This window comes from Gemella haemolysans (assembly GCF_012273215.1).
GTDB lineage: Bacteria > Bacillota > Bacilli > Staphylococcales > Gemellaceae > Gemella > Gemella haemolysans_A.
On sequence record NZ_CP050965.1, the window covers coordinates 688,166 to 918,851 of the forward strand.

At 29.7% G+C, this 230,686-nt stretch carries 212 protein-coding genes, 1 tRNA gene, 1 pseudogene and 1 CRISPR repeat array (2 of these 215 cut by a window edge); of the genes and pseudogenes, 106 read left to right on the top strand and 108 right to left on the bottom strand.

Annotated features, from left to right (window positions below; all coding sequences use genetic code 11):
• The 22 genes from FOC48_RS03265 to FOC48_RS03370 all read left to right on the top strand — a co-directional run.
• Positions 1 to 64, top strand: a tRNA-Cys gene (locus tag FOC48_RS03265); it begins 10 nt to the left of the window's first position.
• 240 nt (positions 65 to 304) lie between these two features.
• On the top strand, positions 305 to 1,192 hold the full coding sequence (locus FOC48_RS03270) for a phosphate/phosphite/phosphonate ABC transporter substrate-binding protein (RefSeq protein ID WP_003146191.1): 888 nt from the start codon (positions 305 to 307) through the stop codon (positions 1,190 to 1,192).
• Between the two features lie 135 nt (positions 1,193 to 1,327).
• Positions 1,328 to 1,909, top strand: a complete 582-nt coding sequence (ruvA, locus tag FOC48_RS03275; RefSeq protein WP_003146190.1) for a Holliday junction branch migration protein RuvA — start codon at positions 1,328 to 1,330, stop codon at positions 1,907 to 1,909.
• Between the two features lie 19 nt (positions 1,910 to 1,928).
• Positions 1,929 to 2,930 (top strand): Holliday junction branch migration DNA helicase RuvB, encoded by a 1,002-nt coding sequence (ruvB, locus tag FOC48_RS03280; RefSeq protein ID WP_003146189.1) that lies wholly within the window; start codon positions 1,929 to 1,931, stop codon positions 2,928 to 2,930.
• Positions 2,931 to 3,118: 188 nt separating this feature from the next.
• Positions 3,119 to 3,883 (top strand): epoxyqueuosine reductase QueH, encoded by a 765-nt coding sequence (locus FOC48_RS03285; protein ID WP_003146188.1) that lies wholly within the window; start codon positions 3,119 to 3,121, stop codon positions 3,881 to 3,883.
• 338 nt (positions 3,884 to 4,221) lie between these two features.
• Complete coding sequence (locus tag FOC48_RS03290) at positions 4,222 to 4,485, top strand: phosphocarrier protein HPr (RefSeq protein WP_003145399.1); 264 nt, start codon at positions 4,222 to 4,224, stop codon at positions 4,483 to 4,485.
• A 1-nt stretch (position 4,486) separates the two neighbouring features.
• Positions 4,487 to 6,199 (top strand): phosphoenolpyruvate--protein phosphotransferase, encoded by a 1,713-nt coding sequence (gene ptsP / locus FOC48_RS03295; protein ID WP_003146186.1) that lies wholly within the window; start codon positions 4,487 to 4,489, stop codon positions 6,197 to 6,199.
• A gap of 495 nt (positions 6,200 to 6,694) precedes the next feature.
• Positions 6,695 to 7,717 (top strand): phenylalanine--tRNA ligase subunit alpha, encoded by a 1,023-nt coding sequence (gene pheS, locus FOC48_RS03300; RefSeq protein WP_003146184.1) that lies wholly within the window; start codon positions 6,695 to 6,697, stop codon positions 7,715 to 7,717.
• 12 nt (positions 7,718 to 7,729) lie between these two features.
• The gene (pheT, locus tag FOC48_RS03305; protein WP_003146182.1) at positions 7,730 to 10,123 is read left to right on the top strand and encodes a phenylalanine--tRNA ligase subunit beta; all 2,394 of its coding nucleotides are present in this window, start codon (positions 7,730 to 7,732) and stop codon (positions 10,121 to 10,123) included.
• Between the two features lie 7 nt (positions 10,124 to 10,130).
• Positions 10,131 to 10,754, top strand: coding sequence for a glycerol-3-phosphate 1-O-acyltransferase PlsY (gene plsY, locus FOC48_RS03310; RefSeq protein WP_003146180.1), 624 nt, complete (start codon positions 10,131 to 10,133; stop codon positions 10,752 to 10,754).
• Entirely contained in the window at positions 10,738 to 11,589 is an 852-nt protein-coding gene (locus tag FOC48_RS03315; RefSeq protein ID WP_003146178.1) for a bifunctional methylenetetrahydrofolate dehydrogenase/methenyltetrahydrofolate cyclohydrolase, read from the top strand. Before plsY ends, FOC48_RS03315 begins: the two co-directional genes overlap by 17 nt.
• A gap of 185 nt (positions 11,590 to 11,774) precedes the next feature.
• Positions 11,775 to 11,948 carry a preprotein translocase subunit SecE gene (gene secE / locus FOC48_RS03320; protein WP_003146176.1) on the top strand — a complete coding sequence of 58 codons (174 nt, stop codon included), beginning with the start codon at positions 11,775 to 11,777 and terminating at the stop codon, positions 11,946 to 11,948.
• An 11-nt stretch (positions 11,949 to 11,959) separates the two neighbouring features.
• Complete coding sequence (nusG, locus tag FOC48_RS03325) at positions 11,960 to 12,505, top strand: transcription termination/antitermination protein NusG (protein WP_003146174.1); 546 nt, start codon at positions 11,960 to 11,962, stop codon at positions 12,503 to 12,505.
• 37 nt (positions 12,506 to 12,542) lie between these two features.
• A complete protein-coding gene (locus FOC48_RS03330; RefSeq protein WP_003146172.1) occupies positions 12,543 to 13,400 on the top strand; it encodes a DegV family protein in 858 nt (285 codons plus the stop codon).
• A gap of 25 nt (positions 13,401 to 13,425) precedes the next feature.
• Positions 13,426 to 13,809, top strand: a complete 384-nt coding sequence (gene gloA / locus FOC48_RS03335; RefSeq protein ID WP_003146170.1) for a lactoylglutathione lyase — start codon at positions 13,426 to 13,428, stop codon at positions 13,807 to 13,809.
• 133 nt (positions 13,810 to 13,942) lie between these two features.
• Positions 13,943 to 14,407, top strand: coding sequence for a ribosome maturation factor RimP (gene rimP / locus FOC48_RS03340; RefSeq protein ID WP_003146167.1), 465 nt, complete (start codon positions 13,943 to 13,945; stop codon positions 14,405 to 14,407).
• Between the two features lie 20 nt (positions 14,408 to 14,427).
• Complete coding sequence (nusA, locus tag FOC48_RS03345; protein WP_003146165.1) at positions 14,428 to 15,459, top strand: transcription termination factor NusA; 1,032 nt, start codon at positions 14,428 to 14,430, stop codon at positions 15,457 to 15,459.
• A 13-nt stretch (positions 15,460 to 15,472) separates the two neighbouring features.
• Entirely contained in the window at positions 15,473 to 15,760 is a 288-nt protein-coding gene (rnpM, locus tag FOC48_RS03350) for an RNase P modulator RnpM (RefSeq protein WP_003146163.1), read from the top strand.
• Positions 15,760 to 16,071 (top strand): L7Ae/L30e/S12e/Gadd45 family ribosomal protein, encoded by a 312-nt coding sequence (locus FOC48_RS03355; protein WP_003146162.1) that lies wholly within the window; start codon positions 15,760 to 15,762, stop codon positions 16,069 to 16,071. The genes rnpM and FOC48_RS03355 overlap by 1 nt, the downstream gene beginning before the upstream one ends.
• Positions 16,071 to 18,125, top strand: a complete 2,055-nt coding sequence (infB, locus tag FOC48_RS03360) for a translation initiation factor IF-2 (protein ID WP_003146161.1) — start codon at positions 16,071 to 16,073, stop codon at positions 18,123 to 18,125. Before FOC48_RS03355 ends, infB begins: the two co-directional genes overlap by 1 nt.
• A gap of 12 nt (positions 18,126 to 18,137) precedes the next feature.
• The gene (rbfA, locus tag FOC48_RS03365) at positions 18,138 to 18,506 is read left to right on the top strand and encodes a 30S ribosome-binding factor RbfA (RefSeq protein WP_003146160.1); all 369 of its coding nucleotides are present in this window, start codon (positions 18,138 to 18,140) and stop codon (positions 18,504 to 18,506) included.
• A 180-nt stretch (positions 18,507 to 18,686) separates the two neighbouring features.
• Positions 18,687 to 20,285 (top strand): ABC-F family ATP-binding cassette domain-containing protein, encoded by a 1,599-nt coding sequence (locus tag FOC48_RS03370; protein ID WP_003146158.1) that lies wholly within the window; start codon positions 18,687 to 18,689, stop codon positions 20,283 to 20,285.
• Between the two features lie 50 nt (positions 20,286 to 20,335).
• Here FOC48_RS03370 and FOC48_RS03375 read toward each other — a convergent pair whose 3' ends face one another.
• Complete coding sequence (locus FOC48_RS03375; protein WP_003146157.1) at positions 20,336 to 20,803, bottom strand: GAF domain-containing protein; 468 nt, start codon at positions 20,801 to 20,803, stop codon at positions 20,336 to 20,338.
• Positions 20,804 to 21,108: 305 nt separating this feature from the next.
• Between FOC48_RS03375 and FOC48_RS03380 the strand changes: the two genes are divergently transcribed.
• A complete protein-coding gene (locus tag FOC48_RS03380) occupies positions 21,109 to 22,803 on the top strand; it encodes a septation ring formation regulator EzrA (RefSeq protein WP_003146156.1) in 1,695 nt (564 codons plus the stop codon).
• A gap of 159 nt (positions 22,804 to 22,962) precedes the next feature.
• Here FOC48_RS03380 and FOC48_RS03385 read toward each other — a convergent pair whose 3' ends face one another.
• The 3 genes from FOC48_RS03385 to FOC48_RS03395 all read right to left on the bottom strand — a co-directional run bounded on the left by FOC48_RS03385 (position 22,963) and on the right by FOC48_RS03395 (position 25,637).
• Positions 22,963 to 23,757: a metal ABC transporter permease gene (locus tag FOC48_RS03385; RefSeq protein WP_003146154.1), complete on the bottom strand. Its 795-nt coding sequence runs from the start codon at positions 23,755 to 23,757 to the stop codon at positions 22,963 to 22,965.
• Positions 23,750 to 24,460 carry a metal ABC transporter ATP-binding protein gene (locus FOC48_RS03390; protein ID WP_003146152.1) on the bottom strand — a complete coding sequence of 237 codons (711 nt, stop codon included), beginning with the start codon at positions 24,458 to 24,460 and terminating at the stop codon, positions 23,750 to 23,752. Before FOC48_RS03390 ends, FOC48_RS03385 begins: the two co-directional genes overlap by 8 nt.
• A gap of 133 nt (positions 24,461 to 24,593) precedes the next feature.
• Positions 24,594 to 25,637, bottom strand: a complete 1,044-nt coding sequence (locus FOC48_RS03395) for a metal ABC transporter solute-binding protein, Zn/Mn family (RefSeq protein WP_003146150.1) — start codon at positions 25,635 to 25,637, stop codon at positions 24,594 to 24,596.
• Positions 25,638 to 26,001: 364 nt separating this feature from the next.
• Between FOC48_RS03395 and rpsB the strand changes: the two genes are divergently transcribed.
• The 6 genes from rpsB to FOC48_RS03425 all read left to right on the top strand — a co-directional run bounded on the left by rpsB (position 26,002) and on the right by FOC48_RS03425 (position 29,560).
• A complete protein-coding gene (gene rpsB / locus FOC48_RS03400) occupies positions 26,002 to 26,739 on the top strand; it encodes a 30S ribosomal protein S2 (protein WP_003146149.1) in 738 nt (245 codons plus the stop codon).
• Positions 26,740 to 26,795: 56 nt separating this feature from the next.
• Positions 26,796 to 27,683, top strand: a complete 888-nt coding sequence (tsf, locus tag FOC48_RS03405; RefSeq protein ID WP_003146148.1) for a translation elongation factor Ts — start codon at positions 26,796 to 26,798, stop codon at positions 27,681 to 27,683.
• A 119-nt stretch (positions 27,684 to 27,802) separates the two neighbouring features.
• Entirely contained in the window at positions 27,803 to 28,516 is a 714-nt protein-coding gene (pyrH, locus tag FOC48_RS03410; RefSeq protein ID WP_003146147.1) for a UMP kinase, read from the top strand.
• A gap of 24 nt (positions 28,517 to 28,540) precedes the next feature.
• Complete coding sequence (gene frr / locus FOC48_RS03415; RefSeq protein ID WP_003146146.1) at positions 28,541 to 29,098, top strand: ribosome recycling factor; 558 nt, start codon at positions 28,541 to 28,543, stop codon at positions 29,096 to 29,098.
• A 10-nt stretch (positions 29,099 to 29,108) separates the two neighbouring features.
• The gene (locus tag FOC48_RS03420) at positions 29,109 to 29,312 is read left to right on the top strand and encodes a DUF896 domain-containing protein (RefSeq protein ID WP_254263195.1); all 204 of its coding nucleotides are present in this window, start codon (positions 29,109 to 29,111) and stop codon (positions 29,310 to 29,312) included.
• Between the two features lie 2 nt (positions 29,313 to 29,314).
• Complete coding sequence (locus tag FOC48_RS03425; RefSeq protein ID WP_003146143.1) at positions 29,315 to 29,560, top strand: YneF family protein; 246 nt, start codon at positions 29,315 to 29,317, stop codon at positions 29,558 to 29,560.
• Positions 29,561 to 29,621: 61 nt separating this feature from the next.
• On the opposite strand, the gene FOC48_RS03430 is transcribed toward FOC48_RS03425, so the two are convergent.
• Positions 29,622 to 30,473: an RluA family pseudouridine synthase gene (locus FOC48_RS03430; RefSeq protein WP_003146142.1), complete on the bottom strand. Its 852-nt coding sequence runs from the start codon at positions 30,471 to 30,473 to the stop codon at positions 29,622 to 29,624.
• 338 nt (positions 30,474 to 30,811) lie between these two features.
• Here FOC48_RS03430 and FOC48_RS03435 point away from each other — a divergent pair, with 338 nt between their 5' ends.
• The 50 genes from FOC48_RS03435 to FOC48_RS03680 all read left to right on the top strand — a co-directional run bounded on the left by FOC48_RS03435 (position 30,812) and on the right by FOC48_RS03680 (position 89,549).
• The gene (locus tag FOC48_RS03435; protein ID WP_003146140.1) at positions 30,812 to 31,357 is read left to right on the top strand and encodes a helix-turn-helix domain-containing protein; all 546 of its coding nucleotides are present in this window, start codon (positions 30,812 to 30,814) and stop codon (positions 31,355 to 31,357) included.
• A gap of 10 nt (positions 31,358 to 31,367) precedes the next feature.
• Complete coding sequence (locus FOC48_RS03440; protein ID WP_003146138.1) at positions 31,368 to 32,456, top strand: ABC transporter ATP-binding protein; 1,089 nt, start codon at positions 31,368 to 31,370, stop codon at positions 32,454 to 32,456.
• Positions 32,457 to 32,458: 2 nt separating this feature from the next.
• The gene (locus tag FOC48_RS03445) at positions 32,459 to 33,277 is read left to right on the top strand and encodes an ABC transporter permease (protein ID WP_003146137.1); all 819 of its coding nucleotides are present in this window, start codon (positions 32,459 to 32,461) and stop codon (positions 33,275 to 33,277) included.
• Entirely contained in the window at positions 33,277 to 34,077 is an 801-nt protein-coding gene (locus FOC48_RS03450) for an ABC transporter permease (protein WP_003146135.1), read from the top strand. The genes FOC48_RS03445 and FOC48_RS03450 overlap by 1 nt, the downstream gene beginning before the upstream one ends.
• Position 34,078: 1 nt before the next feature.
• A complete protein-coding gene (locus FOC48_RS03455; protein WP_003146132.1) occupies positions 34,079 to 35,158 on the top strand; it encodes an ABC transporter substrate-binding protein in 1,080 nt (359 codons plus the stop codon).
• A gap of 159 nt (positions 35,159 to 35,317) precedes the next feature.
• Positions 35,318 to 35,638: a hypothetical protein gene (locus FOC48_RS03460; RefSeq protein WP_003146130.1), complete on the top strand. Its 321-nt coding sequence runs from the start codon at positions 35,318 to 35,320 to the stop codon at positions 35,636 to 35,638.
• Between the two features lie 68 nt (positions 35,639 to 35,706).
• Positions 35,707 to 36,150: a hypothetical protein gene (locus FOC48_RS03465; RefSeq protein WP_003146129.1), complete on the top strand. Its 444-nt coding sequence runs from the start codon at positions 35,707 to 35,709 to the stop codon at positions 36,148 to 36,150.
• Positions 36,151 to 36,446: 296 nt separating this feature from the next.
• Entirely contained in the window at positions 36,447 to 37,424 is a 978-nt protein-coding gene (locus FOC48_RS03470; protein WP_003146127.1) for a nuclear transport factor 2 family protein, read from the top strand.
• 98 nt (positions 37,425 to 37,522) lie between these two features.
• Positions 37,523 to 39,238, top strand: coding sequence for a DNA polymerase III subunit gamma/tau (gene dnaX, locus FOC48_RS03475; RefSeq protein WP_003146126.1), 1,716 nt, complete (start codon positions 37,523 to 37,525; stop codon positions 39,236 to 39,238).
• Positions 39,239 to 39,354: 116 nt separating this feature from the next.
• Entirely contained in the window at positions 39,355 to 39,672 is a 318-nt protein-coding gene (locus tag FOC48_RS03480; protein WP_003146124.1) for a YbaB/EbfC family nucleoid-associated protein, read from the top strand.
• 1 nt (position 39,673) lies between these two features.
• Complete coding sequence (gene recR / locus FOC48_RS03485; protein ID WP_003146123.1) at positions 39,674 to 40,270, top strand: recombination mediator RecR; 597 nt, start codon at positions 39,674 to 39,676, stop codon at positions 40,268 to 40,270.
• Positions 40,271 to 40,286: 16 nt separating this feature from the next.
• On the top strand, positions 40,287 to 42,263 hold the full coding sequence (gene tkt / locus FOC48_RS03490; protein WP_003146121.1) for a transketolase: 1,977 nt from the start codon (positions 40,287 to 40,289) through the stop codon (positions 42,261 to 42,263).
• Positions 42,253 to 42,621, top strand: coding sequence for a S1 RNA-binding domain-containing protein (locus tag FOC48_RS03495; RefSeq protein WP_003146120.1), 369 nt, complete (start codon positions 42,253 to 42,255; stop codon positions 42,619 to 42,621). The genes tkt and FOC48_RS03495 overlap by 11 nt, the downstream gene beginning before the upstream one ends.
• 298 nt (positions 42,622 to 42,919) lie before the next feature.
• A complete protein-coding gene (gene alaS, locus FOC48_RS03500) occupies positions 42,920 to 45,541 on the top strand; it encodes an alanine--tRNA ligase (RefSeq protein ID WP_003146117.1) in 2,622 nt (873 codons plus the stop codon).
• A 183-nt stretch (positions 45,542 to 45,724) separates the two neighbouring features.
• The gene (locus tag FOC48_RS03505) at positions 45,725 to 46,030 is read left to right on the top strand and encodes an Asp23/Gls24 family envelope stress response protein (protein ID WP_003146116.1); all 306 of its coding nucleotides are present in this window, start codon (positions 45,725 to 45,727) and stop codon (positions 46,028 to 46,030) included.
• A gap of 14 nt (positions 46,031 to 46,044) precedes the next feature.
• Entirely contained in the window at positions 46,045 to 46,440 is a 396-nt protein-coding gene (nusB, locus tag FOC48_RS03510) for a transcription antitermination factor NusB (RefSeq protein WP_003146114.1), read from the top strand.
• A 13-nt stretch (positions 46,441 to 46,453) separates the two neighbouring features.
• Positions 46,454 to 47,713 carry an exodeoxyribonuclease VII large subunit gene (xseA, locus tag FOC48_RS03515; RefSeq protein ID WP_003146113.1) on the top strand — a complete coding sequence of 420 codons (1,260 nt, stop codon included), beginning with the start codon at positions 46,454 to 46,456 and terminating at the stop codon, positions 47,711 to 47,713.
• Entirely contained in the window at positions 47,713 to 47,913 is a 201-nt protein-coding gene (xseB, locus tag FOC48_RS03520) for an exodeoxyribonuclease VII small subunit (RefSeq protein ID WP_003146112.1), read from the top strand. The genes xseA and xseB overlap by 1 nt, the downstream gene beginning before the upstream one ends.
• Complete coding sequence (locus FOC48_RS03525; protein WP_172497850.1) at positions 47,906 to 48,766, top strand: polyprenyl synthetase family protein; 861 nt, start codon at positions 47,906 to 47,908, stop codon at positions 48,764 to 48,766. Before xseB ends, FOC48_RS03525 begins: the two co-directional genes overlap by 8 nt.
• A 514-nt stretch (positions 48,767 to 49,280) precedes the next feature.
• Positions 49,281 to 50,426, top strand: coding sequence for a glycerate kinase (locus FOC48_RS03530; RefSeq protein WP_172497852.1), 1,146 nt, complete (start codon positions 49,281 to 49,283; stop codon positions 50,424 to 50,426).
• The gene (locus FOC48_RS03535) at positions 50,419 to 51,282 is read left to right on the top strand and encodes a DMT family transporter (RefSeq protein ID WP_172497854.1); all 864 of its coding nucleotides are present in this window, start codon (positions 50,419 to 50,421) and stop codon (positions 51,280 to 51,282) included. Before FOC48_RS03530 ends, FOC48_RS03535 begins: the two co-directional genes overlap by 8 nt.
• A gap of 11 nt (positions 51,283 to 51,293) precedes the next feature.
• Positions 51,294 to 52,193 (top strand): C39 family peptidase, encoded by a 900-nt coding sequence (locus tag FOC48_RS03540; RefSeq protein ID WP_003146102.1) that lies wholly within the window; start codon positions 51,294 to 51,296, stop codon positions 52,191 to 52,193.
• 298 nt (positions 52,194 to 52,491) lie between these two features.
• The gene (sufC, locus tag FOC48_RS03545; RefSeq protein ID WP_003146101.1) at positions 52,492 to 53,232 is read left to right on the top strand and encodes a Fe-S cluster assembly ATPase SufC; all 741 of its coding nucleotides are present in this window, start codon (positions 52,492 to 52,494) and stop codon (positions 53,230 to 53,232) included.
• A 1-nt stretch (position 53,233) separates the two neighbouring features.
• The gene (sufD, locus tag FOC48_RS03550; protein ID WP_003146100.1) at positions 53,234 to 54,520 is read left to right on the top strand and encodes a Fe-S cluster assembly protein SufD; all 1,287 of its coding nucleotides are present in this window, start codon (positions 53,234 to 53,236) and stop codon (positions 54,518 to 54,520) included.
• Between the two features lie 5 nt (positions 54,521 to 54,525).
• Positions 54,526 to 55,752, top strand: coding sequence for an aminotransferase class V-fold PLP-dependent enzyme (locus tag FOC48_RS03555; protein WP_035466869.1), 1,227 nt, complete (start codon positions 54,526 to 54,528; stop codon positions 55,750 to 55,752).
• Complete coding sequence (gene sufU / locus FOC48_RS03560; protein WP_003146098.1) at positions 55,742 to 56,170, top strand: Fe-S cluster assembly sulfur transfer protein SufU; 429 nt, start codon at positions 55,742 to 55,744, stop codon at positions 56,168 to 56,170. The genes FOC48_RS03555 and sufU overlap by 11 nt, the downstream gene beginning before the upstream one ends.
• 35 nt (positions 56,171 to 56,205) lie before the next feature.
• Complete coding sequence (gene sufB / locus FOC48_RS03565; protein ID WP_035466867.1) at positions 56,206 to 57,585, top strand: Fe-S cluster assembly protein SufB; 1,380 nt, start codon at positions 56,206 to 56,208, stop codon at positions 57,583 to 57,585.
• A gap of 341 nt (positions 57,586 to 57,926) precedes the next feature.
• A complete protein-coding gene (locus FOC48_RS03570; protein ID WP_003146096.1) occupies positions 57,927 to 59,042 on the top strand; it encodes a hypothetical protein in 1,116 nt (371 codons plus the stop codon).
• 204 nt (positions 59,043 to 59,246) lie between these two features.
• Positions 59,247 to 60,431 carry an acetate/propionate family kinase gene (locus FOC48_RS03575; RefSeq protein ID WP_003146095.1) on the top strand — a complete coding sequence of 395 codons (1,185 nt, stop codon included), beginning with the start codon at positions 59,247 to 59,249 and terminating at the stop codon, positions 60,429 to 60,431.
• Positions 60,432 to 60,489: 58 nt separating this feature from the next.
• Positions 60,490 to 61,650: a CCA tRNA nucleotidyltransferase gene (locus tag FOC48_RS03580; RefSeq protein ID WP_003146094.1), complete on the top strand. Its 1,161-nt coding sequence runs from the start codon at positions 60,490 to 60,492 to the stop codon at positions 61,648 to 61,650.
• Between the two features lie 28 nt (positions 61,651 to 61,678).
• Positions 61,679 to 63,529, top strand: coding sequence for a 3'-5' exonuclease (locus FOC48_RS03585; protein ID WP_003146093.1), 1,851 nt, complete (start codon positions 61,679 to 61,681; stop codon positions 63,527 to 63,529).
• A 130-nt stretch (positions 63,530 to 63,659) separates the two neighbouring features.
• Positions 63,660 to 64,946: an asparagine--tRNA ligase gene (asnS, locus tag FOC48_RS03590; protein WP_003146092.1), complete on the top strand. Its 1,287-nt coding sequence runs from the start codon at positions 63,660 to 63,662 to the stop codon at positions 64,944 to 64,946.
• Between the two features lie 9 nt (positions 64,947 to 64,955).
• Positions 64,956 to 65,477 carry a DnaD domain protein gene (locus tag FOC48_RS03595; RefSeq protein ID WP_003146091.1) on the top strand — a complete coding sequence of 174 codons (522 nt, stop codon included), beginning with the start codon at positions 64,956 to 64,958 and terminating at the stop codon, positions 65,475 to 65,477.
• Positions 65,458 to 66,102, top strand: coding sequence for an endonuclease III (gene nth, locus FOC48_RS03600; RefSeq protein ID WP_003146090.1), 645 nt, complete (start codon positions 65,458 to 65,460; stop codon positions 66,100 to 66,102). The genes FOC48_RS03595 and nth overlap by 20 nt, the downstream gene beginning before the upstream one ends.
• A 13-nt stretch (positions 66,103 to 66,115) precedes the next feature.
• Positions 66,116 to 66,571: a signal peptidase II gene (lspA, locus tag FOC48_RS03605; RefSeq protein WP_003146089.1), complete on the top strand. Its 456-nt coding sequence runs from the start codon at positions 66,116 to 66,118 to the stop codon at positions 66,569 to 66,571.
• An 82-nt stretch (positions 66,572 to 66,653) separates the two neighbouring features.
• The gene (locus FOC48_RS03610; RefSeq protein WP_003146087.1) at positions 66,654 to 67,160 is read left to right on the top strand and encodes a methylated-DNA--[protein]-cysteine S-methyltransferase; all 507 of its coding nucleotides are present in this window, start codon (positions 66,654 to 66,656) and stop codon (positions 67,158 to 67,160) included.
• Positions 67,161 to 67,248: 88 nt separating this feature from the next.
• On the top strand, positions 67,249 to 68,211 hold the full coding sequence (gene fmt / locus FOC48_RS03615) for a methionyl-tRNA formyltransferase (RefSeq protein WP_003146086.1): 963 nt from the start codon (positions 67,249 to 67,251) through the stop codon (positions 68,209 to 68,211).
• Positions 68,204 to 69,529: a 16S rRNA (cytosine(967)-C(5))-methyltransferase RsmB gene (rsmB, locus tag FOC48_RS03620; RefSeq protein ID WP_003146084.1), complete on the top strand. Its 1,326-nt coding sequence runs from the start codon at positions 68,204 to 68,206 to the stop codon at positions 69,527 to 69,529. Before fmt ends, rsmB begins: the two co-directional genes overlap by 8 nt.
• Positions 69,523 to 70,656 (top strand): dual-specificity RNA methyltransferase RlmN, encoded by a 1,134-nt coding sequence (gene rlmN / locus FOC48_RS03625; RefSeq protein ID WP_003146083.1) that lies wholly within the window; start codon positions 69,523 to 69,525, stop codon positions 70,654 to 70,656. The genes rsmB and rlmN overlap by 7 nt, the downstream gene beginning before the upstream one ends.
• Positions 70,634 to 71,380, top strand: coding sequence for a protein phosphatase 2C domain-containing protein (locus FOC48_RS03630; RefSeq protein WP_003146081.1), 747 nt, complete (start codon positions 70,634 to 70,636; stop codon positions 71,378 to 71,380). The genes rlmN and FOC48_RS03630 overlap by 23 nt, the downstream gene beginning before the upstream one ends.
• Positions 71,370 to 73,292, top strand: a complete 1,923-nt coding sequence (gene pknB, locus FOC48_RS03635) for a Stk1 family PASTA domain-containing Ser/Thr kinase (protein ID WP_003146079.1) — start codon at positions 71,370 to 71,372, stop codon at positions 73,290 to 73,292. Before FOC48_RS03630 ends, pknB begins: the two co-directional genes overlap by 11 nt.
• 229 nt (positions 73,293 to 73,521) lie before the next feature.
• Positions 73,522 to 75,270 carry an excinuclease ABC subunit UvrC gene (uvrC, locus tag FOC48_RS03640; protein ID WP_003146076.1) on the top strand — a complete coding sequence of 583 codons (1,749 nt, stop codon included), beginning with the start codon at positions 73,522 to 73,524 and terminating at the stop codon, positions 75,268 to 75,270.
• 131 nt (positions 75,271 to 75,401) lie between these two features.
• Entirely contained in the window at positions 75,402 to 76,316 is a 915-nt protein-coding gene (locus tag FOC48_RS03645; protein WP_003146075.1) for a fumarylacetoacetate hydrolase family protein, read from the top strand.
• Between the two features lie 16 nt (positions 76,317 to 76,332).
• Positions 76,333 to 77,472, top strand: coding sequence for a recombinase RecA (recA, locus tag FOC48_RS03650; RefSeq protein ID WP_003146073.1), 1,140 nt, complete (start codon positions 76,333 to 76,335; stop codon positions 77,470 to 77,472).
• 235 nt (positions 77,473 to 77,707) lie between these two features.
• Positions 77,708 to 79,894 carry an ATP-dependent helicase gene (locus FOC48_RS03655; protein WP_003146070.1) on the top strand — a complete coding sequence of 729 codons (2,187 nt, stop codon included), beginning with the start codon at positions 77,708 to 77,710 and terminating at the stop codon, positions 79,892 to 79,894.
• Positions 79,895 to 79,900: 6 nt separating this feature from the next.
• Positions 79,901 to 81,892 carry an NAD-dependent DNA ligase LigA gene (gene ligA / locus FOC48_RS03660; RefSeq protein WP_003146069.1) on the top strand — a complete coding sequence of 664 codons (1,992 nt, stop codon included), beginning with the start codon at positions 79,901 to 79,903 and terminating at the stop codon, positions 81,890 to 81,892.
• The gene (locus FOC48_RS03665) at positions 81,892 to 82,170 is read left to right on the top strand and encodes a LapA family protein (protein WP_003146067.1); all 279 of its coding nucleotides are present in this window, start codon (positions 81,892 to 81,894) and stop codon (positions 82,168 to 82,170) included. Before ligA ends, FOC48_RS03665 begins: the two co-directional genes overlap by 1 nt.
• A gap of 33 nt (positions 82,171 to 82,203) precedes the next feature.
• Positions 82,204 to 84,465, top strand: a complete 2,262-nt coding sequence (recJ, locus tag FOC48_RS03670; RefSeq protein WP_003146065.1) for a single-stranded-DNA-specific exonuclease RecJ — start codon at positions 82,204 to 82,206, stop codon at positions 84,463 to 84,465.
• A gap of 20 nt (positions 84,466 to 84,485) precedes the next feature.
• On the top strand, positions 84,486 to 85,112 hold the full coding sequence (locus FOC48_RS03675; RefSeq protein ID WP_003146063.1) for a DsbA family protein: 627 nt from the start codon (positions 84,486 to 84,488) through the stop codon (positions 85,110 to 85,112).
• A 216-nt stretch (positions 85,113 to 85,328) separates the two neighbouring features.
• Complete coding sequence (locus tag FOC48_RS03680) at positions 85,329 to 89,549, top strand: leucine-rich repeat protein (RefSeq protein WP_003146061.1); 4,221 nt, start codon at positions 85,329 to 85,331, stop codon at positions 89,547 to 89,549.
• An 84-nt stretch (positions 89,550 to 89,633) separates the two neighbouring features.
• Here FOC48_RS03680 and FOC48_RS03690 read toward each other — a convergent pair whose 3' ends face one another.
• Together FOC48_RS03690 and FOC48_RS03695 are read right to left on the bottom strand one after the other, a co-directional pair.
• Positions 89,634 to 90,167, bottom strand: coding sequence for a VanZ family protein (locus FOC48_RS03690; protein WP_003146059.1), 534 nt, complete (start codon positions 90,165 to 90,167; stop codon positions 89,634 to 89,636).
• Between the two features lie 66 nt (positions 90,168 to 90,233).
• Complete coding sequence (locus tag FOC48_RS03695) at positions 90,234 to 90,611, bottom strand: iron-sulfur cluster biosynthesis family protein (protein WP_003146057.1); 378 nt, start codon at positions 90,609 to 90,611, stop codon at positions 90,234 to 90,236.
• 279 nt (positions 90,612 to 90,890) lie between these two features.
• Between FOC48_RS03695 and FOC48_RS03700 the strand changes: the two genes are divergently transcribed.
• The 9 genes from FOC48_RS03700 to FOC48_RS03740 all read left to right on the top strand — a co-directional run bounded on the left by FOC48_RS03700 (position 90,891) and on the right by FOC48_RS03740 (position 99,912).
• Positions 90,891 to 91,403 carry an adenine phosphoribosyltransferase gene (locus tag FOC48_RS03700; RefSeq protein ID WP_003146055.1) on the top strand — a complete coding sequence of 171 codons (513 nt, stop codon included), beginning with the start codon at positions 90,891 to 90,893 and terminating at the stop codon, positions 91,401 to 91,403.
• A 24-nt stretch (positions 91,404 to 91,427) separates the two neighbouring features.
• A complete protein-coding gene (locus tag FOC48_RS03705) occupies positions 91,428 to 94,295 on the top strand; it encodes an insulinase family protein (protein ID WP_003146053.1) in 2,868 nt (955 codons plus the stop codon).
• A gap of 12 nt (positions 94,296 to 94,307) precedes the next feature.
• Positions 94,308 to 94,949 (top strand): tRNA (guanosine(46)-N7)-methyltransferase TrmB, encoded by a 642-nt coding sequence (gene trmB, locus FOC48_RS03710; RefSeq protein ID WP_003146052.1) that lies wholly within the window; start codon positions 94,308 to 94,310, stop codon positions 94,947 to 94,949.
• Between the two features lie 156 nt (positions 94,950 to 95,105).
• Positions 95,106 to 95,663, top strand: a complete 558-nt coding sequence (gene efp / locus FOC48_RS03715; RefSeq protein ID WP_003145634.1) for an elongation factor P — start codon at positions 95,106 to 95,108, stop codon at positions 95,661 to 95,663.
• A 66-nt stretch (positions 95,664 to 95,729) separates the two neighbouring features.
• Complete coding sequence (locus FOC48_RS03720) at positions 95,730 to 96,272, top strand: DUF1697 domain-containing protein (RefSeq protein ID WP_003146051.1); 543 nt, start codon at positions 95,730 to 95,732, stop codon at positions 96,270 to 96,272.
• 79 nt (positions 96,273 to 96,351) lie between these two features.
• On the top strand, positions 96,352 to 97,752 hold the full coding sequence (locus FOC48_RS03725) for a GntP family permease (protein ID WP_003146049.1): 1,401 nt from the start codon (positions 96,352 to 96,354) through the stop codon (positions 97,750 to 97,752).
• 117 nt (positions 97,753 to 97,869) lie between these two features.
• On the top strand, positions 97,870 to 98,058 hold the full coding sequence (gene rpmB, locus FOC48_RS03730; protein ID WP_003144993.1) for a 50S ribosomal protein L28: 189 nt from the start codon (positions 97,870 to 97,872) through the stop codon (positions 98,056 to 98,058).
• 479 nt (positions 98,059 to 98,537) lie between these two features.
• Positions 98,538 to 99,584: a tyrosine recombinase XerS gene (gene xerS / locus FOC48_RS03735; protein WP_003146047.1), complete on the top strand. Its 1,047-nt coding sequence runs from the start codon at positions 98,538 to 98,540 to the stop codon at positions 99,582 to 99,584.
• 85 nt (positions 99,585 to 99,669) lie between these two features.
• The gene (locus tag FOC48_RS03740; protein ID WP_003146045.1) at positions 99,670 to 99,912 is read left to right on the top strand and encodes a CBU_0592 family membrane protein; all 243 of its coding nucleotides are present in this window, start codon (positions 99,670 to 99,672) and stop codon (positions 99,910 to 99,912) included.
• A 20-nt stretch (positions 99,913 to 99,932) separates the two neighbouring features.
• Here FOC48_RS03740 and FOC48_RS03745 read toward each other — a convergent pair whose 3' ends face one another.
• From FOC48_RS03745 to FOC48_RS03870, 26 genes are all read right to left on the bottom strand, one after another.
• Positions 99,933 to 100,481, bottom strand: coding sequence for a GrpB family protein (locus tag FOC48_RS03745; RefSeq protein ID WP_231291926.1), 549 nt, complete (start codon positions 100,479 to 100,481; stop codon positions 99,933 to 99,935).
• A gap of 57 nt (positions 100,482 to 100,538) precedes the next feature.
• The gene (gene pgsA, locus FOC48_RS03750; protein WP_003146042.1) at positions 100,539 to 101,108 is read right to left on the bottom strand and encodes a CDP-diacylglycerol--glycerol-3-phosphate 3-phosphatidyltransferase; all 570 of its coding nucleotides are present in this window, start codon (positions 101,106 to 101,108) and stop codon (positions 100,539 to 100,541) included.
• A gap of 123 nt (positions 101,109 to 101,231) precedes the next feature.
• Positions 101,232 to 101,996 carry an Hsp70 family protein gene (locus tag FOC48_RS03755; RefSeq protein WP_003146040.1) on the bottom strand — a complete coding sequence of 255 codons (765 nt, stop codon included), beginning with the start codon at positions 101,994 to 101,996 and terminating at the stop codon, positions 101,232 to 101,234.
• Between the two features lie 64 nt (positions 101,997 to 102,060).
• Complete coding sequence (locus FOC48_RS03760) at positions 102,061 to 104,178, bottom strand: DNA translocase FtsK (RefSeq protein WP_003146039.1); 2,118 nt, start codon at positions 104,176 to 104,178, stop codon at positions 102,061 to 102,063.
• A gap of 202 nt (positions 104,179 to 104,380) precedes the next feature.
• On the bottom strand, positions 104,381 to 104,593 hold the full coding sequence (locus tag FOC48_RS03765) for a ferredoxin (protein WP_003146037.1): 213 nt from the start codon (positions 104,591 to 104,593) through the stop codon (positions 104,381 to 104,383).
• Complete coding sequence (locus FOC48_RS03770) at positions 104,583 to 105,167, bottom strand: XTP/dITP diphosphatase (protein ID WP_003146036.1); 585 nt, start codon at positions 105,165 to 105,167, stop codon at positions 104,583 to 104,585. Before FOC48_RS03770 ends, FOC48_RS03765 begins: the two co-directional genes overlap by 11 nt.
• A gap of 9 nt (positions 105,168 to 105,176) precedes the next feature.
• Positions 105,177 to 105,971 (bottom strand): glutamate racemase, encoded by a 795-nt coding sequence (gene racE / locus FOC48_RS03775; protein WP_003146035.1) that lies wholly within the window; start codon positions 105,969 to 105,971, stop codon positions 105,177 to 105,179.
• A gap of 13 nt (positions 105,972 to 105,984) precedes the next feature.
• Positions 105,985 to 106,716 carry a DNA repair protein RecO gene (recO, locus tag FOC48_RS03780; protein WP_172497856.1) on the bottom strand — a complete coding sequence of 244 codons (732 nt, stop codon included), beginning with the start codon at positions 106,714 to 106,716 and terminating at the stop codon, positions 105,985 to 105,987.
• Positions 106,700 to 107,608, bottom strand: a complete 909-nt coding sequence (gene era, locus FOC48_RS03785) for a GTPase Era (RefSeq protein ID WP_003146031.1) — start codon at positions 107,606 to 107,608, stop codon at positions 106,700 to 106,702. The genes recO and era overlap by 17 nt, the downstream gene beginning before the upstream one ends.
• A gap of 2 nt (positions 107,609 to 107,610) precedes the next feature.
• A complete protein-coding gene (gene ybeY / locus FOC48_RS03790; RefSeq protein ID WP_003146030.1) occupies positions 107,611 to 108,084 on the bottom strand; it encodes an rRNA maturation RNase YbeY in 474 nt (157 codons plus the stop codon).
• Positions 108,085 to 108,275: 191 nt separating this feature from the next.
• The gene (gene trmL, locus FOC48_RS03795; protein ID WP_035466764.1) at positions 108,276 to 108,752 is read right to left on the bottom strand and encodes a tRNA (uridine(34)/cytosine(34)/5-carboxymethylaminomethyluridine(34)-2'-O)-methyltransferase TrmL; all 477 of its coding nucleotides are present in this window, start codon (positions 108,750 to 108,752) and stop codon (positions 108,276 to 108,278) included.
• 3 nt (positions 108,753 to 108,755) lie between these two features.
• Positions 108,756 to 110,108: a signal recognition particle protein gene (ffh, locus tag FOC48_RS03800; protein WP_003146028.1), complete on the bottom strand. Its 1,353-nt coding sequence runs from the start codon at positions 110,106 to 110,108 to the stop codon at positions 108,756 to 108,758.
• A gap of 11 nt (positions 110,109 to 110,119) precedes the next feature.
• Positions 110,120 to 110,443: a YlxM family DNA-binding protein gene (gene ylxM / locus FOC48_RS03805; protein ID WP_003146027.1), complete on the bottom strand. Its 324-nt coding sequence runs from the start codon at positions 110,441 to 110,443 to the stop codon at positions 110,120 to 110,122.
• 163 nt (positions 110,444 to 110,606) lie between these two features.
• Positions 110,607 to 112,970: a replication restart helicase PriA gene (priA, locus tag FOC48_RS03810; protein WP_003146026.1), complete on the bottom strand. Its 2,364-nt coding sequence runs from the start codon at positions 112,968 to 112,970 to the stop codon at positions 110,607 to 110,609.
• A 32-nt stretch (positions 112,971 to 113,002) separates the two neighbouring features.
• Positions 113,003 to 114,178 carry a bifunctional phosphopantothenoylcysteine decarboxylase/phosphopantothenate--cysteine ligase CoaBC gene (gene coaBC, locus FOC48_RS03815; protein ID WP_172497858.1) on the bottom strand — a complete coding sequence of 392 codons (1,176 nt, stop codon included), beginning with the start codon at positions 114,176 to 114,178 and terminating at the stop codon, positions 113,003 to 113,005.
• Between the two features lie 35 nt (positions 114,179 to 114,213).
• Positions 114,214 to 114,537, bottom strand: a complete 324-nt coding sequence (locus tag FOC48_RS03820; protein ID WP_003146023.1) for a DivIVA domain-containing protein — start codon at positions 114,535 to 114,537, stop codon at positions 114,214 to 114,216.
• Positions 114,538 to 114,549: 12 nt separating this feature from the next.
• Positions 114,550 to 115,299 (bottom strand): RsmE family RNA methyltransferase, encoded by a 750-nt coding sequence (locus tag FOC48_RS03825; RefSeq protein ID WP_003146022.1) that lies wholly within the window; start codon positions 115,297 to 115,299, stop codon positions 114,550 to 114,552.
• A 167-nt stretch (positions 115,300 to 115,466) separates the two neighbouring features.
• On the bottom strand, positions 115,467 to 116,597 hold the full coding sequence (gene mltG / locus FOC48_RS03830) for an endolytic transglycosylase MltG (RefSeq protein WP_003146020.1): 1,131 nt from the start codon (positions 116,595 to 116,597) through the stop codon (positions 115,467 to 115,469).
• A gap of 3 nt (positions 116,598 to 116,600) precedes the next feature.
• Complete coding sequence (locus tag FOC48_RS03835) at positions 116,601 to 116,906, bottom strand: DUF1292 domain-containing protein (RefSeq protein ID WP_003146018.1); 306 nt, start codon at positions 116,904 to 116,906, stop codon at positions 116,601 to 116,603.
• A gap of 24 nt (positions 116,907 to 116,930) precedes the next feature.
• The gene (ruvX, locus tag FOC48_RS03840) at positions 116,931 to 117,359 is read right to left on the bottom strand and encodes a Holliday junction resolvase RuvX (RefSeq protein WP_003146017.1); all 429 of its coding nucleotides are present in this window, start codon (positions 117,357 to 117,359) and stop codon (positions 116,931 to 116,933) included.
• A complete protein-coding gene (locus FOC48_RS03845; RefSeq protein WP_003146016.1) occupies positions 117,360 to 117,614 on the bottom strand; it encodes an IreB family regulatory phosphoprotein in 255 nt (84 codons plus the stop codon). It lies immediately after the preceding gene.
• Positions 117,615 to 117,629: 15 nt separating this feature from the next.
• Positions 117,630 to 118,469: a DegV family protein gene (locus FOC48_RS03850; protein WP_003146015.1), complete on the bottom strand. Its 840-nt coding sequence runs from the start codon at positions 118,467 to 118,469 to the stop codon at positions 117,630 to 117,632.
• Between the two features lie 3 nt (positions 118,470 to 118,472).
• Entirely contained in the window at positions 118,473 to 118,964 is a 492-nt protein-coding gene (locus FOC48_RS03855; protein WP_003146014.1) for a dihydrofolate reductase, read from the bottom strand.
• Between the two features lie 10 nt (positions 118,965 to 118,974).
• Positions 118,975 to 119,907 carry a thymidylate synthase gene (locus tag FOC48_RS03860; protein WP_003146012.1) on the bottom strand — a complete coding sequence of 311 codons (933 nt, stop codon included), beginning with the start codon at positions 119,905 to 119,907 and terminating at the stop codon, positions 118,975 to 118,977.
• A 12-nt stretch (positions 119,908 to 119,919) separates the two neighbouring features.
• Positions 119,920 to 120,309, bottom strand: a complete 390-nt coding sequence (mntR, locus tag FOC48_RS03865) for a transcriptional regulator MntR (RefSeq protein WP_003146011.1) — start codon at positions 120,307 to 120,309, stop codon at positions 119,920 to 119,922.
• A 15-nt stretch (positions 120,310 to 120,324) separates the two neighbouring features.
• Positions 120,325 to 121,101: a Nif3-like dinuclear metal center hexameric protein gene (locus FOC48_RS03870; protein ID WP_003146009.1), complete on the bottom strand. Its 777-nt coding sequence runs from the start codon at positions 121,099 to 121,101 to the stop codon at positions 120,325 to 120,327.
• Between the two features lie 273 nt (positions 121,102 to 121,374).
• Between FOC48_RS03870 and recD2 the strand changes: the two genes are divergently transcribed.
• Complete coding sequence (gene recD2, locus FOC48_RS03875; RefSeq protein WP_003146007.1) at positions 121,375 to 123,711, top strand: SF1B family DNA helicase RecD2; 2,337 nt, start codon at positions 121,375 to 121,377, stop codon at positions 123,709 to 123,711.
• Between the two features lie 62 nt (positions 123,712 to 123,773).
• Here recD2 and FOC48_RS03880 read toward each other — a convergent pair whose 3' ends face one another.
• Together FOC48_RS03880 and gpmA are read right to left on the bottom strand one after the other, a co-directional pair.
• On the bottom strand, positions 123,774 to 124,466 hold the full coding sequence (locus FOC48_RS03880; RefSeq protein ID WP_003146005.1) for a hypothetical protein: 693 nt from the start codon (positions 124,464 to 124,466) through the stop codon (positions 123,774 to 123,776).
• 72 nt (positions 124,467 to 124,538) lie between these two features.
• On the bottom strand, positions 124,539 to 125,225 hold the full coding sequence (gene gpmA / locus FOC48_RS03885; RefSeq protein WP_003146004.1) for a 2,3-diphosphoglycerate-dependent phosphoglycerate mutase: 687 nt from the start codon (positions 125,223 to 125,225) through the stop codon (positions 124,539 to 124,541).
• A 551-nt stretch (positions 125,226 to 125,776) separates the two neighbouring features.
• Between gpmA and FOC48_RS03890 the strand changes: the two genes are divergently transcribed.
• Entirely contained in the window at positions 125,777 to 126,409 is a 633-nt protein-coding gene (locus FOC48_RS03890) for a LexA family protein (RefSeq protein WP_003146003.1), read from the top strand.
• 150 nt (positions 126,410 to 126,559) lie between these two features.
• Here the strand turns inward: FOC48_RS03890 and FOC48_RS03895 are convergent, their stop codons facing one another.
• The 4 genes and pseudogenes from FOC48_RS03895 to FOC48_RS03910 all read right to left on the bottom strand — a co-directional run bounded on the left by FOC48_RS03895 (position 126,560) and on the right by FOC48_RS03910 (position 129,828).
• Positions 126,560 to 127,600: an IS1182 family transposase gene (locus FOC48_RS03895; RefSeq protein WP_155801186.1), complete on the bottom strand. Its 1,041-nt coding sequence runs from the start codon at positions 127,598 to 127,600 to the stop codon at positions 126,560 to 126,562.
• Positions 127,578 to 127,847 (bottom strand): transposase, encoded by a 270-nt coding sequence (locus FOC48_RS03900; RefSeq protein WP_003146001.1) that lies wholly within the window; start codon positions 127,845 to 127,847, stop codon positions 127,578 to 127,580. The genes FOC48_RS03895 and FOC48_RS03900 overlap by 23 nt, the downstream gene beginning before the upstream one ends.
• A 155-nt stretch (positions 127,848 to 128,002) precedes the next feature.
• Positions 128,003 to 128,947, bottom strand: a complete 945-nt coding sequence (locus tag FOC48_RS03905) for a LacI family DNA-binding transcriptional regulator (RefSeq protein ID WP_003146000.1) — start codon at positions 128,945 to 128,947, stop codon at positions 128,003 to 128,005.
• Positions 128,947 to 129,828: pseudogene (locus FOC48_RS03910) on the bottom strand (Cof-type HAD-IIB family hydrolase). The gene FOC48_RS03905 and the pseudogene FOC48_RS03910 overlap by 1 nt, the downstream one beginning before the upstream one ends.
• 389 nt (positions 129,829 to 130,217) lie before the next feature.
• Between FOC48_RS03910 and FOC48_RS03915 the strand changes: the two are divergent.
• The 4 genes from FOC48_RS03915 to FOC48_RS03930 all read left to right on the top strand — a co-directional run bounded on the left by FOC48_RS03915 (position 130,218) and on the right by FOC48_RS03930 (position 134,049).
• Entirely contained in the window at positions 130,218 to 130,760 is a 543-nt protein-coding gene (locus tag FOC48_RS03915) for a DUF1697 domain-containing protein (RefSeq protein ID WP_003145998.1), read from the top strand.
• A gap of 31 nt (positions 130,761 to 130,791) precedes the next feature.
• On the top strand, positions 130,792 to 131,535 hold the full coding sequence (locus tag FOC48_RS03920; protein ID WP_003145997.1) for a DUF4336 domain-containing protein: 744 nt from the start codon (positions 130,792 to 130,794) through the stop codon (positions 131,533 to 131,535).
• A gap of 62 nt (positions 131,536 to 131,597) precedes the next feature.
• Positions 131,598 to 132,137: a TetR/AcrR family transcriptional regulator gene (locus FOC48_RS03925; RefSeq protein ID WP_003145996.1), complete on the top strand. Its 540-nt coding sequence runs from the start codon at positions 131,598 to 131,600 to the stop codon at positions 132,135 to 132,137.
• Between the two features lie 139 nt (positions 132,138 to 132,276).
• On the top strand, positions 132,277 to 134,049 hold the full coding sequence (locus FOC48_RS03930) for an oleate hydratase (protein WP_003145995.1): 1,773 nt from the start codon (positions 132,277 to 132,279) through the stop codon (positions 134,047 to 134,049).
• Between the two features lie 584 nt (positions 134,050 to 134,633).
• Here FOC48_RS03930 and prmC read toward each other — a convergent pair.
• The 11 genes from prmC to clpX all read right to left on the bottom strand — a co-directional run bounded on the left by prmC (position 134,634) and on the right by clpX (position 144,864).
• Positions 134,634 to 135,476, bottom strand: a complete 843-nt coding sequence (gene prmC / locus FOC48_RS03935) for a peptide chain release factor N(5)-glutamine methyltransferase (RefSeq protein WP_003145994.1) — start codon at positions 135,474 to 135,476, stop codon at positions 134,634 to 134,636.
• On the bottom strand, positions 135,476 to 136,564 hold the full coding sequence (gene prfA / locus FOC48_RS03940; RefSeq protein WP_003145993.1) for a peptide chain release factor 1: 1,089 nt from the start codon (positions 136,562 to 136,564) through the stop codon (positions 135,476 to 135,478). Before prfA ends, prmC begins: the two co-directional genes overlap by 1 nt.
• A gap of 14 nt (positions 136,565 to 136,578) precedes the next feature.
• Positions 136,579 to 137,157: a thymidine kinase gene (locus FOC48_RS03945; protein ID WP_003145992.1), complete on the bottom strand. Its 579-nt coding sequence runs from the start codon at positions 137,155 to 137,157 to the stop codon at positions 136,579 to 136,581.
• 85 nt (positions 137,158 to 137,242) lie between these two features.
• Complete coding sequence (locus FOC48_RS03950; protein ID WP_003145327.1) at positions 137,243 to 137,488, bottom strand: type B 50S ribosomal protein L31; 246 nt, start codon at positions 137,486 to 137,488, stop codon at positions 137,243 to 137,245.
• Between the two features lie 253 nt (positions 137,489 to 137,741).
• Positions 137,742 to 138,575 carry an amino acid ABC transporter substrate-binding protein gene (locus FOC48_RS03955; RefSeq protein WP_003145991.1) on the bottom strand — a complete coding sequence of 278 codons (834 nt, stop codon included), beginning with the start codon at positions 138,573 to 138,575 and terminating at the stop codon, positions 137,742 to 137,744.
• Positions 138,576 to 138,587: 12 nt separating this feature from the next.
• On the bottom strand, positions 138,588 to 139,217 hold the full coding sequence (locus FOC48_RS03960) for an amino acid ABC transporter ATP-binding protein (RefSeq protein ID WP_003145990.1): 630 nt from the start codon (positions 139,215 to 139,217) through the stop codon (positions 138,588 to 138,590).
• 3 nt (positions 139,218 to 139,220) lie between these two features.
• Positions 139,221 to 139,865 (bottom strand): amino acid ABC transporter permease, encoded by a 645-nt coding sequence (locus tag FOC48_RS03965; protein ID WP_003145989.1) that lies wholly within the window; start codon positions 139,863 to 139,865, stop codon positions 139,221 to 139,223.
• 132 nt (positions 139,866 to 139,997) lie between these two features.
• On the bottom strand, positions 139,998 to 140,270 hold the full coding sequence (rpsP, locus tag FOC48_RS03970; protein ID WP_003145074.1) for a 30S ribosomal protein S16: 273 nt from the start codon (positions 140,268 to 140,270) through the stop codon (positions 139,998 to 140,000).
• A gap of 466 nt (positions 140,271 to 140,736) precedes the next feature.
• The gene (gene yihA, locus FOC48_RS03975; RefSeq protein WP_003145988.1) at positions 140,737 to 141,333 is read right to left on the bottom strand and encodes a ribosome biogenesis GTP-binding protein YihA/YsxC; all 597 of its coding nucleotides are present in this window, start codon (positions 141,331 to 141,333) and stop codon (positions 140,737 to 140,739) included.
• 2 nt (positions 141,334 to 141,335) lie between these two features.
• Positions 141,336 to 143,633, bottom strand: coding sequence for an endopeptidase La (gene lon, locus FOC48_RS03980; protein WP_003145986.1), 2,298 nt, complete (start codon positions 143,631 to 143,633; stop codon positions 141,336 to 141,338).
• A gap of 22 nt (positions 143,634 to 143,655) precedes the next feature.
• On the bottom strand, positions 143,656 to 144,864 hold the full coding sequence (gene clpX / locus FOC48_RS03985; RefSeq protein WP_003145985.1) for an ATP-dependent Clp protease ATP-binding subunit ClpX: 1,209 nt from the start codon (positions 144,862 to 144,864) through the stop codon (positions 143,656 to 143,658).
• Positions 144,865 to 145,184: 320 nt separating this feature from the next.
• Between clpX and FOC48_RS03990 the strand changes: the two genes are divergently transcribed.
• Complete coding sequence (locus tag FOC48_RS03990; protein WP_003145984.1) at positions 145,185 to 146,426, top strand: aminotransferase class I/II-fold pyridoxal phosphate-dependent enzyme; 1,242 nt, start codon at positions 145,185 to 145,187, stop codon at positions 146,424 to 146,426.
• 79 nt (positions 146,427 to 146,505) lie between these two features.
• Here FOC48_RS03990 and FOC48_RS03995 read toward each other — a convergent pair whose 3' ends face one another.
• From FOC48_RS03995 to FOC48_RS04035, 9 genes are all read right to left on the bottom strand, one after another.
• Positions 146,506 to 147,234, bottom strand: a complete 729-nt coding sequence (locus FOC48_RS03995) for a type 1 glutamine amidotransferase (protein ID WP_003145983.1) — start codon at positions 147,232 to 147,234, stop codon at positions 146,506 to 146,508.
• Between the two features lie 4 nt (positions 147,235 to 147,238).
• Positions 147,239 to 148,540, bottom strand: a complete 1,302-nt coding sequence (locus tag FOC48_RS04000; RefSeq protein ID WP_003145980.1) for a MurT ligase domain-containing protein — start codon at positions 148,538 to 148,540, stop codon at positions 147,239 to 147,241.
• Positions 148,541 to 148,551: 11 nt separating this feature from the next.
• The gene (locus FOC48_RS04005) at positions 148,552 to 149,268 is read right to left on the bottom strand and encodes a response regulator transcription factor (RefSeq protein WP_003145978.1); all 717 of its coding nucleotides are present in this window, start codon (positions 149,266 to 149,268) and stop codon (positions 148,552 to 148,554) included.
• Between the two features lie 19 nt (positions 149,269 to 149,287).
• Positions 149,288 to 150,019 carry a pseudouridine synthase gene (locus tag FOC48_RS04010; protein ID WP_003145977.1) on the bottom strand — a complete coding sequence of 244 codons (732 nt, stop codon included), beginning with the start codon at positions 150,017 to 150,019 and terminating at the stop codon, positions 149,288 to 149,290.
• A 9-nt stretch (positions 150,020 to 150,028) separates the two neighbouring features.
• Complete coding sequence (scpB, locus tag FOC48_RS04015) at positions 150,029 to 150,577, bottom strand: SMC-Scp complex subunit ScpB (RefSeq protein ID WP_003145975.1); 549 nt, start codon at positions 150,575 to 150,577, stop codon at positions 150,029 to 150,031.
• 1 nt (position 150,578) lies between these two features.
• Positions 150,579 to 151,214, bottom strand: a complete 636-nt coding sequence (locus FOC48_RS04020) for a segregation and condensation protein A (protein WP_254263197.1) — start codon at positions 151,212 to 151,214, stop codon at positions 150,579 to 150,581.
• A 71-nt stretch (positions 151,215 to 151,285) separates the two neighbouring features.
• Positions 151,286 to 152,191: a tyrosine-type recombinase/integrase gene (locus tag FOC48_RS04025; RefSeq protein WP_003145973.1), complete on the bottom strand. Its 906-nt coding sequence runs from the start codon at positions 152,189 to 152,191 to the stop codon at positions 151,286 to 151,288.
• Positions 152,192 to 152,366: 175 nt separating this feature from the next.
• Positions 152,367 to 153,074: a YoaK family protein gene (locus tag FOC48_RS04030; protein WP_003145972.1), complete on the bottom strand. Its 708-nt coding sequence runs from the start codon at positions 153,072 to 153,074 to the stop codon at positions 152,367 to 152,369.
• Between the two features lie 27 nt (positions 153,075 to 153,101).
• Complete coding sequence (locus FOC48_RS04035; protein WP_003145971.1) at positions 153,102 to 153,986, bottom strand: NUDIX hydrolase; 885 nt, start codon at positions 153,984 to 153,986, stop codon at positions 153,102 to 153,104.
• A gap of 236 nt (positions 153,987 to 154,222) precedes the next feature.
• Here FOC48_RS04035 and FOC48_RS04040 point away from each other — a divergent pair, with 236 nt between their 5' ends.
• From FOC48_RS04040 to FOC48_RS04050, 3 genes are all read left to right on the top strand, one after another.
• A complete protein-coding gene (locus tag FOC48_RS04040; RefSeq protein WP_003145970.1) occupies positions 154,223 to 154,405 on the top strand; it encodes a DUF2929 family protein in 183 nt (60 codons plus the stop codon).
• Positions 154,406 to 154,511: 106 nt separating this feature from the next.
• On the top strand, positions 154,512 to 154,985 hold the full coding sequence (locus tag FOC48_RS04045; protein ID WP_003145969.1) for an NUDIX hydrolase: 474 nt from the start codon (positions 154,512 to 154,514) through the stop codon (positions 154,983 to 154,985).
• An 18-nt stretch (positions 154,986 to 155,003) separates the two neighbouring features.
• Positions 155,004 to 155,387 carry a thioesterase family protein gene (locus FOC48_RS04050; protein ID WP_003145968.1) on the top strand — a complete coding sequence of 128 codons (384 nt, stop codon included), beginning with the start codon at positions 155,004 to 155,006 and terminating at the stop codon, positions 155,385 to 155,387.
• 75 nt (positions 155,388 to 155,462) lie between these two features.
• Here FOC48_RS04050 and codY read toward each other — a convergent pair whose 3' ends face one another.
• The 8 genes from codY to FOC48_RS04090 all read right to left on the bottom strand — a co-directional run bounded on the left by codY (position 155,463) and on the right by FOC48_RS04090 (position 164,231).
• Positions 155,463 to 156,245, bottom strand: a complete 783-nt coding sequence (gene codY / locus FOC48_RS04055) for a GTP-sensing pleiotropic transcriptional regulator CodY (protein ID WP_003145967.1) — start codon at positions 156,243 to 156,245, stop codon at positions 155,463 to 155,465.
• Positions 156,246 to 156,324: 79 nt separating this feature from the next.
• Positions 156,325 to 157,629 carry an FADH(2)-oxidizing methylenetetrahydrofolate--tRNA-(uracil(54)-C(5))-methyltransferase TrmFO gene (gene trmFO, locus FOC48_RS04060; RefSeq protein WP_003145966.1) on the bottom strand — a complete coding sequence of 435 codons (1,305 nt, stop codon included), beginning with the start codon at positions 157,627 to 157,629 and terminating at the stop codon, positions 156,325 to 156,327.
• Positions 157,630 to 157,649: 20 nt separating this feature from the next.
• Entirely contained in the window at positions 157,650 to 158,900 is a 1,251-nt protein-coding gene (gene thiI / locus FOC48_RS04065; protein WP_003145965.1) for a tRNA uracil 4-sulfurtransferase ThiI, read from the bottom strand.
• Positions 158,890 to 160,041 (bottom strand): cysteine desulfurase family protein, encoded by a 1,152-nt coding sequence (locus FOC48_RS04070; RefSeq protein WP_003145964.1) that lies wholly within the window; start codon positions 160,039 to 160,041, stop codon positions 158,890 to 158,892. Before FOC48_RS04070 ends, thiI begins: the two co-directional genes overlap by 11 nt.
• A gap of 224 nt (positions 160,042 to 160,265) precedes the next feature.
• Positions 160,266 to 160,697: an acyl-CoA thioesterase family protein gene (locus FOC48_RS04075; RefSeq protein WP_003145963.1), complete on the bottom strand. Its 432-nt coding sequence runs from the start codon at positions 160,695 to 160,697 to the stop codon at positions 160,266 to 160,268.
• 1 nt (position 160,698) lies between these two features.
• Complete coding sequence (locus FOC48_RS04080) at positions 160,699 to 161,286, bottom strand: lysophospholipid acyltransferase family protein (RefSeq protein WP_003145962.1); 588 nt, start codon at positions 161,284 to 161,286, stop codon at positions 160,699 to 160,701.
• Between the two features lie 19 nt (positions 161,287 to 161,305).
• Entirely contained in the window at positions 161,306 to 161,980 is a 675-nt protein-coding gene (cmk, locus tag FOC48_RS04085; RefSeq protein ID WP_003145960.1) for a (d)CMP kinase, read from the bottom strand.
• Between the two features lie 142 nt (positions 161,981 to 162,122).
• Positions 162,123 to 164,231, bottom strand: coding sequence for a DNA topoisomerase III (locus FOC48_RS04090; protein WP_003145958.1), 2,109 nt, complete (start codon positions 164,229 to 164,231; stop codon positions 162,123 to 162,125).
• 164 nt (positions 164,232 to 164,395) lie between these two features.
• On the opposite strand from FOC48_RS04090, the gene FOC48_RS04095 reads away from it, so the two are divergent.
• The gene (locus FOC48_RS04095) at positions 164,396 to 164,854 is read left to right on the top strand and encodes a nucleoside 2-deoxyribosyltransferase (RefSeq protein ID WP_003145957.1); all 459 of its coding nucleotides are present in this window, start codon (positions 164,396 to 164,398) and stop codon (positions 164,852 to 164,854) included.
• A gap of 55 nt (positions 164,855 to 164,909) precedes the next feature.
• Here the strand turns inward: FOC48_RS04095 and FOC48_RS04100 are convergent, their stop codons facing one another.
• The 23 genes from FOC48_RS04100 to FOC48_RS04210 all read right to left on the bottom strand — a co-directional run bounded on the left by FOC48_RS04100 (position 164,910) and on the right by FOC48_RS04210 (position 197,513).
• Entirely contained in the window at positions 164,910 to 165,941 is a 1,032-nt protein-coding gene (locus tag FOC48_RS04100) for a threonine aldolase family protein (protein ID WP_003145956.1), read from the bottom strand.
• A gap of 94 nt (positions 165,942 to 166,035) precedes the next feature.
• Positions 166,036 to 166,668, bottom strand: a complete 633-nt coding sequence (locus FOC48_RS04105) for an ABC transporter ATP-binding protein (RefSeq protein WP_003145955.1) — start codon at positions 166,666 to 166,668, stop codon at positions 166,036 to 166,038.
• A gap of 13 nt (positions 166,669 to 166,681) precedes the next feature.
• On the bottom strand, positions 166,682 to 167,941 hold the full coding sequence (locus tag FOC48_RS04110) for an ABC transporter permease (protein WP_003145954.1): 1,260 nt from the start codon (positions 167,939 to 167,941) through the stop codon (positions 166,682 to 166,684).
• Between the two features lie 15 nt (positions 167,942 to 167,956).
• Positions 167,957 to 169,342 (bottom strand): ABC transporter permease, encoded by a 1,386-nt coding sequence (locus FOC48_RS04115; protein WP_003145951.1) that lies wholly within the window; start codon positions 169,340 to 169,342, stop codon positions 167,957 to 167,959.
• Positions 169,343 to 169,566: 224 nt separating this feature from the next.
• On the bottom strand, positions 169,567 to 170,499 hold the full coding sequence (locus FOC48_RS04120) for a helix-turn-helix domain-containing protein (RefSeq protein ID WP_003145950.1): 933 nt from the start codon (positions 170,497 to 170,499) through the stop codon (positions 169,567 to 169,569).
• A gap of 1,116 nt (positions 170,500 to 171,615) precedes the next feature.
• Complete coding sequence (locus tag FOC48_RS04125) at positions 171,616 to 172,620, bottom strand: hypothetical protein (protein ID WP_003145949.1); 1,005 nt, start codon at positions 172,618 to 172,620, stop codon at positions 171,616 to 171,618.
• Between the two features lie 170 nt (positions 172,621 to 172,790).
• Complete coding sequence (locus FOC48_RS04130) at positions 172,791 to 173,552, bottom strand: SEC10/PgrA surface exclusion domain-containing protein (RefSeq protein ID WP_003145948.1); 762 nt, start codon at positions 173,550 to 173,552, stop codon at positions 172,791 to 172,793.
• Positions 173,553 to 173,693: 141 nt separating this feature from the next.
• Positions 173,694 to 174,272 carry a hypothetical protein gene (locus tag FOC48_RS04135; protein WP_003145946.1) on the bottom strand — a complete coding sequence of 193 codons (579 nt, stop codon included), beginning with the start codon at positions 174,270 to 174,272 and terminating at the stop codon, positions 173,694 to 173,696.
• A gap of 81 nt (positions 174,273 to 174,353) precedes the next feature.
• A complete protein-coding gene (locus tag FOC48_RS04140) occupies positions 174,354 to 174,602 on the bottom strand; it encodes a helix-turn-helix domain-containing protein (protein ID WP_003145944.1) in 249 nt (82 codons plus the stop codon).
• A gap of 321 nt (positions 174,603 to 174,923) precedes the next feature.
• Positions 174,924 to 176,210, bottom strand: a complete 1,287-nt coding sequence (locus tag FOC48_RS04145; RefSeq protein ID WP_003145941.1) for an adenylosuccinate synthase — start codon at positions 176,208 to 176,210, stop codon at positions 174,924 to 174,926.
• 352 nt (positions 176,211 to 176,562) lie between these two features.
• Positions 176,563 to 180,876, bottom strand: coding sequence for a trypsin-like peptidase domain-containing protein (locus tag FOC48_RS04150; protein ID WP_003145939.1), 4,314 nt, complete (start codon positions 180,874 to 180,876; stop codon positions 176,563 to 176,565).
• A gap of 249 nt (positions 180,877 to 181,125) precedes the next feature.
• A complete protein-coding gene (locus tag FOC48_RS04155; RefSeq protein ID WP_003145938.1) occupies positions 181,126 to 182,781 on the bottom strand; it encodes a formate--tetrahydrofolate ligase in 1,656 nt (551 codons plus the stop codon).
• A 39-nt stretch (positions 182,782 to 182,820) separates the two neighbouring features.
• Entirely contained in the window at positions 182,821 to 184,125 is a 1,305-nt protein-coding gene (gene purB / locus FOC48_RS04160; protein ID WP_003145935.1) for an adenylosuccinate lyase, read from the bottom strand.
• A gap of 50 nt (positions 184,126 to 184,175) precedes the next feature.
• Positions 184,176 to 185,411 carry a phosphoribosylamine--glycine ligase gene (purD, locus tag FOC48_RS04165; protein WP_035466859.1) on the bottom strand — a complete coding sequence of 412 codons (1,236 nt, stop codon included), beginning with the start codon at positions 185,409 to 185,411 and terminating at the stop codon, positions 184,176 to 184,178.
• Position 185,412: 1 nt separating this feature from the next.
• The gene (gene purH / locus FOC48_RS04170; RefSeq protein WP_003145932.1) at positions 185,413 to 186,933 is read right to left on the bottom strand and encodes a bifunctional phosphoribosylaminoimidazolecarboxamide formyltransferase/IMP cyclohydrolase; all 1,521 of its coding nucleotides are present in this window, start codon (positions 186,931 to 186,933) and stop codon (positions 185,413 to 185,415) included.
• Complete coding sequence (gene purN / locus FOC48_RS04175; RefSeq protein WP_003145931.1) at positions 186,930 to 187,493, bottom strand: phosphoribosylglycinamide formyltransferase; 564 nt, start codon at positions 187,491 to 187,493, stop codon at positions 186,930 to 186,932. The genes purH and purN overlap by 4 nt, the downstream gene beginning before the upstream one ends.
• Positions 187,490 to 188,494, bottom strand: coding sequence for a phosphoribosylformylglycinamidine cyclo-ligase (gene purM / locus FOC48_RS04180; protein WP_003145930.1), 1,005 nt, complete (start codon positions 188,492 to 188,494; stop codon positions 187,490 to 187,492). Before purM ends, purN begins: the two co-directional genes overlap by 4 nt.
• Positions 188,494 to 189,945 (bottom strand): amidophosphoribosyltransferase, encoded by a 1,452-nt coding sequence (gene purF, locus FOC48_RS04185; RefSeq protein ID WP_003145928.1) that lies wholly within the window; start codon positions 189,943 to 189,945, stop codon positions 188,494 to 188,496. Before purF ends, purM begins: the two co-directional genes overlap by 1 nt.
• Positions 189,938 to 190,639 carry a phosphoribosylaminoimidazolesuccinocarboxamide synthase gene (gene purC / locus FOC48_RS04190; RefSeq protein WP_003145926.1) on the bottom strand — a complete coding sequence of 234 codons (702 nt, stop codon included), beginning with the start codon at positions 190,637 to 190,639 and terminating at the stop codon, positions 189,938 to 189,940. Before purC ends, purF begins: the two co-directional genes overlap by 8 nt.
• A complete protein-coding gene (locus tag FOC48_RS04195; RefSeq protein WP_003145925.1) occupies positions 190,639 to 194,316 on the bottom strand; it encodes a phosphoribosylformylglycinamidine synthase in 3,678 nt (1,225 codons plus the stop codon). Before FOC48_RS04195 ends, purC begins: the two co-directional genes overlap by 1 nt.
• A complete protein-coding gene (locus FOC48_RS04200; protein ID WP_003145923.1) occupies positions 194,309 to 195,352 on the bottom strand; it encodes a 5-(carboxyamino)imidazole ribonucleotide synthase in 1,044 nt (347 codons plus the stop codon). Before FOC48_RS04200 ends, FOC48_RS04195 begins: the two co-directional genes overlap by 8 nt.
• A complete protein-coding gene (gene purE, locus FOC48_RS04205) occupies positions 195,349 to 195,825 on the bottom strand; it encodes a 5-(carboxyamino)imidazole ribonucleotide mutase (protein ID WP_003145921.1) in 477 nt (158 codons plus the stop codon). Before purE ends, FOC48_RS04200 begins: the two co-directional genes overlap by 4 nt.
• Positions 195,826 to 196,139: 314 nt before the next feature.
• Positions 196,140 to 197,513, bottom strand: coding sequence for a glycine--tRNA ligase (locus FOC48_RS04210; protein WP_003145920.1), 1,374 nt, complete (start codon positions 197,511 to 197,513; stop codon positions 196,140 to 196,142).
• Positions 197,514 to 197,899: 386 nt separating this feature from the next.
• Here FOC48_RS04210 and FOC48_RS04215 point away from each other — a divergent pair, with 386 nt between their 5' ends.
• Together FOC48_RS04215 and FOC48_RS04220 are read left to right on the top strand one after the other, a co-directional pair.
• The gene (locus FOC48_RS04215; RefSeq protein ID WP_003145918.1) at positions 197,900 to 198,592 is read left to right on the top strand and encodes a CPBP family intramembrane glutamic endopeptidase; all 693 of its coding nucleotides are present in this window, start codon (positions 197,900 to 197,902) and stop codon (positions 198,590 to 198,592) included.
• A 9-nt stretch (positions 198,593 to 198,601) separates the two neighbouring features.
• Positions 198,602 to 199,759: an MFS transporter gene (locus FOC48_RS04220; RefSeq protein ID WP_003145916.1), complete on the top strand. Its 1,158-nt coding sequence runs from the start codon at positions 198,602 to 198,604 to the stop codon at positions 199,757 to 199,759.
• 180 nt (positions 199,760 to 199,939) lie between these two features.
• Here the strand turns inward: FOC48_RS04220 and abpA are convergent, their stop codons facing one another.
• The 4 genes from abpA to FOC48_RS04240 all read right to left on the bottom strand — a co-directional run bounded on the left by abpA (position 199,940) and on the right by FOC48_RS04240 (position 204,078).
• Positions 199,940 to 200,554 carry an amylase-binding adhesin AbpA gene (gene abpA, locus FOC48_RS04225; protein WP_003145915.1) on the bottom strand — a complete coding sequence of 205 codons (615 nt, stop codon included), beginning with the start codon at positions 200,552 to 200,554 and terminating at the stop codon, positions 199,940 to 199,942.
• Positions 200,555 to 200,840: 286 nt separating this feature from the next.
• Positions 200,841 to 201,875, bottom strand: coding sequence for a M42 family metallopeptidase (locus FOC48_RS04230; protein ID WP_003145914.1), 1,035 nt, complete (start codon positions 201,873 to 201,875; stop codon positions 200,841 to 200,843).
• Positions 201,876 to 201,943: 68 nt separating this feature from the next.
• A complete protein-coding gene (gene fba, locus FOC48_RS04235; protein WP_003145913.1) occupies positions 201,944 to 202,810 on the bottom strand; it encodes a class II fructose-1,6-bisphosphate aldolase in 867 nt (288 codons plus the stop codon).
• Between the two features lie 368 nt (positions 202,811 to 203,178).
• A complete protein-coding gene (locus tag FOC48_RS04240; protein ID WP_003145912.1) occupies positions 203,179 to 204,078 on the bottom strand; it encodes an RluA family pseudouridine synthase in 900 nt (299 codons plus the stop codon).
• Positions 204,079 to 204,349: 271 nt separating this feature from the next.
• Here FOC48_RS04240 and uvrB point away from each other — a divergent pair, with 271 nt between their 5' ends.
• Positions 204,350 to 206,350, top strand: coding sequence for an excinuclease ABC subunit UvrB (gene uvrB, locus FOC48_RS04245; protein ID WP_003145911.1), 2,001 nt, complete (start codon positions 204,350 to 204,352; stop codon positions 206,348 to 206,350).
• 25 nt (positions 206,351 to 206,375) lie between these two features.
• On the opposite strand, the gene FOC48_RS04250 is transcribed toward uvrB, so the two are convergent.
• Complete coding sequence (locus tag FOC48_RS04250; protein WP_003145910.1) at positions 206,376 to 207,185, bottom strand: hypothetical protein; 810 nt, start codon at positions 207,183 to 207,185, stop codon at positions 206,376 to 206,378.
• 280 nt (positions 207,186 to 207,465) lie between these two features.
• Here FOC48_RS04250 and FOC48_RS04255 point away from each other — a divergent pair, with 280 nt between their 5' ends.
• Positions 207,466 to 208,533, top strand: coding sequence for a D-alanine--D-alanine ligase (locus tag FOC48_RS04255; RefSeq protein ID WP_003145909.1), 1,068 nt, complete (start codon positions 207,466 to 207,468; stop codon positions 208,531 to 208,533).
• Between the two features lie 8 nt (positions 208,534 to 208,541).
• Positions 208,542 to 209,903, top strand: coding sequence for a UDP-N-acetylmuramoyl-tripeptide--D-alanyl-D-alanine ligase (locus tag FOC48_RS04260; protein WP_003145908.1), 1,362 nt, complete (start codon positions 208,542 to 208,544; stop codon positions 209,901 to 209,903).
• 207 nt (positions 209,904 to 210,110) lie between these two features.
• Positions 210,111 to 210,866: a CRISPR direct-repeat array (repeat unit 36 nt; unit sequence GTTTAGTAGAATTCAAAATTTACATATCTCTCAAAC).
• A 160-nt stretch (positions 210,867 to 211,026) separates the two neighbouring features.
• On the opposite strand, the gene csn2 is transcribed toward FOC48_RS04260, so the two are convergent.
• From csn2 to FOC48_RS04285, 5 genes are all read right to left on the bottom strand, one after another.
• Complete coding sequence (gene csn2, locus FOC48_RS04265) at positions 211,027 to 211,701, bottom strand: type II-A CRISPR-associated protein Csn2 (RefSeq protein ID WP_003145907.1); 675 nt, start codon at positions 211,699 to 211,701, stop codon at positions 211,027 to 211,029.
• Positions 211,698 to 212,003 carry a CRISPR-associated endonuclease Cas2 gene (cas2, locus tag FOC48_RS04270; RefSeq protein WP_003145906.1) on the bottom strand — a complete coding sequence of 102 codons (306 nt, stop codon included), beginning with the start codon at positions 212,001 to 212,003 and terminating at the stop codon, positions 211,698 to 211,700. The genes csn2 and cas2 overlap by 4 nt, the downstream gene beginning before the upstream one ends.
• Before the next feature lie 4 nt (positions 212,004 to 212,007).
• Positions 212,008 to 212,883: a type II CRISPR-associated endonuclease Cas1 gene (cas1, locus tag FOC48_RS04275; RefSeq protein WP_003145905.1), complete on the bottom strand. Its 876-nt coding sequence runs from the start codon at positions 212,881 to 212,883 to the stop codon at positions 212,008 to 212,010.
• Positions 212,858 to 217,033 (bottom strand): type II CRISPR RNA-guided endonuclease Cas9, encoded by a 4,176-nt coding sequence (gene cas9, locus FOC48_RS04280; RefSeq protein ID WP_172497862.1) that lies wholly within the window; start codon positions 217,031 to 217,033, stop codon positions 212,858 to 212,860. Before cas9 ends, cas1 begins: the two co-directional genes overlap by 26 nt.
• A gap of 258 nt (positions 217,034 to 217,291) precedes the next feature.
• Positions 217,292 to 218,770, bottom strand: coding sequence for an aldehyde dehydrogenase family protein (locus tag FOC48_RS04285; RefSeq protein WP_003145902.1), 1,479 nt, complete (start codon positions 218,768 to 218,770; stop codon positions 217,292 to 217,294).
• Positions 218,771 to 219,112: 342 nt separating this feature from the next.
• Between FOC48_RS04285 and FOC48_RS04290 the strand changes: the two genes are divergently transcribed.
• Positions 219,113 to 219,658 carry a thermonuclease family protein gene (locus FOC48_RS04290; protein ID WP_003145901.1) on the top strand — a complete coding sequence of 182 codons (546 nt, stop codon included), beginning with the start codon at positions 219,113 to 219,115 and terminating at the stop codon, positions 219,656 to 219,658.
• A gap of 95 nt (positions 219,659 to 219,753) precedes the next feature.
• Here the strand turns inward: FOC48_RS04290 and FOC48_RS04295 are convergent, their stop codons facing one another.
• From FOC48_RS04295 to FOC48_RS04310, 4 genes are all read right to left on the bottom strand, one after another.
• Complete coding sequence (locus tag FOC48_RS04295) at positions 219,754 to 221,127, bottom strand: amino acid permease (RefSeq protein WP_050791061.1); 1,374 nt, start codon at positions 221,125 to 221,127, stop codon at positions 219,754 to 219,756.
• 250 nt (positions 221,128 to 221,377) lie between these two features.
• A complete protein-coding gene (gene ald, locus FOC48_RS04300; protein ID WP_003145899.1) occupies positions 221,378 to 222,493 on the bottom strand; it encodes an alanine dehydrogenase in 1,116 nt (371 codons plus the stop codon).
• A 687-nt stretch (positions 222,494 to 223,180) separates the two neighbouring features.
• A complete protein-coding gene (gene rpsD / locus FOC48_RS04305) occupies positions 223,181 to 223,783 on the bottom strand; it encodes a 30S ribosomal protein S4 (RefSeq protein ID WP_003145898.1) in 603 nt (200 codons plus the stop codon).
• A 269-nt stretch (positions 223,784 to 224,052) separates the two neighbouring features.
• Positions 224,053 to 224,715, bottom strand: coding sequence for a gamma-glutamyl-gamma-aminobutyrate hydrolase family protein (locus FOC48_RS04310; RefSeq protein WP_003145896.1), 663 nt, complete (start codon positions 224,713 to 224,715; stop codon positions 224,053 to 224,055).
• 359 nt (positions 224,716 to 225,074) lie between these two features.
• Between FOC48_RS04310 and FOC48_RS04315 the strand changes: the two genes are divergently transcribed.
• Positions 225,075 to 225,695 carry a hypothetical protein gene (locus FOC48_RS04315; RefSeq protein ID WP_003145895.1) on the top strand — a complete coding sequence of 207 codons (621 nt, stop codon included), beginning with the start codon at positions 225,075 to 225,077 and terminating at the stop codon, positions 225,693 to 225,695.
• Positions 225,696 to 225,864: 169 nt separating this feature from the next.
• Here FOC48_RS04315 and rpsI read toward each other — a convergent pair whose 3' ends face one another.
• From rpsI to FOC48_RS04335, 4 genes are all read right to left on the bottom strand, one after another.
• Positions 225,865 to 226,257, bottom strand: a complete 393-nt coding sequence (gene rpsI / locus FOC48_RS04320) for a 30S ribosomal protein S9 (protein ID WP_003145894.1) — start codon at positions 226,255 to 226,257, stop codon at positions 225,865 to 225,867.
• A gap of 19 nt (positions 226,258 to 226,276) precedes the next feature.
• Complete coding sequence (gene rplM / locus FOC48_RS04325) at positions 226,277 to 226,714, bottom strand: 50S ribosomal protein L13 (RefSeq protein ID WP_003144827.1); 438 nt, start codon at positions 226,712 to 226,714, stop codon at positions 226,277 to 226,279.
• A gap of 253 nt (positions 226,715 to 226,967) precedes the next feature.
• Positions 226,968 to 228,431, bottom strand: a complete 1,464-nt coding sequence (gene gltX / locus FOC48_RS04330; RefSeq protein WP_003145892.1) for a glutamate--tRNA ligase — start codon at positions 228,429 to 228,431, stop codon at positions 226,968 to 226,970.
• A 424-nt stretch (positions 228,432 to 228,855) separates the two neighbouring features.
• Positions 228,856 to 230,686 carry the 3' portion of an acyltransferase family protein gene (locus FOC48_RS04335; RefSeq protein WP_003145891.1) on the bottom strand. 41 nt of this gene lie beyond the right edge of the window, so 1,831 of the gene's 1,872 nt are visible here — the last part of the coding sequence; the start codon falls outside the window, past its right edge — the gene reads right to left on this strand; the stop codon is at positions 228,856 to 228,858.

Sequence of the window (230,686 nt, forward strand, 5' to 3'; positions counted from 1 at the left end):
CCAAGTGGTAAGGCACGGGTCTGCAAAACCTTGATCACCGGTTCAAATCCGGTAGCCGCCTCCAATTTTTGATCATCTTTTATAAGGTGTTTTTTTTATGCCTAAATTACGGTTTATATTGAGTTTTTCTTCTCTCATTATAAAAATATTCGAAAATTTATTAGTAATTACCGAACATTATTTTAATAATATGTAAAATTATTATTGAAAAATGTTATTATTTCACTTTAAAAGCTAGATATATTGTTTTTTTTGTGTTAAAATTATATCAAATTTATTTTTAAAATATCGAGGAGGAAATAGTATGAAGAAAATATTATTGGCGTTATTTAGTTTTATTTTTGTCTTTTCTATCGTTGGATGTACTGCAAAGACTGAAACGAAAAAAGAAGAAAAAGTTATTAAAATGGGATTTGTTCCTCTGAAAAATAGTGAGAAACTTGTAGAAGATCTTAAACCAATCTCTGATTATCTTTCTGAAAGATTAGGAGTAAAAGTAGAAGCTTTCACAGCTAGTAACTATATAGGTGTAGTTGAAGGTTTAGGCAGTGGAAGTGTTGACTTTGGTATCATTCCTCCATTTTCATCACTACTAGCTCAGAAACAAAGTAGTGCAAAACCTATACTAACATCAAAAGGTAAAACAGGAAAACCTGGATATACTGCTGAGTTATATGTAAGAAAAGATTCTGGTATTAAATCACTTCAAGATGTTAAAGGTAAAAAAGTAGCATTCGTAGATCCTTCATCTTCATCAGGATATATTTATCCAGGTGCTATGTTAGTTGAAGCAGGTCTTAACTTAGATAAAGATATTAGTTATCAATTTAGTGGTGGACATGATAAAAGTTTACAACTTCTTCTTAATAAAGATGTTGATGTAATTGCTACATTTGATGGAGTAGAAGATAGATATGCTAAAGACTTCCCTCAAGCAAAAACTGATATTCAAAAATTAGCCACTAGTGATATGATTCCTGGTGTTATGGTTACAACTTCTAGCAAAATGGATAAAGAGTTACAAGAGAAATTAGAAAAAGCTCTTCGTGATGTTGAAAATGATCCAAAAATGAAAGAATTATTCACAAAAATGTTCAGTATCACTGGATTTACTGATGTGGATCAAGATGCATATAAAAAAGTAGAAGCAACTGCAAAAGTTATGAATGTTGATTTAGATAAAGTAAAATAGAAATATGAACTTGGTACATAATGTTCCAAGTTTTTTTATACCTTTTATGAAAGTAATTATTTTGATTAAATAAAACACTTGAGATTTTTTACAAATAATTTTATAATTAAATAATCAATCAGGAGTGTGAATGTAATGTACGCATATATTAAAGGAAAAATTTCGGAGATAAATCCAACGAATATCGTTGTAGATAACAATGGAATTGGCTATGAAGTAGTTGTTGCTAATCCATATGAATATCAATTAAATGAAGAAAAAATAGTTTTTATAAGTCAACAAGTAAGAGAAGATTCTAATATACTTTATGGATTTTCTAATAAAGATCAGAAAAAAGTATTTTTACTATTATTAAAAGTAAAAGGTGTAGGACCAAAGAGTGCTTTAGCTATATTAGCTGGAGGAACTAGCGAAGAAATTATAGGAGCAATTGAAAATCAAGATGTAAACTATTTAACGAAGTTTCCGGGGATTGGGAAGAAATCTGCTCAACAAATTATTCTTGATTTACAAGGGAAGGTTGATTTCAGTATGACTAATATTAGTAGTGCTCCAACTGCTGTAAATAATTATCTAAGTGATGCAATGTTAGCATTAGAAGCACTGGGATATAGTAAAAAAGAACTTACAAAAATCGAGAAAAAATTATCGGCATTTGACTTCGCTGGTGTTGATGAATATGTAAAACAAGGATTAAAATTATTAATGAATGCATAATTGATGAAAGGAGGAAATTATGGAAGATAGAATGGTATCTACTAGCCAAAATTTTGGTGAAGAGCGTGAGGAACAGTCTTTAAGACCGAAGTTTCTTAGTCAATATATAGGCCAAGAACAGATAAAAAGAAATTTAAAAATATTTATAGAAGCTGCAAAACTTCGTGGAGAAGTTCTGGATCACTGCCTACTATACGGACCTCCTGGATTAGGGAAGACTACACTAGCGACAATTATTGCTAATGAGATGGAAGTGGGGATTAAATATACTTCAGGGCCTGCAATAGAGAAATCTGGAGATTTAGCTGCTATATTAACTAGTCTTGAACCAGGTGATGTTCTATTTATCGATGAGATTCACAGAATAAGTAGGTCTATCGAAGAGATACTGTATTCTGCGATGGAAGATTTTTATCTTGATATTGTAATTGGAAAAGGTGAAGAATCGCGCAGTATTAGAATTGAACTACCGCCATTTACATTGGTGGGGGCAACTACAAGGGCTGGAGCTTTAACTGCACCACTTCGAGATAGATTCGGTGTGCATTGTCGTCTAGAATTCTATACTATTTCTGAACTACAAAATATTATAGAAAGAACATCTGATATTTTTGAATGTGATATAGATGAAGAGAGTTCATATGAGATAGCTATGAGATCTCGTGGAACGCCTCGTATAGCGAATAGACTGCTTAAACGTGTAAGAGACTTTGCTCAAGTGAAAAATGATGGTGTAATAGCTAAGGATTTAGCTGTTGAGTCATTAGATTTACTGCAAGTAGATGCAAAAGGTCTTGATAATATCGACTATAAGATATTAGAATGTTTGATTAAACGTTATGATGGTCGTGCTGTTGGTCTTGAAACAATTGCTGTGACAATTGGTGAAGAAAGTATCACTATAGAAGATGTTTATGAACCGTATCTTGTAAAAGAAGGATTTATAGAACGTACTCCGAGAGGACGTCGCGCAACACCTAAAGCATATCAACATTTAGGAATAACATATAAAGTTGAATAACTAATAAACAATGGGTTTCGATAAGTTTGAAATATTATAATTTCATTTTTCGGAACTTATTTTTATAATTGTTTAAAGGAGTTATTGATAATATCTTTTAATTAGAAATGATATTAATTGTAAAATCAATTAAAGTATATTAAACTTGTTTAGTAAATTATTAGAAATTTTAGAAGGATTGAATTCGTATGATTGATAGTAAACAATTTATAAATACAAGACATAAAAATCAAAAGATTAATTATGATAACGTCTTAAAAGAACTTATAAAAGAATGGGAAAAGACTAATTTTCGTCCTAAAATCTTAATACACTCTTGTTGTGCTCCTTGTAGTACATATGTACTTGAGTATTTATCGGAAATTAGTGACATTACTATATTCTTTTCTAATTCAAATATTCATCCAAAAGAAGAATATATAAAACGTATGTTAGTACAAAAAGATTTCGTTGAAGAATTTAATAAAAGAAATGATAAGAAAATTAAATTTTTAGCAGATGAATATGCTCCGAGTAAATTTATTAGTGCTGTAAAAGGACATGAAGAAGATCGTGAAGGTGGAGATAGATGTCATATTTGTTATGAAATGCGTCTGGATTCGTCAGCTCAAAAAGCAGAGGAGTTGGAATATGATTATTTTGCATCTGCATTAACTCTAAGTCCTAAGAAAAATGCTACTGTAATTAATGAAGCTGGGTATACATTACAAGAACAGGTATCAATTTATTATTTACCTTCAGATTTCAAAAAGAATAATGGATATAAGAGATCTGTAGAAATGTGTAATGACTATGATATATATAGACAATGTTATTGTGGATGTGTCTTTGCAGCAAAAGATCAAGGAATTGATTTCAAAGAAGTAAACAAAAATGCCCGTGAATTTAATAGAAACCATGAAGATTATGAAAAATTCAAGTCGATAATTAAACTAGGTGGAGAATTAGTTTAGTTACGAAATTAAATGAGTTTACAATATAACAATAAAAATATAATGATTTTAAGTTAACTGGCAATAATATTATATAAAAAAGTATCGTTACTTCACTTGTAATTGATGCTTTTTTAATTATTTTCAGTCGAAATTATAATATTAACATTAAAAAAGTGTTTTCATAAATTTTTCATAAGAAATGGAGTATTCGTTTTCTATTGAATAAGAAATGGTTTTCTTTGTTATAGAATACAAAGAGTAATGAATCTGAAATAAGTACAAAACACTTGTAAATATTGCTTTCATATGTTATTATTTGAATGTAAATATTTTTTTAAATAAAAGGAGACATAACTATGTTACAAAAAGAATTTAAAGTAATCGACGAAACAGGAATCCACGCTAGACCAGCTACTTTATTAGTACAAGCTGCTTCTAAATTCCAATCAAACATTGAATTAGAATTCAACGGACGTAAAGTTAACTTAAAATCAATCATGGGTGTTATGAGTCTTGGAGTTGGAAAAGACGCTGATATCGTAATCTATGCTGACGGAGCTGACGAAGCAGAAGCATTAGCAGCTTTAGAAGAAACAATGAAGAAAGAAGGATTAGCATAAAATGTTACAACTAAAAGGTATTGCAGCTTCTCAAGGGATATCTTTTGCTAAAGCATACATTTTTGTTGAGCCTGATTTAACAGTTAAAGAAGTTAAAGTTCAAGACGTTGAAGCTGAGGTTAAACGTTTTGAAGATGCTATTGAAATTTCTAAAAAAGAATTAACTATTATTAAAGATAAAGCTCACGAAAATTTAGGTGCTGATAAAGCAGCGATTTTTGAAGCTCACTTATTAATTTTAGAAGACCCAGAATTCATGGGAACTGTTAAAACTGATATTCAATCAAAAGAAATTAATGCTGAATATGCATTAAAAGAAACTTCAGACATGTTCGTTTCTATGTTTGAAGCAATGGATAATGACTACATGAAAGAACGTGCTGCTGATATTCGTGACGTTTCTAAACGTATTTTAGCACACTTACTAGGTGTAGATTTACCAAATCCAAGTTTAATCGATGAAGAAGTAATCGTTATTGCTGAAGACTTAACTCCATCTGATACTGCTCAACTTAACAAACAATTTGTTAAAGGATTTGCAACTAACATCGGTGGACGTACTTCTCACTCAGCTATCATGGCGAGATCATTAGAAATTCCTGCAGTAGTAGGAACTAGTACAATCACTGAAGAAGTTAAGAATGGAGATGTTTTAATTCTTGATGGATTAGAAGGTGTTGTATACGTAAATCCAGATGAAGCTACTACAGCTGAATTAAAAGAAAAACACGCTAAATTTGAAGCGCAAAAAGCTGAATGGGCTAAATTAGTAACAGAAAAATCCGTAACTCAAGATGGACATGAAGTTCTTTTAGCTGCAAACATCGGTACACCTGCTGATTTAGAAGGTGTTAATAACAATGGTGGGGAAGCTGTTGGTTTATACCGTACAGAGTTCCTATACATGGGACGTGATCAACTACCTACTGAAGATGAGCAATTCAAAGCTTATAAAGCTGTATTAGAAGGAATGGGTGACAAACCTGTTGTTGTTCGTACTTTAGATATCGGTGGAGATAAAGAATTACCATACTTAGATTTACCAAAAGAAATGAACCCATTCTTAGGGTTTAGAGCTATTCGTCTTTGCTTAGAAGAAAAAGACTTATTTAGAACTCAACTTAGAGCATTATTACGTGCTTCAGTTTATGGTAAACTTTGTGTAATGTTCCCAATGATCGCTACAGTTCAAGAATTCAGAGCTGCTAAAGCTTTATTCTTAGAAGAAAAAGAAAAATTAGTAGCTGAAGGTGTTGCAGTAAGTAACGATATCGAATTAGGTATCATGGTTGAGATTCCATCAACTGCTGTTATCGCTGATATCTTTGCTAAAGAAGTTGACTTCTTCTCAATCGGTACTAATGACCTTGTTCAATACACAATGGCTGCAGACCGTATGAGTGAAAAAGTTTCATACTTATACCAACCATATAACCCAGCAATCTTACGTCTTGTGAAAAATGTTATTGAAGCATCTCACAAAGAAGGTAAATGGACTGGAATGTGTGGAGAAATGGCTGGAGATAGCTTAGCTATTCCATTACTATTAGGTATGGGATTAGATGAATTCTCAATGTCAGCTACTTCAATTCTTCAAGCACGTAGCCAAATCAAAAACTTATCATTAGAAAAAATGAAAGAGTTAGTTGATAAAGCTATTATGTGTTCAACAACTGAAGAAGTATTAGCATTAGTAGAAGAATATACAAAATAAAGTAATTTAAGAAAGGTTTTTGGTTATTCCAAGAACCTTTTTATATTTTTTAATTATGTAATCAATAATAAATTTTGAATAATTTATGTGTAGATTTTAGTATTTTATATTTTTAAAATTGTAGAATTTTCAATGAAAATGCCCTTATTTCTTGACATTAGAGTATATTTATATTATCATTTTAAATATAAAATTTTTCAAAAACGATGATTAAGACGGTATATTGGATGTTTTTAACAGGGAGCAACTACGTGACTGAAAGAGTTGTATTAACTGAGAATATATTTTCAGCTTATGAGTAATTGTATAAGTAGACTATGAGTACAATCGGTTGGTGCCCGTTAAAAACCGTGTTAAGGAAGCGAATTGCTTTGAAATATGGGTGGTACCACGATATATTCGTCCCTTGAGACTTAGTCTCGAGGGGCTTTTTATTTTGGACAAATAATAGAACTTATACCTATGTCTTTATATTAAATTTTTAAGGAGGAACTTATGACTTTAGAGAATATAAGAAAAGAATATTTAGAATTAGTTAAAACAATTAAAGATGAAAAAGAACTTTATGACCTAAGAGTTAAATTTTTAGGAAAAAAAGGTGCATTAACAGAAGTTATGAAAGGTGCACGTGATTTATCTCCAGAAGAAAGACCAACTTTTGGGAAACTTGTTAATGAAGTTAAGACTTTTATTAACAATAGTTTAGAAGAGAAAAAAGCAGAACTAGCTAAAGCTGCATTAGAATTAAAATTAGCAAGTGAGGAAATTGATGTAACTCTACCAAGTAAAAAAGTACAATTAGGTGGATTAAATCCATTAAACAAAATTATTAAAGAAATTGAAGAAATCTTTATTTCAATGGGATATTCTGTTGCAGAAGGTCCAGAGGTTGAAACTGATAAATTTAACTTTGAAATGTTAAACTTACCAAAAGACCACCCAGCTCGTGATATGCAAGATTCATTTTATATTACAAATGAATTGTTAATGAGAACGCAAACTTCACCTGTTCAAGCTCGTGAAATGTTAAAAGCTAATGGTGAGGGACCAATCAAGATTATTTGCCCTGGTAAAGTATTCCGTCGTGATAATGATGATGCTACACACTCTCATCAGTTTACACAAATTGAAGGATTAGTAGTTGATAAAAATATTACTTTTAGTGATTTAAAAGGAACTTTAGAACACTTTATTAAAGCTGTATTCGGAGAAAACAAAAAAATCCGTCTACGTCCAAGTTTCTTCCCGTTTACTGAACCATCTGTAGAGGTTGATGTATCTTGGGGTAACGAGGATGATGAAGAAAACATTAAGTGGCTTGAAATTTTAGGTGCAGGTATGGTGCATCCTAATGTTCTTAAAATGGCTGGTTTTGACCCAGAAGTTTATACTGGATTTGCCTTTGGAATGGGACCAGAACGTGTTGCGATGTTAAAATATGGTATTAGCGATATTAGAAGTTTCTATACAAATGACGTAAGATTCTTACAACAATTCAATAGTGATAGAAACGATTAATAGGAGGTAGTAATGTTAGTAAGTTATAATTGGTTAAAACAATATACAAATGTTGAAGATAATGCTAATGCATTAGCTGAAAAAATCACTCGTGGTGGTATTGAAGTAGAAGGTGTTGAATATTTAGCAGAAGAGATTTCTGGTGTAGTAGTTGGATATGTTGAATCTAAAGAAAAACACCCTGATGCTGAAAAATTAAACGTATGTCAAGTTAACATTGGTGAAGAAGAAAACTTACAGATAGTTTGTGGTGCACCAAATGTTGATGCAGGACAATATGTAATTGTTGCTAAAGTTGGAGCAAAATTACCAGGAATTAAAATTAAAAAAGCTAAACTTCGTGGTGTAGAATCACAAGGTATGATTTGTTCATTAGGTGAATTAGGATTAAGTAAAAGTGTTGTTCCTAAAAACTATCAAGAAGGAATCTATGTTTTTGAAACTGAACAAGAACTTGGTTCTGATGTTGTTGAAGTATTAGGGTTAAATGACTATATCTTAGATCTTTCAATTACTCCAAACAGAGCTGATGCACTTAGTATGCGTGGTCTTACTTATGAATTAGGTGCTTTATATAATAATAAAGTTGATTTTAAAGATGTTGAAAAAGAAGAAAACTATGAAGCAACTTCATTACAAGTTTCTATTGAAAGTGATTCTTGTAGAAACTATGTAGGTCAAGTTGTTAAAAATGTAGAGGTTAAAGATTCTCCATTATGGTTACAAACAAGACTTATGAATTCTGGTATTCGTCCAATCAACAACATCGTAGATATTACAAACTATGTACTTTTAGAATTTGGTCAACCAATGCATGCTTTCGATAAAGATTTAGTAGGAGATAAAATTGTAGTTCGTGACGCTAAAGAAGGTGAAGTTCTTGAAACTCTTGATGGAGAAGAGAGAAAATTACAAACAACAGACTTAGTAATTACAGATGGAACTCGTGCTATTGCTCTTGGTGGAGTAATGGGTGGTAAAAATACAGAAGTAAGTGAAAAAACTAAAAACATTATTTTAGAATCTGCGTATTTCAATCCTACATCAGTGCGTCGTACTTCAGCAGCACATGGTTTAAGAAGTGATTCTTCTGCAAGATTTGAAAAAGGAATTGATCCAAATATGCAAAAAGCAGCACTTGCTCGTGCGGTAGAATTAATTTTAGAATTATGTCCAAATGCAGTAGTTGAAAGTTCTGTTGGTATCATAAATAAAGAAAAAGAGAAAGTTGTAGAAATTACTACTTCTTATATCAATAATTATCTTGGTATAACTTTAACTACCGAAGAAATCGTAGCAATTCTAGAAGGATTAAGCTTTACAGTAGAAGTTTCAGGAGAAAACTTAGTAGTCAAAGTACCTACTAGAAGACCAGATATATCAATTAAACAAGATTTAGTAGAAGAAGTTATTAGAATTTACGGATACGATAATTTAGCATCAACATTACCAAAATTCTCTAAAACTACTAAAGGTGGTTTAACTTATTCTCAAAGAATGGTACGTGATTTACGTGGAGTATATGCTAGCTTAGGATTTAATGATACAATTAATTACTCATTAGTATCTGAAGAAGAAGCAACTCAATATACTTTAGAAAATCACCATAAAGTAAGATTATTAATGCCTATGACTGAAACTCACTCGACTTTACGTCAAAGTTTAGTTCCGGGATTATTAAATACAGTTCAATACAATGTGGCTAGAAAACAAAAAGACCTTAAATTATTAGAAATTGGTCGTGTATTCTTCGGAAGTGGTGATGACAATATTCAACCGAAAGAAACATTATATTTAAGTGCTGCGTTAACTGGGGAAGAAAGAGCAACTAAATGGCTTAAAGAAAGCAGTGCTTTAGACTTCTTCGCAGCTAAAGGATACCTAGAAGTTGTATTTGAACGTTTAGGATTAGAAGAAAAAGTTACATACAAAAAATCTAATCTTGAAGGAATGCACCCAGGACGTTTTGCTGAAGTATACTTAGGAGAAAAACGTATTGGTTTCATCGGAGAGGTTCATCCACAAGTTGCTGATAAACTTGGTCTAAATACTACTTATGTATTTGAAATTAATTTAGATGATGTGATTTCAGAAAGTAAAGTTAAACCTAAATATGAAGAAGTAACGAAATATCCTGAAATTACACGTGATATAGCTATGTTAGTTGATGTTAAAGACGAATATCAAAATATTTATAATGTAATCGAATCTGTAAATAGTAAGCTTATTACTAATGTAGAACTATTCGATTTATATGCTGGTGTTGAATTATTAGCAGGTAAAAAATCATTAGCTCTAACTATTACTTATAGCGATAAACAAAAAACTTTAACAGATGAAGAAGTAACAGCGGTTCATGAAAATGTACTTGCTGCACTTACAGCGTACGGAGCAATTATTAGGTAGGTAGTCTATGATTACACAAATAATATTATTTTGCATTTTAGCTTATGTAATTGGTTCTATACCATTTGCATTAATCGTAGGAAAAGTATTTTATAATACTGATATTAGAACATTAGGAAGTGGAAACTTAGGAACGACAAATACATTCAGATGTCTTGGTAAGAAAGCTGGAGTAACAGTGTTTATCTGTGATGTTTCTAAGGGGATAATAGCAACATTTCTTCCAACTTTGCTGCTTGGTGGAGTTGATTATCTATCAATATTTGGAGCTTTTGCAATGATAGGGCATGTGTTTCCTATCTTTGCAAACTTCAAAGGTGGAAAAGCGGTAGCTACAGGATCAGGAGTGTTTATCTTCCTTTATCCAATGTTAAGTTTATTATTATTAGCTATATTCTTTTCAACACTATTTTTAACTGGTTATGTTTCATTAGGAAGTATTCTAATAAGCTTAACAGCAATAGGTTATCTTGGTTTCTTTGAAGCTGGTATTGATAAATGGGTTATGATGGTTATGTGTGTATTTGTAATTTATATGCATAAAAAGAATATAAAAAGATTATTAAACGGGACAGAAAATCAATCGAAATTAAAAATAAAAAGAGGAACAAAGAATGACAAAAATCATTAGTGGGACTGAACTTGCAAAGAAATTGCGAGGAGAGATTAAAGACGAAGCAACTGCATTAAGAGAAAAAGGGATTGAACCAACTCTTGCGGTTGTGTTAGTCGGAGATAATAAAGCGTCAAGAAGTTATGTTAATTCTAAACATAAAGCTTGTATTGAAAATAATATTAATTCAATAAAAATAGAATTACCTGAGGAAATTTCTACTGATGATTTATTAACTGAAATTGAAAAATTAAATAAAGATGAAAAAGTTCATGGAATTTTAGTGCAATTACCATTACCAAGACATATTGATGCTGAAAAAGTATTAAATGCTGTAAGTCCGGATAAAGATGTTGATGGATTTCATCCAATTAATGTAGGTAAATTAGTAATTGGAGAAGCTAAACTTATACCATGTACTCCACTCGGGATTTTAGAGATGATTAAATCAACTGGAGAAGAAATCTCTGGGAAACTTTCATTAGTAATAGGTAGAAGTAATATTGTTGGTAAACCAATTTCAACTTTACTTTTACAAAATAATGCAACTGTAATAACAGCTCACTCTAGAACTAAAGATTTAGAATCTTTAATCGAACAAGCTGACATTATTGTTAGCTGTGTTGGAGCTGCGCATTTCTTAAGTGGAAAAGAAAAAGTAAAACCAACATGTACTATTATCGATGTAGGAAATAACTATAAAGATGGTAAGTTAGTTGGAGATGTAAATCTAGATGAATTTATTGATAAGGTTTCTTATATTTCTCCTGTTCCAGGAGGGGTAGGACCTTTAACAATCACAATGTTAATGAGAAATACATTAACTGCCGCTTACGATTTACTAGCTAAATAAATTTAACTATATTTAGTACTTTTTGATATTATATTTAATTGAAATGTCTATGAAATAATGATACAATAATATATTGAAAAAGAATGCATTATTTTTTATAGATATATAGACTTATATATTATACTATGTTATAATTTATAAAATGTAGAATAGTAAAGAAATTTATTTGGGAGGTTTGTAATTAGATGATAAGATTTTTAAAAAATGTTGTTGCTGAAATGCATAAAGTAAGTTGGCCAACATTTAGTGAACTTGTTAGAAAAACATTGATTGTTATTATTGTAGTTGGAATATTAATGTTATTTAGCTACGTAGTTGATTTAGGAATAACTGCTGGAATTAGACATTTTAGTAGATAAGAGAGGTTATTATGAGTGATACAGTAAGTAAAGAATGGTATGTAATTCATACTTATTCTGGTTATGAAAACAAAGTTAAAGATAATATTGAAAAAAGAGTTGAGTCTCTTGGAATGGAAGATAAGATTTTTAGAATCGTTGTTCCTGAAGAAAAAGAAACTATCTTAACTCCAACTGGAAAGAAAAAAGAAGTAAATAGAAAAACATTCCCAGGTTATGTACTTGTTGAACTAGTAATGACTGATGATTCTTGGTTTGTTGTTAGAAATACTCCTGGTGTAACAGGATTTGTTGGATCTCATGGTGGAGGTTCAAAACCTAGTCCATTATTACCAGAAGAAATTAACTTTATTTTACAACAAATGGGATTATCAAATGTTGTTGATATTGATATTGAGGTTGGTGATTATGTTCGCGTAATCTCTGGACCATTCGTAGACATGGAAGGTAAAGTTGTAAACTTAGATTTACACAATTATAAAGCTGACGTTATGATTGAAATTATGGGTAGAGAGACTAAGGTTGAGCTTGAACTTTATAATATCGAAAAATTCTAAGAAAGGAAAAGCTATCTTTAAGGTAGTTGGATAGAATGTGGAAAAGATTGCAATAATTATGGATTCAACTGCATATTTATCAGAAGATTTGAAAAAAGAACTGGATATTCGTACGGTTTATTTAAATCTTATTATTGATAATAATTCATATAAAGAAGTTATTGATATGCCACTTGATAAATATCATGAATACTTAAAAAATCCTAACAATAGCTTCCCTACAACATCACAACCAGCGATTGGGGAAGTTGTAGCTTGCTTAGAAAAATTAAAAGAAGAAGGGTATACTGATGTAATTGCTATTGCACTATCAAGTGGAATAAGCGGAACATATTCATCATATTCTGTAGCTGGATTAATGATTGATGGATTAAATGTACATCCTTTCGATTCTGAAGTTTCTTGTAGACCAGAAGGATATTATGCGATTAAGGCAGCAAAACTAATTAAAGAAGGTAAAACGTCTAGTGAAATCATTTCAGCTTTAAATGAGATGAAAAAAGTATCTGATGCATACTTTATGGCAGATGATTTATCTCACCTTCAACGTAGTGGTCGTTTAAGTGGAGCTCAAGCAGTAGTAGGAAGTTTACTTCAAGTAAAACCATTACTACATTTTGATGATAAGGTGATAGTACCTTTCCAAAAAATTCGTACATATAAAAAAGTTGTATCAAGAATGTATGAATTATTTGATGAATATTATAAACAACATGAAGGAGAACACATCACTGTGTGTGTTCTGCACGTTGATGCATTAGACAAAGCTGAAGAAATTAAAAAATATGTCGAAGAAAATTATTCGAATGTAACTGTAGATATAGATGGAATAAGTCCAGTTATCTCTACACACCTTGGATTAGGAGCAGTTGCAATTGGATGGACAATTTTATAATAAAAAATTTTAAGAGGTGAAAAAAATGGTTCAAACTATGGCGCATACTTGCTACCGTGTAGCAGATTTAAAAGAATCAGTTAAATTTTATACTGAAGCATTCGACTTTGAAGTAAGTCGTGAAAGAGACTTTCCTGAATACAAGTTCACGTTAGTATATCTAACATTACCTGGATCAAACTATGAGTTAGAATTAACTTATAACTATGATCACGGTGCATATGAACTTGGGGATGGATATGGTCACATTGCTATCTCTGTTGAAGACTTAGAAGCATTATACGAAAAACACAAGGCTGCTGGATACGATGTAACAGATCTTAAAGGTCTTCCAGGATTCTCGCCAAGCTACTACTTCATTAAAGATCCAGATGGATACAAAATTGAAGTAATTCGTACTAAAATGTAGTTATCATTTGATTTTTTAAAAATCATATGATATAATGTACTTACATTGAAATAAATTACCGAAAGGGTGGTGAATTTTGAAAGGTTCTCCGCTCTTTTATATTGCAATAAAAACTAAGAAAGAGGTATGCTGTATGAGTATTGTAGAAAAAGTTAAAACTATAGCAACAAAACAAACAGAAAATACGGAATTTTCTCTTTATGATGTTGAATACGTAAAAGAAGGAACTGAGTACTTCTTACGCATTTACTTCGATAAAGATGGTGGATTATCACTTGATGATTGTGTATTATTAAGTGAAAAGTTAGCAGAAGAGCTGGATAAAGAAGATTTTATCAGTGATAAGTATTATCTAGAAGTTTCTTCTCCAGGTATAGAAAGAGATCTTAGAAATCTTGAAGAAGTAACTAATTCTGTAGGTAAACACGTTTATATTAAAACATATGAAAAAATTGATAATCAAAAAGAGTTTTATGGTGATATACTAGCTGTTGAGGGTGAAGAAATTACTGTTGAATATAAAGATAAAGCAAGAGTAAAAAAATCAACGATTAACTATAGTAAAATCGCTAAAATTAGATTAGCTGTTAAATTTTAATTATTAAAGGAGAAAGAAAGATGAGCAAGGATTTGCTTAAAGCTATTAAATTAATTGAACAAGAAAAAGGAATCGCAGAAGATATTCTAGTAGAAGCTATTGAATTAGCTTTATTATCAGCTTATAAAAAGAATTTTAATGCTGCAAAAAACGTAAGAGTAGATTTCAACAGAGCAACTGGTGATTATAAATTTATTATTAGAAAAGATGTTGTTGAAGAAGTTTACGATGATAGAATTGAGTTTTCACTTGAAGATGCATTGCAAATTAATCCTGCATATGAAGTTGGGGATATTTACGAAGTAGTTGATTTACCAAGTGACTTTGGTCGTGTTGGTGCGCAAGCTGCGAAACAAGCTTTATTACAAAGACTTCGTGAAGCTGAAAAAGAAATTTTATATAAAGAATATATAGAACATGAAGGTGAAATTTTATCTGGAACTGTAGATAGAATTGACTCAAGATATGTTTATGTTAAACTTGGAAAAATTGAAGCTATTTTAGGTGAAAATGAAAGAGTTAAAGGTGAAACATACATTCCTCAAACTCCTATTAAAGTTTACATCGCAAAAGTTGATAACCCAAGTCGCGGAAGCAAGCCACACGTATTAGCTTCTAGATCACATCCTGAATTCATCAGAAGATTGTTCGAAATCGAAGTTCCTGAAATTTATAGTGGAACAGTAGAAATTAAGAGTGTATCTCGTGAAGCAGGGGAAAGAACTAAATTAGCTGTTTATGCTGAAGATAAAAACATTGATCCTGTAGGAGCATGTGTAGGTAATAAAGGTGATCGTGTTAACCGTATCGTTGAAGAACTAAACGGTGAAAAAATTGATATTATTACTTGGGATGCTGATCCAGTTAAATTTATTACTAATGCGTTAGCACCAGCAAAAGTTGAAGAAATCACTATTGATGAAGAAGAAAAAATCGCTAATGTTAAAGTGAAAGATGATCAACTTTCTCTAGCAATTGGTAAAAAAGGTCAAAACGTTAGACTTGCTGCTAAATTAACTGGTTGGAAAATCGATATAAAAGCTACTGAATAGTGAGGTGTTGACTGTGAAAAGAAGAAAAATACCAACAAGAAAATGTATTTTAACAAATGAGATGTTTCCGAAGAAAGATTTATTACGAATCGTTAAAAATAAAGAAGGAGAAATCTCTGTTGACCCTACAGGTAAACAAGCAGGTCGTGGTGCGTATGTAGTTTCAGATTTAGAAGTTATTAAAGCTGCACAAGAAAAGAAACAATTAGAGAAATTTTTCTCTGCATCACCGGAAGTTATGGAACCTATCTATAACGAAGTAATTAGATTAATTTATAGAAAGTCAATTCCACAAAAATAATGATAAAAGCATATAATTTATTAGGTTTAATGCAAAGAGCAGGTAAACTTATTACAGGTGAAGATTTAATCACAAAAAATTTAAAAAATAATAAAATCAAATTGTTAGTTATTGCTGAAGATTGCGGTATGAATACTAAAAAGAAATTAACAGACAAGGCTAATTTCTATAATGTTCAATGTATCGAATTTTCAACGATTGAAAATATAAGCATAGCGATTGGAAGAGATAATCGTGTAGCTGTTGGAATAACTGATGATGGATTTATAAAAAAATTCAAACAATTATTAGAAGAAGGAGGAAAACAGTAATGAAAAAAGTCAGAATTTATGAGTACGCTAAAGAAGTAGGAAAACAATCAAAAGACCTTATTACAGTTTTAAAAGATGCTAATATTGAAGTATCTAATCACATGTCAATGTTAACAGAAGAGGGGTTAGCTAAGCTAGATAGTGTTTTCAAAAAACAAGAAAAAGTTACAGAAAATGAACAATCTTCAAATAATGAAGGTAAAAAAAATAAGAAGAAAAAAATAAAAAAAGAGAAAGTCAAAAAATCTCAAAAACAACAACCAGCTATTATTGAAGCACCATCTGAAGAAACTATCTCAGAAGATACTATTTTAGTTAAAGATGGAATGACTGTTGGTGAATTATCAGAAGTTTTAAATGTAGGTTCGACTGAACTTATTAAAAAATTATTTATGGAACTAAAAATTATGGCGAATATTAACCAGTCTCTTACTTTAGAGCAAATCGAGTTAATCGCTATGGATTATGGTAAAGAAATCCAAGAAGAAGTTGAGATTAATAAAGAAGACTTAGATCTTTACTTCGAAGTTGAAGATGCAGATAAAGATCTTAAAGAACGTGCTCCAATCGTTACAATTATGGGACACGTTGACCACGGTAAAACAACATTACTAGATACTATCAGAAATTCACGTGTTACAGCCGGTGAAGCAGGTGGTATCACACAACACATTGGTGCTTATCAAGTACGTGCTAAAGATAAGAAGATTACTTTCTTAGATACACCGGGTCACGCAGCCTTCACAACAATGCGTGCACGTGGAGCTAAAATTACGGACGTAACTATCTTAGTAGTAGCAGCAGACGATGGTGTAATGCCTCAAACTATTGAAGCTATTAACCACGCTAAAGCAGCTGATGTACCTATTATTGTTGCGGTAAACAAAATGGATAAACCTCAAGCAAACCCAGATAGAGTTATGAATGAATTAGTAGAATACGGACTAATCTCAGAAGAATGGGGTGGAGATACAATCTTCGTACCAATCTCAGCTCTTAAAGGTGAGGGTATTGATGAATTATTAGAAAATATCTTATTAGTAACTGAAATGCAAGAATTAAAAGCTAATCCGAATCGTTTAGCTTTAGGTACAGTTATCGAAGCGAAACTTGATAAAGGTCGTGGAGCAGTAGCAACATTACTAGTACAAAATGGTAGCTTAAATGTTGGAGATCCTTTAGTAGTTGGTAACACGTTCGGACGTGTTCGTGCTATGATTAATGACCGTAGTAAAAATATCCAAACTGCTAAACCATCTACTCCTGTAGAGATTACTGGTTTACAAGATGTTCCTAATGCTGGAGATCGTTTCGTAGTATTTGGAGATGAAAAAACAGCTCGTCAAATCGGTGAAAAACGTCAACAACAATATATTGAAACTACTCGTCAAGCTAACTCAGCTGTATCATTAGATACATTATTTGAACAAATGAAACAAGGTGAAATGAAAGACCTTAACATTATTATTAAAGCAGACGTTCAAGGTTCAGTTGAAGCATTGGCTATGTCATTAGCTAAAATTGATGTTGAAGGTGTTAATGTACGTATCATCCACACTGGTGTTGGTGCGATTAATGAATCTGATATTACATTAGCAGTAGCATCAAACGCTGTAGTTATTGGATTCAACGTACGTCCTGATAATAATGCTAAACAAATGGCTCAAACAGAGCAAGTAGATATTCGTCTTCACAGTATTATCTACAAAGTTATTGAAGAAATTGAAGCTGCGATGACAGGATTATTAGATCCAGAATTCGTAGAAAAAGTTATCGGACTTGCAGAAGTACGTCAAGTATACAAAGTATCAAAAATTGGTACAATTGCTGGTGCTTACGTAACTGAAGGTAAAGTATCACGTGATGGTAAAGTACGTGTAATTCGTGATAGTGTAGTAATTTACGAAGGTGAAATTGATACATTAAGAAGATTTAAAGATGATGTTAAAGAAGTACAAAGCGGTTATGAATGTGGTATGACTGTAGAAAACTTCAATGATATTAAAGAAGGAGATGTCTTTGAAGTATACATCATGGAAGAAGTTAAAAAATAGGAGGCAAACTTTATGTCAGAACTAAGAGTTAACAGACTTGCAGAACAAATTAAAAAAGAAATTACTTATGTCTTAGCTACAAAAGTAAAAAATCATGATTTAGGATTTGTTACTGTAACAGAAGTTGCTTTAACAGGAGATTATTCTCAAGCAAAAGTATTCTACACTGTTTTAGGTGGAGAACGTGAAAAAGAAAAAACAAAAGAAGCATTTAAAAAAATTAAAGGTTTCGTAAAAAGTGAAGTTGCTAAAAAAATTAAAATTAGAAAATTTCCTGAACTTATTTTCCAATATGACACTACAGCTGAATATGCGTTACACATTGAAAGCTTAATAGCTAGTGTTAGTAAAAAGGAAAAAGACGAAGAGAAGAATAATTAAATTAGAGGAGCGACTCGTTAAATATAGTTTATAAGAATTGTATTTACTGGGTCGCCCTAGTATAGTTGATTGGTTATGAATATGAGGATTTATAAGTTTCAACTATATTAAGTGAGCAAACTTTGAATCATTTACTTGTATTCAAGGTATTTAGTAAAATAGTATTTAAAGGAGAAAAGAATGTTACAAGTAACGAATTTAGGTTTACGTTTTGCAGATAGAAAATTATTTGAAGATGTAAATATAAAATTTACAAATGGTAACTGCTACGGGTTAATCGGAGCAAATGGAGCAGGTAAAACAACATTTTTAAAATTATTATCTGGTGAAATTGATTCACAACAAGGGCACGTTTCTTTAGGAAAAGGTGAACGTCTTGCTGTACTTCGTCAAAACCACTTCGCATATGAAGAGAATAGAGTTATCGATGTTGTAATGATGGGACATGAGCGTCTTTGGGATGTAATGAACCGTAAAAATGAAATTTACATGAAAGATCCATTTACTGAAGAAGATGGAATCATTGCAGCTGAACTTGAAGGTGAGTTTGCTGAAATGGATGGATGGACTGCAGAAAGTGATGCGGCTCAACTTCTTGAAGGTTTAGGAATTTCTGTAGAGTTTCACGATATGTTAATGGGAGAGTTAGATAATGCTATCAAGGTTAAAGTTCTTTTAGCACAAGCATTATTCGGTAATCCAGATGTACTTCTACTGGATGAGCCTACCAACGGTCTTGATATTAGTGCAATTAAGTGGTTAGAAGAGTTCTTAATTAACTTTGAGAATACTGTTATCGTAGTCAGCCACGACCGTCACTTCTTAAATAATATCTGTACACATATTTGTGATTTAGACTTTGGTAAAATTCAACTTTATGTTGGTAACTATGACTTCTGGTATCAATCTAGTCAACTTGCTAGAAGAATGGCAGAAGATAATAACAAGAAAAAAGAAGAAAAAATTAAAGAATTACAAGAATTTATCGCACGATTCTCTGCAAATGCTTCAAAATCTAAACAAGCAACAAGTAGAAAGAAAATGCTTGATAAAATTACTCTTGATGATATTAAACCAAGTAGCCGTCGTTATCCATACGTTCGTTTCACACCAGATCGTGAAATCGGAAATGACTTACTTATTGTTGAAGGTGTAAGCAAAACTGTAGAAGGTAAAGAAGTATTAAGTAATGTAAGCTTTACAGTAAATCCTAATGATAAAGTTATTTTATTAGGAGATGAAGTTGCTAAAACTACATTACTAAAAATTCTTGCTGGTGAAATGGAACCTGATAGTGGAACAGTTAAATGGGGTATTACAACTTCTAGAAGTTATATGCCAAAAGATAACTCTGAATACTTTGAAGGATTAAAACTTTCATTAGTAGAGTGGCTTCGCCAATATGCTTCTCCTGAAGAAGAAAGTGAAGCATACTTACGTTCATTCTTAGGAAGAATGTTATTCTCTGGTGAAGAAGCACTTAAACGTGCACACGTATTATCAGGAGGGGAAAAAATGCGTTGTATGTTGTCTAAGATGATGTTATCAAAAGCTAACGTAATTCTATTAGATGAACCTACAAACCACCTTGACTTAGAATCTATTACAGCAGTCAATGAAGGTATTATTGCTTTCAAAGGTTCTGTATTCTTTACATCTCATGACTATGAATTTATTCAAACAATTGCGAATAGAGTAATTGAATTAACACCTGAAGGTGCAATTAACAAAGAGATGGATTACGAAAACTACCTAAGATTCAAAGGTATAATAGACTAATAAAAAATAAGGAGATATACTGCATTGGTATATCTCCTTTAATATTATTCTTAAAAATTAATTTTTTTAAAAACTTGTTTAGTTATTTCACTGAAAGCTGCTACTTCTTCTTTAGAGAATCTATTAAATTCAATAGAATCAATATCTAGTAAAGCTACTACTTTATCATTTTGAATGATAGGCACTACTAGTTCACTGTTTGTTGCACTATCGCATGCAATATGGCCTGGAAATTTATGAACATCCTCAACGTATGTAGTTTCACGAGTAGTGAAGCAGTGTCCGCAAACTCCTTTGTTAAATGGAATGCGAGTACATGCTACTTTACCTTGAAATGGCCCAAGAACTAGATTGTTGTTTTTTTCATCTAATAAGTAAAATCCAACCCAGTTTGTATTCGGTAAATATTCTTTATACAATGCTGAAAGATTTGATAGATTTGTTACTAGGTTTTCTTCACCATAAACTAATGCCGTTGCTTGTTCAATAAATAATTGTTTATTTTTTACTATATTCATAATATACCTCTTTTAAAAACTTTAGTATATTTTCGCATAAATATGAAAAAAAATAAAGTGATAAGAATAGTATACTTATAATAAAAATTTTTATATTGTTTAAAAATGAAGATTATTAAAGGAAATTAGTAGATGTCAAAAAATTTGTTAAAAATACTTAGAGATTCTATTAATAAGAAAAATTGAAAAAAATTTAAAAAAATTACTGAAACGCTTTGTTTTTTGTGATAAAAATGGTATAATTTTGTTAGGTTATTGTATTAATAAACGTAAACAATTAAATAAAACATTCAGGGGGAAGATATATGACATATATATTTTTATTTGTGTGTATCCTTGTTCTTGGAGGAGTAGTAGCTCTATTCGTCTTTAGAAATAGGAAAAAACAAGATTTATACCCTCTTTTAGTTATGAAAGATGAGCTAGAAAGAGAAACACTATCTGATGATTTGAAAAAGGTAAAAGCACTGGAAATTGCTGGTAAAGCTGAAAAACTTTATTCTCAATGGGAAAGTGAATGGTACGAAATTCAAAGCATCGATATTGAAGAACTTGACAGAGATCTTTATAGTGCTGAAACTTATATTGATAAATTTAATTTCAAACGTGCTGATGAAGTAATTATGAATAGTGGTGAATTAATTGCTAATATTAAAGATAGAATTGCTGGAATTAGAAGAGAAATTAAAGAATTAACAGAAGTTGAACCTAGAAATAGAGAACTATATGAAGAAATCGTAGTTGAGTACAAAGAGCTTAATAGAGAACTATTAGCTAAACGTCATCAATACGGGGCTGCAGCAGAACAATTTGAACAAAGTATCAAAGAAATTGCACCACAGCTTGATGATTTCAAACTTTTAACATCAACTGGTAAATACCTTGAAGCTCAAGAAAAAATTAATTCTGTTAAAGAATTAATAGATGATCTTAAAGAAAGAATGGAAGTTTTACCTGACCTGTTAAAAGAAATTGAAAAAACTTGTCCAGCTCAAATTCAGTCATTAAGACTAAAAGTTGAGGAAATGGAGAAAAAAGGATTTAAACTTAATCACTTAGAAATTTCAAGTAAAATTGAAAGTAGTGTATGGCAACTTAGCGATGCACGTGAAAAAGTTAAATCTGGTGATATAGATTTAATAGAAAATATTCTTGATGGTATCTATGATGTTATCGATGAAGTTTCTAATGATCTTAAAAAAGAACTTGATTATAAAAAATACATTGAAGAAAATTATAGAGAGATCACAAATAAACTTGAATTACAAGATAAACTAAATGAAGCTCTATATAACAATATTCAAGAAATCAAAAATAGATATCAAATCTATCAAAAAGATGAAGAAATGGTTGCTAATTACTATGATGAACTAACTGATTTACTTGATGTTAAACATGATATAGATGTATATATTAATAATCAACCAAAATTAAACTATAAAGACTTGAAAGAGAAAGTAGAACTATTAGGTCAAGGATTAGAAAAAATCGAAGAAGATCAAACAAACTATTCTAGATATCTAACAAGTCTTCGTGAAGAAGAAGGTCACGCTCGTGAAAAACTTATCTTCATCAATCAAGAAAAAGAAGTTATTAAACGTAAATTGGATAATTCACGTGTTCCAGGATTTAGTGATAGATTCATCGTTTTATATAAAGATGTAACTGACAGTTATAGATATGCATTAGAGGAGCTTAAAAAAGAACCTATTAATATCGATTTATTAAAACGTGCAGTTGCTGAAGCTGAAGAATCACTTGATATTTACGCATCAGAAGTTAATAACATTCTTACTGATATCGAGTTAATCGAAAAACTTATTCGTTATGCAAATAGATACAGAAAGGATAATGTTGAATTCCACCAACAATTAACAGTTGCTGAACAATATTATAGAGAGTATCGTTACAACAAAACTTTAGAGATTATTAGAAATTCTCTAGATAAAGTTGAACCAGGTGCATACGAAAGAATTAGAAATTCAGTGAAACCTAGATAATAAAGAAGCCCTAGTTTTAGAAATAAAACTAGGGTATTTTTATGTGATAAAAGTATTTTAGAGGGATAATTAAAAAACGCTGGGGCTAACCCAAAAGTACCAGATCTTAAAAATAGTATACATGAGAACTCACAGACGCAGTGGTTTATTTGAATCATATTACTTTCTCTTAAGGTTATAGTATCCTAAACTAGCAAAGTAGAAGAGTGCTTCTATTGTTGCAATGAAGAATGTAGTAGGTAGGGAAGTATAGTAAGAAAGTGTAATCCCTGCCCAAGTCCCAATAAGTGCAAATGAAATTGAGATAAAGATCATAAGTCCAACCTTATTGGTAAGATATCTAGCTGCGCTGGCTGGAACAGTTAGAAGAACAAACATTAATAATGCTCCTACTACTGGTACTGTAATACTTGTTGCAACTGAAAGTAAAACTAAGAAAAATATCGATATAAATTTTCCATTAAGTCCAAGTGCCTTTGCTCCAATTGCATCAAATGAATCGAATTTGATTTTTCTATAGAAGATAGAAAGTAGTAGTATTACAGCAAGTGCTAAACTAAATATTAATTTTACATCGTCTCTCGTAATTGAAACGACACTACCAAATAGTATATTGTTAACGTAACTTGTACTTTTTGGAGTTAGTGATAAGAATAATAATCCTAAACCTAAGAATATACCTAACATTACGCTAACTGTTGCTTCTCTCCTAAATGCTTTTACACTTAAATGTCCTACAAGATAAGACATTGTAACAGTAAAAATTAATAGTCCGTAAATTGGATTTATACCTAAGAAAACGGCAAATGCTGCTCCTGCGAATCCGACATGCGATAGAGTGTGAGAGATAAATGACATATTTCTTGCCATTACAAACACACCTATATATCCTGCCATTATTGCAACGATTGTACCGGCTATAAAGGCATTTTGCATAAAATCATAATTAAACATGGTTGTTATCTCCTACATAGTGTTTACAAAGTTTTAGTGTATTCTTCTCTTTGTTATAGTCCGCTATACTGATAAATTTGAAGCAACCTTCTTCTAGGTATAGTATTTTATCAACATATTTTTCATCTAAAAGTGAAAGTTCATGAGTTATACAAAGAGTAATAATGTTTTCTTTTTTTGTAATTTCTTTAACTAACGTCATACATTCAACTTCACTAGTTTTGTCTAGGTTAGATGTAAACTCATCAAGAAGTAGCAAGTTTGGTTTGTTTACTAATGCTTGAGCTAAGAAAACACGTTGTTTTTCACCACCCGAAAGAGTACCTATAGATTTATTTTCTAGTTTTATAGAATTTGTTAAAGATAATGCATTCTTTATACTTTCTTTTTCTTTTTTACTAAGCCATGGAAGAAATCCTTTTTGAATAGGTAGGGATACAAAGTCAGCAGCGGATAAAGGAAGTTCTTCATCAATTTGTCGAAACTGAGGGACATAACCAAGAGTTGGGTTTTCTCCTACAAGAGTAATCTCATTAGCTTTATTTAATTTTTCAAGTATATTGTTTAATAATGTTGTTTTACCAACACCGTTTTTCCCAACAACAGCGACAACCTCTCCTGAAGATACAGAAAAAGAAATGTTGTCTAAAATTGTTTTATCTCCTATTGAATAAGTGAGATTTTTTATATTAAGTTCAGTCATAAAATCTCCTAAATTATTAAAATTTTTATTTGTTATATTTCGAATATAAAAAAGAAGAGATACGATTTAGAATCTCTTCTTTATATTATACTACATATTTATAATATGTGAAGACTAATTTTTAATCTTCTTATTAATGTTTATGTTCTTTTTCGTGATCGTGGTCATGATCTTTGTCTTTATCTCCGTGAGAGTGTCCTTCATGAGAATGACCTTCGTGACCGTGGTCATGAGAGTGACCTTCATCAGCACCTTCAACATGATAAGCTTTTTCACCAGAACCACCATTTAAGATTTCTTCTAGTTTATTATATTGATCTAACATCCATTCGATATATGTTTTACCATCAGGTTGTGTTTCAGTTACATTAAGTACTGGTACTTTATTTTGTTCAGCTAAGCTAATTAAACCTTCGATTGTTTTGTTAGTAGTTTGAACATTGTTGATGATTAATGAAATTTGTTTAGATTTAATTTGTTCTTGAATAGCTTTTAAATCTTGTGGAGCAGGGTCATTACCTTCTTCAGTAGCTTGAGCTAATTTTTTTACTTGGTCACTAGTTTTGAATCCTAATGCATCTACTGCATATTCAAAAACTGGTTCAGTTGTTAATACTGATTTTCCATTTGCTTTTTCTTTTAATGAATTAATTTTATCAGTAATTTTAGAAAGTTCCTTTTTATAGTTATCTCTATTTTTTTCGTAGAAATCTTTATTAGAAGAATCTTTCTCTGATAATACTTTAGTAAGTTCGTCAGCAACTTTACTCATTACTTCAGGATTATACCAAATGTGTTCATTATCTCCATCTTTAAGTCCTAGTAGTTTAGCACCATCAATTTTTTTAATGTCTTTACTATTTGCAGTAAGTTTTTCAAACCATGAATCATAACCGCCACCGTTTAAAATAGCAATGTTGGCATCAGCTACAGCTTTAGCATCTTGAGCTGTTGGTTCGAAATCATGAGGATCAACTGAAGTTGAAGTAATAATAGATGAAACTTCTGCTTTATCTCCTGCAATACTCTTAGCTACTTCTGCATAAAAGTTTACTGAAGTAACAATTTTAGTTTTACTTCCAGAGTTTGAAGCTCCAGAATTTGTTTTGCTTGAACATCCGACTAATAGTAGTGTGAATGCAGCAACAATTGAAATTAGTTTAAAAAATTTATTCATTTGTAATATTCCTCCGTTATTCGTAATTATTACGTTCTAATAGATTATAATACTACTTAATGAAAAAATCAAGATGTTAAACGAAATTATTTTGATTAATAATAAATTAATAAATATTTCTACTATAAATGTATAGAATAAACAATTTAAAATTAATCAAATTATAATGTTATTAAATATAGTAATTACAAGTAAAAACTCCAACAAAATACTTGATTTTTGGTTGCTTATGCTATATAATTAATAAAGTTGAGTAAAAATCAACAAAAATATAACACACGACATTTGAGTAGCTGCTCGGTGCATTTATGTTTGCAGTAAGCTTAGAGAGTGTCGGAGGAAAAAACCAAGGAGGAAAATAACTATGGCAGTTATTTCAATGAAACAATTATTAGAAGCTGGTGTACACTTCGGTCACCAAACAAGAAGATGGAACCCTAAAATGGACAAATACATCTTCACAGAAAGAAACGGTATCTACATTATCGACTTACAAAAAACAGTTAAGAAAGTTGATGAAGCATACGAATTCGTAAAATCAGTTGCTGATCAAGGCGGAAAAATGTTATTCGTAGGTACTAAAAAACAAGCACAAGATGCTATTAAAGAAGAAGCTGAAAGAAGTGGTCAATACTACATCAATCACCGTTGGTTAGGAGGAACTTTAACTAACTACAAAACTATTAAAGGACGTATTGACAGAATCGCTGAAATCGAAAAAATGGAAGCTGATGGAGTTTTCGAAGTATTACCTAAAAAAGAAGTTATCGAATTAAGAAAAGAATACGATAAATTAAACAAATTCCTAGGTGGAATTCGTGAAATGAAAGGTATGCCAGATGCAATCTTCGTAGTAGATCCTAAGAAAGAGCACAACGCTATTGCTGAAGCTAAAAAATTAGGAATTCCTGTAGTTGGTATCGTAGATACAAACTGTGATCCAGATGACGTAGATTACGTAATCCCTGCAAACGACGATGCTATCCGTGCAGTTAAATTATTAACAGCTAAAATGGCAGACGCTTTTGTAGCTTACAACGAAGGAAACATTGAAGAAACTGAAGAAGCTTTCGTAAAAGAAGTAGAAGCAACAGAAGAATAATCTAAAGATAATAAATAATTAAAAATATAAAAATAAAATAACGGAGGCAAATCAAAATGGCACAAATTACAGCTAGTTTGGTAAAAGAATTAAGAGAACGTACTGGTGCTGGTATGATGGACTGTAAAAAAGCACTAACTCAAACTGATGGAGATATCGATGCAGCAATCGACTACCTAAGAGAAAATGGTATCGCTAAAGCAGCTAAAAAAGCTGACAGAATCGCTGCAGAAGGTCTTTCTTACATCGAAGTTAAAGGTAACAAAGCTGTTATCTTAGAAATTAACTCAGAAACTGACTTCGTTGCTAAAAACGAAAAATTCGTTGCTTTAGTAAAAAATGTTGCAGAAGCTATCTTAGCAGCTGAACCAAAAACTTTAGAAGAAGCTCTTCAAGTTGAAGCTCAAGGTGGAACTGTTGAAGCAGTAATTAACGAAGGAATCGCTACAATTGGTGAAAAACTTTCATTAAGAAGATTTGAAGTTGTTTCTAAAACAGATGCTGATGCATTTGGTGCATACTCTCACATGGGAGGAAGAATCGGTGTTCTTACTCTTGTTGAAGGAAGCACAGATGAAGAAGCAGCTAAAGATGTTGCAATGCACATCGCTGCTTTAGCTCCTAAATACTTAGACGAAAGCGAAGTACCAGCTGATGTACTTGAGCACGAGAAAAAAGTGTTAACTGAGCAAGCATTAAACGAAGGAAAACCAGCTAACATCGTTGAAAAAATGATCGTTGGTAGAATTAACAAATTCTTAGAAGAAATCACAGTTGTTAAACAAAAATTCGTTAAAGACGATAGTTTCACTGTTGAAAAATTCGTAGCATCAAAAGGTGGAAAACTTGCTAAATTCGTACGTTACGAAGTTGGTGAAGGTATCGAGAAAAAAGAAGATAACTTTGCTGAAGAAGTAATGAGCCAAGTTAATGCTAGCAAATAATAATTCTCTATTTAATATATACTATTAAAAGAGGTTAAGCACACACTTCTTGTGTGTGCTTTTTTAAAAAATTAATATAGTAGAAACAATAATGTCTGTAATATATTAGGAGGATAAAAATGGCTACTAAATATAAAAGAGTTTTATATAAACTTAGTGGTGAAGCACTAGCAGGTGGAAAAGGATTTGGTATTGATTCTGAAGTTGTTAATAAAATAACTTCTCAAATCGTTGAAGTAGTAAAACAAGGGGTAGAAGTTGCAATCGTTGTTGGTGGTGGAAACATTTGGCGTGGTAAAACTGGTGAGGAACTAGGGATGGAACGTGCTACAGCTGACTCAATGGGAATGTTAGCTACAGTTATGAACTCATTAGCATTACAAGATTCATTAGAGCAAAAAGGTGTTGATACACGTGTATTAACTTCGGTAGAGATGAAAGCAATGGCTGAACCTTATATCAGAAGACGTGCAATTAGACACTTAGAAAAAGGTCGTGTTGCTATCTTTGCAGCTGGTATTGGTAATCCATACTTCTCTACAGATACTACAGCAGCTTTACGTGCAAAAGAAATAGGTGCAGAAGCTATCTTAATGGGTAAAAATGGAGTAGATGGTGTTTACTCTGCTGATCCTAAACTTGATAGTACGGCAACAAAATATGATAAGTTATCATACATGGATATTATGAACAAAGGTTTAACAATTATGGATTCTACAGCAATTACATTCTGTATGGATAACCACCTGCCAATTATTGTCTTTTCAATAGATGAAGCAGATAACATTGTTAAAGTTGTTTCTGATTCAAAATTAGGAACAATTATAGAATAAAATTTATAATAGGAGTTTACAATTATGCCTGAACAAATAATGAATAATTTAAACGAAAGAATGGAAAAAGCTATTGCTAGTTTACGTCGTGAATTAGCATCAATTAGAGCTGGAAAAGCTAGTGCTGCTGTTTTAGATAGATTAACAGTTGATTACTATGGTGTACCAACTCCAATTAACCAAGTAGCTGGTGTTTCTGTTCCAGAACCAAAAATGCTTGTTATTTCTCCATATGAAAAAACTTTATTAGGAGATATCGAAAAAGTTATTCAAGCATCTGATTTAGGATTAAATCCAGCTAATGATGGTACAGTAATCCGTATTGTGTTCCCAGCATTAACTGAAGAACGTCGTAAAGAACTTGCTAAATTAGTAGGTAAAGAATCAGAAGGTGCTAAAGTTGCAGTACGTAACGTGCGTCGTGATGCTATGGATTCAATGAAAAAATTAGAAAAATCATCTCAAATTACTGAAGATGATCTAAAAGGATATTCTGATGATATTCAAAAAGTAACAGATAAATTTATTGCTGAAATCGATAAAGTAACTAAAGAAAAACAAGATGAGTTAATGAGCGTATAATATTATGGAAATGACAGAAATTATTGCTAAAATTAATTCATTAAACGCTACAAAAAAAGAGCGTGAATTAACAGCTGAGGAATCAGAAGAATTAGCTAAATATAGACAACTATATTTGCAAAATTTTAAAGCTAATATGAGAAACATATTAGATAATACAAGAGTAATAAATGAAAACGGAGAAGATATAACTCCTAAGAAGAAAGGAAATTAACAATGAGTGCAACTGCAGTTACAATTTTAGTTGGAGCAATTTGTTTACTTGCTGGTGTTGTAGGAGGATTCTTCCTAGCAAGACGTAATTTCATGAACTACATGGAAAAAAATCCTCAAATTAACGAAGATATGGTTATGAGTATGATGAGTCAAATGGGACAAAAACCATCTCGTAAAAAAATTAACCAAGTTATGAGCAACATGCAAAAAGCGCAAAAACAAGCTCAAAAACAAATGAAAAAATAATAAAATTAAACAGATGTGTAGAAAATGCACATCTGTTTTTCTTTTATATCTATATTTATATCTATAATAGAAATTTTTTTTCTAAAGAAGATTTAACTGCTATTGAATGTCCTGTAACTGGGTGTGAAAATTCAACTTTTAATGCTCCTAAATACATTTTATCGTATTTATATCCATCTTTAGAATAAAGTTTATCGCCAATAATTGCAACTCCATTAGAGGCTAAATGAACACGGATTTGATGTGTTCTCCCAGTTTCTAATGATACTGTTACTAAAAATCTATTTTGATCTATCTTTTCGCACGAAAGAATATTAGTAATTGCATTTTTACCATTTTTTGTTACTGCCATCTTGTTCTTTTCTTTACTATCTCTACCTATATTTGAATTGATAGTTTGTGGTTTAATATTATTTTTTATTAATGCAGAATAGTAACGTTTAATTTGTCTTTGTTCAAGCATCTGATCTAGTTTTGCTTTAATTAGTGGTGTTTTGGCTAGTATTACTAATCCACAAGTATCAATATCTAGTCTATGGATAGGTTCTAAGTAGTTGTAGTTAGAGATTAAATAGTTTACCAATGTATCATCTTCTAATTCTATATCATTTGGGTGAGTTTTTATACCAAATGGTTTAGAAACAACTAATAAGTACTCATCTTCAAACTCTTTAGTTATAGATACTGTAGAATTTTCTTTATATTTCGAAGTTGCTAAGTCGATGTTGACTTCTAAGATATCTCCTACTTTTAATGGTGAGTTTAATTCCGCTTCATTAGAATTTATTTTAATTGATTCTTTATTGTGATGATTATTCATTCTTATAGTATGGATATTTTTCTTTGAAACTTTTAAAAATTGACTTAAGTAACTCTCTACTGTAGGGAAAGTTTGTGTAATATTGAATTTCATTGAGACTCCTTATATTATGTCTTTTCTTGATAATATTATTATTATATACTAAATTGATGATATAAGAAAGAAAAATGAAGACAATAATATTGCAAAATTAACTTAAAAAAACTTTATAAAATAGGGAATTTTAACTTGATTTTAACTATAAAATATAGTAATATATAACTTGTGATTTAATTATACTAAACAGAGTGTTTACTAATAATAAACTTAAATAACGATAAGTTTACTAATGGTAAACAATTATTACAGTAAGTTAGATAATAATAAACATAGATAACGAAAAGTTAGATATTGATAAACAATTTTTAACTTTTCACTAAAAAGGAGCAGTTATGTATTCTATAGGTGAAAGATTAAAAAGACTACGTATACAAAAAAACCTCACCCAAGAAGAATTAGGTGAACGTACAGACTTGAGTAAGGGATATATATCCCAGGTAGAACGTGACCTAGCATCGCCATCGATGGAAACTTTTTTTAATATATTACAAGTTTTAGGTTGTGCGCCTAAGGACTTTTTTGATAAAGAAAGTACAAGCCAAAAGGTTTATTATTCTTTAGAGGATCAAACAAGTTATGAAGAAACTGATGAAGGATACGAACTTACTTGGTTGGTTCCTGAATCAAATGAAAAGGAAATGGAATCACTAATTTTAAAACTAGAGAAAAATTCTAGTTACAAAACATTTGATCCTTCAGAATCAGAAACATTATGTTATGTTCTAAAGGGGAAATGTAAATTAAAATTAGGAGATGAGGAATTTATAGCCTCAACAAATGAAAGTTTTTATTTTTTAGCTACATCTGAACATAGATTATCGAATCCATTTGATGAAGAATGTGAAGTGTTAATAGTAGCTACTAATTCGTATTTATAAGGAGAAAAAAATGGCAAATATTGTTGAATTCAAAAATGTATCAATGACTTTCGGTAATAATAACGTACTAAAGAACATTGACTTAGAAATAGAAAAGGGTAAATTCTATACATTACTTGGACCTAGTGGTTGCGGGAAAAGTACAATCCTAAAATTAATAGGAGGATTCTTAAGTCCAACTTCTGGTGACGTATTATTAGACGATAAGGTAGTGAATGACTTACCAGCTAATAAACGACATGTTAACACAGTTTTCCAAGACTATGCTTTATTCCCTCATATGAATGTTTTTGAGAATGTAGCATTTGGATTGAAAATTAAAAATGAGAAAAAAGAGATTATTAAGAAAAAAGTAAAAAAAGCCTTAAAACAAGTTAACTTAGCTGGGTTTGAAAATCGTGAATTAAGCGAAATGAGTGGTGGACAAAAACAACGTGTTGCTATTGCTCGTGCTATTATTAATGAACCAGAAATTATTCTTTTAGATGAATCATTATCTGCATTAGACTTAAAGTTACGTCAAGAGATGCAATATGAGCTTCGAGAGCTTCAACAACAAACTGGAATTACATTTATCTATGTAACGCATGACCAAGAAGAAGCTCTAGCGATGAGTGATTATATCTTTGTTATGAATCATGGTAAAATTGAACAAAGTGGTACACCACTTGATATTTATGATGAACCGGTTAACCGTTTTGTAGCTGATTTCATTGGTGAATCTAATATTGTTAATGCAGTAATGTTAGATGATTATCTAGTTGAAATTTACGGTAAAGAATATGAATGCGTGGATGCTGGATTAGATAAAAATAAACGTGTAGAAGTAGTTATACGCCCTGAGGACTTAGAAATAACAAGTGCTGAAAAAGGAAAAATTAATGTTGTTGTTGATACACAATTATTTAGAGGAGTTCACTATGAAATTTGTTGTTTAGATGACCAATATAATGAGTGGATTGTTCATTCAACAAAAGAAGCAAAACCGGGAGCTGCTGTAAGCTTAAACTTTGATCCTGAAGCAATTCACATCATGGTACCTGGAGAAACAGAAGAAGAATTCGATGCTCGTCTTGAATCATATGAAGAGGAGGAGTAAAAATGTTTAATAAAAAAACTCGTTCATTTTTTATGATTCCATATGTAATGTGGATGTTGCTTTTTGTAGTATTTCCAATTGTACTTATCGTCTATCATTCATTTAGAGATATAGATGGAAACTTCACATTAGCTAACTATAAAATATTCTTTAGTAGTACATATGTACTTATGACACTTTACAGTTTTTGGTATGCTTTTCTAATTACATTAATATGTTTAGTAATTAGTTATCCATTAGCGTTTGCTATTAATAAAAGTAAGCATAAAGAACTATTACTTTTATTAATTATTTTACCAACATGGATAAATATCTTATTAAAAACTTATGCATTCTTAGGATTGTTTGGTGAATATGGAACTATTAATAGTTTCTTAGAATATTTAGGATTAGGTACTCAAAGTTTACTATTTAATTCGTTTAGTTTCGTGTTCGTATCTAGTTACATATTCTTACCATTTATGTTGCTACCTATATATAACTCTGTATCTGGTATGAATAAGAACTTGATTGAAGCATCGTATGATCTTGGTGCAGATTTTAAAACTACATTTATGAAAATTATTTTACCTCTTAGTATTAATGGGGTAAAAACTGGTATTCAAGTCACATTTATTCCCGCATTATCACTATTCATGATTACTCGTTTAGTAGCAGGAAATAAAATAATAAACTTAGGTACAGCTATTGAAGAGCATTTCCTAGTTACTCAAAACTGGGGAGTAGGTTCTACGATTGCAGTTTTCTTAATAGTAGTAATGGGTATTATTATGATACTTACTAATACAAAAGACAAAACAAATTTTGGAGGTAGAAAATAATGAAACTAACTTCGAAACTATATTTAGGGGTTATCTTTGCAATTTTATACATACCTCTAATTTACCTAGCATATTACTCGTTTAACTCAGGAAAAACAATGATTGATTTTGAAGGTTTTTCATGGAAACATTATTTAGAGTTATTTGAAAATACTCGTATGATGATTATTGTAATTAACACAGTGGTAGTTGCATTATTATGTGGACTATTTTCAGCAATCTTTGGAACTTTAGGTGCTTTAGGGATATATTCTTTAAAATCTAATAAACAGAAAAATTCATTCCTAGTTGGTAATAATATTCTGATTGTTAGCCCTGATGTTATAATCGGATGTTCATTCTTATTAATGTTTACTTTTATTTCTAAATATACTGGATTAGAAACAATCCAAGGCTTCTGGTCAGTGTTATTATCACACATTGCATTTAGTATCCCGATAGTAGTACTTATGGTATTACCTAAATTATATGAAATGCCTAAAAGTATGGTAGAAGCTGCAATTGACCTTGGTGCAACTTATCCACAAGTGTTAAGTAAAATTGTTATTCCATACATTACACCAGGGATTTGGGCAGGATTTTTCATGGGATTAACATATTCATTAGATGATTTTGCGGTTACATTTTTTGTAACAGGTAATGGATTCCAAACTTTATCTGTTGAAATTTACTCAATGGCAAGACAGGGAATCAATTTACAAATTAATGCTTTATCTACAGTTTTAACTATCTTTGTTGTTGTGGCAGTACTTATTTATTATGTAATTAATACTAGTAAATTAAAAAGGGAGGTAAGATAATATGAGAAAATTACTTATTTCAGCTGTTTCAATTTTAGTTATCTGTTTAGGACTTCTATATAGTCGTAATTTTATAGATAGTTCAAATAGTGGAGATAAACAAACACTAACAATTTTTAACTGGGGAGAATATATTGATCCAGATTTAATTAAGAAATTTGAAGAAGAAACAGGGATTTCAGTTGTTTATGAAACATTCGATTCTAACGAAGCGATGCTTACGAAAATACAAGCGGGTTCAACACCGTATGATATAGTTATTCCATCAGATTATATGATTAAGAAGATGAAAAAATTAAATCTTCTAAAAAAATTAGATCATAGTAAAATTGAAGGTTTTGACAATATTGATCCACAATTTAGAGACAAAAGTTTTGATCCAAATAATGAATTTTCAATTCCTTATTTTTGGGGAACATTAGGTGTTTTATATAATAAGACTAAAGTTCCAGAAGATTTAAAATTTGAAAAGTGGAATGATTTATGGGATACAAGATTAGCTAACAATATCTTGTTAATTGATGGAGCTCGTGAAATGATGGGAATTGCTCTTCAATCTGAAGGGAATTCTGTAAATGATACTAATGAAGTAAACCTTAATTTAGCAGAAAGAAAATTAGAACTTCTTCATCCTAATGTAAAAGCAATTAATGCAGATGAGAAAAAGATGCTTATGATTAACAATGAAGCATGGGCTTCTGTAGTTTTCTCAGGTGATGCTAAAGCTATCATGGGTGAGAACGAAAATATGGTATATGCCTTACCGAAAGAAGGAACGAATCTATGGTTTGATAACATTGTAATTCCAAAAACTTCTAAAAACGAAGAAGCGGCATATAAATTTATTAACTTCATGTTAAAACCGGAAAATGCAGCTAAAAACTCTGAGTTTATTGGATATGCAACACCGAATACAAAAGCTAAAGAATTACTTCCAGAAGAAACTACTAGCGATGAACAATTTTATCCTGATTTAGAAAGTTTTGGAAATCGTGCAGAAGTGTACCAAGATTTAGAACCTAAAATGCTACAACTTTACAATGATTTATTCTTGAAATTTAAAATTAACAATAGAAAATAAAACGAGATTATCGTATTGAATATGGCTCTCTTTACTGGATAGAAATTACAGTAAGGAGAGTTATTTTTTTGGTTAAGTTTTGACCTGCAATGTTGTGTTATTGTATAATATAATTGAAATATAATATGTTTAAGTAAAGTACAAAAAGGGTGTGTTATTATGAAAACAAGTACAGCGATTCTACTGATGTTACTATGTGAAATTTTAATTTTTTCGTCTATCCTTTTACCTACTGAATATATAGATTATGCAATAGCTTTTGTAATGTTTTATATTGCAGGGGTATTCTTTATTATAGCCAAGTATATTCTAAGAGGGGATAATGCTCATTTAATTAGTGGTGTTAACATAAGTTATGAAGAAGCAAAGTTACCAGAAAATATTGAAAAGTACGCAAAGGATAGTAAAAGAACTGGGAGAATTTTACAAATAACTGGTGTTGGTTGTCTAGTAGTTGGATTATATATTATTTTATTTTAATTCATATAGATAAAATTAAATATAGATTAATTAATGCTCTATAAAGTTTATATAAAGGTTAAATAAATATGACTTATGGTTTAAATAGTAGTTTTAAGAGACAATTAAATAATAAATCAAAAAATAAAAGGTTATTATCTGTAATCATATTAGTATTGATAATTGTGTTTTCAATTGTTTTACCTGAAAGAGAAGGTGGAGCTACACCTGAAGAATCCGTAAAAAGATGGATGAAAACTGTGAGGAATAATAACTTTGAAAAAATGTTTGATTATATCTACTATGATAATAAAAAAGATAAAGATGAATCCGTTCAAGAATTCAAGAAAATATCTAAAGAAGAAAAATACAAGTTAGATATGTTAAAGTCCTTCGTTAATGATAATGAAATAGAAGAAGTTAATATGATTGATTTAGATACGTTTATAGTTAGATTTAAGAAAATAAATAAAAAAGACAATTTGGATAAAAAATACTTAATAAATGATGGTAGAAGTTTTTTAACTGTATAAAAGCATAATGGGAGATGGTTTTTAAAGAAAAATCAATTATGGTAGTAATTTATCTTGAAAAGAAAAAATATTCTGTTTAATAATTAGATTATCTAGTCGGATAATCTTTTATTTTTTTGGTGATATACGCTTTTGTTAAATTGTATTTTTGTAATTAGTGGGCACTTTATATATCGTTGACAAAAAGACTAAAGCTCTAGTATAATAAATTATTGAGAAGAATTGTATTTATTAATAAAATTTTAAAATATTCTATATTTATCTTCCAAAAATTAATAAAAAAGGAGAAAGTTATTATGAATAATAGAGGACAAAATGTAAATCCAAATGGAACTCCTCAAAATCATCATCCAAATCAAGGTTATCCTCAACAAAATAACCAATATCATGGAAATGGTTATAATGGACAAAATCAACAAAATTTTAATAGAAATGTAAATAATCAAAATCCATATCAAAACCAAAATTCACAAGTAAATAACGTGAATAATCCACAATTCCAAGGATATTCAAATGGTCAAAATCAACCTCAAAATAATATGAATAATCCACAATATAGAGGACAAGGGTATAATGCTCAATCACCTCAAAATAATAATATGAATAATCCACAATATAGAGGACAGGGTTATAATGGACAAAATCCACAATATAATAATATGAATAACCAACAATATAGAGGGCAAGGAAATAATGGACAAAATCCTCAATTTGGTAATCCGAATAATCCACAGTTCAGTAATCAAAATGGATACAATAATCCTAATCAATTTAATCCACAATTTGGTAATAACCAAAACTTTAATCCTATGAATCGTGGACCTAAGATGGATAGTAAAATGATAGGATATATAACTGCTGCAGTTGCCGCGATTTTGGTTGTATTAATGATTTTTATGTTCTCTGGTGGTAGTGGGAAACTAGGTGGAGCAACACCTGAAGAAGCTGTGAAAAATGCAATAGCTGCAACAAAAGATGGTGACTTTAAAAAATTAGTAAATAATATTTACTTTGAAAGTGATGAAGCTAGAACTAAAGCTTTAGAACAATTTAACAATCTAGATGATACTAAAAAAGCATCAATAGAATTAGCAAAAACTTTTATTGATATGATTGAGATTGGAGAAGTAAAACAAATGAATGAAAATAGAGCTAAAGTTCAATTAAAAGCTAAAGGGAATGATCTACTAAAACAATTGGGTGGAGATACTACACGAACTACATATGTAAAAAAAGTAAATGGTAGATGGTTTATTGAAGACAATCTTTTCTAAAATTTTAAGACTAAGAATTTTTTCTTAGTCTTTTTTTACTATAAGTAAACTTAAAAATATGGTATAATATATAAGTTAAAATAATTTAGGAGGTTTGTATGTTTCAAGCATTATATAGGAAATATCGACCACAAACATTTGCTGATATAGTAGGTCAAAATCACATAGTTTCTGTATTAAAAAATGCGATTGATAAAGATCAGATAAGTCATGCCTATTTATTTTATGGATCTCGAGGTACAGGGAAGACTTCTATTGCAAAAATCTTTGCTAATGAAGTTAATAAAAACGAAGAATATCAAAAAGAAAATGTAGATATTATCGAAATTGATGCAGCTAGTAATAATGGTGTTGATGAAGTACGTGATATAAAAGAAGCAATTAAATTTTTGCCAACAGAAGGTAAATATAAAGTATATATAATTGATGAAGTGCATATGCTAACTACAGCAGCATTTAATGCATTATTAAAAACTTTAGAAGAACCACCTGCTCATGTTATTTTTATTCTAGCAACTACAGAAATTCATAAAATACCAGCTACAATCTTATCACGATGTCAGAGATTTGAATTTAAGAATCTTTCGCAGGAACAATTAATAGATAGATTAAAGTATATTTCAGAAAAAGAAAGTTTAGTAATAGAAGATGCAGCTATAGAGAAAATTGCAACTCTTGCTAAGGGTGGTCTAAGAGATGCGATTAGTATACTAGATCAAGTATCTAATTATTCTGAAGAAATTACATTAAATCATATACTAGAAGTAACTTCTTCAATAAGTGAAGATGATATACTTGTGTTCTATAGAAATCTTTTACAAGGAGATGTTACAAAATCCTTGTTAACATATAATAATTTTGTATCTCAAGCTAAAGATACTAAATTGTTACTTAATGATCTTATTAATGTAACACGAGATGTAGTGGTATATAAGAATTTAAAAGATACTAAGCATACGGCATATAATATAGATAAAATCGCAGATGAAGTTAACAATATAAATTTCGATTATTTTTATAAAATTATTGAATACTTATCACAAACGGAACAATATATAAGATTTTCTACAGAGTATATGAGTTATATGCAAATTTGTATTGTAAAAATATGTTCAAAAGAAGATAGTATTAATCAAGTTACCGTTGCTAATAGTGTAGAAAAGACAGTTTCAAATACAAGAACTGTTGAGCTAGAAAATAGAATTAAAATATTAGAAGATAAGTTAAATCAATTAGGACAAAATCTAAATAGTTTATCAGTAAATAATATTAATAATACTTCACATGTTGAGTCACAGAATAGTACAAATGAAGAAGTAAATACAACAAGTTGGCAGGGAACAATACCTAAAGAAGAAATAAAAGAAGTTATAATAAAAGATAAGACTAAAATTATCGAACTTATGAAGACTTCAAGTGAGAATTTTACCAATTATGCAGCAAATGTTTTTAATAAGATAATTAATGAAAGCTTAAATTCAAATAATCCAGAAGTAGTAACTATGAGAGAATTATTTAGCTCTTGTCAATTAGTAGCTTCTTCTAAAGAAGGAGGATTATTAGTTTTTAGTGAAGTAGATAATATGGTTAAAATGGCTCCAAATTCTAAATATAAAAAATATTTGGAAAGTCTATTCAAGAGATTTATCGGAGTAGATTACTCGATTTATACAATTCAAGATCATCAGTACACTGTTCTTAAAGATGAACTTGCAAATCCAGTTGTAGAAAGCAATTTGATTGAAGAAGAAGTTGAAGAAAAGCCGGTAACTAAAATTGATGAGTTATTTGGAGATATAATAATAGAAAACTAACATTTGAAAAGATGCTTGAAAATAATTGAAATAACTTGAAAAAAATTCCAAATTATTGACAAGTAGTAAAAATTTAAATAGAATTATAATATAAATTGACATTAGGAGGAAATATTATGCGTGGAATGGGAAATATGCAACAAATGATGAGAAAAATGCAAAAAATGCAAAAGGACATGTTAGCAGCCCAAGAAGGATTAAAAGACCAAACTGTTGAAGGAACTGTATCAGGTGGTATGGTAACAGCAATAGCTAATGGTGATGGAAAAATATTAGATATTAAAATTAAAGAAGAAGTAGTTGATCCAGAAGATATTGAAATGCTTCAAGATATGATTTTAACTGCAGTAAATGATGCACTAGAAAAATCTACTCAATTAAAAGAGGAAACATTAGGTAAATTTACAAACGGATTAAACATCCCAGGACTATAAGATGCAATATCCTAAACCGATTTTAGATTTAATAGACAGTTATTCATTGTTACCTGGTATAGGAAAGAAAACTGCAGTAAGATTAGCATTTCATACTTTGAAAATGCATGATGATGATATAAAAAACTTTGCGGATAGTTTAGTACATTTAAAAGAAAAGCTAACTAATTGTGAAGTATGTGGACGACTTAGTGAAGATCATGTGTGCGATATTTGCTCTGATGCAGGTAGAGACAAATCGATGATTTGCGTTGTAGCTAATGATAATGATTTAGTAGCAATGGAGAATATGCAACAATATAGAGGTGTATATCATGTACTTGATGGTTTAATTTCACCTATGGATGGAATAGGTCCACTTGATATTAATATAAAGTCTCTTTTTGAAAGAGCACAAGATGAAACAGTAAAAGAAATAATACTAGCAACTAACTCATCTCCAGAAGGTGAGGGAACAGCAAGTTTTATTTCAAGATATTTAAAAAATACAGATATAAGAGTTACCAGAATAGCTCAAGGTATTTCCTTTGGAAGTGATATTGAGTATGTTGATGAAGTTACTTTATCAAGGGCTATTTCAGGTAGAATAGAGCTATAATTTAGGAGGACAGTTTATGTCACAAAAATCAGTAAACGCGATAAAAGTATTAGGTGTTGATGCGATTAATAAAGCAAAATCAGGACACCCTGGTGTAGTAATGGGAGCAGCACCAATGGCTTACTCACTATTTACAAAACACCTTAGAGTAAATCCAAAGAAAACTGACTGGGTTAATAGAGATAGATTCGTATTATCAGCAGGACATGGATCAATGTTACTATATTCATTATTACATCTTTCAGGATTTGAAGATGTATCTTTAGAAGAAGTTAAAAACTTCCGTCAATGGGGTTCTAAAACTCCTGGTCACCCAGAGTTTGGACACACTAAAGGTATTGATGCAACAACAGGTCCACTAGGACAAGGTATCTCTACAGCAGTAGGTATGGCTTTAGCAGAAAGATATTTAGCTGCTAAGTACAACAAAGAAGGTTATGACTTATTTGATCACTACACATATGTAATCTGTGGTGATGGAGATATCATGGAAGGTGTAGCTTCAGAAGCATCAAGCTTTGCAGCAGTACAAAAATTAAATAAACTTGTAGTATTATATGATTCAAATGATATCTGTCTAGATGGAGAGACTAAAGATGCATTTTCTGAAAATGTTCGTGCAAGATATGAAGCATATGGATGGAATACTCTTTTAGTTGAAGATGGAGCTAATGTAGAAGCTGTTAGTGCAGCTATTGAACAAGCTAAAAAATCTGATAAACCTACGTTAATCGAAGTAAAAACAATTATCGGAGCTGGATCTCCAAATAGACAAGGGACTAATGGAGTTCACGGTGCACCATTAGGTGATGAGGAAACAGCTTTATTTAGAAAAGAAATCGGTTGGGAAAATGAACCATTTGATATTCCTGCTGAAGTATATGCTGACTTCAAAGCTAATGTAGCGGATCGTGGTGAAAATGAATATGCTAAATGGGAAAAAGTATATGCAGATTATAAAGTTAAGTTCCCAGAATTAGCGAAAGAGCTAGAAGAAGCACTAACACGTGAAGACATTAAACATCTATCAAAAGAAAGTTTTAGCTTTAAAAATGTTGGGGAAGCTCAAGCAACTCGTAATTCATCTCAAGACGCAATTAATAGTGTTGCAGCTGTTTTACCAACGTTCTTTGGAGGATCAGCTGACCTTTCACACTCAAATATGACATTTATTAAAGGTGATGGTTTACAAGACGATGAGCACAGAACTGAGCGTAATGTTCAATTTGGTGTTCGTGAATTTGCAATGGCTACTGTACTAAACGGTTTAACATTACACGGAGGAGTACGTGTATTCGGTGGTACATTCTTCGTATTCTCAGATTATCTAAAAGCTGCATTAAGATTATCAGCGTTACAAAACTTACCTGTAACTTATGTATTTACACATGATAGTATTGCAGTAGGTGAAGACGGACCAACACACGAACCAATTGAACATTTAGCATCATTAAGAACAATCCCGAATACATATGTATTCAGACCAGCTGATGCTACTGAAGCACAAGCTGCTTGGTATTTATCACAAAAAACAAATGATAAACCAACTTCGATTGTATTAACTCGTCAAAACTTACCAATTTTAGAAAATTCTTCATTTGAAAAAGTTGCTAAAGGAGCATATGTTGTGCATGAAACAGCTTCAGACTTTGATACTATTTTAATTGCTACTGGATCAGAAGTTGCTTTAGCAATTGATGTAGCACGTGAATTAGAAAAAGATGGTTCAAAAGTACGTGTTGTAAGTATGCCTTCAGTAGAATTATTTGAAGAACAATCTAAAGAATATAAAGAAGAACTACTACCATTAAATGTGCGTCGTCGTGTATCATTAGAAATGGGTAACAGTGCTCTTTGGTATAAATATGTTGGTTTAGATGGATTAGCTATTGGAATCGATAAATTTGGAGCTTCTGCACCTGCAAATAAAGTAATCGAAGAGTATGGATTTACAGTTGAAGCAGTTGTAGAGAAAATCAAAAATGAGTTATAGAGAAATTCGCCCAGGCGATATTATAAAGGTTAAAGTAACAGCTGTAAAACCATACGGTGCCTTTATAGAAACACGAGATAAAATGGTTGGTCTAATTCATATTTCTGAAATTACAAATTGTTTTATATTCGATATAAGTAGTTATATAAAACAAGATGAGATTTTAGAAGTTAAGGTCCTGTCAATTAAAGATAATAAGATTAATGCAACATTAAACTTTAAACAAAAAAAAGCCACTGATAAAAAAGAAATCAATAGTTTAGATACTTTAAATTTCGAGTATGGATTTGATACACTAAAACAAAATATGAAGCTTTGGCAAAAGAAAGCTATGTTTGAAATGAGAAATTCTAAGTAAAATCTATTGACAAATATAATTTATCTGTTTATAATTAACATAAATATCTATGAAGTTTAGGAATTAAAAGTTAGAAATATTATTTAAAAGAGAGAATCTAGTGGTGAGAAGGGTTCATAATATGACTTTTATGCTACCTATGTAGTGCTTCGTCGGCAATCAAGCCGTTATAAAAACTAATGAGGAGTACGGTGTACTCGAATTAGGGTGGTAACACGATTATTGTCGTCCCTTGTGTAATTTAGTTTACACAGGGGGCTTTTTTATTTTATTTTGTTAGCTTGAAAGGAGAATATAAATGAAACAACTAACATCAACACAAATTAGAAGAATGTATTTAGATTTCTTCGTAGAAAAAGGACACAAAATTGAACCAAGTGCATCTTTAGTACCGGTTGATGATCCTACTTTACTATGGATTAACTCAGGAGTAGCAACTCTGAAAAAATATTTTGATGGACGTGAGATTCCAGAGAATCCAAGAATTACAAACTCACAAAAATCTATTAGAACTAATGATATTGAAAATGTCGGTAAAACAGCTCGTCACCACACATTCTTCGAGATGTTAGGTAACTTCTCAATTGGAGATTACTTCAAAAATGAAGCAGTACCATGGGCTTGGGAATTCTTAACTTCTGAAAAATGGTTAGGATTAGAAAAAGAAAAATTATCAGTAACTATCCACCCAGAAGATACAGAAGCATATGACTTATGGCACAATGTTATTGGGCTTCCAGAAGATAGAATTATCCGTATCGAAGGAAACTTCTGGGATATCGGTGAAGGACCTTCTGGACCAAATACTGAGATTTTCTATGACCGTGGAGAAGATGCTGATACATGGTCACCAAAAGAGGAAATGTACCCAGGTGGAGAAAATGATAGATATCTAGAGGTTTGGAACGTAGTATTCAGTCAATATAACCACAATGCTGATGGTACCTATACTGAACTTCCTGCGAAAAACATAGATACAGGGATGGGATTAGAAAGAATAGTTTCTGTATTACAAGATGTTCCAACAAACTTTGATACAGACCTATTCATCCCAATTATTAGAGAAATTGAAAAACTTTCTGGTGCTAAATATGGTGTAAATGCAGAACAAGATGTTGCATTTAAAGTTATAGCTGACCACATTAGAACAGTTGCATTTGCTATTGCAGATGGAGCATTGCCATCAAATGAAGGACGCGGATACATACTTAGAAGACTTTTACGTCGTGCAGTTAGATATGCAAAAGTTTTAGGATTAAACAAGTCATTTATGTATAAATTAACTGATGTTGTTGCAGAAATTATGGAAGATTACTATCCAAATGTTAAAGAGAGTGCAAACTTTGTTAAAGATGTAATTCTTAAAGAGGAAGACAGATTCCACGAAACATTAAACGAAGGTGAAGCAATCTTAAATAATATTGCTAAAGAAGTTAAAGATACAACGAAAGTAATTTCTGGTAAAGATGCATTCAAACTTTATGATACTTTTGGATTCCCAATTGAATTAACTGAAGAATATGCAGAAGAATTAGGATTAACAGTTGATATTGATGGGTTTAATGAAGAGATGGAAAAACAAAAAGAACGAGCTCGTTCATCTCGTCAAGAAGATTCTTCAATGCAAGTACAATCTGACCTATACAACAGAATAGTAGGAGACAGTGAATTTACTGGATATACTAAACTTACAGATGAAGGTAAACTATTAGCTATAGTTGATAAAGATGATAACTTATTAGAAAACTATAAAGGTGAAGAGAATGTAAAAGTAGTATTCGATAAAACACCATTCTATGCTGAAAGTGGTGGTCAAGTAGCTGATAGAGGTTTAGTATTAGCAGAAGGATTCAAAGCAGAAGTAATAGATGTTAAGAAACTTCCAGATAAACGTCACATTCACTTAGTAAAAGTACTAGAAGGGGAATTAGTAGTTGGAAAAGAATATAAACTAGAAGTAGATAGAGCTTATAGATTAAATATCGAGAAAAACCATACTGCAACTCACTTATTAAACGAAGCGCTTCGTCATGAAGTTGGCTCTCATATTAAACAAGCAGGATCATTAGTAACTGATGAAAAACTAAGATTTGATATTACTCACTTCGCTCCACTAACTAAAGAAGAAATTGAAAAAGTAGAACAAGAAGTAAATAAACAAATTTGGAATGCGTTAGAAATCAAAACTGAAGAAATGCCAATCGCTGAAGCTAGAAAACTTGGTGCTCAAGCATTATTCGGAGAAAAATACGGAGATGTTGTACGTGTTGTTTCTATCGGAGATTACTCTATCGAACTATGTGGTGGTACTCACAATGCTAACAGTGCGGAAGTGGGAATCTTCAAGATTGTTTCTGAATCAGGTGTGGCTGCAGGGGTTCGTAGAATAGAAGCTTTAACAGGTAAAGCTGCATATGAATATTTAAGAGAACAAGAAGAAACTCTTCGTTCTGTTGAAAAATTAACAAAAGCTAATGTTTCAAATGTTGTTGAAAAAGTTTCTGGATTACAATCAGAAATTAAGAAACTAGCTAAAGAAAAAGAAAGCTTACAACAAAAAATCGCTAATGCTGAATTAAACAACTTAGTAAATAATATCAAAGAAGTAAATGGTGTAAATGTACTGACGAGCGTAGTTGAATCAGAAAACATGAATCACCTTAAACAACTTGTTGATAATGCTAAGTCTAAATTAGAAAACTATGTTATTGCCTTTGCTTCAGTAAATGAAGATAAAGTAAACTTCGTAGTGGCTGTAGATAAAGCTATCACTGATAAATACAATGCAGGAAAACTAGTAAATGTACTAGCAACAGTATGTGACGGACGCGGTGGTGGACGTCCAGATATGGCACAAGCAGGTGCTAAGAATAAAGATAATATCGATAAAGCATTCGAAGAATTATTAGCTAATATTTAATATTTAAAAGAAGTGATAATAGGGAAGGGATTACCTAAAAAATAGTTTTAACGAGTAACTATTTTAAGGTAATCTCTCCCTTTTTTCTTGAAAATATGGTATAATTAATAGGATTATTATGGACAAATAATAATTTAATATTAGATTATACTAATGTTAAATATAATTTCGGAGGAAATGAAAATGGAAACTAAAAAATTAGGAAAAGTAGAAATCAACCCGAATGCATTAGAAGTTATTGCAAACATTGCAGCAACTGAAGTAGAAGGTGTTTCAAAATTATTAGGAAAAAAAGTTTACTCTCGTGGAGTAGAATTAGAATTTGCTGGAAGTGAATTAGTTATCGATGTATATTGTAATTTAAAATCTGGATTCTCTGTAGCTAAAACAGCAAGAAAAATTCAAGAAAATGTTAGAAACTCTATTTTCAACATGACAGAAATTAAAACAAAAACTGTTAATGTTAATATATTAGGAATTGATTTTTAATTTAGGAGATATAAATGAAGAGCAGACACGAACTTAGAGAAGCAGTTTTTAAAATATTATTCCAAGTAGAAAATACTGAATTAGATTTTATTGAACTATTAGATTTAGAACAAGAAGAAATTTCAACTAGTATTTATGTTAATAAAACATTAACAGAAATAATTGAGAAAAAAGATGAAATTGATGAAGTTATTTCTAATAATCTTAAAGACTGGAAATTAGAGCGTTTATCAAAAATGGATAGACAAATACTACGTATTTCAGCTTATGAAATACTTTATAGTGATATTCCTTATAAAGTTTCTATCAATGAAGCGGTTGAACTTTCAAAAAAATATAGTGAAAAAGATGAAAGTTATAAATTTATCAATGGAGTATTAAAAGGAATTGTAGAAAATTCAACAAAATAAGAGGTAAAGTTAGATGGAAGAGAGAACATATCTAACCGTTACAGCATTAAATAAATATATTGAGAGAAAGTTTTTATTAGATCCGTACTTAGGAGAAATATATATAAAAGGTGAAATCTCAAATTTTAAAATTCACAATAACAATAATATATATTTTTCAATAAAAGATGAAAATACTAGAATAAATGCAGTATGGTTCGGAGCAAAAACAAAAGATTTTAAAGATGGAGATACAGTTCTAATAAAATCAAAAATTAACTATTATTTTCCGCGAGGAGAACATAATCTTTTAGTTACTGATATGAAAAAAGATAGAATTGGTGAATTATATCAAAAATTTTTAGAACTGAAAGAAAAGTTAGAAAAAGAAGGGCTGTTTTTACCTCAATACAAAAAACAAATACCTAGTTTTTCTCAAAATATAGCTATAGTTACAGCTAAAACAGGAGCAGCTGTCCAAGATATTACTAGAACGATACAACGTCGTTTTCCAATAGCTAAAATAAATATTTATTCAACACTAGTTCAAGGAGAGAACTCAGTACAAGATATAGTTAAAAATATTAAACTAGCTGATGATGGCTCTAACGATGTTATTATACTAGGTCGTGGTGGAGGATCAATAGAAGATCTTTGGAGTTTTAATACAGAAGAAGTAATTAGAGCTATATTTAACTGTAGAACACCGATAGTAACCGGTATAGGTCACGAAACTGATACTACACTTGCTGATTTTGTATCTGACAGAAGAGCTTCGACTCCAACTGCAGCTGCTGAACTAGTAACACCAAATATTGAAGATATAAAAAATAGAATATCATTTAATTATGATAAATTAACGAATACTATAAACTATATTCTTCAAAATTATAAAAATAGAATTAGTAATAGTGAAAATAATCCGTACTATAAAAACTATTCAAAAATATTTACGGAGTATAGAAGAGCAGTTGAGTTATTAGAAAAAGAACTTAGCAAATCCTTGCAAATTCTAGTTAAGGATAAGAAAAATGACTTATTAATATCAAAAGATAAGTTTATAGAATTTAACTTGTTAGCTAGATTTAAAGAAAACTTTACTAATGAGGTCAATCGATTAGAGGCAAATTCACCACTAAATATCATGAAAAAAGGATATTCAGTAGCATTTTTAAATGATAAAAAAATAACTTCAGTAAAAAATGTACAAATAGGTGATGACATATCAGTTAAATTAGCTGATGGTAGCCTAGAATGTAAAGTTAATAATATATCCGATAAAGGAGTTAAGTAATGAGTAAAGAAAATTTTGAAACAAGTTTAATGAATTTAGAAAAAATTGTTGCAGAATTAGAATCTGGAAAATTATCATTAGAAGATTCATTAGATCGTTATAAACAAGGAATAGATTTAATTAAAAATTGTAATGATTTAATCAATAATGCCGAAAAAGAAGTAGCTAAATTAACTAAGGATTTCAAAGAAGATGAATAATTTTAAAAACTTCATAGAAGAAAACAAAGATCAATTAAATAGTTTCGCTAAAGAATATGTTGAAAAATTAGATATGCCTGATATTTTAAAAGAATCGATTACTTATTCATTGGTAAATGATGGTAAGAAAATTAGGCCGTTATCATTCTTATATTTATTAAAATATTATGAAGTGGACTATACTAATTATTTTGATATAGCTCTTGCTATAGAGTTGGTTCATACATATTCATTAGTACATGATGATTTACCAGAAATGGATAATGATGATTATCGTTGGGGGAAACTTACGAATCATAAAGTTTTTGGTCAGGATCTTGCTGTGCTTACTGGTGATGCAATGCTTACTTTGGCGTTTGAAGTTCTTAGTGAATCTAATGTTAAGTCTGATTTAAAAGTTAGATTAATAAAACAATTTGCCAATTATTCTGGAGCTATGGGCATGATTGCAGGTCAAGTTTATGACGTAAAACAAAAAAATTACAATGTTGATGCTGACTATTTAAGAAAAATGCATAGCCTAAAAACTGGTCGCTTAATTGAACTACCAATGGATTTTGCTTGTTTAGTAGCTGATAAGAATTGTGATTATGAAGATGTTAAAGAATTTGGGAAGCAGTTAGGTATAGCATATCAGATAAAAGACGATATTCTTGATTATTATGGTGATTTTGAAAAAATTGGAAAACTACCAAGTGACGAAGATATGATTACTTATCTAAGCTTCTATGGTATTGAAGAATGTGAAGAATTACTCCAAAAACATACTGAAAATGCTATAAATATAGCTAATAAACTAAATAATGGTCTGTTAGTAGATTTTGCGAATTATTTATTGAAACGAGATAAATAATTATATATTGTAAAATAAAAAATAAATCTCTTGTAAAGTTGTATATCATCTTTATAAGGGATTTATTTCATTTTCTATTTCTATTTAAAAACCACGAGAGTTTAGGGGTAAACTTCGTGGTTTTTTACAGTTATTATATTAGCCTATCTTTAGGGAATTAGAAACTCTTAGAACTAATATAATTAATATGTTGGCTGTAGATTACTGGCACAAACATGAGGATTACTTATAATTGTAAAACTAAAAGTAGTTTGCTTCTACAGGTGACAAATTAACACTGCATTGTTTTGAATTAATCAAAAATGAGCTCTAAAATAAACCCTAAATATAAAGTAAAAATACTTTACATAATTATTATACTAAAAATAAGCGTAAATTTAAAGTATTTGTGTAAATTTTATTAATGAAAATGTTTTTATATTTTATTTTCAATTTTAAAACTTTAATTTAAACCTATTTAATGATAAAATTAATTAAAAGATTATAAATTTTTTGTAAGTGGAGTTGAAATTGGATGAAAGTTTTAGTAGCGGTTAATGAATTTAAGGGTTCTTTATCTTCATATGAAGTAGGTCGAATTATATCAAATAAAATTAATAAATCTTTTGGTGATTATGAAGTGGAAATGGAAGTTGTTGCTGATGGTGGAGATGGTTTCTTAAATTTATTTAAAAACTTTGAAAAGAAACAATTTAAAACTATAAATGCTGCTCAAAAAGAATGTAAAGTTAATTATTTAATGAATCTTAAAACTAAAGAGGCAGTTATTGAAGTTGCAGAAGTTATTGGTATTAAGCAGCTAACTGAGGATCAAAAAGATCCATATATAACATCAACAGCTGGTTTAGGAAAATTGATTTCCCATTTATTAGAACAAGGAATTGAAAATTTTATTATAGGTTTGGGTGGTAGTGCAACAAACGATTGTGGTATTGGAATGCTAAGTGAACTTGGAATAAGATTTGTTGGTAAAAATGATGAAATTTGTCAACATGGAATAAGTGAACTTAAAAAAATAGAGAAAATTGACTATAGTTGTAAAAACAAAAAGTTAGAGAAAGCTAAATTTACAATAATAAGTGATGTTAATAGCCCTTTATATGGTCAAAAAGGTGCTACTTATGTGTATTCAAAACAAAAAGGATTAAAAGAAGAAGACTTTTTAGAAGTTGATGAAGTTGTGGAAAACTTCGCTAAATTAGTTTCAAAAGAGTTAGGAAAGGACTATTCATCTTATGAAGGAAGTGGAGCTGCAGGTGGATTAGGTTTTGCATTCTTGTCTTTTTTAACCTCTACTATTCAATCTGGTTCTGGTTTTATGATTAACTACTTAGATATAGAGAAAAAAATTCAAGAGGTTGATTTTTTAATAACTGGCGAAGGAAAATTAGATAGACAAAGTTATATGGGGAAAGCACCTATAGAATTGGCTAGAATTGCGAAAAAATATGATAAAAAAATAATTTTCTTGGCTGGTAGTATTATTGATAAAGAACTATTAAATCTAAGTGCTGAAGATAAAAAAATAGTAGATGTTTCATTTTCTATTCAAAGAGAATTCCTTCCTCTAGAAATTGCTATGAATAAGACTGTTGCCAAAAGTAATTTAGAAGAGACAATTGAGCAAATATTTAGAGTATTGGAGTTTTACAATGGATAAAAAAAATAATATTTTAATGGGAATATTTTGTATAATTGTTGCAGGATTTGGATTTTCTCTAATGGCACTATTTATAAAACTTGCTGGGAATCTACCTTCAATGCAAAAAGGTTTTTTTAGAAATATTATAGCTGTTGGAATTTCATCAATTCCATTAATAAAACATTGGAAGTCAATTAACTTTCCAAAAGGTAAATTATCATGGAGTGTATTGATATCGCGTAGTGTTTTTGGAACGATTGGACTCGTATTTAACTTTTATGCAATAACGCATATAAGTCTCGCAGACTCTACGATTATACAAAAATTATCACCATTCGTAATTTTAATATTGTCATACATATTTTTTAAAGAAAAAATGACAAAATTTCAAATGATTGCTATAGTTATTGCATTTATAGGTGTAGGATTTATAATTAAACCTAGTGGGGATGGTTTTATTAGTATGGGAGCTCTAGCAGCGCTATTAGGTGCTTTTTGCTCAGGTATTGCATATACTTGTGTAAGATACTTAGGTACTCATAATGTGTCGGGAGAGTTTATTATATTCTTTTTCTCAACATTATCTACTCTATTATTATTACCTTATTTAATTTTTGATTATAGGGTTATGACAATGTATCAACTTTCTATGCTAGTATTAGCTGGAGCTTCAGCAACAATTGGCCAATATGGTGTTACGTTTGCTTATAAATATGCTGCTGCAAAAAATATTTCAGTTTTTGACTATTCTCAGGTTTTATTTTCTGGAATTTTTGGATTTATATTTTTTAATGAGTTACCAGACTTGCAAAGTTTAATAGGTTATATTATAGTTATATCTGTAGGAATAATTTTAGTGAAAAAAAGTAAATAAAGAGGTGTTAAATGAAAAGAAAAAATATTGAAATAATAGTTGTTGCCGTTCTTTTTGTTTGTACTATATTGTTATATGTAGTTCAAAGTAATAAGGAAGTACTATTTAATACTACGAATAAGAGCAGTAATACTAATACAAATAAAGAATCAAATAGTGAAAATGTAGCAAATGCTCGTGATGGAATTCAAGGTGTTGTACAACCTTCACCATTTATTACAACTCCTAATGGAGTAGAGGCTAATCTTCTTCAAAATGCTAATGGAAGTTTAATTGGTCAATTAATATATTTACAAAGAGAACATTTACCCGAAGCAGAACAAAAATTATTAGCAAATAATAAAGATGCTACTCAATATGTTTTGGGTTACTTGGCAGGTCAACAGGCTACACCTTTTGAACAAGGACAAACAGTAGATATAGACAGAAAGTACCCTTATTACATACAATGGGATAAAAGATGGGCATATGATAAACTTGGTGGAACTAATATCGCTATTGGGGGATGTGGTCCAACATGTGTAGCTATGGCTTTAGGAGGAATATTAGACGATAAATCAATTACTCCAAAGAGTATTGCTGAAAAAGAAGATGCAAATGGTTACTTTGCTGCGGAAGGAACAAAATGGAGCTTTTTTGATTATATAGCTAAAGAATATGGTGTTAAATCAACAGGTGTTCCACTAAATAAAGAAGCAATAAATGCAAGCTTAGATAAAGGGAATCCAATTATAGCTTCAGTACATCCCGGAAAATTCACAACAGTTGGTCATATTATACTAATTACTGCAAAAGATGAAGATGGTAATTACATAATCAATGATCCTAACAGTTACACAAGAACATTAAAAAAATGGTCTTACGATGAATTAAAAACAGAAATCGTAGCTATGTGGGAATTCTCAAAATAAATTTTAAATAACAAAAAATCTTCAATACATTATGTGTTGGAGATTTTTTATTTTTGAAAATTTTAGTAGGGCAATACATCAAATTTAAAAGTTAAATTATAAAGAAAAAAATTGGTTTGTTTTTATTTTTATAAATGTTATTAAAGAATATTATTTTTTCTTGTTAGTAAATTTTTTATCAAACCAATAATTTGATATTAATTATGAAAACCTTTATAATTAATATTATGAAAATAATGATTATTAGTATTATTACTAATGTATAAATCGAAATAGTATAAGAGATGGAGGAAATAAAATGTCAGTTCTTGATATAAAAAATTTAGAAGTATCAATTAATGAAAAACAAATATTAAAAGGACTAAACTTAGAAATAAAATCTGGTGAAATTCATGCGGTAATGGGACCGAATGGAGCTGGTAAATCTACACTAGCTTCTGCGATTATGGGGCATCCTAAATATGAAGTTGATGGAGGAAGCATCTTATTAGATGGTGAAGAAGTATTAGAAATGGAAGTTGATGAAAGAGCTCGCGCTGGGTTATTTTTAGCTATGCAATATCCATCAGAAGTTCCAGGTGTACCAACTTCAGAATTTATTAAATCAGCTATCAATGCACAACGTGAAGATAGTATCCCGCTAATGCAATACATTAAAAAATTAGATAAAACAATGGTATTTTTAGACATGGATTTAAAAATGTCTCAACGTTATGTAAATGATGGATTCTCAGGTGGAGAAAAGAAACGTAATGAAATTTTACAAATGATGATGTTAGAACCAAAATTTGCTATACTAGATGAAATTGACTCTGGTTTAGATATCGATGCTTTAAAAGTAGTGTCAAAAGGTGTTAACAAAATGCGTGGAGAAAACTTTGGTTGCTTAATAATCACTCACTACCAAAGATTATTAGATTACATTGAGCCAGATTTCGTTCACGTATTAATGGACGGAAAAATCGTAAAATCAGGTGGACCTGAATTAGCGCTTCGCTTAGAAAAAGAAGGTTATGATTGGTTAAAAGAAGAGGTTTAATATGGAAAATAATAAATTAAAACTAAGTATTAAAACTTTACAAAGTATTTTTTCTAATACTAATGAACCAACATGGTTTTTAAATACTAGAAAATTAGCTTTATATAAAAGTTATACACTATCTTTTCCAAAACTAGAGTCTATGGAGTTAGAAAGATGGAACTTATTTAATGTTGATTTTTCAACTCTAAGATTAGAAAATGAAGGAAATATAGATATAACTAAATATGGAATTAATAATGATGATTTTGCTGTAGTGCAAAAAAATAATACTATTGTTCATATTAATATTCCTGAAAAATATGCAGATAAAGTAGTAATTAAAGATATTTTTTCAGCTATGAATGATGATCACATTAAAGACAGCTTTATGAGTGTAGTCGATTATGCAGAAAGTAAAGTAACAGCTGTTCACTATTCATTATTAAATGCAGGATTATTTATCAACGTTAAAGATAATGTGTTTATAGAAGAGCCGCTTCAATATATTGTCATTTCAGATAAAGAACAATGTTTATTTAACCATGTTACTATTCAAGTTGGTAAAAATTCTAAATTTAACTTTATCGAAAACTATGTAAATAATCAAAAAGAAGACAAAGCACCATTCAGTTTAGTTTCTGAAGTTGTAGCTCATGAAGGAGCACAAATTAATTATAGCTCTATTACAAACCAACCAGGAGAAAAACGTGGAACTATTTTACGTCGTGGATTAACTTATAGAGATTCACTAATTAACTGGAATGTTGCAGCGATGGATGAAGCAGATGTATATCACGATAATACAACAAATATTCTAGGTGATGGATCTGAAGCTAACCTTAAGATTGTTACTTTAGGAGTTAAAGAACAAAAAACTTACTTCAATAGTGAAGTAGTTAACCAAGGATTAAGTAGTAAAGGTGATATTCTTCAACACGGTGTATTACTTGATAGATCTCATATTGTATTTAACGGTGTAGGATTTATCGTTAAAGGAGCAACAGGTTCTAACGCTTATCAAAGTTCAAGAATGCTGACACTTTCATCTGAAGCAAAAGCTGATGCAAATCCAATGCTACTAATCGATGAAAATGATGTTATGGTAGGTCACGGTGCTTCTCTAGGGCGTATTGATGAAGAGCAATTATACTACTTACAAAGTAGAGGATTAACAAGAAAAGAATCTAGCAGATTACTAGTTCACGGATTCTTATCTCCAGTTATCTCAGAATTAACAGTAGATAAGATTAAAGAACTTGTTACAGTCCTTATTGATGAAAAAATTAACAATAACGAGAGTGAATAATAATGATAGATTTTAGTAAATATAGAGAAGACTTTCCTATATTAAAAAGAAAGATATCAGGAAATGATTTGATATTTTTTGATAATGGAGCTACTACTCAAAAGCCTAATCAAGTAATCGATGCTATATCAGATTACTATAGGAATTATAATTCGAATATCCATAGATCTGTTTATACCTTAGGTAATGAATCAGAGAAAATATACGAAGAGTCTAAAGAGCTTGTAAGAGAATTTATTAATGCTAGTAGTTATGAAGAAATAATTTATACTAGTGGAACTACTGAGAGCTTAAATTTCGCAGCAAGAATTCTAGAACAAGATGTTAGTGAAGGTGATGAGATTATCCTTACATATATGGAGCATCATGCTAATATTATCCCATGGCAACAACTGGCTAAACGTAAAAATCTAGTTTTAAAATATTTAGAACTAGATGAAGAAGGAAGAATTAGTATTGAACAACTAAAAGAGTTTATCACAGAAAAAACTAAAATTGTTTCAATATGTCACGCTTCTAATGTATTAGGGAATATTAATCCGGTTTATGAAATTGGTGAATTATTGAAAGATAAAGATATTTATTTTGTAGTAGATGCTGCCCAATCAGTACCACATTTAAGAATTGATGTGCAAAAAATGAATTGTGATGTTTTAGCTTTTAGTGCGCATAAGATGTGTGGACCTACTGGTATAGGTGTGCTTTATGGTAAAAAGAGCTTATTAGAAAAATTTGATCCAGTAGAATTTGGTGGAGGAATGATTGGTATTGTTGAAGATACTTCTGCAACGTGGGCTATACTTCCAGATAAGTTTGAAGCGGGAACACCACTTCTAGCTGAAGCTGCTGGACTAGCTGCAACTATTAAGTATTTAAATAGTATTGGATTAGAAAATATAGAAAAGTATACAAAAGAACTTACAGAATATATGTATTCTGAATTGTCTAAAATTGAGAACATTGAGATATATGGTGTGAAAAATATCGAAGACAGAGTTTCGTTAGTATCTTTTAACTTAGTAGGTGTTCATCCTCATGACTTAACTAGTTTCTTAGATGAAAAAGGAATTTGTATAAGAGCAGGTCATCAATGTACACAACCATTATTAGGAAAATTAGGAACATATTCGGTAGCGAGAGCGAGTCTATATCTATATAATACAAAAGAAGAAATAGATTTCTTTATTCAAACTTTAAAAGAAACGAAGGAGTTTTTCGAAAATGAGTTTTAGTGATTTAAAAAGTTTATATAAACAAGTAATCTTAGATCATAGTAAACATCCTAGAAATAATGGAGTAATAGAAAATAGTTATAAGCTAGAGATGTTAAATCCTTCATGTGGTGATAAAATAACTGTTAGTATGAAATTAGTTGATGATATTATTGAGGATATCAAATTTGTTGGGACTGGTTGTTCTATTTCGTTAGCTTCAGCTTCAATGTTAACAGAAGAACTAAAAGGTCTATCAGTAGAAAAAGCAAATGCCAAAATTAAAGACTTTTTAAATATGATAATGGGAAATGAATTTAATGAAGAAAACTTAGAAGATAGTATTTCATTACAAAATATTTCTCAACTTCCAGCTAGGGTAAAATGTGCAACTCTTGCATGGAAAATTACAGAAAAAATATTAGAAGAAAATAAATAGAAAAAGGAGTGATTGCATTGAATAAAAATGAAGAAATGTTTACCGATTATCAGTATGGATTTTCAGATAAAGATGTATCTATATTCAAAACTGATAAAGGATTAACAAAAGAAATCGTCAAGACAATTTCTGAAAGAAAAGAAGAACCACAATGGATGTTAGAATATCGTCTAAATGCATTAAAAGAGTTCTATAGAATGCCGATGCCTACATGGGGTGGAGACTTATCAGAAATCGATTTTGAGGATTTAACATACTATGTAAAACCATCAGAAAAAACAGAGCGTTCTTGGGATGAAGTACCAGAAGAAATTAAAAATACTTTTGAAAAACTTGGTATTCCAGAAGCTGAACAAAAATACTTAGCAGGTGTATCTGCACAATATGAATCAGAAGTAGTTTATCATAATATGCATAAACAATTCGAAGAAAAAGGAATTATCTTTGAAGATACTGATACAGCATTAAAAAATCATGAAGAAATCTTTAAAGAATACTTCTCAAAAGCTGTTGATTTTAATGATAATAAATTCGCTGCATTAAACTCTGCAGTATGGTCAGGTGGTTCATTCATCTACTGTCCAGAAAATGTATCTGTAGAAGCACCGCTTCAAGCGTACTTTAGAATTAATAGTGAGAAAATGGGGCAGTTTGAGCGTACTTTAATTATTATTGAAAAAAACTCTTCTCTTCACTATGTAGAAGGATGTACTGCTCCAACTTACTCAGCTAGTTCACTACATGCTGCTGTAGTAGAAATCTTTATTAAAGAAAATGCTCGTTTTAGATATACGACTATTCAAAACTGGTCAACAAACGTTTATAACTTAGTTACTAAGCGTGCGATTGTTGAGAAAAACGGGACAATGGAATGGGTAGATGGAAACTTAGGTTCTAAATTAACAATGAAATATCCAGCTTGTATCTTAGTTGGTGAAGGAGCAAGTGGAAGTACACTATCTATTGCAATGGCTAGTGAAGGACAAGTACTTGATGCGGGTTCTAAGATGATTCACCTAGCGCCTAGAACATCATCTACTGTTGTTTCTAAATCAATGTCTCGTCGTGGTGGAAAAGTTAACTACCGTGGATGGATTCACTTCGGTAAAAACTCAGAAGGATCTCGATCAAACATTGAATGTGATACATTAATCTTAGATGAATACTCAACTTCAGATACTATTCCTTACAACATAGTTAAAAACTCTAACGTATCATTAGAACACGAAGCAAAAGTATCTAAAGTATCAGAAGAACAACTATTTTACTTAATGAGTAGAGGTCTTGATGAAGGACAAGCTACAGAAATGATAGTTATGGGATTCATCGAACCATTTACGAAAGAACTTCCAATGGAATACGCTGTAGAATTAAACAGATTAATTTCATTTGAGATGGAAGGATCAATAGGATAATAAATTATATTTTGAACTCTGAAAATCTATTCATAGATTTTCAGAGTTCTTAAGGTTGTATAATAAAATCCAGGCATGAGAAAATTAGAAAACATGGATATGAAATTGAATCTGCAACGAGACAGTTAGAAAACTTAATTAGCGAATAATAAATAAAAGGATTATAAAATATACTTAAATTAGAATTATAATTTTGATGAAAGTTAGTCTTATAGTCTTTTTATTTTATGTCAAAATATGGTTGTTATAGAAAAATTGTTAGAGTTATGTTAATATTATAAGTGAAGTATAAAAAATAAATTTTAGATAGAAATAGTGTAACGAAGTATAGGAGTTTAGTTATGAGTAATAATAATCAAAGATATAATAACAACGAATCTAACAATGGTTATCAGGATCAGAATACAAATTATTATGATAATTACCAAAACCAGGAATTCTTGAATTATAATGAGAATAATTATGACCAAAGTCAAATCTATAACGATAATTATCAAAATCAAGAAATGTATAATGGTCAATATAGTCAAGATGTTAATTATAATGGTAACTTACAAAATCAAAATACTGAGTATAACGATCAATATAATGAAGGCTTAAATAGTTACGATATAAATTATCAAGATCAAAATATGAATTATAATACATATAATGATAATAATCAATTACAAACTAATAACCAGGAGTATTATGAACAAAATGATAATAATTTTAATCCAGTATATGAAGAATACGCAGAACCTAAGAAAAGAACAGGTATAATACTATTGGTTAGTTTTTTGATTATTGGACTTATAGCAATATCTGGATATTTTGCATATAACAAATATATTGTTAATAAGAAGGCGGTAGTTGATCTTAATCAGTATGAAATAGAATTTAAGCCATACGGAACTGATGGAGATGGAACTGCAGCAGCAGATATTAAGAAAATTCCAACAGTAGAAAATGCAGACGGAAGTGTAACACAATTTCTACAAGAACCTACTATAACTTATAGTAAATCAAATAACTTAAAAAATGGAGAAAAAGTTGAAGTAACAATAAGTCTAAGTAAATCTTCTGCTGATGCAAAAAAACTAGAACTTAAAGGTGAATTCAAACGTTCATATACAGTAAAAGGGTTAAGTGAAAAATCAAAAGATAATAGTAGCAAAGATAGTAAGTCTTCTTCAAGTAGTATAGTACTTAGAGAAGATAGTTCGGTGAATACTAAAGAACTTACAGATACTCAAGTCGGTGATTGGGCAAGGGCTATTTATATTAAAGAATTTTCTCGTAATTCTTCAACTTCTGATTTTTCATATGATGTTTGGTTAGGTAGCGATCATTTAGCCTATGTTAATCTGAAAAAAGACGGAAGTATAGTAGGGAAATATAGAGTAAACGCAAGAGGTGAACTTGAACATAGTGAAAATAGCGGATGGGTAGTAGTAAGTAGTACATTCACTTCTTAAATGCTGCAATCAAAATATTTTTATATTCGCTAAAAAAACATAAAAACTTATAAAACTGATAACTAAAATATAGATAGCGTATTCTAGTTATCAGTTTTTTTGTAAATTTTTTATTATAAAGTTATAAATAACTCTTGTAATTAATTATAATTAATGAGATAATAGACTATATAATGTAAATTGAGTAAGAGGAGATATATACTTATGACAAAGATTTTAGCTATTAACTCAGGAAGTTCATCTTTAAAATTTCAATTATTTGAAATGCCTGAAGAAAAAGTTATTACAAAAGGACTAGTTGAAAGAATCGGTATTGAAAATAGTGTATTCACTATCGAATTCAACGGTGAAAAAAATAAAGAAACATTAGATATTCCAAATCACGATGTGGCAATCGAAATGTTACTTGAAAAATTAACTAAATTAGGAATTGTAAAAGATGTTAAAGAAATCGAAGGAGTTGGACACCGTGTTGTTCATGGTGGAGAATTCTATGATGCTTCTGTATTAGTTAATGATGAAGAGTTAGCTAAAGTAGATTCAATCGAAGACTTAGCGCCTTTACACAACCCAGCTAATATTAAAGGTGTTCGTTCATTCCAAAAAGAATTACCAGGTGTTCCAAACGTATTAACATTTGATACAGCATTCCACCAAAGTATGCCAAAATCAACTTACATGTATGCTGTGCCAAGAGAATTTTATGAAAAATACGGAGTTCGTAAATATGGTGCTCACGGAACTAGCCACAGATTCATTGAGGAAAAAGTTGCTGAAATTTTAGGAAAAGATCCAAAAGAACTTAAAACTATTTCTTGTCACATTGGGAACGGAGCTTCAATTTGTGCTATTAAAAATGGTAAATCATTCGACACTTCTATGGGATTCACTCCATTATCAGGATTAGTAATGGGTACTAGAACTGGTGATATTGATCCAGCTACTATCCCTTATATCGCTCAAAAAACTGGATTATCTCTTGAAGAAATCGTGCGTATTTTCAACTTTGAATCAGGATTAAAAGGAGTTTCAGGATTATCTTCTGACTTACGTGATGTTGAGTCTGTAAGAGATACTAATCCACATGCTGCTGAAGCAATCGATGTTTACATCAACAGAATTAAAGAGTATGTTGGAGCTTATGCTGCAGCTATGAACGGTGTAGATGCTATCGTATTTACTGCTGGTGTTGGTGAAAATGCTACATGGGTACGTGAAGAAGTATTAGAAGGTTTAACTTTCCTAGGTGTACAAGTTGACAAAGAAAGAAACAATGTACGCGGAAAAGTTGCAGAAATTTCTACAGCAGACTCTAAAGTTAAAGCATTTGTTATTCCAACAGATGAAGAAGTTATGATTGCTAGAGATACTTATAACTTATCTAAATAATATAAGAGATTAAAAGGGCTGGGGTTTCTCCAGTCCTTTACTATTTTGAAAGGATAATATGGATATAAATAACTTTAATGAGAAATTTAACAGTGCCATAAATATACTGGAAAAATTCAATGAAGCAGGTTATGAAGCATATTTTGTGGGTGGTTGCGTTAGAGATTACTTACTTAATGATGAATTTTCTGATATAGACATTACTACTAATGCTTTACCTGAAGAAGTTAAACAAATCTTTAGAAAAAGTATAGATACAGGAATACAACACGGAACGGTTACAATATTAGTAGATGAAGATAGTTTTGAAGTAACAACTTTTAGAACTGAGGATGATTATATTGATCATCGTACTCCAGAAAAGGTAGAGTTTGTTAGTGATTTAAAGGAAGATTTAGATAGACGAGATTTTACTATTAATGCCATGGCTCTAGATAGTAACGGGAAATTGTATGATTATCACTGTGGAGAGAGAGATTTAAGAAATAAAGTAATAAAAACTGTTAATAATCCTAATGAAAGGTTTTTTGAAGATGCCCTAAGAATGTTAAGATCATTCCGTTTCTCCTCAAAACTTGGATTTGAAATTGAAGAAAATACCTTAAAGGCTATAAAAAATAATGCTGAGCTTATAAAATTTGTTTCAATTGAGCGTATAGTAAATGAATTTAGAAAATTATTAACAGGAAGAGGAAATAAACGAAGTTTAGAATTATTATTAGATAGTAAATTGAATAATTATATTCCTTTTCTAGATGAAATTTCTAAAATAATTGACTTTTCAAATTATACATTTTGTCAAAGTTTATACATCCTATCTAAAATCAATGATATTTCTTTTGAAAAGTTAAAAGAACTAAAACTATCTAATAAAGAAATTAAACAGATTAAAATATATGAAAAAATTAACGAGGACTTTAGTAGTAATATTCCTTTAGAAATAATTTTATATAACTATGATGTTAATGATGTTACTTTTATTGCTAGTTATTCTAATTATTGTGATAAGGAAGATATAGAAAAAATTAAATTACCAATTAAATCTTTTAATGATATAGCTATAACTTCAATGGAAATCATAAGTATAATAGATAAGCCTGCAGGACCGTGGATAAAGGAAATCATTAAGAAACTAGAAGAAGATATTATATTATATAAAATAGATAATACAAAAAAAGACATACTAGATTTTTTAATGAAAATAAGAGATAATAGATAGATATAATGAAAGAGAGGTGAGAGAATATATGAATAAATTATTTTGTGTAGTGGATATTGAATTAACTGAGGAAAAAGAAATAATTCAATTTTCTGCAACAAAACTAGATCAAAACTTTAAAGAGATAGAGTCTATTAATTATTATATTAAACCTAAAAAACAAGTCTCACCTTTTGTTACTGAGTTAACTGGTATTAATAACGATATGTTAAGCGAAAAATTATATTTTGAAGATGTTGCGAAAGAATTATATGACTTCATAAAAGAAGATATACTTGTTTGTCACGGCTTACCATCTGATTATGTAATTTTAAAGAAAAGGTTTCATGATGTAGGAATAAGATATCATGCTAAAATGTCTTTAGATACAGTTGAACTAGCTAGATTATTTATGCCAACTCAGGAAAGTTATAGATTATCTGATTTATCTAATTCTCTTGCTCTATACTCTGGTGATGGATATCACAATGCCGCGATTGATGTACAGGTAACTGTAGAATTACTAAAAGAAATTTCTAAGAGAATAGCAAATATAAATTCAAACAATTTTAAAAAGATAGAAGTACTTTTAGAAAAAATAGATTACAATACTCTTAAATTTTCTAGATATTGCAAAAGAATAATTAGAGGAAAGAAAATAAAAAAAGAAGACTTCATTAATTTTGATGGTGTAGATTTTAAAAAAGTATCATATAATGTTAATGATAACAATTTTAAAGATAAGTTTATAATGTTTTCATCTATCAGTGAAAAGAAATATATAGACAACTTTAAAATTAGGAATTATGTTATTTTAAAAGAAAAGAGTAATTATGTTCCATTGAATGTATTTAAACTATTCCCTAAAAAAGAAGATTTAAATTTAGATAAACTTTTAATAAAATTATATGTATGGATATTAGAAACAAATTCTGGGGACTTTTGTGAGTTGAATTTACTTTATCTTGAGAAATTGTATATTGATAATATAAGAAATGGTATTTTAATAAGCTCTAAATCTTATTATTTTGATGAAAAGAATAGGGTTGCTGATAGTTGTAAAAATATTGTTACAAATTATAATTCAATCGAGTATTTATTGGATAATAATAACTTGAAAAATCATACTTTTATTTTTGAAAACAAAAAGATTTTAGGACGTGAACTTGATTCAAAAAATACAAAAGATTACTTCTATAAAAATGTTATCATTGAGTTAAATGTTGCTGTGTCGAAAAATCCAAAAGACAAAAACATTAAAATGTTAAGAAATAATATAGATGGACTTGTAAAATTTTTACATGAAATGTATTTATCAGAAAGTTTATTCTTATATAATGATAGTTTGAGTTTTATTCTTCAAGATGTGGAGGCTATATTAAATGATATAAAATCTTATAAAGATATACTACCAGCTTCATACAAATTTATGAGAAAATTGAAAGATGTACTTACAAACTCTAAAAACACATATAAGTTCGTTGTTCTTAATCAAGAAAATAGTTTAAAATTAACAGTTGTTGACGATAAGAAAGTAAAGGGATTAATTAATATAATTCATTCTAGAAACCATAAATATTTAAATCTAAAAGCTAAAGCACATTATATTTATAGTAATGGTGATGAGGAATTATTGAATTCAAAAGCTACAAGCTCAATACTATATGTATTTGAAAGTAATAAATATAAGGATTTATATTTTAACAAAAGAGAAAAAAGAAGTTATATAAAATATTATAATTTCTCAATAAAAGATAATTTTAATGAATTATATAATGATGTTATAAAAAATAATAAAATATCTTACAGATGTTACGCGACGAAGGATATTCTGGAGTATCGATACTATCTTAATGATATATTTGAAAGTATTATAGTATTTCGCGACTTAGAACATTAGATGAGAAAAAATAAAAACACGTAATTAAAAAAATAGTAAATTTATGTTATAATATAAATAGTTTTTATATATAATATATGACAATTTTAAATTGAACAAAACATTAATTAAAAATAGGAGGGACTGTAAGTTGAACATTAATAATTTAAAAGAACAACTAGGTCAAAAAGTAACTCTTGGTGCATGGATTGCCAACAAGAGAAGCAGTGGTAAAATTGCATTTTTCCAATTAAGATATGGAGCTGGATTTATTCAAGCTATCGCTTTAAAAGAATCTTTAGGTGAAGAAAGATATCAACAATTACGTCACTTACCACAAGAAACTTCATTAAAAGTAACTGGGTTAATTAAAGAAAATGAAAGAGAACTTTCTGGAATTGAGTTAGAGATAGAAGATTTCGAAGTAATTTCTGAAGCAGTTGATTATCCTATTACTCCAAAAGAGCATGGAGTAGAATTTTTAGCTGATAATCGTCACATTTGGATTCGTTCTAAAAAACAACATGCTATTTTAACAATTAGAAATCAAATCATTAAATCTACTTATGATTTCTTTGAAAAAGAAGGTTTCTTAAAAACTGATCCACCAATTTTAACATCTTCAGCTCCTGAAGGAACAACAGAATTATTCAACACTAAATACTTTGACGAAGAAGCTTACCTTTCTCAGTCAGGTCAATTATACTTAGAAGCTACAGCAATGGCGTTTGGTAAAGTATTCTCATTTGGACCTACATTTAGAGCTGAAAAATCTAAAACTCGTCGTCACTTAATCGAGTTCTGGATGATTGAAGCTGAAATGGCATTCTGTAATCATGATGAAAGTTTAGCTTTACAAGAAGCTTTTGTTAATCATTTATTAACTGATGTATTAGAAAAATGTCAAGAACAGCTTAAAGTACTAGGTCGTGACATTGAAGCATTAGAAAATGCTAGAGGAGAATTCCCTCGTATTAAATATAAAGATGCAATCAAGTTATTAAAAGAAAATGGATTTGACGACATTGAATACGGGGACGATTTTGGGTCACCACATGAAACGTTTATAGCTAATAGCTATAATAAACCAGTGTTTATTACTCACTGGCCATTAGATATTAAACCATTCTACATGATTGAAGATCCAAATGAACCTGGTGTAGTATTATGTGCGGATTTAATAGCTCCAGAAGGATATGGAGAAATTATTGGTGGTTCTCAACGTATTGACGATTATGATAAACTATTAGAAAATATTAAGAAACATGATTTAAATCTTGATACTTATGGTTGGTATTTAGATTTACGTAAATATGGTTCTGTTGAACATGCAGGATTTGGTTTAGGGTTGGAAAGAACAGTTGCTTGGATTACTGGTAACGGCCACGTTCGTGAAACTGTTCCATTCCCACGTTTATTAAACAGACTAACACCATAGGAGTTTAATATGATCAATATCAATATAAAAGGTCTTTTAGTTGATGCTGATTTTTTAATGAATTATACTTCTCATAACTTATCTGGAGAGGAAGCAATGTTTCTTCTTCAGATAAGTTATTTGACAAATCAAGGGAAGATACCTTTTTCAATAGAAGTTTTCAAGGAAAAATTAAGTTATTCTGAAGATCAGATTTTTTCTCTCTTAGATATTTTAATTAAGAAAGAATTAATAGCACTTTTACCAGATAGTAGAATAGACTTTATAGTATTTAATAATAAAGATGATTATTATACATTACGTGAACTTTTAAGATTAGTTGAGAAAGTAACAGGAAAAATATTAACTTCAAAAGAGATGGATATAGTGTCTTCATGGTTCGAAAGAAAATATACAAAAACAGAGATCGATGAGGCATTAACTATCTCGAAAAATATTAGTTATGTTAATGGTATTTTAAACAATAAAGTTAGTAAAGAAATAAAAAAAGAAAGTGGAAGTAATTTAGGTTATGACTGGTTTAACAAATAGACAAAAAAAGATTAAAGCAAAAAAAGTAATGGATTATTTGGATAAAGTATTTCCTAATGTTGAATGTGAATTAGATTTTTCTAACCATTTAGAATTAATTATTGCTGTTCTGTTGTCTGCCCAATGTAAAGATGAGTATGTTAATAGAGCTACAGTAGGATTATTTGAAAATTATAAAACTATTGATGACTATGCTGATGCTAAAGTAGAAGACATTGAAAAATATATTCGTACATTAGGTCTTTATAAAGCTAAGTCAAAAAATATTGTTGGAATGGCTAATATGCTTAGAGACGTTTATGACTATAAAATTCCACAAACTAGAGAGGAATTAGAAACTTTACCTGGTGTAGGTAGAAAGACAGCGAATGTTGTTCTTTCTGTTGGTTTTAATATACCTGCTATAGCAGTTGATACTCATGTAGAAAGAGTTGCAAAAATGTTTGGTCTTGCGGATATAAATGATAGTCCGCTTCAAGTCGAAAAAAATCTGATGAGTGTATTTCCTATGGAAAGTTGGGGGAAAATACATCATCAATTAATTCATTTAGGTCGTTATAAACTCCCTGCAAGAGGGGAGCGTTCTATTGACCCCGAATTAGAAAAATTATTAGTATTAAAATAAGAGGAGAGGGACTATGCTAATTATATTTATACTGGCGTGTTTTCTAATATTGCTAGATCAACTTAGCAAAAATTTTATAGTTAATCATTTTACATTAGGTGAAAGTAAGGAAGTTATAGCTAATTTCTTTAGTATTTCATCTCATAGAAATAGAGGAGCCGCATGGGGAATTTTACAAGATAGTCGCATATTTTTTATAGTTGTTACGATAATTTTTATTGCTATTTTAACATATTATTTAGTTAAACAAAGAAATATATTATCGAGTTTTGATAAAGCTATTTTTTCTCTAATTTATGGAGGAGCAATTGGTAATTTTATTGATAGATTAACTAGACATGAAGTTGTTGATTTCCTAGATTTTAGAATTTTTGGCTATGATTTTCCTATATTCAACTTGGCTGATTGCTTTATTTGTGTAGGAGTTGTATTCTTATTATTTAAAATTTATAAGGAAGAAGATAAATAATAATAAATCGAGAGATGATTTTTTAATCATACTCTCTTTTTTGTTATAATAATTATAATATAAATAATTAAAGGAGTTTTGAATGTATTATTGCACGTATAAAAGTAAGATAGGTCTTCTATATTTAATTTCTGATGGTATCCATCTATGTGGATGTTATTTAGAGGAGCAAAGGTATTTTCCTGATGATTTAGATATGTACGAATTTAATAATGGTTTAGAAATATTTAATGAAGCGAGATTATGGTTAGAGAGTTATTTTAATAATGAGAAACCTGGTTTGGAAAATATACCTATAAAAATGATAGGAACAGCTTTTAGGAAACAAATTTGGTCGTTACTAAAAGATATTCCGTATGGTGAAGTAGTTACTTATAAATATATTTCTAAGAAAATTGCAGAACTTCAGGCTATAGATACTATGTCATCTCAAGCAGTTGGAGGAGCAGTAGGACATAATCCATTGTTAATATTTATTCCTTGTCACAGGGTTATAGGTACAAATGGAAGTTTAACTGGTTATGCTGCTGGATTAGAAAACAAAAGGTTTTTATTGAACTTTGAATCTAATAATAATAATAATTATTAACTAGGATACTAAAAACCGGCTAATAATAGAAGAATATAAAAAAATATGGTATAATTAGTAAGATTAAATTCTTTATTAGGAGAAATAAATGAACAAGAAAAAGATAGTATTTATGGGAACTCCAAAGTTTGCGGTTCCTGTTTTAGAAATGTTAATTGAAAATTATGGGGTAGATTTAGTAATTACCCAACCAGACAAAAAAGTTGGTAGAAAAAAAGTATTAACACCACCGCCAGTAAAAGTTGTGGCATTAGATAATAATATTAAGGTATTACAACCTGAAAAAATATCTACAGATGAAGAGACATATAATACATTAAAAGAGCTGAATCCTGATATAATTATTACTGCTGCATATGGGCAGCTTGTACCTGAAAAAATATTAGAAATTCCAAAACATAAATGTATAAATGTTCACGGGTCTTTATTACCTAAATTACGAGGTGGAGCACCTATTCAATATTCGATATTAGAAGATCATAAGAAAACAGGTATCACTATTATGTATATGGTTAAAAAACTAGATGCAGGAGACATGATTTCAAAAGTTGAAGTTGATATTTTAGATAGCGATAACTATGAGTCACTACATGATAAACTTTCAGTAGCTGGACGTGATTTACTAAACGAAACTTTACCAAAGATTTTTAGTGGTGACATAGCACCTGAAAAACAAGATGACGAGCAAGCTACTTTTGCAAGAAATATTTTAAGAGAAGATGAAAAAATTGATTGGAATACATCGGCAAGAGAGGTATTTAATAAAGTTCGTGCATTAGATCCTACACCAGGGGCGTTTACATACTTAGATGGTAATGTGTTAAAGATCTGGTCTAGTGAAGTTGTTGAATTAGAAGAACAATCTAGTTATAGTAAAGTAGGAACAATTGTTAAGCAAGATAAGAAAAACATCTATGTTTTATGTGGGAATGAAACAATACTAAAAGTACATGAACTTCAAGTATCTGGTAAAAAGCGCATGCCAGTGGTAAATTTCTTATCTAATAAGAAAGATTATGTAGGTACAATTTTAGGTGAAAACAATGAATAGCATAAATGCTAGGCAGATTGCTTATGAAGTACTTTATACAATCATTCAAGAAGATGGTTATAGTAATATTACGTTAAATAAGTACTTTAATCAGTATAAGATTCAAGAGCAAGATAAAAGATTTATTAGCGAAGTAGTGTACGGCACTATAAAAAATAAAATATATCTTGAACATATTCTTAAAAGCTATTCAAAAGGTAGAGTTAAACCAAAGGTTAAAGTGATTTTATCAATGAGTATTTATCAATTACTGTATATGGATAAAACTCCGAATTTTGCAATTATTGATGAAGCTGTTAAACTAAGTAAGAAAGTTGCAGGTAATATCACAGGAAAATTCGTAAATGGTATTCTTAGAAATATTGAACGACATGCTAGTAATCTAGATCTAAAATATAGAAATAATACAGAACAATTTTGTATAGAAAATAGTTGCCCTAACGAATTATACAATATACTTAAAGAACAATACGGAGTAGAAAAAGCTCAAAAAATTGTTGTATCTTTTAATGAGAAGAGTAAAAATAGTATTAGATATAATCCTTTAAAAATCACTAAGAAAGAGCTAATAGAAAAATTAGGTGATGCTGTTAGCGAGAGTGAAATCTGTGAAGATAGCCTAGTTTTAAATAAATTAAACCTAGATAGTAGTTTATTCACAAAAGGATATTATATTATACAAGATGAGGCAAGTGCGTTAGTAGCTACATCAATTGGTTTACCATTAGATAATAAATACAAAATACTAGATACTTGTGCTGCTCCAGGAGGTAAAAGTCTTCATATAGCGAGTAAGTATTTTAATTCTAGTTTAATTTCATGTGATAAATATATACATAAGCTAAAATTAATAGAAGATAATAAAGAAAAACTTGGAATAACTAATATTCAAGTAAAAGAACAAGATGCAACATTAACGAACGATTCATTCACTGATAAATTTGATATAGTAGTATGTGATGTCCCTTGTTCAGGAATTGGGGTTATTAAAAATAAACCCGAAATTAAATATAAAATCACAAATGCATATGTTGAAGATATCGCAAAACTTCAGTATGAGATTTTAGAAAATAGTAAACATTATGTAAAGCAAGGCGGAACACTTTTGTATTCTACTTGTACAATTGATAAGAGAGAAAACATACAAAATATTGAGAAGTTTTTAAAAGAGAACAGAGATTTTATTTTAGAGAAAATAACTCTAAATAATAGTATAGTAAAAACAAGAGACAATGGTGTATTAGAAATACTACCCGATGAGTATAGTTGCGATGGATTCTTTATAGCAAAACTTAAAAAAATGGAGGCAAAATGTTAATTTCAGATTTTAAAGGTTATAAAAAGTCAAGATGGTTAAAAGATTTTGATAAAATGTCAATATATTCTTTAAGACTAGATCAATTAGAAGAATATATTGTAAGTATTGGTGAGAAAAAATTTAGAGCTAAGCAAATTTATGATTGGTTATATAAAAAGAGAGTTACAGATTTTTCAGAAATGAAAAATGTACCTAAATCTTTACAAGAAAAACTCGCTGAAGAGTTCGAAATTACAACTTTAAAAACAATAATTAAACAAGAATCAGCTGATGGTACTATGAAGTTCTTATTTGAGCTACAAGACAAATATACAATTGAGAGTGTACTCATGAAAAATAAATACGGTAATTCTCTTTGTGTAACAACACAAGTTGGATGTCGTATCGGCTGTACTTTCTGTGCTTCAACACTTGGTGGTTTAAAACGTAATTTAGATGCGGGTGAGATAGTTTCTCAAGTGTTAAAAGTTCAACAGGAACTGGATAAAAAAGGTGAACGTATCTCTAGTATCGTAATCATGGGAATTGGTGAACCATTTGAAAACTACGATGAGATGATGGATTTTATTAGAATAGTAAATAGTGATGAAAGTTTCAACATTGGAGCTAGACACATTACTGTTTCAACTTCTGGGATTGTGCCGAAAATTTATGATTTTGCGAATGAAAAAGTTCAAATTAACTTCGCGGTTTCTTTACACGCACCTACTAATGAATTAAGAAGTAAAATCATGCCAGTAAACAGAGCTTATAATATTGACAAACTTATGGAAGCATTAAAATATTATCAAGAAACTACTAATCGTCGTATTACTTTTGAATATGGTCTAATGGGTAAAGTAAACGATCAAAAAGAACATGCAGAGAAATTATCGGAGATTATTAAAGGTCTAAACTGTCATGTTAACTTAATCCCAATTAACTATGTACCAGAACGTAACTACGTTAGAACTAGTAAGAGCGATATTTTTGCATTTGAAAAAATACTTAAGAAAAATAAGGTTAATGTTACAATTAGAAGAACTCAAGGTGATGATATTGATGCTGCGTGTGGACAACTTCGTGCTAAAGAACGTAAGGATGAGGTAAAAGGAGGAATTCCAGATGCCACTAGTATATTCGTATAATAGTAATAAAGGAAGAAAAGAAAAAAATGAGGATGCAATTGCTGTTATGAAAAATAAACAAGGTGAAGTTCTTGCAGTTGTTTGTGATGGTGTTGGTAGCCATAGTAATGCAGCATATTCGAGTAATTATATTGTGGCGACTCTAGAAAAAGAGTGGCAGAATTTAACATTTGCTAATTTTAATAATATGAAAAATTGGCTTTGTGATAAAATAGAAAAATTGAATTTAGAATTATTTAACAAGTCACAAGAAAAGAATAAAAAAATGGGAACTACTATTGTCACATTAGCTACATTTGACAATCAAGTTGTTGTTTATAATATTGGTGATAGTAGCGCTTATGGTTTGACTAAAGATAATGAGATGAGTGTAGTTACTGTGGAAGATTCATTTGTTGGAGCCTTAATAAGTGCTGGGGCTATAACACAAGAAGAAGCAAAAACTCATCCAGAACGCCATGTACTAACTCAAGCATTAGCTACAAGAGATAATATTAATTTACATACTTTCATTGATGATTTAAGCAAATATGATTATTTTTTACTATGTTCTGACGGTCTAACGAACATGATGGAAAATGAAGAAATTCAAGATATAGTTAGAAACAATGAATTATCAATATCTGTAGAAAAACTTATAGAATTGTGTGTTAATCGCGGAGGAGTAGATAATATATCTGTAGCTATAATAAAAAATCTAGGGGGTGTAAACCATGATAAATAAAATTATATGTAATAGATATAAAATTTTAGATCATCTAGGTACAGGTGGAATGGCCACTGTTTGGTTAGGTTATGATACGATTTTAGATAGACAAGTAGCTATTAAAACATTTAAAATTGATGCTAATGATGAAGATGCAGTAAAAAGATTCAATAGAGAGGCGAAAGCAGTAACAAGTCTTTCTCATCCTAATATAGTATCTATTTATGACGTAGAGAACGAAGGAGAATTTTACTATCTGATACTTGAGTATGTAGAAGGAATGACTTTAAAAGACTACATGATAAAAAATCCACGTATGCCAATCGAAACAATTGTTCATATAGCTAAACAAATTGCAGCGGGACTTAGTCATGCCCATCAGAATGGTATTATTCATAGAGACATTAAACCTCAAAATATATTAATGAATGAGAATTTAACATGTAAGATTACTGATTTTGGTATCGCTAGAGCGTACGGAGATACTACATTAACTCAAACAAATCAAATGTTAGGGACTGTATATTATTTATCTCCAGAACAAGCTCGTGGGAATGTTGCTACAGCTCAAAGTGATATATATTCTCTTGGTATTCTTATTTTTGAAATGATAACAGGTCAAATACCTTTCAAAGGTGAATCAGCGGTTGCTATCGCTTTAAAACATTTGCAAGAAGAACTTCCTGATATCGATAAGTATAGAGATAATGTACCTCAAAGTGTAAAAAATATCGTACTTCAAGCCACAATGAAAAACCCTAACGAACGATACATAAGTTCGAAGGAGTTATTTGAAGATTTAAGTACTGTATTAAATCCAGAACGATTACACGAAAATAAATATACAGGATTCAAAATACCAACAGAACCAGTTCAAAATAACAACTATAATCAAACTCAATATATTGATAGAAATCCTATTGATGTTCCTCATGGTTATTCAGATTATAATAACTATAATGAAGAAGATGATTATTATGATTATGAAGAGGATCAACGTCAAAATAACAATAACAATAGGGAATATCAGAATAAACAGTACAAAAATAGTTATAATAGTGTAAGTAAGAAAAATAATAAGGAGCAAACTTCTAAGGCTAAACACATATTCTTCGCAATACTAGCAATGGTAGTAATTATTGTTGGAGCATTTTTCACATATAACTATTTAATAGGTGCTAATAGTGTCTCTGCCCCTGATGTCCGTAATAAGACTTTAGAAGAAGCAAAAGTTACTATTGTTAAGGCTGGCTTACAAGTTGGAGATATTACTGAAGTAGCAAGTGATGATGTTAAAGAAAAAACAGTAATTGATAGTGATCCTAAGGCTGGCAAAAAAGTAAGAAAAGGTTCCAAAGTGGACTTACGAGTATCTTCTGGTAAGAAAACTGTCGACATGCCTAACTTTGTTGGTATAGACGAAGAAAATGTTAGAAGAAACGCATCAAAACTAGGATTTAAAAATATTACTGTTGAGAAAGTTGAAAGCGACAGATATGATACAGGTAAAGTAGTTTCTCAAAATATCCCAGCGGGTACAGAAATTGTTCCAAAGGAAAAAGAACTAATTATCCAAGTTTCAAGTGGTAAGAAAAAAGTTTCTATGCCTAATTTAGTCGGTGAAGAAAGTAGTAGAGCTGAAAGTGTAATTGCTTCTTATGGATTCAAAAATGTTTCATATAAAGAAGAATACTCAGACAAAGAAGCTGGTACAGTAATTTCTCAAAGTATAAGAAGTGGATCTAGTATAATTCCTAGTGAGGAATCACTTGAAATTATAATTTCTAAAGGAAAAGAGAAGAAAACTTCAAGAGACGATTCTGATACTGATCCTAGAACAAATAATGATAATAACTCTAATAATTCATCTTCAAGAAATACAAACTCTTCAACTAATGTTAATAATAATGACAGAAGAGATAATAGCTAGATTATGATAATGAAAGGGGTTGACCCAAAAGTTCTAGATTTTAAAAATAGTTTACATGAGAACTCATAGACGCAGTGGTTTATTGATATCTAAATTCGCTTTGGGTAAGCTTTTTAGATATCTAATAAACTGTGCGGGGGTGACTCGACAAAATCGATTTCTATGAAATCACGATTTTTGAGTCACTCCCTTTTTTAAAAAGTTAACATACAATTAAATGGTGATAATAATGAATTTAACATTACAAAAAAAATTAGAATTACTTCCAGATAATCCTGGTTGTTATCTATATAAAGATAATATTGGAGAAATAATTTATGTAGGTAAAGCTAAAAACTTAAAGAATAGAGTAAAAAGTTACTTTACCGGAACTCACAATAAAAAAACACAAACTTTAGTTTCAAAAATTGAAGATCTTGAATACATTATAGTAAACTCAGAGAAGGAAGCATTATTACTTGAGAACAACTTAATAAAAAAATATAGACCGTACTTTAATATTCGATTAAAAGATGATAAGAGTTACCCTTATTTGATGGTTACTAAGGAAGAGCATCCAAGGTTATTAATGACTAGAAAATATAAAAAGAGTAATAAAAATATTTATTTTGGGCCATATGTTGATATCAAATCTGCGATGGAAGTAAAAAAGATCCTCGATAAAATTTATCCACTTAGAAAGTGTAATCCTGTAGAAAAGCGTCCATGTATGTATTATCAAATAGGTGAATGCATAGGTCCATGTGCTAAAAAGATTACACCTGATGAATATAAAACTCAGATTAATAAAATAAAATCATTTTTAACTGGTAATACTAAAGAAATTTTAGAAGACTTAAATAATAAAATGCAAGATCATGTTAAAAATCTTGAATTTGAAGCTGCAGGTCAGATTCATAGTTATATAAAATCGATTGAGGTTTCAGTGCAGAATCAAGTTGTTGCAGATAGCAATAATATTGATCGTGATTACATAGGATATAGTTTTAATAATGATTATATCTGTATTCAAATATTTTTATCTAGATTAGGTAATATTATTGAACGTAAAGTTGAATATTTTAATCTATACGACAGTCCAGATCAAATTTTATATTCTTATTTAATTCAATACTATGCCATGAATAAATTACCTAAAGAAATCTATATTGATGAAGTTGATGACAATTTATTATCAAATGTAGTTGATTGTAAGGTTATAATTCCTAAAAGAGGAAATCATAGGAAAATACTAGACACTGTAAAAGAAAATGCTTCTCATTATTTAAACAATAATTTAGCCATTGAAGAGCTAAAAGAACGTAAATTGCAAGTAACTTTAAATAATATAGCAGAGAAACTAGGTGTTAAATCAATAGATAGTATTGATGCATTTGATAACTCTAATATTATGGGTGTAGATGCCGTATCGGTAAAAGTAAATTTTACAAATGGAAAAAAAAATACATATAACTATAGAAAATTTAAAATTGATGAATCTATGGGAATAAATGATGTTCAGACGATGAAAGAAGTTTTGTATAGAAACTATAAAGATAAGAAAACTAATACAGAATTATTAATTGTCGATGGAGGAAAAAATCATCTTAATGCTGCGATAGAAATTGTTCATGAGAAGCTTGGTTTGACTAAAGTTAAGATTATTGGTTTAGCAAAAAATGATAAACATATTACTGAATATATAATTACAGATGATTATGAAATAATTGAGTTCCCTAAAACATCAGCAGAATATTTATTTTTAAAACAAATACAAGATGAAGTACATAGGTTTGCTATTACTTATCATAGAGCAATTAAAACTAAAAATATGTACAATTCTAGTTTAGACAATATTCAAGGTATTGGAAAAGTGAGAAAGAATCTCTTACTAAAAACATTTTCTTCAATCGAAGAAATTAAAGAAGCATCTGAAGAAAGACTATTAAAATTAGGTATTCCAAAAGATGTAATAAACAATTTGAAAAATAATTTATAAATTATTAAGTTATCCTTATTTTATATAACTAATTGTACGGATAACTTAATTTTTTTAAATTATTCTATAGTAATATTACTAAAAGTATGGTATAATAACTTAAAGAAATTATAACAGTCGAGGAGGCAACTATGAAATTTTTATCATTCAGTTATAACGATAATGAATTATATGGAGTAAAAGTAAAACGTGAAGAAAGTGCATGGAATCTAATTAAAGTACTAGAAGATTTTGATAATACTGATAAAATACCTGCGACTTTAAGAGAAGCAATTGAAGTATATGGAGTTTCTTTCATTGAAAAAATTAGAAAAGTACTAAAATTAGTTGAAGAAAGTGGTAAAGCTGAAAGTTATAAAGTACCATTTGATAAAATAATTTGGCGTTCACCAATTACAAGAACACCAAAAAATATTCTTTGTGTTGGACACAATTATGAGGCTCATGTTAATGAACTTGGAGATGAGCTTGCTAAAACTCCTAAAGATGTTCTTATCTTTACGAAAGCAACAACAGCTCTAGCTGGAAATAATGAAGTAGTTCCATCTCACAAAAATATTACAGATAGCTTAGACTTCGGAGGAGAACTTGCTGTGGTAATAGCTAAACCAGGTAAAAACATTCTAAGACCTTTAGTTTTAGATTATATTTTCGGTTACACAATCATGAATGATATTACTGCTACAGATTTACAATATAAACACGGACAATTTTTCTTAGGTAAATCATTAGAAAAATCAGCAGTAGTAGGTCCTTATTTAGTAACTAAAGACGAAGTTAGTTCACCTGAATCAATGAGTATCGTAACAAAAATTAATGGAGAAATTAAACAAAATGCTATGACATCTGAAATGTTATTTAGAGTTGATGATGTATTGGCAGAAATTAGTAAAATTGTTCCATTAGAAGCTGGTGATATTATTGCTACTGGTACTCCAGCAGGAGTAGGTGCAGCACAAAATCCACCAAGATTCTTACAAACAGGTGATGAAATTAAAATCACTGTTGAAGGTATTGGAACTTTAACTACAGTAATTGGAGAATAAGCAGAAAGGAAAAACAATGGCAAAAAAATCAAAAGATAAACAAGTCACTCATATTGAAAAAGACGATTTAAAAGCCCGTCAAGCCGCTATTAACGAAGCCATAAAAGTAATTGAAAAAGAATACGGTAAAGGTGCTATCATGGATATCTCTTCAGAAAATCCTATTAAAGTAGAAGCCGTATCTTCAGGTTCATTAGCAATAGATTCAGCATTAGGGATTGGAGGATATCCAAAAGGACGTATTGTTGAAGTATACGGTCCAGAATCTTCAGGTAAGACTACAATAGCTTTACACGCAATTGCGGAAGTACAAAAAACAGGTGGTATTGCAGCGTTTATAGATGCTGAAAATGCACTTGATATTGAATATGCAAAAGCTCTAGGTGTAGATTTTACACCAGGTAAATTCTTCTTATCTCAACCAGATAGTGGTGAACAGGCACTTGATATAGCTGAAAAATTAATTTTATCAGGAGCTATTGATATTATCGTTATCGACTCAGTTGCAGCATTAGTACCAAAAGCTGAAATCGATGGAGTTATGGGAGCTAACCATATTGGTTTACAAGCTCGTCTTATGTCACAAGCTTTACGTAAATTAACAGGTCAAATCAATAAAGCCAACACTATTGCATTATTCATCAACCAACTTCGTGAAAAAGTAGGGGTAATGTTTGGTAGTCCAGAAGTTACAACTGGTGGACGTGCACTGAAATTCTATTCTACAGTTCGTATTGATGTACGTAAAGGGGAAGCAATTAAGGGTGCTGATAGTGAAATTTTAGGTAACAGAACAAAAATTAAAATTGTTAAAAATAAAGTAGCTCCACCATTTAAAATTGCAGAAGTAGATATTATGTTTGGTGAAGGAATTTCTAAAATCGGAGAAACTCTTGATTTTGCAGTTGATTTAGATATTATTAATAAATCTGGATCATGGTTCTCTTATAATGGAGAGCGTTTAGGACAAGGTCGTGAAAACGTGAAGAAAGTTTTCGAAGAAAATGAAGAACTTTACAATGAAATTTATGGTCTTGTTAGGGAAGAAATGATGAATAAAACTGGGAAAAAAACTGACTCAATTGTAGAAAATGATGAAAATGATGACATCGATGAACTTGACTTAGGGATAGAAACATTAGGTGAGGTAGAATAATATATATGAATAAAAAATTATTTAAAATTGTATTATGGTTAATGATTTTTATTATATTAGCTAGTGGATTTATCTCTGCTATAGCAATATTCTTATAATCTATATACAAACTAAATAAAAATAGAGGGACTGACTCGGCAACATTGATTTCCTTGGAATCTAGTTTTTAGAGTCACTCCCTTTTATTTTGAAAGTATGATAAAATATAATTAGAGAAAATATAGGAGAAATAACTGTGAATTTTGTACAAAATATGAATGACAATCAGCTAAAAGCTATTTTAAAAACTGACGGTGCAGTAATGGTAATAGCTGGTGCTGGTAGTGGAAAAACACGTGTATTAACTAATAGAATTGCATATTTAATTGCAGAAAAAAATGTATTAGAAAGTAATATACTAGCGATAACTTTTACTAATAAAGCTGCAAAAGAAATGAAAGAAAGAATTTATGCATTAGTAGGGGAAACTTCTAAATACATTTGGATAAATACTTTCCACTCAATGTGTGTAAGAATTCTACGTCAACACATAGAATTGCTAGGATATAATAAAAACTTTACAATTTTGGATACTAGTGAACAGAAAAGTATTATAAAAACAATTGTTAAAAATCTTAATCTTTCAGAAGACTCATATCAACCAGCTAATGTATTAAAAATAATTTCAAATGCAAAAAATAGTATGACTACTGTAAAGGCAATGAGAGAACAATCACGTTATGGATATATGAAAAATGTAGCTGAAATATATGCTCATTACCAAAGATATCTAAAGAAAAATAGTGTACTAGATTTTGACGACCTTATGTTAAAAACTATCATACTATTTAAAAAATTCCCTGAAGTACTAGCTATTTATCAAAATAAATTTGAATATATTCATGTTGATGAGTATCAAGATACTAACGTAATTCAATATAGATTGATTAAAATGTTGTCAGAAGTCCATAAAAACGTATGTGTTGTTGGGGACGATGATCAAAGTATCTATAGTTGGCGTGGAGCATGTAGTGATAATATTATTAACTTTGAAAAAGATTATAAAGATGTTGAGCTGATTTTCTTAGATCAAAACTATCGTTCTAATTCAACTATTTTAGATGCTGCGAATGCAGTAATTAAAAATAATACTGATAGAAAAGAAAAGGCTCTATGGTCTGAAAACAAAGGTGGAGGTAAAATCTCCGTATATGCTGCTTCAAACGATAAAGATGAAACAGATGATATCGCTAAAAAAATTCTAGAATTGAAAAAAGAAGGTATATCGTATAAGGATATTGCTATTTTATACCGAGCTAACTATCTTTCTCGCCAGATGGAGAATTCTTGTTTAGCTTTTGGAATACCATATAAATTAATTGGATCACTTAAATTCTTGCAACGTCAAGAGGTGCGTGATTTACTTGCCTATCTTAACGTTATTGTTAATAGAGATGATGAATTTAGTTTAAGAAGAATTATAAATGTTCCTAAACGTGGAATTGGCGCAAGTTCAATGGAAAAAATTGACAACTATGCAACACAATATGGTATATCGTTATTCGATGCCTTAAAAAATATAGAGGCAGTAGGGGTATCTAAGAAAATTACAACTAATGTTCATTTGCTGACAAATCTTATAGAAAAATATTCGGAAACTGATAAATATTCAATTGATGAATTAATTATTGGTATTTATAAAGATTCTGGATATGAAAGTATGCTAAAAGAATCAAATGATGCTTATGCTGAAAGTAGGATAGAGAATATTTCTGAGTTAGTATCTTCTGCTAAACAATTCTCAAGTATGAATGATAGTCTTATTGACTTTATTTCTGAGATGTCACTTACATCAGATGCTGATGATGAAAATGAAGAAGATTCTGTCGTTTTATCAACTGTTCATGCCGCAAAAGGATTAGAATATAAAGTAGTGTTTATTATGGGGTTAGAAGAAAATTTATTCCCTTCAATTCGTGATGCGGAAAGTAGTGCTGATGAGAAAAATAAGATGGAAGAAGAGCGTCGTTTAGCATATGTTGCAATTACACGTGCTAAAGAAAAACTATTTATGTCATATGCTAATAGACGTATGCAATTTGGTTCTATTAAGATGAATAAACGTTCTAGATTTTTAGATGAAGTACCTAATAAACTTATGCACTTTGAATCATCTTTTGGATCTTCTGCGTTTGAGTCTAGTAATACAAACGTAGAAGATGCTAATAAATTTATTAGTAAACTTAGTCCGAAAATCAAAATTTCAGATAAACCAAAGAATGCTATCAGTACCAATTATGGCATCGGCGATACTGTTATTCATAAGAAATTTGGTGAGGGTAAAGTATTAGATATTACAAGTGATAGTGTTAAAGTTGAATTTAGTGAAGTTGGTATGAAAACATTACTAATCGAATATGCCAACTTAACTAGAAAGGATTAATTTATTATGAAACAAGTTCAAGAAAAAATTTCGAAATTAGTTTCTTTATTAAATAAATATTCTTATGATTATTATGTTGAAGATAATCCACAGATATCTGATACAGAATATGATACATTATATAAACAATTAGAAAAACTAGAAGAAAATCATCCTGAGTATATATTAGAGAACTCACCTACTCAACGAGTAGGCGATAGGGTATTAGATGAATTTGAAAAAATAACACATAAAGTTCCAATGTTAAGTCTATCTAATACGTTCTCAACTGAAGATTTAAGAGATTTTGATGCAAGAATTTCAAAATTAGTACCAGATCATAGTGTTGAATATATATGTGAATTAAAAATTGATGGTTTAGCAATTTCAATTAAATATGAAGATGGAAGATTGGTAAGTGCTGCTACACGTGGAGATGGTAGCATTGGTGAAGATGTTACTGAAAATATTAAAACTATTTTCTCAATTCCAAAAGTATTAAAAGATAATAGAACATTTGAAGTAAGAGGTGAAGTTTACTTGCCGAGAAAATCATTTGAACTATTAAATTCTGAACGTGAGAGCAACAATGAAGTATTATTTGCTAATCCAAGGAATGCAGCCGCTGGTTCATTAAGACAACTCGATTCTAAAATAACTGCAAAAAGAAGATTATCAGCATTTATTTATTCAATAGTTGGAGATGACAGCATTGTATCACAGGAGAATGCTTTAAATACAGCTAAAGAGTATGATTTGCCAGTTAATCCTAACTTCAAATTATGCAAAAATATCGATGAGGTTATAGATTATATAAATTATTGGACAGAGCACAAGAAAGATCTACCGTATGATATCGATGGAATAGTTATAAAAGTAAATTCGTACTCAACACAAGAAAAAGTAGGATACACTCAAAAGAGTCCAAGATGGGCTACCGCATATAAATTTCCTGAAGAGGAATTAGCCACTAAATTGCTTGATGTAGAACTAAGTGTTGGTAGAACAGGTATTATCACTCCAGTAGCTATTCTTGACCCTATCGTAATTTCTGGATCAACCGTATCTAAAGCTTCTTTACACAATAAAGATATTATTGAGGAACTGGATATTCACATAGACGATATGGTCGTTGTAAAAAAAGCAGGTGAGATAATTCCAAAAGTAGTACGTGTAGTTAGAGAACTAAGAACTGAGAGTTCAACAAAATATGTAATGCCTAATACATGCCCATCGTGCGGACAACAAACTTACACAAAAGAAAATGATCCATTTACGAGATGTAAAAATCCAGATTGTCCCGACCAAAATATAAGAAGAATAATACACTTTGCTTCAAGAGACGCTTTAAATATTGAAGGATTAGGAGATAAAGTTGTAGCTACACTTTACGAAAAAGGTATTATTGCTCATACTATTGATTTATTTTCATTAGAAAGAGAAAAATTAATATCATTAGATAGAATGGGTGAAAAATCAGCTGATAATCTTCTAAATGCAATTGAGAATTCTAAAAAAAGTAGTTTAGACAAAGTTATCTTTGCACTCGGTATTCTTAATGTAGGAAAAAAAGCAGGGAAAATATTGGCAGAAAAGTATTTGAATCTGTCTAATTTAATGAATGCCACTCTAGATGAACTTGTTAATCTAGATGATGTAGGTCAAATTACTGCTGAATCTATTTTAGATTATTTATCTGATGAAAATAACATAAAATTCATAAATGATTTAATTAAAGTTGGAATGAATCCTCAGTATGAAATTCAAGAAGTTAATACAGATAATATTTTTGCTGGGAAAACTGTAGTTCTGACTGGTAAATTAGTTGAATTAACAAGAAATGAAGCTAAAGAATATTTAGAAAAATATGGAGCAAAAGTTACAGGAAGTGTGACTTCAAAAACTGATTTAGTAATAGCTGGAGAAAAAGCTGGTTCAAAACTAGCTAAAGCTGAACAATTAGGAATAAAAGTAATAAATGAAGAAGAATTTGCTAACATGGTTAGAGAGGTGAAATAATGGATAATAAATTACCTTATAAAGTATTTGGTATAGTAATAGCCTTTGTATCAATAATAACATTCTTTATAATGAATTATAATTCTGTACCTGTTTCATTTATTTTCTTTACGGTGAAATTACCGTTAACAATTCTATTTTTTGTATGTTTCTTTATAGGAATGATACTTGCTAGTTTGTATTGGCGTCAAAAATATAAAACTCTTTCTAAGAAATACGAAAGAACAGAAAAGTTATTATTTACCAAAGAACAATTAGAAGAAGATAAAAAAGAATAAATATAGTGAAATAAAAAGAAGTGAGGTGAGAAAATGGGAATTAAATACAATTGGATATATCCAACATATGATGAAAGTTTTATAAAAGAAATAGAATCGTATAATATTTCAAAAAACGTTGCTAAAATATTAAATGCTCGTTCTATTACTGATATGTCATCAGTAAAAAAATATTTTTCAGATGAATATGAAGAAGGATATGATCCGTTTCTAATGCATGATATGCAAAAAGCTGTTGATAGAATTAATGAAGCGATCGAAAATGAGGAGAAGATTCTAGTATATGGGGATTATGATGCAGATGGTATAACTTCAACAGTTTTATTAGTTGAAACACTGATTTCTTTAGGTGCAAATGTCTCATCATACATACCTAATAGATTCGAAGAGGGGTATGGACCGAATAAAGAAGCATTTACTAAAATTATTGAATCTGGTATTTCATTAATTATTACAGTCGATAATGGGATTGCAGGTGTAGAAGAAGTAGATTTAGCTAATGAATTAGGATGTGATGTTATTATTACAGACCACCATAAGATTCAAGATACAATTCCAAATGCATATGCAATTATTCATCCCGAGCATCCAGAAGGAAATTATCCTTTCAAAAAACTTGCAGGGGTAGGTGTAGCATTTAAACTTGCACATGCTCTTCTAGAAATTTTTCCTGATTTTCTTTTAGACTTAGTTGCAATTGGAACTATCGCTGATATGGTATCAATTACAGATGAGAATAGAATATTTGTTAAACAGGGATTAGAACTAATAAATGAAGATCCGCGTATTGGTTTGAAAATGTTACTTGAATTATCAAATATTGATACAAAAGTAGATGAACAAACAATAGGCTTTTACATAGGACCAAAACTAAACTCTATTGGTAGAATGGATAGTGCTAAATTAGGTCTTTCATTCCTAATGGCAGAAGATGCTGAAACTGCTAGAGTATTGGCAGAACAAATTGAAAAGTACAATATTGAACGTAAACAAGTTACTGAAGATATTGTTAAAGATGTTATTGATCAAATAGAGAATTCTAGTAAGAAAGATAATAATGTACTTATGATATCTGGAGATTATCATGAAGGCGTTCTAGGAATAGTAGCATCCAATATAGTAGAAAAATATCAAAGACCTGTATTTATTATGAATAATAAAGAGGGTATTTTAAAAGGATCAGCTAGAAGCATTTTTGATTTTAACATCTACACAGCTATGAATAAAATTTCTGATTTATTTTTAGCATTTGGTGGACATACACTTGCTGCTGGTTTTTCGTTTGATGAAATTAATCTAGACAAAATACAAGAATTTCTAAATTGTGAATATGAAAAGTTTAAGAAGAATAATGAATTAAAATCAACTAAAAAAATAGATATTGTTACTAGCTTAGAAGAAATAAGCTATCAATTTCTAAATTCACTTGAAATATTAAAACCATTTGGTATGGACTTTGAGAAACCAACGGTATTATTAGAGAATGCAATGGTACTAAATAAATCTTATTTCGGATCAGATAACCAGTATCTAAGACTAACAATTGCTGATGAAGTAGGAAACCTAGAATGTATCACTTTTAAAGATAGTGTTGCATTTGAAAAAGTTGAGAAGAATGATATCATTGATTTATTATGTACAATTGATAAAAATAACTTTAACGGTCGTACAAAATTACAAGCTCATATAATAGATATAGATATTAAAGAATTCTTATTTGAAGACTTAAGATTTATTAATTATGACATTTCCCAAATTGATAATAAAGCAATAAAAATTTCTAAAAAAATTGATAACAGGGATATCAATTATTATCTATATAAAGATATTGAAAAATTAGAAGAAAATATTGAAGATATCTACTTATTAGACATTCCAAATAGTAAAGAATATATTGAGAAATTAGTTAATTTAAAACCTAAGAAAATATATTTAATTTGTGAAGAAAAACAAGTTTTATCAGATGTTTATTTAATAGATAAAGATAGATTGATAAAACTATTTAACATTATTCTATCTATTCCAAATAAACAAATTAATATTACACAGCAATTAGATAAACTGTTAACAACATTAAAAACAAATGTGGATAGTTTGAAAATCATGATTCAAATTTTTAGAGAATTAAATCTTATAACTTTTGAGAATAATACCATTAAATTGAATGAAAACTATAAAAAAGTTGATTTAAAACAATCAGCAAGTTTTGTTAGAATGGAAAGTATATTCGAAGTTGAAAAGTTATTACTAAAAGAGAATATAACGAATATTAACAAAGCTTTTGATAAAAATTAAGGTAATAAAAGGAGAATAAAATGAAAATATTATATTTTTGGGATGCATACTGTGGTTGGTGCTATGGTTTTGATAAATTATTTACTGAGTTTTACAAGAATCATACAGACATAGAAATTGATATTGTCTCTGGTGGATTATTTATTGGTGAAAACAGTAAAAAAATCGGAGAGTACACAAATATAGCAGAAGGAAATAAAAAAATTTCAGAAATGTATAATATTGAGTTTGGAGAAGGGTATAAAAAAGTACTTGAAGAGGGTGAGATGGTATTAAATTCACTTCATCCTGCGATTGCTTTAAATACAGTAAAAGAATTTATCACAAATTCAAAATTATTAGATTATGCATATGATATGCAATGTAAGTTTTTTGTTGAAGGTAAAAGTTTAAGTGATATTGCAACATATTTAGAACTATGTGACAAATATGAAATCGATAGTTCTGATTTGGCCTTAAAACTTACAATTGCTTTTAAAAATACGAATCCGATTCATCCAGATTTTCTAAGAACACTTAACTTAGGTATAGAATCTTATCCTACTGCAGTATTAGAAAAAGATGGAGAATACTACGATTTACGTGGTTATGCTACAGAACCAGAAGATATCGAAATACATTATAATTTGATAGCTAAAAGATTCTAATTATTAATAATAATTATTTTTTTATTGTGGCAAAAATATGAACATTACTTTGTAGAGTATAAGCCTATGAAATCAATCTTTTCCAAACTGATTTCATAAAAATATGCTCTATTTTTTTATATTTTGATGTTTTTACTTGTATCTTTTAACCTGTTGTAGTATAATGTAGCTATAATTAATCGATATTGATTATCATTGTTTTTATGGAGGAACGTAATGAACAAAAAATATAATAATAAATTAATAATTGGATTAGCAGTACCTATCTGTTTAAGTATAGGTTCAGTAGATTTCAATTATTCTAAACTAAATCTTAATTCTAATGTAGTTTATGCACAAGATCAACAGAGCACAGGTTTTAAAGTATACGAACCAGAGATTGGAGCTAGTGGTTCTTTAGAAATAGCAGTTGAAGGTCAAGACACATCAGATACTTTATTTAATAGATACTGGAGTAAAATTGATAAGCTATTAATAGACGGAAAGGATTTTGGTTTTAATAATCAAGCATCTGCATCAAAAAACTATTCATTATTTAACAGTATTATTTATGTTAATAATAGTGAAATAACTAATCATTATAATAAACAAGACAAACACAAAATAGAAATTATTTTTAAAGATGGCTCAAAAGCTGTATATGAAGATAAAGGATATGTAGATCCAACAGCTAAACCAAAATTAATTAATGAAGGTTTGAAGATTGTAGAACCACAATTAGACAGTGATTCTTTAATTTTCTTTTTAGAAGGATCGGATATTTATAGAAATTATTGGACAAAAGTAACTAAACTTACAGTAGATGGAAAAGATTTTGGGTTTGATAACCAAAATACTAACAGTAAATTTTATAAACTATATGATGGACAAGTAACTGCTGTAGATAAAGCAATAACTGAGCATTATAAAAAACAAGATAAACATAAAATTGAATTTACATTTACAGATGGCTCAAAAACAACATATGAAGATACTGGGTATGTAGAGCCAAGTAATGATACACCTGCACCATCAAAAGAAAATGAAACTGATACTAACAAACCAGCTTCAAATGCTAAATATACTATTTCTAAATTAGATCAAGGTAAAAACTGGAAAGATGAAAAACACTTAACTTTAGAGTTATCTGATACATCTGTTTATGATAATTTTGTTGAAGAAATAGCTAGTGTGACACTAAATGGTACAACTGTAAATAAAGATGTTTTCAAAGATAAAGTAGAAACTTCAAAATATCTTGGAATCAGAATCTTTAACGAAGACTTAGTTAAGGCTTTAAAAGATTCTGACAACAAACTAGAAGTTAAACTTGTTGATGGAACAATAATTTCATATCCAACATCAACAGATAAAAAAGAAGATGTAAAACCTACAGAACCAAAACAAGAGGTGCCTACAACAAGTTCTTCATATGCTCAAAAAGATTTAGTTTCTAAAGTAGAAAAGAACGGGTACGGAGATGAATTAAACATTTCGCTTGTTAATGGATTTAAAGCGGAAGATGTTCTTAAAAATACTAAAGAAGTAATTATTAATGGAAAATCATTTGATAAATCACTATTTAATAAAAACTGGAAAGATCAAATCGTTACTTTCGACGATGGTGGAGAAAGTCTTAAAGCATTTAAAGCTTGGAACTTTGATGGAGATAATACAATTGTATTTAAAGCAAATGACGGAAGCGAAAGTAAAGCATATACTACTGGTAATAAAGTAGTTGAAGAAAAACCAGTATCAGAAAAAACTCCTGAAAAACAAGAAGAAAAAACTTATTCACTTACTGATAAATTAGAAGATGGTGAATATACTTTAGGATTTAATGCTTTATACGCTGATGGAAGACAAGGTACTTCAATGCTAGAAGGATTCTTTGACAAAAATGTGAAATTAGTAGTTAAAGATGGGAAAATGAGTATTACAATGTTAAATACATTATTTGCTCATGGTTTATATGATTTTGCCATCCAAAACAAAGGTAAATGGGAATCAGGTGTGAAAGAAAACTTTGGTGAGAAGAACTCAGCAGGACAATACGACAGAGCGTTATTTACTCTTCCGGTTGAAGATCTAGACCAAGTACACTTAGGTGGTGTTATAGTTTCTTATGGGGGCGCTTTAGAAAGTGATAAAGGAAACTTCGACAAATATACTACTGTTAAATTGAAATTTAAACCTGAAATTAAAAAAGGCTGGAATGGATTTGAGTTAGTAGAAAAAAATAATGAAGAACGTAAAAAAAGTGATGATCTTCTTCAGAAAAAATTAATCGCCAATGGGGTAGATACTAACAAAGACGGTAAAGTAACAGAAGATGAATTAAAAAACTTCACTGGTGATATCAACATTGGATCATTAGAGATTGATGGAAAAGTTGATAAAGGTGCTATTTACAACTTAGATTTACTAAAACACATGGGTCCTGGAGTTAAATCATTCACTTCTGATAGTAATAACTTTGGTGAATTACCAGAAGACTTATTCAAAAATGCAGTTAATATTGAGCGTATTAACTTAGGAGGAAACGGTGTTACTAAACTACCTGAAAACCTATTCGCTAATAACAAAAAATTAAAAACTGTAAACTTATCTTCTAACAACTTAGGTAATATCCCAGAAGGTTTGTTTGCAAATAATCCTGAATTAGAATCTGTTGAATTCAGTCAATCATGGCTATCTACATTACCGACAAATGTATTTGCTAATAATAAGAAGCTAAAAACTGTAAGTTTATCTAACAATAAAATAGTTTCACTTCCTGATGATTTATTTAATAATAATTCAGCTTTAACATTCTTATCATTCACAGATAATGAACTAACTAAACTTCCTGCTAGTGTTGCTAATTTATCTTCTTTAACACAGTTATATGCTGCTAATAACAAATTAACATCACTTCCAGAAAATGGAGTTAATTTAACAAAATTAAATACTCTAGCTTTAAATAATAACCATATCGCTAGCTTATCTGATGAATTATGGAAAACACTAGCTAAAAATAAAGCAACTGTAAGATTGGTAAATAACCAAATTAGTAATATACCGTTAGATTTAATTAAAGCAAATGGTAGTCTACAAATTCTTGATATCGCTAATAACAATTTACCAGCAACATTGCCGTATAATGATTCTGATACAAAATTATTAGGAATTTCTCCTGAAATAACACAAGGTTATTATCCACAAAAACAAGCTATCGAATTAAATGTTGTTGCAAAAGATAACAAGATTACAATTCAACCTAAAGATGAGAAATTAACTATTCTTAATCTTCTACACTGGTATAGAGGACGTTCTGAGTTTTATGGCGGAGAAGGTATCTTACAAGGTTTAGAAAAATATAAAGAATTCCTAAGTAAACAAACTAAACCTATGGCAGAACTACTTAAGAGTGATGATTATGGTCGTAACTGGTATATTGTTACTAAGGTAGAACGTATCCGTGGCAATGAAATTAAAGAAATTAGTTCTTCAAGTGTTTCTAATGAAGATGATAAAAAACTAGAAATTACTGATAATGATATGAAAGCAGGAGATAAATATAGAATTACTAAAACTTTATTCGAGAAAAATGCTACTAATATCGATGATAAATTAGTTGAACTTATAACTACAGTTGATGCTGATGTTAAAAAAGAAGAACCAAAAGTAGAAGATAAAAAAGATGAGAAACCTACTGAGCAACCTAAGGTTGAAGAAAAACCTCAAGTAACTCCAGAACAACCTAAAGTTGAAGAAAAACCTCAGGTAACACCAGAACAGCCTAAATCAGAGGAAAATACTCAAACACCAGCAGTTGAACAACCAAGTAACCCTACAAATGATGATAAACTTAACAATCTAAAAGATACACTTGTAGCTAAATTACCTGGAGATGAAGAAGTAATTGTAAAATTCAAGGCTAAAGATGTTACTGGTATTCACTTTGTTGCTCAAAATTCTAACGAACAAAAAGTAAATGAAGTAAAAGAATTAGTTAAGAATCTTGATGAGAATTTAAATGTTGTGAAAACTTTTGATCTATTCTTCACAGATGATAATGGAAATGTAATAAATAATAATGGTGAAACTAGAGCAGTTACTGTAGCTGTTCTTGCTAAAGATAATGAAACATTAGAAGTTTATTATGTAAATGGTGATAAATTAGAAAAAGTCCCAAGTTCATATTCAGATGGGAAATTAACATTCTATACAGATCACTTCAGTACATATACAATTGTTTCAAGAACAAATAACAATAGATCACATAACCAAGATTCTAATACAAACTCTACATTATCTACTCAAAATAACAATACTAATGTTGGAAACAATCCAATTTCACAAAGATTCAATAATATATTACCTAAAACAGGATTAACTGAAAATAGTGTTGGAGCATTATTACTAGGTATATTAGGTATTAGATTAGCTGTATTAGGCTTCAGAAGAAAAAGATAATTTAAAAATTTAATAATAATTACATAAGATATAAATAACGGATGTACTTAACAATTGCCAAGTACATCCGTTATTATTTATTATTTAAGATACTATATTAATTATTTCATAAATAATATATCCCGAAAGAAGTATTAAAATGAAATTCATATACAATCTAAGTTTTTCTTTGAAAATTAGAGAAATAATATTGATAATTATTACTCCTATGCAAGCACCTAAAGTATTATCTATTAAATCTGTTATATCAGGGAACCCAATAGTCAAGATATATTGAGTAGATTCATATATTAAACTTAATATAAATCCTAAAATTATAGCGCTTAAGCCAGACGATTTAGGATATAGTATTTTGATATAAAAGCTAAAAGGTATAAAGAAAATTATATTAAGTAAAACTTCCACAATGTCAAAATTTCCAAATCTGTATGGTACTAGATTGATTGTTCTCCAAGTTACACCAGGATAAAGTAATACACGAGGATTATTTATCCATGAAATATTACTACTTAAAAGTAGGTTCCAATCCATTTTAGCTACTATTACCCAAGTAAGAATAAATAAATATACAAAAAATAGAAAAACTGTTAATTTTCTACTGTTTAGAAAAGATTTCAAAATATTCTCCTTCCTCTAATTACACTTATGATAATGTTAGCAAAACTTATTAAAATTTACTTAAATTTATTTTTTAATTATTAATTGGACTTGTTCTGTAATAATTCCCGCTTCGCTCTTTAAATATAAAGTAAAATTCGTCTCACTATAATCAAATTTATTGTCTTTATCAAACATCACTTCATAATAAGAAGGATAATGAACAGTACCTATGTTTGTAGATAGTTCCTTATCATATTTATCCCACTTAATATTTTTATCTTCTTTAGAAACAATTAGAATTCTATATTTATCATATACTTGACAATGACACCCATTAACGTTATCAGAATAGGGACTATTTCCATCTAAATAGTCGATAATAATATCATATGCACTAGTGTCCTTACTTTCAAATTTTTTATAAATATAATCCACAGCTGAATCAGTAAATGTAATTTTCATACTAAAATCTCCTTATATTGTATTTATAATATATTTTAACACATAACATAGAATACAAATAATAATTGATTTTATCAATTGGTGATTTTATATTACTAAAAATATACAGAGTTCTAGATTATCTAATACTATATAAGTAAATTCTTCATATTATAAGTAGATTCATAATCTAATAAATTACTATTTCTTAGTGTATTAATAGTGTTTAAAATTGCTTATTTTGGGATTTTATAGTATAATAATTGAGTTAAGAAAACATTTAGGAGAAAAGAAAAATAAATGAATTTAGAAAAATACATTTCAATCGTAGAAAATTGGCCAAAAGAAGGAATTAGTTTTAAAGATATTACTACATTAATGGCAGATGGTGAGGCATATAAATATGCTACTGATCAAATCGTTAACTATGCAAAAGAAAGAAAAGTTGATGTTGTAGTTGGACCAGAAGCACGTGGTTTTATCATTGGATGTCCTGTATCTTATTCATTAGGTATTGGGTTCGTTCCTGTTAGAAAACCTAATAAATTACCTCGTGAAGTTATTTCTTACCAATATGATTTAGAATATGGTAGTAACACTTTAACAATGCACAAAGATGCTATTAAACCAGGTCAACGTGTTCTTATCACTGACGATTTATTAGCTACTGGTGGAACAATTGAAGCAACTATTAAATTAGTAGAAGAATTAGGAGGAATCGTAGTAGGTATTGCATTCTTAATCGAACTAGATGGTCTAAATGGAATGGACAAACTACAAGGTTATGATGTTCTTACATTACTAAAAATGTAATCTACTATGAAATAATTAAATAATATGACATTTGAACTTATAGAAAAGAAATATCTAAAAAATATTAATACAAATGCTTATCTTTATGAGCATACTAAAACTCGTGCTAGATTAGTTTTCTTTGAAAATGACGACATAAATAAAAGTTTTAGCATCAGTTTTAAAACTATCCCTTATAATGATAATGGTATTTTTCATATTTTAGAACATTCTGTTTTATGTGGTTCAGCGAAATATCCAGTAAAAGAACCTTTTGTAGAACTACTTAAAGGTTCTTTTAATACATTTTTAAATGCAATGACATTTCCTGATAAAACTATGTATCCAGTATCATCTAAAAATGAAAAAGATTTAGAAATATTAATGGACATCTATTTAGATGCCGTATTTAATCCGAATTTAAAAGTTAATAAAAATATACTAGCACAAGAAGGTTGGCATTACCATTTAGAAAATAAAGAGGATGAACTTATATACAAAGGTGTAGTTTATAATGAAATGAAAGGTGCATACTCATCAGTAGATGAAGTTCTTGATCAATATGTAAGTGAACACTTATTTAATGATACACCTTATAAATATTCTTCGGGAGGAAAGCCAGAGGCTATTCCTTCAATTACACAAGAAGAATTTTTAGAGACATACATTTATAATTATCACCCAAGTAACAGTTATATCTTCTTATATGGTAATCTAAATGTAAACAAATATTTGGAACATATCGATAGTTATTTAAATAACTATGATTATAAAGATTATAGTGACTATAACTTATCACGTCAAAATCATTTTTCAAAAGAAATTGTTAAGCGAACTTATTTCAACGAAGAGCTAAGCAACAAGGCATATGTTGCATATAATTACATCCTTGGTGATAGTAATGAATTCAGTAGAATTGAGAATATTGATATTATAGATGATATACTTCTAGGAAGTAGTAATACTGAATTTAGAAAATATTTCATAGAAAATGATTTTTGTGAAGATGTTTATAGTTATGTTCAAAAAGATAGAAAAGAAACTGTCTATTCAATCATCTTCAAATATGTAAAAGATGATAAATTAGATAATCTTGATAGTGAATACAAAAAACTTCTTAAATCAATCATTGAAAAAGGTTTTGATTATGAACAAGTACAAGCTTCAATCAATAAGAAAAATTTCTCAATTAAAGAAGAAATTAACAAAACTTCGGCACCTAAAGGTGTTTCTTACGCAATAAGATTATTAAGAACTTGGCTTTACAGTGAAGAAGATATCCTGTCTTCATTTGATTTAGATAAAGTTATAGCTGATTTACAAGAAAATTGTAAAGATAAAAAATATGAAAGTCTTGCAAAAGAGTTCCTAATTAATAATGAGAAACAGGCTGTTTTACAGTTAATTCCAACTTTAGAAAAAGAGCAAAAAGAGAAAAATCTAGTTGAATACAAAGCTTCATTATCTGAAAATGAACTACAAGATATAGTCGAAAATACGAAATCTCTACAAAACTGGCAAAATAGTATTGATAAGAAAGAAGATCTTGAAAAAATTAAATGTGTTGATGCTAAAGAAGTTGAGTTAAAAAATCCTTTTGAAGAAACATTATTTGAAACATATAGAGATTTAAAATTCTCTCATTATAATGCAGTAACAAATGGAATTTCTTATACTAAATTACTTTTTGATATTAGCGATTTTGAGCTAGAACAGCTTCAATACGCTTCAATTTTATCGTATTTATTATTTAACTTTAACACAAAAAATAAAACAGAGGCAGAAGTTATTAAAGAAATAGGAGCAAATCTTGGTGGAGTTAGTTCATATATAGATGTCTTTAGAAAACATAAGAGTGACGAATGCGAAGTTAAATTTATAATTAGTGCGAAAAATCTCGTTGAAAAATCAGAAGAATTAGCTAATATATTAGAAGAAACTACATTAAACGTTGATTTTGATGATAAAGAAGCATTATACAACGTCCTATTAGAAGTTAAATTAATGCTAGAAAACAAATTCAAGAATTCAGGGCATGCATTTGTAGCACGTCGAATTAGTGGATTCTATAATCCACAAAGTAAGTTAGCATCATACCATGGTGAATATGACTTCTACTTATTCATGAATAAGTTACTAGATAATTATGAAACTGACAATGAAAGTATAAGAGAAAATCTTTATAATGTAGCTAAGTTAATTTTCAATAAATCTAGATTATTAACTAACTTTGTTGGAAATAAAGAAGAATATAATGATTTTAAAGAAGTTTTTACTAGCTTCTTAGAAAAATATCCAGAAGATACAAATAGACAAAAAGGATTCGAAATAGAATTAGAAGAACATGGTTATTCTGAAGGATTTTACTTTGATTCTCTTGTACAGTATGTAGGTGTTGGATACAATATTAAAGATTATACCGGAACTCATTTAGTACTGAGACATATCCTAAGTTTAGATTATTTATGGAATAATGTTCGTGTGAAAAATGGAGCATACGGTGCTGGAGCAATATTTAATAACTTTGGTGATTTTAACTTATGGTCTTATCGTGATCCTAACTTAGTTGAAACATTAGATATATATTACAATATTGATAACTATGTTCGAAACTTTGTTGCTGATGATCAAGATCTAAATAAATACATTATCGGTACATTGAATACTTTAGATGTATTGATGTCACCAAGTGCGTTAGCAACATATTCACTTAATAAATATTTAACAAATTCACCATTTAATATTTATGATGAACTTGTAAATGAAATTAAAAATACCAAAGTTGAAGATATACAAAAATTAGAAACTGTATTTAAAAATATGAAATCTAAAGCCTATACTTGTGTGCTAGGTTCAAAAGAAAAAGTATTAGAAAATAAAGAATTATTCAATAAAACAATTGAATTAAAATAGAAAGGTGCATGAATGAGAGTTCGAAATAGAGCAGACGCAAGAGAGCGTTTAGAAAATAGTCCCGTTGTATTTTTACAACCTAAGGATAATAAAGGGAAATGGAAAGAAATATTTGGAAATGAAAATTCAATTCATCTTGAAATAGGGAGTGGAAAAGGTAAGTTTATTCATACATTAGCAGAAAAACATCCAGATATAAACTTTATCGCAATGGAAGCTCAACCTACTGTATTAACATTTCTATTAGATAAAGTAGAAGAAACACACAGAGAAAATCTGAAACTAATTTCTGGTAATGCAGAGGATTTACTTGAATATTTTGCTGAAGGAGAAGTTGATCAACTTTATCTAAACTTCTCTGATCCATGGCCAAAAACAAGACATGAAAAAAGACGTTTAACATTCCACACATTTTTAGCTCGTTATGAAGCGATACTTAGTGGAGATAAAACTATTATACAAAAAACAGATAATCAAGGCTTATTTGAATATAGTCTAATGAGTTATGCAAAATACGGATTTACATTCAATAGATTATCATTAGACCTAACAAACAGCATCTATGAAGAAGATAATGTTCATACAGAATATGAAGATAAGTTCATTAAAAAAGGTAATAGAATATACATGGTAGAAGCTGTAAAAGTAGAATAATCACAGTTAGTTTACATAAAATATATTACGTAAACTAACTAATTGGAAACTACTTTGTTTATAACATTTTACATTAAAATTAATCGTTTTTACCTTGATTTTAAAAAAATTTTTATTTATAATAATATTAGTACAATTTAAAGGAGAAATACAATAATGATATCAGTTAATGATTTTAAAACTGGAGTTACTATCGAAGTTGATGGAAACATTTGGAAAGTAATGGAATTCCAACACGTTAAACCTGGTAAAGGAGCTGCTTTCGTACGTTCTAAATTAAGAAACATGCGTACAGGTGCAGTTAATGATAAAACATTCAGAGCTGGTGAGAAAGTAGCAAAAGCTCAAATCAATAACCAAAAAATGTCATACCTTTACTCAACAGGTGAAGCTTATGTATTTATGGATAACGCTACTTACGAGCAAATCGAAGTACCAGAAGCACAATTAGAATACGAATTAAACTTCTTAAAAGAAAATATGGAAGTTTCAATCTTAATGTTTGGTGATGAAATCTTAGGTATTGACTTACCAACAACAGTAGAACTTACTGTAACTGAAACTGAACCTGGTGTTAAAGGTGATACTGCACAAGGAGCTACTAAAGCTGCTACAGTAGAAACTGGATACACATTACAAGTACCTCTATTCGTTAAAGAAGGAGATGTATTAGTAATCAATACAGCAGAAGGTTCTTACGTATCAAGAGCATAATTTATGAATAATTTAAAAACTCTCTATATTACTATGATAGAGAGTTTTTTATAAAAGGAGAAACTAATGAAATACGTACTTTTGCTTCGTGGAATCAATGTTGGCGGTAAGAATAAAGTCTCTATGGCTGATTTGAAAGATGCGATTGCTTATTTAGGATATAAAAATGTTATTACCTATATTAACAGTGGTAATATTATATTTGATACCACTGAAAATATAGGTGTTGTTAATGATAAGATATCACAGATATTAAATTCATATCCTTTCAAAATTAATAAAGTAATACTGACAAAACAAGAATACATAGAAGAACTTAAAAATCTGCCTAGTTGGTGGAAAGATGATTTTTATAGAAAAGATGTACTTTTTTATAGTGAAGATATAGATTATTCTATTATCAAAGAACGAATAAATAATATACCTTTAAAAGACGAAAAAGTTCACTTTGGGAAAAGGGCTGTTTTTTGGGGGAAATTTAATGAAAAGAACTATTTAAAAACGGCATATCATAAATATTTAATTAAAGAATCTTTCTATAAAGCTGTTACTATTAGAAACGGAAGAACTTTTATGAAAATCGCTGAGTTACTAGATAATGAACACTAATTTTATAGTAAGCGTATATCTTTACTTGATATAGTTAATAATGATATAATTACCTAATGAAAAAATTAAGGAGAATATAATGAAATTAGATAAAATATTAATCGGCTTAGGATTAATTATATATTCAATCCTAGCTTATTTTTTAGGAATTCATTCTTATAAATTGTTATTAGTTTTCTTAGGAATTAGCGTACTAATATTTTTAATAACAAAATTACATTTTGAACCCTTCTTATCAATACTTATAGTAGCAATTATTCTAGGTTTATTTTTAGGCTTATCCCCTAGTTCAATAATTGATTCAGTAGAGAAGGGGACAGGATCTCTTCTAGGGCATCTGTCACTAATCTTAGGATTAGGAGCTATGTTTGGAAGAATACTAGAAGAATTAGGAGCAGTAGAAATTACTGCAAAGAAAATGATTAGTCTATTCGGAATCAAGAGGATTCAATTAGGTCTTCTTATTGCTGGAATGTGTATCAGTTTTTCTTTATTTTTTGATGTAGCTTTTATTTTAGTAATACCAATTATTTTAGCAGTAGCTAAAGAATTAAATTTGGATAAAATATACTTAGCTTTACCAGCAAGTATTGGTGTTCTAACAATCCATGCACTATTCCCACCACATCCTAGTCCAAGTATTATTACTAAAACATTCCATCTTAATATGGCGGAAGTATTCTTCTATGGTTTAATAGTTGCAATACCAACAGCAATTATCGGTGGTTTATTATTAACTAATTCAAAGATGGTACAAACTAAACCTATCGTACAAACTGAACAAAATAATATTAGTGTATTAAAAATAGAGAAACAGTTGATGAGTTCTGGTTTTGCTATCGTCCTAATGTTATTACCTGTTATATTAATTACTATTCCTACAGTAGCATTAAGTTTAAATAGTTTGCCAACTTACTTAAAAGATATATTAACAATTATAAGTAATCCAGTTACTGCATTGATAATCAGCTTATTAATAGCCATTTGGAAATTAATGATTGTAAAACATTTAAGGATTAGTAGTATTGCTCCATTGTTAAGTCAATCCATTAAAACAATAGCAGTCGTATTACTTATTAACGGTGCTGCTGGAGGTTTAAAACAGGTATTAGTAGATTCAAAGGTAACAGATGAGATAGTTCAAATAACTAGTGGTATGAACATATCACCAATACTTATTAGTTTCTTTGTTGCTGCCATCCTAAGAATATCATTAGGTAGTGCAACTATTGCAGCTATTACAACATTAGCAATAGTAGAACCTTTAGTTCCAACTATTAGTTATTCACCGGTATTTATAATGTTGAGTATTACTGCAGGAAGTATGTTCTGTTCACACGTAAATGATCCTGGTTTTTGGTTATTTAAACAGTATTTAAATTTAGATTTTAAAACAACATTTAAAACTTGGACATTAGGTACGACTATAGCTTCTATAGTAGCATTTATTATAATATTGATTATGACTTCGATTACATAAAATATTTTAAGAATAAATAATGTTTTTACTTGATATTTATGTTAAGGTATGTTATATTAATACTTGTGTATGTAGTAAATGTTATGAATAAACTATTTCCAAAAGGAGGATTAATTCATGGCAAAAGTTTGTTACGTTACTGGACGTAAAGCTCGTTCAGGAAATACTCGTTCACACGCAATGAACGCAAATAAAAGAAAATTCAAAGCTAATCTACAAAAAGTAACAATTTTAGTAGACGGACAACCTAAAAAAGTATGGGTTTCTGCTAGAGCTTTAAAATCTGGAAAAGTTGAGCGTGTATAATTAAGCGATAAACTTTAAGCTATCTAAGGAAACTTAGATAGCTTTTTACATTATATTAATAAAATATATATAGAAATTAACTAAAATATATGCTGAATTAGATGAAAATGCCAAATTAGCCATTTAAATCAATTTTAAAAGGTTTTATATCATTTTGGAGTAATTGTATTAAATAATTATTTAGAAAGCTTATATGACGTTTAAATAGGTCATTTTTTTTCTAGAATTTCAAATTTGAAAGTGAAACTCATATATTATTAATTATAGTTACTCATTAAATTGAAAAAATTAATATAAAACAAAATAAATCAAATAAATAATCATTTATCAGAAACTAAAAATGAAATATTTTATTCTTTATCGAAATAAGGGGATTGAAGTATATTGAAAGAAACTAATAAATATGATATAATATATTTGTTCGTATAATACATATTATATGTATAATTAATAAACTATAGGAGAATGTAGTAATACCAATGAATCAACGTGATTATTATAAACAAAAAATAAATAAAATACTTCCTGAATTCCCAGATTATATAGAAGACTTCATCGACACGTATTACGATAATTTATCGCCACTTACCTTACATAGATATTTAGAAACTTACAAGAATTTTCTAAACTGGACTATTAGAGAAACAATTTCAGATGCAGAAAGTATAAAAGAAGTTCAACTATCTACTTTAGAAAATATATCTAAAAAAGAAATGGAAAGTTATTTTAAAAGTCTCTCTCGTGAACAAGTTAATGGAAAATATAGAAGTCAAACGACTGTAAACAATTATAAGGCTGCTATGCGGTCTCTGTATAAGTTTCTTACTGTTACAAGCGAGAATGAACAAGGACGAGCTTATTTTGAGCGAAATGTAATGCTTAAGATACCTATTAATCGAGTGAAAGAGACATTATCATCAAGATCAAAGAAAATTTCTGAAAAGATATTCTTAGACTCTCAGGACGAAGAATTCTTGCAGTATGTTGAATTTGAGTACGAGAAAACTTTATCAAAACATGGAAAGACATTCTTTTTACGTGATAAAGCACGAGATCTTGCGATATTAACGCTATTTTTAAAAAGTGGTATTCGTGTTAATGAACTTGCTAATTTAAAGGTTAAGGATATAGATTTTCTAAATAGTGAAATAAACGTCATTAGAAAAGGTAATAAAGTAGACACCGTTATAATAACTAAATCAGCATTAGATAGACTTAATGAATACATAACTTCCCTACCTTTTAAACTTAATAGAGAAGACTATGTCTTTATTAGTAAAAATAAAGCTGGATTATCAATAAGAGCTATCCAAAAACTAGTTATGAAATATACCGATGCCTTTAATGTTCCTATGTCACCACATAAACTAAGACATAGTTACGGTACTAAATTAGCATTAAAAACAAACGGTAACATCCCAATCATTATGACTCAAATGGGACACTCTAACAGTGATACTTCAATGCTATATATTAATGAATCTAAAAAGATAATTAAACAATCTATTGATAAATTAGATGATTAGTATTGCAATATATCTCCAATTAAGTTAAAATATAAAAGTTATTAAATATTATGGAGGTAAAAAATGGGTATTATTGTACAAGTTTATGGGTATTATTGTACAAGTTTTAGGATCACTATTAATTCTTATCGGCTTTGTATTTAGCCAGTTAGGAAAACTTAAAACTACATCACTTAGTTATTTATTATTAAATGCTATCGGAGCATTAATTCTTGGTATTGATGCCTTTGTTGGGAAACAATGGGGATTTGTTTTACTAGAAGGTGTTTGGTCAATAGTTGCTATTCACGGATTATATAATTATTTAAATAATAAAGAAGTAAAATAAAGAATATAGTTTTCATAATATTATTTATGTAAACTATATTCTTTTATAATATTATCTATAAATTCTGTTTTTCCTTCAGTATATCCTTCTCTATCATATTTATATTCTTTTTCTAGTTTTAACTTTAAAGCCTCATATTTCTTTGCAACTACTGGATGTTCTAATAATATATTTTTGAATTCTACTTCAGTAATATCACCTTTTTTTCTTATATGAAGATGAAACACTTTATCTAGAAAACCTTTCTCGCCATATCCTTTAACTAAAAAAGCTCTATCGTCTTCATTCCAACGTAATTCCCATTCTTTAGAAAGAATTTGAACTATTTTATCAAAATTTCTATCATCTATTGTTTCTATAAGTATATCTATTATATTTTTTGATTCTATATTTGGTATTACAGAACTTCCAATATGATAAATATTTATAGGTATATCATTAAGTAATTTTGATAATTTTACTTCCATCTCATTATACCATTCTATCCATTTATTATTATGACATACTAAAGTAATAGGATATCTTTTCTTAAAACACTCATCTTTCAGAATATTATCCAATATAATCACACCTTTCTAATTTTTCTATTAAAAAAAATGTTAGGATAGGAGATCCTATCACTAACATTATTTAAATACATGTAAAGAATTTTTGAAATATTCTAATCCTGATAAAATAGTCAATAATACAGAAATCCATAATAGGATATAATCTAGTTTAAAACCAATACTGTTAAAAATTGGATTACCTAATAAAATAAGAATAATAGCTAATAATTGGCTAATAGTTTTTAATTTACCTAGAATTCCTGCGGGTATTACTTCCCCTTTTTCTACAGCCAAAAGTCTAAGACCTGTAACTGCAAATTCCCTTGCTATTACAACCACTACCATCCAACTATGCATTAAACCTAGTTCAACCATTACAATAAAGGCACTTCCAACTAGAAGTTTATCAGCTAATGGATCTAAGAATTTACCCATATTAGTGACTAAATTATATTTTCTAGCAAGATATCCATCAATAAAATCTGTGAATGATGCAAACATAAAAATCAATGCTGCTATAAAAATATTAAGGGTTATATTTCGACCACCTAGGATAGAAATACTTCCTCCCATATTATATAATAAAAATACTATAAATATAGGTATTAATATTGTTCTAAATAATGTTATTTTATTTGGTAGATTCATTATTATTACTTACCCTTCTTGCATAAATTTAAATTCATTATAATTATAACATATTCTGTAATATGCTACAATAACAAAAACAGGATAAATAGTCTTATTATCCTGTTTTTATTATATATTATACTATTCACTAGTACCAGAAGTTTCAGTTGTACTTGATTCTACTGGTGCTGGTAGAGTTGGAGTTGACGGTGTGTTAGAAGCAGTAGTATTACTAGTACTAGGTGCTGGACTATTTTGTACTCTTGGAGGAGTATACGAAGTCGTCCCTCTTTGTCCTTGAGGAGTTGGTACTTCAACTACTTCAGTATGTTGAACCTGTTCAGTAGTATTACTATTGTTTGTTGTTGCAGCTGTTTGTGTTACTTCAGTAGTTGCAAGATTTGTTTTAATTAGTTGAGAAATTTCATTGTAGTCCTCATCTTTTTCAAAAATTGTTTCTTTTTCTTTATCTACTAAAGTTTGCAGTTCAGTAAGTTCTTTATTAACATTAGTAATTTTTTCAGTATTAGTTTTATCTTCATTAGATACCGTTAGTAAACCAATATTATCTTTCAAACTATTTTTAATTTTTTCTCGCATCTCTTTTACTTGAGAATTAAATTTTTCGTTAAGTTTATCTTTATTCTCTTTACTTATTTCTTCTTTATAAGTTAATAGATTTTTTAGTATATCAATTTTCTTACTTAATTCATTTTCTTTATTAAAGTTACTAGAACTTTCTTTTATTATTCTTTCAAATTTAGAATCTTCTTTCTTAGTCTCTGTAACTTTTGGTTTAACATTATTTAATGATTTTTGCTTATGATAAGCATAAGCAGATAATCCAATAACCGCTAAAAGTACGATTATCAATAACCCAACTAGTACTTTATTATTTTTTCTCAATTTAATTTACCTCTCTTAATAATATCATATTATAGTTTACATAAAGTTACTTATGTAAACTACGTTACTCATAATCTTCTGCAAATTCCTTCTCTAAAAATACTTTTCTAGACTTACTTCCATCAACTGGACCGATATAACCATCTTCTTCAAGCATATCTATTATTCTAGCTGCTCTATTATAACCAATTTTAAATCTACGTTGTAACAGTGAAGCTGAAGCTTTTTGTGTTTTTGCTATAAATAGTAATACTTCTTTATACAATGGATCTACATCATCCGCTGATGAACTACCACCTTGTGAACTTACTTCACTTGGTGTCATATTTGGATCATATTGAGCCTCTGACTGGCTCTTAACGTAATCTACTACTTTTTCTACTTCCTCATCTGAAAGAAAGGCTCCTTGGATACGTACTGGTTTACTTGAATCAGCAGATAAGTAAAGCATATCGCCTTTACCAAGCAGAGTTTCAGCTCCTGATTTGTCTAAAATTGTTCTTGAATCAATACTTGAACTTACTGCAAATGCTATTCTTGAAGGTATATTTGTTTTAATTACACCTGTTATAACATCTACAGACGGTCTCTGAGTAGCTATAATCATATGTATTCCTGCAGCACGTGCTTTCTGAGCTATTCGTGCTATTGATTCTTCTACTTCTTTAGATGACACCATCATCAAGTCAGCCAATTCATCAATAATTACTACTATATACGGTAGTTCTTTATAATCAGGATCTTTTGCTGCTATTTTATTATAGCCTTCCATATTTCTAACACGTGCTCTAGCAAACTCTCGATATCTATTTTCCATTTCTAAAACTACTTTATGAAGTACATCAGCAGCTTTTATTGGATCAGTTACAACTGATGTTAATAGATGCGGAATTCCATCATATATTGATAATTCTACCATTTTAGGGTCTATCATTATTAATTTTACTTTATCTGGTTTATTTTTTAGTAATATACTTGTAATTATAGTATTAACACATACTGATTTACCACTACCTGTTGATCCTGCAATTAATAAGTGCGGTGTTTTATCGATTCTTGTAAAAATTGATTCACCAGATACATCTTTCCCCAAGGCAACAGATAGAGGCGAGTTGTCCTCATCATTTACAAATACTTCCTTCATTGTTACTAATTCATTTACTGTATTTGGAATTTCAATACCAATTAATGATTTACCAGGAATAGGTGCTTCTATACGTACATCTTTGGCTGCAAGATTCAACGCAATATCATTACTCAGGTTCACTATCTTGCTCACCTTAGTTCCAGGAGTCGGCAAAATTTGAAATTGTGTAATAGAAGGACCTACTATTGCTTTAACTATTTTCACCTCAATACCAAAGTTATTAAATGTACTTTGTAATATTTTAGATTTTTCAACTACATCACCCTTAGTTATTGTTTGTTTTTTAACTGGACTATTAAGCAATGTAATTGGTGGTAGCTGATAATTATCATATGATTCTTCAGACACTTCTTCATTTAAAGATTCTTCAACAACATCAACACTTTTAACTTCTTTTGTCTTAGCTTGTTTTCTTGTGACTCTTTGTACAAGTTCTTCCTCGGGTTCTTCTTTAAACTCTCTAATATCTACCACTAAATCTTTATCTTTTATATTATTATATCTTTGTTCATTAGAATTTTCTTTTTTTGTATCTACATAATTATAATCGTCTATAATTTCATCGTCAAATTCGAGATACTCGTCATATTCTTCATCTACATATTCACTTTTGTCAAAGGCATCAACAATTTGATGCTTTAATCTTAAAACAAGCGTTCTATGGTTTATATTAAAATATAGGAATACTGACGTAATAAATGCTGAAATAACTACTAATAAAGATCCATAGTATGATAATAAATATATTAAAAATTTAACTGGATAGTAAGATATCAGTCCACCGCCATAAGTTAACACTTTACCATTATATATCTCTGTAAACCTAATATAAGTGCTTTCTGCATTACCTACTAGTATTAACTGGAATAAGAAATCTATCAACACTAAGAGCGTTACTACAATAACAGGTGTTTTTATTTTTTTATTCATTATATAATAAATTGGTGTAGCTACTATAATAATATATAGTATATAGCTAAAGCTACCAAATAGATATTTAAATAATGAATCAAAAAATTTACCTACAAATCCCATCTGAAGAACAGATAAAATTATAATAAGAACAGAAATTACAAAATACAATCCTCTGTATGTTTCTTTAGTTAAAACTGGAATTATATTTTTCTTAGGATTTTTCTTTGTAGTACCTTTTTTACCTTTGGAGTTAGTTGATTTTTTATTTCCACTAGTTTTTTTTGATTTTTTTGTTTTTTTATTGCTCAATCTTCTCTCCTTTCTAGTCCTCTTCCACATAAACTGCCTCAGTAGGACAATTTATTTGTGCTTCAAGAACCAAACTTCTATATTTATCTGGAACTACTTCTGTCATATTATTTTCATCTATAATACAATAAGCAATTCCATCTTCGTCATAATCATATATGTCAGGACAGATAGCATTACAATTTCCACAAGCAATACAATCTTCACGAATTATTCTAGTTTTCATCACTTTCTTCTTTCAAATATTGAGAAAATTTCTCTAATGATTGTTTTCTATGACTAATACTATTTTTTTGTTCAGCACTTAACTCTGCAAAAGTTTTATCTAAAGATGGAACATAGAATATTGGATCATATCCAAAACCATTCGTACCACGTTTTTCAAAAATAATTTCGCCATGACACTCACCTCTAAAAGTTAATTCTGTTCCATCAGGTTTTACAAGAGCTATAACAGAAACAAATTTAGCTTTTGATTTTTGTCCATTTAACTCTAAAAGAACTTTTTCTATATTTTTTTCATCAGTTTGTTCTTTAGAATATCTTGCAGAATAGACACCGGGTCTCCCATCAAGTAAGTCAACGCTTAATCCACTGTCATCAGAAATAGCTGTTTTACCAGAGTATTTACTTATTGTTCGAGCTTTTATTAATGCATTCTCTTCAAATGTAGAACCATCTTCTACAATTTCTTCTGTATAATTAATATCCTTAAGAGTTAAGATATTATAATCTTCTAGAATACTTTTAATTTCTTCTACTTTGTGAGCATTATTAGATGCTAAAATTAATTCTTTCATTATTTTCTCCTATAAATCTACTACTTCTGCAATGATTTCTTTATTCAACCATTTAGAAGCTATATTATTAAAATTTTCACTGGCTTCAGATATGTAAAACTCATGATCTTTTTTATTAAATCTCTTCTGATGTAACTTTGCATATCCTAATACGGAGCTAACTTCTCGTGCAGCTTCTCGTCCTGAAGAAATAACCTTAATATTATTACCATAATATTCTTCTATATCTTTTTTCAAAATTGGATAATGCGTACAACCTAAAACAACTGTATCTACACCTAAGTTGCGTGTATTCTCTAAAGTTTCATGTATAATTTTCTTTGTTGCATCTTTATCAACGTTACCTTCTGATTCAATAAAAGGTACAAAAGCAGGACAAGCTTTATCAACGACTTGAATATCAGAATTAATATTCTCAATTTCGATATCATAAACTTTTGATTTTGCAGTAAATTTAGTACCTAAAACAAGAACCTTATTATTCTCAGTAGCCTGAATTGCACGTCTTGCACCAGGTTGTACTACTCCTATTATCGGTATGTCATATTTATCTTGAAGATAATTAAGTGCAGCTGCCGTTGCCGTATTACACGCTAGTACAACCATTTTAACACCTTTGTCAATTAAATATTTCACCGCTCTATCGGTATATTTAATTATCTCTTCTCTAGTTTTATCTCCGTAAGGGCAATTTTTCACATCACCGAAATAATAAATAGTTTCATTAGGAAGTTGTCTCATTATTTCTCGAGCAACCGTTAATCCTCCCACTCCACTATCGAATACTCCTATTGCATTATTCATACATAGCCTCTTTCTATTTAGAACCTAATATTTCTTCAAGTTCTAGTATTTTTTTATATGATTTCGTTTCAACTCCAATAAATTCTTTAAATAACATATTAAAAAATGAAAAGAGTCTAATTAAATCTTTATTTTCAATTTCTAAACTTTCCAAAAAATCGATATTTTTAATTGATAGATAGTATGTAAGTTTTACGAGGTGATCATTCAATCCATAGACACTGTAGTCCGTATTATACTTATCAACAAAACTATTCTTCTGAAAACTATAACCTACATAATCATAATCAGTTTTTTGATATTTAAACATAAAACCTTGCTCTTTTAATATTTTCGCTAAAAAATAGCTTACAACTAACTTTTCGGAAACATTACTTTCAATATTATTTAAACAAAGTTTTAGTAGCTTATAAATATTAAAGGAGTTATCATTAACCAAATATGTGTATTCCAACATATTTGAAACATAACTATTTTTAATAACATCATAAACTATATTGGTATATGTATTTTCAATTTCCAAATTTGTAATTTTATTCATACCATTTGTAGGAAAATAGTTAATACTCACTTCGTATGGTGTACTAACCTTAATTTTCTTTTTGCTTTTATGAACATTCTCATAAAAAAAACTTTCTACATTTCCCTGTTCTGTTAAAACCTGTAAAATTTCATGATAATCTTTATAACGTATTTTTTTTATTATAATCCCCGTTATATAATTTCTATTAGTCAAAGATATCATCCCTATAGCCTAAATCTCTAATTTGATTTGGTTTTGATCTCCAATTATCAATAACTTTTACCCATAATTCTAGGAATATCTTTTCGCCAAGAAGAACCTCAATATCTTTTCTTGCTCTAGAACCAATTTCTTTTATCATTTTACCTTGTTTACCGATAATCATACCTTTTTGAGATTTTCTCTCAACAACGATAGTCGCAATAATATTTTTTTTCTTACCTGGTTGTTTCTCAATTCTATCGATAACAACAGCTATAGAATGTGGTATTTCCTGTTCTGTTAATTGTAAGACTTTTTCCCTAATAAATTCAGAAATTACAAAATACTCAGGTGAGTCTGTAATTACATCATCAGGATACATTTTAAAACTTGGTTGCAAGTATTTTTTCGTTGTATTTAGTAGATTATCTACATTTATTGATTTAAGAGCAGAAATAGGAACTATTTCCACAAAATCATATAAATCTTTATAAAATTCTATGATTTGGATTAATTGTTCCGGTGAAATTAAATCTATTTTGTTAATTAATAAAAATGTAGGAACTTTTAATTCTTTAACAATATTTATTAAATGTTGATCTCCAGGTCCAAACTTTTCACTCGCATTTATAATTAAATAAACTATTTCTGACTCTTGAATCGCACTACTCGCAAGTTTCATCATATAATCTCCAAGTCTATGCTTTGGCTTGTGTATTCCAGGAGTATCAATGAACACGATTTGTGAATCATTATCAGTATATACACCATTAATAATATTTCTCGTTGTTTGTGGTTTATCTGACATGATTGCAATTTTTTGTTGTAATATATTATTTAATAACGTAGATTTACCAGCATTAGGACGGCCAATAATTGTGACAAATCCAGTTTTAATTTGTTCTTCAAACATGCTTATCTCCTTAAACCAAATTTTTCTAAAATTTCATCTTGTTTTCCAAACATTTCTTTTTCATCTTCTTCATTCATGTGATCATAACCAAGTAGATGTAAAAAACCATGTACTGCTAAGAAACCAATTTCTCTATCGAAACTATGTTCATATTCTTTTGCTTGTTCATGAGCAATATCTACACAGATAATAACATCTCCAATAGAATTAATTTCATCTTCAAGTCCAATAATATCAATTTCATCTTCTACTTCATCATTTAATGCAAAAGAAATAACATCAGTTGGAACATCTTTACCTCTATAATCACGGTTAATTTCTTGAATTTCTTCCTTACTAACAAAAGATAATGACATCTCAGTAATCTCAGTATCAACATTTTCATACTCCGCAGCACATTCTAACAATTTTAATAACATATCTTTAGTGCTATCTTCTACTAAGTTATTATCATCTATAATATCAACAAATGTCATGTTGTTCTCCTTTTATATTATTAATACGCAGGGAGTAAATCAAAATCAAGATTTTGAAGAATTCGATTTTGTCGATTACTCCCATAATATTTACTAGATATCTAAAAAGCTTTTATAAAAAATTTAGATATAAATAAACCTCTATTCTTATTAATTCTCTTTAATTTAGGATTTAATAAATTATAATCATATTATTGTAATTTATTAAAACTTTGTTGTCTCAGAGCTTCATAAATTATTAATGCCGCTGTATTAGATAAATTCAATGAACGTACATTTTCACTCATAGGTATACGTAATGCTTGTTCACTATATTTTTCTCGGAATTCTTTAGGCAATCCTTTAGTTTCTCTTCCAAAGATAAAATATATATCTTCATTTTCTTCATTAGAGAAATCAAAATCACAATAATTCTTTGAACCAAATTTAGTAATAAGATAATAATGCTTATCATTAGTCGCTTCAAGAAATTCATCAAAACTATCCCAAACAACTAAATCTAAATGTTCCCAGTAATCTAAACCTGCACGTTTAACATGTTTATCATCAATAGAAAAACCTAAAGGTCTAATTAAATGTAATCTTGTATTAGTACCAACACATGTTCGTGCTATATTACCTGTATTAGCTGGTATCTCTGGTTGAAATAAAACTATATTATTCATAATTTATTAAAATGGAAGTTTGCCACCAAACATTCTTCCTAGACCCTTTCTCTTAGATTTATCATTCATAAGTCCACCAAACTGTTTCATCATTTTTCTCATTTCTTCGAATTGCTTAATTAACTTATGAACCTCATTAATTGGTCTACCACTACCTTGTGCAATTCGTTTTCTACGTGGTACATTAATGATATCTGGATTTTGCCTTTCTTCAATAGTCATAGATTTGATGATAGCTTCAATATAAACAAACTGCTTTTCATCAACTGCATCTAAATTCATATTTTTAAGTTTACCCATACCAGGAATCATTCCTAGAATATCTTTTAAGCTACCAAGTTTTTTCACTTGTTCAAGTTGAGTTAAAAAGTCTTCGAAGGTGAAACTTTGATTAAGGATTTTTTCCTGCATTTTTTTGGCTTCATCTTCATCAATAGAAGCTTGAGCTTTTTCGATTAAAGTAAGGACATCACCCATACCTAAAATACGAGAAGCCATACGTTCTGGATGGAATATTTCTAGGTCATTCATTTTCTCACCCATACCAACTAACTTAATCGGCTTACCAGTGATAGATTTAATAGATAAGGCTGCCCCACCACGTGTATCTCCATCAAGTTTCGTTAGTACTAATCCAGTGATATCTAGTTGTTCATCAAATGAACTTGCAATATTAACAGCTTCTTGTCCAATCATTGCATCTATTACAAGTAAGATTTCATCTGGAGTTGTTGCCGCTTTAATATCTTTTAATTCATCCATTAGTAATTCATCAATATGAAGACGCCCAGCAGTATCGATAATTACATAGTTAAAGTAATTTTCTTTAGCGAATGCTAATCCATCTTTAACAATATCTACAGGATCTTTATCAACATAGAAAACTTCAATATCAAGTTGTTTTCCTAAAGTTTTCAATTGTTGAACCGCTGCTGGTCTATAAACGTCAGCTGCAATAAGAAGGGGTTTTTTCTTCATAGTTTTTTTAACTTTAAGAGCTAACTTACCTGCTGTAGTTGTTTTCCCAGCCCCTTGAAGACCAACCATCATTACTGTTGTAATCTTACCACCTTGGTTTAATTCAACGTTAGAACCACCAAGTAATTCAACAAGTTCTTCATTTACTATTTTTACAATTTGTTGAGCAGGAGTTAATGATTTCATAACTTCAGTTCCTACTGCTCTTTCACTAATCTTCTTAACAAATTCTTTTACTACTTTAAAGTTAACATCGGCTTCTAGTAATGCCAACCTAACTTCTCTCATCATTTCTTTAACATCAGCTTCAGAAACTTTTCCTTTTCCTGTAAGCTTCGCTATTGTATTTTGTAATCTTTGCGATAGATTTTCAAATGCCATAAAAGATTCTCCTAGTTTTCTAATTTTATCAATTCATCAACATATGTCAGTACTTCTGTATCATTTGTTGATTTTTTTATTTCATTTAGTAAAAACAATCTTTGATTGTTTAGTTTTATTAAATTTAACTTCTCCTCAAACTGTTCTAACTCTAACACTGTTCTTTTAATATTATTTGAAACAGCTTGTTTTGAAATATTGTAATTTTCCGATATCTCTGTTAATGATAAATCATTAAAATAATAATCATTTAAATATTGTTTTTGTTTATCACTAAGTAATTCAGAGTAAAAATCATAGAGTTGTGAAATTTTTATAACTTGTTCTATTTCCACAATCTTCCTCCAGTCATAAAATATAAATCTACATCCTTATATTATACGATAAAATCGCTATTTTTTCAAATTTTTATCGTATTTCTAAACAAATAAAATCAACTTGTAAAGCAATTTCTACAAGCTGATTAATTGAATCTATTAAATTAATTTTTACATGAAATCACATAAAATCTAAAGCTGAATTATCTATTGTTATAGTTATCTTCTCTTTTGAAAAACTTTCTGCAAAATAATCATTTATATACTTCAAAAGCGGATGTAATTTACTATATTCCTCATCATTATACCTTATTGCCAAATTATACTTGAACTCATTATTAATCTTATAGAATAAGCTTTTATTCGGACCAAGAATAGAAATACCACTAAGTTTTTTACTTATAAAGTTATAAATCATCTTTGCAACCTGTTCTGTTTTCACTTCATCATAACCTTTTATCGTAATAAATGAAATTTTACAGAACGGCGGATAGTCAATGAGTTTACGGCGATTTAATTCGTACTTATAAAATCTCTCGTAACTATGATCAATTGCATAATCCAATATATTGCTCGCTATATTTGTTTGAAACACAACTTCGCCTTCTTTTTCGCTTCTTCCAGCTCTTCCTGCTGTTTGAACTAATAACTGAAATAGCTTCTCATTCGCTTTAAAACTCGGTATAGCTATCATACTGTCAATTGATAGTACTCCAACTAAAGTAATATTGGGGAAATCCAGACCTTTTGATATCATTTGAGTCCCTAAAAGTATATCTGATTTATGTTTTTTAAAATCAGTTAATAGCTTCTCATATGCACCTTTTCGACTAGTCGTATCTGAATCCATCCTTGTTATTCTTACATCTGATATATGTTGAATCAAATATTCCTCTACCTTTTGAATTCCATAGTTACCTGAAACTAACTCTGGATGTTCGCAACATTTTTTTATATTTGAAATTTTTTTATGATATCCACAAAAATGACAACGTAACGAATTATCGTGTTTATGATAATTTAAACTTATATCGCAGTTCTCACATTTATATAAATGACCACAGGTAAAACAACGAATAAAATTAGTATATCCTCTTTTATTCATCAATAATAATACCTGTTCTTTTTTGTCAATTTTTTCCTTAATCTTAACAAGTAATTCATCAGCTATTACTTTTTCTTTATCTTCTGTATGAACAATATTAATTTTTGGTAAATTATTATTAAATCTATGCGTTAAAGTTAATAAATTATTAGGATTATTCTTTTCAAAATTATAATATAAATCAACAGATGGCGTTGCACTGGCATACACTACAGTACATTTATTATAAATACCACGCTTTTTTGCGATATCTTTAGCATCATATCTTGGAGATTCAGTTTGTTTATAACTATTTTCATGTTCTTCATCAATAATTATAATACCTAGATTTTCAAATGGGGCAAAAATAGCAGATCTAGTTCCAAGACAAATTTTAACCTTACCGTCTTTAATCTTTTTCCATTCGTTATATTTCTCTTTAGTATTCAATCTAGAATGAATTACAGCAATGTTTTCATTAAAAATTTTCTTGAATTTTTTCTCTATTTGTGGTGTTAAAATTATTTCTGGAACAAGAACAATAGCATCTTTTCCATTTCTCAAACTTTCTTCAACTAATTTAATATATATTTCAGTTTTCCCAGATCCTGTAACACCATGGAGAAGATATTCATTGAATTTATTAGTATTATAATTTTTTGCAATACTATCATAGATTTCTCGTTGATATTTACTTAGTTCTGTTTCATTTTGTAAAATAGTCGTGTTAATCTCAGGAATTACTTCTTCTTCAATAATACGGATAACATTTTGTTCTAATAATTTTTTCGTTACTGTAGGTCCAATATTTAATATTTCTTTAACATCCGATTTCTTTATCTTCTCATTCTTACTAAGGTAATCAACAATTATCTGTTGTTTCTTTGTTAGTTTAACATTACTAATATCACCTAGAATATAGAATTCTTCCGTAATATTATTATTTATTTCTTTAACTTTACTTATAAGTTTTATGGCTTTTAGCGAGATTAAATATCCAATTTGTTCGATTGAAAAAATTTTTTCAAACTTTTTCTTTTCAACTAAGTAGTTCTTATCAAAGTACTTAGCATAATCAAATAGTAAAGTTTTGTTCGCATCTATCAACTCGTAATACTCGACATATTTATTTTTTAATGTCGTCGGAATTAGCGTTTCTATAGCTTGAATTCTAGTGCAAAAAAGTTCATCTGCCATAACTTTAGATAAAAGAAGCATTTCTTTAGTTAAAATTGGAAAGTCATCTTTTAATTTTTTTATACTTTTAAAGTTATCTCTATCGTATCCCCTGTTATATTTTTCACTAACATTAACAACATATCCTTGAACTACACGAGTGCCAAAAGGAACTTCCACTCTATAACCTACAAGATCATGTTCCTTAATTTCATCAGGAATTAAATAGTAAAAACTCTGATCGACACTATGATTATTTACATCGACAATAACTTCAGCATACATAATCTCACCTCACCTTCTTTAAAGTTTCAAGCTTACTTAGTAACAGTATCTACAATTTCTTTAGCTATGTTTGTCTTACTAGATTTATCAATTTTTGTTATATTATTGAATTTGTCAATAATACACACCTCATTATTATCACTTCCAAAACCGATATCTTTTTGAGATATATCGTTTGCCACTATATAATCTAAATTTTTCTTAACTATTTTTTCTCTAGCATATGCAAGAAGATCGTTAGTTTCAGCAGCAAATCCTACAACAATTTGTTCTTCTGTTTTATTTTCACCAACATATTTCAATATATCTTGAGTTCTCTCAAACTCCATTGTAAGATTTCCATCTTGTTTTTTTACTTTTTTATCAAAGACAAGTACAGGGGTATAATCAGATACTGCAGCTGCCTTAACTATATAATCGCAATCTTTAAAATTATTTTTTACCGCTTCAAACATATCCTTTGTACTAACAACATCTAATACCTTTATACCATTTAAAATAGTATCATTCTTCACACTAGTTACTAAAATTACTTCAGCTCCTCTTTTCTTAAATTCGTTAGCTATAGCAATCCCCATTTTTCCAGTAGATGGATTAGTTAGACATCTAAACGGATCTATGAATTCCTTAGTAGGACCAGCAGTTACTAAAACTTTTTTTCCTTTCAAGTCTAACTCTGTCTCAGAGAAAACAGCTTTTTCAATTTTTTCTACTGTTGGAAATTTTCCTTTCCCGACATCACCGCAAGCCAACAATCCACTATCAGGCTCAACAAAATTAAAACCTAGTTTCAAAAGCTTGCTTATATTCTCTTTAATAATAGGGTTGTTAAACATAACTGTATTCATTGCAGGAACAATATATACTTTTGTTACATCCTGAACAGCTAACATAAGAGAAGTTGCTAAGTCATCAGCAATTCCACACGAAAATTTTGAAATTATATTTGCAGTAGCTGGTGCTACAATTATTTTATCTGCCCATTTAGTTAAATCAATATGTTGAATTTCATTTTCATTTAATTCATCGAAAGTATTAGTATACACTCTATTTTTAGTTAATGATTGAAAAGGTAGTTCTGTCACAAAGTTCTTTGCATTTTCTGTAAGTATAACCCTAACATCGTTACCTTTCTTCACTAGGGAACTAGATAAATCAATAGATTTATATGCCGCAATTCCACCAGAAACTATCAGTAAAATATTCATGATATTCTCCTTATTTAATCTTTTATAATAATATATTAATATAAATCATGATCAGAATGATTAGGACCAAAAACAGCTGTTTCAAGTTTAGATAATCTTTTTAATATGTCTAAATTAGTAACCTGTGCTGGTTTATCCTCTCGACTAGCATTTTTTATAGCCTCAATTTTAATTTTAAGATTTTGATTTTCAATTTCTAATTCTTTTAAACGAGTAAGTAGTTTATCAAGTTTCATATAGTCTTCAATTATTAAGTCCAAATAATCATTTACATCTTCTTCACTATAACCCTTTACTCTAGTTTTTTTAAATTCTTTTTCATATATTTCTTTAGCTGTTAAATTTAATTCAATACTCATAGTTAAACTCCTTTACTTGAATTCACTAAAATAACTAACACAACTCACAAAGTACAGAGGTGCCGTCTCAGCTCTTAATATTCTTTTTCCTAGGCCAATTACTTCAAAATTATCATCTAATAAATTATAGATTTCTTGTTCTGAAAGACCACCTTCACTACCAAAAACTGCAATAACGTTTTTATTATTTAAATCAGAATTTAATAATCTCTTAAAATTAACGTTATCTTCATTTACAGATTCTTTCTCATAAGCAACAACTTTATAATCGTAATTTTCACTAAATAAAATTAATTCTTTCAAACTATCCACATAAGTTATATCAGGTATAATATTACGTTTTGATTGCTCAGCCGCTTCTTTTATAATCTTATTCCATCTATTTAATTTAGAATCCACTTTATCTTTTTTAATTTTTGCTATATTACGTTCAGAGTTAAATAAAATAATATTACTTACTCCAAGTTCAGTAAGCTTCTGAATTAAGTACTCTATTTTATCATTCTTCAAAGGCGGAATAGCCACCGTTATTTTTGTTGGAAGTTCATTACTACCATCTACCTGTTCATATGGTGTTATTAGAACTTTATCTACATTATTATCTATAATATTACAAATGTACTTAATTTCATTATTAAATACTACATATACTTTATCATTAATTTTTTTTCTCATTATTCTGACAATATGATTGCTGTCATCTTTTGATAATTCATATGTTGATTCAACATTCAATTCTTCATTTAAAAAATACTGTTGCATAATTTCTCCTAAAATTTTATCTTATATCTAATTTTACCTTAATCTTGTTATTTATTCAATAGTAGCTAATTACAAACATAAAAAGAGAACAGCCTAATCAATCAACATTTAAAGTGATTAATTAGACTATTCTCTAATATGTTAAATTATATATATTATTTACTTTTCTAGCTACTCGATGGAATATAACCTTCAATATGTTCCTTAGCTAACTTCTCGTGTTCTGGATATGTTTTAGAGAAATATGCTTTTCCATCTTTTGTTGCATGTAAGAAATAAACATAATCCGTATTTTCCGCATTATTTAACGCTTCGAATGATTCTGAACCAATTGAAGAAATTGGACCAGGTGGTAAACCGATATTAGTATAAGTATTATATGGAGAATTCAATGATAATTCTGCTTGCGTCGGTGCGCCTGTAAGTTTATCTGCAGCATAGTTTGCTGATGGATCAGTTTGTAATCTCATACCTTGTGCAAGTCTATTCAAGAATACACTAGCAATTAATCTGTTCTCATCTGATTTTGTAGACTCTTTCTCCAAGATACTAGCAAGCGTCATATATTGATGGATAGACACTTGTTTATTTTGTCCACCAATGTTCCATGATTTATTATTCTTTTTGTATAACGGTACTATTTTTTCATTAGATAATTTAACCATCTTAGTAATTAAACTCTCAACTGTTTCATCATCTTTTAAATCATAAATAGCTGGATATAAGTATCCTTCTAAAGCATATTTAATATCTTTACCGTAAATCTCATCTGTTATTAACTCAGGGAACTGAGCTTGTAGTTTTTTAATAAATACGCCGTCATTAACTTTTTCTAAAAATTCTTTAGGATCTAGTTTTGTCTTTTCTAGATTCTTAGAAATTTTCAAAATACTGTCACCTTCGATTAAAGCAAACGTATTACCTGTTTTACCTTTATTTTTAGCTCCTAATTCTTGTATAATTTGAGATAAGCTCATGCTTTGTTTTAATTTAAAGCTACCAACATAAAAAGTTGTATTCGGTGTTAATCTAGAATATATTTTAAATACCTCTTCGTTTTTGATTAAACCTTTTGCTTTTAATTCTTGTGCTATTCTCGCACTTCCATAATTTTCTTTTACTTCTACTGTAATATCCTTATTATTACTTTTATCAACCGGGGTTGTCATGTAATAAAATATTGATAGTACTGCTATACCTACAACAACAAATACTGTCAGTATTATAGGAATGATAGATTTTCTTTTTCTATTCTTTTTTCTCAGTTCTTTTCTTCTTCTTATCTTATCTTCTCTCATTACTTACTCACTTTCGTCGTAATAAAAAGTATCTAAAACTTCAGAAATCATATCATATTCTTCATCTGTTTCTACTGGTTCAAAACGAACAGCGTCTTCTCCATCTTCTATACATACCATTGGGAAAATACTAATTTCCTCTTCATCAATTGTTTCTTCCTCAGCGAAGATATAGTAAAGATTACCATTTGTAGGGTTAGTAAATTCTAAAATTTTACGGTATTCTTTTTCTTCACCTTCTAAAGTACTAAGTGTATACACCTCTTCAGTATTATCAATACTAATGTTTTTTAAATCTTTTTCTTGCATTTTATTTTCCTCCTGAAATTTATATTAATTTAATTTATCTAAATATGTCTGTAATATTAATACTGCAGCCATTTTATCAATAACATCTTTTCTTTTCTTCCTTGAAACATTCGCTTCAAGAAGTACTCTTTCAGCACCCATAGTAGTTAAACGTTCATCTTGTAGAATTATTTCAACATTCTTTATCTTCTTTTTCAAAACTTCTACAAAAAATAATGTGGCTTCACCTCTAAAACCTACAGAATTATCCATATTTTTAGGAAGGCCAACAACAATTTTTCCTACATTATGCTCTTGAACTAATTCTTTAATCCTTTTAATTTTAAAATCTTTTATCTGCTCGTTGATATTAATAGTCTCAATACCTTGTGCAGTCAAGCCTAACAAATCACTAACAGCAACACCTATAGTTTTTGATCCGTAATCAAGGCCCATTATTCTCTTATCTAACATCTACGACTCCTGTATAAAAAAGTATAATAAGTACTCTAGTATATCATCCATATCTATTAATCTTATTTGCTCCCTTGCATGATTATCTCTAGGAATGTATACTGGATCAGCAGTTTTAATATATCCCATTAATTGATTAATAGGATCATACCCACGCTGTTTTATTGTTTCAACAACATTTTTTAATATGTTGTGAATATCATTTTTATCATAAAAATTGCTATCAAATAATCTTGTTTCATCGAAATTTGTCATAATCTTTACCTCCGATTATACTAACTCTACTAAGATACCTACTGCATTTTCTCCTGTATGTGTCGAAATAATTGGTGTTGTCGTAAATATTTCATCTTCATTTACTTCATAACCAAATGTTTCTTTTAATTCTGACTTAATTAAAGCTACATATTCATCAGCTAATGAATTAGGTAAACTTATACTTTTTATAGTTTTATCTTGTTTTTCTTCTTGAATATGTTTAATTAAAGTCTGAACTAATTTTTTCTTACCACGAACTTTATCTAAAGCAACTAATTCTTTCTCTTTTAACTGAGTTAAAACTTTTATATTTAAAAGACCTCCGATTAAAGCTTGTGACTTACTTAGTCTACCACCTTTTACCAAATTGTCAAGTTTATCGATTGTAACGTATGTTAAAATATTTTTAGCTTTTTCTCTTAAGCTTTCTACAATCGTTTCAACAGCTACCTGTTCTTCTAATTGTTTTAGACATTCTTTTAATAAAAATACCATTCCACGAGTTGTAGTTTTACTATCTACAACATAAACACCTTCAAATTCAGAACTTGCAGTAACAGCAGTATTATAAGTTCCACTTAAGGCAGATGAAAGAGTTAAAACAATAATTTTATAGCCTTCTTTTGTCCATCTTTCATAAGCTTCTAAAAACTTACCAATTGCAGGTTGACTAGTTGAATAACTAGTAGCTGTTCTCATTCTTTCTATATATTCATCATTACTTATTGTACGGTAATCATACTCATTTCCATCAATATTAATTGTAAGAGGAATTACTTCAACATTATATTTTTCTATTTCATCAAACGTTAAATCACTTGATGAATCAATAATAATTTTTACTTTTTCCATTTTCTACTCCTTCCTTTTTCTTATGTAGTGTAAAAATGAATAGTTAAATTCATTATTATCATCTTTTTTAAATTCTTCTCGACTTAACAAGTCCCATTCATTTTCATCAAAATCAGGAAACTTTGTATCAGCTTCTACTATTGTATCTACTTCAGTGATAAACAATTCATCACATTTATCAAAAAATTTACTATAAATCGTTCCACCACCAAATATATATGCCTTTTCAGTCTCGATATTTTCTAAAATTGAATCATCTGAATAGATTTCTATATTTGAATAATGTTTTAAGGAATTTTTGTCCCGAGTCAAAACTCTATTTATACGATTAGGTAAAGCTTTTCCTATACTATCTAGTGTTTTACGTCCCATGATAATTGTTTGATTTGTAGTTAACTCTTTAACTCGCAACATATCACTCTTTAAACGCCAAGGAATAGTATTTTCTTGACCTATGGATTTATTCTTATCATATGCAACTATTAGTGATAACATATTACCCCTCCTAAACAGCTATTGGTGCTTTAATGAATGGATGACTTTCATAATTAACAACTTCAACATCTTCAATCTTAAGATCAAAGATACTTTCAAAGTCGTTGACCTTTAATTCAGGTAAAGAATATGGTGTTCTAGACATTTGTTCTTTTACTTGATCAAAATGATTTTTATAAATATGTGCATCACCAAGTGTATGAACAAATTCACCAACCTCAAGACCACATTCTTTAGCTATTAATATAGTAAGCAGTGAATAAGATGCAATATTAAATGGAACTCCTAAGAAAACATCTCCGCTTCGTTGATATAATTGACAACTTAATTTACCATCATTCACATAAAATTGGAATAGTGAATGACATGGTGGTAAAGCCATAGTATCTACTTCTGCCGGATTCCATGATGAAACTATTAAACGTCGTGAAGATGGATTAGTTTTAATCTGCTCCACTACATTTTTAAGTTGATCAATACCGTTAAAGTTTCTCCATTGTTTCCCATAAACATTACCTAAATCACCATATTTTTCTGAAAAGCTCTCGTCTGTAAGTACTCGTTCTTTAAATATCGCCATTTGTTCCTTGTATTGTTTAGAAAATTCCTCATCAACCAATGTTCTATGACCAAAATCTGTCATATCAGGACCAGTATATTTTTCACTTTCTATCCACTTTTTAAATGCCCATTCATTCCATATGTTATTTTTATTTTCTAATAAAAACTTGATATTAGTATCACCTTTTATAAACCACAGTAATTCTGACCAAACTAAATTAAAATTTACTTTCTTAGTAGTTAATAAAGGAAATCCTTCAGAAAGATCGAACTTCATCTGATAACCGAAGACACTTTTCGTACCTACACCAGTTCTATCTTCTTTTTCTATTCCATTATCTAGAATGTGCTGACATAATTTTAAATACTCTTTATCTACCACAATTATTCTCCATTACGCTTTATAGTTGTTTTCTTTTAAATATTTCATTAAGTCTTTTATTTTTTCTAATGAACTCTTACCAAAATGATGTTCAATTCCTTCAACTTCTTCATATATTTTATCTTCGTCTACTCCAATAAGTCTAAGGAAATCTTCTAATAATTCATGACGAGTTAAGGCATATTCGCCCATTTTCTCACCTTGTTCAGTAAGTGCAATTCCTCTATACTTTTCGTACACGATGTATCCTTCGACATCAAGCTTTTTTAACATTTTAGTTACTGTAGAAGGATATACTTCTAATTTTTCTGCGATATCAGCACTTCTAGCATAACCTTTATTCTTTACTAATGAATATATCACTTCTATATAATCTTCCATCGTTGGTGTTGTTTTTGCCATAAATCGTTACCTCCTTTATAGTATTGTAAATGGTGATTTTTCAACTGTTGATTTTATTACCTCTACATTTAATTCTGAGATATAATCTAAAAGTAAGTCTTTTACAAGACTTTCAGTAAAATGACCAATATCAATTATATTTTTTTTCATTTCTATTGCATCAAGTGCTACATGATAACCTACATCACCAGTTAAATATACATCTACTTCTGGTAATGTATAAATAAAATCAGCTCCACTTCCTCCTAATAATGCAACAGTAGAGATTTCCTTTTCATCACCAATAACAGCCGCCACATTTTCTAATGAAAATTTATCTTTTAAATAAGTAATAAAGTTACTATATTTCAGTGGACTACTTAATTTTCCAATTCTTCCTAAACCAGCTGTTTTATCTATATTATGTTCAAATAATACTTGTATATCTTCTAATTTAAGAAGTTTAGCTAAATAATCATTAAGACCTAAAGTCGCAGAATCTAAATTTGTATGAAATGAAATAACTGAGATATCATTTTTTATCAAATCACGAATAATTCTCGATTTAAAATCAGAAGTAAAATCTAAAGATTTTAATGGTTTAAAGATAAGAGGATGATGTGAAACTATTAGATTAACTTTATTAGCTATAGCTTCTTCTACGACGTCAGTAGTTACATCTAAACATACTAACACTTTATTTACCTCATTATTATTGTTTCCTAACAACAATCCAACATTATCCCAATTTTCTGCTAACTTAACATCAGCTAGTTTATTTAAATGAATAAATACATCTTTTACCGTTCTCACAAGATCTACCTCCTTATCTTATTATCATTTTATTATAACATTTTATGAAAAATATTGCCATTACGAAACTTATTTTGTAACTAAAATAACATATTTATTCCATACAATATTTTTTCTTATTCTATAAAAATATAGCTATACAAATTATTTCACTTTATAAGTCTTTATATTAACAATAAGTAAGTTGAGTTCCTCCCCAATTCAATCAATACTAGACATTTTCTTTATAATATATTATCATTGTTCTTATAAAGAAATTCGTAGGAGATTGTTATGCAAACTGTAGAAGGTTATCTAAATAAAATTATCTTTCATAATAAAGAAAATAATTATTATATTTTATCTATATTTTTAAATGATCAATATGATTTTGCTGAAGGAGATTATTTAAGCGTTGTAGGAACATTTAATGATTTTGACTTCGTTGAAGATGAATTATATTCATTCAAAGGAGAAATAGTCCAGCATAGGAAATATGGAACTCAGCTATCCGCGATTGTAGTTGAACCAGTAATCGAAAAAGATAAAGAAGCTATTGTATCCTACTTATCAAGTTCCATTTTTCAAGGTGTCGGAAGAAAAACTGCCGAATTAATAGTAGAAAGTTTAGGAGTTGAAGCTCTAGATAAAATATATGAAGATAAGGATGTACTATTCGCAATAAAGGGTATCCCTACACAACGTAAAGATACTATTTATGCTACAATTGTTGCAAATAAACAAACCCAAGATATTATTTTAAAGCTAAACGAATATAATCTTAGCAATAATTTAATTTTGAAAATCTATAACTTTTACAAACATAACACATTACGTACAATTACCGAAAATCCCTACTCTCTAATTAAAGATATAAAAGGTATAAATTTTAAAACAGTAGATAAAATTGCAGAAACTAATGAAATTACTGCGAATGATCAAGAAAGAATACTATACGGTTTTATTTATACTATAAATACATATTGTTTTTCTACTGGTAATACATATATTTCAAAAAATAACCTACTATACAATACTTTTAATATTTTATATTCTTCAAGAAACATAGCAGTTGATAAAGAAGACATACTAAAAGCATATACTTATGCTCTTGATACTGCAAAACTAATAGAAATTGAAGGTAGAGTTTTCTTACCAGAAATTTACTATTCAGAGTATTCTATTTATAGTGACATAAATAGAAGATTAGAAATGAAAAACACTGAAGATATTAGCGAAAAACTTCTAGATAAATATATAGAAGAAGTTGAAGATGAATTAGGTATAGAATACGATATAGTTCAGATTGCTGCGATAAAAAACTGTATACAAAATAACTTTTCTATTTTAACCGGTGGTCCTGGAACTGGTAAAACAACAATTATACTAGCAGTTATTAAAATATTCCAAAAAATTAATAACTATAGTATTCACGACTTATTGGATGAAACTAGAAATATTATTACCTTATGTGCACCTACCGGAAAAGCAGCCAAAAGAATGTCAGAAAGTACAGGATTTTATGCATCAACAATACATAAAGCCATTGGTTGGAGCACAGAAGACGAAAACATGGAAGAATTTGTCAGTGATAAGAGTATTAAATCCGAATTAGTAATAATAGATGAATCAAGTATGATTGACGTATTCCTTATGTATAACTTATTAAAGATTATTCATAAAGATGCAAAAATCATTCTAGTCGGTGACAATGATCAATTACCATCAATTGCTCCTGGTAATGTTCTTAACGACCTGATTAATTCTAAAGCCATATCAACAGTTAAATTAAATAAAATTTTTAGGCAAAGCGAACACTCAAGTATCATTAATATTTCGCACTCTATTAAAAATGATATTCCATTCGATATATTAGAAAATTTTGATGATAAGGAGTTCATTTCAGCTAATAAAAATGAAATGATTAATGTAATCTCAGCGGTATATGACGATTTACTTAAAAACACTAGTAAAGAAAATATACAAATTCTTGCTCCAATATATAAAGGTACAAGCGGTATAAATGAAATTAATACGGCTATTCAATCAAGATTTAACGATAATGAAGAACAAATTGAATATGGAGAATTAATATATAAAGTCGACGATAGAGTTATGCAACTTGTTAATAGACCCGAAGATAATATATTTAATGGTGATATAGGTTATATTAAAGAAATTTATAAAGAAGGTAATAAATTAAAGATTGTCATAGATTATGATGATAATTTTGTTACTTATGAAAAACAAGAATTAAATCAAATTACCCTTTCATATGCGTGTTCAATACACAAAGCTCAAGGATCAGAATTTGAAAATGTTATAATTCCATTTATTGATAATTATAACTTTATGCTCAATAAAAATTTAACTTATACTGCTATCACACGTGCAAAGAAAAAACTAATACTATGTGGAAATCATAATGTTTTTTATAAGTCAATCGAGCCTACAAATACTGTCAATAGGCAAACTGCTCTAGAATGGTTCTTTACAACAGATAGAGAAGCGAATATTGAAGACATTGAAATTGATGAAGAGCTTAAAACATATATATTAGATTTTCAAAATATAAATACTATTGACCCTATGATTGGTATGGAAAATATAAAACCTACAGATTTCCTGTAACATTCACAATTACATATATACGAAAACCTGGACATAGAAAATCTATATCCAGGTTTTGTCTATTACATCGCTGCTAAATCACGAGCAATTTTATCTATATCATTAATATTTAAAAATGCTGCCGCTATTGCAGAACCATTTTTTGCTGTAACAGAACTATTTACTGCTGCAATCATATTTTTAGTTAATGCATCTAAACGGACTAATTTAGCCTTAACCTCATCTAATTTTGCATACTCAATATTTTCATTATTTAACAATTTAAGAGTCGCTATTGAAGAGTTTACCTTATCAGTCACCTCTTTAAACTTCTCTACTTTATCACCTAAAGGACGTCCCTTATCAAGATCTGTTTCAATAGTTCCTGCAAGCTCATCAAAGGTAATTAATTCTTTTGAAAAAGAACTTAGTTTATTCTTCATATATTCATTAGAATATTTTGTTTGTGAAATATTGTAGTTTTTGTTAGCACTATCTTTTAAATTAAATACAACTGAATTATTATTCTTAGTTACAATTTCAATAATGAAATCTTTATTATTAAACTCGTTTGAATTAATATTATCAATATTTAGAGTTTTTCCATTAAAATTATTAAGTTTTAATGATTTCAATAAAGATTCAAAACCTTCTTTGTTAATAACTTCGTCATTAGTAGTAATTATTAACTTATTATCTTTTTTATCAAATTCAGTTTTTTCTAGCTGGTTTAGAGTCGCAGAATTTGTAAGATTTTGTAATTGTTCTGTAGTCATGTCTGACTTAGAACTACAACCTTGCAAAATTAGCAAGGTTGTTAGTAATATTATCAGCTTTTTCATTACTTATTAGAATAATTCTGGCGCTGAGATAATGTTTAAGTTTTCGTCAATTTCAAATACTAATGGAGTACCTGTTGGTAAGTTAAGATCTAAGATTTTTTCATCAGAGATTTTTAATAAGTATTTGATTAACGCTCTTAAACTGTTACCGTGAGCAGAAATAAGTACGTTTTTACCAGCTTTAATTTGTTTAGAAATATCGCTTTCCCAGTATGGTAATACACGATCAATTGTAAGTTTTAAGCTTTCTCCTGTTGGAATTTCATTTTCAGGAATTTCTTTATATCTATCGATGTTTCCTGGGTACATGTCACTAGATTTATCTACTGCAGGAGGAGCTACATCGAAACTTCTTCTCCAAATGTGAACTTGTTCATCACCGTATTTTTTTGCTGTTTCAGCTTTGTTTAATCCTTGTAAAGCACCGTAGTGTCTTTCATTTAATCTCCAGCTTTTGTATACTGGAATCCATAATAAATCTAATTCTTCTAAGAATAAGTTTAAAGTTTTGATAGCACGTTTTTGGTAAGAAGTATACGCTACATCAAAAGTAAGACCTAATTCTTTAAGTGTTTGACCACCTTTGATAGCTTCTTGTCTTCCTTTATCTGTGATATCAACATCAACCCATCCTGTAAATCTGTTCTCTAGATTCCATTGGCTTTCACCGTGTCTAGTTAATACTAATTTCATTAAGAAATCCTCCTAGTTTTATTATTATATATCAATTATACAATATTTTTTAGTATTAGTACATAGTTTTTATTATAAAAATCATATTGAAAACGTTATAGGTATGCTGATTTTGATAAATTACATATATTTTTCACTTTCTGATATATATTAAGAAAAATAAGACTAGTTGAATAATAATTTTCATCTAATCTTATAATAATAAATAATATTTTCTGTTCATAATGACTTTATAATGAATTATGTATTTTTAAAATACTTTGTGTTCCACTTTACCCCTTTTTACAATTTTTAACTTGTTAGTCTCAAAAAAAGTAAAGACTTTAGCTAATAAAACTAGTATAACTATCCAATATATAAACATACTATTACCTTCTTTCATTTAATACGTAAAACTTAATTTTCTTTATACTTATATAATAACATACGGAAAACCGAAAATCAAGAGTAAAATTCATATTTCTTAATTTTTTTATTATATACCCTTGATTTTATATACGGTTTCCTTTATAATCAATGTATATATAGAAAATAGATTGGAATATAATATTATGACTACAACTTTTAGTATTAGATTTAAAAAATGTTTAAAAGAAAAAAATATAAAACAAGCTGAACTAGCTCGTTCGACAAAAATTACACCTTCATCAATTAGCGATTGGTCTAAAGGTAAATACACACCAAAAAGAGATAAATTGCAAATTATAGCCGATTATTTATCAGTAAATCCTGCTTGGCTTATGGGAGAAAGTGATATAATGGACGCAGAATCTCTAGATAATAGTTTAAATTCTAATAATGATTATTTAGATGATGTTTCTAAACTTCCTATATTGGGTACAATCTGCGCAGGAGATGGTGTTTATATTGAAGAAGAATATGATGAACATATTTTTATAGATCAAGGTATGCGTGCAGATTTTGCACTTCGTGTGAAAGGCGATAGTATGATAGAAGCCGGAATATTTGATGGTGACTTAGTTTTCATTCGTCAACAAAGTTCTGTAAGAAATGGTAAAATAGCTGCTGTTAGATTAACGGAATGGAACGAAGCTTCACTAAAGAAAATATTCGTTAAGAATGACAATGTAATTCTTTATCCTTGTAATCCTGACTATGAACCTATAGTAACACGTAACGTTGAAATTATTGGTGAGTGCGTCGGTGTATATAGAGAGCTATAATTTTATAAAATAAGAGTTTCTTAGATTAATTCCTAAGAAACTCTTCAGATTGTTGACAAAACGGCCAAAATATCAATGGACATATTGATGTTTTGGTCGTTTTTCAAAAAAATAAGCCATATGGCCGAGTATCAGTAGTATTAAGGAGGATTACACCTCTCTTAGTGCTATTGTTTTCATATTTTGAACACAACAAGACAACCAAGCGTACGACTGTACTTTGGCTTTCCCTCTATATAGTGCATATCTATATCCATGATTTTGTTTTGAATCTGCAAAACTGCGCTCTACTGTTTCTTTTCTTCTTTTATACAGTATCTTTCCTTCTTTAGACAATCGTCTTGTTCTTGCTTTATCATAATAATCTGCATTTATATGACGTCTTATTATTTTCTTCTCATTTTTATCATCACTCTTATATTGCTTATATCCATTTCTATCAATATTTCTGTATCTAAATATTTCTCCTGTTCGTCTATCTACAAATATATCTTTTTCGGGTATGTATTTAAAATATTTTTTATCTTTTGATTTTGAGAATCTTCTATATCCTATCACTGAAAATATACTTTTTTTATCTAACTGTTTTAGTATGTCTAGAGAATAATATCCGCTATCTAACGCAACTTTCCCTGAAGTTAATCCGAAATTTTTTTCTATCTGATTTAATCTATCTATATATGGACCACTATCATGAACGTTTCCTGGAGTTATGTGACAATCCATGATTATATTATTTTTTCCATCTACCGTTCTATGATCTAAATACATAAAACCTTCTTCTTTATGATCTCTGTGATAATAACCGCTGTCTGGATCAGTTGTGTTAACTCGTTGTCTTTTTAGTTCTTCTTTTTCTTTATATTGAAAAGGCTTTTTTCCTATTTTTTCTCTCTCTTCGTTTATTTCTTTTTCTAAGTCTAATTTTCTTTCTTTTACTCTTGTAGTTACTTCTATGTTGAATTTTCTTTTGTTTGCGTTAGCTTTTATATGTGTTGAATCAGTAAAGAACTCTATACCACCTACTAATTTTTTATCAATTGCTTGGTTCACTATATTTATAAATAATTGTTCGAATACGTCAGTTCCTTGAAATCGTCGGATATAGTTTTGTGAAAATGTAGAGTAGTGAGGAACTGGTTTAGAGAATGGTATCCCTAAAAACCATCTAAATGCAGCATCTGTTTCTATTCTTTATTATTGTTTCTCTCATAGATTTTATTCCGTAAAAATCTTTTAAGAACACCAATTTGAATAGCACAACAGGGTCTAAACTATTTCTACCTGATGTGAGACTATAGTATTTTTCTGTTAAATCATAAATAAATTTAAAATCAATTGCTTCGGCTACTTTTTTCAAAAAATGGTCTTTAGGAACTATTTCTGATAACGTCATTAATATTATTTCATCTTTTATATTTTCTTCTCTATTAAACATACTAAAACCCCCTCTATATACTTATATTATAACATTTTTAGCGTTTTTTCTCATTAAATAGGCTGTTGACTCATGCATATTTTGCATTTGTCAACACCCTGAAAAAGTTTCCAATTTAGTTTAGTTGGAAACTTTTTACTATTATTTTAAAATGACTAATTTTCTCGAGATAAAAACTCTGAGAATAAAACTTCTTGACTAATTGTTTCAGATAAAGCTTGTTTAAAAGCTAACTTTCCTAAATAATAGGATTTGTGGTCTATTGTTGGAAGTTTCAAAAGTTTCCCAACTAATAAGCCTTCCTGCCCAACAATATAGGGGCATTTTTTTCCACTTTCTTCATATCCTTTTATTATACCTGCTGCAACTTCATCACTTGTGGCTAATATACTATCTATACTATTATCTTTTATTAATTGATATGATAAATTTAGACCATCATTAAAGTTATGAATATTGCCAAATACTTTATATGGGGCCGATTGTTGACCGTATACAGCATGATAAGCTGATAAGGCAGAACGATATGTAGCCGATGATTCATTGCTTCTTGAAAATAATAAAACTAAATGCTCCAATCCTCGTGCTTTCATATTAGAAAAAATATCTAAAAATGAAGAATAGCGGTCAAGATAAGCAGAGGAAAGGAGATTATATTCCTGCAATTTTTCACAAAGTACTATTCGTCCATATTTTGCATAAGATTTAATAATATCAAGATTTACTGCTCTTGAAGTGAATATTAAAGCATCAATAGCTTCCGTTTTGAGCTGCTTCAGGTAGAAAAGTTCCAATTTTTGATTATAATCTGAAAGCATCATAACAAGTTGATAGTTGGTAGTTTTAGCAGCATCTAGAAGACCATTTATTAATTGTGTGAAATAAGGGTGGAGTGTGTGGGGAATTACAACACCTATCTTTTGTGTTTTTCCTCGACTTAAATCCCTCGCTAATTGGTTTGGTATATAATCTAATTCATTGATAAGCGCCATAACTTTTTGTCGTGTCTCTTCAGATACATGTGGATGATGGTTAATAACACGGGAAACTGTTGATTTAGAAACAACTGCCTTTTTAGCTATATCACTAATACTTGTCATTATAAAGCTCCTTTTAAGAATTTTTGAATCCCATATCCTACACCATCTTCATCATTAGACTTAGTTATTTTGTATGCTATTGCTTTAATGTCATCAAATGCATTATCCATAACAATAGGCTAACCTACCATTTCAAGCATAGGCAAATCATTATGTCCATCTCCAAATGCAGCAGTTTCTTCTCTTAACAACTCATCTTTTCGAAGTATGTAAGCAATCCCTTTAGATTTTTTAGCTAAGGCATGTGTAATTTCAAGATACGCTTTACCTGAACGTTGAATAGTGATTTCTGGTAAGTCCATACTTTGAAGATATTTTTCTAATTCTCTCATGTTTACTTCATCGAAAGTAATCATCATTATTTTAAAAATATTTATCTTGCCTTCTAAAAACTGCTCTTCATTATGAATAAATGTTGGAGTTTGTTGAGTTAAATTATGTTCATATCGGATTCCTTCATCTATTTTATCACAATACCAGTTATTTAGGTCATAATAAGATAAACTAACTTGAGGGAAATGCTGACGTATTCCTTTCAGCAATTTACTTACTGTATTTTTTTTAATAATTTGTGTATGAATAGGTATGATCTTATTATTATCACCTATTCTATAAATTAATCCTCCGTTAAAAGCAACTTGAATGCCTTTAAGTTGAAGAGCATTTATTGCATCCTTCATTTCCATTGGGGCTCTAGCAGATACTAAAGTTATAGGGACCTCTGCTTCTCGTATTAAAGTAGCATTTCTTTCGCTTACCTGTCCTTCACTATTTAATAATGTACCATCCATGTCGCAAAAAATTCGTTTGATATTCATATAAATTACCTCTCTTTCCTCAAAAATCATTATAAATGCTGGAACGCGTTCCATGTCAAGCATGAAATTATAAAAGTTTTAAAAAAATAAATCATACTTAACAAATCTCTATTATTTACATTTTAATAATTATTAAATTGTTTGAGTTTACTATTTTACAACCTCATTAGCTAATTACATTTAGTTTATTTATTTAAAAACTCTTCTTTTAATTATATGTATAAAGATAGAAAATATAAGTTATAATTTCTAATCAAATTTAAAGAATATCTATTTAGAATTATAAAAAGATGATTAAAGATGATATAATATTAGAAAAGAGATAATAAGAAATAAATTCTGATATAACAATAAAGGGCTACTGTAGGTATAAAATAAGTTATGTATTTTAATGTAGAATTATAGATAAATTATTTGTTTAACTAAATTAGAATTTGTAAAGGATAAATTATATGAAATATGTACTTTTATTACGTGGTATAAATGTAGGTGGCAAGAATAAGGTATCAATGAGTAAACTAAAAGAACAATTGTTAAGTATAGGTTTTGAAAATGTTAGTTCATATATTAACAGTGGAAATTTGTTTTTTAGTAGTTTAGAAAATCATGAAATATGCATTACAAAGATAAATAGTTTATTAGAAACTAATTATGATTTTTCGATACCTTTTGCGCTAATCACAAAAGAGGAATATTTAGAAGAAAAAGCTGAATTACCAGACTGGTGGAAGGAAGATATGGCTAGAAAAGATGTACTATTTTTCTCGTGCAAATTTAATAAATCAAGTATTCTTGACTTTATAGATAAATCTACATTTCGTAATGAAGTAGTACATGTAGGAAAACATGCAGTATTTTGGGGTAAATATGATGAGTCAGAATATTTAAAAACTACGTATCATAAAAAATTAATAAAGCAAGATTTCTATAAGAAAATAACGATTAGAAATGCTAATACGTTTGAAAAAATAGCTAAGATTCTAGAAGAAAACTAGAAGTATTCAATTGAAAGAAGGTGAATGTTTGATGGAAGGAATGTTGAAGTTATACTCTCCCATTAATGAATTAAAACAAATTGGTGAGAATATTTGGATTGTTGATGGAAATGAAATACATATGAGTTTTAAACTTTTTAAAGTTCCTTTTACAACAAGGATGACAGTAGTTAAATTAGATAATAACAAATTATGGATTCATTCACCAATAGCTTTTAATAAAGAATTAGATGAAAAAATAAAAGAACTAGGAGAAATCGAGCATATAGTTGCTCCTAATAAATATCACTATAGTTATGTATTAGATTGGTATAAACATTATCCAAATGCAAAAGTTTGGTTAGCAAAAGGAGTAAGTACCAAACTTAAAATTGATGAAAGAGAAAATTTTGTATCACTAGATAATATTTCAAAAACTTTTTGGTCAGAGGAAATATTTTTTACTCCCTTTAGAGGAAGTATAGCTATGGAAGAGATGGTCTTCTTTCATAAAAAGAGCTCAACCTTAATATTAACGGACTTAATAGAAAGTATAGAAGTAAATAAATTACCATTATTATATAAACTTGTATTTAAGTTTGGAGATAATAAGTATCCTAAGTTTCGAACGTCAAGAGATTTACGATCATCATTTATCTTTAAAAAACAAGCTAAAGATAGCTATTCTAAGATTGAAAGTTGGAAACCTGATAAAATTGTTTTCTCTCATGGAAAGATAATTTTAGAAAATGGTACGGAAAAATTAAAAAAAGCATTTTATTGGTTGAGAAAATAGTGTACTTTATGAGAAAATAATAGTATAAGATTTAGAGAATAAATGAAAGGGAGTGATTAGGTATGACAATAGTAATAAAAAGAGTACTGGCATCAACTTTAAAAGAGATGGCAGAAAAGAAATCATTGTCAAAAATAACAATAAATGATTTAACTCAAGCTTGTGGTGTCAGTCGTCAAACGTTTTATAATAATTTTAAAGACATCTATGATTTAGTAGAGTGGATATATCTTAAAGAGGTAGTGACTCCAATCGAAAAAGGGAAAATCTATGATAAATGGCAAGATGCTCTAACATCAATATTTCAATATATTTCTGAGAATCATGTTTTTGTCTTAAATACCTATCGCTCTTTTGGGAAAGGATTTTTAGAAAAAGTACTAAGACAGGAGATTGAACTATTTCTAAGTAATCAAGTGTTCAAAAAAATCGAAGTAACAAAAGAAGAAGCTAAACAAGTAGAGTTTTCTTATTCTTTTTATACATATGCTTTGGTTGGAGTAGGTTTAGATTGGATTGAAAAGCAAATGCCAGAAAGTGTTGAAGAACTGGTTGAAAGAATTGAAAATGTTATGTCAGGTGAGATAATTTCTCTTCTTTAAATAAAGTTTAAGCTCTTTTACAATTAAATAAATTTGTAAAATAGTTAGGCAAAATTTAAAAATTGTAAATTGTATTATAGATATAGAAGGTGTATATTAATAGAGATATTAGTATACACTTTTTTTAGGAGGAGTTTTTATGTATTATTCAAACGGAAATTATGAAGCATTTGCTAAACCAAAAAAACCAGCAGGAGTTGATAAAAAATCAGCCTATTTAGTAGGTTCAGGACTAGCATCTCTTGCTGCAGCAGCCTTTTTAGTTCGTGATGGACAAATGAAAGGGGAAAGAATCCATATTCTTGAAGAACTACCTATCGCAGGAGGTAGCTTAGATGGTATTATGAATCCAACTCGTGGATTTATTATTCGTGGTGGTCGTGAAATGGAAGATCACTTTGAATGCCTTTGGGATCTTTTCAGATCTATTCCATCATTAGAGGTAGAGGATGCATCTGTTTTAGATGAGTTCTACTGGCTAAATAAAGAAGACCCTAACTATTCAAAATGTCGTGTTATTGAAAACCGTGGACAACAAATTCCTGATGATGGACTATTCGCATTATCTGATAAATCTAGTCAAGAATTAGTAAAACTATATTTAACTTCTGAATCAGAACTTCAAGGTAAGAAAATAACAGATTTCTTTAGTAGTGAATTCTTTGAGTCTAATTTCTGGACTTATTGGGCAACAATGTTTGCTTTTGAAAAATGGCACTCAGTAGCTGAAATGCGTAGATATATGTTGAGATTTATTCATCATATTAAAGGACTTCCTGATTTATCAGCACTTAAATTCACTAAATATAATCAATATGAATCATTAGTTCTACCATTAGTTAAATATTTAGAAGATCATGGTGTAACTTTTGAGTACAATACTGTAGTTAAAGATATTAAAGTTGAAAAACAAGGGAAAGATTTAGTAGCTAAACATCTGATCTTAGAAGTAAACGGGGAACCTGTTGTTAGAGAATTAACAGAAGATGACCTAGTATTCGTTACAAATGGTAGTATCACTGCATCTACAACATATGGTAACAATGATACTTCAGCTCCTGTCAGCAAAGAGCTTGGTGGTGCTTGGCAACTTTGGAAAAACTTAGCTAAACAAGATGAACGTTTTGGACGTCCAGAAGTATTTTGTGAAAATCTTCCTGATCAAAGCTGGTTTGTTTCAGCTACAACAACTGTAACAGACAAACGAATCGCAGAATATATAGAAAAAATTTGTAAACGTGATCCTTATGCAGGTAAAGTAGTAACTGGTGGTATAGTAACAGCACGTGACTCAAATTGGATGTTAAGCTTTACACTTAACCGTCAACCACACTTTAAATCTCAATCTAAAGATGAATTAGTAGTTTGGATTTATGGTTTATATTCAAATATTTCTGGTAACTATATTAAAAAACCTATAGAAGCTTGTACAGGTATTGAAATCGCAGAAGAATGGCTTTACCATATTGGTGTTCCTGAACAATTTATTCATGAATTTGCAAGCAAAGGTTGTAGCACAGTTCCATGTTATATGCCTTATATAACAAGTTACTTTATGCCAAGACATGATGGTGATAGACCACTAGTTATTCCAGAAGGTTCTAAAAACTTAGCATTTATAGGTAACTTCTCTGAAACACCACGTGATACTGTCTTCACTACAGAATATTCTGTTCGTACAGCTATGGAAGCAGTATACACATTACTAGATATCGATAGAGGTGTACCTGAAGTATTTAATTCTGCATATGATTTACGTGTAATGACTAAATCAACTAATCGCTTAATGGATGGTAAAAAACTTGAAGAAGTTAAACTACCTTTCTTTGCCAAAGCAATTAGTAAACGCGTATTGAAAAAAATTAAAGGAACATATATTGAAGAAATCCTAAAAGATGCAGGATTGATTTAGGTATAATTCCTCTAGGTTATAGTTATAAAAAATACATAATAGATAGAAAAGACGATAGTTGAAACTGTCGTCTTTTTTTGAGGAATATAGAAAGAAGAAATCAGAATAATAAAATTCTTATAAGAGAAAAAGTAAAAAGTTGAATAATTATTCTAAAGAAAATTAATATATCTTTAAAGTAATTAATTTGGTCAATACATGTAAAATAAACTTAGAGGTATTATAAAATGAGGAACTAAATATAATAGGTTAACTTGTTAAATTTAATAAATATCGAATTATTTTTAAAATAATTTTAAAAAATTTCGTATATAGACAGTATTTATCTGCTGAATATGGTAGAATATAATTGTTGAAAAGATTAACACATTAAAATAGTAGGAACTATTTCTGATAACGTCATTAATATTATTTCATCTTTTATATTTTCTTCTCTATTAAACATACTAAAACCCCCTCTATATACTTATATTATAACATTTTTAGCGTTTTTTCTCATTAAATAGGCTGTTGATTCATGCATATTTTGCATTTGTCAACAGCCTGAAGAGTTTCTTAGATTAATTCCTAAGAAACTCTTATTTTTATATTCTTTCTAATATAGCCATCCTATCTCGGCCGTTTATATCTTTATACACTTCAGCTTTAAATTCATTCTCATTGGCTAGCTTCAGTATCTTCTCTCTTTGATCATATCCTATTTCAAAAAATATCATACCATCTTTATTTAAATATTCTTTAGAATTTTCTACTATTTCTCTATAGAAATACATACCATCTTCTTCTGCGAATAAAGCAAGATGTGGATCGTAATTTAAAACATTATCTTCCATTGTTATTTTATCACTATATGCTATATATGGAGGATTTGAAACTATGATATCGAATTTCTCATTTATATTCTCAAAAATATCAGATTGTATAAATTTAACCTCTGCCTCATTCATTATCGCATTTTCTTTAGCAACTTTTAGAGCTTCTTCACTAATATCACTTGCAACCACCTTTAGCGACTTAGACTCAAGTTCTTTTCTTAAAGTTATTCCGATAATACCACTACCTGTACATAAATCTAAAATTTTTATGTTATTTTTATTAATAGATTTTATATACTCAATAACCTTATATATAAGTTCTTCTGTTTCCATTCTAGGCGATAACACATCTTTAGTAACTTTAAACTTCCTATCATAAAAATACTCAAATCCCGCAAGGTGACTTAATGGCATATTTTCCTCTATATGTTTATCAATTAAAGAAAAATACAATTCTTCTTTTTCTTTTGATATTTGCTCAGAAATATTATTTGTAAATTGTTGAGAGTTTTCATCCAACATATACATTAATAAAAATCTCGCTAACGATTCTTCTTTTCCTTGTCTTCTCAAAAGAAGACAAGCTTTTGTAATAGCTTGCCTTCTGTTCATTATAGTTCTTCACCTTTATTTAGTTCTGCCATCTTCTCAGCTTGTTCAGCAATACGAAGTGCTTCTAGAACCTCATCAAGTTTACCTTCCATAATTTGGTCTAATTTTTGAATAGTTAAACCAATTCTGTGATCAGTAACACGATTTTGAGGGTAGTTATAAGTTCTAATACGTTCAGAACGGTCCCCTGTTCCAACTTTAGATTTACGTTCAGCATCAAATTTAGCTTGCTCTTCTTGTTGATATTTATCATAAACACGAGCACGTAAAACTTTCATAGCTTTTTCTTTATTTTTTATCTGAGAACGTTCATCCTGCATAGATACAACAACACCAGTAGGAATGTGCGTTAAACGTACAGCTGACATCGTTGTATTAACCGATTGTCCTCCAGCACCACTAGATGCAAAAGTATCAACACGGATATCATTTTCATTAATGTCGATTTCAATCTCTTCTGCTTCAGGTAATACTACAACTGTTGCCGTAGATGTGTGAATACGTCCACTTGATTCTGTTGTTGGAACACGTTGAACTCGGTGTGCACCACTTTCAAATTTCATCTTAGAGTACACATCTTCACCAGAAATAATAAAGATCACTTCTTTAATACCACCGATACCAGTTTCAGAACGTTCTAAGACGTCAACTTTCCATCCTTGAGATTCAGCAAATCTAGTGTACATACGTAATAAATCACCAGCAAATAATTGTGCTTCATCTCCTCCAGCTGCTCCACGAACCTCAACAACAACGTTTTTCCCATCGTTAGGATCTTTTGGTAATAATAAGATTTTTAATTCTTCTTCCATTGGTGCAAGAGTTGGTTCTAATTCTTTGATTTCCTCTTGCATCATTTCTTTCATTTCTTTATCTTCTTCTATTTCAAGAAGTTCTTTTGTATCTTTAATTTGTTGAACTATATCTTTATATTCTCTAAATACAGCTACAGTTTTTTCAATAGAACGTTGTTCTTTAGAATATTCCATAAGTTTTTTCGTATCACTTACAACATCTGGATCACTAAGTAATTCGTTTAGCTTTTCATAACGTTCTTCAACTATCTCAAGTTGTCCAAAAATTTCCATTTCTTCCTCCTAATTTATCTTTTAATTTCATGACAATGGCGACATCTAGCTTCATACGATTCACTAGCACCAATAACCACTATTGGGTCATCATATCTAGCAGGTTCACCATCAATTAATCTTTGACTTCGACTAGCTTCTTTACCGCATTTATTACAAACAGCATGAAGTTTTGTTACCATTTCACTTACAGCCATTATTTCAGGCATCGGGTGAAACGGTTCTGCTTTGAAATCCATGTCTAAACCTGCAACAATAACGCGTATACCATCATCAGCAAGCTTATTAATAACTTCTACAATTTTCTCATCAAAGAACTGTACTTCGTCAATTCCTATGATATCATATTTTTTATCAATAATATAGTCATAAATCTGTTCAGCTTTATCAATATTTACTGACTCATAACTATTTCCATTATGTGTAGAGACCATATTCTCTTCGTATCTATTATCTATAGACGGTTTGAATAAAAGTATTTTTTGTTTGGCTATTACCCCTCGTTTTATACGTCTTAGTAATTCTTCTGATTTTCCAGAGAACATACTTCCACAAATACATTCTATCCATCCGAATTTTCTATTTTCTATCATTATTAATCCCCTCGGGCTTGTATTATACAATTACTAATAGAATAAAAACAGACAATCCAATAAAGAAATGTCTGTTTTATTTTTCTTACTTGATACCGTATTTTTTGTTGAAACGTTCGATACGTCCATCTGCTTGAGCGAATCTTTGACGCCCTGTGTAGAATGGGTGTGTATCTGAAGAGATCTCAACTTTTAATAATGGGTATGTATTCCCGTCTTCCCACTCGATAGTTTCTTTAGATGGTTTAGTTGAACCACTTAAAAATTTGAAACCACTTGTAGTATCCATGAATACAACTTTACGGTAATCTGGGTGAATTCCTTCTCTCATTATTATCGTCTCCTTCTGCCCTGAACGCTTTTAATACGAACAGAGTTATTTTTCAGTGAGTTAATCACATACCTTATTATTATAAATAATAATCTTAAAAAAATCAAGTACTTTTATTAATATTTGTAAACTTTTTTTGTTGACACCTTGTATTATATTTACGCTATAAAACCTCTCTTTTATTTATAGTTAAAAAATACAAAAGAGACAAACTATTATATTCGTCATTAATAGTTCATCTCCTAATCTTAAGTTATTTTTTTATCTCATCAGTAGCAACATCTTCTCCGAACCATTTATTTGATATTTCTTGGAATTTTCCTTCTTCATATAATTTATTAAATGCTTCATTCACCTTATTAATAAGTGTAACATCCGCTTTTCTCGCTCCTACTGCAAATGCTTCACTATCAAATCCTGCATTTAAAATATCAAAATCTCGGAGTTTATTCTGTTGTTTTAAATAATAATTTGCATACACTTTATCAATTAATAATACATCAATTCGATCATTTTCTAAATCAATTAACGCCTCATTAAAACTTTCATACTGAGTAGCATCGTTATTCTTCACTATATTTTTAAGAACTTCTGGTTTCTCATTAAAAGTATCATATCCTGACGAACCATTTTGAGCACCAAGTACCCTATCTTTTAGTTCAGATATAGTTTTAATTTTTTTAGATTTTTTCACTACTACAACTTGCTCATTTATCATATATTGCTTTGTAAATCGAACTACACTTTCTCTTTCTTTAGTCTTTGAATAACCATTCCAAATTAAATCTATATTACCATTTTTCAACTCAGTTTCTTTTAAATCCCAGTTAATTGCTTGCCACTCAACTTTTATTCCATATTTTTCAAAAACTGAGTTTGCTAGATCTATATCAAATCCAACATTTTTACCACTCTTATCTTGGAATCCCATAGGAACGAACGTATTATCAAAACCTATAACAACCTTCTTATCTTTTTGAAAATCTTCCCAGTTATCTTTTTTAGGTTTATCTTTTCCACCAGATGCACAACCACTAATTATTAAAACACTAATAAGAAGAGTAATAAGTAATTTAAATCTTTTCATTATAATCACCTCTTACTTTGGTTCTACTTTCAGAATACTATCTGCAATATTTTCTGCGAATTGCAAATCGTGAGTTACAACAATCTGTGTAATCCCTAATTCTCTATTTTTAAGAATAAGTTTCTCTACTTCTAATCTAAGCTCTGGATCCAATGCACTAGTAGGTTCATCATAGCCTATTATTTTAGGATCAATCATCATCGCTCTTGCTAAGGCAACACGTTGTTTTTGTCCACCTGATAATGAAATTGGATAATTGTTTACCTGCTTATCTAGCCCAAGCTTATTCAACAATGTAAGTGCCTTTTCTTCAGCATCATTTTTAGACATATTCATAGTCTTAATTGGAGAAAGTACTAAATTTTCAAGAACTGTAAGATGCGGAAACAATTGAAAATCCTGGAAAACAAATCCTAATAAATTTCTTTTTTCTAATTCATCAATTGGAAGTGATTCGCTATTATAAATAATTTCACCAGAATCAATTTTTTCTAGACCCGCTAACATTCTTAACAACGTAGTTTTCCCTCCACCAGAAGGCCCTACTATTGCTAGAATCTTATTCTCTTCTACAGTTAGGTTAAAATTCTCAAGAATTTGTCTATCTTTAAATTTCTTACTTATATTTTTTAATTCTAACATGTGTTATCTCCTATCGTAGTTATAACGCTTTTCTACTCGTTTCGATATTATTGTTACAATACCAATAAGTAGTAAATAAATTGCTCCAGCAACAAACATCGGCAATAAACTTGCATCTCTGTTAGCAGCTGTTCTACTAGCTAAAATCAAATCACTTATTCCTAATGCATATACTAAAGAAGTATCCTTAACTAAACTCATTATTTCATTAAATACACTCGGCAATACAATCTTAATAACTTGTGGTAAAATAACAAATCTAATAGTTTGAAATTGAGTAAATTTCAATACTTTCGCAGCCTCATATTGACCTTTCGGAATTGAGTCAATACCACCTCTAAAAATTTCAGCAAAATAAGCTGCATAGTTTAACGTAAATGCAATTATAGCAGCAGGTAGTCTATCAAATCGTATTCCTACTGAAGGTAGTACATAATATATAAAAATTAATTGTAGTAACAACGGTGTTCCACGCATTATCCATATATATATATTAATAAAATAGTTTAATAGCTTAATATTAAATCGTATAATAAAAGCTATAATTACACCTAATGGAATAGATAAAATTAAAACTAGGAAAAATACTTCTAAAGTTATTAAAGCACCTTTAATTAAACTAGGTAATATTTCCATTAAATATTCCATATAATTCCTCCTTTTATATTCAATAACTACACTCGACAGCTATGTAGTTGGTTGCTTTTGAATTTTAAATCTAATTATAACACAATTTTATAAAAACAAAAACCCCTTAATAATTAAGGGGCTAAATATTCATTATTTATTTAATTTTGAATCGTGGAATTTTTTCATAATTCCTTCTTTTGATAATAAACTTCTAACTGTGTCAGAAGGTTGAGCTCCATTACCTAACCATTTTAATGCTAACTCTTCATCGATTTTAACTTCTGCTGGTTCTTTAACAGCATTGTAAGTACCGATAGTTTCGATAGAACGTCCATCACGTGGAGATCTTGAATCAGCAACAACGATACGGTAGAAAGGTGATTTTTTAGCACCTAATCTTTTTAAACGGATTTTTACTGCCATGTTTGTACTCCTTATGTTTCAACTTTTTTATTAATTTTATGTGTGTGTGTTTATGAAGTGTTTTAATGAAAAAGTTGAATCTATAACGCTAAGTTTTCTAAGCTAGATATTATTCTAACATTAAAATATAAGTATGTCAATACTTTTCGACGAAAAATGTCAACTTTTTTTGTTGACTCGTCTAATCCCTATTATATCAATTTTTCTATGCTATGTAAAGATAAAATATTTATAAAAATTTCACATCTAAAACTCTATTAATAATCAAAAAATATAGAAGGGAGTGACTCAAAAATCGTGATTTCGAAGAAATCGATTTTGTCGAGTCACCCCCGCACAGGTTATTAGATATCTAAAAAGCTTTTATAAAGCGAATTTAGATATCAATAAACCACTGCGTCTATGAGTTTTCATATAAACCTTGTTTAAATTTAGGGATTTTGGGTCGCCACTTCTTTTTTAACTTTTAATCTTCTAATACTTTAGCTATTTCATTTAGAACTTGTTCTTTCCCTATTTTAGTAACTGAAGAAAAAGGAATAATAGCCATATTATTAGTTAAGTCTAATTCGCGTTTAATTATTCCTGTATTTTTAACAAGTTCATTTTTAGAAATTTTATCAATTTTTGTCATAACTATAACAAATGGGATTTCATAATAGTTTAAAAATTCATTCATCTCAATATCATCTTGAGATGGTTTATGTCTACTATCAATTAAATGTAGAACAAAACCTAAATTTTCACTATTAGTGAAGTACTCAACAATCATATCGTATAGTTTTTCTTTTTCTGGTTTTGATAATTTAGCGTACCCATAACCTGGTACATCGACTAAAACTAACTTATTATCAACATCGAAGAAGTTTAATGTACGAGTTTTACCAGGCTTTGATGAAACACGCGCATAGTTTTTTCTTTCTAATATTGTATTAATAAAAGATGATTTACCAACATTTGAACGACCACACATCGCTACTTCTGGTTTATCATGTTCAGGATATTGTTTTTTTGAAACTGCACTTATAAGCAGATCAACATTATGTGTATTTAACTTTTTCATCTTTATTCTCCAAATACTATTTTAAATACTTCTTGAATACTGTCAACGGAATAGATAGTTAATTTTTCAAGTACTTCTTTCGGAATATCAATTAGATCTTTTTTATTCTTAGTCGGAATAATTATTGTATTAATATTCATCTTTTCGGAACTTAAAATCTTCTCTTTAACCCCACCTATTGGTAAAACTTTTCCATGTAAAGTCATTTCTCCAGTCATCGCTATGTTATTATCAACTGGTTTTTTAGTTAATGCAGAATACACCGAAGTAGTAATAGTTATACCAGCAGATGGTCCATCTTTAGGAACAGCACCTTCAGGAACGTGTAGATGTATGTCTATTTCTGAGAAATTAATATTCTCAATATTAAGATTTTCAGCATTAGATCTTAAATAAGAAATCGCCATTTGTGCTGATTCTTTCATTACATCCCCTAGTTTTCCTGTAAGAATAATCTTACCATTTCCTTTAGATACACTTGTTTCAATTTCTAGAGTATCTCCACCAACAACTGTATAAGCTAGACCATTAACTAAACCAATCTCAGGTTTAACATTTTTATCTTTTGAACTATATTTTTCAGGTCCAGCAAAATCCTCAAGGTTAGTAACACCTACTTTGATTTTCTCTTCTCCTTGAAGAACTTTTAGTGCAGCTTTTCTACAAATAGAACCAAATACTCTCTCTAAATTCCTTACACCAGCCTCATAAGTATATCCATTTATTATCTTATTAATCGCCTGTTTACTAAAGGTAATTTGACCTTTTTTAAGACCATTTTCTTTAATTTGACGTGGTATTAAATATTTCGCAGCGATATTTTCTTTTTCTTTAATAGTATAAGATTCAAGTTCAATTACTTCCATCCTATCTCTAAGTGGAGCTGGAATTAAACTCAAATTGTTAGCTGTCGCAATAAATAATACTTTTGATAAGTCAAATGGAATATCTAAGTAATGATCTACAAATTCATTGTTTTGAGCTGAATCAATTACCTCTAGCATAGCTGCTGCAGGGTCACCTTTTATATCAGAAGCCATTTTATCAATTTCATCTAACAAAACAACTGGATTCTTAGTTTTTATTTTCTTCAATGATTGAATAATTTTACCAGGTAAAGCACCAAGGTAAGTTCTTCTATGTCCACGAATTTCAGCTTCATCATGTACTCCACCTAAAGAAATACGAACAAAACTTCTTCCCATAGAAGCGGCGATTGATTTAGCTAATGAACTCTTACCTACACCTGGAGGTCCTGATAAACATAAAATTGGAGATTTCATATCATCTCTTAGTTTTTTAACCGCTAAAAATTCTAAAATTCTCTCCTTGATTTTTTCTAAACCATAGTGATCTTCATTAAGAATTTTTTCTGCATTCTTTATATCTATTTCATCAGCTGTTAGTATATTCCACGGAAGCGCAACAACAGTATCTAAATAAGTTCTAATGATAGAATGTTCAGGACTCATTACCGGTGTTTTTTCTAGCCTATCTACTTCTTTTAATAACACTGCTTTATCCTCTTCAGATAATTCAATATCATTAATAGCTTGACGAATCTTTTCAATATCGTCATCTTCAGGCGATATTTGCTTCAACTCATCTTGTACAACTTTCATCTGTTCACGCAAGAAGTATTCCTTTTGTTGAGTATCGATATTAGCTCGAACTTTTTCATCAATCTCACGTTTGAAGCTATTTCCAACTAAGAAAGCTTCTAGACTTCTATTTAAGAAAATAGTCTTTTTCTCTAAATCTAACAAGAATAATACACGTTGTTTAAGCATTTTATCAATTGGGAAAAACTTAATATTTTTATTGATAAATTTCTCTAAATCATCAGTTTTATAGTAATCAATATCGAAGTTTTCTCTCTTTAAATAATTTAGGAAATTTGTTCTGATACTATTCAATAAACCTGTTTTATCAAAACCATTATCCACAACTTCTCTAATATTAATCTCAAGGTGTTCAACATGGTTATTGTTATAAACACCACTTTTTACCTCTGCAATTCCATAACATTGGTACTCATATTTTTTATTCTTTTTATCAATTGTTAATTGACCATAAGTCCCAAAGAACACATTAAAACCATTACTATCAAATACATCTTCTTCAGAAAATGAATCATCATAACTATCAATTGGTTTTCTTTTGTATGTTACAAAAACTGATATTTTATCTTTTTTAATAGTTTTAATTGTTTTTAAAAATTTTTTGTCCGTTACATCTATTGTATAAGTATTAGACGGAAAGAATAAATCTCTATTCTCTAATAAATAATATTTTGTCAAAACGAACTCCTCTCTAACCTATTTATTTTAAAATTGGTTTTGTTTTATTAATTACGTTATCACGTGTTACTGTGCAAGTATTAATACCTTCTTTACTTGGTATTTCAAACATAACATCAAGTAGTAGTTCTTCAATAATAGAACGAAGTCCACGTGCTCCTGTTTTTCTCTTGATAGATTCTTTAGCAATTTCTTCAAGCGCTTCTTCTTCAAAAATTAATTTAACACCATCAAGATCAAATAAGTATTCATATTGTTTAACAACTGAATTTTTTGGTTCAGTTAATACTCTAACCAAATCTTTCTCATCAAGTTCTTCTAGATAACAAACTACCGGAATACGTCCAATAAATTCAGGAATCATACCGAACTTAACTAAATCTTCATGTTTTACTTTAGAAATAATATCTTTATCATCTTTTAGTTCATCACTCTTAGAAAAACCTATAACTTTTTCTCCTAGACGGCGTTTGATTATTTCTTCTATACCCGAAAAAGCTCCTCCAATGATAAACAGAATATTTTTCGTATTGATTTTAATCATTTCTTCTCCAGGGTGTTTTCTTCCACCTTGAGGAGGCACACTAGCAACCGTACCTTCTAGAATTTTAAGAAGTGCTTGTTGAACACCTTCTCCTGAAACGTCACGAGTAATTGATACATTCTCACCTTTTTTGGCAATCTTATCAATTTCGTCAATATATATTATTCCTTTTTCAGCTCTTTCAATATCATAATTAGCACTTTGAATTAATCTAAGTAAGATATTTTCAACATCTTCTCCAACATAACCTGCTTCTGTAAGTGTTGTTGCATCTGATATAGCAAAAGGTACGTCCAGCATTTTAGCTAAAGTTTGAGCAATCAATGTTTTTCCTGATCCAGTACTTCCTATTAAGGCAATATTACTTTTCTGTAATTCTATATCATGATTCTCTGCAGCTTTTATTCTCTTATAATGATTATAAACAGCAACAGCAACAGATTTTTTCGCCTTATCTTGACTGATTACATATTCATTTAAATGCTCCATTATTTTTTGAGGTTCTAATAATTTAAATGCTGGTTTGTTATTAGCATTTTTATATTCAATTTCTTCTTCGATTATATCTGAACATAAATCAACGCACTCATCACAGATAAATACGTCATTCCCAGCTATCATTTTAAAAACTTCGTTAGTATTTTTTCCACAAAAAGAACATCTTACTTCTTCTTTATTTTTCACCATAATTACACCTCACATTATTGAACTTTATCTTATATCTTATTATCTTTTTATTATCTAATCTATTTAAAGCTCAAAAAGATACACATTATTATATCACACAATACATTTTTTTTCTAGCAAAGACTATCATATAATATTTAATACTAAACCTTTTATAGTAAATCGTAGACTATAATAAATTTAATATTTTAAAATTTTTCACCTATTAAATTCAATTCTTAAAATTTTATATGTTATTCAATTTCTTAATTATAATTCTCCCTTTTAGTAATGTCATATTAATGGTATAATAATTCTATATAGAAAACAGGAGGAATACTATGTCATTTTTTTCAAAACTAGGTGAAAATATAATTTTACCTCAAGACGTATTAATTCAATCAAAAGAAACAGCAGCTATTCCAGGTGCGATTAACGCTACAATTGGTATTGCTACATCTAATAAAAAAGCTATGGCTTTACCTTCAATAAACAAAGTAATAACAGAAATTAACAATTCAGAATACTTACCTTATTCTCCTACACCTGGATTACCAAAAATGCGAGAATTATGGAAAGAAAAAATCTTAGCTGATAACCCTAGTATTAATAAAGACTTTTTATCATTACCTATGGTTACAACAGGAATTACCCAAGGAATCGATATAGCGGCAAATCTATTTAGCGAAAGTGGAGATGCTCTTTTACTACCAAATCTTTTTTGGCAAAATTATGCTCAGATTTATACAATTAAGTTAGGAAACAAGATTTATAAATACAACCAATTTGACGAAAACAATGAGTTTAGTATAACAAACTTCAAAGAAACTCTTTATAGTATCAAAGAAGATAAAATTTCTCTAATTTTAAACTTCCCAAATAATCCAACTGGTTATACACCTTCTGATGTTGAATTGAATTCACTAGTTGATGTAATAAGTACTTATGCAAAAGAAAATAAAAATAAACAACTTATTATTGTCTCTGATGATGCATATTTTGGACTATTCTTTGAAAAGAATCACAAAACTCCTACATTAAGTGCTACATATAAATTAGCAGAAAATGAAAACTGTTTAATAATCAAACTTGATGGAATCACTAAAGAATATTACAGTTGGGGATTACGCATAGGTTTCATTACATACTACACAAAAAATGATGAATTAAGACAACTTTTATTAGAAAAAACCCAAGGTTTTTTAAGAAGTACTACTTCATCACCTTCTAATTTATCACAACAAATTGCACTTAGATTGTTAGATAATAAAAAAGCTCTTGAAGAAAAAGAAATAAATGATAAAATTATCGAAGAACGTTATAATGAATTAAAACAAGCTATTTCCGTAGAACAATTAGATTCTCTTGTTAGAATTTTACCATTTAATTCTGGTTATTTCTTCACTATAAAATTACCATCGAATATAAATGCACATGAGTTTAGACTTAAATTTCTAAACGAATATAAGTATGGAGTTTACTCAATGGATGATGAACACATAAGAATTGCATTCTCGTGCCTAGATAAAGAGTTAATTCCAGAACTTATAAATAAATTCAAACAGTGCATTAAACAATTTTAATATAAAAAGCGACTTAAAAGTATGATTAATAATAATCATACTTTTAAGTCGTTTCTTTATAATCTTTAAACATTAAATTTTATTTAATTGATTTTTTCAATAATTCAACCATATGTTTATTGGCATTTAATTCTATATCATTATTTAACTCAATAAAATCATATGTTCCATACTTATTATCTAACGCCGCTTTAATTAAATAATCTGTAACATTTGGATTTTTAGGTAAGATAGGACCATGTAAATACGTACCAATCAGATTATTGTATAAAATACCCTCTTTTTTATCTTCGTCGTTATTTCCATATCCTACTAGTACATTTCCTAATGTTTCATAATTATGATATGTTCTTCCACCATGATTTTCAAAACCTACGATATTACCGAATTTTTCAGATTCAACAAGGATATTACCAATTAAACGTGGTGCATCTTTTTTTGATTCTGTATAAAAGTCAAGAATATTTAAACCAGGTAATTTATCACCTTCTACAGTCTTATAATATTCTCCTAAAAACTGATAACCACCACAGATTGTAAGAGCTGGTATCCCATCTTCAATTGCTGATTTAAATTCATGTTTAATTTTACTGAATTGTTCTGTCGCGATACATTGCTCCCTATCAGAACCACCACCAATAAAAAACATATCACAATCTGTAAGCTTTACACCATCAGTAGAAGTAATATTCTCAATTTCTAAATTAATACCTCTCCATTCACAACGTTTTTTTAGCGCAATAACATTTCCAATATCACCATATAAATTTAATTTATCTGGCATAAAATGATATAATTTCAAATCCATAGAATTATTTCTCCAATTCTTTTTGAGTTTCTACTAAAGCCGTATAATTCGGAATAGCAATTGCATATTTCTCTTTATAACTTTTTAGTTTTTCAACTGCTTCTGAAATACTTTCTAAAACAACTACATTAGCATTAAGTCCTGAATACTTCAATCTCAACGCTAATTCTTTTGCTCGCTTACCAGAGCAGATAATATTATTTATCTTTTGTCCGTTCAGTATGTCAAAATCAGTATCCCAAATCCATGATATATCAATACCATCAGCACCATTATCATTCAATACTAATAGATAGTTTATTTCTTCTTTTATCGAATTAGCAATTGCTAAAGAAGCATTCAATCCAGCAGGATTTTTTGCTAGATTTAATAAAACTGTTGAACCGCTAGCTAAAGAAATACTCTGCATACGTCCATTAGTCGCAGTATATGATTCTAAACCGTATTTTATTTTTTCATCTTGTAATCCAAGTTCTTTTAAAAGTGAATAAGCTGCAAGTAAATTATATATATTATAATCACCAGCTAGTTTTGTTTCAATCAAAGTATCTTCATTAATAGTCATATTAATAAATGGTTCTACAGTAGCATTAGTTACTTCATATTTAACATCTCGGTGTTTAAAATCACATTTAGAACAGTGGTAAAAACCAAGTTGACTATAGTGAACATGATCATAAATTAATTCCATTCCACAATTAGGACAGAATTTAGATTCTGAAATACCAAAATCAGAAAATTTATAAGCATCTTTTGAAATACCAAAGTATATATTATCTTCACCATATTTTGAAAGCCTTGCAACGAAAGGATCATCACTGTTTAATATAAGTTGAATATTTTTCCCTTCTAGTTGTTCGCCTATTGTTGCTATCAAAGTATCAATTTCACCGAATCTATCAATCTGATCTCTGAAGAAATTATTGATAACAAATTTAGTAGGAGTAATATATTTCATTACCCTTCTAATTGAACCTTCATCAATTTCGATAATAGCTAACTTTGTATCATTTTTAGCTTGAATGGCAAAAGTTGAAATAATTCCATCCAACATATTTGCTCCTTCAAAGTTGTTTATGAAATTTTCTCCAGCAGTTTTTAGAGTATGTCCAATAAGATTTGATGTAGTTGTCTTACCATTTGTTCCAGTTACGAATACAATTTCATCAAAATCACTAGCCAGTTTCGTTAGTACATTGTCATTTACTTTTCTTAATACTTTACCCGGTAAATCCGTTCCTTTTTTACCTGCAATTTTACTAGCAGTTCTAGTTAATTTCGCTAAATTTCTATAAAATCCTAGCATGTTTTCTCCTTTTATAGACTATTTTGTGATGTATCAAATTTATACCCTATTCCCCAAACAGTAACAATCATCTGAGCAACCTTTGGAGAAATTTTATCGAATTTTTTTCTTACACGCTTGATATGAGTATCTACAGTTCTTAAATCAGAATAAAAATCATAATCCCATACAGCACGTAAAATTTCATTACGCTTAAAAGCCTTATCCGGTGATTTAGCTAAAAACAGTAATAAATCAAACTCTTTAGGTGTTAATAAAACTTCACTATCCTCAACAATTACTTTATGTGAATTAACATCAATAATTAAACCAGGGAAAACTAACACATCCTTCGTATATAGCTCCGGAGTATAAAATACACTACGTTTTGTACGTTGAAGAATAGCATTGATCCTTAACATAAGCTCTCTCGGACTAAACGGTTTAATTACATAATCATCTGCACCTAATTCAAAACCTTCAACCCTACTTTGTTCATCTGCTTGGGCAGACATTATTATTACAGGAGTAGCCTTAGTTTTTCTAAGTTCAGATAGAATAGACTTACCATTTAACATCGGTAATTGCACATCTAATAACACACAAGAATAATCCATATATTTTAGACGTTCTAAACCATCATGACCATTACTAGCTTCATCTACAATATATCCTTCTTTTTCTAGATACATTACTAATAATTTTCTAATTCTTTCCTCATCATCTACTATTAATATTCTTTCTGCCACAATACATCACTTCCTAATTTTACTTCTCACCATTCTTAGCTTTATTAATAAGTCTTTTAACCTCGTGAATCGTAAGGGTTCTATATTCACCTTTTTTCAAACCTTCTAATGTTAAATCTTCAATAGATTCACGTTTAAGTTTCATAACTTCATATCCTAAAGCTTCAAACATTCTTCTAACTTGTCTATTTTTCCCTTCGTGGATAGTTAATCTAACTAAAGTATTACCACTCTTGTTTTTATTTTTTACGATATTCACTTCTGCTTTAGCAGTTTTATAATTATCGATTCTCACACCATTACGAAGAATTCTAAGGTGATTATCTTCTAATTTACCATTAATTTTCGCAACGTATGTCTTTCTAATCTTATGTTTAGGGTGCGTTATTAAATTAATAAACTCACCATCATTTGACATTATAAGTGCCCCAGACGTATCGTAGTCTAGTCTTCCAACAGGTACAACACGTTCATTAACATCCTCAAAGAAGTCTTTTACACATGTTCTATCTTTTTCATCTGACATTGATGTAATAACCTTCTCAGGTTTATAAAATAGATAGTATCTCTTATTTTCTTTTAGTAAACGAACACCTTCTACGATAATAATATCACTTGGTTCGGCTTTTACACCTAGTTCTTTTACAACTTCTCCATTAACACTTACTTTTCCATCAAGAATTAATTGTTCTGCCTTTCTTCTTGAAGTATATCCTGATGCAGCTATTAATTTTTGCAGTCTTTCTGCCATCTCATCCTCCTAATTTTGTAAAAATTTACTAATCTCTTCATTACTAACAATTTCCGATTTTGGTAATTGTTCTAAACTTTCTAACCCAAAAACATCTAAAAAAATGTCTGTAGTTTCATATAACTTAGGCTTACCAATAGTATCCAAAGTCTTATTCGATACTATAAGCTCTTTACTAACAAGAGAGTGTAATATAGAATCACTACTTACACCCCTTATCTTATCAATTTGAACTTTTGTAATTGGTTGATTATAAGCAATTATCGCTAATGTTTCTAGAGAAGCTTTAGATAACTTAACTAGATTTTTAGAAATAACAGCTTTTTTTATTACCTCTGTCATTTCATCTCTTAAGAGCATTTTATAAGTTGATCCAAATTTTTTAATAATCAACGAATTATTGATTTTATTATAATCTTCACAGAACACATTCAACATGTTTTCCGCTTCGTGTTGTTCCACCTCCATAAAGGTAGAAAAATATTCAATATTAAGACCATCTTCACCTTTCATGAAGAGTAAAGCCTCAATTATTTTCTTTGTTTCATCTAATAGCATATTAATTTTCCTTTAATTTATATTCTAAAATGATTTCACCATCTTTGTCAACACATAATAATTCTTGTTCTTTTATCATAGCTAAGATTCCCATAAACATCAAGACTATCTCATTTTTTTGAGAATATGTTTTTACAAGATCAAAAAAGTGCATCTTAGGCCTATCCCTAAACTTATGAACAAGTTCCTCTTTTACCTGTTCAAACGAGACTTCTCTACGATAGCTAATTAAAGAAACTTCGCTATCTTTTTCATCGAAAGATCTAAGTATATTCTCCATCGCCCTTAACAATTTAGTAGAAGGTATTCGAAGTGATTCGACACTACCTTCTACTTCTATATTAGCACTTTCTTTATCTAAAAATTGAGCTCTCATTCTTTGAAGATTGTCTAGTTTTTCACTCAATTCTTTGTAATTCTTATAATCAAGAAGCTGTTGAACTAGATCCTCTTCATCATCAATATTTTCATCTTCAAACTTAGGAAGTAAATTCTTACTTTTTATATGAAGCAAAGTTGCTGCCATAACAATATATTCTTCTGCATTCTCTAAAGAAAATTCATCGTTATTATTTATATATTCCAGATAACTCTCTGTTAGACGCGCTATAGGAATATTATAAATATCAATTTCCATCTTTTCTATCAAATGTAAAAGTAAATCAAGTGGTCCTTGAAAAACCTCTAAGTTAACATTATACATTAATTTTATCCTTTATTAATTGTTTTTCTTGGATGATTAGTCATTGTTCTTTTAGATTTATTCCCCTCTAAACTTGAGAAATACAATTTTAAGCTATGAATATTTTTTAGCCCAAGTAGTTCTTGAACTTCTTCAGCTGGAACTTTATCCTCAAGTAAATGGATCGCTAAAGAATTTCTAAAATTCATAGTATTTAATTCTTTCGTCAAACCTAAATCCTGTTGACGTTTTTTAAATATTTTCCAGAAACCTTGGCGACTTATACCTTCACCATCATGATTTAAGAATAACTTACTATCGTCCTTAATATCAGGATATTCCTTTTTTAACTCAGTAATATAATTTTCAATCGCTTCAACTGATTCTCTATTCAAAGCGACAGTTCTATATCCTTCTTTCTTTCTATATTTTAAAAATCCAATAGTAGTATTTACATCTTTAAGTTCAAGGTTAATACATTCTGTAGGTTTTATACCTATAGAATAAGATAATTCAAATATCGCTTTATCTCTATAACCAATAAGATTATGTGTTTTCACATCTAAAATTTTTGAAATTTCTTGTCTTGTAAAAATTACCAAATCTTGGTGCTCTTCTTTATCAATATGTACATCGATATTTATTCTATTAGGAATAATTTTTTCCATCCATAAATATTCTACAAAAATATGAACAGTAGAAATCGTTCTTGATAATGTCGCTGATGAATACTCTTTTTCTCTTAAGTAATCAATATATCTAGAAATGAATTCCTCATTAAGCCATGAATAATCATCTGTTGAATATCCTCTTTCAGCTAAATATAAAAAGATTTTTTTCAAATCTCTATCGTACGAATTAATAGTGTTAGTTGAAAACTCTTTTCTATTTATTAGATATTCATTAAAATTGTTTAATACTGTTTCACTCATATAAATACCCCCTTAATATTAAAGCTACCCTATTTTTTGTTTCTATATTGATTATAACATCTATAAAACTTTATGTAAATGCATTTATAACAATTTTTCTTGAAATATAAAAAATTCCAAGACAATTTAAAAAGCTAATTAAAACTTTCTAAAACCGCCTTGAAATTTTATTATTTTATACTAATTTTTTTCTTCCGAATTTGTTATAAATAACAACAATAAAAACTAAATTAACGGAAATTATACCAATAGGAACAATAATCGCTTTATGTAAATAATATTTCGACATAGCAGCTCCTAAAATTACTCCGAATAAAAATACACTAATTACTGTAGAATAAATAATCAATGGAGTTTTACTCTCTTGTTTTTTCAAAACAACAAGCTTGTATAGATGCTCACTCATAGAACGTAAGTTACCAGTACAAAATACACTCGCAAATACTAAATTATTAACTTTTCTAAAACCATCATATTGAATTGCGCAAATGAAAGAAATAACGATAGGTCTTACATCGATTCCAAAAAACTGATGTTTTACTGAAATTACTATTAAAGCTGTCATTTGTATCAATAATAACATAAATATATGCTTGAAAATAGATAACTCTTTGTATCTATACTCAATAAATTTACTTACTAATACTCCTACAACAAAAGAAAATATAGGAATTAAATAATGTAGTACTTCTCCAAAATTCCCCTCGATCAAATCAATACCTACAAAAATTAAATTCCCCGTTTGAGCATTAGCAAAAATACCTCCACAGTTAACAAATGTATATGCATCAAAAAAACCACCCATAACCGTTAATAATAAACAGAACATCAATTGTTCATGTACTGGAAGATTTTTATTGATCAATGTCTCTCGTAAATTCATAAACTCTAAAATCACTCCTCATAAAAATTAATCAAATATAGTTTTCCAATTTTCGATATTATTATAACAATCAAAACACATTTCTAATTGTTTTTTCGTCGTTCTTGTTGTTGATAATTCTGGTAATTCATCAAGTGAATAAAATTCTGCTCCCAATGTTTCAGTATTTTCAACAAAACTATGACTCACATATTCACATAAAACAAACACCTTAACCATTCCAAATGGAAAATTGACATGGTGATGTCTATTATAATCAAGTACTGCAATAATTTTCACAGGATTAACCACCGCTCCTGCTTCCTCACTAGCTTCTTTTATCGCATTTTCCTTAATACTCATATTAACATCTTGATAGCCACCTGGAAGAGCCCACTTACCATCTAATTGCTCTTTAACTAGTAAAATTTTATTATCTTTAATAACAGCAGCTCTTGTTTCTACTTTAGGTGTTTGATACCCCAATTCTCCAGCAAAATCCAGCTTAACTTTCTCTATAGGAATATCATATTTAAACGATAACATCTCGCAAGCAATTTCTCTAATTCTTTCTGATCGCTCTCTATCAAATTTATCTTTACTATAAGCTAAACTACATTGAGAAAGAAATTGAAGCTCTTGTGCCCATTTTTTCCAAACATCATTTTTAAACACTCTTACTACATCTTCAATATTCCTAATGAAAATAGCATCTTTTACATCTAGAAAATCGTACTCTTTTTTCATTAAGAATACATTAACCAATGTAGAACTAAGGTTATTTTTATTATCAGTTAAAAACAAAACATTAGATTCAAAAATGACTGGACTTTCAATAAATTCAAAAGGTATCTCGTTATCAAAAAACACTTGTTTTATATCAGTTGAAATATTGTCTTTTAAATTATTATCGATATATAATTTTTGATACATAAACTACCTCCACAATTTTATTTATTTTATTGTATCATATTTTTTGTAAATTTCTAGTAAAATAATGAAAATTCCAATTAGTTTTCATAGTTTTCTAGAACTAATATATTAATCATACTTATACTCTAATTATTACACACAAATGTTATAAATACAATTTATTAATAAAAATGTTGCTAGATTTCAATAATAGTTGTATAATAAGTAGTGTAAGAAAAAATTAAGGAGTGATAACGATGAAATATATTATTTCACTAATTTGGTCATTTATATTCGCATTTATTGTAATATTTATCGTATCATCTATTTTAGGTAGCAATGGTGAAGTTAATACACTTCGTGACTGTGCTATTCTTTCTGTAATGTTTACAGTATTTGTTGCATTACTAGACGCTGTAGGTTTAGATAAAAAACGTTAAACGAAGCTATTTATTAATTCAATAAAAATTTTTCACAGAAGAAAGTAGGCATTGAGGTAAATCCTCTTTCCTACTTTTTCTTTAAATATGAGGAGATGATAATATAATGAATAATGTATTAGCTACTATGTGCTATATTGATAATGGCGATAGTTTCTTAATGTTAAAAAGAACAAAGAAAGAAAACGATATTCACGAAGGATTAACAATTAGTGTGGGTGGTAAGTTTGAGCCTGGGGAAAGTCCTGAAGATTGCATAATTAGAGAGGTAAAAGAAGAAACAAACTTAGATATTATTAACCCTAAATTAAGAGGTATCATTACCTTCCCTAATTTCGATGGCGAACGTGACTGGTATACATATGTATTTACTGCACCTAACTACAAAGGTAAACTGACAGAAGATTGTAATGAAGGTGATTTAGTATGGGTGAAAAAATCTGAAATCCAAAATATAAAAACTTGGGAAGGTGATTATATCTTTCTAGATTGGTTGGTTAAAGATAAACCATTCTTCTCAGCTAAATTTAATTACAAAAATAATGAATTCGTAGACTACGAAGTTACATTTTATGAATAATTTAATAGGAGTAAAATTATGAATATAGAAATTAATAAGCAATTCAAACAAAAATATATCGTGTCAGATACAAACACAGCTAAATTCATGGGAAGCGGTGATCTTGAAGTATTAGCTACTCCAAGTCTTGTGGCATTTATGGAAAATGCTGCTAAAACATACCTGAACACTTTCTTATCAAATGAATTTGGGAGTGTTGGAAGCAATATAAATATAAACCATCTTGCTCCTACTTTAGTTGGAAAAGAAATTACAATTCAAGGAGAAGTTACTGAGGTTATTAAAGAAAAAGTCATTATTTTTTCTTTAGAAGCATTCGAAGAAGATAAAAAAATCGGCGACGCTTCTCATACAAGGGTAATTATTAATAATGAAAAATTTATCGATAAATTAACTAACTAAAATACTAAATATTATTTACGTAAAAAAGAAAGGCTGTAAATCTACAACCTTTCTTTTATTATACAATTTTACTTATTAAAATTCGTTAGAAAACATTAATTCTAAGAAATATTCTTTTAATACTTTAATATATGTACCCTTCATACCTAATGATTTAGATTCAATAATACCAGCACTTTCTAATTTTCTAAGAGCATTTACGATTACAGATCTTGTAATCCCTACTCTATCAGCAATTTTACTAGCGATTAATAATCCTTCTGTTCCATCTAATTCTCTAAAGATATGTTCAATAGCTTCTTTCTCAGAGAATGACAATGAGTTTAGAGCCATATTAACCATATCTTTATCTCTTGCTAAGTTTTTCTCTTTATCTTGTTTTTCATGTAAAATCTCGATACCTACTACTGTAGATGCATACTCAGCTAAAACTAAATCATCATCTTTGAAATCATTATCCATTCTACCAATTACAAGTGTACCTAAACGTTCTCCACCACCTCTAATTGGTAGGATTACAGTATAACTGTTTCCTTCAAAGCGTTCTTCTTCTTCTTCAGGGAAAATTGATAATGGTTCTTGGAAAGGAATATTAACCTTTGTGGCATAAACTTTTAATGTTGCATCTAGATAAGCTTTAGGAACTTTTCTATCTTGAATGATTTTTTCCATACGTTCATTTGAATAATCAACGATTGAATCATAACCAAGAATATTCCCTTCAGTATCTAGAATATAAACTACTGAATCTAAAATCGGACTAAGACGCATAGCCATCGCTTCAAAGTCTACGTTGTCATGACGTCCTTCTTGTAAAATTGTACTAATTTTTCTTGTTTTTTGTAATAAACTTGCCATTAATTTTCTCCTTACAAAATACTTCCCTGACTATTATAACATTTATTTTAATAAATTGTAAGACTTTTTAAAAATTAATTTAATCAATTTTGAAATTTTCTAAAATTTCTAGCGATCTTTTAGCATATCTTTCATATTTTTCCTTTTTATCTTTGATTCTTTCAGGAAGTGGTTTAATAATACCAAAATTTGCATTCATAGGTTGGAAGTTTTTACTTGTGCTATCAACGATATAGTTAGCCATTGCCCCAATCATTGTTTCAGTTGGAAATACTACTTCTCTACCTTCAGTATTATAAAGCGCGTTTAACGCTGCAACAATCCCTGAAGCTGCACTTTCAACATATCCTTCTACCCCTGTCATTTGACCAGCGAAATAAATATTTTTTTCTTCTTTTAATCTATATGTTTTTTCTAATAATTGTGGTGAATTTAAGTATGTATTTCTGTGCATAACACCATATCGTACGATATTAGCATTTTCAAGCCCAGGAATCATATTAATAATTCTCTTTTGTTCACCCCATTTAAGGTGAGTTTGGAACCCAACAATATTGTATAGAGTTCCTTCACTATTATCTTGACGCAATTGAACAACGGCATATGGACGTTTATCAGTTTTTGGATCTTCTAATCCTACTGGTTTCATCGGTCCAAATAATAAAGTTTTCTCTCCACGTTTAGCCATTTCTTCAAAAGGCATACACCCTTCAAAGTAAATTTCTTTTTCAAATTCTTTTAACGGAGCAGCTTCAGCTGTTATTAATTCATTATAGAAATTTGTAAATTCTTCTTTTGTCATCGGACAGTTTAAATAAGCCGCTTCACCTTTATCATATCTTGATTTTAGATAAACTTTTTCCATATCGATAGAATCTTTTTCTATAATTGGTGCTGCAGCATCATAGAAATATAATCCATCTTGTTTAGTATAGTTTCTAATATCTTGGCTTAAGGCATCTGATGTAAGTGGTCCTGTTGCAACTATTACAGGTACATCTCCTTTAGGAATTTGTGGTAGTTCTTCACCGATAACATTAATATTTGGATGATTTTTAATAGTTTCAGTAATCATTTCTGAGAATTTATCTCTATCTACCGCAAGTGCTCCACCAGCTGGTACTTGTGTTGCATCCGCACATTTAATAATGATTGAATCTAACATTCTCATCTCTTCTTTTAATAATCCAACAGCATTTGTTATATTATTGGCTCTTAATGAGTTAGAACAAACTAACTCCCCAAAGTTTTGTGTTTTATGAGCAGGAGTCATCTTCTTAGGTCTCATCTCATAAAGATCAACCTTTACTCCACGTTTTGCTAGTTGCCAAGCAGCTTCACTTCCTGCTAGCCCTGCCCCAATTACTATTACTTTTTTTTCCATTAATTATCTCACTTTCTATTTTATAATAAATCTGAAAAATCTTCTTTTTCTTCTTTTTTAACTTCTTGTTCTCTCATATCTTGAGTAATAACTCTACCATTTTTATCAAAAAAATATGTTTGAACACTATCTAATGTCTCAGCTATTAAATCTGAGTACTCATCACGTGCTTCATAAGCTTTAATTTTTTCTAATCTTGGTTTTGTTTTTGGTGCTTTTGGCGTGAAAATTGTGCAACAATCTTCAAAAGGAAGATTAGAAATTTCTAATGTTTCAATTTCTTGAGCAATTTTAATTATATCAACTTTATCCATTGTCAATAATGGTCTTAATATCGGTAAGTTAGTGACCTCATTAATACAATTCATCGACTCTAAAGTTTGTGATGCTACCTGTCCAAGAGATTCTCCAGTTGCAATAGCTAAACAGCCTTCCTTTTTAGCCACTTCTTCAGCAATGCGTAACATGAATCTTCTTGTTGAAGTCATAGTATAATTCGATGGAACACGTTTAACAATCTCTGTTTGTAACTTAGTAAAGTTAACAACGTGTAATTTAATTTTTCCTACTACTTCACTTAACTTAATAGTTAAATCAAAAATCTTTTGTAATGCTTCAGCAGAAGTGAACGGTGGTGATTGGAAATGAATCATTTCAACTTCTACACCTTTAACTTGAAGAGTATGTGCGGCTACTGGTGAATCAATACCACCAGATAACAGTAATAAAGCTTTCGAAGAAGTATTAACCGGGAAACCACCCACCCCTTTTATAAAGTCTGTAAAAATAAATACCCCTTCACTACGAACTTCTACATTTATAACAAAATCCGGTTGTTTTACATTCACTTTTAAATTTTTGTAGTTTATTAACACATGGCTTCCAAACACATTATTTAATTCATTTGTAGTATGTGGGAAGTTCTTATTTGGACGTTTAGTTTGAATTTTAAATTTGTATTCTTTATCTAACTTAGTTTCAAGCAGCTTATCAATAACCTTCTTAGCTTCTTCAACATCTAATCCTGCTCTTAATACAGGTGAAAAATTATGAATACCTGGTACTCTTTTTAATCTTTCCATAATTTCATGAACATCTTCATTGTGATCTAAATGTATATACATTCTATCTCTTTTAGTTTGAACATGAAAACCTGTTAACCCTTGTAAATTATATCTAATATTTTTTGTAAGTTTTTTTAGAAATTCATTTCTATTCCCAGATTTTAGAGTAAGCTCTCCATATCTTACTATAATATGACTAAATTCCACTTTCAATTACCTCTTTAAATTTTTTATTGTACTCATCTATTAATACTTCAATAAACGTTTCAACTTCTTTTCTTGTAGTTTCATATGAGAAACTAACTCGAATACTACCTTCTATATTTTCCTTAGATAATCCCCTTGCATACAACGCCTCATTAAGATGGAATGTTTTTGAAGAACAAGCACTTGTAGTAGATACCATGATACCTCTATCATTCAAGGCATTAACAATTACCTCACCTTTAATTTTTGGTAAGCTAATGTTAACAATAGAATCCACAAAATTTTCACTTAATGGCGAATTAATTACTATATGCTTATATTTAGAGAATTCATCAACGATAAGTTTTTTAAATTCCTTATGCTTAGCTTTTATCGCTTCAACTTTTTCCTGTGATAATCTTAACGATTTTGCTAAACTCACCGCAGCTGCAACATTTACTGTTCCACTACGTAATCCATCCTCGTGACCACCACCAAAAGTAATATTATGAACTGTTCGTCTAGATTTTAAATACAACACTCCTATACCTTTTAGACCATGAAATTTATGTGCAGAAATAGAATAGCTATCAACTTTTGAAAGGTCAATGCTATTTTTTAAAACTCCTTGAACACCATCAACATGAAAATGAACTTTTGGATACTCTTTTAGTATCTCAGAAATTTCATTGATAGGTTGAATTGCCCCGAATACATTATTAACATGCATCACGCTTAATAATATAGTTTCCTTCGTTAATAATGTTTTTAAATGATTTAAATCTATAATACCATTCTCATCAACATTAACATAGTCTAAAATAAAACCACGTTTTTCTAGTTCTCTAAATGTTTCTAAAACTGAAGGATGTTCAATCTTAGAAACTATAATCCTATTTCCAAAATCTTTCTTGTGTTCAACACTTCCTAATAATGCAATATTATTACTCTCGGTAGCACATGAAGTAAAAAAGATATTTTCTTCCCCTACACCAAGAATACTTGCCACTTGAGCTCTTGCAGCTGAAAGAAGTTTATTAGTTGTTTTTCCAAATTTGTTGATACTAGCTGGATTTCCATAGTAAGACGTATTAACTTCCACAAAAGCATCTAGAACTTCTTTATACGGTTTAGTCGTAGCACAATTATCTAAATATATCATACTATCTACCTTTCTTTCTCAGTAATTAAATATGTTTTTCAAAAAATAAACATATTTTGAACCACTATAAAGTATATAATAAAATCAATTATTTATCAATTAAACAGGCTATATTTAATATATCTACATTCGTAAATCCATTGAAAAGTTTTAAAATTATAAGAGGAGTCTCTCAGAAATATGAAATTTTCATACTAGTGAGAAACTCCTTTAATTATTTATAATTAATCTTTATATTCATTTGCTACAACGTCTTTAAGAATTTGATCCCATTTTGGTAAATTTCTATCAATTCTTATAGCTCGATCACTATCTGTTCCTAGAATATTGTGCGAACTTGAAGCAATAATAACTACTTCTCCATCTACAAAAAATTCATAAGAAAAAATAGTTTTAATTCCACTATGTTTTTCAATCCATGCTTTAATAAAAATATCTTGACTATTATATTTTATATTAGATCTTATCGAATACTTAACATCAATATCAGCATAATATAAATTATAGTTAATTAAAGAATCGATATCTATACCCAAACCGTTTAAATAATACTTCTTAGCAAGATTCATCCATTCATAAACATATTTATTATCTAAAAAACCAGCTTGATTGAAAAATTTCTTTTCTAATTTAAATTTAATCGTTTTTTCGTACACTTTATTTCTCCTTTGCAATCAATTCTGAAATTTTTTCCATTAAAATAGCAGTAATCTCATCGTGACTCTTACCTTCTTCTTTTAAAGAAGTTGCATCTATCTCATCACCAATTACAATTTTAATACTAGAAAAAATTCTAAAATTTTTATTTGGGATAATAGCAAATGGAATAATTTTTGTTTTTGCTCTCGTAGCAATAAATGACGCTCCGTTATGAGATTGACCAAGGTCTAAATCTTTTGAATGAGAACGAGTACCCTCAGGAAAAATCCCGACAACTTCACCTTCTTTAAGTAATTTAATACTATTATTTATCGCAGTTCTATCAAACGTACCTCTTTTTATAGGAATTGCTCCTGTCGCTTCTAAAGCTTGTTTAACAAAAAATATTTTAAACAATTCTTCTTTAGCTATGAAGCGGATATTTTTCTCGAAAAAAGCTGGGAATAATAATGGATCATGATTACTCAAGTGATTTCCTGAGATTACTACACCTTTAGCATTTTCTATTTTTTCTTTATTAACAATCGTAACCTTATAAAATGTTTTATAAAATAAACTTAATAATTTTCTTACAAAATTATACATGCTACACTCCTATTATATATTATCTTTCTACAACTTTCACTAGTTCAGTCATTTTATCAACAACTTCACCAATAGTCATAGATGTCGTATCTACTAATGTTGCAGAGTCAACTTTTACTAGTGGAGCAATATCTCTATTTTCATCTTGCCAATCCCTAGCTTTAATATCTTCCTTAACTTTTTCGAAATCAACATTTTCTAAACCTTGACGTTCAAAATCTAATACTCTTCTTCTTGCTCTTTCTTCAACAGACGCTGTTAAAAAAATTTTAACATCTGCATTAGGTAGGACAACAGAAGCAATATCACGTCCATCCATAATAATATTATTAGTATGAGCTAGATTTCTTTGAGTATCAATTAGGAATTCTCTCACTGCAGGAGATTTAGCGAATAAAGATGTATACTGACTAACTTCTGCAGTACGTATTTTATCACTAACTTCTACATCATTTACATATACATATTGAACACCATCAACATATTCTACTCTAAAATCTAATTTTTCAAGTAATTCTTTAATTCTATTTTCTTCCAATTCTTTTAAATCATTAGATAGAAAATTATACGTTAATGCACGATACATAGCACCAGTATCAACATAGTTAAATCCTAGTTTTTCAGCTACCATTTTTGTTATCGTACTTTTTCCAGATCCTGCTGGCCCATCTACAGCCACTGATACATATTTCATTATATACCTCTCAGACAAATTTTTTCAATATACATTATAGCACAGACTTGCTTTTAACACTACATTTATACGAAAAAAATTTTTTATCATCAATATTAATTAAACTCAATCTATAAATTTAACAAGATGTAACTCTATAATTCTACTTAAGCTTCAATCCTGCTAATCCAGCCAGTGCATTATTCTCTAATTTTTCCTGCTTCATGTATTTTTTCATATCTACACGGCTAGCCTTATCTTTTTTGCTTGATTTAATTCTCTTATCAACTTCTTTTTGTTTTAAAGAATTTCCACATTGACAACGATATGTAGCATTTTCTCCATTTCCGAATAATGTCATTTTCTTATGACAATTATCACAACGAAGATTTGTTAAACGGCTAATGACCTTGCGATTACGACAGCTCGGATTAGAACATTTTAGCATTTTAGTTCCTTTTTTATCTACTTCTAACATAAAGCTTCCGCACTCTTCACATTTCTTACCACTAATATTATCGTGTTTGAACTTATCTTCACTATCTTTAATTTCTGCGATACAAGATTTTGTATATTGTTTAACATCATTTAGAAACTTATCTTTAGAAAGTTTATTTCTAGCAATATTATCAAGTTGTTTTTCCCATACCGCTGTCAGAGACGGACTCTTTAGATTTTTCGGAACTAAATTTAAAAGCTGTTTAGCCTTATTAGTAGTTTTAATTCTTCCATTGTCCAATACTAAATAATCATTCGTGAACAGTTTCTCTAATATGTCCGCCCTAGTCGCAACAGTTCCGATACCATTTGTTTCCTTAAGAATTTTTCTTTCATTCTCATCATCAACAAATTCAAATGGATTTTCCATTGCATATATTAAACTACCTTCAGTATAATAACTTGGAGGAGTAGTTTGTTTCTTATTATAGACTAATGACTCAAGTTTAAGACTATTATTCTTTAGATTAATAACTTTATCTTGGATTTCTTCTTTACTTAAAACTTTATAACCTTCCTGAAGAACTTTTAGACCTTTTGCAGAAAATACCTTATTCTCCGAAGTAAACGAGTAAGTTGTTTCTTCATATTTATATTCAGGTAATAAGTTTTCTAAAAATCTTTTCGCTACTAAATTATAAATTTTCATCTCCATCTCAGACATCGACATATAATTTGGTCTTTGTTCTGTAGGAATAATCGCGTGGTGATCACTTACTTTTGCATTATTAATAATTTTCTTAGCATTTAAGTCTTTTTCTCTTAATAGTTTTGCAATAATTTCTTTAAAATCTCCACCTATAGCTTGTACACGATCTCTTAGAGTATTTTTCATATCACTAGTTAAATATCTACTATCAGTTCTAGGATACGTTAAGACTTTATGTCTTTCATATAAACTTTGCACAATATTTAGTGTCTGTTTCGGTGACATCCCAAATAAAGCACTTGCTGTTTGTTGAATATCTGTTAAATTATATAATGGTTTAGCCGAAGAAGTCTTAGATTTTTTTTGAACATCATTAAATTTAATATCTTTATTAACATTCTTCTTAATAAACTGTTCTGCTTTTTCTAGATTAAACTCACTGTTACCACAGCTAAATTTAACACCATCAATTTGAGCTTCATATGTATAATAATCTTTTGGCTTAAACTGTTTGATTTTTTCTTCTCTTTCGAAAACCATCTGTAAAGTTGGTGTTTGAACTCGGCCACAGTTTAAAGATGCATTATATTTTAAAGTTAAGGCTCTTGAAGCATTAATCCCGACTAACCAATCCGCATTAGCACGAGCTATACCAGAATGATATAATCCAAGATATTCTTTTCCATCTTTTAAATTTTTAAATCCATCTTTTATAGCTTTATCAGTTACAGATGAAATCCATAGACGTTTAATATTTTTATTACATTTAGCTTTATCAATAATGTAGCGCGCAACTAACTCTCCCTCACGTCCAGCATCAGTTGCAATAATAATTTCTTTAACATCTTTTCTATTTAGAGCATTCTCCACTACTTTATATTGTTTAAAAGTCTTCTTAATAATTTCAGTCTTCATAAATTTTGGAATCATCGGCAAACTTTCTAAGTTCACATTATTAAATTCTTTATATTTATCCGGTGTTTGAAGGGTAATCAAGTGTCCCAATGCCCATGTAACTACATATTTATCTCCCTCTAGGCAACCATTCTTATTATTTTTCGCCCCAAGATTTCTCGCTATATCACGAGCAACCGACGGCTTTTCACAAAGTACTACACTTTTCATCAATAATATCCTCACATATTTTCTTTACTACTATAATTATTATAATAGAAATAGATTAAAATAACTAGTAGAATTTATAATCACTATCACTTCCCTCCAACATTAGTTGTAAAATACACCTCATATATATTATAATTTATATAACAACAAAGGAGGATTTGTCTATGAAACTTTATTTAGCAGGAGCACTATTTAATGAAGCGGAAATCGCTCAACGTTTAAAAGAGGGAAAATTATTAAGTGAAAGATTCGGAGAAAGATTATCTGTATTCAATCCAATCGACCAACCTTTTAACGAAGATAAACAAACATTACCAACACCTCAAGATATTTTCAATGGAGATACATACGCAGTAGAAAATTGTGATATTTTCTTAGCAGATGTAACTAACGAAGACAGCGGAGTTATGGTAGAATTAGGAATAGCTATTGCACTAAACAAAAAAATTATTGCAATAAATTCAGATATTAGATTAAAATCTGCTAACAAATACGATATACCTAGCTATGCAATGAACCATTATGTTCTTGGTGGTATTTTAAAACATGGTACACTAGTTTACAGTTTTGAAGAAGCTATGAACGAATTAGAAAAACTGTTTTGCCTAAAAACTAAACTATAACTAACACGATAAAAAAGCTTTAAAAATAGATTTTCTACTTTTAAAGCTTTTTATATTATAATATTTCAATTAATTTTTCAACATCTTCTTTTTTAGTTCCCCAGTCTGTAACAAAACGTATAATAGTATGATCTTTATCGAACGCTTTCCAATATGCAAATTCAACAATTTCTTTTAATTTATCCATGTCTGTATTATTTATAATAACAAATTGTTGATTTGTTGGTGAATCTACGTATAGTTTATATCCCTTATCTATAAGACCTTTCTTTAATAATTCAGCCATCTCTATAGCATGTTTACTAATTTCAAAATATAAATTATCAGTAAATAGAGCATCAAATTGAACCCCAAGCAATCTACTTTTTGCTAGTAATGCACCTTGTTGTTTAATTATTGTAATAAATTGTTTAGGAACATACTTATTATTTGAAAATACAATAGCTTCTCCACATAATGCTCCAACTTTCGTACCACCGATGTAGAAAACATCACATAAATTAGCAAATTCCTCAAATGTTAAATCACATTTTTTAGACATTAATCCATATCCTAATCTTGAACCATCGACGAATAATGGGATTTTATATTCCTTACATAGTTCATATAAGTTTTGTAATTCTTCTTTACTGTATAATGTTCCATATTCAGTTGGGTAAGAAATATACACCATACCAGGTCTCACCATGTGAGCATTATTAGCATCTTTTTCGAAGTTTTCTAAGCACTCTTTGACATCTTCAAATTTAAGTTTACCATCAACATTAGGTAGTTCTATTACTTTTCTTCCAGTATATTCAATCGCTCCCGCTTCATGAGTACTAATATGTCCCGTATCAGCAGCTATTACTCCTTCGTATAAACGTAGCAATCCATTAATAACAACAGCATTCGTTTGTGTTCCACCTGATAAGAAAAATATTTCCGCATCGTTTTTACCACAAGCTTCTCTAATCTTGTTTTTCGCTTGCTCTGAATAACTGTCACTACCGTAACCATATTCTATCTCAAAATTTGATTCTGATAATTTTTCTAATATTTTTGGATGCGCTCCTCTTCCATAATCGTTAACAAAAAATAACTTCATTATGCACCTCTATCACTATATATCTTTTTAAATATTATACCATATTAAATAAAAATGGACCCAACTATTTACTTTTGAGCCCATTATATACATATTATCTAACTTTCAACTTCTTATCTTTCAATTCTAATACCACATCAGCAGCATACGCTAATTGATTACTATGAGTAACAACAATTACACATTTATTATTCTCAACTGCAACTTTTTTCAGAATATCTATAATTTCTTGTGCAGTATTCTCGTCTAAGTTTCCTGTCGGTTCATCAGCAAGAATAATCGGAGCTTCTGATACTAATGCTCTTGCAATAGCTACACGTTGTTGTTGACCCCCTGAAAGTTTCATAACATTACGATTAATATGTTCTTCTTCCAATCCAAGTTTTAGAAGAATATCCTTGTTCGCATTTTTCGAAACTAATTTAAGATTCTCTAGTGGTGTTAAATAATCAATTAGATTATAATTTTGAAATACTAGAGAAATATCTTTTCGTCTATGTTCACTATATCCTATTTTTTCAATATTAACATTATTAAATAATATTTCCCCATTTGAAGGACTATCTAGCCCTGCTAATAAAGATAATAAAGTTGATTTACCTGCTCCTGATTTCCCTATTATTGCATAAAACTTTCCTACTTCGAAGTTATAAGTAATTCCACTTAGCACTTTAGATCTGCTATTTTCATATAAGTAATCTACATTTTTTAATTTAAAAATCGACATTTCTTATTCCTCTCTAATTTATTTGCGTTAAAATTTTCTTCGGTTTCATTTTTAATATTGGTAATAAAGCAACTACGACTGAAATTATCACAATAGTTACCATAACTATTATCACACCTGTGATATTCGAACCATTAATCGAAATTTTTGTTAATTCATCGCTAATTATCTTTGGTAAATCTTCTGAAAAAATACTTGTAGCATTACCGCTAATGTATTTAAGTAAGATAAACTCTAGTCCTAAAGCTGATAAAAAGCCGAATATCGTAACCATTAATGTTTCTACAACAAATTGTAAAATTAAATTGATTTTACTTATACCTAACGAAAGTAAAATACCAATTTCATATAATCGTTCTCTTATCCAAAACATAAGTACTAACGATAAAATCACAACTCCTACAATAACACTACCTATTCTAATCAAGTTCGTAAGTTTTGTAACACTTTCAACTGAAGAAGTAATCAATTCGTAATTTTTGTTAGATTTTGATACTGAAATATTATTAATTCCTAAATTCTCAACGTTTCGTATAATATTATCTAAATTAGTCGGATTATTTACTCCATACTCAACAGATGTCACTCGATTACTTGTTGAATAATTTAATAACTCCTGACTAGAGTTATAATCTGTATAAACAGTATTTTCTATAAAATCTGAACTTAATCCTTCAAAGTTATTAGTCTTCTCCCCTGAAAAAATTCCAACTACTTCAAATTCAACAGTTTTACCATTTTGTTCTAATTTAATCTTATCACCTAAGTTTAAATTGTTGATTGTAGCAAATTTTTCATGAACTAAGATTTTATTTTGATCATTTTCTTCTATATGTCTTCCCTTTTCTAGCTTCAGAACTTCACTTTTGAAATCTATATTATTTTTTGTAGAAGTTATTCCATTCATCATTACTAAATTACTTTTATTTTTCATTTCCTCAGTAATTGTAATATTTTGATTTTCTTGAACAACTTTTTTATCTACTACATTAACAGACTTCGCATAAAGATAGTTTTTCTCGTTTACTCCAGCAACTTCATTAATTTTCTTCAAAGTATCCTTTTCTATTTCCTTATTTGATTTATCTATGCTTTCAATAGTAAATCCAAAGTTAACATCTTTATATAAGTTCTTAGAGATGCTTCCTACAGTTGTGTTTAGTATACTTCCACTTAGCAAGAAAAATGATATTAAAGTAACAATGAAAAATAAAATGCTACTCCTAACTTTTTTTCTAATAATATAAAGATATGCCCTATTAAAAATACTCATCAGTTTCTCCTTACATTAGTTAATATCCGATAATAAATCTTTTGGTTTTCTATAAGCCAATCTACTAGAAGCAATACCTACAGCAACGATAATAATTACAATTCCTACAATAACTACTGTTAACATATTGCCAAGGCCTACACTTACATCTAGCGCTGTAATAATTTTATTCGCACCTTCAACTTCTGCATTTGCTCCAAGATTAACACCATTAGCTTGATTTGATATCGTCTTACTTACAGACTTAATAGACTGTTGTAAAATCTGATTACCAATACTTTGGCTTATTGCACTTCCAACAAAATACGAAGCTATGAAACTTGGAATACTAATTAGCAATACTTCAAGTATAAATTGACCAATAATACTTGCTTTTGTCATCCCAATTGCTAAACTTACACCAATTTCCCTTCTTCTACTGTTTATCCATAGGAATAAAATCAGAGAAAGAATTACTATACTAAATACTATTGTAGCTATAAATACACCATTAGTTAAACTATATATTGTATCTAATGATTGTTGTAATGCTGGGAAGTTTTGATTACTTTTAACAAGCATATATTGTTTCCAGTTAATAGGTAATTTCTTAGCATCATTAATTATGCTATCTACCTTATCTTTTCCATCAACTAAGAACGTTGCATCTTGATATATTTCTTTTCCATCTTCATAGTTATATAAAGTTTTTGTTGTTTGCGTATCAGCTATAAAAATATTATCATATAGCTCCATATGACTAGAAGTTGCGCCTTTATTCTGTCCTCCAAAAATACCAACTACTGTGACTTCAACCTCTTTATCAGATTTTTTCTCATTATCAGCATCATTTGGATTACCTTTTAGTTTGATATTATCTCCTACTTTTACTTTATTTTTCTTAGCAAAACCTTCATGAACTAAAACAGAATTTTTATCATCATCTTTAAGATGTCTACCTTCTTGTAACTTTAGTGTCTCTGCAGAGAATCTATCATCTAATGAAGAATCATTAGTTCCACTTACAATAACAGTTTTAGAGAAAAGTTGTCTTTGTTTGTTGTTTTTCTCTTCTTGTTGATGATTAGCCAGTTTTAACGGTTCTAAATCAACTAGATCAGCACTCACATTCATTCTTTTTATATATTTTTTCACACCAGGAAGATTCTTAATCTTTTCTATATCCTCACCGATCAAGTTACCAGCACCTCTAGCAGTTCCTGGATTAGTTTTTCTATTAATCTCCATAGAAAAACTACTAGTTATATTCTGGAAAGTTTCTTTAGACAAAGCATCTGTTGATTTTTTTATTGAAATAGTACTTAAAATTAATGATGACATTGTTACTAATATCAAGAATATAACAAATGACTTAAAACTTTTCCTAGTTATATATAACCATGCTTTTTTTAATATTGACATTATTTACACCTCTTTTTATTGTTTTTTTCTAAATAGGATTAATTACTGTTATCACCCTATAATTATATGATACCGCTTTTACTTAAAATTAAACTTATATTATTCATATAAAATTAAAACGCTTTAATATATAATTCAATAAAAAATTCAAAACAGTATAGAATACTATCCTCACGTTTTGAATTTCTTTATTATAAATTATATTAGAACATAATATAGTTTTATTAGAACTCGAAATCAATTCCCGTTTTATTTCTTTCATAAAACCATTTAACTAATTTATCTTTCGTTAGATTATCTACAAGTATGTGATTTAAATCTATTTGAGCATCTAGTAGACGAATACATTTATTTGCAAGTTCAACACCTTCTGGTTTATTCAATTTAAGTTGAATCTGTGCCAATATATAATTAAATGAAGTTACATGAAAAATAAAATACGTAACATGTACATAATGTTCCTTCAATAATTCAATAGCCTTAATACAGTATCCTTCTGCTTCTTCTACATGACCTCTTCTAGATAAAAGGGCTATAGCACTATTTAACAATAGTAACAATCTTTCACCTTTGTCAGAAGAAAACATATTGTCAGACTTTATAGGAACTAAAGACTCATTAATTACACGACGAATAAATTCATCTGAAAATTCATCATCATTAGTTGTTCCCATAATAAAAGTTAAAGTAAACAATTCATTAATATTATGCTTATCTAGACTTCTTAAGTGCTCTAAAACAATTTTCCTATTATCTCTTATGATCTGTGGTCCTTGAGTTTCTCCTAGTACACATAGAAACTGTTCGATATAAAGTCTAGTAGTAATCGAAATATTCTCATTTTGTTCCAGCGTTTTAATCGCTAAACTTTTAATTAACGATTGTCCACCCGCTATTTCTAATCGTTTTGATTCTGCTACAAATCCTGTCTGATCTACTTCTACAAGAGGTAAATACTCGGAAAAAAAATCTTGATAACAAATCCCTATATTTCTAAGCAACTGTTCAAATACTTCTAACGAAACACTTGTTTCATCTGCTTCAAATCTGATTAGTGTTCTTACTGAAATAGCATTTCCAGCAGCATCCTTTAATTTAATCCCACGCTCTTCTCTAATCTGCTTAAAGATTTTTCCATGCATATTTTTGTTGTCCATTTAAGTATCCGCCTCCTAAATAAATTTTATATCAATTATATCATAAATAATGTAATTTATGTTATGATACTTCTATTATTTTGATATTTTCTTAAATATTTTTCTATAACGTCTGATAATTTAGACAAATTAAAAAAGAGTAACCGACAACACAACACAACACAGTTACTCTTTTTTATGCCTATATTATTTTCCGTTTAATTACCCTTGTTTATAAACTTCAAAATTAATACTTTTCTCATCATTATTATATTTTTTCTTAATTATATTTAGGTACATAATATATTTTCTTCTCCAATTTTGTTAAAAAACAAATTAATTTAAACAACTTTTCTTAAATTAATTTTTAATGGCAAGTTAACAAAATTATTTTTATAAACTTTAACTTTCTTTTCTATAAAATTATTATAACTTTTTCCCTTAGAATATCATTGTTAACGAAAAAATAACCAAAAGTGTTAACATGATACTTCATCCTTTGTTATAGTAAATAATAAGTACGGACTCTTATAGACATTTATTATTATAGCATTATTTTTTCATAATTTACGTTTTGTGTTAAAATTGTCACTTTCAAGCATATTATAGTTAATATTCGCAGGAAAGTGACATCAGTGACACTCTTTTGAATTTAATACTGAAATTATTTTTTAGGTAATTATTTTCTAAAATTCTTTAAATTAATTTCCATTATCATATAACAGTAAAAATCAAGTGAAAATCGGAATCTATTAAATGTATTAAATTCTGAGAAATTCATTGCCTTAAAATTTCTTTAATAAAAATTTAGCACTAAAATTTCATTAATTTATTTTTAAATTTTATTATCTTTATTTTTTCAATATTCCTTTTCAACTATATTCTTTTCTACCTAATATTTATAAAATAATTATCCCCCTTCCTAATAAAAAGGGAGACAATTAAACTATTATTTATCTTAATTATTTTCTTTGTTTTTACGTAGTCTCGCAGCTACTACTAGCGCTACTAATCCTGCTATAATTGCCGTTCCTGTTTGGCTTTCACCTATATTAGGTAGAGTAGTTAATCCATTTGAATTAACTCTTGGATGTTGTAAGTTAGGTTTGTTGTTTAATTTACCTGGTGCTAGGTCTCCTAGTTTACCTGGAGTTTGTTCTTTTCCTGAATCTTGTTCTTTACCTGGGTTTTGATCTTTTTTGATCCTTTTCCTGGTTCTCCTGGTTTTTCAGGATTCTTATCTTCCGGTGTTCCTGGTAAATTAGGTTTTTCTTCTTTAATAGGAGTTTCTGGAAGAGTTGGATCTTCTGGAATTATTTCAGATTGTCTTTTCCTCTCTTCTTCCTGTCTTAAGTATTTCTCTAAATCAAACTCAATTGGTTCTATTGAATTATCTTCATCTAATACAGCCCATTTGAAGTTTTCTAATTTATACTGTCTTTTAATCTTTTCGAATTCTTTAGTATCTTCTATCAATTGTTTTTTAATTGTATCTAATTCAGTATTAAGAGCTTTTAATTCTTCTTCTAACTTAGATTTTGCTTCTTGAGCTTTAGCTAGTTTTTCTTTATTTTGATCTAACTGAATTCTATCCATTCTTATTTTTTCTAAATCAGCTTTTGCTTTATTCAATTCTTCTTCAGTTGCTTTTACATCAGATTCTAGCTCAGCAATCTTAGTATTTACTTTACTAATCTCACCTTCAATATCTTTCTGCAATTCTTTAGCTTGGTCTAATAATTTAGCACTTTCTTCTACATCTTTTTGTGCAGAGTCTAAGTCAGCAGCTGATTTAGTCATTTTTTCAATATACCTAACATTATCTAACTCAAGTTGGTCTACAACTTTTTGTTGTTCATCTGCTTTAGTAGTTAAGTTGTTGATTTTAACTTCAACTTCTTGTACTTTAGCTGTTGCTTTTTCTGTTTGTTTTTCAGTAGCTTTAAGTTTATCTAATACTTTAGTAGCACTATCTAGATTAGCTTTAGCATCTACTACTGGTTGTTCTTTACTTTCGCGAACTTTTACAGCATCAACGTATGCTTTCTTGAAACTTTCAAGATCTGGTACTGCTGGTAATTCAACTGTATCTTTTGATTCATTAGAGTATTTAGCAATGAAGTTTTGTTTAGCTCTTTCCATTGCGTCAGCACTTGGGTCATCATAGATGAAACTTCTACCTTCGCTTCTACCTGGAATTGCCGCATTTTCTTCAAATTTAACATAAGAAATTTTAATTATACCTCGGTTTGGTAACTTAAGTAGTAATTTATAATATTCTTCAAGAAAATCAAGTGGTATAGGCTTGAATTTTAGAATGTTTCCAAATTCATCGTATTCAATATACTGTTTATTTTTTCAATAAATTCTTTTGGTAGTCTGTTGATATTGTAATCATCCCCTACGTTTTCGAAGTGAGCTACAGCAAGTCCCATTGGTGTTTTCGCTCTATATAATGATTCAGCATGACCATAACCACCTGAAATAGTTCCTTCATAAAAGAATAACGTTACTGAGTTATAAACATGTTCATATAGAGCGTTTCGTGACATTTTGTGGTCACTGAATGTTGTTGAACCTGCATTATAAAGGTTTTCATAGTAGTTAGCGTCTCTAATTAAACCATGTTTTGCTGCAACTTCAGAGATACCTTTGATGTAGTGACCTGCATTTAGGTTAGAGTGGTTATCTCTCATTACAGTTTCTGTGATTTCTTTTGCTAATTGCATTGAATTTTTGTTTACTTTTAATGGTTCAAGTCCGAATTGACTACGGATTTGATTTAATAAGTAAATACCATATTGTGACATTTTAAGTCTTTCTTCTTCAGACATATTTTTAAGATTGATTTCGTAATCATCTTCATGGCTATATCTGTCGTAAAGGAATTTGTGGTTAATTTCTTTTTCTATAGATTTTAATTCTTTACGCAACTCCTTACGTTTAGCGAACATTTCATCCATAGTTATACCTTCTTGTTTCCAGTTTAGAGTATAATCCATGTATTCTTTGAATTTATCTACGAAACGTAGATCTAATGCAATTTTATATTTTACATTTTTACCATAAGGCATCACTACAGCATCATATTCTGCTTTTTTAGTCGCTTAATCTTTTTTAGCGTTGTCTAAAACTGAACATGTGAAAAAGAAACTAAGTCACTATGTAGCAAATTAGTTTCTTTAAAATATATTATTCTATAAATACATCTATTGTTAAAATTCTATATCAATACCTGTATTATTAACTTTACAATAAGCTTCATAAGTTACATCCCTTACCTGTCTGTAATAAGAATCACCAGTAATCTCAGCAACAATATCTTCATATTTCAGAATTTTATTCGCTAAAATAACACCTTCTTCCTTATTTTGCCTTAAATATAACGTAGCCATTATTGCAACGACTTCCTTAGAAAAGGCAGCTCTATTTATTAACAACGGATTTTCATTAAATAGCTTAAGCGTCTCTTTGCATCTTTTCTCAGCTAATTCATAGTAACCAGCTCTTACTAAGAACGATAGCGCTACTTTTAACAAATCACAATATGCAGCACTCATATATTTACTCAAATAATTTCTTACTGGGATATTTTTAAAGCAATCTTCAATAACCCTTTCAATATATTCTACTGAATAATCACCTTTTGAAGACGAATATATTAAAATAAACAGTCCGTAAATTTCATCAGATCCCAATTTATCCAATGAATCAATTCTATCCTTTATTAATCTTCTATTCTCTTCAAATAATTCTTTATCCTTATCCCATAGAATATTATTTAAATAAATCAATATAGTTAATCTCTTACTAAAATCTATATCTTTTTTCTTTAACTCTTTTTTACATTCATTTACTAACTTTGATGAAGAACCTCATTGCAACAGTTTCTGTAATTTATTAGCAAATTCAGTAGTATCGAAGTCTGTATTATCTAAATAAAAAGTAAAATAATCTAGATAATTAATATTCAAATTGTCTAATAATTTTTCAAAAATAGAAATAGAAATACTAGTTTCATCAGCTTCAAAACGCATTAATGTTCTTGTAGATATCACATCACCTGCTACATCTTTTAATTTATACCCTCTTTCCTCTCTTAGTTTTTTTAAAAACTCGTCCATGCATTTTATTATCGTTCATTCTTCATCTCCTAAATTTAATACTAGCTAAAATTTATTACTATATTTATCTAAAATAGATGAAAGTAAATACTATTATAATAGTGATTTCTTCTATATTCTATCATTAAATTAATTCTTATTTTGAAATCGTGACAAAATTGTCTCACACCTTAGTGTTAACTCTTTTTTTCTATTTAAACATTTAACGACGTGACATTTTCGTCACATAATTATTTTTGCTTAGAATAATTTTTCTTAAAAATAAACCTCAAGGCATAACACTCTATACCTCGAGGTTTAATTCTTATATTAATCTTTATACTAATTCCATAAATCTTCTAATAGGTGTGTTTGAGTTCTGTCTGGCCCTGTAGAGAATACAGAGATTTTAACCCCTACTAATTCTTCGATTTTTTCTAAATATTTTCTTGCATTTTCTGGAAGCTCATTAAGTGATGTTACACCTGTGATATCTTCATCAAATCCTGGTAATGTTTCATAGATTGGTTTACAATCTTTAATGATGTTTTCATTAGCTGGGTATTCAGTTAAGATTTCACCTTTATAGTCGTATGCTGTACAAATTTTAATTTCTTTAAGTCCTGTAAGAACGTCTAAGCAGTTTACTGACAGATTAGTCATTCCAGATACACGAGCTGAATGACGCATTACTACTGTATCAAACCATCCAATACGACGTGGACGTTTAGTAACTGTTCCGTATTCATGACCAACTTCACGAATTGTATCTCCGATTTCATCGAATAATTCTGTTGGGAATGGTCCATCCCCTACACGAGAAGTATAAGCTTTTGAAATACCTAATACTTTAAGTCCATTTGTTGGTACGAATCCATTACCTACTGTGATTCCACCTGCAGATGGGTTAGATGAAGTAACATACGGGTATGTTCCGTGGTCGATGTCTAGCATTACACCTTGCGCACCTTCGAATAAAATATTTTTATTTTCATTTTGTGCATCTTCTAATACTTTAGAAGTGTCTGTAACATATTGAGCTAATTGTTTTCCATATTCGAAGTATTCATTGAAGATTTCTTCTACTGTGAATCCTTCAGTTTCATAGATTTTTTCGAATAGTTCATTTTTTTCTTTCAGATTTTGTTCTAATTTTTTCTTGAATAGATCAGCATCTAGTAAATCAGCGATACGAATACCACAACGTTTGTATTTATCTACATAACATGGTCCTATTCCCTTTTTAGTAGTACCAATTTTATTTTCTCCACGACGAGCTTCTTCAACCTCATCTAGTTTTAAGTGATACGGTAATACTACATGTGCTCTATTAGAGATTCTTAATCCCTTACAAGTAACTCCACTTTCTTTTAATCTATCGATTTCACTGCAAATCCATTTAGGATCTACTACTAGACCATTTCCGATAATTGAAAGTTTTTCTTCATTAAAAATTCCAGATGGGATTAATTGAAGTTTGTAAGTTTTTCCATCAAACTTAATAGTATGTCCTGCGTTGTTACCCCCTTGATAACGAGCAATTACATCAGCGCGTTCTGCTAAAAAGTCGGTAATTTTACCTTTACCTTCATCTCCCCATTGTGAACCTACTACTACGATTATTGACATTAGTTACGCCTCCTGAAAGCAAATATTTTTTCCATTAATTATTATATCACAAATACAGACGTTTACAACCATTTTTTATAAAAAACTCAAAATTATCGGACGATATAGATCATTTTCACACTTTGTTCACTATTATGCGTTTTCATTAAAAACTTTTATAGTTTGGGAGTGACTCAAAAATCGTGATTTCGAAGAAACAAGATTTTGTCGAGTCACCCCCGCAAGTTTATTAGATATCTAAAAAGCGTTTTAAAAGCGATTTTAGATATCAATAAACCACTGCGTCTATGAGTTTTCATATACTCTTTATTAAAATTTAGGCCTTTTGGATCGACCTCTTTATGTTATTATATTATTTTTTTAGTTTTCGTTTAGATAACATCGTTGTTGCGACAAGTAACATTCCACCTAATACTCCACTTTCTACAGGTGTTTCTCCAGTATTAGGTAGTTTTTGGACTTGTGCTTTCTTAGACGCAGTAGTCTCATTTTGACTTTCAGTATTTTGAGATTGATAAACATCAACAGTTTCTTGTTTTTTGTTATCAAAATTCTCTAATTCAACTTTTTGATAAATGTAGATTTTATTCCCTTCGCCATCTACTTCTTTTTTTCCTGTATATTTATAGCCTTTTAGCTCTTTTGGCTTTTCAGAAATTGCTAAAACATCTAAAATATTACCTTTTTCGTCTTTTAAAAGAGCTACTTTTAGTTCAGGTAATTGTTCTTTTACTGTTGCTGTTTCTGAATTTACTCCAGCTTCGAACGGTATAGTTTCTTCTGTCACTACTGATTCTGCGGGATTCACTCCGCCTTCGAATGGTTTTAATTCTTCTACAGTTGGGGCTTTTTCATCTGATTTAGATGTTATAACACCTGATTTATCTTTCTCATAAATGTAGATTTTATTTCCTTCGCCATCTACTTCTTCTTTTCCTGTATATTTATAGCCTTTTAGCTCTTTTGGTTTTTCAGAATTCGCTAAAACATCTAAGACATTTCCTTCTTCATCTCTTAAAAGTGCTACTTTTAGTTCAGGTAATTCTTCTTTAACCGATGCTATTTCTGAGTTTACTCCGCCTTCGAATGGTTTTAATTCTTCTGTCACTACTAATTCTGCAGGATTCACTCCACCTTCGAACGGTTTTAATTCTTCTACAGTTGGGGCTTTTTCATCTGATTTAGATGTTAAATCCTCACTAGAGATTTCTTCTTCTCTTTCTGTTTGAATTATGTTTCCTGTTTTTTCATCAACCGTATATACAGTCGTTACTTTTACCTTCTTCCCATTTTCTCGTTGAACTACTTCTACTTTATCCTTCGCTGGAACTTTCACTACTGTTTCTGTTGCTTCTTTTATCTCTGGCATTCCTGTTCGCTCAGTTACTTCGCCTGTTTTCGGATTTACTTCGTACGTTGTTGTTACTTTTCTTGTTCCTTTTTCTCCAAGAACAGTAATATTACTTTGGCCTTTTTCTCTCGTACTATCTTTTTCGTATCTTGCTGAACTTGGGATTTCTGTTACTTCTACTTTATCTTTCGCGGCAACTTTAACTACTGTTTCTGTTGCGGCTTTCACCTCTGGCGTTCCTGTTCGCTCTGTTATTTCTCCTGTTTTTGGATTTACTTCGTACGTTGTCGTTACTTTTCTTGTTCCTTTTTCTCCAAAAACAGTAATATTATTTTGGCCTTTTTCTCTCGTACTATCTTTTTCATATCTTATTGGACTTGGGATCTCTGTTACTTCTACTTTATCCTTCGCTGGAACTTTCACTACTGTCTCTGTTGCTTCTTTTATCTCTGGCGTTCCTATTCGCTCTGTTACTTCTCCTGTTTTCGGATTTACTTCGTACGTTGTCGTTACTTTTCTCATCCCTTTTTCTCCAAAAACAGTAATATTATTTTGGCCTTTTTCTCTCGTACTATCTTTTTCGTATCTTATTGGACTTGGGATTTCTATTATTTCTACTTTATCTTTCGCCGGAACTTTTATTATTGTATCAGTTGCTTTCTTTTCTGTTTTCTCTACAGTTTCACTTATTGTTCCATCTTTTTTATTAAGTGTATATTTTGTAACTTCTTTTTCATAACCATTAGAACCTTCTATGCGCTTGTTAGGTAGTCCTCTTGCTTTTTCTTTATCTGCTATATATTTTGTATTTGACAGAATTTCCTTTGTATTTTCTATTGGTTTAACCCCTACTTTAACTACCTCATCAACAGCTGGTTCTTTAGTTTCTTTTTCTTTTATTAACTCTCCATCTTCATCCTTGATGTAAGTCGTTTTAAGTGTTCCTTCAATACCTTTTTTAATTACAGACCTTTCGCCTTTGTTTAGTTCTTTGTCTGCTACATATTTTGTATCAAAAGGAATTTTTTCTTCTTTCTCAACTAATGATTCAATTTTATATAATCCTGTTTTTATCTCAAAATCTTCTTTAGTAGCGGTATCTATTTTTTTCTCAAATAATATATTTCCATCAACAGATAATCTTATTTTATCTTCAGTTCCTATTTTTTTTATTCTATCACTGAACCATTGTTTTAATTTAGAATCATCTTTTAAATCCTTCAATTCAAATTCAGCAACATCGCCGTAGTCTACATTTTTTTCTTCTCTATATACAGGGGCTTTCGGATTACCATCAATATAAGATTTTACCCAATCGAGTTGTTCTTTAGAAAAGACTAATCCACCACTTCTTTCCCCAACGACACCATTTTGATGCACTCCGATAATTTCACCTTTATCATTATAAAGTCCACCACCTGATGCACCTGGTTTAGTACCCGTATATCCAATTCCAGTTAATCCAGCACCTCGATCTACTACATCGGTAACTTTAGTGTCGATAACTGGCTTTAATTTACCATCAGGAAAACCATAAACTGACACTTTATCACCGCTATTTACAACAGATACATCTTCTTTTACAGCAGCAGGGGTAACATTATCCACAACTTCTTTAAACTTAACTAAAGCAAGATCATGCGTAAATCCAACAACTGAATCATCTTTTTTCCAATAATGAATATCAGAGTCTGTAAAGAATACCTTTTTCCCATTTGGAAGTACTGCATAATATTTTTTATCATTATTACCAGTAGCTTTTTCCGTCACCTTACCGTTCTCAAACTTCAAGAAGTTATGAGCAACTGTAAGTAATAAATCTTTTTCAATTAATGTACCCGATCCTGTGCCATCAGGAGTTACTATAATCGCTGTTGCATTGAAATTACGCAATCCGTTCGGTGCATTCTTCACCTCTTCACTCGGTTTAGGAAGCGTAACATCACCAGATGTATCAACTTGGCCAGGTTGTGTTCTAACGAAGTTGTCTCCTTTAATGATAGCATCAATATATGTATTTCCTAATGATAGTTTACTTACAAAGTCTTTAGACCAATTTTCATTAAATTTCTTATTAATCGCCTCTCCATCTATAGACACAATTGTGGCGTTAGGATTTTTACCAAATAAATCTTTATTTTCCTTGTCTTGTTTAAAGTCATAATTAACCGCAGAACCTACGTTACCTTGCGCGACAACTCTTTCTACTAGTTTTTCTCCAGCTTCATTCTTAATTCTAAGTACTACTTTTCCTTTCTCTGTACCTGATAGTAATCTTCCACGTCCATTACTATCAAATGAGTATCTAGCACCATCTATTTCTCGCTCTGTACTAACTAACGCCCTATGGTTGTTATCATAATAATATTTATCATTCCCATTAACAAACCAACCTTTAATACCATGTTCTTCTATTATCTTGTTTATCCAAGATCTATGTTTATCAGTGAAAAATAAACCTCCTCCATGCTGCTCGGCGTCAGTTCCTGCGTCCGTATTTGTACCGTGTTGATGAATACCTACAACTTCACCTTTATCATTAAAGATTGGCCCTCCTGAAAATCCACCTAAAGCACTCGTATTATAAGTACCGTCACCAGTAGTTGTATTTAGGCTTGATAGTATCCCTGAGATTTTATACATTTTTCCATCTTTTAATCTTGCTTTCGTTGCTTCTGACAATCTTTTCGAAGAGAAATCATTCGGATAACCTATCAAAGTAATATTATCACCTTGACTAGCAACACCAAGTTCACGTGGTTTATCTTCACCATTTGTCATCGCCTCTACAGGTCGTTCTGTAACTACAGCTGCTAAATCATTTTCATAAGATTTAGCAAATTCTTTCTGATTATAGTAATGAATATTTCCTTTTGGTATGATATCAATAGTTCCATTCGCTGGTGTATTGTTACGTTTTTCCGTATCAGAGTTCATAACAACATAGCTTTGGGCACTATTACCTCCACGAACATAACCCGATCCAGAAGCTTTGTCTTTATCTAAATAATTATGAGCAACTGTCACCATAACATTCGGTGCGACAAATACTCCACTACCTGAAGCAACCTGTTTTGATCCATTGCTATCAAAACTAGTATAGGTCATAGCCACACCGCTAGTCTCTTTATTGTGAACATCTGCATCCACAATATCAGCTCCACCTTTAACAACTGCGGCTTGTGCCTCCTTATTTACTATTTGGTTGTTATCAGTTAGTCCATATACTAAAATTCCACAAAAACTTATACATCCAATTAAACCATACTTTTTAGTTTTTCTGAAAAAACCATATGTTTTCTCGTTTCTTATCATTTATATTTCCTCCTGTCTTAATTCCTCTATAAATATTAATGGAAATCCCCATTAATATAAACATAAAATAACTCAATATATACTTTCTCAAGTATATTATAACCAAAATAATAAATAAGTCTATAGTTATTTTTTATTTTTGTATTTACATTAGTTACATGTATAAAAATTCTTTAATACACTATATTTTTCCTTAAAAAAGTAAAGAGCTAGACAAGTCTAACTCTTTACTTTTTTAGGAATATACTACTAGAAAATCCCAATGATTGTTTCTGTTTCTTCATCAATATCGATATTTAATGCACTTGGCATTTTTGGAAGTCCTGGCATTGTTAGTACTTTATTCGCATATGCTACTACGAATCCTGCACCACTTCTTAATTTAACATCGTTAATAGTAATGTTAAATCCTGTAGGACGCCCTTTGATTTTTGCATTATCTGTTAATGAAGCTGGAGTTTTCGCCATACATACTGGTAAATGCTTGAATCCAAGACTTTCGATTCTTTCGATTTCAGATTTTACTTCATCTGAGAAGTTAACTCCATCTGCTCCGTAAATCTCACGACATACTGTTTCAATTTTTTCAGTGATTGAAGCTTCGTCTTTGTACAATAATTGTAGTTCTTTGTCATTTCCTTCTACAGCTTTTACTACTTTTTCAGCTAGGTCTATTCCACCAAGACCACCTTTTTCCCATACTTCTGTACGAGAGAATTCTACGCCTTGTTCTTTAGCCCAGTTTTCTAAGAACGCTAGTTCTTTTTCTGTATCAGTAACGAATACATTTAGAGCTACTACTATTGGTAAATTAAATTTACGTAAGTTTTCGATATGTTTTTCTAAGTTTTGAACACCTTTAGCTAATGCTTCTAAATTTTCTTCTTTTAGATCTTTTTCTTCAATATCACCGTGTAGTTTTAATGCTTTAATAGTTGCAACAACTACTGCAGCTTTTGGTCTTAAACCTGACTTACGACATTTAATGTTTAAGAATTTCTCAGCTCCTAAATCAGCTCCAAATCCTGCTTCTGTAATTACGTAGTCAGCGAATTTTAATGCTGTTTTTGTAGCTAAGATTGAGTTACACCCGTGTGCAATGTTTGCGAATGGTCCACCGTGAATAATCGCTGGATTGTTCTCTAATGTTTGAACAATATTCGGTTTAATTGCATCTTTTAATAATGAAGTTATAACACCTTCAATTTTCAAATCTTTTAGGTAAACTGGTTCACCTTTTTTGTTGTAAGCAACAAGAATATTACTTAATTTTTCTTTAAGATCTCCTAGTCCTTCTGATAAACATAAGATTGCCATGATTTCACTAGCTACAGTAATATCAAAACCATCTAGACGTTCTAAATCAGTCCCAGCATTAACTTTAATATTACGTAAATCACGTGCATTCATATCCATAACACGGTTAAAGACAATTCTATCAATCTCTAATTCGTTACCTTGAAATACGTGGTTATTTACTAATACTGCGATTGCATTGTGAGCTGTAGTAATAGCGTGCATATCTCCTGTAAAGTGAAGATTAATATCTTCCATTGGTACAACTTGTGCATATCCTCCACCAGCTGCCCCACCTTTTCTTCCTAATACAGGACCTAAAGATGGCTCACGGAGTGCAACACAAGATTTTTTCCCGATTCTGTTTAATCCATCAGATAAACCGATAGTTACAGTACTTTTCCCTTCTCCACTTGATGTCGGGTTTATAGATGTAACTAGTACTAGTTTTGCATCTTCACTAATATCTTTTTTGATATTTTTTGTTTGGATTTTCGCTTTGTGATTTCCGTATAATATTAAATCTTCTTCTTTTATCCCTAATTTTCCTGCTACTTCAGCAATATGTTTCTTTTCACATTCGTTTGAAATTTGAAAGTCTGACTTCATTTAATCTACCTCTTTTCTTTTCGCTTTGTATTTTTTATTTTAATCTTCCAATCCTGGAATACGTTTATAGATTTTATCGATATTTACTAAATGTACATTTAGATCGAAACAACTATCTAACACTTCTTTAGAAACTGTATTTTTAATAGTTTCATTTTCTTCAAGAAGTTCTCTAAATGGAATACCTTCGAACCATGATTTCATCGCTAGTGGTTGTACTAAATCATAAGCTTCTTCACGTGAGAATGAGTATTTTTCAATAAGATTACTCATAGTTCTTTGAGCGAAAATTACACCGTTAGTTGCATAAATATTTTTAATCATGTTATCAGTAAATACTGTTAGATTTTTCACAACATTAGTAAATCTATTTAACATGTAGTCTAATAACGTTGTAGCATCATTACTTAAAATTCTCTCTGCACTTGAGTGAGAAATATCACGTTCATGCCATAACGGAATATTTTCGTATGCTGCAAACATATATCCACGCATAATTCTAGCACATCCTGCCATGTTTTCACTTGAGATTGGATTACGTTTATGAGGCATTGCACTTGAACCTTTTTGATTTTTCGAGAAGAACTCTTCTGCTTCTCTTACTTCTGTACGTTGTAAGTGACGAATTTCCACCCCAATTTTTTCGATTGAACTTGCGATTAATGCTAAAGTTGCATAGTAATCTGCATGTCTATCACGTTGAAGTGTTTGCGTTGAAATATTACTTGATTCAATTCCTAATTTTGCACAAACATAGTCTTGAACTTCTGGTGGTGTATTTGAAAATGTACCTACAGCTCCAGAGATTTTCCCTACTTCGATAATTTTTCTAACTTCATTGAAACGTTTAATATGACGGTTAAATTCATCATAATAAAGAGCGAATTTTAATCCAAAGCTACTAATATCAGCATGTACTCCGTGAGTACGTCCGATACAAGGTGTAAATTTATATTGTAATGCTTTTTCTTTTAATACTTCTTGGAAGTTTAGTAAATCTCTGTAAAGTATATCATTAGCTTGTTTATATAAATATCCATAAGCAGTGTCAACAACATCAGTAGATGTTAATCCGTAGTGCACCCATTTTTTCTCATCGCCTAGATAACTAGAAACGTTACGAGTGAATGCTACTATATCATGCTTTGTTTCTTTTTCTAATTCTAAAATTCCTGGTAGGTCAAATTTTGCATTAGCGAATAATTTTTCAACATCTTCTTTTGGTACAACCCCTAATGTACTCCAAGCTTCTGTCGCATAAAGTTCTACTTCTAAATATGCTTTAAAACGATTCTCATCGCTAAAGATATTACGCATTTCTTCTCTACTATATCTTTCAATCATTGCAATAATCTCCTGATGTTTTTTTATTTCAATCGATCTATCTAAAAATATTATAAAGACAAGTGACCGATGTCTTTTCTGTAAAATAGTTCTTCACATTCTATTTTTACTATCTCATTATACACTTTTTTATATGCTTCTTGCAAGCTCTTTCCTTGCGCACATACTAATAATACACGTCCACCATTAATCACTATATCATCACCTACTCGCTTAGTTCCCATATGGAATACTGGTGTAGACACTTTATCCAAGCCATGTATTACAGCCCCTTTTTTACTATGTTCTGGATATCCTTTCGCTGCCATTACAACCCCTATAAACGCATCCTCAGACCAAGTTAATTTCACTTCTTTCCCATCAATAATATTATTAGCAATTTCATATAAACTACTTTCTAAAGACAGCAGTAAAATTTCACTCTCTGGATCTCCAAAACGAACATTAAATTCTATAGTTTTTACGCCATCATGACACTTCATAAGACCTGCATATAATATTCCATAAAATGGCATTCCCTCATCACTCATAGCATCAACCATCGGTTGAACAACATTTCTAACCCCTTCATCAATGTCATCTTGAGTAATTTTCTTAAGCGGAAGGTATGCTCCCATTCCACCTGTGTTTAATCCTTCATCATTATCAAATGCACGTTTATGATCTTGAGCAATTTTCATCGGATATACTTTTTTATCAGAAACAAAACACATTAGCGAAAATTCTTCACCTTGAAGAAATTCTTCAATAACAACGCTAGAACCAGCCTTATTGAACTTAGCATTACACATCATTTCCTTAAGTTCAATTTGTGCTTCTTCTAAAGTATTCGCTATAATTACACCTTTCCCTGCAGCTAAGCCATCTGCTTTAAGAACAATCGGTGCTTTTTGCTTACTTAAGTACTCTTTTGCTTGTTCATAATCGTTAAAACTTTCATATTTTGCTGTTGGAATATTATATTTTCTCATCATCATTTTTGAAAATACTTTACTTCCTTCTAGTTGTGCTGCAAGCTTAGATGGTCCAAAGGCGCGGACACCTACTTTTTGTAATTCATCTACTAATCCATTAACTAATGGCACTTCAGGTCCAACGAAAACAAGATCAATATTGTTTGTTTTTGCGTAGCTTGGTATTTGGTCTTCTGTTAATGCTACACATACTCCAAATTGTTCAACTGCAGGATTAATTCCTGCCATATGTACTTCATGCCCCTCTTTGTGGAATTTATAAGCGATAGCGTGCTCTCTACCGCCGCTTCCTACTACTAATATTTTAGCCATATTAGTGTTTAAAGTGGCGTATTTTACTGAAGACCATCGCCACACCTTTCTCATTACATGCATCTATACTTTCTTGATCTCGTATAGATCCTCCTGGTTGTACTATCGCAGCAATACCATATTCAGCTGCAATATCAGCACTATCTCTCATTGGGAAGAATGCATCAGAAGCTAGCACTGCACCTCTTGCTTTTTCCCCTGCTTGTTCTAAAGCTATTTTACATGAACCTACTCTATTCATCTGACCAGCACCGATTCCTAAAGTTTGTCCGTCTTTTACTACAACTATTGCATTTGATTTAACATGTTTTACAACTTTTAATCCAAACTCAATATCTTTTTGTTGAGTTTCATCAACTTTTTTCTCAGTTACATCTTCATATTCATCTGCAAGCTTATCGTTAAAATCTTGTACTAAGATTCCACCACGAACACTTTTAATTTGTTGTTCATGATTATTATTATTTTCTGATAGTTTGTAGATACGTAGATTTTTTTTCTTAGTCAGTATATCTAACGCTTCTTCATCATAATCTGTCGCTAAAATAATTTCTAAAAAGATATTGTGCATTTTTTCAGCAGTTTCTTTATCTACTTTTCCATTTACTGCAACGATTCCACCAAAGATAGATACAGGATCCGCTTCATATGCACGACTATATGCTTCAAATACAGAACTTCCTGTTGCTACTCCACATGGATTCATGTGTTTAACAGCAACACATGTAGTTTCATCAAACTCTGAAAGAATATCTAAAGCTGCAGAAGCATCTTGAATATTATTGTATGACATTTCTTTACCATGAAGTTGCACAGCATTTTGCAAAGCATAGCTTTCGTTATTATCCTGTACATAGTGATAAGCTTTTTGATGAGGATTCTCCCCGTAACGAAGACTATCTTGAAGTTTATAAGATAAAGTTAATTTTTCAGGTACTAAATTATCTTTTTTATTAAAGTAATTCGCAATAGCTGCATCATAACTAGCTGTTGTATTAAATACTTTTATAGCTAAAGCACGACGTGTCTCATATGAGATTCCACCTTGCTCTAGTTCAGAAAGTACTCTATCATAGTCATTAATATCAGTAACTACAGCTACATCATTAAAGTTTTTAGCAGCACTTCTTAGCATACTCGGACCACCGATATCAATGTTTTCGATAATTTCCTCTTCACTAACACCTTCTTTTTTAACAGTAGCTTCAAATGGATATAAGTTTACACAAACTAAATCAATATATTCAATATTATTTTCAGCTACATGTTTATTATGAAGTTCATTACCACGTTTTGATAATAATCCACCGTGAATCTTTGGATGAAGTGTTTTTACACGTCCTTCTAAAATTTCTGGAAAATGAGTAACATCTTCAATACTAATACAGCTTACACCATTATTTTTCAAATGTGTAAAAGTTCCACCTGTGCTAATAACTTCGAAACCATATTTTTCTAAACCTTTTGCGAATTCTACAATATTCGTTTTATCACTTACACTTATTAATGCTCTTTTAGTCATAGTGCCTCCTCAACTAACTTCAATATTACTTCTGGATATAATTTATGTTCTAGTTTATGTACTTTTTCAGTAATAGTATCTATAGTATCATTTTCTAAAACTTCAAATGATCTCTGAGCGATTACTTCTCCACCATCAAGTTCTTCATTTACATAATGAATACTAATTCCTATTTCTTTCTCACCTGCATTAAATGCTTGTTCAATAGCATCTTTACCTTTAAACTTCGGTAATAAAGATGGATGTAAATTAAGAATTGTTTTTTTATATTTTTCTAAGAAATACGGTGAAATAATTCTCATATATCCTGCTAAGAATATATAATCTAAGTCTTTAACTTTTTCAAAAATCACACTTTCGTACGCTTCTTTTGATTCAAAATCTTTCGCTGAAAAGACAAACACTTTAATATTTCTATCGTGAGCTTTTCTAATTACCGCTGCATCTTTTCTATCGCATACTAGTAGCTCGATTGAGATTTTATCTTTTAGTCTTTCATCATCTGCAATTTTTTCGAAATTACTCCCTGTTCCTGACGCAAATATCGCTACTTTCTTCATACTATTTTTATTCCACTTTCATCTGTTACTTCTCCAAGGACAAACGCATTATCTATTAATGATAAAGTTTTATCTACATCTTCCTTGTTTACTATTAATGCCATACCTACACCCATATTAAAGATATGGTACATTTCTTCTTCATCAATTTTACCTTTTTCTTGTAGGTACTTAAATATTTCTGGTACTTCATATGAACTTTTATTAATTTTCATACCTAATCCATCTTTTAAAGCACGAGGTAAATTTTCATGGAATCCACCACCTGTAATATGAGCTATTCCAGCTACTTTAACCTCTTCTAATACTTTAAGTACTTCTTTTACATAGATTTTAGTAGGTGTTAATAATGTTTTTCCTACTGTACTTCCGTTAAATTCTTCGTTTAAATCAATATTATTATCTTTTAAAATTTTTCTTACTAATGAGAAGCCATTAGAATGTACTCCACTAGATGGGAGACCAACTACTACTTGTCCAGCTTTAGTATTTTCTGTACTTAGTAGTAATTCTTTTTCTTGAGCACCTACACAGAATCCTGCAATATCATATTCCCCATCTTCATAAAATCCTGCCATCTCGGCAGTCTCTCCTCCGACTATCGCACATCCTGCTTGAACACAACCTTCAGCAACACCTTCAACTATCGCCTCTACTTGTTCAGGGTAGTTTTTACCTACGGCTAAATAATCTAAGAAAAATAATGGAATCGCCCCTTGAGCCAGTATATCATTTGCACACATCGCTACAACATCTATACCGATAGTATTATGAATATCTAATTTGAATGCAAGTTTTAGTTTAGTTCCGACACCGTCAGTACCACTAACTAATACAGGATTTTTAAAATTATAGCTACTAAGGTCAAACGCTCCCCCAAAACCACCGATAGCTGACATCATACCAAGATTTTTAGTACGAGCTACGTGTTTTTTTATACGCTCCACACTTTCATAACCTGCTTGTAAACTTACACCACTTTCTTCATACTTTTTACTCATTACATTCTACCCCTCTCTTTTAGAAATTGTATTTGAATATCTGTCATTGAATTAACATAACTTTCTTCATAATCATATAGACCTGCAGAATAGTCACCGTTATAGCACTCCATACATAACCCTGTATACGGTGCATCATAGTTTAAACCAATAGAATCAATTAATCCTTGTTCACTTAGGAAGCCTAATGAATCCGCTCCGATAATTTCGCATATTTCTTCGTTAGTTTTATTTGCTGAGATAAGTTCTTGTGTAGTAGAAATATCTATTCCATAGAAACTAGGAAACATTAGCGGTGGACACGCTATTCTTACGTGCACTTCTCTTGCTCCTGCTTCTTTCAACAGTTGAACTATTCTCTTACTTGTAGTACCACGTACTATTGAGTCATCAACTAAGACGATACTCTTACCTTGAACTACTCCTCTTACAGCTGATAGTTTCATCCTTACACCTTGCTCACGAAGTTCTTGAGTAGGTTGAATAAATGTACGAGCTACATATTGATTTTTAATTAGGCCCATTTCATATGGAAGTCCACTTTCCTCTGCATAACCACTAGCGGCTGATAAAGATGAGTTAGGAACCCCAATTACCATATCTGCATCTGGTGTAGGCTGTTCTTTAGCAAGTGTACGCCCTGTTCTTTTTCTAGCACTGTGTACGTTAATACCAGCAATATTTGAGTCAGGTCTAGCAAAGTAAACATATTCCATCGCAGCTATAGCTACTTGTGTATTTTCAGTATATTTCTCGATTCTAATACCTTTATCATTAATAGTAACTAGCTCTCCAGCACCTACATTACACACAAACTCAGCACCAACTACATCTAGTGCACAAGTTTCACTCGCAGCAACATACGCTCCATTTTTCATTTTTCCAATTGCTAAAGGTCTAAAGCTATTTGGATCTACCGCTCCATATAAAGTTTCCTCTGTTAATACTAAATATGTAAACCCACCTTTAATAATATTTAGACTTTCTTTAAGCTGTTCTTTAAAAGTTTCTTTTTTACTTCTTCTGATAAGATGAATAAGTACTTCAGTATCTGAAGATGAATGAAATATTGCACCTTGTTCTTCTAATTCTTTTCTTAAAGTTTTCGCATTGATTAAATTACCATTATGGCAAATACCAACACTCATATCATAGAAATGAAATAAGAATGGTTGAATATTTTGGATACTATTGCTACCGCTAGTTGCATATCTAACATGACCAATAGCACTCTCTCCTACTAATCTTTCTAATTTTTCTTTATCACGAAAGACTTCTGATACTAGACCAAGATCACGATGTCCTCTTAGTTTAGTGCCCTCCTTTGAAACTATTCCAGCTCCTTCTTGACCTCTATGTTGTAAACTATGTAAACCAAAGTATGTTACGTTACTTGCTTCAGGATGTCCCCAAATACCAAATACTCCACATTCTTCATTAAGACTACGCATTTTCTAATCTCCTTAAAACTTCTTCATAAGCTTCCATTACTGAACCTAAATCTCTTCTAAATCTATCTTTATCTAATTTTTCATTTGTATCTTTATCCCAAAGACGACATGTATCTGGAGAAATTTCATCAGCAAGAATTATCTCACCATCTTTAGTTTTTCCGAATTCAATTTTGAAATCAACAAGTACTAAATTTGCATCTAAGTACAATTTTTGTAATAGTTCATTGATTTTTAATGCTTGAGTACGAATATTTTCCAACTCTTCTTCTGTAACGATTTCTAATGCCACCGCATGATCATTGTTAATTAGCGGATCATTTAGTTCGTCATTTTTATAACTTAGTTCAAAAACCGGTTTCTTTAATTTTTTTCCTTCTTCTAAACCGTATTTTTTTGCCATAGAACCTGCTACTATATTACGAACTATTACTTCTAAAGGAATAATAGTAACATGTTTACAAATCTGATCTGTTTCATTAACTTTTCTAATAAAGTGTGTTTTTACACCTTGTTTGTCTAAATACTCGAAGATTAGTGAAGTAATTGTATTATTAAATACTCCTTTACCTTCAAACTCTTCTTTTTTCACACCGTTAAAGGCTGTAGCACTATTTTTATAATGTACATATATTTCATCATTGTTTTCACATTCGAACAGTTGTTTAGCTTTTCCTTCGTATAAAAGTTTCATTATTTTCTTCCCCCTTTGAAATAATTCACACCATTTTTGAAAATATCTTGTTTAACTTTTAATGTATTTGTTTTATATAATGTATCTCCGTATCTTTCGCTGTGACCCATTTTTCCTAAGATAAGTCCATCTTCACTAACCAATCCCTCAGTAGCTAGAACTGATCCATTAGGATTGAAGCGACCGTTTAATGTAGCATTACCATCGAAATCACTATATTGAAAAGCTACAAGATGTTTAAACTTGTTAATATTAAGTCCTACGACTTTACCTTCACCATGACTGAATACTACTTCGTGTTGATCTCCGATATTAAAATCTTGTAACCAAGGAGAGTTTGTATTAGCTACACGAGTAAAAGCTGTAGTTGAAATATGTTCATAACTATCATTTCTGTAAAGTGTTAAATCATCTTCTGCCAACTCTCTAACTTCACCGTATGGTAATAGTCCCGACTTAAGCAACGCTTGGAATCCATTACACACACCTAAGATTAATTTTTTCTGAGCAAGGTGTTTATGAATCGCATCTTTAACTTTTTCATTTTTTAAGAAGTTTACAATGTATTTAGCACTTCCATCTGGCTCATCCCCACTAGAGAATCCTCCAGGGAACATAACTATATGAGACTGTTCAATAGCTTTTGTGAACTCTTCTATTGACTGCTCAATATCATTTTCGCGAGTATTTCTAATAACTACTGTAATTGGTGTAGCTCCTGCTTCTATAAAAGCTTTTTCACTATCGTACTCACAGTTTGTACCAGGGAATACTGGAATAACAACTTTTACATCCTCTACATATTCTGGATAATATTTTTTCTCTTTATATTCTGTATGAAGATTTTCAACATTACCTTTATCTTCATTTTGATATAATGGATAAACTTTATTTAGTGTTTTTGTGTATGCTTCATAAATATCTTTATGCATAAACACTTCGTTATTAATTATAATTCTTTCACTAACTTTTCCTAACTTCTCAAATGGTAGATCAGCTGTAGCTTCAACTACTAGAGATGCTGGATCAAAGTTAAGAATATTTTCTTTTTCAACTTCAAAACCAAGATCATTACCTAGTGACATCTTCACTAATGAAGCGGCGATACTTCCTTCTTCTTGTACATAAGCAGATACTATCTTACCTTCTTTAATATACTTATGAACAAGTTCGTAATTTTCTAAAGTTTTCTTAATATCCGGATATCCTTTTTCATCTTTTTCTACAGGTACATAGTACAATTTATTGCCAACTTTTTTCAGTTCTGGAGTTATTACATCAGCTATTTTTACTGGTGTACAAGCAAATGAAATTAATGTTTCAACCACATTTAAGTCATTGAAAGTACCTGACATACTATCCTTACCACCGATACTTGGTCTACCAATTTCTTTTTGAGCATAAATACTTCCTAATAAACTTTGAGTGACTTTACCCCATTTAGTACTATCAGTACCTAGTTTTTCGAAGTATTCTTGGAATGAGAAGTACAAGCTATCTTTATTTCCACCTACCGCATATACTTTTGCTACTGATTCTAACACCGCATAAATTGATGATAGGAATGGTGAGTAGTATGAAATTTTTGGAATAAATCCATAAGTTAAGATTGTCGCTGTATCACTCGTTATATGTAATGTTGGTAAAGCTTGAACACTTGCTTGAACTGGTGTAAGTTTATGTTTACCTGCAAAAGGCATAAGTACTGTAGTTACACCAATTGATGAGTCAAATTTTTGAGCAAGACCTTTTTGACAAGTTACATTTAACTCTCCTAGTTCACTTAAGATATTTTCACGAGTTACTTCTTTATTTAAGAAAGGATTAGCGACAGTATTATCTTTCATCGTTACTGTCGATTTTTGACGAACACCACTAGTTTCTAAGAAATCAGCACTCATATCAACAACTTTCTCATCGTTGTAATACATCTCTAAGCGACGTCTATTAGTCACGTTAGCAACATGAGCATACTCAATATTTTCTTTCTCGCATTCACGAACAAACGCCTCGTAATCTTTTTTATCAATAGCTACTGCCATACGTTCTTGAGATTCACTTGTAGCTAATTCTGTTGCATTTAAACCTTGATATTTAGTAAGGACTTTTTCTAAATGAATCTCAATACCGTCAGAAAGTTCACCGATAGCTACACAAACACCACCAGCACCGAAGTCATTACATTTTTTAATAAGTTTTGTTACTTCTGGTTTTCTAAATAAACGCTGTAACTTACGTTCTTCAGGCGCATTACCTTTTTGAACTTGGCTAGACATTGTATTTAATGAATCGTTAGTATGTTCTACACTTGAACCACTCGCACCTTGAATACCATCACGACCAGTTCTTCCACCTATCATTACAACGATATCACCATCGACAAGAGTTTCTCGTTTATAATCTCCGTCCTTAACAGCTCCGACTACAGCACCAACTTCCATATGTTTAGCAACATAGCTATCATCATATAATTCACGAACAAAAGTAGTCGCAAGTCCTATTTGGTTACCGTAAGATGAGTTACCATGTGCAGTTCCTTTAGCTATATCTACTTGAGGAAGTTTGTGTTTTAAAGTATCTTCACGTTTTTGTAATACATTACCACTTCCAGAAATACGCATAGCTTGATATACGTAACTACGTCCTGATAGTGGATCTCTAATAGCTCCCCCTATACAAGTACTAGCTCCTCCAAATGGCTCGATTTCACTTGGGTGGTTATGAGTTTCATTTTTGAATTGGATTAACCAACGTTCTTTTTCACCATTATTTTCTATTGTAGTAAAGAATGAACATGCATTAATCTCTTCACTTACTTCAATATTTTCATCTTTTAATACTTTTACATGATATTTACCTATAATACTCGCCATATCCATAAGTGTAATAGGTTTATCGTTACGATCAAGTTCGTCACGCACTTTTAAGTAATAATCAAATGCATCTTGCATCTCTTTTTGGAAAAGTTCTGACTCAATTTTAACTTCATCCAATACTGTCTCGAATGTAGTGTGTCGGCAATGATCACTCCAGTAACAGTCTAATACATAGATCTCAGTTTCAGTAGGAACACGACCTTCTTTTTTGAAATAATCTTGGATAAATACTAAATCTTCAATATTCATCGCTAGAGAAAATTCTTTTTTAAGACCAAGTAACGCATCTTTATCAAACTCTAAAAATCCAGCTAAATCTTTTAGTGGTTTTGGAGTAGAGTCTAGTGTAAAGTTAAGAATTGATAAATCTTTTTTACGAGCTTCAATAGGATTTACTAAGTAGCTTTCTACAAGTTCTAATTGTTCATCTGTAAGTTTCTTATTAAAAAGAACTAACTTTCCACTTCGTACAGTTGCTTTACTTTTTGAGTTAAGCAATCTTATGCTTTCTTTTGCGCTGTCAGCTCTTTGATCGTATTGAGCAGGTAGAACTTCATAAGCGAAGTACTTCCCATCATTAAGCTCAATATCTTCAAACACTTCATCGACAACAATCTCAGAAAACACAGAAGTTTTAGCTAGTTCATAAGTTTCTTCATCAATATTAAAGACATCATAAATTACATACAATTCCACAGAGTCAATATCTAGATTAAATTCTAAGTTCAAGTTATCTCGTAATTGTAATTCTTCTTTATTATATCCATTGCGTTTCTTTACAAAAATTCGTTTGTTAGTCATGTTCTCCTCCTAAAATTACATCACCGTAAAAATTAATATGTCCTACTTTTCTATCTTGGCGTGGTTCTTTTTCATATAAGTGTAGGTAACCACCTTTGTTTTTATACACATCTATATAAAAATCTAAGTCTTGACCTAGGATATTATAGAGTGTTGTTTCTTTATTTTCTATCTTACCTACTTTTAAGCCACAAATTGCTTCAATGTGAGCTCTAAATTGACTCTTCGTCGCACTCTGCATTGTTATATGACCTGAATTGTGAACTCGTGGTGCTATTTCATTAAAAATTACTTTTCCTTCACTAATAAAAAACTCAACAGTAAGTACTCCGTAATAGTCAAAATTACTAAGAATTCGTCTAGTGTACTCTACCGCAAGATCTTCTTGTTCTTTAGTTGCTGTAGTAGGTACTTTTGAACGATATAGAATATTATTTCTATGTTCATTTTCGACTACTGCAACGATATTTACCTCGTCTTTATCCTTAACAGCTACTACAGAAATTTCTTTATCAAGATTGACGAACTCTTCAAGTAAAGTATATGGTTCTACCTCTTCACTAGAGCTTATTTTTTTCTGACCTTTTCCATCATAACCAAAACGTACAGTTTTCATTAAATAAGGCTTTGTTATTTCTACATTTGTATCTTCTTCAACATATATATATTCTACTGTTGGAATATCTAGTTTTCTAGCAAATTCTTTTTCATAATATCTATGTTGAGTTGTTCTTAGTACTTCTGCACTTTGAACAATGTTATATTTTTTCTCTAGTTTTTCTAAAGAAGCGGCATCGATATTCTCAAATTCAAAAGTAATAACATCACTAACCGAACATAACTTTTCAACACTTGCGAAATTATTGAACTCAGCTTGAATAAAAATATCGCTAAAAATTTTGGCACAACAACTGTCACTAGGATCTAGAACGGCAATTTTGTATCCTATCTCCTTAGCGCTCATCGCGAGCATCCTTCCAAGTTGACCACCACCAATTATTCCAATAGTTTTTCCTGGTAATATCGTCTTAATCATAGTTTCATCTCTTCCAATACTATTCTTTCTTGTTCTTTTTTGAATCGTTCGTACTTAGATGCATACTTTTCATTAGTAATCCCTAGTATCGATAAGGCACTTATAGCCGCATTTTTTGCACCAGCTACACCTATCGCCATAGTTAATACTGGAACTCCAGCAGGCATCTGAACTATCGAATACAATGAATCGACTCCACTAAGAACACTAGATTTAATCGGAACACCAATGACTGGTAATGTCGTCATAGAAGCAACCATCCCCGGAAGATGTGCTGCACCTCCTGCAGCCGCTATAATCAACGAATAACCATTACTCTTTGCATTTTTAGAAAATTCAACTAAAAGATCAGGCGTTCTATGTGCACTTACTACTTTTTTATCAAAAGGAATTTCAAACTCTTCCAACAATTTACAAGTTTCTTCCATCGTTGTATAATCCGACTTCGAACCCATAATTACCGCAACTTTCATACTTTAAGCTCCTTTTTTTATTTAAATGTACGTTATTTAATTATATATTTACATATTTTATTTTTATCGTACGTCTACAATTCAAATTATACTACTTGTTTAAATTTTTATCAAGTATAAATAGAATAAAAATCGGATATTTTTAATTTTCCATAAACAATATTGAAGATTTTATGAACTTTTCAGTCTATTCTTTTATTTATACTATTTATTTACATAAGAAAATACAGACATTAGATTATATTATTCTAAATACGTACTAGAATTATTATACAAAAAAACACTCAGAACTATTGTTCTGAGTGTTCATTTAATTAGAATTTAATTTTTTCTTCAATATATTGTTTTAATTCAGCGATTGGAATACGAGTTTGTTCCATAGTATCTCTATCACGAACAGTTACCATTCCATCATTTTCTGATTCGAAGTCATAAGTGATACAGAATGGAGTACCAACTTCGTCTTGTCTTCTATATCTCTTACCAATTGATCCAGTCTCATCGAAATCAACCATAAAGTCTGCAGCTAATTGTTGATATACTTCAACAGCTTTATCACTTAATTTTTTAGAAAGTGGTAATACTGCAGCTTTAAACGGAGCAAGTGCTGGGTGGAATTTAAGAACTGTGCGAGTATCATTTTCTCCAACCTCTTCTTCGTTGTACGCATCACATAAGAATGCTAAAAGAACACGGTCAACCCCTACAGATGGTTCAATACAATATGGAATGAATTTTTCATTTGTACTTAAGTCTTGGTAAGTTAAATCTTGACCAGAGTGTTCCATGTGTTGTTTTAAGTCGTAATCTGTTCTTGAAGCAATACCCCAAAGTTCTCCCCAACCGAATGGGAATTTGAACTCGATATCAGTAGTTGCATTAGAGTAGTGTGATAATTCTTCTTGATCGTGGTCACGTAGACGGATATTTTCTTTAGTCATACCTAAATCTAATAAGAATTTTTCACAGTTATTTTTCCAAGTAGTGTGCCAATCTAATTCAGTTCCTGGTTCACAGAAAAATTCTAATTCCATTTGTTCGAATTCACGTGTACGGAAGATGAAGTTACCTGGTGTAATTTCGTTACGGAATGATTTACCAATTTGTCCAATACCAAATGGTAATTTTTTACGCATACTACGTTGAACGTTTTTGAAGTTAACGAAGATACCTTGTGCTGTTTCAGGACGTAAGTAAATTTGGCTTGTAGAATTTTCTACTACACCTTGGTTAGTTTTAAACATAAGGTTAAATTGACGAATGTTAGTGTAGTCATGGCTACCACATTCTGGACATTTAATGTTTTCACGATCGATAATAGCTTCTAATTCTTCGAATGGAAGACCATCTACTACTACATCTTCATTTTTTTCATTGAAGTAGTATTCTTCGATTAGTTTATCAGCACGAAGACGTGATTTACAAACTTTACAGTCCATCATAGGGTCACTGAAGTTACCTACATGTCCTGATGCTTCCCAAGTACGTGGGTTCATGAAAATAGCCGCATCTAACCCTACGTTATATGGTGATTCTTGAATGAATTTTTTCCACCATGCTTTTTTTACATTATTTTTTAATTCTACACCTAGTGGACCGTAATCCCAAGTATTAGCTAATCCACCATAAATTTCAGATCCTTGAAATACGAATCCTCTATTTTTTGCTAGAGATAAAATTTTCTCCATTATTGTTTCCTCCTAATTTTTAAAATATAAAAAGCCCTAGATATGCCGAAGCATATCTAGGGACGAAATAATTTCCGCGGTTCCACCCTGATTAGTAAAAACTCAACTTTAATAATATTAAATTGTATTTAATGCCAATATTGTTGCTGAACTTTCACCATCATCAGCTCGCTTTCTTATTTTACATTCTATCACTAAATTTATAAATTTTCAAGTTAAATTAATAAAAATATCATGAATACGTTTACTTATGAATGATAAATTATTTAAGTTAAATTTTTAGCGTATTATTTTCACCATTATATACAACTTTTAATCAATAAGGTTGTACTCATTATTTATAGATGTTATAATAGAAAATGATTAAAATTTAATAAGGAGGGTCTATGAGATTTTCATTAACTCGTGGTAATGTTAACCACCTACTTCTTAGTGGAATTATTTATATACTAGCTGTATTCGTTATTCCACTTCAACTCCCTCGAAATATTAGTGTTGATAGTCGTGTAACTATTGTGTTATTGTTATCTTTAACAGCGACCTTTATTCTTGGTTTTATTGCTAGAAAAGGAACTAATGATTTAGATAGACAACAGTCACAATATAACCTTATCACCCTATTTGCAATTGGAATTATTGGGTTTATTTCGATGATGTTACTACAAGGACTTCTAAACGGTTTGTTAGTATACCTATCAAACTTTTTTAGCTTTCCTACTAAAAGTAAAAACACAAGTAACGTTGTTGAAGTAATAAAACTAAAACCATACTTCGTACTATATGTAGCTGTACTAGGACCAATAATGGAAGAATTATTCTTTAGAAAAGCAGTATTTGGATATTTTTACGACGCAATGATAGGTAGTAAAAAGTGGATAAGATTCACTATTCCTGCATTAATCACAGGAATAATATTCGCACTACCTCACGATGGATTTTCACCAATTATGATCGTTTATATCGGAATGTCTTTCGTATTTTCTTATCTATATTTACATACTAAGAGAATAATTACACCTATCGTAGCTCATATTTTAATGAATAGCTTAGTAGTTCTAGTACAATTTTTCGTAAATTAGGAGGTAAATATGTCATCAAAAACTTGGTTATCGTCTAACTACTTTTTACAATTTTTAGTAACAGGGACTTTCTTACCATTCTGGATGGTTTATCTGACTTCTGTAAAAAACTTAAGCGTTCTAGAGGCCAGTTCAATATTCTCAATGCTGTATTTCGCTAGGGTTATCAGTGGTATATTTTTAAGTCCGTATTTAATAAAAAAATACAACTTAAATATTACGATGAAATTGTCTGTGGCTTCGGGTCTTATCCTTGCGGTAAGTTATGGATTCACGAACGAAAAAATATTACTAGGAATTATCACGTTCCTATTCGGATTAATTTACTTCATGATTAATCCACTTGTAGAAGGTTTAGCTTCATTATTTTTACGCGAAGAAAATATCGACTACGGGAAAGCACGAACATACGGATCGCTTGGGTATACAGTTGTTGGTATATTTATCGGAGGAATTTTAGGATATGTAGGTAATGGAGCTCTATATTACATACTAATATTTTTAGTAGCACTATATTTAATGTTTATGTTCCTACCACAACCAAAATTAGTAAAAAACTTAAACTTAGATAATAACAGTAACAGCGATAAAGAAGAAAGCCTATATGGCTGGGTATTAAAAGATAGAAATGCGATATTATTAATAGTAACTATTTTCTTATACCAACTTTCTCACACAGCATACAACAATTACAACGCTATATATTTAGAAAGTATGAACATATCAGCTAAATGGTTATCGGGAGTAATCTTAAACGTATCGGTAATCGCAGAAATTATCTTCTTTATCTTCTCAAAGAGATTGGTAGATAAAATAAAACCAAAAAATCTATTGGTGTTCGCAGGAGTTTGCGCCGTGATACGTTGGGCAGCCTTAGCGACTTTCCATAATATTTATGTATTTACAGTAATGCAAACATTCCATGCGATAACATTCGCAGTTGCACATATAGCATTCATCTTAATGCTAAATAGAGATTACAACAATAAAGAAATAATAGATATGCAAAACCTGTATACAGCTATTTGTTTCCAACTAAGTATGGCTATAGGACTGTATATTATGGGAGCATTATGGGATATTAGTACTTCATATGTGTTCTACGCATCAGCAATTATCGCAGCTATAGGAACAGTAGTGGCAACCAGATTAAAAGCAATAAGATAAGAATAAAAACAACCTTCAAACATCAGAAACAATCTGAGTTTTGAGGTTGTTTTTGTGTATAAAAAATTAAATCTGGGATTGAAATTTTTCAATACACCGGATTTAGTACACAACCGATAAAAATCACTATAAAAAAAAGGAGTTTGAAATCAAACATCCTTTTTTAATTCTTCATCAGTATTATTTTACTGCTGAAGTTTTTGGTAAAGCTTTTTTAGCTGCTTTAATTTCTTTAACAACTTTTCCGTCTTTATCAACGATTACAGTTTTACCATCTTTATTTACTACTTTGTATCCATCTTTTGCATCTAGACCGTGTTCTTTAAGGTAACGTGCATTTTTTTGTTCTGGAGTTTCGTTTAAGATGTAGTAATTTCTTTCTGCTTTTTTAGCAGAGTTTTGAATTTTTTGGAATTTTTGTACATATACGTTACGTACTTTTAAGAAAGCATCATTGTATGCTTTGTCGTAAGCTGCTTTGATTTCAGTATAGTTGTGAGATCCACCTTCAACTGCATCTAAAGCTTTTTTAGCTGCTACTACTGCAGGATCTTTAGCTGCTTCAGCAGCGATTTCTCCAGCATGTCCGCTTAGGTACTCTTCTACTGTACGAGCACTTACGAATTCAGTTTGTGAATTGTAAGCATCGTTAACTCCTCCACCAACTGTTGGTTGATCATATGCACCTGGTTTATTTGCTCCACCATTGATTGGGTTTTCGTTAGCTAAAGCTGGTGTTACAGTTGCTGCTAATAATCCAGCTGATAATACTGATAATAATACTTTTTTGTTCATAGTATTAAATCTCCTTTTCATTAATAATATTATTTTTTAATACGATCGTATTCGTATATATTGTTATTATATTGAGTTTTGTAATAAAAGTCAAGTTATTTTCTTAAGTTTTTTAAGATTTTTTGTTAAAATTAGGCATTAAATAGGCATTTTTCTATTTCATTACTATTTTTATATAACGTTTAGTAAACATTCTTTCCTATAAAAATAACTTAGGTAAATAATTTTAGCTTATCGATTTATAATTTAAATAATTTATTAAATCATCTGTTATTCTTTATACTTACTATACTAGTGCACTTCGTAAATAAGCATTAATTAGTTTATGTGTTTGCTCTACTGAATCTACATGTGTTCTTTCATAAGAGTGACTTGACTCTATTCCTGCACCTAATAGCGCATGTTTTACTTCTGCTCCTGCTCGCATAGCTGCTGAAGCATCACTTCCGTAATATGGATAAATATCTAGTTTATATTCTATTCCATTTTCTTTCGCTAGATTTACTAAGTGATTTCTGAATTCATAGTTATATGGACCACTCGCATCTTTAACACAGATAGATACTGTATATTCATCTGTTTGTTGGTCATCACCCATTGCCCCCATATCTACCGCAAGGTATTCTACCGCTTCTTTTGGAAGACTTGAGTTTGCCCCATGACCTACTTCTTCAAACACACTGAACATAAAGTGTGTTGTAAATGGAAATTCGACTTTTTCTTCTTTATATATTCTTAGTAAATCTAGTAAAATTGCTGCACTAACTTTATCATCTAAGAATCTACTCTTAATAAATCCTGTATCTGTAATAATAGTTCTAGGGTCAAAACTAATGAAGTCTCCAACATCAATACCTAAGTCACGTGTTTCTTTTTCGTTAATTACCTTCGCATCTAATCTTACTTCCATATTATCTTCTGTACGTTCTACAGTACCCGCATCTCTATATACGTGTGTACTAGTTTGATGAACTAAGATAGTACCACTTACTGTTTTTCCTGTACTTGCTACGTGAACAAGACAGTTTTCTCCTTCTATCATATTCCAAGGGTAACCACCTACTTTAGCTAATTTAAGTCTTCCATCAGATTTTACGGCACGAACCATAGCACCTAGTGTATCAACATGAGCAGTGACCACACGATGTTTAGAATCGTCTTTTCCTTTTACTACTACATTCACTCCACCTTTATTAGTTCTTATTGGATTGTAGCCAAGTCTTTCTAATTCTTCTACTAAGTAATCAGAGATTTCTTTAGTATAACCTGTAGGTGATACTATACTTGTTAGTTTTTTTAAATAATTTATTGTTTCTTGCATTGGAATTCTCCCTTCTATTAAAAAAAGACTCATGCAAAGCATGAGTCTTAAAATATGTTTCGTAGTTATTATGCTTTGTTTCTTGAACCGAAGATATCGATTTTTTCGTGAACCATAGCTTTAATAGCTTCAAATCCAGGGTTTAATAATTTACGAGGGTCGAAACCTTTAGGTTTTTGATCTCCACCTTCTTCAATGTATTTACGTGTAGCTTCAGCAAATGCTAATTGACATTCAGTGTTAACATTAACTTTAGATACTCCTAGAGAGATAGCTTTTTGGATTTGCTCAGTTGGGATTCCTGAACCACCGTGTAATACTAATGGAATTCCACCAGTGATGTTAGAAATTTTTTCTAATGTTTCAAAGCTTAATCCAGCCCAGTTTTCTGGGTATTTACCATGGATGTTACCAATACCTGCAGCTAGGAAGTCGATTCCTAAGTCAGCCATTGTTTTACATTCGTTTGGATCAGCTAATTCACCGCTACCGATAACTCCATCTTCTTCACCACCGATTGAACCTACTTCACACTCGATAGAAAGACCTTTAGAGTGAGCTAAAGCGATCATTTCTTTAGATTTAGCGATGTTTTCTTCGAATGGATAGTGTGATCCGTCGAACATTACTGAACTAAATCCAGCTTCGATAGCTTTTTGAGTCCCTTCGTATGAACCATGGTCTAAGTGTAATGCTACAGGAACTGTGATTTTCATTTCTTCTACCATAGCTTCAACCATAGCTGCTACAGTTCTGAAACCAGTCATGTATTTAACTGCTCCTTCACTTACTCCTAAGATTACTGGACTTTTTGCTTCTTCACAAGCTGCTAAAATAGCTTTTGTCCATTCTAAGTTATTGATGTTGAAATGCCCTACTGCATATCCTTCTTTTCTTGCTTTTACAAGCATGTCTTTTGCTGGTACTAATACCATGTTGTTTGTCCTCCTTAAATAACTACTTACTATATATTATAATACTACACTTTTTAGAAAAAATAAACTATTTTCTTTTATAATTTTCAATTAAGTGTAATATTTATTAAATTTTAACATATTAATTCTTCTATTCTTTGGTATCACAAGTTTTCTCTGTTAACGTATACATAGTTAATTTTTTAGTTTTTATAAATTCGCACTTTAAACTTTCTAACTTGATTTTTTTAAAATTTTCATTTATTTAAACTATTTAATTTTTTCTCTAAATTTATTTATTATACTAGTACACCTCTAGAATTTGAAAAAATCACCCCAAAACTAGTTGTTTATACTAATATTTGAGGCGATATATTATACTTTTTTTACTATTTATCTAATTTAGACATAGTTTCAACCATGTATTCAGGAATTTCTGTTTCAAAATATAAATGTTCTCCTGTGATTGGGTGGTTGAATTCGATACTTTTTGAATGTAGTGCTTGTCCATTAGTATTTAATGTTTTTCTTGGACCATATACTGGATCTCCTACTAATGGGTGGTTGATGTATTTCATATGTACTCTAATTTGGTGAGTACGACCAGTTTCTAATTCACACTCGATAAGTGTATATTTCTCGAATCTATCTACTACTTTAAAGTGTGTAATAGATAGTTTCCCTTCATCGATAACTGCCATTTCTTTACGTTCTTTTGGATTACGAGCTATTGGAGCATCAATTGTTCCGTAGTCATGTTTGATACTACCGTGAACAAGAGCATAATATTTTCTCTTAACATCTTTATTCGCAATCATTTCAGATAATTTAACGTGTGCTTTATCATTTTTCGCAACGATTAATAGTCCTGAAGTATCTTTATCTATTCTGTGAACAATACCAGGTCTAATAGTACCATTAATACTTGAAAGTTCACTGTGGAATAATAAGGCATTAACTAATGTTCCATCTTTGTGACCTACTGATGGGTGAACAACCATACCTTTAGCTTTATTTACGATAATTAAATCATCATCTTCATATACAATATCAATTGGAATATCTTGTTTTACAACGTCTAATTCTTCAGGTTCCTTGTATTCAATAGTAATAACATTTCCGTCTTTTAATTTATAATTTGTTTTAATATTATTTCCATCTACTTTAATATAACCTTCAGAAATTAAGTTCTGGATATTTGTTCTAGAAACATCTGTTAATTCTTGTTGTAAAAATTTATCGATTCTTTCACTTTTCGGTGAAGTATATATAATTTTTTGTGTATCCATTACTTCCTCCTTTTTTCATACTATACTATCTTAACATATACATTCAAAAAAACAAAATGAAATATAGTAGAAATGTTTTAAAATATGGTACTTCTTTTAGATTTAAAACTTAATATTTTATAAATAGAATAAATTAATCAATTTCTATCTCTTTCACTATTATTCTTTCTATATTATAATATTATAGAAAGAATTAATGAACATTTTGTGTGAGTTACTTTATTTATAAAACATTACTCACAATACAACTATTGAAAAAGGAGTGGATTTTTTGGAAATTAATAGATTACATGTAGATTTTGACCTTCAAAGTAAGTATGAACCTAAAGGAGATCAGATAAATGCGATTGCCGAACTTACTGAAGGTTTAAATAATGGAGAAAAATATCAAACTTTACTGGGGGCTACAGGTACGGGTAAAACATTCACCATAGCTAACATTGTGAAAAATGTAGGCAAACCTACCCTAGTTCTAGCTCACAACAAGACACTAGCCGGACAACTTTATAACGAGCTTAAAGAGTTTTTCCCGAATAACCGAGTTGAGTATTTCGTTTCATACTATGATTACTTCCAACCAGAAGCATATGTTCCATCGACAGATACTTATATAGAAAAAGATTCTTCAGTAAATGACGAAATCGATAAACTTCGACACAGTGCAACATCATCTTTATTCGATCGTGATGATGTAATTATAGTTTCGAGTGTCAGCTGTATATATGGATTGGGATCTCCAGAAGAATATTCTTCTCTAGTGCTATCATTACGCGTTGGAGATGAAATAAGTCGTAATAAAATGTTAGAAAAACTTATTAGTATTCAATATATGAGAAATGATATCGAGTTTACTCGTGGTACTTTTAGAGTTCGTGGAGATGTTATTGAAATTTTCCCAGCATCTCGTAGTGAAAATTCGGTTCGTGTAGAAATGTTTGGAGATGAAATCGATCGTATTCGTGAGATTAATCCACTTACTGGTGAAGTATTAAGTGAACTAGAACATATAGCAATCTATCCTGCCAGTCACTTCGTAGCTGGTGATGAAAAAACTAAAGAAGCAATTAAGAGAATTAGAGCTGAACTGGAAGAAAGACTAAAAGTTCTTAATATGGAAAACAAACTTCTAGAAGCTCAACGTCTTGAACAACGTACTAACTACGACCTTGAAATGATGGAGGAGATGGGATTTTGTTCTGGAATAGAAAACTACTCTCTTCACCTTACACTTCGTGAACCTGGTAGCACACCCTATACATTACTAGACTACTTCCCTGATGATTGGTTACTCGTGGTAGATGAGTCTCACGTTACTCTTCCACAAGTTCGTGGTATGTTTAACGGAGATAGAGCTCGTAAACAAGTTCTTGTTGATTATGGATTCAGATTACCTACAGCTCTTGATAACCGACCATTAAACTTCGAAGAATTCGAGAAAAAATTAAATCAAGCTATTTTCGTATCAGCGACACCTGGCGATTTCGAATTAGAACATAGTACAAAAATTACTGAACAAATTATTCGTCCTACAGGATTATTAGATCCTATTATCGATATTCGCCCAGTAAGTGATCAAGTCTTCGATATAACCAAAGAAGCTGAGAAGATTATAGCTAAAGGAGAACGTGTTCTAATCACTACTCTTACGAAAAAGATGGCAGAGTCTCTTACTGCGTATCTGAAAGAAAATGGATTAAAAGTAGAATATCTACACTCTGATATAAAAACTTTAGAACGTACTGAAATAATTAGAAATCTACGTCTTGGTAAATTCGATATTCTAATAGGAATTAACCTACTTCGAGAAGGATTAGATATTCCTGAAGTATCTCTTGTGGCTATTCTAGATGCAGATAAAGAAGGATTTTTACGTGGAGATAAAGCACTTCTTCAAACGATTGGACGTGCCGCTCGTAATGCAAACGGTCGTGTAATCATGTACGCTGATAATATTACTCGAAGTATGAGAAAAGCAATAGATGAAACAAATCGACGTCGAGAAATTCAAATGGCTTATAATGAAGAACACGGAATTATTCCTCAAACAATTATCAAAGATATTCGTGACTCTATAAGTGCTAAGAAAGAAGTCGTTAAAGATGATGAAATTCTAGAACTTGAAGAAAGTGCAAATATCAACGATGATAATATCGAAGAACACTTAGCAGAATTAGAACAACAAATGTTCGCTGCAGCAGAAAAATTTGAGTTTGAACAAGCCGCGAAACTTCGTGACACCATCGCAGAACTTAAAGAAAAATATAAATTATAAAAAGGGCTGGCCTATTGGTCAACCCTTAAATTTTTTCTCTTATTGCTTTTGCTTGCCTTACTACATAATAATTTTCATTATATTGTAATAATAAGTCAATGTACTTATTAGCTTCTTCTTTATTTTCTTTTAGTACTTCATTACAAAGATAGAAATAATAATTAAATACTTTCGAACACTCTACTATATTATCATTTAATTCTTCTTTAAAATTATCAACCGGTTCTTTTAAAACTAGCACTTTATATATATTATCTAATTTATTATTATACATTTGAACAGCTTCTTGATTTTTATTAACTGTTTTCACTAATTGTTTTTCTAATTCTTCTAAATCAAATTCTTTTTCAGTAAAAATATTTAACATAAACCTAGAAAAGTGATACCATATTTCAGTTCCTCTTAAGGCACCTCTAATATAACCTGATTGAGTAAGTTTTACTTTTGCTAAATATTCTTCACTCTTATCAAAGTTACCGTAGATAAGCTCAACTAGTGCCATATAGTTGTAATATGTACTATTTCTAGTTAATTTTTTATTTTTATGTTGTTCATGCATAAAATCCATAAATCCAGCTAATTCTAAATTATTTAATAACTTTAATCCAATTACATTTTCAATTTTATATCCTTCCTTAGCAAAATAACCAACTATTATAAAGAAAAATATTGCGAATATAATAAAAGCTACTGTATCGCTATACCCTAGTTTCATTTGAGTTATAGCTAATGCAAAAAGAAACACAATATATACAAAGATAAATTTATATACTAGATTAATCTTTCTTTTACGCAAGGTTTTAAAATCATATTTATCTTCTAATTTTTTATTCAAACCTTACTTCCTCCTACTAATATCATTTTTTGTACATACTCTATTATAAATTCGATACTACAAAAATACAATATTAATATGTATTAAAATAATAAATTAACATTTTAAATTAGTTATAAAACTACTCTACTTTATATTTTTGTGGTATAATTATACGATATAATACTAGATTTAATATCTAGTGTGTTAGTAGCGTAGTAAATTATTATCACATAATTCTATGAACTGTAACAACAATTTTTAAAATAACAATATAAAAATTTTATTTAGGAGATTTTTTATGACAAAACAAAATATTGGAATTATTTATGGTGGGAAAAGTGCTGAACACTCAATTTCACTATTAACAGCAAAATCAATTATTAACGCAATTGATAAAGAAAAATACAACGTATTCCCTATCTTTATCTCATTAGAAGGAAACTGGGCTCGTGGTGAACAAATTACATCAGAAATAGCTGATCAACACGACCTTATCTTCTCAAACTTTGATAATGACATCAGTGGATTATTATTTGAAGATGGACGTAAATTCGATATCGTCTTCCCTGTTCTTCACGGACCAAATGGTGAAGATGGAACAATCCAAGGTTTACTAGAAATTATGGATATAGCTTATGTTGGTAACAACGTACTTTCAAGTGCTGCTGGTATGGACAAAGTAGTTATGAAACAGTTATTCGCTGCTTACGACCTTCCACAACTTCCATATGTTCACTTTATCGAGTATACATGGAAAAATAAAAAAGATGCTATTATCGCTGAAATCAATGAAAAACTTAAATACCCTGTTTTCGTTAAACCTGCAAACTTAGGTTCATCAGTTGGTATCAGCCGTTGTAATGATGAAGCTGAATTAGTTAAAGGTATTGAAGAAGCTCTTAAATTCGATAAAAAAATCGTTGTTGAACAAGGTGCTGTTGGAGCTAAAGAAATCGAAGTTGCAGTACTTGGTTACAATGAAGTAAAAACTACAGATCCAGGTGAAATCGTAAATATTTCTTCAACAGAATTCTACGATTATGAAACTAAATATACTGATGGACAATCACGTATGGATATTCCTGCACCAGTAGATACAACTCTATATCCTAAATTTAGAGAAATGGCAGCTACTGCTTTCCGTGCAATCAGTGGATCTGGTCTTGTACGCGCTGACTTCTTCTACACTAAAGAAGGAGAAATCTTCATTAACGAAGTAAACACAATGCCTGGTTTCACACCATTCTCAATGTTCCCTTCTCTATGGGCAAACATGAATGTAAGTTATTCTGAAATCATCGAAGAATTATTCAAGCTAGCTATAGAGCGTTATGAAGATCGTAAAGACTTATTAACTGAAGAATAGGATAAGACATGAAATATTTAGTTAAAGATTTAGAAAAAATATTAAATGCAAAAAAAGTAAATATCACTAGCGATACAGAAATTACAGGTATCGCAATCGATAGTAGAAAAGTAAAACAAGGGGATCTATTTATCCCCTTCTTAGGTGAAAATGTAGATGGTCACAACTATATAGAAAGTGCTTTTGAAAAAGGTGCTGCAGCGAGCTTATCTCTAAAAGATGACTTCGTTTCTAGCAATAACATTATCTATGTTAATGATAGCTACGAAGCTATTCAAACTTTAGCAAAACACTACTTAGACAGCTTAAATGCTAAAACTATCGCTATCACAGGTAGTAACGGTAAAACTACTACAAAAGATATAATTACAAGTGTATTATCAACAAAATATAAAGTTCACAAAACACAAGGTAACTTTAACAACGAACTTGGTGTACCATTAACTATTCTTGCTGCACCAGAAGATAGTGAAATACTAGTACTTGAAATGGGAGCTGATGGATTCGGTCAACTTGATTTCTTATCTAAGTTGGTTGAACCAAATTATACAGTAATTACAAATATCGGTGAAAGTCATATAGAATTCTTCAAATCTCGTGAAGGTATTGCTAAGGCTAAATTCGAAATCACTAACGGAATGAAAAAAGATGGATACTTCGTTTATAACGGAGATGAAGTTCTTCTAAAATCATTAGTAGATTCATCAGATTTCAATACTACTTCATGTGGTGAAAATAACTATAACGATATTATTTTGGAAAACTACACTATTACTCGTGATAGAATTGATTTTAAACTTAACATCAGCGATGAACAATACTTCACTAAATTAAAAGGAAAACATAATTTATTTAACATTATGTTCGCAACAGCTATCGCTAGTAAAATTGGATTAACTAATGAAGAAATTCGTAAAGCTATCGAAAATACTGTAGAAATCACTGGTATGCGTCTGCAAAGTATTCCTTACAAAGAAGATTCACTTATTATTAACGATGCATATAACGCCAGCCCTACTTCTATGAAAGCTGGAGTAGATGTCGTTAGTAGTTTTGATGACTTCGATTTTAAAACATTAGTATTAGGAAGCATGTTCGAACTTGGACCAAATGAAGTTAACTACCACGCTGAAGTTGGTGAATACATCTCTAACAAAACTAACGATATAAATTTAGTAATCAGCGTAGGAGAACTTGCCGAAAACATTACTAAACAAATTAAAAATGACAAAATAAAAACACTACACTTCCCTACTACAGCAGAAGTAAGTGAATATTTAAAAAATAACAAACATAAAAACGAAGTTATCCTATTAAAAGCAAGTCGATCAATGAAATTAGAGACGATTATTGAGGAGATAACGAAGTAACAAAATATTAGAGGGCGTTTACGTTTATTGAGATTAACGTGAACCCCTTTTTTTATACCCTCTTCTATTCGGTAAAGTTTATGTAAACAAAAAATAAGATTATAGATCAAATAACACTCAATGTTATCTCATCAATAATCTTATTATACAATCATAAAATTTACCTATTTCTCAAACTGCATAACGTTCTCTATCTTTTACATTTCTGTTTAGTAGAATTCAAAATTTACATATCTCTCAAACTCAGAGCACAAGTTTATAATGCTATTATTGTTTAGTAGAATTCAAAATTTACATATCTCTCAAACTGATGTTAACATAGACTATTTACACAAACTGTTTAGTAGAATTCAAAATTTACATATCTCTCAAACATAAATTTGTTAGTAGAATTCAAAATTTAGTTTAGTAGAATTCAAAATTTACATATCTCTCAAACTGATGAAACAAACGCTTATATTGGAACAGCGTTTAGTAGAATTCAAAATTTACATATCTCTCAAACGGTTACTGGTGAAGGTATTGTTTATAGCGGTTTAGTAGAATTCAAAATTTACATATCTCTCAAACTGGTCCATGAATCAAATTATTTAAACGATGTTTAGTAGAATTCAAAATTTACATATCTCTCAAACAAAAACAACGGCAAATTAAACTCCTTTTTGGTTTAGTAGAATTCAAAATTTACATATCTCTCAAACTCTCTTCAATGCCTTCAGTCGCAACTTTAAGTTTAGTAGAATTCAAAATTTACATATCTCTCAAACTTGATTCCCATGTAGAAAAGCAAATAATCAGTTTAGTAGAATTCAAAATTTACATATCTCTCAAACGAATTTGTCTATATTAGTAAAGATATAGAGTTTAGTAGAATTCAAAATTTACATATCTCTCAAACACATTTAATTCTATCTACTGCATAACTAAGTTTAGTAGAATTCAAAATTTACATATCTCTCAAACCTCAAATTGAGATTCGGAGTTGAAATTTTGAATTTAGGTATAAAAAAATGGACCGACACCGATCCAGCCAAAAGGCAATTTAGATAAAATCTTTATTTGAACTTGAATGTAAATTTTGAATCTACCTATATTATACAAGTATTTTTTCAAAATTGCAACATTATATTTCACAATTATCTCTGTCAAAAATATAAACCTTTTCTATGTAATTATCATCAGATATATTATTAAATTGTTGGTATTCTATATTTATAATACTAATTTTATTGACACAAGCTTCCTTATATATTTCTTTTATCTCTTCATCTGTGAAAACGTTATGAAGACCAACTATAAAGATAATATTTATTCCACATGATTGTACAAGTACTTTCAAAAATTTAATGAATTTTTCTACAATATCATCATCTTCTACATGAATTCGAAAATCACCTAATTTCAATAGAGAATTTATATCTATTTCTTCACCTTGTTCTACTTCAAATGAACTATTAAAAATTAATTTTTCAAAATATGCTTTTATATGTGTTGTTAATTCATTATACTCTACAGTATCGTCTATAATTTGTTTTAAAAGTGAATTATAAATCTTCGTTAAAATCTTTTTACTATTAATTTCTATATTAAAAATATCAGTAATTATATAACTACACTTTTCAAATGATATCTCTTTATTCTCATATGAATATATATAATTACCTTCATTTCCTTTGTGTTGACTTATTAACTCCTTTATATTTTCCCTATAATATTTTTTATTTTCAAATACCAATGTATAAATAGTGTTCTCTTCAATCTCAATTTTTCTTTGCCAGTTTTTGTTAACTATCTTCATAATTCCAGTAACCTTTCATCGTTATCAACATATTCCGTTTGACTCTCTCCAACCAGAAACTCCATTTTAGAGAATTGTTTTTCTGTAACTTGTAAAACTTGTACAATACCTTCTTCAGGACATATTTTTCTTATACTCTTCACTACTAAATCAGCACTACCTTGATTCATAGCTAGTTTTACATAGACAGATTCTTGCATCATAATAAAACCATTTTTTAATAATGTTTTTCTAAATTTTCTATAGTTCTTTCTTTGTAGTGATGTTTCTGTAGGAAGATCAAACATAACTAATACTCTCATAAATCTATAACTCATAACTATACATTTTTATATACTCTAAATCATTTTCTTTTAAGGCTGTGAACAGACTTCTAACATATAGTTTTATTGCATTAGCTACTGTTTGTTCTTTATCATCAATCTTAATAGCAGTATTTAGAATATTGACTAGTATATTTTTATGCTCTTTAGTAAATTCGTTACCTTCTAAACTATACACAACCTCATCTACTAATATTCTGAAAGGTTCCATAAAATCACTGGCTAAATTAAATTTATTATATGGATTTCTGTGACATAGTCCAAGTTGAGTGAAGTATCCACACGAGACAATTTCTCTATTGAATGCAGAAAGAATTATTGAATAACCATAATCCAATGCAGCATTTATAAAACATTCTTTATTTCTACTAAAATCCATACCAAACATAGCATTAAAATAAACTTTGGCTGCATGTCCCTCTCTATTACTGTTATCATTCCACTCGAGTTCTGTAAGATATTGTTCTAATAACTTATATTCTTCTTTACCTAATTTCTTTAGCAACAACATTTGATTATTAATTTTTTCATATACTATTCTTGTCCATATTCGTTCTTTACTTTCGGTAGTCCATTCTAACTGATTTTTATATTTTAAACTTGTGTCATGACTACCATAATATGGTATTAATTCCGAACTTGGATTTCTTTTTTCGTCACAAAATATCACTTTTATTTTATTTTTCATGAGTTCATTTAAAAGCACGGCGGTAATTGATACCGCTGTGCTTTCAATAATGATCATGTATATTTCACTAAGACTAACTTTCCTAATCTCCGCTTCTTTTCTTACTGTTAGAAAATTTAAACTATAATCTAGTTTTGCCCTATCCCTAACAATTATTGTTCTCCATGTCATTTTCTTTATCCCCTATTATTGTTATTTCTTTTTCATAGAATCCTGCAACGGATTGTTCTATTATTGAGAATTGTGATAGATTACTTAAGTTAAAACTAATTTTTCCTCTTGCTGCCGTAATATTAATACTCTTCAAATCAAAAATAGATTTTTTATTAGTTAGTAAATTCAACACTTCTAGTAATACTTTGGCTTGTTCTTCTAAACTTATACTACTAAAATTATTTCGAATTTCTTCACTATTTAACTCATTAAATTTATTTGGTTTTTTCTTAATAAAAATTCCTGAATTCATTTTTTCAACTAGTAAATTATATAACTCAGTATTTTTCTCTTTAGTAATACTTTCCCAAAGTTCCCCATCTTTATTTTCTTTTTTCCAATTTTGATATTTTGATAGAGTTTTTATGTATCTCTCACTTTCAGTATCTAAAGTAACTTGTACTGCTCCATCATATACAAAACTATCATTCGTCTTGCCACCTATAAAATTAAAGAAATTATTTATTTTGACTAAATCCCCTATACACAACTTCCTATACTTTAATTTAAAATCTTTAACTTCTTCACCAGATTTAATATTAATTTGAGTTTTACCAAATTCTAATAATGTACTATCATCTTTTATGTTTTGAGAAACATAAATAGGTATTGGAATAATTCTAGTTATTTTTTCTTCACCTTTTTTATTAACTAAAGTATATTCAAAAATTGAATAGTATGCAATTTTAACTTTTGTGAATCCACCATATTTTGTAACATCATTTACTACAGGATCAGACGTTTTCAAAGGATAATACACACCTTCTTTAGCCTTAGCAGCTACCTTAGCTTTATATACAGTAGCATCAAACAATCCACCTTTTTGTTCTGATGTTCTTCTTGTTACTAGAATATTGTTATTGTTCATAACCTTTTCTACTTGATGAACTGTTTTATTCAATTCCCAAGCAACGTTATTAGAATTAGATACATTTTCATAAAAGACATTATTCAATGAGTATTTTCTTCCATCTTTCTTATCTTTAATGAAGTTAAAGACATTTCGTGTGAATTTTGTATCATAAACATTACCTACTACAACGTTTAAATATGCGTCTTTGGCATGATGATAATCATTAATTTCACGAACCTTGATTAACTGTTCAGTATTATCTGATTTTCTATTACCTTCTTTAATTTTTCCGAAATTTTGTCTAAAGCTAGATACATTTTCTGCTTTAGAATAACAAATTGAAGTTTTTGGATTTAATTCTCCTAATATTCCGGCTACTGCTTTAACTGATTGAGATGTTTCTACTAATTGTCGAGCAATAAATCCTGTTAACTCTTCATCAGAAAATTCTTCAGTTCTTACTAATCTATTATATTTCTCATCAGTAATTAGACCTTTTTCTTTCAGGAATTTCCAGAATCTTCTATTACTAGGTGTTTGAATATCACTTCCTAATGGATATCTGTCTGTTTTAGCTGCGTTATATTCTCTTTTTACTAATACAGTATTTGTAAAACTGTCATCCTTCACTTTACTTTGTGGATATATGTGATCTATATCATAGGCTGTAGTATTTAACTGCGTAATATCAATCGTTTCCCCACTATACATACATCTTCCTAATTGTGTATAGTATAGATATAATTTTTTAGCTTTTAGTTTAGATGGTTCTACTGAACTCAATCTTTCATTCAGCTTATCAAAGTTCAATGAACCTATCTCTTTTTCTAAATCTTTTACATCTTTTTTTACTGCTTTATAGAATAATTCTAATTGTTTCTTACGAGAATCTGTTGGTTTTTTCTTATCTTGATTAGATCTAGTTGTCTCTACGAAAATTTTCGCTGGAGCACATCCTATAATTTTCTTAAGTTCTTCTACTATTCTTACGGTTTGCCAAATCGAACGTTTAACAGATGGCGATACATATAAATCATCTAAAATTTCAGGTGTAATTTCTGTTACTTCTTTTTGTAACTCTTTATTGTAGTCAATTATCTGTTGTGAATAATCGAATCTATCTGCCAATAACTCCATGAATAGTATGTTATTTTGACGCATTGCTCCAATTATATTTAAACATTCTCCCGTTTCCTCATTATAAAGTTTTTTACTTACTAATTCTGTCAACAGTTTTCTAGAGAATCTTCCCCAATCTTTATATACTAACCTAGACATTTTTGCTATTTCTTCTTTTGAATATATATCCCCATATACAGCTTCTATCTTAGCTTTTATTAATTTTCTAGATTCTCCGTATAATGTAATCCAAAGAATTATATTTTCTACGTGTTCAGTATTAAATTTATCTCCTAGGATTTTTTTGAAATCCCTATATGATTTCAGATCATTTTTTACAGTAATATCAATTCCAGTAATTTCACCCTTACCGTCTATATATCCTTCTGCTTTTAATAAGTTTTTAATACTTGTTTTTGTAACTTTCTTACCTTGTTCTTTGAAAAGTTTTTCAATAATAACATTTCTAGCTTCTAAACTTATTCTATTACCATCATATTTTAATGCATTCAGCTCATTTAGTAAGGCAAACTCAGAATATAATAATGAACTCTTCGGAAGGACATCTTCACCTTTAAGATATGTACATTTATTAGTTAAATTGGTAATAAACTTCTCTGCACTTGCACTTTCATCAATTACTTTCTCATAATTCCAAGGAGTTACTGGTGTATTCTCATACCCTTTATTTCTTACAGACCAAGCAAATCCATCTACTTTAGCTTTTTTACTAGAATTTAGTGGACCAACATAGTACGGTATTCTGAATTCTAATAATTGAATTACTTTTTCTATTATACTATATCCACTATCATCTTTTTCATTTAAGAACTTATGATATTTAGCCGCATTATCTAAAATTTTTACCAATTCTTCTTTATGGATTTGATACGGTACTACAGAATTATCTTTTGTTCTTTGAAGTGGTAAGAATAGTTCTAATTCTAAATCTCTTAAAATTTCTTCTTTAGCTGAGCTTTCTTCTAGCTTAGCTAATTCTTTTACTAAGAATTTTTTAAAGTCTTCATAATTACATCCTTTTCCTTCTTCACTTTTACGAATATAATTTACATAGTTAGTTCCTTTATCTTTATCCTCTTTAAATATAGCTGAATAAAGCTCAACTTTTTTATCTTCCGATAATTTTGAATCATTTTTTACAAGAGTTTTTAATTTAGTTAAGTCCTCTCTATGTTTGTGATAAAGCTCTACTTTAGATTCTGATAATGTCTTCCCTTCTTTTTTAATATCAGAAAGAATAATACTATCATAAACTAACTTAGCTAGATCTAGTAATTCTATATAATTTGATAGAACTTGTTCATAATCATGTCGAACTTCTTCATAAATCTTCTCTTTAAAAGAAACTGATTTTACAGAAGCATCTAATTCTTTATATTCATCAATAGCAAATAGTTTATCTAACGATGTTTTCCCTCCAAAAATAAGTCTAAACGCTTCTAATAATTGCTTTTCTTTTGGATATATTTTCTTAAGATCATTTACTTTATCAGTCAAAGTTTTCTTCTCTAATGCAATCTCTGTAATTTTATTAATATTTTCTTCCGTTATTTCAATACTTATATGTAATATATCTAGATTAAGTAATTCTTTAATTAAATTATTAAGATTACCTTCTTTAAAACTTTGCCCTTGAAGTAAAAAATGCCCTCTATTTTTTAAAATGTGATGTATTGCTAAAAATACTTTTCTTATATCAGGGTTTTCCTCAGTCATAAGTTTTGTTCTTAAATGATAAATTGTTGGATATTCTTTATAATAATCTTTATCTGTATAATCTTTATCATTAAAAATCGCATACGGTACTTGATGAGTTTTATCCTCATAATGATATTGACTTTCTTTTAACCTTAAGAAAAAATTAGCATCAATTTTGGCTATTTCTTGAGTAAATAATTCTTCTAATAAGTTTAAACGCCATTTTCTTCTAGCTAATCTTCTTCTCCCAGAACGATATCCTCGGCGTTCTTCTGCAGTAGTAGCTTCTTCAAATAATCTAACTCCCCATAATCTTTTTTTATTTTTTCTAATAATTTTATATTCATTATCAGTGGCAGCCCAACCCACACTTGCTGTTCCAATATCTAAACCGAGATACCATGTTTTATTAGTCATATTTCCTATTCCTCCTCAAAACTTAAAATAATATTTCATAAAAACATTTTCATCTTTTATTTTATCATATTTACAATAAATATCAAAAGGCAATTAATATTATTTTCAAAATTAAATTTACAAGATAAAGAAATTAATAAATACTTTGTTGCTTTAAAAAAAATACATTCCACATGATTTAGCTAATAAAACAAAAAAAACAACTCAAAACGATATTAATTCTGAGTTGCTTCATGATTATGATTTTATTTAATTATGTTAGTTGTAGAATCCTGATACATCATCACTTAAATCAATTAGGATGTTTTTCATTTGTGAATAGTGTTCTAGTATTACTTTGTGAGTTTCACGTCCAATTCCTGATTTTTTGTATCCTCCAAATGGTGCGTGTTCTGGAATTTGGTTATAAGTATTAACCCACATTCTTCCTGTTTCTACTCTACGAGCTATATTTAATGCACGTGTAATGTTTGTAGAGAATACTGCCCCTGCTAGTCCATACTCACTATCGTTAGCTTGAGCAATTACTTCTTCATCTGTTTTGAATTTAATGATTACTGAAACCGGTCCAAATACTTCTTCTTGAGAGATACGGCAACCATTGTTTACTCCAGAGATTAATGTTGGTTTAACGAATGCCCCTTTATCACATCCATTTTCTGTGTAACGCTCACCACCAACGATTACTTCCCCGCCTTCTTTTTTAGCTATTCCGATGTAATTAACAATTTTTTCTGCTTGTTTTTCATCTATTTGACTACCCATTTGTGTATTTGGATCTAGTGGATCACCAATTTTAATTTTCTCAAATTTTTCTTTAACTTTTGCTACAAAATCATCGTAGATTCCTTCTTGTACGAAAATTCTTGAACCTGCACAACAGACTTGACCTTGGTTGAATAAAATACCTAATTGTACGCCGTCAAGTGCTTTTTCTATATTAGCATCATCTAAGATAATATTCGCAGATTTACCACCTAATTCTAATGTAGCTGGAATTAGTTTTTCTGCAGCTGCTACCGCAATTTTTTTACCTACTTCTGTAGATCCTGTAAATGCTAGTTTATTTAATCCTTGATGATTTTTTAGGAATTCCCCTGATTTACTTCCACGTCCTGTAATTACATTTAATACACCTTTCGGTAATACATCTTGAATTAATTCTACGAATGTAAGTAAGCTAAGCGATGTAATGCTTGATGGTTTTAGTACGATTGTGTTACCTGCTGCTAAAGCTGGTGCAATTTTCCAAGCTGCCATTAAGAATGGGAAGTTCCAAGGAATAATTTGTCCTACTACTCCAATAGGTTCTCTTAAAACTAAGCTTAGGAATTTTTCATCTAAAACTGTTGCTTGTCCTTCATCAGCTAAAATACATCCTGCAAAGTATCTAAAATGTCTAGCACTGAATGGAACGTCTACATTAAGTGTTTCACGAATTGGTTTACCATTATCTAAAGATTCTACCGTAGCTAATAATTCTGTATTAGTATCAATAATATCTGCAATTTTGTTTAGTAAAGCTGCACGTTCAGATACTGTTGTATATTTCCATGTTTTAAATGCTTCTTGTGCAGCTTCTACAGCTCTATTTACATCTCCCTCTGTTGCATCTGGGAAGTTTGCTAAGTATTCAGAATTAGCTGGATTATATGATTTTAATACTAATTTATCCTCAGCATCTACCCACTCCCCATTGATAAACATTTTAAAATTTTCTTTTTTTAATTTAGTCATATTTTTTCTCCTTTGTTTTTTATTGTAATCTTATACTACCACCGAAAGAGTACGTTTACAAAGTATCTGTTTATACTTAATTTAACACTGTTTAAATAAAGTATTATTTGGAAACATTGAAACAATAATTAATCATATATATACAAGTTGAAACCATTATTTCATAGGGAATTCTTTGATATATAGTAAGCTCTTTAGAGTTAATATTTTATTATATAAATCAATATTAAGTTTATAATTATTAGTAAAATTTAATATTAAATATTTAATATTTTTGTGTTAAATTATCTCTTTATTACTAGCATTAAAAGTGATAGAATTAATTATAAAGGGGGGATAATTATGAATAAGAAAGTTTTTATTATCTTCTTTATTATCTTCTTAAGTACCTTTATGATTATTATTTCAATCATAAATACTCATGGAGAAGACTATAAGGAATCAAATGTTAATGGAATACTAATTAAAGGCGATAAAACTAAATATAAGGTTAGATTCCTTAAAAAAATTGATGGTGATACGATTTTAGTACAATTCAACAATAAAGAATTAAAAGTTAGATATCTATTAGTTGATACTCCTGAAACAGTTAAACCAGGAGTTGAAGTTCAAAAATATGGAACTGAAGCTAGTGAATTAAACGGAAAGTTATTGTCAAACGCTAAAAACGTTGAAATTGAATTCGATGTTTTTCAAAAAGAGGATAAGTATCATAGAGCATTATGCTACGTATACGCCGATGGAAAAAGTGTTCAGGAAGAATTACTATTAGCTGGTTTAGCAGAAATTAAATATGTTAAACCACCCGATACAAGATACCTGAAAGAATATAAAAAAGCACAGAACAAGGCTAAAAGCAATAAGCGTAATCTCTGGTCTAGTGCATAGACTTAAGAATTAATATAATTACATAGTAACAACAAAAAAGCAACTCAACAATTAGATCTTTTAAAAGTCTATTGCTAAGTTGCTTTTATTTTATATTATTTTAATTTACTATTTTTGTATGAAAATGTAAAGTAAATTATCATACCTACGATTACCCAAACGATGAAGATAATCCACGTTGTTAATGTAACACTGTATAGTAGTGCTCCAAATAAAACGATAGAGATAATTGGTAATACAGGCATACCAGGTACTCTAAATCCACGTTTTAAGTCTGGGAATTTTTTGTAGAATACGATAGTTGTGTAACTTACTAATGCGAATGCAATAATTGAAGCTACGTTAGCTAGATCAGCTAAGTTTCCTAAAGGTAAGAATCCTGCTAAAACTGCTGTTAAAATTCCTAATCCCCAAGTTACAGTACTTGGTACTTTGTTTGCATTAACTTTAGTTAATCCTTTTGGTAATAATCCGTCACGAGCAATTGTATAAGTGATACGAATACCTGCATACATGAATGATAAGATACCAGCCATAAGACCGATTACCGCACCAAGAGATACAACTCCTGCTACTTTGTTTTGTCCAACTTCTTCTAACACGAACGCTAATGCATCACCAGTTCCTAGTCTGTTGTACTCTACAACTCCTGTTAATACTAAACACACAAGAATATAGAATGCTGTACAAACTACCATCGTGATAATAATTGCTTTAGGTAATGCTTTTTCCGGATTAATCGTTTCTTCTGCTGAAGTTGAAATTGCATCAAATCCTAAGTATGCAAAGAATACAGTTGTTGCAGCTAACATCACCCCAGAAAATCCTGTTGGAGCAAAGTTATTTGTCCAGTTTGTTGGTTCTACGTAAAATGCACCAACAACGATGAATAAAATTACAATACCTACTTTTGCAGCTACCATCAGGTTATTTACTAGTTTACTACTAGAAGTTCCTTTTGATAGGATGAAAGTAATTAATAATACAATAATAATCGCAGGAATATTACCATATCCACCTACTGCCGGTAGTGTATAATATTCTTTTGGAATTTCTACACCCAAACCTGCTAATAGACGTGAAAAGTAACTTGACCATCCATTCGCTACAGTTGCTGCAGTAAGAACGTATCCACCTATTAAAACCCAACCTATCGCATAAGCTACGATTTCACCAACTGATACATATAAATATGTATATGTACTACCACTTGATGGAATAGTTGAAGCCAACTCTGCATAACAAAGTGCAGCTAAACAACAAGCTAATCCTGCAATAAGGAATGAGAACACAACCGCAGGTCCTGCTTCTGCTGAAGCTTTCCCTGTTAAAACTAAAATTCCTGAACCAATAATCGCCCCAATTCCGAATAGAACTAAATCTAAAGTTTTCATCGTGGGATTCAACGTTTTATTTCTTGATTCAGCTAAAATAGAATCAATAGATTTTTTTCTAAAAACGCTCATAATTTCCTCCTAATATTAAATAAATATTCTCCCCTATTAATAATATTTATTAATTATATCACAGTTACAGATTATTTACTACTAAATACTTTACTTATGTAAGTAAAGAAAAAAGTAAACAATAAATATCCTAATAAAATAATATATTATTAAATATAACTAATCTAACAAAAGGAAGTGGATAACATATTATAAATATACATACCACTTCCTCTACAATATAATTTTTCTATATTTTGTTTTTAATATTATATTACAAAGCTTGCTCTACTGGAGTATACTCATATCCTAAATCATCTGCAACTGCTTTGAATGTTACTTTCCCGTTAGCTACGTTAACACCTGGTACTAATTCTGGGAATTTAACAACTGCTTCTTTAACTCCTAGTTTAGCAATTAGTTTAACATATTTAGCTGTTGCGTTACATAATGCATATGTTGCTGTTTCAGCTACTGCTCCAGGTATATTTGCTACTGAATAGTGTAATACTCCTTCTTCAACGAATATTGGATTATCATGACTTGTTGGACGACCTTCTGTATATTCCGTTGTACCACCTTGGTCGATAGCCACGTCCACAATAACACCACCATCAGGCATATCTTTAATCATTTCTTTAGTAACTAGTTTTGGTGCTTTAGCTCCTGGAATTAATACTGTACTAACTACTAAATCAGCAGTTTTAATTGCATTAGCAATATTTAATTTATTAGAGTAAACTGTTTCTACTTTACCACCAAAAATGTGTGATAATTCAGTTAATCGATCTAAGTTAACATCTAACATTGTTACACGTGCTCCTAATCCTGAAGCTGCTGTAGCTGCTGCAGTTCCTGCTACCCCTGCACCAATAACTACAACATGACCTGGTTGAACTCCTGGAACACCTTGTAATAATTTACCTTTACCACCTTGTACTTTGGATAAGAATCTTGTACCCTCTTGAATAGCCATTCTTCCCGCAATTTCACTCATAGGTCTTAATAATGGTAAAGTACGACCTACTTTTACAGTTTCGAAAGCAATACCGATAGTCCCTGATTCTACCATTGCTTTAGTTAATTCTGGATCTGCTGCTAAGTGTAAGTAAGTATAGATAATTAAACCTTTTCTGAAGTATTTATATTCTGATGGAATTGGTTCTTTTACTTTATAGATTAAATCTGATTTATTCCATACATCTTCTGCTTTATCTAATAAAACAGCTCCTACTTTTTCATACTCCGAATCTGAAATACCCGAAGCTAATCCAGCTCCTTTTTCTACATAAACAGTGTGCCCATCTAGTACTAATTCATGTACTACTCCCGGAATTGCAGACACTCTACTTTCGTTGTTTTTAATTTCTGTTGGTACTCCGATAATCATTTCCCTTACCTCCTAATTTTTTCTGTACTTATATATTAACACATATACCAAATTAATGAAAGCGTTTTTCTGGTGAAAGTAATGATGAAAATATTTTCCCTATTTTATTATAATTATATAAAAATAAAAACCTATAGAATAGCTATTCTTAATTTTATATTAACACTATTTTTATGAAAATAAGCATTAATTATTTTTAGAAAAGAAATCTGAAAAACAGCTGTTATATTTTCTAAGTAATTCTGTTTTAAGAGTATAACGAGATTAATTTTATTTTTAAAATTTTTAATTTATACAAAATTATTTACTAAAAGTATATACTTTTATTGAAAGCTAAAATATTTATACAAAATTAATTTTTGCTTTTCAGTTTGTTATATTTTACATTATTTAATGAAAAATATCAATTCTTGATAATACAATATACTATTATGTGATATAACTAAACTATTTATTTTTGTTAAATATTTGATATTAAAAAATATAATTAAAATTATTTCTGATATTATTTTTCTTCTTTTTATGATAGAATAATAATAGTGAAAAGAGGTATTCTCTTTTACCTAATATTCTAAAATTATTTTAAAGCTAAAAACAAATTAGTTTTTGGCTTTTTTTATTTTTCTTAGATTTTGCGCAGAAATAAAAACAATCCCCTTAAACGTTAGTTTAAAGGGCTTTGTCTTATTAACGGCTGTAGTACTCAACGATAAGTTGTTCGTTGATTTCTGGGTGTAATTCACTTCTTTCTGGAAGTCTTACTAATGATCCTTCTAATTTGTCAGCATCAAAAGTTAAGTACTCAGGTACAAAATTAGTGATTTCAACAGCTTCTTTAATGATTTCAAGGTTTCTAGATTTTTCTCTTACTGAAACTACTTGACCTGGTTTAACAGCGTAAGAAGCGATATCTACTTTTTTACCATCTACAAGAACGTGACCGTGGTTAACTAATTGTCTAGCTTGACGGTTAGTTCTAGCTAATCCTAAGCTGTATACTACAGAATCTAAACGTGTAGCAAGTAATGCCATGAAGTTTTCCCCGTGAAGACCTTGTAATTTACCAGCTTTATCGAATAATTTACGGAATTGTTTTTCGTTCATTCCGTGTAGGTAACGAAGTTTTTGTTTTTCTTGTAATTGTAAACCATACTCAGATAGTTTTTTTCTTAAGTTAGGACCGTGTTGTCCTGGTGCGTAAGGACGTTTAGCTAACTCCTTACCAGTACCGCTTAGTGAGATTCCTAAACGACGAGATTTTTTCCAAGTTGAACCTGTAAAACGAGCCATTATGTGCTCCTCCTTTTATCTTTTTGTTTTTATTTTTGTGAAAACAAAAAGCACGATTATCGTTGTTGTATATGTTATAAAACTGGAACTTCGCCTAGCAGCATAGGCTACGAGTTGCCACATTAAATAATGTATAACATAGAGGCAATAACAATTAATCCACTGCTATCATTTTACACAGAGATTAGTTTACCATTATTTTTAATAATAGTCAACTATTTTGATGTTGTATTCTTATTTTTTTTTTAATAATAACGTAATACAAAATTCTATTCACATAGATTTAGGAATTTTTTAAATGTATCAATTTCATAATCAACTTCTGGATGCCACTGTAATCCAATTAAGTTTCCTTTTTCAATTGCTTCTACAGTTCCATCGTCAGAAACTGCTGTTACTTTAAATCCTTCTGCAACTCTATTTATTGCTTGATGATGAATTGAATTAACCTCTGCTTTATCTCCATATAAACTATGTACAAATGAATTTTCTTCTATATCTATATTGTGACGAACCAAATTCTCTTTACTAGTATGATCATCTATATGCTGTTTTAAACAACCACCATGATAAATATTTAAACTTTGTAATCCACTACAGATTCCAAGTATTGGCTTATTATTCTTTTCGAAAAGCTCAATAAGTTTAAAGTCTAATTCATCCTCATATGGATCTTCAGGATATTCTAAACCTTCTAGAGGTTCTTCGCCGTAAAACTTAGGATTAATATCCCGATCTCTACCAGCAATAATTAGGCCACTACACATGGCTACAATTTCCTCAATTCCGTTTTGAGAACAAACTGGGAATAATATAAATCCAGCTTTTTCTGCTACTTCTGAAAAATAACCATTGATGTATAGACGTCTTTTTGCTATACCAGCATCTGATTGGTAATCGACACTTCTTGTTGAAATTGCAATTATTTTCATATGCAATGACCTCCTTTTTTAAATTTTATGACTATTATTATATAAATATTATAGAAAATTGTCAAGAACAGGATTTTCATGAAAATATATGAAAACTTTAAGTATATTAATAAGTTTAAATATTAAATATAATTTTTGTATCAATTTTAATTTTATAAGCTATCTTGTTTAAATATTATTAAGGATTAGTACTATTTAATTTATCTCCACTTGGTAATAGTGAACTTTTAAAATTACCATTATATCTATATATTAAATTCAGAGTATTAATCTAATGTTAAACTTCATACATTCTATTGTAAATATACTGAAAGATATGTATAATAGTAATGTGTTAAATATTAAGGAGGAATAATTGAATGAATTATTTATTGACTGTTAAATATCCTAAACAAGAAGTTATAGAGGGTGGCAAAGAGTCGGTTACCAATGTGAAAGAAAATCATGAGGATTTAACTTCAGAGGAACTTTTAGAAAAATATCAAGAGTTTCAACGCGTAGGATATGATGTCAAAGTTAACTTTGTTACTTCTGATGTATATGATGAATTCGATGTTTTTAAATTAGCAGAAATCTTAGATCTTAATGCGATTGACTATAGCGCAAAACTTAAATTTATAAATCGCTCAAATAAAGGATCTCATGATTATATCAGTAGTCTAGCAAAATTATTTGATAGATATACTTTTGATTATGATATTTCAATTAAGCTGAAGATTAACGAAAAATCAGAAATTGACTTTAAAAATGAAGATACATGGTTTGGAGAAACTCCAATTTATCAAATAAATCCAAAAATTAACGTAAAGGATGCTAAATTATTTAAAAATTTGTATGATGAGTTAAATGAAATAGCTCAAGTTAGCGCAGAAATAAAACCAAAAAAATTAGAAGAAAAAATACTATTATTATCTTTAGATAATTATCCAGAAGGAACTGAAGTTATTTTCACACTAAAAGATTCTGAGATTTATGAATAAAATATGTTAAATTAGAAACTGAGATTACAACTAAATTATAGGTAGCCTCAGTTTCTTTATTTTTTACTAACTTAATTTTGGACTTTTTACATCTCATTTGACAAAGAACAAAAAAAGACAACAGAGAAAGTTCTCTGTTGCCTTGACGTACTTTGGTATAAGACCAATATTAACGTTTTGAGAATTGAGGAGCACGTCTCGCACCACGAAGACCGTATTTTTTACGTTCTTTCATACGAGGGTCACGAGTTAGTAATCCTGCTGGTTTTAAGTCTTTACGGTATTCTGGGTTTACTTCTAGTAAAGCACGTGCAATTCCGTGACGGATTGCTTGAGCTTGTCCTGTGTATCCTCCACCGTTAACGTTAACTAAAACGTCATAGTTACCTGTAGTAGATGTAACTTCTAAAGGTTGCATTAAGTCTAATACTAATGATTCTAATGGTAAGTATTCACGCATTTCTCTGTTGTTGATAACAACTTTCCCTGTTCCAGGTACTAATCTTACACGTGCTACTGAGCTTTTACGGCGTCCTGTACCGCGATATTCTACTTGTGCCATTTAATTATTTCCTCCTATATTATCCACGTAATTCGTATTTTTCTGGTTTTTGTGCTGCGTGTGGGTGTTCAGCTCCACGGTAAACGTGAAGTTTCATTCCTTGAGCTCTACCTAAAGTATTTTTTGGTAACATACCTTTGATAGATAGTTCTAAAAGTTCTTCTGGATATTTTTCTACCATTAATCCAGCAGTTCTTTCTTTTAACCCACCTGGGTGCATTGTGTGACGACGGTAAATTTTATCAGTTAATTTTTTACCAGTTAACACAATTTTCTCAGCGTTGATAATGATTACATTATCCCCAGTATCGATGTGTGGTGTATAAGTAGGTTTGTGTTTCCCTCTTAAAATTGAAGCTACCTCTGATGATAAGCGACCTAAAGTTTGTCCTTCAGCATCGATTACATACCATTTTTTTTCTACAGTTGATGGCTTTGCCATATATGTTTGACGCATGTCTTTTTTCCTCCTAGATGTTGTTTTTAATCTGTCATAACGACTAAGTTTTCCGGGGCTTACTCGTGAAGATATATAAACAATATCATAAGTAATAATACCTTATTTACTGTTAAATGTCAAGATATTTTCTTTACTTTTATTTATATTTCTTCTCTTATTTTTTCCAGCTGGAAAATCAAAATTAAGGGCTAATCTAAAATTAGATATTCTCAATTTATTTCGCCCTTAATTTATGTAAATTTAAAACTTTTTATTTGATTGTTTCTAATGCAGCTTTTACTCTAGATGCTACTCTTTCTTTACCTAGTAATTCTAAGCTTGTGTTTAATTCTGGACCATGCATTGATCCTGTTGAAGCTATACGGATTGGCATGAATAAGTTTTTACCTTTTACTCCAGTATCTTTTTGAATAGCTTTGATTAAAGCTTTGATGTTATCAGCAGTAAATTCTTCTACTTCTTCAACTTTTGTTAAGAAATCTTCGAATACTGTTGCTGTTGTTTCTTGTCTTAGAATTTCTAATTCTTCTTCATCAAATTTAACTTCTTCAACGAAGAATTGCTTTGTTAATTCTACGATTTCAGCACCATAACTCATTTGTGGTTGATATAATGAAATTAATTTTTCAAACCAAGCTTTATTATCTTCTACTTCTTCAGCAGTTGCAACACCTTCTTTTACGAAGAATGGTAATGATAAGTCTACGATTCTTTCTAAAGGTTGTGCTTTGATATATTGGTTATTGATCCAAGTTAGTTTGTTATTATCGAAGAATGCTGGTGATTTACTTAAGCGTTTTTCATCAAAGATTTTAACAAATTCTTCTTTAGTGAAAATTTCTTGTTCACCTTCTGGAGACCATCCTAATAATGTAATGAAGTTGAATAATGCTTCTGGAAGGTATCCTAATTCATCATATTGTTCGATGAATTGAATGATTGTTTCATCACGTTTAGATAATTTTTTCTTGTTTTCATTTACGATTAGAGTCATGTGACCAAATCTTGGTGGTTCAAATCCTAATGCTTCATATACAACAAGTTGTTTTGGTGTATTTGATACGTGGTCATCTCCACGAAGTACATGTGAAATTTGCATTAAGTGGTCATCAATTGCTACAGCAAAGTTATAAGTAGCTACTCCATCATTTTTTACGATTACGAAATCACCGAAGTCGTGTCCTTCAAATGATAATTCACCTTTAACCATATCATCAAATTTATAAGTTCTGTCTTGTGGAACACGAATACGGATAGATGGTTTTCTACCTTCTTTTTCAAATGCTTCTTGTTCTTCTTTAGTAAGATGAGCATGTTTTCCACTATAGCGTGGTGGTAATCCATTAGCAATTTGCTCTTCTCTTTCCGCTTCTAATTCTTCAGCAGTCATGTAACATTTATATGCTTTATCTTCAGCAATAAGTTGATCTGCATATTTTTGATAGATATCGATTCTTTCTGATTGACGGTAAGGACCGAACTCTTTTTCTTTTCCAATACCTTCATCATAGTCTAGACCTAGCCAATCCATATATTTAAGTTGGCTTCTTTCACCTTCTTCTTTATTACGTTTGAAGTCAGTATCCTCAATTCTTAGTACGAAGTCTCCACCGTAATGTTTTGCAAAAAGGTAATTAAATAATGCTGTTCTTGCATTTCCGATATGTAAATTTCCTGTTGGAGATGGTGCATATCTTACTCTTACTTTTGTCATAGTTATCTCCTTTTATCACTATTAATTATATTTATAATACTAAATTATTATATCACAAACTATATTCATATTTCAATGAAAGTTCAACAATTCACTAATAAAAGCCTTATCAATTGCTATATTTATGTTTCAATCACAAAAATTAATTAAATTTCTTATGCTCAGAAATTCATGAGAAACTAAACTTAATTCCAATTAAATAATACTTCTTCGTTTTTATATTGTTATTATTTAATAAAATTTAATAAATAAAACTAAGCAGTCTTTCAAAACTACTTAGTTTTTCTTTTTTATTTAAAGGGCTGATATAAAAGTCCTAAATTTTAACAAAGTGTATATGGGAACCCATAGACGCAGTGGTTTATTGATATCTAATAAACTGTGCGGGGATGACTCGACAAAATTAATTTCTTTGAAATCACGATTATTGAGTCATTCCCTCTTTAACTTCTACTGGACGTTTAAGATTTTTCACTATTAAATCAACCATTCTTTCAGCGCCATTCGGTTTTAAATGCACTTTATCTGGTTCAAATAAAGTAGTATTACCATTTGCTACCGAATACCAATCGATTATCGTTATATTAGAGTATTTTTCTTTTGCTTTTGTTAACTCTGAATTTACGGTTTTTTCCCAAGCTCTTGGTACTTTAACATTAACGAAGTAAATATCAGCTTTATCAAAAATCTTCACTAATTCATCAAGTTGGCTTTCAGTGAATGGTCCATTAGTTCCTAGTTGGAATATTATCGCTGAATTCTCATTGTTATATTGAACGTAATTTTTAGCTTCATCTACGGCCATATATAATTGTCGACCGATTTTACCATCGATAACAGCTCCTGGATATAACTCTTTAAATTTCTCTCCTATATCAACTGTCAGAGAATCTCCCATTACAACTACAGAACTATATTTCTTATTTGAATTATTTTTATCATTTTTATTTTCTTTGGTATCTTTATTCTCGTCAGTTGATTTATTTTGATTATTATCACTATTATTATTTTGATTATTTACAAATTGAGTTTCTTTATTGTTTTCCATTTCTTTTACAAATGCTGTTGAAAGGAATGGAACACCTTTCCCAAATATTCCCATCACAAATAGTAATGATACAACACCTATAATACTAGCGTATACTTTTCTTGCTTTTTTAGGACGTTTTACTATTTTTTTGTAAACTAGGTTAACGTAGTTTATAAATCCTAGTTTTCGCATTGGTGTCTCAACAAATACGTAGCTTATAATAGCTACAGCAAACGTAAGGATAATTCGTAGTATTACATATAAAATATTAGGATTACCAATTTCTGACACTGGTGTAGTCAACACTAATATTGGAAAATGCCATAAGTATAAACTATAAGAAATCTTACCAATAAATACAATTGGTTTGAATGATAATAGTTTTGACATTATAGTATGCTGTTTTCCACTACTAATAATAATTACTAACCCTAAAATAGCTACAAGTAGGAATCCTCCTCGATATAGCCAAGTATTATACTCTGAAGTATAAATCATGATTGTTATTAAGATAGCTATTGAAACAAACGATACTAAACTATAACGTATATTTTCTTTAGTCGTTACTCTCGTATTAAGTTTATCTATAGGATATAAAATCGCACCTACCACACCTACAAGTAATGAAAATGCTCTTGTGTCAGTTCCAAAATAAATTCTACTTATATTATTTATATCGAATAATAAAATATGCGTTATTAAAGATATAAGTACTAATCCTATAACAACATATAAAAAGGTCTTATTTAATTTATATGTTCCATCTTTGGCTTTCTTTTTCCCATTAAATATTAAAAATAATAACGGGAAAACCATGTAAAATTGTTCTTCAATTGCTAATGACCATAAATGTTTAAATGGACTTTGAGATCCAAAACTATCAAAGTAATCTAATTTATGGAATATATACCACCAGTTACTTGAATATATATAACCAAATATTGCATCAAGATGACTTTTACGTAGTAGTACATCATTGAATAGCACCATAACTATTAATCCTACAGTTATCATAAAATACACTGCTGGCAATAGACGTCTGGCCCTTCTTAAATAAAAATTATATAAATTTAGAGAACCTGTCTTTTTATATTCTTTAATAATCAATGAACTTATTAAATAACCTGATAAAACAAAGAATAGATCAACACCTAAGAAACCACCTGGTAGGTAATTTACATCGACGTGATAAATAATAACTGCTAATACTGCCAATGCCCTCAAG

What these genes read in the sequence shown, in the direction of transcription:
- FOC48_RS03270 (WP_003146191.1), top strand. Translation starts at nt 305, where the DNA reads ATGAAGAAAATATTATTGGCGTTATTTAGTTTTATTTTTGTCTTTTCT.
- ruvA (WP_003146190.1), top strand. Translation starts at nt 1,328, where the DNA reads ATGTACGCATATATTAAAGGAAAAATTTCGGAGATAAATCCAACGAAT.
- ruvB (WP_003146189.1), top strand. Translation starts at nt 1,929, where the DNA reads ATGGAAGATAGAATGGTATCTACTAGCCAAAATTTTGGTGAAGAGCGT.
- FOC48_RS03285 (WP_003146188.1), top strand. Translation starts at nt 3,119, where the DNA reads ATGATTGATAGTAAACAATTTATAAATACAAGACATAAAAATCAAAAG.
- FOC48_RS03290 (WP_003145399.1), top strand. Translation starts at nt 4,222, where the DNA reads ATGTTACAAAAAGAATTTAAAGTAATCGACGAAACAGGAATCCACGCT.
- ptsP (WP_003146186.1), top strand. Translation starts at nt 4,487, where the DNA reads ATGTTACAACTAAAAGGTATTGCAGCTTCTCAAGGGATATCTTTTGCT.
- pheS (WP_003146184.1), top strand. Translation starts at nt 6,695, where the DNA reads ATGACTTTAGAGAATATAAGAAAAGAATATTTAGAATTAGTTAAAACA.
- pheT (WP_003146182.1), top strand. Translation starts at nt 7,730, where the DNA reads ATGTTAGTAAGTTATAATTGGTTAAAACAATATACAAATGTTGAAGAT.
- plsY (WP_003146180.1), top strand. Translation starts at nt 10,131, where the DNA reads ATGATTACACAAATAATATTATTTTGCATTTTAGCTTATGTAATTGGT.
- FOC48_RS03315 (WP_003146178.1), top strand. Translation starts at nt 10,738, where the DNA reads ATGACAAAAATCATTAGTGGGACTGAACTTGCAAAGAAATTGCGAGGA.
- secE (WP_003146176.1), top strand. Translation starts at nt 11,775, where the DNA reads ATGATAAGATTTTTAAAAAATGTTGTTGCTGAAATGCATAAAGTAAGT.
- nusG (WP_003146174.1), top strand. Translation starts at nt 11,960, where the DNA reads ATGAGTGATACAGTAAGTAAAGAATGGTATGTAATTCATACTTATTCT.
- gloA (WP_003146170.1), top strand. Translation starts at nt 13,426, where the DNA reads ATGGTTCAAACTATGGCGCATACTTGCTACCGTGTAGCAGATTTAAAA.
- rimP (WP_003146167.1), top strand. Translation starts at nt 13,943, where the DNA reads ATGAGTATTGTAGAAAAAGTTAAAACTATAGCAACAAAACAAACAGAA.
- nusA (WP_003146165.1), top strand. Translation starts at nt 14,428, where the DNA reads ATGAGCAAGGATTTGCTTAAAGCTATTAAATTAATTGAACAAGAAAAA.
- FOC48_RS03355 (WP_003146162.1), top strand. Translation starts at nt 15,760, where the DNA reads ATGATAAAAGCATATAATTTATTAGGTTTAATGCAAAGAGCAGGTAAA.
- infB (WP_003146161.1), top strand. Translation starts at nt 16,071, where the DNA reads ATGAAAAAAGTCAGAATTTATGAGTACGCTAAAGAAGTAGGAAAACAA.
- rbfA (WP_003146160.1), top strand. Translation starts at nt 18,138, where the DNA reads ATGTCAGAACTAAGAGTTAACAGACTTGCAGAACAAATTAAAAAAGAA.
- FOC48_RS03370 (WP_003146158.1), top strand. Translation starts at nt 18,687, where the DNA reads ATGTTACAAGTAACGAATTTAGGTTTACGTTTTGCAGATAGAAAATTA.
- FOC48_RS03375 (WP_003146157.1), bottom strand. Translation starts at nt 20,803, where the DNA reads ATGAATATAGTAAAAAATAAACAATTATTTATTGAACAAGCAACGGCA.
- FOC48_RS03380 (WP_003146156.1), top strand. Translation starts at nt 21,109, where the DNA reads ATGACATATATATTTTTATTTGTGTGTATCCTTGTTCTTGGAGGAGTA.
- FOC48_RS03385 (WP_003146154.1), bottom strand. Translation starts at nt 23,757, where the DNA reads ATGTTTAATTATGATTTTATGCAAAATGCCTTTATAGCCGGTACAATC.
- FOC48_RS03390 (WP_003146152.1), bottom strand. Translation starts at nt 24,460, where the DNA reads ATGACTGAACTTAATATAAAAAATCTCACTTATTCAATAGGAGATAAA.
- FOC48_RS03395 (WP_003146150.1), bottom strand. Translation starts at nt 25,637, where the DNA reads ATGAATAAATTTTTTAAACTAATTTCAATTGTTGCTGCATTCACACTA.
- rpsB (WP_003146149.1), top strand. Translation starts at nt 26,002, where the DNA reads ATGGCAGTTATTTCAATGAAACAATTATTAGAAGCTGGTGTACACTTC.
- tsf (WP_003146148.1), top strand. Translation starts at nt 26,796, where the DNA reads ATGGCACAAATTACAGCTAGTTTGGTAAAAGAATTAAGAGAACGTACT.
- pyrH (WP_003146147.1), top strand. Translation starts at nt 27,803, where the DNA reads ATGGCTACTAAATATAAAAGAGTTTTATATAAACTTAGTGGTGAAGCA.
- frr (WP_003146146.1), top strand. Translation starts at nt 28,541, where the DNA reads ATGCCTGAACAAATAATGAATAATTTAAACGAAAGAATGGAAAAAGCT.
- FOC48_RS03420 (WP_254263195.1), top strand. Translation starts at nt 29,109, where the DNA reads ATGACAGAAATTATTGCTAAAATTAATTCATTAAACGCTACAAAAAAA.
- FOC48_RS03425 (WP_003146143.1), top strand. Translation starts at nt 29,315, where the DNA reads ATGAGTGCAACTGCAGTTACAATTTTAGTTGGAGCAATTTGTTTACTT.
- FOC48_RS03430 (WP_003146142.1), bottom strand. Translation starts at nt 30,473, where the DNA reads ATGAAATTCAATATTACACAAACTTTCCCTACAGTAGAGAGTTACTTA.
- FOC48_RS03435 (WP_003146140.1), top strand. Translation starts at nt 30,812, where the DNA reads ATGTATTCTATAGGTGAAAGATTAAAAAGACTACGTATACAAAAAAAC.
- FOC48_RS03440 (WP_003146138.1), top strand. Translation starts at nt 31,368, where the DNA reads ATGGCAAATATTGTTGAATTCAAAAATGTATCAATGACTTTCGGTAAT.
- FOC48_RS03445 (WP_003146137.1), top strand. Translation starts at nt 32,459, where the DNA reads ATGTTTAATAAAAAAACTCGTTCATTTTTTATGATTCCATATGTAATG.
- FOC48_RS03450 (WP_003146135.1), top strand. Translation starts at nt 33,277, where the DNA reads ATGAAACTAACTTCGAAACTATATTTAGGGGTTATCTTTGCAATTTTA.
- FOC48_RS03455 (WP_003146132.1), top strand. Translation starts at nt 34,079, where the DNA reads ATGAGAAAATTACTTATTTCAGCTGTTTCAATTTTAGTTATCTGTTTA.
- FOC48_RS03460 (WP_003146130.1), top strand. Translation starts at nt 35,318, where the DNA reads ATGAAAACAAGTACAGCGATTCTACTGATGTTACTATGTGAAATTTTA.
- FOC48_RS03465 (WP_003146129.1), top strand. Translation starts at nt 35,707, where the DNA reads ATGACTTATGGTTTAAATAGTAGTTTTAAGAGACAATTAAATAATAAA.
- FOC48_RS03470 (WP_003146127.1), top strand. Translation starts at nt 36,447, where the DNA reads ATGAATAATAGAGGACAAAATGTAAATCCAAATGGAACTCCTCAAAAT.
- dnaX (WP_003146126.1), top strand. Translation starts at nt 37,523, where the DNA reads ATGTTTCAAGCATTATATAGGAAATATCGACCACAAACATTTGCTGAT.
- FOC48_RS03480 (WP_003146124.1), top strand. Translation starts at nt 39,355, where the DNA reads ATGCGTGGAATGGGAAATATGCAACAAATGATGAGAAAAATGCAAAAA.
- recR (WP_003146123.1), top strand. Translation starts at nt 39,674, where the DNA reads ATGCAATATCCTAAACCGATTTTAGATTTAATAGACAGTTATTCATTG.
- tkt (WP_003146121.1), top strand. Translation starts at nt 40,287, where the DNA reads ATGTCACAAAAATCAGTAAACGCGATAAAAGTATTAGGTGTTGATGCG.
- FOC48_RS03495 (WP_003146120.1), top strand. Translation starts at nt 42,253, where the DNA reads ATGAGTTATAGAGAAATTCGCCCAGGCGATATTATAAAGGTTAAAGTA.
- alaS (WP_003146117.1), top strand. Translation starts at nt 42,920, where the DNA reads ATGAAACAACTAACATCAACACAAATTAGAAGAATGTATTTAGATTTC.
- FOC48_RS03505 (WP_003146116.1), top strand. Translation starts at nt 45,725, where the DNA reads ATGGAAACTAAAAAATTAGGAAAAGTAGAAATCAACCCGAATGCATTA.
- nusB (WP_003146114.1), top strand. Translation starts at nt 46,045, where the DNA reads ATGAAGAGCAGACACGAACTTAGAGAAGCAGTTTTTAAAATATTATTC.
- xseA (WP_003146113.1), top strand. Translation starts at nt 46,454, where the DNA reads ATGGAAGAGAGAACATATCTAACCGTTACAGCATTAAATAAATATATT.
- xseB (WP_003146112.1), top strand. Translation starts at nt 47,713, where the DNA reads ATGAGTAAAGAAAATTTTGAAACAAGTTTAATGAATTTAGAAAAAATT.
- FOC48_RS03525 (WP_172497850.1), top strand. Translation starts at nt 47,906, where the DNA reads ATGAATAATTTTAAAAACTTCATAGAAGAAAACAAAGATCAATTAAAT.
- FOC48_RS03530 (WP_172497852.1), top strand. Translation starts at nt 49,281, where the DNA reads ATGAAAGTTTTAGTAGCGGTTAATGAATTTAAGGGTTCTTTATCTTCA.
- FOC48_RS03535 (WP_172497854.1), top strand. Translation starts at nt 50,419, where the DNA reads ATGGATAAAAAAAATAATATTTTAATGGGAATATTTTGTATAATTGTT.
- FOC48_RS03540 (WP_003146102.1), top strand. Translation starts at nt 51,294, where the DNA reads ATGAAAAGAAAAAATATTGAAATAATAGTTGTTGCCGTTCTTTTTGTT.
- sufC (WP_003146101.1), top strand. Translation starts at nt 52,492, where the DNA reads ATGTCAGTTCTTGATATAAAAAATTTAGAAGTATCAATTAATGAAAAA.
- sufD (WP_003146100.1), top strand. Translation starts at nt 53,234, where the DNA reads ATGGAAAATAATAAATTAAAACTAAGTATTAAAACTTTACAAAGTATT.
- sufU (WP_003146098.1), top strand. Translation starts at nt 55,742, where the DNA reads ATGAGTTTTAGTGATTTAAAAAGTTTATATAAACAAGTAATCTTAGAT.
- sufB (WP_035466867.1), top strand. Translation starts at nt 56,206, where the DNA reads ATGTTTACCGATTATCAGTATGGATTTTCAGATAAAGATGTATCTATA.
- FOC48_RS03570 (WP_003146096.1), top strand. Translation starts at nt 57,927, where the DNA reads ATGAGTAATAATAATCAAAGATATAATAACAACGAATCTAACAATGGT.
- FOC48_RS03575 (WP_003146095.1), top strand. Translation starts at nt 59,247, where the DNA reads ATGACAAAGATTTTAGCTATTAACTCAGGAAGTTCATCTTTAAAATTT.
- FOC48_RS03580 (WP_003146094.1), top strand. Translation starts at nt 60,490, where the DNA reads ATGGATATAAATAACTTTAATGAGAAATTTAACAGTGCCATAAATATA.
- FOC48_RS03585 (WP_003146093.1), top strand. Translation starts at nt 61,679, where the DNA reads ATGAATAAATTATTTTGTGTAGTGGATATTGAATTAACTGAGGAAAAA.
- FOC48_RS03595 (WP_003146091.1), top strand. Translation starts at nt 64,956, where the DNA reads ATGATCAATATCAATATAAAAGGTCTTTTAGTTGATGCTGATTTTTTA.
- nth (WP_003146090.1), top strand. Translation starts at nt 65,458, where the DNA reads ATGACTGGTTTAACAAATAGACAAAAAAAGATTAAAGCAAAAAAAGTA.
- lspA (WP_003146089.1), top strand. Translation starts at nt 66,116, where the DNA reads ATGCTAATTATATTTATACTGGCGTGTTTTCTAATATTGCTAGATCAA.
- FOC48_RS03610 (WP_003146087.1), top strand. Translation starts at nt 66,654, where the DNA reads ATGTATTATTGCACGTATAAAAGTAAGATAGGTCTTCTATATTTAATT.
- fmt (WP_003146086.1), top strand. Translation starts at nt 67,249, where the DNA reads ATGAACAAGAAAAAGATAGTATTTATGGGAACTCCAAAGTTTGCGGTT.
- rsmB (WP_003146084.1), top strand. Translation starts at nt 68,204, where the DNA reads ATGAATAGCATAAATGCTAGGCAGATTGCTTATGAAGTACTTTATACA.
- rlmN (WP_003146083.1), top strand. Translation starts at nt 69,523, where the DNA reads ATGTTAATTTCAGATTTTAAAGGTTATAAAAAGTCAAGATGGTTAAAA.
- FOC48_RS03630 (WP_003146081.1), top strand. Translation starts at nt 70,634, where the DNA reads ATGCCACTAGTATATTCGTATAATAGTAATAAAGGAAGAAAAGAAAAA.
- pknB (WP_003146079.1), top strand. Translation starts at nt 71,370, where the DNA reads ATGATAAATAAAATTATATGTAATAGATATAAAATTTTAGATCATCTA.
- uvrC (WP_003146076.1), top strand. Translation starts at nt 73,522, where the DNA reads ATGAATTTAACATTACAAAAAAAATTAGAATTACTTCCAGATAATCCT.
- FOC48_RS03645 (WP_003146075.1), top strand. Translation starts at nt 75,402, where the DNA reads ATGAAATTTTTATCATTCAGTTATAACGATAATGAATTATATGGAGTA.
- recA (WP_003146073.1), top strand. Translation starts at nt 76,333, where the DNA reads ATGGCAAAAAAATCAAAAGATAAACAAGTCACTCATATTGAAAAAGAC.
- ligA (WP_003146069.1), top strand. Translation starts at nt 79,901, where the DNA reads ATGAAACAAGTTCAAGAAAAAATTTCGAAATTAGTTTCTTTATTAAAT.
- FOC48_RS03665 (WP_003146067.1), top strand. Translation starts at nt 81,892, where the DNA reads ATGGATAATAAATTACCTTATAAAGTATTTGGTATAGTAATAGCCTTT.
- recJ (WP_003146065.1), top strand. Translation starts at nt 82,204, where the DNA reads ATGGGAATTAAATACAATTGGATATATCCAACATATGATGAAAGTTTT.
- FOC48_RS03675 (WP_003146063.1), top strand. Translation starts at nt 84,486, where the DNA reads ATGAAAATATTATATTTTTGGGATGCATACTGTGGTTGGTGCTATGGT.
- FOC48_RS03680 (WP_003146061.1), top strand. Translation starts at nt 85,329, where the DNA reads ATGAACAAAAAATATAATAATAAATTAATAATTGGATTAGCAGTACCT.
- FOC48_RS03695 (WP_003146057.1), bottom strand. Translation starts at nt 90,611, where the DNA reads ATGAAAATTACATTTACTGATTCAGCTGTGGATTATATTTATAAAAAA.
- FOC48_RS03700 (WP_003146055.1), top strand. Translation starts at nt 90,891, where the DNA reads ATGAATTTAGAAAAATACATTTCAATCGTAGAAAATTGGCCAAAAGAA.
- FOC48_RS03705 (WP_003146053.1), top strand. Translation starts at nt 91,428, where the DNA reads ATGACATTTGAACTTATAGAAAAGAAATATCTAAAAAATATTAATACA.
- trmB (WP_003146052.1), top strand. Translation starts at nt 94,308, where the DNA reads ATGAGAGTTCGAAATAGAGCAGACGCAAGAGAGCGTTTAGAAAATAGT.
- efp (WP_003145634.1), top strand. Translation starts at nt 95,106, where the DNA reads ATGATATCAGTTAATGATTTTAAAACTGGAGTTACTATCGAAGTTGAT.
- FOC48_RS03720 (WP_003146051.1), top strand. Translation starts at nt 95,730, where the DNA reads ATGAAATACGTACTTTTGCTTCGTGGAATCAATGTTGGCGGTAAGAAT.
- FOC48_RS03725 (WP_003146049.1), top strand. Translation starts at nt 96,352, where the DNA reads ATGAAATTAGATAAAATATTAATCGGCTTAGGATTAATTATATATTCA.
- rpmB (WP_003144993.1), top strand. Translation starts at nt 97,870, where the DNA reads ATGGCAAAAGTTTGTTACGTTACTGGACGTAAAGCTCGTTCAGGAAAT.
- xerS (WP_003146047.1), top strand. Translation starts at nt 98,538, where the DNA reads ATGAATCAACGTGATTATTATAAACAAAAAATAAATAAAATACTTCCT.
- FOC48_RS03740 (WP_003146045.1), top strand. Translation starts at nt 99,670, where the DNA reads ATGGGTATTATTGTACAAGTTTTAGGATCACTATTAATTCTTATCGGC.
- pgsA (WP_003146042.1), bottom strand. Translation starts at nt 101,108, where the DNA reads ATGAATCTACCAAATAAAATAACATTATTTAGAACAATATTAATACCT.
- FOC48_RS03760 (WP_003146039.1), bottom strand. Translation starts at nt 104,178, where the DNA reads ATGGGATTTGTAGGTAAATTTTTTGATTCATTATTTAAATATCTATTT.
- FOC48_RS03765 (WP_003146037.1), bottom strand. Translation starts at nt 104,593, where the DNA reads ATGAAAACTAGAATAATTCGTGAAGATTGTATTGCTTGTGGAAATTGT.
- FOC48_RS03770 (WP_003146036.1), bottom strand. Translation starts at nt 105,167, where the DNA reads ATGAAAGAATTAATTTTAGCATCTAATAATGCTCACAAAGTAGAAGAA.
- racE (WP_003146035.1), bottom strand. Translation starts at nt 105,971, where the DNA reads ATGAATAATGCAATAGGAGTATTCGATAGTGGAGTGGGAGGATTAACG.
- recO (WP_172497856.1), bottom strand. Translation starts at nt 106,716, where the DNA reads ATGATATCTTTGACTAATAGAAATTATATAACGGGGATTATAATAAAA.
- era (WP_003146031.1), bottom strand. Translation starts at nt 107,608, where the DNA reads ATGTTTGAAGAACAAATTAAAACTGGATTTGTCACAATTATTGGCCGT.
- ybeY (WP_003146030.1), bottom strand. Translation starts at nt 108,084, where the DNA reads ATGACATTTGTTGATATTATAGATGATAATAACTTAGTAGAAGATAGC.
- ffh (WP_003146028.1), bottom strand. Translation starts at nt 110,108, where the DNA reads ATGGCATTTGAAAATCTATCGCAAAGATTACAAAATACAATAGCGAAG.
- priA (WP_003146026.1), bottom strand. Translation starts at nt 112,970, where the DNA reads ATGTATGCTGAAGTTATTGTCGATGTAAATAATCATAGTGTCGATCAG.
- coaBC (WP_172497858.1), bottom strand. Translation starts at nt 114,178, where the DNA reads ATGAATATTTTACTGATAGTTTCTGGTGGAATTGCGGCATATAAATCT.
- FOC48_RS03820 (WP_003146023.1), bottom strand. Translation starts at nt 114,537, where the DNA reads ATGAGTATTGAATTAAATTTAACAGCTAAAGAAATATATGAAAAAGAA.
- FOC48_RS03825 (WP_003146022.1), bottom strand. Translation starts at nt 115,299, where the DNA reads ATGCAACAGTATTTTTTAAATGAAGAATTGAATGTTGAATCAACATAT.
- mltG (WP_003146020.1), bottom strand. Translation starts at nt 116,597, where the DNA reads ATGAGAGAAGATAAGATAAGAAGAAGAAAAGAACTGAGAAAAAAGAAT.
- FOC48_RS03835 (WP_003146018.1), bottom strand. Translation starts at nt 116,906, where the DNA reads ATGCAAGAAAAAGATTTAAAAAACATTAGTATTGATAATACTGAAGAG.
- ruvX (WP_003146017.1), bottom strand. Translation starts at nt 117,359, where the DNA reads ATGTTAGATAAGAGAATAATGGGCCTTGATTACGGATCAAAAACTATA.
- FOC48_RS03845 (WP_003146016.1), bottom strand. Translation starts at nt 117,614, where the DNA reads ATGACAAATTTCGATGAAACAAGATTATTTGATAGCAATTTTTATGAT.
- FOC48_RS03850 (WP_003146015.1), bottom strand. Translation starts at nt 118,469, where the DNA reads ATGGAAAAAGTAAAAATTATTATTGATTCATCAAGTGATTTAACGTTT.
- FOC48_RS03855 (WP_003146014.1), bottom strand. Translation starts at nt 118,964, where the DNA reads ATGTTATCACTAATAGTTGCATATGATAAGAATAAATCCATAGGTCAA.
- mntR (WP_003146011.1), bottom strand. Translation starts at nt 120,309, where the DNA reads ATGGCAAAAACAACACCAACGATGGAAGATTATATAGAAGTGATATAT.
- recD2 (WP_003146007.1), top strand. Translation starts at nt 121,375, where the DNA reads ATGCAAACTGTAGAAGGTTATCTAAATAAAATTATCTTTCATAATAAA.
- FOC48_RS03880 (WP_003146005.1), bottom strand. Translation starts at nt 124,466, where the DNA reads ATGACTACAGAACAATTACAAAATCTTACAAATTCTGCGACTCTAAAC.
- gpmA (WP_003146004.1), bottom strand. Translation starts at nt 125,225, where the DNA reads ATGAAATTAGTATTAACTAGACACGGTGAAAGCCAATGGAATCTAGAG.
- FOC48_RS03890 (WP_003146003.1), top strand. Translation starts at nt 125,777, where the DNA reads ATGACTACAACTTTTAGTATTAGATTTAAAAAATGTTTAAAAGAAAAA.
- FOC48_RS03900 (WP_003146001.1), bottom strand. Translation starts at nt 127,847, where the DNA reads ATGTTTAATAGAGAAGAAAATATAAAAGATGAAATAATATTAATGACG.
- FOC48_RS03905 (WP_003146000.1), bottom strand. Translation starts at nt 128,947, where the DNA reads ATGACAAGTATTAGTGATATAGCTAAAAAGGCAGTTGTTTCTAAATCA.
- FOC48_RS03915 (WP_003145998.1), top strand. Translation starts at nt 130,218, where the DNA reads ATGAAATATGTACTTTTATTACGTGGTATAAATGTAGGTGGCAAGAAT.
- FOC48_RS03920 (WP_003145997.1), top strand. Translation starts at nt 130,792, where the DNA reads ATGGAAGGAATGTTGAAGTTATACTCTCCCATTAATGAATTAAAACAA.
- FOC48_RS03925 (WP_003145996.1), top strand. Translation starts at nt 131,598, where the DNA reads ATGACAATAGTAATAAAAAGAGTACTGGCATCAACTTTAAAAGAGATG.
- FOC48_RS03930 (WP_003145995.1), top strand. Translation starts at nt 132,277, where the DNA reads ATGTATTATTCAAACGGAAATTATGAAGCATTTGCTAAACCAAAAAAA.
- prmC (WP_003145994.1), bottom strand. Translation starts at nt 135,476, where the DNA reads ATGAACAGAAGGCAAGCTATTACAAAAGCTTGTCTTCTTTTGAGAAGA.
- prfA (WP_003145993.1), bottom strand. Translation starts at nt 136,564, where the DNA reads ATGGAAATTTTTGGACAACTTGAGATAGTTGAAGAACGTTATGAAAAG.
- FOC48_RS03945 (WP_003145992.1), bottom strand. Translation starts at nt 137,157, where the DNA reads ATGATAGAAAATAGAAAATTCGGATGGATAGAATGTATTTGTGGAAGT.
- FOC48_RS03950 (WP_003145327.1), bottom strand. Translation starts at nt 137,488, where the DNA reads ATGAGAGAAGGAATTCACCCAGATTACCGTAAAGTTGTATTCATGGAT.
- FOC48_RS03955 (WP_003145991.1), bottom strand. Translation starts at nt 138,575, where the DNA reads ATGAAAAGATTTAAATTACTTATTACTCTTCTTATTAGTGTTTTAATA.
- FOC48_RS03960 (WP_003145990.1), bottom strand. Translation starts at nt 139,217, where the DNA reads ATGTTAGAATTAAAAAATATAAGTAAGAAATTTAAAGATAGACAAATT.
- FOC48_RS03965 (WP_003145989.1), bottom strand. Translation starts at nt 139,865, where the DNA reads ATGGAATATTTAATGGAAATATTACCTAGTTTAATTAAAGGTGCTTTA.
- rpsP (WP_003145074.1), bottom strand. Translation starts at nt 140,270, where the DNA reads ATGGCAGTAAAAATCCGTTTAAAAAGATTAGGTGCTAAAAAATCACCT.
- yihA (WP_003145988.1), bottom strand. Translation starts at nt 141,333, where the DNA reads ATGAAAAAGTTAAATACACATAATGTTGATCTGCTTATAAGTGCAGTT.
- clpX (WP_003145985.1), bottom strand. Translation starts at nt 144,864, where the DNA reads ATGGTGAAAAATAAAGAAGAAGTAAGATGTTCTTTTTGTGGAAAAAAT.
- FOC48_RS03990 (WP_003145984.1), top strand. Translation starts at nt 145,185, where the DNA reads ATGTCATTTTTTTCAAAACTAGGTGAAAATATAATTTTACCTCAAGAC.
- FOC48_RS03995 (WP_003145983.1), bottom strand. Translation starts at nt 147,234, where the DNA reads ATGGATTTGAAATTATATCATTTTATGCCAGATAAATTAAATTTATAT.
- FOC48_RS04000 (WP_003145980.1), bottom strand. Translation starts at nt 148,540, where the DNA reads ATGCTAGGATTTTATAGAAATTTAGCGAAATTAACTAGAACTGCTAGT.
- FOC48_RS04010 (WP_003145977.1), bottom strand. Translation starts at nt 150,019, where the DNA reads ATGGCAGAAAGACTGCAAAAATTAATAGCTGCATCAGGATATACTTCA.
- scpB (WP_003145975.1), bottom strand. Translation starts at nt 150,577, where the DNA reads ATGCTATTAGATGAAACAAAGAAAATAATTGAGGCTTTACTCTTCATG.
- FOC48_RS04020 (WP_254263197.1), bottom strand. Translation starts at nt 151,214, where the DNA reads ATGGAAATTGATATTTATAATATTCCTATAGCGCGTCTAACAGAGAGT.
- FOC48_RS04025 (WP_003145973.1), bottom strand. Translation starts at nt 152,191, where the DNA reads ATGAGTGAAACAGTATTAAACAATTTTAATGAATATCTAATAAATAGA.
- FOC48_RS04030 (WP_003145972.1), bottom strand. Translation starts at nt 153,074, where the DNA reads ATGAATTTACGAGAGACATTGATCAATAAAAATCTTCCAGTACATGAA.
- FOC48_RS04035 (WP_003145971.1), bottom strand. Translation starts at nt 153,986, where the DNA reads ATGTATCAAAAATTATATATCGATAATAATTTAAAAGACAATATTTCA.
- FOC48_RS04040 (WP_003145970.1), top strand. Translation starts at nt 154,223, where the DNA reads ATGAAATATATTATTTCACTAATTTGGTCATTTATATTCGCATTTATT.
- FOC48_RS04045 (WP_003145969.1), top strand. Translation starts at nt 154,512, where the DNA reads ATGAATAATGTATTAGCTACTATGTGCTATATTGATAATGGCGATAGT.
- FOC48_RS04050 (WP_003145968.1), top strand. Translation starts at nt 155,004, where the DNA reads ATGAATATAGAAATTAATAAGCAATTCAAACAAAAATATATCGTGTCA.
- codY (WP_003145967.1), bottom strand. Translation starts at nt 156,245, where the DNA reads ATGGCAAGTTTATTACAAAAAACAAGAAAAATTAGTACAATTTTACAA.
- trmFO (WP_003145966.1), bottom strand. Translation starts at nt 157,629, where the DNA reads ATGGAAAAAAAAGTAATAGTAATTGGGGCAGGGCTAGCAGGAAGTGAA.
- FOC48_RS04070 (WP_003145964.1), bottom strand. Translation starts at nt 160,041, where the DNA reads ATGATATATTTAGATAATTGTGCTACGACTAAACCGTATAAAGAAGTT.
- FOC48_RS04080 (WP_003145962.1), bottom strand. Translation starts at nt 161,286, where the DNA reads ATGTATAATTTTGTAAGAAAATTATTAAGTTTATTTTATAAAACATTT.
- cmk (WP_003145960.1), bottom strand. Translation starts at nt 161,980, where the DNA reads ATGAAATATGTATCAGTGGCTGTAGATGGGCCAGCAGGATCTGGAAAA.
- FOC48_RS04090 (WP_003145958.1), bottom strand. Translation starts at nt 164,231, where the DNA reads ATGAAAAGTGTAGTACTTTGTGAAAAGCCGTCGGTTGCTCGTGATATA.
- FOC48_RS04095 (WP_003145957.1), top strand. Translation starts at nt 164,396, where the DNA reads ATGAAACTTTATTTAGCAGGAGCACTATTTAATGAAGCGGAAATCGCT.
- FOC48_RS04100 (WP_003145956.1), bottom strand. Translation starts at nt 165,941, where the DNA reads ATGAAGTTATTTTTTGTTAACGATTATGGAAGAGGAGCGCATCCAAAA.
- FOC48_RS04105 (WP_003145955.1), bottom strand. Translation starts at nt 166,668, where the DNA reads ATGTCGATTTTTAAATTAAAAAATGTAGATTACTTATATGAAAATAGC.
- FOC48_RS04110 (WP_003145954.1), bottom strand. Translation starts at nt 167,941, where the DNA reads ATGAGTATTTTTAATAGGGCATATCTTTATATTATTAGAAAAAAAGTT.
- FOC48_RS04115 (WP_003145951.1), bottom strand. Translation starts at nt 169,342, where the DNA reads ATGTCAATATTAAAAAAAGCATGGTTATATATAACTAGGAAAAGTTTT.
- FOC48_RS04120 (WP_003145950.1), bottom strand. Translation starts at nt 170,499, where the DNA reads ATGGACAACAAAAATATGCATGGAAAAATCTTTAAGCAGATTAGAGAA.
- FOC48_RS04125 (WP_003145949.1), bottom strand. Translation starts at nt 172,620, where the DNA reads ATGGAAAGAGCTAAACAAAACTTCATTGCTAAATACTCTAATGAATCA.
- FOC48_RS04130 (WP_003145948.1), bottom strand. Translation starts at nt 173,552, where the DNA reads ATGCCTTATGGTAAAAATGTAAAATATAAAATTGCATTAGATCTACGT.
- FOC48_RS04140 (WP_003145944.1), bottom strand. Translation starts at nt 174,602, where the DNA reads ATGGACGAGTTTTTAAAAAAACTAAGAGAGGAAAGAGGGTATAAATTA.
- FOC48_RS04145 (WP_003145941.1), bottom strand. Translation starts at nt 176,210, where the DNA reads ATGTCAATAATCGTAGTAGTAGGTTCACAATGGGGAGATGAAGGTAAA.
- FOC48_RS04150 (WP_003145939.1), bottom strand. Translation starts at nt 180,876, where the DNA reads ATGATAAGAAACGAGAAAACATATGGTTTTTTCAGAAAAACTAAAAAG.
- FOC48_RS04155 (WP_003145938.1), bottom strand. Translation starts at nt 182,781, where the DNA reads ATGAAGTCAGACTTTCAAATTTCAAACGAATGTGAAAAGAAACATATT.
- purB (WP_003145935.1), bottom strand. Translation starts at nt 184,125, where the DNA reads ATGATTGAAAGATATAGTAGAGAAGAAATGCGTAATATCTTTAGCGAT.
- purD (WP_035466859.1), bottom strand. Translation starts at nt 185,411, where the DNA reads ATGGCTAAAATATTAGTAGTAGGAAGCGGCGGTAGAGAGCACGCTATC.
- purH (WP_003145932.1), bottom strand. Translation starts at nt 186,933, where the DNA reads ATGACTAAAAGAGCATTAATAAGTGTAAGTGATAAAACGAATATTGTA.
- purN (WP_003145931.1), bottom strand. Translation starts at nt 187,493, where the DNA reads ATGAAGAAAGTAGCGATATTTGCGTCAGGAACAGGGAGTAATTTCGAA.
- purM (WP_003145930.1), bottom strand. Translation starts at nt 188,494, where the DNA reads ATGAGTAAAAAGTATGAAGAAAGTGGTGTAAGTTTACAAGCAGGTTAT.
- purF (WP_003145928.1), bottom strand. Translation starts at nt 189,945, where the DNA reads ATGCGTAGTCTTAATGAAGAATGTGGAGTATTTGGTATTTGGGGACAT.
- purC (WP_003145926.1), bottom strand. Translation starts at nt 190,639, where the DNA reads ATGAAACTTTTATACGAAGGAAAAGCTAAACAACTGTTCGAATGTGAA.
- FOC48_RS04195 (WP_003145925.1), bottom strand. Translation starts at nt 194,316, where the DNA reads ATGACTAACAAACGAATTTTTGTAAAGAAACGCAATGGATATAATAAA.
- FOC48_RS04200 (WP_003145923.1), bottom strand. Translation starts at nt 195,352, where the DNA reads ATGATTAAGACGATATTACCAGGAAAAACTATTGGAATAATTGGTGGT.
- purE (WP_003145921.1), bottom strand. Translation starts at nt 195,825, where the DNA reads ATGAAAGTTGCGGTAATTATGGGTTCGAAGTCGGATTATACAACGATG.
- FOC48_RS04210 (WP_003145920.1), bottom strand. Translation starts at nt 197,513, where the DNA reads ATGGAGAAAATTTTATCTCTAGCAAAAAATAGAGGATTCGTATTTCAA.
- FOC48_RS04215 (WP_003145918.1), top strand. Translation starts at nt 197,900, where the DNA reads ATGAGATTTTCATTAACTCGTGGTAATGTTAACCACCTACTTCTTAGT.
- FOC48_RS04220 (WP_003145916.1), top strand. Translation starts at nt 198,602, where the DNA reads ATGTCATCAAAAACTTGGTTATCGTCTAACTACTTTTTACAATTTTTA.
- abpA (WP_003145915.1), bottom strand. Translation starts at nt 200,554, where the DNA reads ATGAACAAAAAAGTATTATTATCAGTATTATCAGCTGGATTATTAGCA.
- FOC48_RS04230 (WP_003145914.1), bottom strand. Translation starts at nt 201,875, where the DNA reads ATGCAAGAAACAATAAATTATTTAAAAAAACTAACAAGTATAGTATCA.
- fba (WP_003145913.1), bottom strand. Translation starts at nt 202,810, where the DNA reads ATGGTATTAGTACCAGCAAAAGACATGCTTGTAAAAGCAAGAAAAGAA.
- FOC48_RS04240 (WP_003145912.1), bottom strand. Translation starts at nt 204,078, where the DNA reads ATGGATACACAAAAAATTATATATACTTCACCGAAAAGTGAAAGAATC.
- FOC48_RS04255 (WP_003145909.1), top strand. Translation starts at nt 207,466, where the DNA reads ATGACAAAACAAAATATTGGAATTATTTATGGTGGGAAAAGTGCTGAA.
- FOC48_RS04260 (WP_003145908.1), top strand. Translation starts at nt 208,542, where the DNA reads ATGAAATATTTAGTTAAAGATTTAGAAAAAATATTAAATGCAAAAAAA.
- csn2 (WP_003145907.1), bottom strand. Translation starts at nt 211,701, where the DNA reads ATGAAGATAGTTAACAAAAACTGGCAAAGAAAAATTGAGATTGAAGAG.
- cas2 (WP_003145906.1), bottom strand. Translation starts at nt 212,003, where the DNA reads ATGAGAGTATTAGTTATGTTTGATCTTCCTACAGAAACATCACTACAA.
- cas1 (WP_003145905.1), bottom strand. Translation starts at nt 212,883, where the DNA reads ATGACATGGAGAACAATAATTGTTAGGGATAGGGCAAAACTAGATTAT.
- cas9 (WP_172497862.1), bottom strand. Translation starts at nt 217,033, where the DNA reads ATGACTAATAAAACATGGTATCTCGGTTTAGATATTGGAACAGCAAGT.
- FOC48_RS04285 (WP_003145902.1), bottom strand. Translation starts at nt 218,770, where the DNA reads ATGACTAAATTAAAAAAAGAAAATTTTAAAATGTTTATCAATGGGGAG.
- FOC48_RS04290 (WP_003145901.1), top strand. Translation starts at nt 219,113, where the DNA reads ATGAATAAGAAAGTTTTTATTATCTTCTTTATTATCTTCTTAAGTACC.
- ald (WP_003145899.1), bottom strand. Translation starts at nt 222,493, where the DNA reads ATGATTATCGGAGTACCAACAGAAATTAAAAACAACGAAAGTAGAGTG.
- rpsD (WP_003145898.1), bottom strand. Translation starts at nt 223,783, where the DNA reads ATGGCTCGTTTTACAGGTTCAACTTGGAAAAAATCTCGTCGTTTAGGA.
- FOC48_RS04310 (WP_003145896.1), bottom strand. Translation starts at nt 224,715, where the DNA reads ATGAAAATAATTGCAATTTCAACAAGAAGTGTCGATTACCAATCAGAT.
- FOC48_RS04315 (WP_003145895.1), top strand. Translation starts at nt 225,075, where the DNA reads ATGAATTATTTATTGACTGTTAAATATCCTAAACAAGAAGTTATAGAG.
- rpsI (WP_003145894.1), bottom strand. Translation starts at nt 226,257, where the DNA reads ATGGCACAAGTAGAATATCGCGGTACAGGACGCCGTAAAAGCTCAGTA.
- rplM (WP_003144827.1), bottom strand. Translation starts at nt 226,714, where the DNA reads ATGCGTCAAACATATATGGCAAAGCCATCAACTGTAGAAAAAAAATGG.
- gltX (WP_003145892.1), bottom strand. Translation starts at nt 228,431, where the DNA reads ATGACAAAAGTAAGAGTAAGATATGCACCATCTCCAACAGGAAATTTA.